This window comes from Micromonospora sp. SD19 (genome assembly GCF_054462275.1).
The window spans coordinates 173015-399382 of record NZ_JBTLMN010000005.1; the positions used below are offsets into that span (position 1 = coordinate 173015).

Genomic DNA, 226368 nt, shown 5'->3' on the forward strand with positions numbered 1-226368 from the left:
GTCGAGGTCGTCGACCGGATGGGCGCGGACTCCTTCACCCCGGACAGCGGCGTGCTGCTGAGCAAGACGAAGAACGCCGACAGCGCCCCGTTCCAGTGGGTGGTGGACGCCAACCCGCAGGACATCGACATGATCGACTTCTACCGGCCCGACGGCACCCCACAGAAGATCACCATGGGTGACTACCGGCAGCTCTCCGACGCGCTGTTCCACGCCGGCGCGGACACCGGCAGCCAGTACGAGTACGTCGACGAGGCCAACCGGCTGCACTTCTACATCATCGATCTCAAGCGGGACTCGGCCGGCTCGCTGTCCTACACCGTGGCGGTGCGTTCTCTGGACGGCACCGGCGGGCCGAGCAGTCACGGAGTGAACCTGGGCAAGGGCGAGGTGACCAGCGGCGGCAAGCCCACCAACCGCGGCGTGACCTGCTCGTTCGAGCTGACCAACACCGGTACCTACTCGGCCGGCGGGCAGCAGCACCCGGAGAACGTCAGCGCTTACCTGAAGTCGGACGTCTACCGCCTGTCCGCGGAGGTGGCCGGCAAGGGTTGGCGGACCTGGCTGCCCAACCAGCTCGCCACCGCACAGTTCGGCAAGGCCACCACGGTCACGGTGTCGGTGGGTGCCACCGCCGCCGCCGCGGAGACCGGCTTCGTGAAGCTCACCGCGACCTCGGAGAGCGACCCGACGAAGACGGTGACCAAGCAGTGTCGGGTCGAGAAGTCCTGACCGACGCCCGAGGTTGACCCCGGTCCTGCCGGGTCCGCGGCGACAGGCCGCCGCGGACCCGGCAGGCGGGCCGAAGGAGGATGACGTGCGGCGAAGCATCATGACTCTGCTGCCCCTGCTGCTGGCCGGCGCGACCGGCTGCGGCGCCGTCGGCGCCACCCAGGAGGCGGTCTCCCCGACGACCGTCCGGGTCCTGGTCCGCGACATCAACATCCGGGCCGCGGGTGTGGACTGCGCCGGCACCGGCCCGTACACGCACTTCCACAACCGGGCGCCGTACCGCGTACTCGACCCGGACGGGGCGGCGGTGGCCAGCGGGCAACTGCCGGCGGGAACCGCGGTGGCCGCCTTCGCCGAGGATCTGGGGGTCGAGCGCATGCCCACCTACTGCGAGTTCGCCGTTGCGGTGCGCGTGCCGCAGCGGGCCTCCTACCGGCTGGAGGTGGACGGCCGGCCGGCGCTCGACCTGACGTCGGACAGCAGCGAGGGCCCGGCGCTGGTGGCGGTGGTCCCGTCATGAGGCGGGCACTCCTGCCGCTGCTGCTGACTGTGGCACTGCTGGGCGGATGCAGCACGCCCACACCGGAGTCCGGGCCCCCTCCGGCGCCCGCCGGAGGGGCGGCGGCGCTGCCGGGACCGGTCCCCGCCGACCTGGCGTTGCGCCCGGCACCCGGCACCGCCCCGGCCGCCCCGGCGTTCACCGGCGCGCTGACCGACGGCACACCGTTCGCCGCCGCCGAACTGTGGGCGCAGCGCCCCGTCGTCTTCACCTTCTTCAACTCCTGGTGCACCACCTGCGCCAGTCGCCAGGCCGCCCTCAGCGAGCTGGCCCGCAGCTATCGGGACCGGGTGGTCTTCGTCGGCGTGGCCGGCGTGGACCAGGCCGACGAGGTCCAGGACTACCTGCGCGCCCACCAGGTGGAGTATCCGGTCGTCCTGGACGACCAGCAGACGATCTGGCGTTCGTACGCGGTGCGGGAGCCGCCGGCCGTCGTGCTGGTCGCCAAGGGTGGCGCACTGCTGCGCGGCTGGCCGGGTGGCCTGGACGCCCCGACCCTCGACCGGCGGCTGCGGGAGCTGGTGCTGGCCGGCCAGCCGTAGCCCCGTCACCCAGACACCCCGGTGCGACGCCGGCCCGGCACCGGTCGGCGTCGCACCGGGGTCTTGCCGTGCCCGCCGCACTGCTGCCCGCCGGGCGACTGACGCACCCCGTCGAAGCACGCCCGACGAACTTCCTACACGTGCAGGTGGTGGCACCGGCCGCCGGCTCGTAGCGTACGCAGCCTCGGACACATCAAGGAGAATGCATGGCTACAGTGGGAACGCGGTGGCGCAGAGGCGTGGCCGTACTGTCCGCGACAGTGCTCGCCGCCCTCGGCGCGGCACCACAGGCGCTGGCGGCGGACGGCCCGCCGTCGATCGTCGTCCAGGACGGCGTCACCCAGCCGGTGTTCGGCTACGCCGACGCCATTCGGGAACGCCTCTTCATCGACTCCACCTTCGACAGCGACAACGACGGTCTGCGCGACATCATCGCGTTCGACCTGATGCGGCCGGCGGCCACCGCACAGGGGCTCAAGGCCCCCGTCGTGATGGACGCCAGCCCCTACTACTCGACTGTCTGCCGGGGCAACGAGTCCGAGTGCAAGGCGGACCTCGACGGCGACGGGCTGCTGGACAAGTGGCCGCTGTTCTACGACAACTACTTCGTGCCGCGCGGCTACGCGGTCATCCTGCTGGACATGGTCGGCACCAACAACTCCACCGGCTGCCCGACCACCAACGCCAACCAGGACAACCTGAGCGCCAAGCAGGCCATCAACTGGCTCAACGGCCGGGCCACCGCCCGTAACGCCGCCGGTGAGATCGTCAAGGCGGACTGGCACAACGGCAAGACGGGGATGATCGGCAAGTCGTACGACGGCTCGCTGGCCATGGCCACGGCGGTGACCGGCGTGAAGGGCCTGACCACCGTCGTGCCGATCAGCGGACCGACCGAGTACTACGACTACGTGCGCAGCAACGGCGTGGTCACCCGCGGCAACAGCTACGTGTCGTCGCTGGCCAACACGGTCACCAATCCCGAGCGTCGGGACTACTGCAAACCGGTACGCGACGCGATAGGCGCCGCCGACGGCGACGAGCACGGGGACTACACGTCCTTCTGGAACGAGCGCAGCTACGTCAAGAAGGTCCCCAACGTCACCGCCAGCGTGCTGCTCTACCACGGCCTCAACGACGACAACGTCCGCCCGGACCACTTCAGCAAGTTCTGGTACGCCCTGGCGGAGAACAACGTGCCGCGCAAGCTGTGGCTGTCGCAGGAGGGCCACGTCGACCCGTTCGACTCGCGCCGCGCGGTGTGGGTGTCGACGTTGCACCGGTGGTTCGACTTCTGGCTGCAGGGCGTCGCCAACGGCATCATGGACGAGCCGCGGGTGGACCTGGAGCGCTCCGCCGACGTGTGGGAGACCCACGCCGACTGGCCGATCCCCGGCAAGGCCGACACCGAGGTGTTCCTGCAGCCCGGCGCCACCGGCGCGGGCGGTCTCGGGCTGGTGCCCACCGCGAAGCCGGCGACCGGGGCGTTCCAGGACAGCCGTACGCAGAGCCAGAACACCATGATCCTCAACCCGGACGTGGTGCAGCCCAACCGGCTGGCGTTCCTCTCCGCGCCGCTGTCCGCGCCGCTGCACATCTCCGGCACGCCCACCGTGCAGCTGCGGGCCTCCGCCGACCAGGCCGACACCAACCTCGGGGCCATCCTGGTCGACTACGGCACCGACGAGCGGGTCGCGCACCGGGCCTCCGGCGAAGGGATCATCACCCTGGACACGTCGGACTGCTGGGGCGAGAGCAGCCCGACCGACGACGGCTGCTACAAGCAGACGGCGAAGCGGGTGGCCACCGCCGACTACGAGCTGGTCACCAAGGGCATCATGGACGCCCAGAACCGGCAGTCGATCCGCGTCGCCGTGCCACTGGTGCCGGGGGAGTCGTACAACTTCAGCTTCCCGCTGCTGCCGGAGGACTACGTCTTCAAGCCCGGCCACCGGATCGGCGTGATCATCGTGGCCAGCTACCCGCAGTACTCCAGCCAGGCGGACACCACCGCCGCGAACCTGAAGGTCGCGCTGAAGAGCAGCAACATCGTCCTGCCCGTGGTCGGTGGCACCGCCGCCGCACACGCCGCCGGTCTCTGACCGGCTGATCGCCGGGCCGCCCAGCGTGGCTCACCACCGGGCGGCCCGGCGATCACCTCTCCGGGCCGCCCACCCCCACCTCGCGGCTCCTACGCTCTGGGCGGCCGGGCGGCTGCGCCGGCCTTGCGTTCCCGCTCGACGACCTCTCGCACGGCAGGTGCGATCTCGGCGCCGAAACGCTCGGTGATGCTCGGGTCGTCCCCACCGATGATGAAGGCGCTGATGCCGTCCCGCAGCGCCAGGTCGACGATCTGGTCGACCCAGGCGGCGGGCGGGCCGTTGAGAAGCCCACGCGGGGCTGACGAGAGCTGGACCTTCATGAAGTTCATCAACCGTCGTACGGCTGCCGGGTCGCGGCCGGCGTCGTGCGCCGCGCCGTCGATTCGCGCGTTGAGTTCCGGTAGGGAGTCGGCGCCCCGGGGCAGGTACTCGATGCTGGGCAGCCAGCCGTCGGCGACCGCACCGGTGAGCGCGAGCATCTTGGGCTTGTACGCCCCGACCCAGATCGGGATGTCGTGGGCGGGACGCGGTCCGCGTCGGGCGCCCTTGACCGAGTAGTACTGCCCGTCGTAGCTCACCTCGCCGGGGGCCGTGGTGTCCCAGATCTTGCGGATGATCTCGATCCCTTCGCGCAGCGCGGTGACGCCCTGGGCGGCGCTGAGCCGGCGTCCGCCCATGGCGGCGATGCCGTCCCAGAACGCACCGGCACCGATGCCGAGTTCGAAGCGGCCGCCGCTGAGGATGTCGAGCGAGGCGGCGGCCCGGGCCAGGACGGCCGGTGGCCGTAGCGGCAGGCTGGTGACGTTGGCGTTGAGGTGGACGCGCTCGGTGCGGGCCGCGGCGAAGGCGAGCAGGGTCGACGTGTCCAGGTACGAGGCCTGGTACGGGTGGTCCTGGAAGCTGACGAGGTCGAGGCCGGCCCGGTCCGCGGTGACCGCCAGGTCGACGACCTGTCGGGCCTGTTGTGCGGCGGGTGTGATGAAAGCGCCGAAGAGCAGGTCGTGTCCGTAGTCGGTCATGCCTGTGCCTCCTTCGTTGTCCGCGGGTCGATGGCGAAGTTGTCCCGGAAGAGGTTGTCCGGGTCGTAGCGGTGTTTGAGTGTGCGAAGGCGCTCCAACACCGGTGCCGGGAAGGCGTCGAGCAGCCGTTCGGGACTGCGGTCGGTCTCGAAGCTGAGGTAGAGGCCGTCGAAGTGCTGACGCAGTGGTTCCCATACGGCGTTGAGGCGCTGATTGTTCTGGCCCATCGCCGTCAGCTGGAATGCCGGCGTCCGATGGCTGAAGGACGCCTCGCCCGGTGCGACGTCGGCGATCGCGCCGCCCATGGCCCGCAGCTCGAAGAAGTAGACGCCCCCGCTGCGAAGCATCGCCGCGGCATCACGGGCGAACTCGGGGGTCAGTGTGGGCAGGAAGGCCGACCGCGAGTTCGGCTCGCCGAATCCCTGGTGGCCGTTCGGCCCGACGTCGGCGGCGTTGCCCATGACTCCCGAGTACGGCGTCATCACCACCTGCTGTCCGGCGAGCGCCCCGAGTTCCAGGAACGGTGTCAGGCGCGCCACGACGGTGTCGGGATCCGGGTTGTCGACCACAGCGAAGAGTTGGATGGTCGACGTGCCCGCACGCGGCTGCCCGGTCACGAGGAACACCGTGGTGTCCCGTGGTGCCGAACTGGCCAGTTCCGCGAAGCGGCGCAGCGACTGCTCGATGTCGGTGGAGAGCAGGACGAGTTGCGCCCAGCCGACCTCGCCCACCTCGTCGACCTCGAATTCGAACGAGGTGGCGATGCCGAAGTTGGCGCCCGCTCCCCGTACGGCCCAGAACAGTTCCGGGTTGTGCTCTCTGCTCGCCCGCACCTGCCGTCCGTCGGCGAGTACGAGGTCGACCGACCGGAGATGATCGATCGTCAGGCCGTGGTTGCGCGAGAGCAGGCCGATTCCGGCCGCGGTGGCGAGCCCGCCGACGCCGACGCCGCCGTAGTCGCCCGAGCCGAGTGCCCACCCGTGCGGGGTCAGGGCTTCGGCGACCTGCTTCCAGGTCGCGCCGGGGCCGATGCGCACGAGCCGGCGGACGGGGTCCACCACACTGATCGTGTTCATGGCGCCCACGTCGATCACCAGGCCGCCCCGGTTTGTCGATCGGCCGCTGATGCCGTGGCCGGCGCTGCGGATGCCGAGGGGCAGGTGCCGGTGTCGCCGGGCGAACTCGATCGCGTCCGACACCTCGGCCGGTGTCGAGGGCCGCAGCACCAACCCGGGAGCGCCGCCGCGCAGATAGGTGGAGGACAGGGAGCGGTACTGCGGATCGCCGGGCTCGACCGCGGTGTCGGCGAGTGACGCTGGTACGCCGTCGTAGTCGATGCCCGGCTTGCGCTGGGCGCGCACCGCGGCCGAGCGTCGGCGTACGCCGCTGCGGTGGTCGCCTTCGGCGGCGAGCGCTGCGAGGCGTTCGACGTCCTCGCGCGAATCCACCGGGACCACGACGGGCAGGTCGGCTTCGGCGAGGCGGGCCAGTTCCGCCGGCTTCGCGTCCCGTGGCGCGACGACCCAGCCGGCGGGGTCGGAGATGATCCGCCCCTGCGCCAGCAGGTCGATGCTGTCCAGCGCCTTGGCGATCACGCTCGGGTACTGCGCTTGCGGGTCGGTCGGATCGGGAGCGGTGGTGGCGCCGGCGGGGGCACCGATGGCGATCCGGCGTGTCGATCCCGCCAGCCAGACCGCCGCGGTCCAGGGGTCCAGGCCGGCTGATGTCCCGGTCGCCGCGTCGGCGACGACCACAAGGTCCAGGCCGCGTTCCTCGGCGAGGCGGGCCAGCTCGACTGTCTCCAGCGGCGCGCGGGCCAACCGTGACGCGTCGAGGACGATGCCGATCTCCATGATCATCTGATGTTCCCCATCCCGACTCGCGCGAGCAGTGCGATCACTCGCGCTCTGAACCCTGTCGCGGCCGGTGTCTGGTGCCGGTCGTCGCTCAGTTGAATGCTCGGTCGGGGAGATAATATTCCAGGCAGACGATCTGCTCGGCAATGCGTACGACGATCACCCGGGCGGCCCGGGAAGGGATGCCGTGACCTGGGGGTGCAGTTCCGCCCCGGCGGAACAGGCGACGCGGTGCACCCCGCCCGGGCGTCAGCGGGTGCCGGCCTCCGGAGCCTCGGAAATCTTCCGGGTCACATGGCAGGCCACCTCGCGCAGGACGTCGATCTGGCTCGCGGTGAGGCCGTCGATGACGTAGTCACGGACGGCCGCGACGTGGCCGGGGGCCGCGGCGACCACAAGATCCCACCCGGCGTCGGTGAGCGAGGCCACGGTGTAGCGGGGGCTTTCCGGGTCGGGGGTGCGGCGGAGCAGGCCTCGTTGTTCGAGGCGTTTGACGACGTTCGACAGTCGGGACAGCGAGCAGCTGAGGTGGCTGGCGAGGTCACTGAGTCGCATGGTTCGCCCCGGCGCCATGGACAGGCCGCTGAGCACGAAGTAGTCGAACAGCGTGAGGTGGTTGTCCCGCAGGAGTTGGGCGTCGAGGGCGCTCGGCAGGTTGAACATGAGTTTGGCCAGCGCAAGCCAGGCGTCGCGCTCGTGGTCGGTCAACCACCGAGGTTCGTCGGGCATGGCGCAAGCGTACGTGTCGGCGTGGTTCACGAGGGTGAGGGACGTCTCCTTCAGGTTCAAGCTTGAACAATCTGCTCTAGGGTGAAGTTCAACCTTGAACCTCAGTTCCCCAGGGAGTGCTCGTGACCTTGTTCCGGCTTGATGCCAGCATCCGAACGCACGGCTCGGCGAGTCGTGAAATCGCGGACATCGTCGAGGAGGAGTGGCTCGCCAGTCATCCCGGCGACACCGTCGAGCGCCGCCACGTCGGGGTGGAAACCCTGCCGGCAACCCTCTGGGCGGCGGCGGTGTCCGCCGGTATGACGCCGGCCGAGGAACACACCGCCGAGCAGCGGGAGGCGGTGGCCCTCGCCGCGACGCTGGTGGACGAGTTGCGGGCCGCCGACGCGTTGCTGTTCGCCGTGCCGCTCTACAACTTCGGCGTCTCCCAGCATTTCAAGACGTACGTCGACGTGGTGCTCGCGGACCCGCGGGCGACCACGGAGCCGTTCCTGGCGGGTAAGCCCACAGTGCTCGCCACGGTGCGTGGTGGCGCGTACGGTGCCGGCACACCTCGGGAGGGCTGGGACCACTCGACGCCGTACCTGCGCCGGATCATCGGTGACTGCTGGGGCGCCGACCTCACCGTTGTCGAACGCGAGTTCACCCTGGTCGGGGTCAACCCCGCACTCGACGCGTTCGTCGACCAGGCCGCCCAGATGCACGCCGGGGCCCTGCAGTCCGCCCGGGAGGCCGGTCGTGCCCTCGGCGCGCTGAGCGTCCCGAGCTGAGCCGTCTCTTCCCGAGAACCGGAACGCGGGTCAAGCGGTCACCCCGAAGCTGCCGGCTTCAGCTGGTTGATGTCGGGGTGACCGAACCGGCGCCGGGCGGCGAGGCTGACGTAGACGAGGGCGACCAGCACCGGCACCTCGATCAACGGCCCGACGACGCCGGCGAGGGCCTGACCGCTGGTGACGCCGAACACGCCGATCGCCACGGCGATGGCGAGTTCGAAGTTGTTGCCGGCGGCGGTGAAGGCGAGCGTGGTGGTGCGTTCGTAGCTCAGGCCGATCGCCCGACCGATGGCGAACGAGCCGAACCACATGATCCCGAAGTACGCGAGCAGCGGCACCGCGATGCGGGCCACGTCCCAGGGCTGGGCGGTGATCGCGTCGCCCTGCAGGGCGAAGAGCAGCACGATGGTGAACAGCAGCCCGTACAGGGCGACCGGCCCGATCCGCGGCAGGAACCTCGCCTCGTACCAGTCGCGGCCCTTGGCGCGTTCGCCGAGTCTGCGGGTGAGGTAGCCGGCGGCCAGGGGGATGCCGAGGAACACCAGGACGCTGCCGGCGATGTCCCAGCCGGAGACGGAGAGCCCGGCCTGCTCCAGGCCGAGCCAACCGGGCAGCACGGTGAGGTAGAACCAGCCGAGCAGGCCGAAGGCGAGGACCTGGAAGACCGAGTTGAGGGCGACCAGGACGGCGGCGGCCTCGCGGTCGCCGCAGGCCAGGTCGTTCCAGATGATGACCATCGCGATGCAGCGGGCCAGGCCGACGATGATCAGGCCGGTGCGGTACGCGGGCTGGTCGGGTAGGAGCAACCAGGCCAGGGCGAACATGACGGCGGGGCCGACGAGCCAGTTGATCACCAGGGAGGAGATCAGCAGGCGTCGGTCGGAGGTCACGGTGTCGAGGCGGTCGTAGCGGACCTTCGCCAGGACCGGGTACATCATGATGAGCAGACCGAGGGCGATGGGTACGGATATTCCGCCGACCTTGACGAGGTCGAGGGCCTCGTCGAGGCCGGGGATCAACCGGCCCAGGAGCAGGCCGGCGACCATGGCGGCGCCGATCCATACCGGCAGCAGCCGGTCCAGCGTCGAGAGTCGGGGTGCGGTGCTCGACGGGGTGGTCGGCGTCGTCATGTGCCTGGTTCCTCTTGGTCTCTGGGTGGGGGTGCGTCCGGGCCGCAGGGCCGTCTGCCGTCGACGCCGGTGGGCGCGTGGTCGGCGAGGGCGGCGATGCCACCAGACCAGTGGGCAGCCGCCCGGCGGCGACGGCCGGCGAGCGGGGGGTGACAGGGTCAGGCGGCGGTGTGCAGTTCGCCGAGGAGCTTCTCCACCCGGGTGCGGATCTCGTCGCGGATGGGGCGTACGGATTCGACGCCCTTGCCGGCCGGGTCGTCGAGTTTCCAGTCCTCGTAGCGCTTGCCGGGAAAGACCGGGCAGGCGTCGCCGCATCCCATGGTGACGATGACGTCCGAAGATTCCGCGGTGGTGTACTCGAGCAGCTTTGGCGTCTGGTCGGTGATGTCGATGCCGACTTCGCGCATGGCCTCGACGGCGGCGGGATTGACGGTTTCTGCGGGGGCGGCGCCGGCGGAGCGGACCTCGACGGTGTCGCCGGCGAGGTGGCGCAACCAACCGGCGGCCATCTGGGAGCGGCCGGCGTTGTGCACGCAGACGAACAGGACGCTGGGCTTGTCGGGCATCAGGAGCCTTCCTTGCAATAGGGGTTGCGGAGCCGGCTGACCGGTGCCGGGACAGGCGGCCTCGTGTTCATGCGCGGTGGCTGGGCGCCGGACTGCGTTCGGCCGTCGCGCAGGAGGCTGGTGTCAGTCATGACGGTCTGGCGACCTCAGGGTGGAGGCCAGGATGGGGGCGACGCGGTCGATGCGGGTGGCGAGGTCGGCGAACGCGGCCTCGAACGCAGCATCGGTGTCGACGCGGACCGGGTCGGGTACCGACCAGTGCAGTCGGGGCCGGACCGGGCCGGTGAGTTCCTCGTGGGCGTTGTCGCAGACGGCGATGAGCAGGTCGTCGTCACGCACGATGTCCGCGACGTGCGCGGTGCCGGTCGCGTCCAGATGCAGACCGTGGCGGTGGGCCACGGCGACGGCGCGCGGGTGAACCCGCTCTGCCGGCCGCGTTCCGGCCGATGTCGCGCAGGTTTGGGCGCGGTCCGACCAGAGGGCGGCGGCCAGTTGCGAGCGGGCGGAGTTGTGGGTGCAGACGAAGACCACCCGACCCACCCCGGCCATCAGCGCTGGCGTCAACGAGGCCAGGGCCTCGGGCCGCAGCTGCAGGTAGGTGCGACGGCGGTCTCCCTCGGATCGGCGGCGGACGACGAGGCCGGCTTCGCTGAGGACCTTGACGTGGTGGGCGACCAGGTTCGTCGGCATGCGAAGGTCATCGGCGATTTCGCCAGGGGAGGCGTCGCCCAGGGTGAGCGCGTCGACGATCGCCAGGCGCGCCGGGTCGCCGAGCGCGGCGTGGGTCCGGGCGCGCACCTGCAGAGAGGCAAGCTCAGTAATCATTGACTCAACCATCGCTGAGCAACTGGTGTGCTGTCAAGCGGCGTCGAGGTCGATGGGCCGGGTGCAGGTCTGACGTCCGGCTCCGCCGGGGGAGTCGCGGTCAGCAGCAGGTCATGAGGTACGACTGCAGCTCGGCGAGCGCCGAGACGGCGCCGTCACGGTCGGCGCGGTAGTACACCGTCTTCCCCTCGCGCCGCGAGGTCACGATCCGCCCCCGACGTAGCAGGGTCAGCTGCTGCGACGCCGTCGCCTGGCTGATGCCGGCGTGCTCGGCGACTTCCCCGACGGACAGCTCGGCGCCCTGGGAGAACAGCATCATGATCCGTTGTCGTGTTGGGCTGCCCAACGCCTTGAGGAACTCCTGCGTGGCCGGTGCCAGCCCGGTTTGTCCGGCGGCGGGCGCGACCGCTGTGGGCTGCGGCTGATCCATGGTCCCACCTTCCAGCATTCCCATCATATTGTCATTCAACGAAATGACAATATGATGATGGAGTGATCACCTCCTCAGAACCAGTCGTCATCGTCGGCGGCGGCCAGTCCGGTCTCGCCGCCGCCCACGCCGGTCTCTCCGCTGGCCTGCGCCCCGTCGTCCTGGGGGCAGGCGTCGAGCCGGTCGGGTCCTGGGTCGGCTACTACGACAGCCTCACCCTGTTCTCCCCGGCCCGGTACAGCAGCCTGCCTGGCATGGCCTTCGACGAGGGAGATCCCGACCGCTATCCGACCCGCGACGACGTCGTCGCCTATCTGCGCCGCTATGCCGCCAGCATCGATGTCGAGATCCGCACCGGCACCCGGGTCGCCGCTGTTCACCCGCGCCCAGGCGGTGGCTACCTCGTCCACACCGACAGTGGCGACGAGATCGGCGCTACGGGCGTCGTCGCCGCCAGCGGTTCCTTCGGCAATCCGTACCTGCCGGTGCTGCCCGGCCACGACACCTACGCCGGCGAGGTGCGGCACGTCGCGCACTATCGGCGGCCCGAGCCGTATACCGGTAAGCGGGTCCTCGTCGTGGGCGCCGGGAACTCCGCCGTCCAGGTCGCCTACGAACTGGCGCCACACGCGCGGGTCACCCTGGCCACCCGGGCACCGATCCAGTTCATGCCGCAGCGCATCCGAGGCCGGGACCTGCATCACTGGCTCCACGTCACCCGCGCGGACCTCCTGCCCCGGTCGGTGCTCACTCGCCTGATCCGCCACGCCGCCGTGCTCGACACCGGCGTGTACCGCGACGCGATCGCCTCCGGCGTGCTCGCCCGCCAGGAGATGTTCACCGCCTTCACCGCCGACGGCGTCATCTGGGCGGACGGTACGCACGAGGCGGTCGACACGGTGCTCTTCGCGACCGGCTACCGCCCGAACCTGGACTACCTCGCCCCGCTCGGAGCCCTGGATGACGGCATGCCCCGCCACGTGTCAGGTGTCTCCACGACCCACCGGGGGCTGGTCTATCTCGGGTTGGAGTTCCAGCGATCGTTCTCGTCGAACACCCTGCGCGGCGTCGGGCGCGACGCGGCGCATGTCGTTGCCGCCTTGGCCGGCGGCGTGTCCGGCCGGTCGCTGCGCCGGCTGCCGCCTATGAGGCGGTTACCGATTCCACGGTGAGCAGCGCCGCGAGTTGGCGCAGGACCGCCGGTCGCGCCCGGTAGTACACCCAGGTGCCGCGCCGTTCGGCGTCGACGAGGCCGGCCTCGCGCAGGGTCCTGAGGTGATGCGAGATGGTCGGACCGGTCAGGTTGAAGGCAGGGGTGAGGTCGCAGACGCACGCCTCGCCGTTGTCGGCGGAGGCGATCATCGACATCAGCTGCAGCCGGACCGGGTCGCCGAGGGCCTTGAACGCCGGCGCGAGCAGCGCGGCGGTCTCGGCCGGCACGCGGTGCTGCGCCAAGGGTTGGCAGCAGAACCCCTCGCTGGTCACGTCGGTGAGAGTGAGAGGCGCAGCTTGCTTCGACATTCCTCTAGGTTGACATCTCTCTAATCAACGTGCAACCGTCTGTTTCGACGGACGTCAAGACAGGAGGGGATCATGTTCAGGCTTACGCGCCGACCGAGGGCATCCACGACCGGTGTCCGATTTTGCGACTCCTGCGCCGAGGTCAGCACTGTCGAGCAGCGTGCCGAGCGCCGCTTCGACGCGGCGCGGGCCGCCTACGCGACCTTCGGTCGATGATCACCGCTCACGGTTGATAGGCTTAATCGTCTATCGCCGATGAACGATGAAACGGGGAGGTGGGGGATGGCCGAGTTGCTCGACCGGACGACGGCGCAGACGTACGCGTCGTGGTTCCGGGCACTGGCCGACCCGACCCGGGTGCAGATCGTCGAGTACCTCGCCCGGCAGGCTCAGGCGACGAGCGTGGGGGAGATCGTCACCGCGATCGGCCGTGCGCAGTCCACCGTCTCGCAGCACCTGAAGATCCTCACCGAGGTGCGGTTCGTCCTCATCGAGCCGGTCGGCACCGCCCGCCACTACCGGATCAACGACGCCTGCGTCGACTGCTTCCCCTCCGCCGCGGACGTGGTCATGGGTCGACCCGCCCCCAGCCCGAACGGAACCTGCTGATGACCGACGTCACGGTGCGCGCCCTGCGGTACGAGGACGCCGAGCGGGTCCTGGCCATCTACCAGGCCGGGCTCGACGCCGGTAACGCCAGCTTCGAGATCACCGCACCGACCTGGTCGGCGTTCGACGCGGCGAAGCTGCCCGACCACCGCTTCGTCGCGGTGGACCCCGATGACAGGGTGCTCGGTTGGATCGCCGCCGCACCCACCTCGGCCCGCGACGTCTACGCCGGGGTGGTCGAGCACTCCGTCTACGTCGATCCCGCCGCGCAGGGCCGCGGCATCGCCCGGCTGCTGCTGGACCGGCTGATCATCTCCACCGAGGCCGCCGGCATCTGGACCATCCAGTCCGGAGTCTTCCCCGAGAACGCGGCCAGCCTCACCCTGCACGAGCGGGCCGGCTTCCGGATCATCGGCGTACGCGAGCGGATCGGTCGTCACCACGGCCGCTGGCGCGACGTCGTCCTGCTCGAGCGGCGCAGCCCGGTCGTCACCTGACCAACCGCAGGCCCTCACCCGTGGGCCCCGTCCACTCCGTTGATTCGATAACTGTCAAAGCAGAGGAGTCTTGCTGATGAGCACCCTGAACGAGCTGCCCGTCATGGTCATCGGCGCCGGCCCGGTAGGTCTGGCCGCCGCCGCGCACCTGCACGAGCGGGGCATCGCGTTCACCGTCCTCGAAGCCGGCGACACCCCGGGCGCCGCTGTCCGCCAGTGGGGGCACGTGCGCGTCTTCTCGCCGTGGCGGTACAACATCGACCCGGCCGCACGCCGCCTCCTCGACGCGGCCGGTTGGGTCGCCCCCGATCTGGAGGCGCTGCCCACCGGAGCGGAGCTGGCCCGCGACTACCTCCAGCCCCTCGCCGAGCTGGCGCAGCTCAAGCCGCACCTGCGCTACGGCGCCCGGGTCGAGGCGATAAGCCGCCGGGGCCTGGACCGGCTGCGCACCGCCGGTCGTGACTCCACCCCGTTCCTGATCCGCCTCAGCGACGGCGAGGAGCTCCTCGCCCGCGCCGTCATCGACGCGTCCGGCACCTGGGGCACCCCGAACGTCCTGGGCGCGTCCGGCCTGCCCGCCCACGGCGAGAGCACCGTCGCCGCGTTTCTGGAGCACGCGCTGCCCGATGTTCTCGGCGCGGCCCGGGACCGTTTCGCCGGCCGGCACACCCTCGTCGTCGGGGCCGGCCACTCCGCCGCGAACACCCTGCTGTCCCTGGCCGAACTGGCCGAGTCCACGGCGGGCACCGCGGTGACCTGGGCGATCCGGACCGCCTCACCGGCGCGTACCTACGGCGGCGGGGACGCCGACGCCCTCCCGGCGCGTGGCGCCCTGGGCTCCCGGCTGCGCGCGCACGTCGACGCCGGCCGGATCCGGTTGCTCACCGGCTTCTCCGTGCACGCCCTCACCCCGACAGATGGCCGGGTCACTGTGCTGGTGCGCCACGCCGACGGCGAAGAGGAGTCCGTCACCGTCGACCGGATCGTCGCCGCCACCGGCTTCCGCCCCGACCACTCGATCGCCGCCGAGCTGCGCCTGGACCTCGACCCGATCATGGGTGCCACCCGCGCCCTCGCGCCGCTGATCGACCCGAACGAGCACTCCTGCGGCACCGTTCCCCCACACGGCGTGAACGAACTCACCCACCCGGAAATCGACTACTACGCCGTCGGCATGAAGTCCTACGGCCGGGCACCCACGTTCCTCATGGCCACCGGGTACGAGCAGGTCCGCTCCGTCGTCGCCGCCCTCGCCGGCGACTGGGACGCCGCCCACGCCGTCCAGCTCGATCTGCCCGAAACCGGCGTGTGCAGCAGCAACCCCGCCGACTCCGCCACCGGCGACAGCTGCTGCGGGCCGGCGTCCGCAGCAGAGCCGGCGACACGCGGACTCGCCACCGGCATCTCCGGCGGGTTGCTGTCCACGCCCCTGAACCTGGTCACCCTCGACGCCGCCCCCGCTCAGGCCGGCGGCTGCTGCAGCTGACCTCCACCACGACGGTGCCCGCCGACCCCAGAGCCGGCGGGCACCCTTCGGCCGAGCCGGGGCGGGCTTCCGGGCCGTCCCCTACGCCGGTACCACCTGCCGATCGCCGGCGGCGTCGTGGATGGCCATCGAGTCCTGCCGGCCGGGTTCCTCTTGCAGAATGGCGCAGTTCAGCCAGGCCTCCGGGATGGCGAAACCGTCCACGAGGGTGCGCATGTGCGGGCGCAGCTCCTTGAGCAGGCCGTTCACCACGGCCGTGATCGCCTTGGAGCGGGCCGGTGTCAGCCGGCCGTGCTCCAGGAACCAACCCTTGTTGGCCTCGATCACGCTGAGCGCGTACAGGTCACCGACCCGGGAGAGCAACGCCCGGACCGCGGGGTCGGCGGTCTCCTCGATGCCGGCGACGAACGCCTCCAGGGTGACCCGGTCGATGTGCGCGGTGGCGACCGCGAGAACGTGGTCCTGGACGTCGTTGAAGATGTCGAAGGAACGGTCCTTCTTGGTGGCCGCGCCGTTGCGGAGCCGGCGGACAGCGCCGTCGAGGAGGTGCCGCTCGCGGTCCTCGAAGGCCTTGAGCTGCCAACCGCGATCGGTGACCGCTACCTCGTCGTCGCGGCCCGGCACCGCGCTGATCAGCCGCTCGATGAGCGAGCGCGCGGCGGTACGCTCGAGCACCATCTCGCGGACCTGGTCGGCGACGAAGGAAGCGCGCCCCCAGCCGTCCAACGAGCCGAACGCGTCCCGGTGGCCGGTGAGCAGCCCCTTGGCCACCAGTTGCAGCAGCACCGTGTTGTCGCCCTCGAACGTGGTGAAGACGTCGGTGTCCGCCTTCAGACCGGGCAGGCGGTTCTCGGCCAGGTAACCGGCTCCGCCACACGCCTCGCGGCACATCTGGATGGTGCGGGTGGCGTGCCAGGTCTGCGCCGCCTTGAGACCGGCGGCCCGGGACTCCAGCTGCCGCTGTCGCTGCTCGTCAACCGGGCCGTCGCCGCCCTGCACCTCGCTGAGAGAGGTGAGCAGCTCGGTCTGGGCGAAGTGCAGCGCGTACGTGGTGGCCAGGGCGGGCAGCAGCTTGCGCTGGTGGGCCAGGTAGTCGTTGATCAGCACCTCCCGGTCCGCGCCGGGCGTGCCGAACTGGCGGCGGATGTCGCCGTAGCGCACCGCGATGGTCAGTGCCGACTTGGTGGCCGCGGACGCGGCGCCACCCACGCTCACCCGACCGCGGACCAGGGTGCCGAGCATGGTGAAGAAGCGTCGGGAGTCGTTCTCGATCGGGCTCGAGTACGAGCCGTCCTCGGCGACCTGACCGTACCGGTCCAGGAGCATGTCGCGGGGCACTGCCACGTGGTCGAAGCTGAGCCGCCCGTTGTCCACGCCGAGTAACCCGCCCTTGGCGCCGGCGTCGCCGATGCTCACGCCGGGCAGCGGATTGCCCTGGGCGTCGCGGATCGGCACCAGCCACGCGTGCACGCCGTGCCGTCGTCCGTCGGTGATCAGTTGGGCGAAGACCACCGCCATCCGCCCGTCCCGTGCGGCGTTGCCGATGTAGTCCTTGCGGGCCGCCTCGTGCGGCGTGTGCAGGTCGAAGGTCTGCGTCTGCGGGTCGTACGTGCAGGTGGTGCGCAGTTGCTGGACGTCGGAGCCGTGGCCGGTCTCGGTCATCGCGAAACAGCCGAAGATCCGGCCCGAGATGATGTCCCGCAGGTAGGCGTCGTGGTGTCGTCTGGTGCCGAGGGCGGCGACGGCACCGCCGAACAGGCCCCACTGCACGCCGGCCTTGACCATCAGCGACAGGTCGACCTGCGCCAGCATCTCGCTGGCCACGATCGACCCGCCGACGTCGGACCTGCCGCCGTACTCGGGGGGAAAGGCCGACGCCATGCCCAGCTCGGCGGGGAGTTCGGTGAGCAGTCGGGTGATCCGCTCCCGTGCCTGGTCACCGGTCTCGCCGTACACCGGGAGGAAGCGCGCGTCGAGGTGATTCCGGTGGGCGTTGCGGACGTCGGCCCACGGTCCGTCGAGCACGTCTCGCAGGCGAGCGAGGTCGATGTGATCGGGCATGATCCCCCCTCAGCTAACGGGCATAAGGTGCAGACTGTGCCTAATCAAGAATACCGACGCCACGGTGAATAGCTGGGGAAGATCGTTGTGAGAGGGGACACCCTGGGGTCGTTGTGTGATTCTTTCCAGGGTGTAGCGGCGCGGGCGGCAATAAGCCGCAGCGATCGTCGCGCGACACGTTGGACGGTCAGCCCGGCACCGCTGGTGCGCAATTCCGGGGCGCAATACCACGATCGTGCATGGCGACGGGATTCGCCGCGAGGGCGGCGATCCGGATGCGCAACGCCGCACCTCGCCACGGGCGGCGTCCGGGTCGGGTCGAACTGATCACCGTCAGGCGCACAGGTCGCGGCGGCGGTAGCCGATCGAGCCGGCGACCACTCCTGCTGCGGCGATGCCGGCCATCACCGCTGCTGCCGGCCAGGCCGGTGCGGTGGCCGGCACCGCGGCCAGGTGCGCGAACGGGGACAGCGCACGGACCCAGGCGGGGGCGTCGACGCTGTCGGCGATGACCTGCCACACGAACCCACCAGCGGCCGGAAGAGCGCCGACCGCCGCCACGGTACGCGGCCGCCAGCCGAGCGCCAGGACGCCGGCTCCCAGACAGAGCACCATGATCGGCGCGACGTTCCAGGCACCGGCGAGCGCGTCAGCGGCCCCGAGCCCGGCATGGACAATGGCCGTGCCGGCCCACATGGCGAGGCCCGACAGCGTGATCAGGAGCAGCGCGGCGCACCCGGCGATGGTCGCCTCGGCGGCCAACAAGCGCAGTCGGGTCACCGGTGCGGCCAGCACCAGTGTGAGACGCCGGGCATTCTCGTCCGCGGCGGTGGCGGCGAGCCGCACCGAGACGAACACCCCGACCGGCACGGCCAGCAGCGTGAACATGGTGGCGGCGTAACCCTCCACAGTGCCGAGTGCGGGGAAGCCGGCCTGGGCCGCCATGGCCGCGAACTGGGGATTGCCGGTGAGGAACTCGGTCATGGACCGGGCGATCAGACCCAGGAGCAGGAAGTACGCGCCGATTCCGGCAGACCACGCGGCCAGCGGTCGCATGGTGCGTCGTACCGCGAAGGCCGGCACCGAACCGAGCAACGCGGTACGCGCCGGCCGACTGTCGGCCGTCGCCAGAATCCCCGCGCCGACGTCACGCCGCGCCGCGAGCCAACCCGCGAGGGCCAGTAGCAGCAGGGCGGCACATGTCAGCACCACCACCGGCAGCCCTCGACCGGTGGCGAACGGGCGGGTCAGCGCCATCAGCCCGAACGGGGACAGCCACCGAAGCCAGGCCACCGCGGGGACACCGTCGCCGACCATCCGCATGAGTAGCCCGACCACCAGCACGGCGGCAGCGGCACCGTTGGCCGCCGACCGGCTGGAGAACAGCTGCGCGCCGACTCCTCCGACCGCGACGAAGAAGAGGCCGACGGCAGCGAGGCCGGTGCCGTGCAGCACCGAACCGGTGCTCTCCGCTCCCGCGGCGATCATCGCCGCCGCTGTCGCCGCTCCGACGAGGACCGGCACGACGGCCAGGACACCGAGGTGATGGCGGACAGCCTCGGCAAGGGTGACCCGGCCGGACAGCAGCAGGCCCCACCGGCCGGCGTCCTCCTCCCCACGGGTGATCCGGGTGGCAGCCAGCATCGCCCACACACCGAGCACCACCGCCAGTACGGTGCCCGTACGCCACACCGTGAACCCGCCGGCCTGGTCGAGCGCGACCGGATCGCCGAAGAGGGTACGGATCGCAGGGTTGCGGGCCAGCGCCGCCACGGCGGCCGGATCCAGCGCGTCCGCGCGGTAGCCGACCACCACCAGCGCGGACATGCCCGCGCAGACGGCGGTCACGACCACGGCACCCCGGCGTACCTGTCGCACCGCGAGCCCTCGCATTGCCGGCTGCGGGCGGGTTGCCGGCGTCGCGGTCGCTGTCATCGGGGGCTCTGCCCGTAGTAGGCGAGGAAGATCTCCTCCAGGCTCTGCTCGCGGACGACGATCGTCGCCACATCAGCGTCGGCCAGGGCGCGCAGCGCCGCGGCGGGGGAGCCGTTGAGAGTGAATCGCACTGCCGCCGGGCCGTCCTCGTGCAGGCCGTCGACGCCGAGGACGCCGGTGAGGTCCGGTGGCGTGCCGGTGAACGTTGCGGCCACCTCGGTGTGGTGCAGTCGGCGTAGCTGGGCGACGGAGGCCACCTCCACCAGTTGGCCGGCGCGCAGGATGCCGACGCGGTCGCAGACGGCCTCGACCTCGGCGAGCTGGTGGGAGCTGAGGAAGACCGTCTGCCCGTTGTCGCGGGCAACCCCGACGGCCTGCCGGAACTGCAGTTCCATGAGCGGATCCAGGCCGCTGGTGGGCTCGTCCAGCACCAGCAGAGGCGCCCGGGTGGCGAACGCCGCGATCAGGGCGACCTTCTGCCGGTTGCCCGTCGAGTAGGTGCCGGCCGGTTTGGACACGTCGAGCGCGAACCGTTGGATGAGTTCGTCGCGGTAGGCGGTGTCCGTACCGGGACCGATGCGGGCGAGCAGGTCCAGCACCTCGGCGCCGGTCATCCGCTGCCACAGCGCCACATCCGCCGGTACGTAGGCGAGCCGGCGATGGGCGGCGGCAACGTCGGCGGCGTCGGTGTCGAAGATCCGCGCTCGACCGGAGGTGGGTCGGGCGAGGCCGAGCAGCAGCCGGATCGTTGTTGACTTTCCGGCGCCGTTGGGGCCGAGGAACCCGAACACCTCGCCCGCCGCGACGTCGAGGGTGAGGTTGTCGAGGGCGAGTAGGCGTCCATACCGCTTGGACAGATTTTCGGTGCGCAAGGCAGAAACGCCCATCGGAGCCTCCAGGAGTCGCAGCACGACATGACCTGCCGACCAGACTTCCCGGCGCACCTGATGGGAGAGTACTCCCGGCGCTCGCGGCTCGGGGACCCGCCGGGCAGCGGTTCGGGCTACTGCTTCCGGTATTCGGCAACGGCCTCAGCGAGATGTCGGCCGGGTGCTGACCTGGATGCCGGGCGAGAAGGCCGGCGACGATGTGGGCATGACAAGCGACATCGCTCTGCTCACCGAGGACCTGACCAAGTTCTATGGCCAGCGTCGCGGCATCGAGGGGCTCAGCCTGGAGATTCGTGCCGGGGAGGTGGTGGGTTTCCTCGGCCCGAACGGTGCAGGGAAGACCACCACCATCCGGCTGCTGTTGGACTTCCTGCGACCCACTCGCGGACACGCGACCGTGCTCGGACTCGACCCGCGCCGGGACAAGGCCGCACTGCACCGTCAGATCGGCTATCTGCCCGGCGAGCTCGTGTTTCCCGGGCGCGACAAGGCGGAGGACCTGCTGCGCTTCTTCGCCGCGGCACGCGGCGGCGTGGCCTGGTCGCAGGTTGCCGAGCTCGCGGAGCGGCTCGACCTGGATCTCTCACGCCCGGTACGCACGATGAGTAAGGGGAACAAGCAGAAGGTGGGTTTGGTGCAGGCGTTCATGCACCGGCCGGCGGTGCTGGTCCTGGATGAGCCGACCAGTGGGCTGGACCCCCTCATGCAGCAGGAGTTCCTGGCCATGGTCCGCGACGCCAGAGTTGCCGGGCAGACCGTCTTCATGTCCTCTCATGTCCTGGCCGAGGTGCAGCAGGTGGCCGATCGGGTCGCCATCGTCCGCGCCGGCCGGCTGGCCGCGGTCGAGCGGGTTGAGTCACTGGGGAAGCGGGCGGTCCGCGCCGTCGAGATTCACTTCGATGATCCGGTGGACCCGGCAGAGTTCAGTGTCCTGCCCGGAGTACGTGACGTGGTGGTGTCCGGGCCGGTGCTGAAATGCACCGTCGACGGCCGCATCGACCCGCTGATCAAGGCGGCGGCGCGTCATGAGGTGATGGACATGTTGTCGGCCGAACCTGACCTGGAAGAGACGTTCCTGTCGTTCTACTACCACGCGGAAGGAGCCGGCGATGCTTCCCGCGCTGGTGCGTAAGACCTGGCGGGACGACCGCCTGGCATTGATCGGTTGGGCCGGTGGCATCGCCGCCTTCACCGCCATCTACACCTCCTTCTACAGCCAGTTCCAGGGTGCCGCGGAGCTGAAGCAGGACGCGTTGCCCCAGGGCATGCTGGACTTCCTCGGCATCGCCGACATGCTGTCGCCCGCCGGCTATCTGCAGGCGACCATCTTCAGCCTGGTCGGCCCACTGCTGGTCCTGATGTGCGCCATCACGCTGGCTGCCCGCACGATCGCTCGGCCGGAGGAGGACGGTGGCATGGAGCTGATGCTGGCCAACCCGGTCTCGCGCGCCGCTTTCGCCTGGCAACGGGTGGTCGCCGCAGGGAGCGCGCTTACCGGAATCGCCGCCATCCCGTGGATCCTGTTGATGATCATTGTTCCCTGGATCGGCATGGACATCGCCCTGTCCAACGTCGCTGCCGCGTCCGCCGGGCTGGTCGCCCTGGTGTGGTGTTTCGCCGGCATCGCCTTCCTCGTTGGCGCCGCCACCGGAAAACGGGCTGCCGTTCTCGCGATCACCGGTGGCCTTGCGGTGGCCACCTACATGGCCAACGCCATCGGCGGCATGGTGGACGGATGGCACTGGGTTCGCTGGCTGTCACCGTTCCACTACTTTATCGGCACCGACCCACTGCACACCGGTTGGCACCCGGCCGAGCTTCTCGCCCTCGTGCTCCTTGGTGCCGCGGCCACGATCGCCGGCGTTATCGTCTTCGACCGCCGCGACATCGGTGTGTAAACCTGAAGCTCGTGGCCGCCGTTCACCGGCGGCCACCGCCATGTGGACAAGGAACAGCCCATGAGCGACGACACCTCGCTGGCGGCCGACTGTCAGGATCTGCTGTCCGTCCCGGCCGGTGCCCGGCGGCGGGCGGCGGCGAGCCTGGGTGCCCGCGCAGCGGGTCAAGGGCTCAAGCTGCGCGAGCTCGTCACCGGTCTGCTGGATGCCACCACCGCCCACTGGAGCGCCAACCCGGTCGCGTCGACCGACACCGCGGCCGCCGTGCATTCCCGCGCCGAGACACTCCTGGACACCGCGCGTGTCCTGCTCAGCGCCGCCCTGGACGGGTACGCCCGGCAGAACCGTGCCGAGCTTGATCGCCACGACAACGAACGTTCCGTGTTCGTCAACGACCTGCTCACCGGTAGGGCCGATCCCGGTGATCTCGCCGAGCGCGCACACCGATATGGCATCCGCCTGTCGGCCACCCACACCGTCCTCATCGCCCGTGCGACCGGCCTGACCACCGGCATCACGCACCGCATCGATGCCGCACTGGCCTCCAGGTTCGGCGAGGGCAACACCCTCACCACCCTCCGCGACGGTGACGTGGTCTGCATCAGCGCCGGCGGCCTACGCGGAATCGCGGCCGAACTCGCCCACCTGCTCCTCACCGAACTCGGCGCGGGCAACTGGCAGATTGCCGTCGGGCGTACCCAACCAGGGGTGCATGGCCTGGCCACCTCCCTCGACGAGGCCCGCCACACCCTCGACCACGCCGCCAAGCTCGGCTTCACCACGCCCGTACTCAATGCCGCCGATCTGCTGGTGTTCCCCGTGCTCCTGCGTGACCGCGACGCCATCACCGACCTGGTGACCACGGTCCTCGGGCCACTGACCACGGCGCGCGGCGGTGCCGAGCCGTACCTGGAGACCCTGTCGGTGCTCTTCGACAACCAGGGCAACCACACCGCGACCGCCCGGCAGATGCACCTGTCCGTTCGTGCGATCACCTATCGCCTCGACCGCATCCGGGATCTGACCGGCTACCACCCCGGGGAGCCGACCCAACGGTTCACGCTGCAAACAGCCGTCCTCGGCGCCCGACTGCTCGGCTGGCCGTGATAGCCCGGGAGCGCCAGATCAGGAAGGCGTGCGAGCAGGACCCCCGTTGACCAGACGACGACCATCAGAGTGTCACCGTCGCTAGGGCACGAGAGCGTCCGATCCGCTGTTACGCAGCGTGCGGTGTGGTTACCCCTGGTAGTGGCTGCGCCGTGGGCCGCTGAGCCGCAGCGTGTTGCAGATGTCGAAGACCCCGGGCACGTCGTAGGCGAGTTCCGCCGCGACCTGCCGGGTGTTCGGGTCACTCACCACGCCGGCGAGGATGACGACCCTGTTCTGCACGGAGACGACGATCTGCTGGCGTCGGGTGGTCCAGTCGATGCTCAGTCGCTGCGCGACAAGCGCCTCGATGCGTCGGTCCTCGTGATCCGGCTCGGGTCGGTTCGAGGCGTCGCCGGACCAGTTCTCGTCAGGTAATGGCCAGGGCAGGTACACGGTCAGCTCCTTGGTCGTGGCGAGGCGGGGGCGGAATCGCGGGCCGGTGGGACTTCCACGTCGGGCACCGGTGCCGCCGCTGCGTCGCCCCCGGTTCACGGGGCGTCGGACGGTTGGGGCTTGGCGGTGGCGACGACGAGCACGACGCCGCTGCCGGCGAGGCCGACCTGGATGACCAGGGTCAGGAGGGTGAGGGTGCCGGTGTCGACGCCAGCGAGCCGGGCGAGGATGGTGCCCGCCAGCGCGGCGACCACCCCGACGGACACCGTCAGCCAGATCGGGGCTTCCCGGCGTCCCGGGATGACGAGCCTGCCGAACAGGCCACTTGCGACGCCGACGAGGAGCGCGGTGACGAGACCGGCGATGCTCATGGGCTTCCTCGGGTGTCCTTGGAGTACGGGGGCGGGTGGCAGTCGGTCTCGACGTACGCCACGGGGAACACCGGCCGATCGATGTCGATCAGGAACGGGCGGCCGTCGCGGCGGAGGTCGTGCGCTCCGACGCCGAACCCGCAGACAACTGGGCGAGGGCGTCGTCGCGGCTGTCGAAGATGGGGAAGGCCCCGTCCAGGCGCATCGTGTGCAGGACGGTGCGGACGAACCGCGACGGCGCGGCCAGGCAGAGCGTGGCCCCACGGTCCCGGGCGTCACGGTGGGCGCGGACCAGGAGGCCCAGGCCGGTGGAGTCGATGAGGTGTACCCGGCTCAGGTCGACCACGATGTTTCCGCCCATGTCAGCGGCGTGCCGCAGGGCGTTGCGCAGCGTGTCACCGGTGTCGAGATCGACGTCACCGGCGGCGGCGACAACTGTCACGTCGTCCACGTGGTCGATGCCGAGGATCCCGCCAGGACCGTGGTCCCCGCACGACGCGTGGCCGCCACCAGCGGGCGGCAGCAGGCTGCAGTGCGGGCAGCGGTGCGGGCCGGTGGCGAACGGGGAACCGCTCCACCCCTGTTCGGATACCAGGGTCCAGACGACCTCCGCGTCGGGGAGCACGCACGCGGTGGCCTTGACGGAGTCGCCGCAGGTGTCGCAGATCAGGGTCATCAGGTGGTCGTCCGGGACAACTGTCATTCTGCTGGTCCTTCCTGGGGCCGTGTCCTCGCGCGCGGTGGGACACGGCGTTCGTGCAGAGCCGGAGCTGGGCCGCTCCCGAGGCTGATGGCGCGACCCGGGGAGCGGTTAAGCCGGAGGTGGCCAGGTGCGACGCTCCGTCAGGTCGCGGCTCGCACCGAGGCGCGGCCATGAGCGACCAACGCCGGCGGTGCGGCGATGGGTTCCTGTTCCGCCGTCGGCGTGCCGGGCGGCGACGAGGGGGCGGTGTCGACAATCGGCAGGATCTGGTCCAGCCGGGCGGTGTGCAGGATGCGCCGGATGCGCGGGTTCGGGTTGCGGACGGTGAGGACCCCGTCGGCCCGGGCGAGCCGCCGGTGCACATCGAGTAGGAGGCCGATGGCGGCGGCGTCGATGTGTCGGCAGCCCGACAGGTCGACCACCACCTGTGCGGGACGCAGGGCCACCAGCCGGTCGAACACTGCCCCGGTCGCCGGCAGGCAGGCCAGGTCGAACTCGGTGACGCACACCTCGACCAGCGGCAGCGTGCACGGCGTGGTTGCCAGCGGTCCGGTCACGGGCACACCCCCCTTTCCTTCGCGGACGCGGTCGCCTAGGACCCTGCCGTGCCGGCTTGGCGGTCACCACGCGGATCTGTGACAGTTCCGTGACAAATCTGCCAACCTGCCGCCGCGGTTGGCAGCCGAGCCGGTCGTCTGGGGATGATGCCCGGTATGACGGCCGTACTGGTGATCGAGGACGACGACCGCATCCGTCTGGCGTTGCTGCTCGCACTCGAGGACGAAGGCTACGACGCTCTCGGCGCGGCCACCGCCGAAGAGGGCCTGCGCGTGCAGCGCCGCGACCCGGCGGACTACGTGCTCGTCGACCTGATGCTGCCCGGTCTCGACGGGTTCGAGTGCATCCGGCAGCTGCGCCGTGACGATGACGTGCCGATCGTGGTGGTCAGCGCCCGCGACGACACCCACGACATCGTCGCGGCCCTCGAAGCCGGCGCCGACGACTACGTCGTCAAGCCGGTGGCGATCAAGGAACTGACCGCCCGGTTGCGCGCCCTGCGGCGCCGTGCCCGTACCGGCGTCGCGGGGCACACGCCGGATCCCGTGCCGGTGCTCGTGGTCGGCGAGCTGGAGATCAGCCCCGACGGGGGAGAGATCCGCCGCGCCGGCCAACCCGTACCGGTCACCCGCACCGAGTTCCGGCTGCTGTGCGAGCTGGCCGAGCACGCCGGCCGGGTGCTGTCCCGCCAGCAACTGCTGGAACGGGTCTGGGGGTACGACAGCGGAGACGAGCGGCTCGTCGACGTCCACGTGGGCCGGCTGCGGCAGAAGATCGAGCCGGACCCGGCGAACCCGCGGCACCTGGTCACCCTGCGGGGCCTGGGCTACAAGCTGCAGCGATGAGACGCCTCGGACTGCGTACCCGGGTCACCGCCGCGTTCGCCGTCGGCGCGCTCCTGCTCTCGGCGTCGATGGCCCTGATCTCCTACGATCTGACCCGCCGGTCCCTGCTCGACGAGCGTGAACGCACCGCCCTGCGCGCTGCCTACTTCGACGCCACGGTCGTTCGTGCCGGGATCGACACGGACACCCCGGACGTGGTGGAGGTGCTCCGGTCGTTGGACACCGGGGGTAGCCGGCGGCCGGTGCTGCATCTCAACGGCGAGTGGTACGCGCGCGCCGCCGATCCGGGCACCACCGCCGCCATCCCCGCCGAGCTGCGGCGGGTCGTCGCCGCCGGGGAACCCGCCGTGCAGCGGGTACGCGTCGACGGGCAGTCCGCCCTGGTGGTCGGGGTGCCGCTGTCCGCGTCCGCGGCGTACTTCGAGGTCAACTCGCTGCGGGAGCTGGAGCAGACGTTCCAGGTCCTGGCCCTCGCGCTGACCACCGTCGCGATCATGGTCGCCGGGTCCGGCGCGGCACTCGGCTGGTACGCCACCCGGCACGGGCTGCGCCCGCTGACCGCTGTCGCCGACGCGGCCGAGAAGATCGCGGCCGGCGACTTCACCGCCCGCCTCGACACGGCCACCGACCCCGACCTGACCCGCCTGTCCTCCTCGTTCAACCAGATGGTCGACCGCCTCGCCCACCGCATCGAACGGGACCGCCGGTTCGCCGCCGACGTCAGCCACGAGCTGCGCTCGCCGTTGCAGACCCTCGCCGCGGCGGCCAGCGTCCTGGCCCGCCGTCGGGAACACCAGGACGAACGGACCGCCATCGCGGCCGGGCTGGTCGCCGACGAGATCGACCGTTTCCAGCGGCTCGTCAACGACCTGATCGACCTGGCCCGCAGCGACCAGCCCGCACACCGGGCGCCCGTGGACGTCGTGGGGCTGGCCCGCGACGCCTGCCGCGCCCTCGACCTGCCCACGACGCTCGTCCAGCTCGCCCCCGACGTGCCGGCGACGTGGCTGGTGGAGCGGCGCCGCGTCGCGCAGGTCCTGGCGAACCTGCTCGACAACGCGGTGACCTACGGGGGTGGTCCCGCCGGCGTCCGGCTGGGTCGCGACGGTGCCGCCGGAGTCATCGAGGTCGATGATGACGGACCGGGCGTGCCCGTCGAGGACCGCGAGGCGATCTTCGACCGGTTCGTTCGGGGGCGAGCGGCGCACACCCGCGGCACCGGCGACGGCACCGGGCTCGGGCTCGCGCTGGTCGCGCAGCACGCCGCGGCACATGGCGGACACGTGACCGTCGGCGACCGGCCCGGCGGCGGCGCCCGCTTCCGCGTCACCCTGCCGGGGAGCCTGCCGTGAAACATCGTCATCTCGTCGTCCTGGCGGTTGCCGCATCGCTGACCGGCTGCAGCATCCCGACCGATGACGCCCCCCGGGTGGTGCAGGCACCGCAGGGGCCATTCCAGAGCTCCGCGTCCGCCGACACGAGCGCGCCGGTCGGCCCGGCCGCCGAGACGCTCTGCTTCGTGCGGGACAACCGGATCATCTCGTTCGTCCGGCGGGTCGACCGGCCACCCACCGTCGAGGAACAACTGCGCCATCTGCTGGCCGGACCCACGGCGGCCGAGCGTGACACGGACCTGACCACCGCGCTGGCGGGAGCGGTCAACGCCGCCGGGGTCACGGTCACCGGCACCGAGGCCCGCGTCGTGGTCGACAAACCTGGTGAGGATGCCGGCCGCAGCGACGAGGTCCTCGCGTTCGGGCAGATCGTCTGCACCCTCACCAGCCGTGACGACGTCACCACCGTCACGTTCTCCCGTGACGGCCGGCCGCTCCGGGTGCCCCGCGCGGACGGTTCACTGTCCGAACAGCCGCTGACCCGCGTCGACTTCGCCCCGTTGATCGCCCCTCGTTGACAGCCGTCCCGCACCACCCCCGGCACGGGCACTGCGCCGGGGGTGGTGCGGGCGGGCCCGGCATGGCGCCGAGCCCGCCCGTCTCAGCTGATCAGGCGAGGGGTGCGAGCCGGAACTGCTGGTTGGTCTGGCCGTGGCAGTCGTAGAGCTGGATCTGGGCTCCGTTGTTGGTGCTCCAGACGTCCAGGCATCGCCCGGACTGGACGTTGCTGATGGTGCCGTTGGAGTTGACGTTCCACTGTTGGTTGGTCTGGCTGTGGCAGCTGTAGATCTGCACCGCCGCGCCGTTGCCGGAGCCGGCGGCGTCGAGGCACATGGTGCCGTACACCTGCAGTTGTTTGCCCGAGGTGTAGGTCCAGGCCTGGTTGGTCTGCTTGTTGCAGTCGTAGAGCTGCACCCGGGTGCCGTTGGTGGTCGCCGCGTTGGGCACGTCGACGCACCGGCCGGACTGGGTGCCGACGATTTCGTTGGCCGAGCCGGGCGGGTTGGTGGGCGGGTCGGTGGGCGGGTCGGTCGGCGGGGTGGTCGGCGTCGACGGCAGCAACGGGCAGGTGCTGCGGGAGGTGACCACACCGCTGGAGTCCAGCAACGGGCAGAGGAACTGGCTGTACCGGGCGTCGTTGTCGATGAACATCTTGAGGAACGGCAACATGGTCCGGATCATCACCGGGTTCGACCGGCCGACCATGAACCCGTGGTCGGCGCCGGCGACCTCCAGGTAGATACTCTCCGTCGTGCTCGGCAGGCTGTTGTACAGGCTGGTGGCGTAGGACGGGGTGACCACGGTGTCGGCCTGCCCGGAGAAGATCATTGTCGGCACCCGGTCGTTGGCCAGGTTCGATGACGGCGAGTACGGCGCGATGCCGACCGCGGCCTTCAACGACGATCGCCGGGTGGCGGCGCTCAGCGCGCCACCGCCGCCCATGGAGTGACCGGCGACCGCCAGCCGGGTGGGGTCGACGCGGTCGCGTACCGGGCTCTGCTGGGTCAGGTAGTCCAGCGCGGCGAGCAACTGGGTGCCCCGGGCGGTGTCGAAGTCGTTACGGCTGTTGGTCTCGATGCCGATCACGACGAAGCCGTGCGAGGCCAGCCACGGCCCCATCCAGGCCAGTTCCGCGGAGAACAACGCCGTGTAACCCGGCGAGATCGCGATGGCCCCGAAGGTGCCCTGGCTGGTGTCGGTCGGGTAGTAGATCCGGCCGCCGTTGAAGCCGTACCCGGTCGGGACGCTGACCGAGGTGTTGGCGAACGGACCGTTCTCGGTGGCGACGCTGGTCCGGGTCGGGTCCGGACCGCGCTGGTACGGGTTGTCGGCGGCCGACGCCGATCCGGTCGCCACGGTGATGGAGAGCAGGCCGACCGCGGCGGCGAGCCCGGCCGCGGCGAGCGTGAAGATCCCTCTCCGGCGCCGGGGGGACACCCGGGTCGGGTCGGCGTCTCCCGGGGACGGGGGACGGTTGGCGTGTTCTGGCACTGTCGTACCTCCTGGTGGTGGATGGATGCGGGGCGGGTGGGCTCGCGCGAGCCCACCCGCCCCCGGCGGTGTCCGATCGTCAGCGCTGGAGGGTCAGCAGACCCGGCCGGTACGGCAGGAGGCCGTAGTCGCCGCCGGAACTGGGGGAACGACCCTGGTAGAGCAGTTGCAGGTTGCACGCGTCGACGGTCATGGTCTGGTCGGCGCTGGTCCGCAGCAGCTCACCGTGGCTGATGTCGTTGGTCCAGGTGGCACCGCTGTTGGCCTTGCCTGCGAACGGGTTGCTCTCGGACGTGGCCTGCGGCGTCCACGTGCCACCCAGGCTGCTGGCGGTGAACGATCGGAAGTAGCGCCCGTTCGCGCCGATCGCTTCGACGATCATGAGGTACTTGTTCAGGCCCTGGAGCTTGTAGACCTGGACGGCCTCGAAGAGGTTGTTCGTCGAGTCGGTCATGATCGTCGTGTAGTTGGAGCCGAAGCTGCCCGGGAAGTTCCCGATCGGCATGCTCGCCCGGTAGATCCGACCGTTGTCGCCGGCGAAGAACAGGTACATGTTCTGGTCGTCGCCGATGAGTGCCTGGTCGATCGGGCCGGTGTTGGAGTTGGAGATGCTGCCGGTGAACAGCGTCTGCGCCGCCGACCATCCGTTCGGGTTGGTCGGGTCACTCGAGGTCCGGTACGAGAAGGCCGTGCCGCCCCACTGGTAGGCCAGCACCCAGATGTTGCGCGGAGCGAAGTAGAACAGCGACGGCGCGACGGTCGCCGAGTTCATCGCGTTCTGGCTGGCCGAGCCCATCTGCGAGTAGTTGCTGAAGAGGCCGAAGTTCATCGAGCCCCAGGTGGTTCCGGTGTCGTGCGTGGTGGCGTAGACGAGCTGCTGACCGTTGTACGGCGCCACGGTGAAGTCCTTCAGCGACACCCAGCCCGACCTCGGCTGAGCGAGCGCACCCGTCGACGACCACCGGTACGACGAGGGCAGGTCGCACGCGCCGCCGGTCGGCGGTGGCGTGGTCGGCGTCGGGGTGGGCGTCTGGGTGCCACCGCCGAGGGCGGCGAGCCGGAACTGCTGGTTGGTCTGGCCGTGGCAGTCGTACAGCTGGATCTGGGCTCCGTTGCTGGTGCTCCAGACGTCCAGGCATCGCCCGGACTGGACATTGCTGATGGTGCCGTTGGAGTTGACGTTCCACTGTTGGTTGGTCTGGCTGTGGCAGCTGTAGATCTGCACCGCCGCGCCGTTGCCGGAGCCGGCGGCGTCGAGGCACATGGTGCCGTACACCTGCAGTTGTTTGCCCGAGGTGTAGGTCCAGGCCTGGTTGGTCTGCTTGTTGCAGTCGTAGAGCTGCACCCGGGTGCCGTTGGTGGTCGCCGCGTTGGGCACGTCGACGCACCGGCCGGACTGGGTGCCGACGATTTCGTTGGCCGAGCCGGGCGGGTTGGTGGGCGGGTCGGTGGGCGGGTCGGTCGGCGGGTTGGTGGGAGTGGCGCTGTTCAGCGCCTCCAGGGTGGCGTTGTAGGCGGCCTTCTTGTTGCCGTTGCACTCGAAGAGCAGCGGAGTGCCACCGGAGCGCCACGAGTCGCAGTCCCGCACGCCCCACACGGTGACCCCGTTGCAGCGGGCCACGGCCAGGCAGTCGTTGACCACGTTGCGGTAGGTGTTGGCCTGCGTCGTGCCGGAGCCTTCGATGTCCAGCTCGGTGACCTGCACGTCCACCCCGAGGGCGGCGAAGCTGGACAGCGTCGTGCGGTAGTTGCTGTTGTACGGCGAGTTGGCGTTGAAGTGCGACTGGAACCCGACGCAATCGATCGGCACGCCCCGGGACTTGAAGTCGCGCACCATGTTGTAGACCGCCTGGGTCTTGGCCCAGGTCCAGTTGTCGGTGTTGTAGTCGTTGTAGCAGAGCTTCGCGTTCGGGTCCGCCGCGTCGGCGGCGCGGAACGCGGCCTCGATCCAGTCGTTGCCGGTGCGCTGCAGGTTCGAGTTACGACGGGCGCCGCTGTTGCCGTCCTCGAACGCCTCGTTCACCACATCCCACGAGTGGATCTTGCCCCGGTAGTAGGTGGCCACCCGGGTGACGTGGTTCAGCATCGCGCTGCGCAGCGCGGAGCCCTCCATGCCCTGCATCCAGCTCGGCTGCTGGGAGTGCCAGGCCAGGGTGTGGCCCCGGACCTTCCAACCCCGGGAGGTCGCATGGTTCACGATCCGGTCCGCGTTGCCGAAGGTGAAGTTGTTCTGCTGCGGCTCGGTCGCGTCGATCTTCATTTCGTTCTCGGGCGTGACGCTGTTGAACTCGCGGTTCAGGATCGTCGTGTAGGCACTGTCACCGAGCTTGTTCGCGGCGACGGCGGCGCCGAAGTAGCGGCCGGACTGGGCTGCGGCGGCGCCGAGGGTCGTCTCGGCGGCCTGGGCCAGATTGGGCAGCAGCGACACGATCAGGGTCAGAATTATCGCGGCGGTTCCGGAAAGAGTGAGCGTTCGCAGTCGGGTATGCCCGGTGAGACGGGTCCGGGAAGGCATGCTGATCCTCCGGTGGTGGGATAGGAAGAGCTCTGGCGCTGTTCGAGTGGGTGGCCCCGCCAGATGGCGGTGGTCACCGTGCTGAGTCCGCCCGAGCGGGCCGGCAGCGGCCTCAGGTGGTGGCCCGGATGCGGGTCGCTCGGGCTACTTGACCAGCGGGTGGAGCGTTGCGATGAGTGGGTCCGGTCGCCCGCCGGGACATGGTCGCGGGCGCTGGTACCGCAGGGTGGTGGATGTGGTCACCTGGCAGGTGGGTGGGCCTGACGGTTGCGTGAGGCGCCTCCTCCGCGGAAGGATCTTGTTAACGTTCACACCTGTCGATGGCTCCCAGGCTGGCAGAAAAATCCCTGGTTTTCAACCGGTAGTTTCGGACCTGTTACGGATCAGGGCGCCACGATTCGCGCGCCTTCCGGCGCACAAGATCGAACAATGCGTGACCGGTGGGTGGGTCAGCCGTGGATCAGCTGCCCGATCGGCTCAGTCCGACAGTGGTCGACGGCGGATGACCAACAGGGCGATGTCGTCGTTCGGGTGTTCCTCCGCCGTGGTGGCCATGATGTGGTCGCACAACGCCTCGGCCGGCCCGGGCCGCACGGCGTCGGCGAGACGCTCGATCCCGGTGTCGATCACCTCGCTGCGGCGCTCGACCAACCCGTCGGTGTAGAAGACCAGCGCCGCGCCCGGCGGTAGGTCCAGAACCGTGGTGCGGCGATTGCTCACCGGCCGGCCCACCCCGAGTGGCCGGTCCACCGACACGCTGACGGGCACGCTGGGCTGGTCGGGAACAGCCAGCAGTGGGGGAAGGTGGCCCGCCGAGGAGACGTGCACCCGCGTGCGGTCGGGAGAGATCAGGGCGTAGACGGCGGTGGTGAGAGTGCCGGCCTCGAAGTGGTGGATCTTGCGGTCGAGTGAGGTCAGTGCCTGGGCGGGGTCGTCGGAATCCAGAGCGTAGGCGCGTAGCGCGCTGCGGATGCGTCCCATCACGACGGCGGACGGCAGCCCGTGACCGGAGACGTCGCCGATGACGGCGCCCAGCCACCCCGATGGCAACGTGAACACGTCGTACCAGTCGCCACCGATGCCCAGGTCGTGGCCCGGAATGTAGCGGGCGGCCAGGTCCAGGCCGGGAACGTCGGGCAGTCGGCCCGGTAGCAGGCTGTGTTGCAGCGCCAGCGCCGCCTGCCGGTCGAGAACCTGTGCGCGGGCCTGACCGGCGAGGCTGGCCCGATCGGCGACGAGCTGCAACAGCTGCACGTCGTCCGGGCCGAACCGCCGCAGCGTCAGGGAGCCGACGTGCAGTACGCCGACGAGGTTGCCGTTGACGAGCATGGGCACGCCCAGCAGGACACGGATGCCCTTGACGAGCAGGATGGGATTGACCACGTCGTCCGGCCCGACGTCATAGATCATGACCGGTCCGCGGGTCGCCGCCACCCGACCGGCGAAGCCGCGTCCGACCCGGATGCGGAAACCGCGGCGTACCTCCTCCTCCAGGCCCTTGGCCGCTGTCGCGACGAGCTCACCGGTGTGGTCGTCAAGCAGCAGGATGGTGGCGGTGTCGACCTTGAGCAGGTCCCGGATCCGTTCGAGCAGCTCGTCGAGCAACTCGGCGATGTTCAGCCCAGAGAGGGCCGCGTCGGTGATCGCCTCGATACGACGCAGCCGCTCGTCATTCGTCACCAGCTCGGCATCGGCCACGCAGGAAGCCTAGACGCCGGCCCGCCGCCGTCGGCACGCCAGCAGCGAGATCGACAGTGTCCGTCGCCCGACGGCGAGTACCCGCCTCTGTCTCCGACCTCACCGACCCGATCTGAGCCCGGCCGTGCGGGCCTGACTAATGTCATGTGTGCCTGTGCGCCATGCATCGAAGGTCATGACTAAGCGCACTGGAGACCGCCCCGTCCTGTCGATGAGACTCGATGCAACGCCGGAACAACAGCCGGCCGAGTTCGAAGGGCGGCGAGACGGTGGACGAACGCTACGACAGCTACTGCGCCGCAGATCGGCTGTTCTACGACTCGCTCGGCAGCGCCGTCGCGCAGCCCGTCTTCCCGGCCGCCGACCGGCCGGTACCGGCCGGCTGGCGCCGTGAGCCGCTCGACGACTGGCTGATCTACGCGCCCGACGGCGGCTCGCTGCCCCAGCAGGGCTGGAAGATTCACGTGTCGGCAGGTCTGGCGAACGCCGAGCGGGTGCTGGACGCGGTCTGGAACTACTGCGTCCCCCGCGGCCTGTCCTTCAAGTTCCTGCGCGGGCCACGCACGCTGCTGCTGCGCAACTCCAAGTACGCCGCCCGGGCGGCCAGCGGCAAGTTCGTCACCGTCTACCCGCGCGACGACGCCGAGCTGGAACTGACCTGCAAGGAACTCGACGAACTGCTCACCGGCGAGCCCGGACCGTACATCCTCAGCGACCTGCGCTACGGTGCCGGCCCCGTCCACGTGCGCTACGGCGGCTTCGCCGCCCGCTACTGCCACTCTCCCGACGGCCAGGTGGTCCCGGCGATCGAGGACGACTCCGGCACGCTGGTGCCCGACCGCCGCGAACCGGTCTTCCACGTACCGTCCTGGATCACCCTGCCCGACTTCCTCGGCCCGCACCTGGCCGCCCGCAACGACACCAGCACCAACCAGGTGCCGTACCGGATCGAACGGGTGATCCACTTCTCGAACGGCGGTGGGCTGTACGTGGGCCGGGACCTGCGTACCGACACCGAGGTGGTCCTGAAGGAAGCTCGACCGCACGCCGGCCTGGACGCCGACGGCACCGACGCCGTCGCCCGGCTGGCCCGCGAGGCGCAGGCCCTGCGGCAACTCGCCGACCTGCCGCAGGTGCCGCAGGTGCACGACGAGTTCGTCCTCGGCGAACACCGGTTCCTCGCGCTCGAGTTCATCGACGGCAAACCGCTGAACAAGGTGCTTGTCGACAGGTACCCACTGATCGACGCCGACGCGACAGACGGCGACCGGGCGGCGTACGTCCGATGGGCCCGCCATGTCTACCAGCAGGTCGAAACCATCGTCGCGGCGATCCACGAGCGCGGCCTGGTCTACGGGGACCTGCACCTGTTCAACATCATGATCCGGCCGGACGACCAGGTTGCCCTCGTCGACTTCGAGGTGGCCGCCCCGATCGCCGGGCACCGCCGACCCGGGCTGCGCAACCAGGGCTTCGCGGCGCCGAGGGACCGCAGCGGCCCGGCGGTCGACAAGTACGCCCTGGCCTGCCTTCGGTTGGCGCTGTTCCTGCCGCTGACCCAGCTGGTCCGGCTCGCCCCCGCGAAGGTGACCCACCTGGCCGACATCATCGCCGCGAACTTCCCGGTGCCGAGGTCCTTCCTCGACCCGCCGGTCGAGGAGATCACCGGCGCCCCACCGGTCACCACCGACCCACGCATCGGCGCGGACGACTGGCCCACCATGCGTCACCAGCTGACGACGGCGATCGTGGCCAGCGCCACCCCCGAACGCGACGACCGGCTCTTCCCCGGCGACATTGAACAGTTCCGCAGTGGCGGCCTCAACCTCGCCCACGGAGCGGCCGGCGTGCTGTACGCGCTCGACAAGAGCGGCGCCGGGCGGTGGCCCGAACACGAGGACTGGCTGGTGCGGCGGGCGACAGCACCCCCGTCCGGCACCCGCTGCGGCTTCTACGACGGGCTGCACGGCGTCGCGTACGCACTCGCCCACCTCGGCCGCCGACAGGACGCACTGGACGTTCTCGACATCTGCCTGCGAGAACCACTGGACGGGCTCGACCACAGCCTGTCCGGCGGACTGTCCGGGATCGCGCTCAACCTGGCCGAGTTTGCCGGGCGTACCGGGGAGGCGTCGTTGCGCGACGCCGCGTGGCGGGCCGCCGAGCGGGTGATCGGCCAGCTGGCCGACGACCCGGGCCCGGACGTCAGCGGCGGACACCACCCGTACGCCGGGTTGCTGCGCGGCCGGACCGGACCGGCGCTGATGCTGCTGCGCCTCTACGAACTCAGCGGCGACGGCGAGCTGTTGGAGCACGCCGCCACGGCCCTGCGTCAGGACCTGCGCCGGTGTGTGCTGCGGCCGGACGGTGCGCTGGAGGTCAATGAGGGCTGGCGCACCATGCCCTACCTGGCGCACGGCAGCGTCGGCATCGGGCTGGTCCTCGACCAGTACCTGCGCCACCGGGCCGACGACCGGTTCGCCGAGGCGAGCGCGGGAATCCGCCGCGCGGCCCGCTCACCGTTCTACGCACAGTCCGGGCTCTTCGCCGGACGGGCCGGCATCATCGCCTACCTCGCCGCCTCGACCGAGAACGCCGACCGCCGCGAACTCGACGCGCAGCTGGACCGGCTGAGCTGGCACGCGCTGCCGTACCGGGAGGGGACCGCGTTCCCTGGCGAGCAGTTGCTGCGGCTCTCCATGGACTTCGGCACCGGTACCGCCGGCGTGCTGTACGCGCTGGCCAGCGCGCGGCACGACCAACCGCCGGCGCTGCCTTTCCTCGCGCCCCTGCCGGGCGCGCAGAGACTCCCTCGCCACAGCGAGGGCGACCTGATCAGCGAACGGATGGAAGGGAGGTGAACGACATGGCGCTTCTGGACCTCCAGGGCCTGGAGATGGCTCCGGCCGACCGCACGGGTGGCGGTAGCCGGGCGAGCCTGCTGCTCTGCGGCGACAGCTCGCTCTCCGTCACGACCTGCAACTGATCCACACACACGGGGCCCTGGGTGGGTAGACGTGCCCACCCAGGGCAACCGCGTACCAACGGGAGGACCGATGCCGACGTTCGCCTCGGGGGACAGGCTGCTGCGGCAGACGGTCCTGGCGGGCGGCGGCTGGACCGCCGGACTCGCGGCGGTCGCGCTGCTCGGCGCGGCCGCCGAACTGTTGCTACCCGCGGCGCTCGGCCGCGCCGTCGACGCCGCCCTCGGCGGCGGTTCCGGCTGGTGGGCGGTGTCCGCCTGCGGCCTGGTCGTCGTCCTCATCGGCGTCGACACCCTGACGGACCTGACCAGCGGGTACGGTGCGGCCCGCGCCACCGCCGGACTGCGCCGGCGTCTGCTGCGTCACCTGTTCGCCCTGGACATCCGCGCCACCCGCCGGCACCCGGTGGGTGATCTCGTCGGCCGTCTGGTCGGCCAGGCCGCCGACGCCGGACAGGCCGGCAACGCCGTGGTCCTGGCCATCGTGGCGGTGCTTCCGCCGCTGGGCAGCGTCGTCGCGCTCGCCATCATGGAACCGGTCCTCGGGATCACCCTGCTCGCCGGCCTCGGCCTGCTCGCCGTCCTCATGCGCGCCTTCGTGGCCGACGCCTCGGCGGCGACCGCCGGGTACCAACGGGTTCTCGGCACCATCGCCGGACGGCTGCTGGAGTCGCTGACCGGCGCCCGGACCATCGCCGCCGCCGGCACCACCCACCGCGAGCAGGACCGGGTGCTGGCGGCCCTGCCGGAGCTGGACCGGCACGGCCGGCGTTCCTGGGAACTGCTGGCCCGGGCGAGCGCCCGCACCGCGGCCGTGGCGCCGCTGCTGAACCTGAGCGTCATCGCGGTCGGCGGGTACGCCCTGACCGCAGGCTGGCTCACGCCGGGTGAACTGGTCGCCGCCGTCCGGTACGCGGCCATGGGCGCCGGCCTCGGTGGCGTGCTCGCCACCCTGAACCACCTGGTCCGCAGCCGCGCCGGAGCACACCGGGTCGCCGAGCTGCTGGCACAGTCCGCCGCGCCCGCAGGAGATCGGCCCCTTCCACCCGGCGCGGGCGCCCTGCGACTGCGCGGGGTGGGCGTGCACGCCGACGACGGTCGGCCCATCCTGGACGGCATCGACCTGGACGTGCCGGCCGGAGCCACAGTGGCCGTCGTCGGCGCGTCCGGTGCCGGCAAGTCGACCCTGGCGGCCGTGGCCGGCCGGCTGCACGACCCCGACCGCGGTGAGGTGCGACTCGACGGTGTGCCGCTGCGCGACCTCGACACGGCGGCGTTGCGCCGTGCCGTCGGCTACGCCTTCGACCGGCCGGTGCTGATCGGCGCGACAGTCCACGACGCGATCGGCCTGGCGCTGCCGGTCGACGCGGCGACGCCGCCGGCCGATCGGAGCCCGGCCACACCGGCGGTGCTGCGGGCGGCCCGCACGGCGGCGGTTGCCGACGTGATCGACCGTCTGCCCGGCGGCTATCGCACCCCGCTGGTGGACACACCCCTCTCCGGGGGCGAGACCCAACGCCTCGGCCTGGCCCGCGCGTTCGCCGCCGAGCGGCTGCTCATCCTGGACGACGCGACGTCCAGCCTCGACACCGCTACCGAACACCGGATCACCACCGCGGTCCTCGGGCGGGGCGGGGAGCGTACCCGACTGGTGGTCACCCACCGCACCGCGGCCGCCGCGGCGGCCGACCTGGTCGCCTGGCTGGACGGCGGTCGGCTGCGCGGCCTGGCGCCGCACCGGCAACTCTGGGCCGACCCGGACTACCGGGCGGTCTTCCAGCCGGCCGGCGGCGGATCGTGAGCCGTTCCGGCGTACGCCGGGTGACCTGGCGGGCGCTGCGGGCCCGACGACGGGCGCTCGCCGGGCTCGGCGGCTGGTCGCTTGTCGAGTCGCTGCCCGCGCTGCTCGCCGGCTATCTGGTCGCCCGCGCCGTCGACGAGGGCTTCCTGGCCGGACGTCCGCTCAACGGCCTGGCCTGGTTGGGGGTCCTCGCGGTGGCCGTGCTGGTGGGCGCGGCGGCCACCGGTCGGACGTACCGGAGCCTCGGCGCCGTGGTCGAGCCGTTCCGTGACGAGGTGGCCGCCCAGGTGGTCCGGGGTGCGCTGGGCGACGCCACCCGGGCGGGTGGCCGCCCGGACAGCGCCGCCGTGACCCGGCTGACCCACCAGATGGAGATCGTCCGCGACACCTTCGCCGGTCTGCTGATGGTGACCCGTGGTTTCCTCTTCTCGGCGGGCGCCGCCCTGCTCGGCCTGCTCGCTCTGGCGCCCGTGGTGGCGGCGCTGGCCGCCGTGCCGCTGGTCGCCGGTCTGGGCGTGTTCCTCGCGGCGCTGCCGGCGATGGTCACCCACCAGCGTGCGTACGTCCGGGCCGGTGAGCAGCTCGGCCAGTCGGCGGCGACCGCGCTGGCCGGTCACCGCGACGTGCTGGCCTGCGGCGCCCAGACCCGCGTGACGGCCGAGGTGGCCCGCTGGGTGTCGGCGCAGGCCGCCACCGAACGCATGCTCGCCCGGATGGCGGCGATCCGCAGCCTCAGCCTCGGCATCGGCGGCTGGCTGCCCCTGCTGGTGCTGATGGTGGCCGCCCCGTGGCTGGTCGAGCGTGGTCTCACCGCCGGCGCGGTGCTGGGTGCGCTGATCTACGTCTCCACCGGGTTGCAACCCGCTCTGCACACACTGGTGCAGGGTCTCGGCGGCGGCGGGCTGCGCTACGTGGTCACACTGGAGAACATCCTGCGCACCTATCCGGTGTCCGACGACCAACGCCCGCCGGCCCCCGCCGACCGGACACCCCACGGCCGGCCGCCCACCGCCCCCGGCGGACGGTCACCAACCGTCGAGGTCCGGGGACTGACCTTCGCCTACGGTCCGCGCGCCCGACCCGTCCTGCGGAACTTCTCGCTGACACTGGCCGACCAGGACCATCTCGCCGTGGTGGGACCCAGCGGCGCCGGCAAGTCCACACTGGCCGCCCTGATGGCCGGTCTGGTGGCTCCGCAGGCGGGCACTGTCCACCTGGCCGGCGCGCCGGTCACCGCTGTCGATCCGGTCGGCCTCGCCCGGATGCGCGTGCTGGTACCCCAGGAGGCGTACGTGTTCACCGGCAGTCTCGCCGACAACCTCCGCTACCTGCGGCCGGACGCCGACGAGCACACGCTGGAGGTCGCCCTCGACGCGCTCGGCGCGCGTCCGCTGGCCGTTCGTCTGGGTGGCCTGAGCGCGCCGGTCACGCCGGCCCTGCTCTCCGCGGGCGAGCGGCAACTCATCGCGGCGGTCCGGGCCTGGCTGGCACCCGCCCCGCTGATGCTCCTCGACGAGGCGACCTGCCACCTGGATCCGGCGCTGGAAGCGACGGTCGAGGCCGCCTTCGCCCGGCGGCCCGGCAGCCTCGTGGTCATCGCACACCGGATCAGTTCCGCGCTGCGGGCTGATCGGGTGCTGGTCCTCGATGGCGACGAGCCCCTGCTGGGCACGCACGAACAGTTGATGGCCCGCTCGGCCACCTACCGGATGCTCGTCGGCTGCTGGGACGACCCGGTGGTGCCGTCCCGGGCGACGTCGGCGCGGCCGGGCTGAACCCCGCCCGTCAGCGCCGACGCGCCGGTCAGATCCACCCCGCATCGCCCGCCATCCGCACGGCCTCCACCCGGGTACGGGCACCCACCTTGCGGGCGATCCGACCGAGATGGTTACGAACGGTGCCGCGGGTGAGCCCGAGCGACGCCGCCACCTCAGCGACCGGCGCTCCCGCGGCCGTCAGCCTCAGCACCTCCGTCTCGCGGCTGGTCAGTGGGCCGTCCGAGCGCAGCGCCGCGACGACGAGATCCGCGTCCAGCACGGGTTCCCGGCGGGCGAGCCGGCGGATGCCGTCGATGACCCGGTGCGGGGCGGCGTCGTTGCGCAGGATGCCGACCGCCCTGGTCGGGCAGAGCATGCCTCGCAGTCGCCGCGCCCGGTGCGGGTGAGCCAGCAACAGCAGGGGGCACCCACCGAGGCGGCCGGGATCGATTCCCTCGACGAAGTCGAGGTCGGCCACCACCACGTCGGGGCGTTGGGTGTGAACGGCAGCGGAGACCGCATCACCGCGATCCACCTCCGCCACGACGCGGATGTCATCCTCGGCGGCGAGGACGAACGACAGCGCGCCCAACACCAGGGCGCCGTCCAGGGCGAGCAGGGTACGGATCACGATGGACCTTCCTGCACTCCGGTAGTGATCACTCAACGTCAACATTCAAACACGGGTCCGGCGGGTCCGCACGGTGACGGGGCGGGTCCGGACTGTCTCCACCGGACCCACCCCGACGGCTACAGCCAGCCGTTACGCCGCGCGCGCGACACCGCCTCCAGCCGGTTGCGGGCCCCGGTCTTGCGCAGGATCACCGACAGGTGATTGCGCACCGTTCCGTGCGCCAGGTAGAGGCGGACGGCGATCTCCTTGAGGGGCAGGCCCTCGGCGGCCATCCGCAGCACGTCCATCTCCCGGGGCGTCAACGGCATCTCGGTGGGACTCAGCGCCGCCACCGCCGCGCTCGGATCGATCGCCCGCTCCCCGGCCGCGAGGGCGCGGATCGCCCGCACCAACTCGGCCAGCGAGCTGTCCTTCCCGACCAGACCCCGTGCGCCGGCCGCCAGCGCCGCCTCCACCAGGGCTGGGCTCCACCGAGGGCTCATCGCCAGCACGGCGGCCTCCGGCGCCTCGACGTCGATGCGGGCGACCACCTCCACCGGGTCGGGCAGCTCCGGCGTCAGCGCCAGCACCACCACCTGTGGCCGGCACCGCCGAACCACTGTCAACAGCTCGCCGACACCCTCGACGTCGGCGACCACCTCCATGTCCTCCTCTCGTGACAGCGCGGCGCAGAGCGCCCCGCGAAGCAGACCCATGTCCTCGGCGACAACAACGTGGATCACCACGTCTTCTCCGATCTCAGGTACGCGTCACGGCGGCCACCGATCCCGGAGCGTCCACGGGTTGATCAGGGCGGTCGTGCGCGACAGACGGGCAGGCAGCGGCCCGCGGCGCCGTCGGTGTGGACGGGCGCGGGCACCGATCGACCGGCCGGCGGGTGGAGCGGGCCGTGGGGCCCGCCGCCGAGGTCGGTCGACCCGACCTCAGCCCGGGCGGGCGATCGCCGCCGGAGTGCGGCTCTCGACCAGGAGCGGCACGAGATCGCCGGGCTGCGCGGCACCGCTGTGCGACTGCCGGTCCACCGGCCGGGCCAGCCCCGGCCCGGGTTTCGATCGGTCGTCGACACCGGCGGCGTCCTGGTCGACGGGCATGACGGGTTGGCCCGAGAATTCGCTCGCGGCGTCCACCGGCTCCCGTGGCGCGGCCCGGTGCCCCGTCGACGAGGCGGTGGGCGGCGCGGGGCCGACGACAGACATTTGCGCTGGCGCGGCCGGTGTCGGCGGCGCCGCGGCGGGCGCGGGGGGCACCGGCGGATCCGCCGGTGGCGTCGGGACTGTCGGTACGGGAGCCGGGTCGGTCACCGCGACCGCACCCGCCCCGAGCGCCGGCGGAACGGGCGGCGGAGGTGTCGCCGCGGGAACGACCACCGTGTCGAGAGCCGGTGGTAGCACGGCGTCGACGACGTGCAGGAGCGCCGTGACGAGGGGGCGGATCGGCACCGCGTGGACGATGTCGACGACGTACGGCAGCGGGGCGGTGATCAGGCCCACCACCGGCGAATCACCTGGCACGTACAGCGTGGGCAGGTCGGGGACGGCGGTGGCCGGCAGGTCGGGGACGGCGGTGGCCGGCGGTCGCGGTGCGCCAGCGACAGAGCGCGGCGGCTCGGCACGATGAGCTGCCCGATGGGCCGCGCGAGCGACCGGGGCCGGCTGGAGCGTGTCGGGCTCTGCCGCGTCGGGTGGGACGGACGCGTCGGCCCGGGGCGGCGGCACGGACGCGGGCGATGCGTCCGGCCCGCGTCGAGGCTGCGTGGTGGGTGTCTGCTCGCGGGGAGCGACGACGTCACCGACGAGCCCGGCCAGCGGGGCGCGCGGCCGGTCGCGGCGGCGCTCGTCGGCACGTGTGGCCCGCTGGCGGTCCTCATCGGGGCGCTGCGCGACCGTCAGCCGCACGACCGGCTCGACCAGACGGCCGAGCTTCCGTTGCGGCTCAGCGCCGGTCCCGCTGTGCGTACCGTCGGCGGCGGCCGGCCCCTGGAACAGGGCGGCCACGACGAAGCCGGCCCCGACGGCGACCGCGATCAGCACCATCCGCCGGGCGATGCTGCGCAGCCGGTCAGCGGCAAGCGGCGCAGATCGGCCCGGCGCAGACGCCGGCGCGGTTCCGTTGACGGGACTTCGCACGCGGGCACGACCCCTTCCTCTGGATTGCTGACCCATCGTAGCGATGCGCTTACCTAGCCGCATCCGGTGACGTGTCCTGCCCGCAGCGACGCAGGCCCGGTTATCGGGCGGTTTCGGGGCAGTCCGGGCCGGCGCCGGTGACAACAATCTGACTGATTGCTCAGGGCGTCGGGTCCCCGCCCGCTCCCGTGTGACGGTCAACCGGCTGTTCGGCGGCAACACGCCAGCGGGCACCGCGCGACGGTCCATCGTGGAACGCGGGCGGGTGTACCGTCGCCGCATGACGGTGCTGCAGGAGTTTGTCGCCGCTCTTTCCAGCGGCCGGATCCAGGTTGTCGACCTCACCGCTCCGCTGTCCGACCAGACTCCGATCCTGGGTCTGCCCGAGCAGTTCGGCCAGACCTGGCCGTTCCAGCTCAGCGAGATCAGCCGGTACGACGACAGGGGCCCGGCCTGGTATTGGAACAACTTCTCCACCGGCGAGCACACCGGCACCCACTTCGACGCCCCGGTGCACTGGGTCAGCGGTCAGCACGGCGCCGACGTGTCGCAGGTCCCGGTGAGTCAGTTGATCGCCCCGGCGGTGGTGATCGACCACTCCTCCGACGCCGCCGACAACCCCGACTTCCTGCTTCAGGTGGCGCACGTCAAGGCGTGGGAGGCGGAACACGGGCCCCTGCCCACCGGTGGCTGGCTGCTCTACCGCACCGGCTGGGACGCGTACGGCGACGATCCGCAGCGGTACGCCAACGACGGGCGTACCCCGGGCATCTCCGTGGAGTGCGCCCGCTGGCTGGCCGAGGAGTCACCGATCCGTGGCGTCGGGGTGGAGACGGTCGGGACCGACGCGGGCGCCGCGCACTCGTTCGACCCGCCGTTCCCGTGCCACTCGTTCCTGCTCGGCCAGGACAAGTACGGTCTGACCCAGCTCCGCAACCTGGGGCAGTTGCCGACCACCGGCGCGGTGGTGATCGCCGGCCCGCTGCCGATCGTCTCCGGCTCCGGCAGCCCGTGCCGGGTCCTCGCGCTGGTCGAACGCTAGGCCGGGCCACCGATGCGGGTAGCCGAGGTGGTCGGGCGGGTCCTGCACGGACACGGAGTACGGCACGTCTTCGGGGTGGTCGGCAGCGGCAACTTCCACGTCACGAACGCCCTCGTGGCGGCCGGTGCCCGGTTCGTGGGGGCCGCCCACGAGGGTGGCGCGGCGAGCATGGCCGATGGGTACGCGCGCACCTGCGGGCGGGCGGCTGTCCTCTCGGTGCACCAGGGTCCGGGCGTCACCAACGCGCTGACCGGCCTCACCGAGGCCGCGAAGAGCCGTACCCCGATGGTCGTCCTGGCCCCGGAGGCCACCGCACCGCTGTCGAACTTCTTCATCGACCTGCCGGCACTCGCCGCCGCGGTCGGGGCCGACTTCCACCGGGTACGCGCGACGCACGCGGCCGAGGACGCGGGCGCGGCGTACCGGGCCGCCGCCCGGGGTGCGACGGTGGTGCTGGGCCTGCCGTTGCAGGTGCAGAACGCGGCGACCGAACCGTGGTCCGGTCCGGTCCCCGTGGTCGCGCCGACCCCGAGCGCCGTCCCGCAGGTCGAGCCGTTGCTGGCCGCGCTCCAGGCCGCCCGCCGACCGGTCTTCATCGCTGGTCGGGGTGCCCGGGCGGCCCGGGCACCGCTGACCCGGCTCGCCGACGCGTGCGGCGCGCTGCTCGCGGTCTCGGCAGCGGCCAAGGGACTGTTCGCCGGGAACCAGTGGAACCTCGACGTGGCCGGCGGCTTCGCCACCCCTCTCGCCGCCGAGCTGATCGGCGCGGCGGACCTGGTCGTCGCGTGGGGCAGCACGCTGAACATGTGGACCACCCGGCACGGCGAACTGATCCCGCCCGGCGCCGTCGTCGTCCAGGTCGACAGTGACCCGGCCGCGTTCGGGGTGAACCGCCCGGTCGACCTGACGGTGGCCGGCGACGTGACGGCGGTCGCCGAAGCGGTCCTCGGTCGACTGGACGCCGACACCACCGGGACTACGGACGCCGGTTGGCGTACGCCGGCGCTTGCCCAGCGGATCCGCGACCACGGCCGGTGGCGGACGGTCCCGTACCGGGACGAGAGTGACGCCGCGACCATCGACCCGAGGACCCTCTCGGCCGCCCTGGACGACCTGCTGCCGCCCGACCGCACGGTGGTGGTCGACTCGGGCAACTTCATGGGCTACCCGTCGATGTGGCTGGACGTACCGGACGTGGCCGGGTTCTGTTTCACCCAGGCGTTCCAGTCGGTCGGGCTCGGTCTGGCCAGTGCGCTCGGCGCGGCTGTCGCCCGGCCGGACCGGCTCACCGTCGCGGCGGTCGGCGACGGTGGCTTCGTCATGTCCGCCACCGAACTGGTCACCGCCGTCCGGCTGGCGCTGCCCCTGCTCGTGGTGATCTACGACGACGCGGCGTACGGCGCCGAGGTGCACCACTTCGGCCCGGACGGGCACCCGTTGGACACTGTCACCTTCCCGGAGACCGACCTGGCCGCGATCGCCCGTGGCTACGGCTGCGACGGGCTGACCGTCCGGACCGTCGACGATCTCCCACCGGTACGCCGGTGGCTCGCCGGTCCCCGTACCCGACCGCTGGTGATCGACGCCAAGGTCTGCGCGGCGGGCGGCTCCTGGTGGTTGCAGGAGGCGTTCCGTGGCCACTGAGCCGGCACCGCCCGCGTACGGTGGCGCGGTGGCCACCTTCTGGACGCTGGGATGCGACGCCGACGATCCGCAGCGGATCGCCGCCTTCTGGGCGTTGGCCCTCGGGTACGTCAAGGAACCCGGTTTCGACGAGCCAGACAACGCGTCCATCGTCGATCCGGACGGTCGGGGCCCCGCCATCGCCTTCCTCAGGGTCCCCGAGCGGAAGTCGGCCAAGAACCGGATGCACATCGACATCCGCGTGGCCGGCCCGGGCTCCGGGGACGAGGCCGAGCGCGCGCGGTTGATCCGGCGGAAAGTGCCCGACCTGGTCGCCGCCGGCGCGACGGTGGTCCGGGAGGAGTGGTACGGCGACGTCCTCGGGCACGTCGTCATGCTCGACCCGGAGGGCAACGAGTTCTGCGTCGCCTGACGCCATGATCGGGGCCCGTCGATCGGGCGGCACCGGCGGGGCCGTTTGCTGACCGATCCCGAGGGTAGGTGGGAATCCATGACGACGCCCGAGCAGAGTCAGCAGGAGCGAGCCCTCGAAACCGGTGCGGTGTACCAGGACGCCGAGGGGCGTCGGACGACGGACCCCGGCGCCGGTGCCACGCACGCCGACGATGAGGCAGACCGCAACGCGGAGCACCTCAGGCGGGGCGAGGTCGGCCCGCGCGTCCCGGAGGAGTAGGGCCGGTGCGTGTGTGGGGACCGGTTGGCGGGCGCCTACGCCACCGACACGTCGCGGGCCTGGGCGCCGCCCCCGGCGCGGAAGGCTGAGCACGCGACTCGGCTTGATACAGCCTCGGCTGTACTATCTGCGGAATGGAGACGTTGACGCACGGGCAGGTACTGGCCCGCTTCGGCCACGCCCTGTCCGATCCGACCCGGGCGCGACTCCTGCTGGCGCTGCGGGAGGGGCCCGGCTATCCGGCCGAGTTGGCCGACCTGCTGGGCACGACCCGGCAGAACCTGTCGAACCACCTGTCGTGCCTGCGTGGCTGCGGGCTGGTGGTCGCGGTGCCGCAGGGCCGCCGGACCCGCTACGAGTTGGCCGACGTTCGCCTGGCACATGCCCTGGCCGACCTGCTCGGCCTCGTCTTGGCGGTCGACCCGGCCGTGTGCCCGGACTCCGCTGAGAAGGGTTGCTGCTGATGACCCTGCCCCTGAGAACCGTGACACCCGCGGGGCCGTCGTCGGACCGCCACCAGGTCCTCGCCCGCCGGGTGCGGCTGCTGGTCGCCGCCACGATCACCTACAACGTCATCGAGGCGGTGGTGGCGATCACCGCCGGCACCATGGCGTCGTCGACCGCGCTGATCGGCTTCGGCCTTGACTCGATCATCGAGGTGTCCTCTGCGGCGGCGGTGGCCTGGCAGTTCGCCGGCCCCGACCCGCAGGCCCGGGAAAAGGTCGCGCTGCGGGTCATCGCGGTGTCGTTCTTCGCACTCGCCATCTACGTGACGGTGGAGTCGGTACGGGCGTTGGCCGGCGGCCCCGACGCCGAACACTCCCGCACCGGCCTCGTGCTCGCGGCGCTGTCGCTGGCGATCATGCCAGTGCTCTCGTACGCCCAGCGCCGCGCCGGCCGGGAACTCGGCTCCCGCTCTGCGGTCGCCGACTCCAAGCAGACCCTGCTGTGCACGTACCTGTCCGCGGTCCTGCTCGTCGGTCTCGGGGTCAACAGCCTGTTCGGCTGGGCCTGGGCCGACCCGATCGCCGCGCTGGTGATCGCCGCCGTCGCCGCCAAGGAAGGCCGGGAGGCGTGGCGCGGCGATGCCTGCTGCGTCGCCCCGCTGACCACCCCTCCGACCGACACCGCGGCCGGTGGGCCCGGCGACAGCGATGCCGGCGCGTGTGGGTGCGGGCCCGGCTGCTCCTGCTGCACGACCGATGCGACATGACCGGGTGGCCCTCGGCCGGGCCGTCCGCCTCGCGGAGACCGCACCGGATCCGCGCTCGGTGGTGGTCGATTTCAGCGTTGTGTTCATGGGCCGCTGCCGAGGCCGCCTCCAGCATCGCGTCGAAGAGCCCCGGCACACACCGGGTGACCGTCAGGTGTGGCGAACCAACCGGTAACGGATTGCCCATGCCACGCCAACCCGAAGCGTCCGGGCAGGCGTGAGCCGCCGCCCCGGCTCCGCCGGCTTGGAAAGCGGCCGACGACGATGACGAGACGGTGGTCCACGACCCTCGGCTGCTGGGGCCCGACACCATGTCCGTGGCCGCCGACGGGCACCGGTACGTCACCGCCAACCAACCGCACCACCAGGCGACGTGCCAACCCGGGCAAGACCTGCGGCGCAAGCCGTACGCACTGTTCCGGATCCGGGCCGACGCGGGCCCGGTCCGGTGGCGCTGACCGGGCCCGCCCGCCCCTAGGAAACAGTCCCTAGGTGCGCGTGCTCCACTGCTGGTTGGCGCCGCCGTGGCAGGCCCAGAGGTGAAGTTGCGTCCCGTTGGCGGTGCCGGAACCGATGGCGTCGAGGCACAGCCCCGACTGGGCTCCGGTGATGGTGCCGTTGGCGTTCACGTTCCACTGCTGGTTGGCTTGGCCGTTGCAGTCCCAGATGATCACCGCGGTGCCGTTGCTGCTGCCCGCTCCGTTGGCGTCCAGGCACTTGTTGCCGTAGACGGTCAGGGTGCGGTTGGCGGTGTGGGTCCACCGTTGGTTGGTCCCAACGTGGCAGTCCCACAGTTGCGGGCGGACGCCGTTGCTGGTGCTGGAGTTGGGGATGTCGATGCACCGGCCGGACTGGCCGCCCGCGATCAGCACGTTCTGCTGGCCGACTGGTGGGGTCGTCGGCGGGGGAGTGGTGGGCGGCACGTCGGAGCCGAACTGGGTGAAGAACCGCCACACCTCCTGCTTGACCCAGCTCCGCGCGCCGCTCTCGCAGCCGGCGCACCCGTCCACCGGACCCTGCTGGTGGCCGCCGTCGAACGCCGCCCAGAGCACCGGGTATCCGGGTTGGCAGGAGTAGGCAGTGGTGATGTGGGTCAGGCTGCCCGCCCTCGGCTCCGGCGGGGTCTGCGCGGCGCAGCCGTTGTTCCGGACGAACCTGTCACGCAGCGACCGTCCGCTGGCGATGTTGTCGTTGATGCCGTGAATCCCCAGGTACGCCACCGGTTGGGTGCCGCCGCTGCATCCGCTGATCGCTCCCGGGGCGGCGATTGCGGCGACCGCCCGGAACACCGTCGGGCGGGAGCACGCCAACGAGTAGCTCATCGCGCCGCCGTAGCTGAAGCCGACCGAGAAACGTTGGGTGGTGTCGACGCAGAGGGCGTTGTCGATCACACGGATCATGTCGTCGGTGAAGGTCACGTCTTCACCGTTGGTGTTGCCCCAGCCGTTGTTGAGGCCCTGCGGGGCGACGAAGATCGTCGTGTTGTTGGCCTGCGAGAGCATGCCGTAGTAGGCCCAGGCGGCCCCGTCGGTGCCGCCCGAGGCGACCTGGTTGGCGGTGCCGCCCAACCAGTGGAACCCGAAGGCCAGCCGGTGGGCATAGGTGTTGTTGTAGTTGTCCGGCAACCGAAGGATGAAGCTGCGGCTCTTTCCGCTGCTCTGGATGGTGTGGGTGCCGCTGGTCAGCCCGGGTGCCTTGCCGCAGCCGGCAGTGGTGGCCGCTGCCGCCGGCGCGACGGTCGTGACGACGTACATGCCGACGGCGATCAGAACCAGGACGGCCAGGACTGCCCCCGGCCAGGGCGTGGTGTGTTTGCGAAGTGGCACGACTGAGTCTCCTTGTGCGTGGGTGAGCATCGGGAACCTCACCGGGCTCAGCTCCGGCTCCATCGTTGGTTGGCCGCGCCGGTGCAGTCCCAGATCTGGATGCGCGTGCCGTTGGCCGTGCCGTTGCCGACAGTGCTCAGGCACCGGCCCGACCCAACTCCGGTGATCGAACCGTCGGCGTTGAGCAGCCACTTCTGGTTGGACTGGCCGTTGCAGTCCCAGATGATCACGGAGCTGCCGTTCGCGGTGCCGGCGCCGTTGACGTCGAGGCACTTGCCGCCGAAGACGCGCAGCTCCTGGGCGGCGGTCGAGGTCCAGCTCTGGTTGCTCTGGCCGTGGCAGTCCCAGATGATCGCCGCCGCGCCGTTGGTCTGCGAGGCGCCGTTGACGTCCAGGCACCGTCCGGAGGACGTGTTGCGCACTGCCGACGTGCCGCTCGGCGGCGGGGTGGTCGGCGGTGGCGTGGTGGGGTCGGTGCTACCGAACTGGGTGAAGAACTTCCACACCTCGCCCTTGGTCCAGGTCCTGGCGCCGCTGTCCCCGCCGCCGTCCACCGGGCCGGGGGTGTGCCCGCCGTCGAAGGCGGCCCAGACCACCGGATAGCCGGCCCGGCAGCCGGAGTAGGTGGTGGTGATGTGGGTCAGGCTGCCCGCCCTCGGCTCGGGTGGGTTCTGTGCGGTGCACCCGTTGTTGCGCACGAACGTGTCGCGCAGCGACCGTCCGGCGGACACGTTGAGCACCGGGTCCCCGATGCCATGGATTCCCATGTACGCGACCGGCTGGGTGCCGCCACCGCATCCGCTGAGCTGCCCGCCGGAGTAGACCGCGACAGCGCGGAAGACGGTGGGCCGGGAACAGGCGAGGGAGTAGCTCATGCCGCCGCCGTAGCTGAAGCCGAGCGCGAAGCGTTGCGTGGTGTCGACACAGAGGTCCGCCTCGATCACCCTGATCATGTCGTCGACGAAGGTGACGTCCTGGCCGCCGGGGTTGGCCCAGCCGTTGCCGTTGCCCTGCGGGGCGACGAAGATGGTGCTGTTGTTGGCCTGCTGCCGCAGCCCGTAGTAGGACCAGGCCGCCCCGTCGGACCCGCCGCCGTCGACGTCGTTGGCGGTGCCGCCGTTCCAGTGGAATCCGAAGATCAATCGGTAGGCGTGGTTGCGGTCGTAGTTGTCCGGGATCCTCAGGATGAAACTGCGGTTCTGGCCGCTGCTCTGGATGGAGCGTTGGCCGCTGGTCAACGTGGGTGCCTTGCCGCACCCGGCGGTCGCCGCTGCCGCGCCGATCTCCGCTGCCGACGCGGTGATGCGCACGCCACCGGCCAACGCCGCCGCGCTCACGGTCACGACGACGGCCGCCGCCGTCGCGAGGAGACCAAGGATGGGTCTACGTCTTGTCATGAAGGGGCTCCCGCCACTCGGCACGAACTGATGGAAAGGGGGTCCGCGGGGCCACCCGCACACCGCCACGACAGACCGGGTCACCCGCGCCGACCGCGTTCGCCCCGGAAGAAACCCAGCGGATGTGATGTGTCCACGGGACCCCGGCCGGCTCATCGACACAGGTTTCCGCCAGTGGTCTCGCCGCCCACGCGGGACCAGTCGGCCGTCGAATCGATTCGCTCAGACGCTAGAACGGACAGTGAAAGATGTCAATGCCGTGTCCGGTGCGTTGCGCCTGCGGTGACAGCGGTCAGGCGCGCGTGAGCTCGGCCGCGCCGAACGAGACCGCGAAACGCTTGCACCAGATGGAGACGCTCCGGAAGTCGCGTGGATCAACCGAGGCTGGTAGCTCGTACACCTGGTTGCCCTTGTTGCCCTTGAGCCTGGCCAGCTCGACCCATTCGCCGTCGTCGAACACCCGCCAGCCGGCAGTGCCCGGCAGGACGGGTTGGTCGGTCAGCCACACCCGCAGGTCGGGACCGTTCGACGTGTTCAGCTCCCGAATGACGAGCTGGTGGCGCCCGTCGGCGCGCCGGTGGATCTCGGCCGTGCCGGTCGTGCGGTGCTCATGGGTGACGAACTCGCCGACGGTCAGGATCTCGTTCGCCGCCGGGGCGGCTGCCGAGGCCGCGGGGGTCGGGGACGACGGGATCGGGGCGGCCGATGCCGGCGTCACCCCGGGCAACGCCTCGTCGACGTAGGTGTCGGTGACCAGCTTCCACGGCTGGAACCAGTAGAGGGCCAGCACCGCCACGACGACAGCTGCGGCGAGACCAGCCCGGACCACCGGCGACCGGAACATCCGTTTTCCCACCCCCGCAGCGTACGGCCGCGCATGTCGTCGAACGCGTCGCGAACCCTTTCGGAACTCTTACGACGGGGTATCCGCCAGAGCCTGGCCGCACGGGCACGCCCCCTGGCCCGCCGGCAACAGTCTCACCGCCTCGCCGAGCAGGACGCGCAGCCGATCGACGTTCCGGGCGAAGACGGTGAACACCTCCTGCTGCGTCACCCCCTGGCCGACCTCGACGCCCGAGTCGAGGTCGGTCACCAGTGACAGCGCGGTGTAGCACAGTGCCAGCTCACGTGCCAGCACCGCCTCGGGATGACCGGTCATGCCGACGACCGACCAGCCCTCCCGGCCGTACCACTGCGATTCGGCGCGGGTGGAGAACCGGGGCCCCTCGATGACGACCATGGTGCCGCCGTCGACCGGCCGCCAACCGGTGGTGCGGGCGGCGTCCACCACCGTGGCCCGCCCGACCGGACAGTAGGGGTCGGCGAAGGGCACGTGCACGACCGGGGGGAGTTGCCCGTCCGCGCCGGCCCGTCCGTCGTAGTAGGTCTGCTCGCGGCCGCTGGTCCGGTCGACCAGTTGGTCCGGTACGACGAGGGTGCCGGGACCCAACTCCGGGCGCAGACCGCCCACTGCGCCCGGCGCGAGCACCTGGCGGACGCCGAGTGCGCGCAGCGCCCACAGGTTGGCCCGGTAGTTGATGCGCTGAGGAGGGAGCGTGTGCCGGCGTCCGTGGCGGGGCAGGAACACCACCGGCCGTCCGGCGAGACTCCCGACGGACAGCAGGTCGCTGGGCGCTCCGTACGGTGTGTCGACGGTGACCTCGGCGACGTCGTCGAGGAACTCGTAGAAACCGGAACCGCCGATCACGCCGACCGGCGCGCCATCGGTCGGGCTGATCTCTGCTGCAGACATGGGGGTGACTCTCCTGGGCGACGGATGGCAGAAACACGTGGGGCGGGTTCAGCGACTGTCGCTTCGTCGATGCGTGACGCGCCGGTCGACAGCGGTGGCGACGACCAGCACGATCGCGATCGCGGCCCAGACGACAGCCAGCCCGACGGCGAGCCCCAGCGGGTAGTCGCGGTCCGGCAGGCCCGGGTTCGGCGGCGCCGACGGCGGTCGCCACAGCAGCGGCACCGCGATCAGCAGCAACGTGGCGCTGGCCAGCAGGCCGGCGGCGATCCAGGCCCGGCGTCGCCGGTCGGTCACCAGGCGGCCCAGCGCCAACCCGACGAGCCCGACCAGCGGTGCCACCAGGACGTCGTGCAGCGCCGGGCCGCCGATCAGCCACGGCAGGGCGGTGCCGAGCTGGGGGAGGAGCAGCCAACCGCCGTACGCCGTGGCCGCGGCGCCGAGCACGAACAGGAGCAGCCGGACGGCCCTCACCGCCACACCTCCAGCCGGGCCACCCACTTGGTCTGCAGGACGCCAGGGCGGCTCGGGGCGATGAGCCGGCAGGGGTAACCGTGGTCGGGGGAGAGTTGTTCGCCGTTGATTCTCAGCGCGAGCAGTGTCAGCGGGTCGCTGGCGTGGACGGCGGGGAGCGTGCTCGCCGCGTACAGGCCCTCGGTTTCCAGTGAGGTGAACCGAACCGGTCGGCCGGTGGGCGCGCCGGCCCACCGGAGCAACTGCACGACGGGCACGCCGGTCCAGTGGGCCGAGGCGCTCCAACCCTCGACGCAGGCGATCGGCAGGTGCGCCGTGCGTTGGGGCAGGGCCGCCAGCTCGGGCAGGGACACTGTGCGTCGTCCACCCGGCCAGACGATCTCCAGTCGCCAGTCCGGTGGAACGACGATGCGCGCGGCCGCCGCCGTCCGGTTGATCGGAACGCCCTGCGGCCCGGCGGCGGAGCGCCACGCCAACGGCGACACCCGACGCAGCCACGGCACGGTGACCCCGGCGGTGGCCAGCACGGCGATGCCGGCGGCCCCCGCCGACGTCCGCAGGAACGCGCGTCGCTCGACCGAGTCGTCAGGCCCGGGTGCCGGGGCACCGCGCCGCAGCGGCGTCTTCAGCGCCGCGCGGGCGACCGGAAGCTTCACCGCGACGTGCAGCAGCACCGCGCCCGCCACCAACCAGGCGACCGCGTAGTGCGCCGTCGGGAAGAAGAACCCCCACGGGTACGACTGGGCGACGTTGAACAGGCCGGTGACCAGTTCGAAGAACGCGGCGCACACCAGCACCAGGACGGAGATCCGTTCGAGGGCGTGGGCGGAGAGCCGGATCGGCTGGCGCACTGGCGGACGGACGAACAGTCGCGGGTAGACGCTCCACAGCTTGGCCAGCAGCAACGGGATCGCCGCGACACCGGAGAGCACGTGCACGCCCTGCGTGATCCGGTAGAGGTTGACCGGTCGGGTCGGCCAGCTGAACCAGCCCGGTGGGTGCTGGATGTAGTGGCTGAGCAGCCCGGTGCCGAAACACAGCCCGAACGCCACCCCGAGCCAGAGGCCGAGCCGGGCGGCGACCAGCGGGGAGTGTGACGACGCGGTGAAGTCCTCCGGCGCGGGGATGCGTGCTCGGCGGATCATGCGCGGGCCAGCTCGGCGAACCAGCGGGGGCCGCACCGGAAACGGTCCGCGACCCGCAGGCCGGCGGCGTCGGCGGTACGCGCCACCGCCTCCGCCCCGACCCGCGCCCACCGAAACGCCGACCCCCGCAGCTCCCGTTCACCGGAGCGCCCGGACAGGACGTACGCCTGTCCCCGCCACAGCCCGGCACCCGGGGGTTCCACCTCCACCATCAGTGTTCCGTCGGCCGCGATCAGGGCGCCGCAGCGGCGCAGCAGTCGGACCGGGTCACCACCGATGCCGATGTTGCCGTCGATGAGCAGGGCGTGTGCCCATCTCCCCTCGCCGGGCAGTGGCGCGAAGACGTCCCGGCGCAGGGCGATCACGCCCCGGCCCTGGGTGAGGCGTACCGCCTCGGCGGAGATGTCCACACCGAGGGCGACGAGACCTCGCTGGGCGAGCGCCCTGGTCAACCGGCCGGGGCCGCAGCCGAGATCGATCGTGGGTCCGGTGCAGCGGGCGGCGACGGACTCGACCGCCGGTTCGGGCGGGCCGTGCCAGCGCCGCACCGGCAACAGGTCACGCCGCCCGTCGGTGTGCACCAGCCAGTGCTCGGGTCGGGCCGCGGGCAGCGGGCCGACCGGGGTACCGCCCGGGTCACTGTCGGCGGGCCACCCGTCGGGCCGGCCCAGCGCCACGTCGAAACCGTCGAGGCTGATCGTCGCGTTCACCGGGGGCGTCCGCTCGTCAGGTGGCCGCCCACCGACCCGACGGCCTCCGCGAACCGGGTGCCGGGCAGGTCGGCCGCGACCGCCAGCGCTGCCGACCACTCGTCGACATCGCGCTGAACGGGCAGGATCGCCGGGTGCAGACCGCGCCCGCGCAGAGCGGTGAGGGTGCGGCGACCGGTGTCCGCCGTCGACATGGGAACCTCGCGCAACGCGCTCGCGTACGACGGGTCGCGCAGCCCGAGTGCCCACCAACCGCCGTCGAGCGCCGGCCCGAACACCGCCTCGTGCGTGGCGAGCCGCTGCAGCGCGGTGCTGAGCAGGGCCGGGCGGATCTGCGGCGTGTCCATGCCGATCTGCAGCACCGGTCGGCCGGGAAACGCCTCGGCGGTGTCGGCGTGGGCGTTCGCGAGGCGGTCGGCGAACGTGCCGCCGCGCTGGTCGAGCAGGTGCCAACCCCGCAACGCGGCGGTCAGTTCCGCGCCGTACTCGGCGTCGGCGAACCGACCGGTGTGGGCCAGCACGGGAATGGTCGACGCGGTGGCGCGCACCGCCGCGAGGGTGTCCAACAGCGACGCCGCCGCGACCCGGGCCGCCTGGGTGGGATCAGCGGGCGGGCAGAGGCGCGTCTTGGCCAGCCCGGCAACCGGTGCCTTCGCGACCACGAGCAGGACGTTCACCGGGCACCGCCGGCGTCCGCGCGCAGCACCCCGGCGAAGTCCCGGGTCGCCCGTAACGTGCCCCGGACCGACCCGGAGACCTTCGATCTGGTGCCGACGGCCCGGGGTGCGTACCCCACGTCCAGTTCGATGATCCGCCAGCCCGCCCCGGCCGCGCGGAGCAGCAGCTCCAAGGGGTAGCCGAACGCGCGGTCGTTGACGCCGAGCCCCAGCAGCGCCGCCCGGCGGGCCACCCGGATCGGGCTGATGTCGGACACCGGCACGCCACGACGCCGCAGCAGCGCGGCGACCAGCGCGTTCCCGGTGCGGGCATGCCACGGCCAGGCGTCCGCCGAGACCGGCCGACGCCGCCCGACGGCGAGATCGGCCCGACCGTCGAGCACCGCCGCGACGAGCCGGGGCAACTCGGCCGGATCGAACGAGCCGTCCGCGTCGAGCACGCAGACCAGCTCCGCCCGCGCCGCCAGCAGACCGGTGTGCACTGCCGCGCCGTACCCGCGTCGCGGTTCGTGGACAACCTGGGCGCCGTGCTCGGCGGCGACGGCCGGCGAACCGTCAGTGGAGCCGTTGTCGACCACGATGGCGCGGTAGCCGGACGGTAGCCCGCCCAGTACGGCAGGGAGCGCGGCCGCCTCGTCCAGACAGGGCAGCACCACGTCGATCGTTGTGTGCATACCGGCGACGCTAGGCCCGCCACGGGCGGTCCGGAGCGCTGTGGCTCCTTACGAATCGCTTACCCGCCAACGACTCCTTACGACTCTCTGACGTCTCGCCGTCCGGCTGTCGGTTGCCTGGTCGCAGGTCGTACCGTCGGCCGTCACCATGACCATGATGACCCGGCCGGGACGACCCCGGTCCGCCGACCTGATCGTCCTCGGTGCCGAGGTGGCACTGCTCGCCGTTGCCGTCTGCGTCGGCGCGTTGCTCAACCACCAGGGCGTACGGCTGCACGCCGACACGGCGCCGCTCTACGCCTCCTGGCAGCCGCACCTGGGGCCCGGCACCCCCGCCGCGCTGCTCGTCGCCGCGCTGGTCGTCTGGCGGGGCACGCGCTGGGCAACCGACCTGCCGTGGCATCGGCTGCTGGTCGTCGGCTACCTCGCCGCGGTGCTCTGGACGCTGTCGCTGGCCCTGGTGGACGGCTGGTCCGCGGGGTTGACCGAGCGGCTCACCGTGCAGGCCGAGTATTTGCACGAGGTGCCCGGGGTGACGGATGTCGGCGTCCTGCTGTCCGGCTTCGCCGACCGGATCCTCGACTTCCAGCCCGACTCGTGGTCCACCCACACCGCCGGTCATCCACCGGGGGCGTTGCTGGTCTTCGTCTGGTTGGAGCGGGTCGGCCTGGGTGGCGGGACGGCGGCCGGGCTCGCCTGCGTGGTGCTCGGCGCCACTGTCGCCGTGACGGTTCCGGTGGCGTTGCGGGCACTCGGTGTCGAGGACGCGGCTCGGGCGGTGTGGCCGTTCCTGGTGCTCTTCCCGGGGGCGGTCTGGGTGGGCGCTTCAGCGGACGGGATCTTCACCGCGGTGGTCGCGGCCGGGCTGGCGCTGCTGGCGGTGGGTGGCCGGCCAGCGGCCGCGCTCGGCGGGTTGCTCCTCGGCTTCGCGCTCTACCTGTCGTACGGGTTCGTCCTGGTGGGGTTGCTCGCGTTGGCGGTGGTGCTGCTCCGGGCGCGGGACCGCCCCGGTGTGCTGCTGGTCGCGGCGACGGCGGTCGCGGTCGTCGTCGCCGTGTTCACCGTCGCCGGCTTCTGGTGGCTGGACGGCTACCACCTGGTGGCACGTCGTTACTACCAGGGTTGGGCGGCGGAACGTCCGTACGGCTACTGGGTCTGGGCGAACCTCGCCGCTCTGCTGCTCTCGGCCGGCCCGGTGCTCGGGCCGGCGGTGCGCCGGGCGGTGGCCGCCGTGACGATCCGACCATCGGGCGCGGCGGCCCTCCGACGGCGGATCACCGGCGCCGGACCCACCGTGTGGCTGCCCGTCGCGGCGGCCGCAGCGGTGCTCGCCGCGGACCTGTCCGGGCTCAGCAAGGCCGAGGTGGAGCGGATCTGGCTACCGTTCGCCGTCTGGTTGCTGGTCGCCACCGCGCACCTGCCCACCCGCCACCGCCGGTGGTGGTTGGCGGCCCAGGCCGCCACCGCCCTCGCCGTCAACCACCTACTGTGGACGGTGTCGTGACCGACGCCGGCTCCCGCATCACCGCGGTGGTGAAGTCGGCGATGCCGGCGGCGAAGCCGACCCGGGCGGTGAAGCCGAGCAGCCGGGTGGCGCGGGCCGGGTCGGCCACGACGTGCCGCACGTCCGCCGCCCGTCCGCCGCCGACGGTGACCGGCGATGGGCCGCCCATCGCCACGGCCAGCTCGTGGGCCAGCTCGCCGACGGTGTGCGGTTCACCCGAGCAGACGTTGACCGGCGTCAGCGGATCCGGTGCCGGTGTGGTCAGGGCCAGCAGGTTGGCGGCGGCCACATCGCTCACGTGCACGAAGTCGCGCCGTTGCCGGCCGTCCTCCAGGACCCGGGGCGGTCGCCCGCCGGCCAGGGCCGACCGGAAGATCGACGCGACCCCCGAGTACGGGGTGTCACGTGGCATTCGCGGACCGTAGACATTGTGGTAGCGCAGGGCCCAGACCGATCCACCGGTCTGCCGGGCCCACGCGCCGGCGAGGTGTTCCTGGGCCAGCTTGGTGGCGGCGTACGTGCTCCGCGGCTCCAACGGCGCGTCCTCGGGCACGAGACCGGGGGAGAGCGACCGGTCGCAGCGCGGGCAGGTCGGCTCGTAGCGGCCCTCGGCCAGGTCGGCGGCGCGACGGCCGGTAGGCCGGACGACCCCGTGGGCGGGGCAGTGGTAGCGACCCTCCCCGTAGACGACCATCGAACTGGCCAGTACCAGTCGGCGTACCCCGGTGGCGTGCATCGCGGCGAGGAGGGTGGCCGTGCCGAGGTCGTTGTGCGCGGCGTACCGGGGGGCGTCGGCCGGGTCGAGGCCGTGGCCGACCATGGCCGCCTGATGGCAGACCGCGTCGACGCCGGCCAGCAGCCGGGTCAGCAGCTCGACGTCCCGCACGTCACCGACCGCCAGGTCGTGCCGCTCGGTCCAGGACGGTGCGCTCGCGCCGTGCGCCTCGGGCAGCAACGCGTCCACGGCCACCACCTCGTGCCCGTCCTCGGTGAGCAGGTCGGCGACGTGGGAACCGATGAACCCGGCCGCACCGGTGACAAGTATCCGCATTCCGGTCACCGTATGACAGCGGGCCGGCCCGCTCGGGTCTGCGCGCCCAGCCGTAAGAACCTCGCAAGGTTTGCCGGTGCGGGCGGGCCCGGGTGCGTGGCTACGCTGGGCCGATGGGCATCCGAGGGGCGACGGCGACCGGTCGGAACGGGGATGGTTCGTGACACAGCGCGTGCTGGTGGTCGACGACGACCAGACCGTGAGCGACGTCATTCGTCGTTACCTCGAGAACGACGGCTTCCAGGTGAGCCTCGCGGCGGACGGCGCGGCAGCGCTGGCGGCGGTGGAGCGTCAGGCACCCGACCTGGTGGTGCTCGACCTGATGCTGCCCCGGATCAACGGCCTGGAGGTGTGCCGGGCGTTGCGGGTACGACCCGACGGCGTACCGATCGTCATGCTGACCGCCCGCGGTGACGAGGCCGATCGCATCCTCGGGCTGCAACTCGGCGCTGACGACTACCTCACCAAGCCCTTCTCTCCCCGGGAACTGGTGTTGCGGGTCCGGTCGGTGCTTCGCCGCGCCGGCGGTCACCCGCCAGCCGAGCGGCCGGAGGCGCTCACCGACGGCGACCTGGTGGTGCACACCACGTCCCGAACCGCCCGCCTCGGGGGCACCGATCTGGCTCTGACGCTGCGGGAATTCGACCTGCTCGTGCACCTCATGCGGCATCCGTCCCGGGTGTTCGGCCGGGCCGAGCTTCTCGAGCAGGTCTGGGGCTGGAACTTCGGGGACCACTCGACAGTGACAGTGCACGTACGCCGCCTGCGGGAGAAGATCGAGACCAACCCGGCCGATCCGCAGCGGATCGTGACCGTCTGGGGCGTCGGCTACCGCTACGAGCCGGCCGATGCGTGACGTACTCCTGATCTTCGCGATCGCCCTCGGCGCGGCGCTCGGTATCGGGCTCGCCGGCGCGGTGCTGCTCCGCGCCCTCCGCCGCAGTTCGATCACCGTGCATCTCAGCGTGCTGCTCACCACCACCGTTGTCGCCGTCGCCGTCGGGGTGATGGCGGTCGCGGAGGCGATGTTCCTCTCCACACACGACAGCGAGGTTGTCCTGATCACCGTCGCGGCGGCGGCGGTGGTCAGTCTCGCCGTCGGCGGGCACTTCGGCCGCCGGCTGGCCCGCGCCGCGGTCTGGCGCGACCAGGCCCGGGAGCGGGAACGGCAACTGGAGAAGGGCCGGCGCGACCTGGTCGCCTGGGTCTCACACGACCTGCGGACCCCGCTGGCCGGGCTACGGGCGATGGCGGAGGCGCTGGAGGATCGGGTGGTTCGCGATCCGGACACTGTCGACGAGTACCACCGACGCATCCGCGTGGAGACCGACCGGATGACCCGGCTCGTCGACGACCTGTTCGAGCTGTCCCGGATCAACGCGGGAGCGCTGCGGTTGTCGTTGACGGCGGTACCGCTCGGCGAGGTGGTCTCGGACGCGTTGGCCAGCACCGTCCCGCTGGCCGAGGCTCGCCGAATCAAGCTGATCGCCAGCGAGTCGGGGTGGCCGACGGTCGCCGCGAGCGAACCGGAACTGGCCCGGGTCGTGGCCAACCTGCTGCTCAACGCGGTCCGCTACACCCCGGCCGACGGCACCGTACGCATCGAAGCAGGTCGAGAGGAGGACCAGGCCTGGCTGTCGGTCGCCGACACCTGTGGCGGAATTCCCCCGGACGACCTGCCCCGGCTGTTCGACATCGCGTTCCGTGGTGAACCGGCCCGCACCCCCGGCCCCGGCGACGGTGGGGCGTCCGGAGGGCTCGGCCTGGCCATCGTTCGTGGCCTGGTGGAGGCACATGGAGGTCGGGTCGAGGTACGCAACACCCCCGACGGCTGCCAGTTCATGGTCCGACTGGCGACCGCCTGAGCAGAAACGGCGGGCTTTCCATCTGTCGGAGCCGCCGTCGCGGTGTCTGCGCGCGGCCCGTCAGACCAGCCAGTGACCATCACGCATCAGGTCACGACCGGCGATCTCGTTCTCCTCCCGCCACGCCTGAATCCGCCGAGGTGTCACCCGCAGGTACGCGTACCGGGTTGCGCCGACCCGCGCGTCCCAGAGTCTCGCGGCGAACGCGTCGGCCAGCTCGACCGGCACGGTGTCGCGGGTGAACGTCTCGACGGTGCCGTCGATGAGAACCACGTCGCGCGTCGTGCCGAGCGACATCCGCACCCGCCCGGAGGCTCGCAGATTACGGGCGGTCGGGCTGGACTCGGCGGTGGCCAGGGTGAGGGCGGTGCCCTCCCAGAGAAACGAGAGCGGCACCAGGTAGGGGTTGCCCTCCCGGTCCGCCGAGGCGACCCACGCGTCCAGATCGTGTTCGAGGCGAGCGAGGGTGTCCCGCTTACGCTGCGCCAGTTCGCGCGGTGCTTCGAATTCCACGTCTGGGTCCTCCATGCGGTCGGCGTGGCGTCACCGGGCGTCGAGCGCCCGACGGCGCGGTATTCCGGAATGAATGCGGGCTCAACCGACCCGCTGGGCCAGCACCTGCCCGGGCCAGGAGCCGAACAGGAAGGTTTCGGTGCGGGCGAACCCCTGGCGCTCGTAGAACGCCACCAGCTCGCCGCCGCCGCCCGCCCAGCAGTCGACCCGCAGCAACCGCACGCCGGCTCGCCGGGTCTCCTGCACGGCGTGTGCCAGCAGGGCCGACCCGAGGTTCCGGCCGGCGAACCGCCGGTCGGAGACCAGGAGGCGGACGTACCGCTCGGGTTCGTCCACGGGCGTGATCGGTATCCGCGGGTCGGGCCCGGAGCCCAGCACCATCGCTGCGGCCGGCGTTCCATCCAACTCCGCGATGAACGGGGCGTTCTCGGTCAGGTACCGATCGACCTGTGCCACCCGTGCCGGCTGCGTGGAGAACGGGTTCGTGCCCCACTGCTCGGTGTTGCCCCGGTCGTTCATCCAGGCCACCGCGGAGTCCAGCATGGCCAGGACGGCAGGCGCGTCGGCGGGGCTGCCACCCCTGATGTGTACGCCGTGGCTGGTGTCGTTCATGGCGGAATGGTAGTCCGTGGCTGGTCGATCACGACCGTGGTCGTCAGCCGGTCGGGCTGCCGCCCTCGGGGCCGCGATCCGGGGAGGCCAGGTTCCGATCGATCGCCGCCAACAGGCGCTCGAGGCCCTTTCGGTCGCTGTCGGTGAGGCCGCGAAGAATGGACGCCTCGTTGGCCAGGTGCTCCTCGATGAGCCGGTCGGTCAATTCCACACCCGCCGGAGTCAGCCCGACCACTCTGCCGCGCGCGTCGGCCGTGGAGACCGAGCGGGACACGAGTCCGCGGGCGATCAGTCGGTCCACCCGTTTGGTTACCGCCCCGGTGGTGACGAGCATCCGTTGGCTCAACTGCCCCGGGGTGAGCGTGTACGGCTCGCCCTCGCGGCGCAGCGCCGCGAGCACGTCGAAGTCGCCGTTGCCGAGGTCCGCGGCGGCGAACGGCGGTCGCAGGGCCGCGTCGAGCGCGGCGGCCAACTGTTGGATGCGACCGATGATCAGCAGCGGAGTGGGGTCGAGGTCTGGTCGTTCGCGACCCCACTGGCCGACGATGTCGGCGATCCGGTCGTCATCCACTGTTGCATCTTACCTTCCGGGGAAGATAAATTGTCTTCCGTGGAAGATAAAGTGACGTCAACGTCCGCTCCGGTAGCCACCACCTACGTGGATCCGTCCTGCCCGTTCGCCTGGATCACCTCACGCTGGCTCATGGAGGTCGCGAAGATGCGGCCGCTCACCCTGCGGTTCGAGGTGATGAGCCTCTCGGTGATCAACGAGCATCGCGACCTGGAGCCGTGGTACCGCGAATTCAACGACCGGGCGTGGGGGCCGGCCAGGGTCTGCGTGGCGGCGGCCGAGCAACACGGCGCCGCTGCCCTCGCGCTGCTGTACCCGGCGCTCGGCCGCCGGATCCACGACGGCGGCGACAAGGACTTCGACACCGTCGTCCCGCAGGCCCTGGCCGAAGCGGGCCTGCCCGCCGACCTCGCCGACGCCGCCCGGCGCAGCGACCTCGACCCGCACCTGCGGGCCAGCACCGCTCGCGCGCAGCAGCTGGTGGGCGAGGACCTCGGCACCCCGACGGTCGTCATCGACGACGTGGCCTTCTTCGGCCCCGTGCTGACCTCGATCCCTCGTGGTGAAGAAGCCGTCCGCGTCTTCGACGGTGCCCGCCTGCTCGCCAGCTGCCGCTCCTTCTCCGAGCTCAAACGCGCCCGAACCGGCGACCTCACCTTCGCGTAGCCGCGCCACCGCGCCCCTCAGCGCTCCGGATACCCCCGGTGCGCCGCCCACTCGGGCGCGAGGATCGACATCACCGTGGCATCGACCCAGTCGTCGCCGTCGCGCAGGACCTGCCGCAGCACACCCTCGGCGACGAAGCCGACCTTCTCGTACACCCGGCGGGCCCGGGGATTGAAGGCGAACACCTCCAGCGAGATGCGGTGCAGGCCGAGCCGCTCGAAACCGTGGCCGACGACCAGGCGCACCGCCTCGGTGCCCAGGCCGCGGTCGCGGCCGGCGGCGGTCAGCAGCGTGCGGAAGTTGCAGTTCCGGTTGCCCGGATCCCAGTTGTTGAGGACCACCTCGCCGACGCAGGCCCCGGTGGCGCGGTCGACGACCGCCAGGTCGAGTCGGTCGGTCTGCGCGTTTCGGCTGCCGTACCAGGAACGCATCCGCTCCTCGTCGGGGGCGTCGTCTGCCGGGCTGCCGGTCAGCCGGGACACCTCGGGGTCGGCCACCGCCGCCCGGAAGGTGTCCAGGTCGTCGTCCACGAAGGGGCGCAGGATCACCCGCTCGCCGGTGAGCGTGGGTTTGATCGAGAAATCGGGGGTCGCCTGGTCACTGAGCATCGACTGATCCTCGGCGTGACACCGACGAGTGGCAATCAGTTTCCGGGTCGGCAGCCGCCGGGGTGAAGGGATCGAAGCTGCCGGCTCGCACCCGTACCCGGTCGGAGGTCGGTGCTGTCGGATGCGACGGTTCGGGTGTCACGCCCGCAGGACCCGCTCTGCGTCGCGGATGACCTGCTCCGAGGCGATCGGGGTCCACGAGGCGAACAGTTCCCGGAAGTAGGCCCCGTGCCGGTCCATCATCGCGGGATCGTGCTCGACGACGTCCAACTCGTTGACGATGCTCAGGTCCACCAGCGACCGAAGTTGACAGTCATCCGGCGTCCGCACCTGGCGCGTGAAGCGGTCGAAGACCTCGCCGGTCCTGGCCAGCTCCCGCCAGCTGCGTCCACGGTCGCAGGCACCGTACAGATAGACAAGCTCCTCGGCATCGGTGCCCACGAGATCCCGCAGTACGGCCCGATCGGCCCGATCAAGCAGGGTGCGGTCGAACCCGTCGGTGCCGTAGACGGCGTGGGTGAGGCCCGCGGCTTGCACGTCACGGCTGCGGCCGAGCACGGCGAGCCGTTCGCTGACTCGACAGAGGTGGGCGTACAGGGTGCCACCGGGATGGGCGATCTGTTCGGCCCCATGCCGGCGCAGCCAGGCCCGCACGCCGTCGTCGGTGCTCATGGGTCCGACTGTAGGGATCGGCCGTGGGATTCGGCGGCCCGAGGCGTGGGCGATTTGTCACAGCGCCGTGGCCACCTCCGGCGACACGGCGGCCGCGCGCGTCGTCGCGGCCAACAATCTGCGGTACGCCGGCAGCGGCTGCCTGAGCCAGCGGTGGCCGGGCGGGGGAGCGACGGCAGTCGATGCCTTGACACTGGTAGTTGCGATCGCTAACACTTGTCCGCAACGCGACCTTAACGAACCGAACACATTGTGTCGTGGCGGCGTGCGCCCCAGTGGTGTCCCGTCCGGGCACGTCACCCCACCGCTGAAGCCTTCAAAAGTCCGAACCTGGACACGGCCTGATGTTGTTAACGCTAACATAGATGATCTTGCGGAGAGGGGTCGTGCCCGTGGTTCCACGACGGATGGCAGGGTCCCTGTCGGGAGCATCGAGCATGCGGCTGCGTGCCCTCCTCGTGCTGTCCACAGTGGCCGCGGCGGCTGTCGTGGTGGTGGCCGACGGACCGGCGCATGCCGCCACCCTGCCGACCGGCACCGTCTCGCTGGAGGCCGTGAACCAAGCCGGACGGTACGTGCGGCACATCGACTATCTCGGTCAGCTCGACCCGGTGAGCTCCAGCAGCGCCAACCAGGTGAAGCTGGACGCCACCTTCACCGTGGTCAACGGTCTGGCGTCGCCGACCTGCTACTCGTTCCAGACCAGGACGGGCATGTTCCTGCGGCACCGCGACTACCGGCTCCGGGTCGACCCGAACACCGGCGACGCGACGTTCCGGGCCGACGCCACCTTCTGCGCGACGGACGGCTCGGTCAGCGGATCGGCGGCGCTCGTCTCGTACAACTATCCGACCCGGCGGATCCGGCACCGCGACTTCGCCCTCTGGCTCGACGCCTACCAGGACACTGCCGCGTTCCGGGCGGACAGCTCCTTCCGCCTCGTCGCGCCGTGGGCGCCCAGAACGACCAGGGGCCCGGTGATCCCGGGCCTCTTCGCCGACCCGCACCTCGCCGTCTTCAACGGCCGCTACTACCTGTACCCGACCACCGACGGCTACGCGAGCTGGGCCGGCACCTACTACAAGGCGTTCTCCTCCACCGACCTGGTCAACTGGACCGACCACGGCGTGATCCTCGACCACGGTCCGGACGTGTCCTGGGCGGACAACTCGGCCTGGGCGCCCGCGGTGGCCACCGCCAACGGCCGCTACTACCTGTACTTCAGTGGCGGCGCGGCCAGCGGCAACACCGCCAAACAACTGGGCGTGGCGGTGGCCGACAGCCCCACCGGGCCGTTCCGTGACGCGCTGGGCCGACCGCTTGTCCGCAGCGACCAGTTCTCGGGCGGGCAGGCGATCGACCCGATGGTGTTCACCGACGACGACGGGCAGTCCTACCTGTACTGGGGCCAGGGCGTCGCGCGGGCGGTGCGGCTGAACCCCGACATGACCTCCTTCGACGCAGCGCAGGCGCGGGTCATCACGCCGTCGGGCTACAACGAGGCGCCGTTCGTGTTCAAGCGCAACGGGCTCTATTACTTCATGTGGTCGGAGAACGACACCCGCAGCGAGGACTACCGGGTCGCGTACGCCACCGGCCCCGCACCGCTGGGGCCCTGGACCAGGCGCGGCGTGGTGCTGCAGAAACGGCTCGAGGCCGGCGTCAAGGGCACCGGCCACCACTCCGTGGTCCGGGCACCCGGCACCGACACCTGGTACATCGCCTACCACCGCTTCGCCGTGCCGGCCGGCAACGGCACCAACCGGGAGACCGCCATCGACCGGATGGAGTTCAACGCCGACGGCACCGTCCGGCCTGTCCTGCCGACCCTCTAGCTGACCCGTACGCCCCTGCGCGAAGGAGAAAGACACATGTCGAGAGTCCTCGCCCGGCTCTGCGCGGTCGCGGTGGCCGCGAGCCTGCTGTTCACCACCTGGTCAGCGGCGACACCGAAGGAGGCGGCAGCGCTCGACCCGACCGTCGGCTACCTGATGGCGCACTTCACCGGTGAGTCCTCGACCGACCAGCAGATCTACCTCGCCCACAGCACCGACGGCCTGCGCTGGACCGACCTCAACAACGGCGGGCTCGTGCTGCGGTCCACCGTCGGCACCCGGGGCGTGCGGGACCCGGCCCTGGTCCGCTCGCCGGCCGGCGACCGCTACTGGATCATCGCCACCGACCTGTGTATCGGCTGTGGTCAGGACTGGTCGACGGCGATCAACAACGGCAGCCGCAACCTCGTCGTGTGGGAGTCCACCGACCTGGTCAACTGGTCGACGCCGTGGCTGCTGAACGTCGCCGGTGCGATTCCGGACGGACGCAACGCCTGGGCCCCGGAGGCGATCTGGAACCCGGCCACCGGCGACTACGTCCTCTACTGGGCGACGAATGTCCCGCTCAACGGCGCGACCAAGCACCGCATCTACTACGCGCGTACGGCCAACTTCCGCAGCGTCACCACACCGCAGGTCTACATCAACCGGCCCGGGAACCAAGAGATCATCGACACCCAGATCGTCGAGGTGCCGGCCGGCGTCGGCGGCTACCGCTACGTCCGGGCCTCCCGCGACGGCCAGATCGCCATCGAAGGCAGCAACTCCATCCTCGGCACCTGGACCGCCCTCGGGAACCTCTCCGGCATCGGGCTGACCGGCGCACAGGTCGAGGGCCCGATGTGGATGAAGGTGAACAGCCGCAACGAGTGGGTGCTCTACCTCGACCAGTACGCCAGCGGACGCGGCTACCTGCCGGTGCTGACCACCGACCCGTCGAGTCCGGGCAGCTACCGACTGCCGGCGTCCGGCTCGTACGCCATGGGCGGCACCAAGAAGCGGCACGGTTCGATTCTGAACCTGACCGCCGCGGAACAGAGCCGGGTGCTCGCCCGCTGGCCCGCCACCGCTGTCAACCGGATCCAGTCGTACAACTTCCAGGATCGGTACGTGCGGCACTACGACTACGACGTCCGCATCGACCCGAACGTCAGCCCGGCGCAGGACGGCCAGTGGCGGCTGGTGCCCGGCCTGGTCGGCTCCGGCACGGTCGCCATCCAGTCGGTCAACTACCCGGGCTACTACCTGCGCCACTACGGGTTCGACTTCCGGTTGGAAGCCAACGACGGCAGTGCCGCCTTCGCCGCCGACGCCACCTTCCGCCAGGTCGCCGGCCTGGCCAACTCCTCGTGGACGTCGTTCCAGTCCTACAGCCACCCGGACCGCTACCTCCGGCACTACGCCTACCTGCTGCGGCTCGACCCGGTCACCGACGCGCAGAGCCGCGCCGACGCCACCTTCCGCGTGACCAGCTGACCCTGGTCCCTGTTCAAGGAGTTTCGACTGTGGCACCACATCGACGGGTGTTGTCCGCCCTGCTGGCCGCGCTGACCGTGCTGGTCGGCGTCGTGGTCGCGTCATCGCCGGCCACCGCGGCCACCAACCAGTTCCGAGGCATGAACTGGGCGGTTCTGGGTGACAACTTCAGCACCGGGCCGCTGGTCGTGCAGGGCCTGAGCTCGTCCGACAGCAACGCGACGGTGCGGGCCAAGGCCAACGCCCTCTACGACGACATGGCGTCCGCCATGGGCGTCAACACCGTCCGGCTGCCCATCAACACCCACACGGTGGGGACGGCGTGGTGGGAGGCGTACCGAGGTGCCATCGACGCCGCCACCGCCCGTGGATTCAAAGTCATCCTCGCCTACTGGGAGGACGGCGCGGCCTCCGGCGGCAGGATCACGAACCTCGCCGCCTGGAACGCGATGTGGTCCACCGTCACGAACACGTACGGCTCGAACACCAACGTCTACTTCGAGCCGATGAACGAACCGCACGGATACAGCTCTGCCGAGTGGCGCACCGTGGCGGCGAACTGGCTCAGCTACCACTATTCGGCGGTGCCCAGCCGGGTGCTGATCGGCGGCACCGGCTTCAGCCAGGACCTGCGCGACATCTGCAACGACAGCCGCTTCACCTCGACCCTGCTGTCCTTCCACCACTACGCCTTCTTCTACGGCGCGATGACCTACGACGCGTTCCGCAGCCACATCCAGACCCGCCTGGGCAACTGCGCCTCCCGTGCGGTCGCGACCGAGTTCGGCGCACCCATGAACGACGGCCGCAACTACGCCGACGCGGGAAGCACCGACAACTTCGTGCGCCACATCCGCGCCATGGCGCAGGTCATGCGGGACAACCAGATGGGTGGCACCTACTGGCCGGCGCTCGGCGGCAAGCCCGGCACCATCGGCTACGACTGGTACTCGATGTTCGCCCTCAGCGGCAGCGGCACCGACCTCAACCTGAGCATCCGCAACACCTCCGGCGCGGACCAGATCCGGTACGCGTGGGGCGACACCATCGGCGGCGGCCCCACCACGCCTCCGCCGGCGACGGGAACGTTCTACCGGATCACCGCGCGGCACAGCGGCAAGGCCATGGACGTCCAGCAACCCAACACCGACAACGGCGCGCGCGTCGGCCAGTACACGTACGGCGGCAACGCGTGGCAGCAGTGGCAGTTCCAGGATGCCGGCAGCGGCTACTGGCGCGTCATCAGCCGGCACAGCGGAAAGTGCCTCGATGTGGTGGGCGCGTCGACCGCCGACGGCGCCGAACTCATCCAGTACACCTGCGGCGGCGGCACCAACCAGCAGTTCCAGCTGGTCACCAACGGCGGTTACTTCCAACTGCGGGCACGACACAGCAACAAGTGCGTGGACGTACCGGCCGCGTCGACAGCGGACGGGGTGGTCCTCAAGCAGTACACGTGCAACACCGGCGCGAACCAGCAATGGTCGCGTACCACCGTCTGACGGTCGTCCGGACAGTGCGGACCGGTCCGCGCCGCGGACCGGTTCCATGTCGGCAATCCGTCGTTGTCCGGGCGTCGGGCGGCTCCGTAGCGTCGCGGCTACGGAACGCTGCCCGGCGGAAGGACCCTGATGACCGAACTCGTCGCTCCGCAGCTCGTCGTGAACAGCAGAATGATCTACTTCGGTTGGCTGCCGGCCGACCCCGACGCGGTGGCCGCCCTGGTGCCTGACGGGCTCACGCCGGCACCGAACCGCCAGGTCTTCATGAACCAGTACGTCGTCGACGAGGCCGGGCAGACCTCCGGCTTCGGCGCGTACTCCCTGACGTACATCGGGCCGGACCTCGCCGGGGTCGACGCTCCCGACGGGGTCACGCCCGGTCGCTGGTGGACGCACTACGTCAACTCCAGCCCCGACGTGCGGGCGTACGCCGCCGCGCGGGGTGTGCCGGCGACCCCGGGCAAGACCACCATCGAGGTACGCGGGCATCGGCTGGTCGCCACCACCGAGGCGGACGGCGTACCCGTGATCAGGACGACGGCTCGCGTCGGGCGTACCGGCGACGCCGTCAACCGGGGCCAGCTGCGCTACCTCACCCGGCTGGACGGCCGGCTGCTCAGCGGCAACTACCCGTTCGTGGCGGAGCCGGTCGACCCGTTCGCCGTCGAGTCGCTGGAGTTCCTCGAACCCGACCACCCGGTGTACGCGCTGCGCCCGGCCGACCCGCTGGAGATCGTCTGGGGCTTCTACTCACCGCGCGCGTCGTTCGCCTATCCGGGCGGCGAGTCGGCGCTCGACTGACCCCGTCGCCTCGCTCGTCCCGCACGGCCCGCCCTGCGTCGTCCGGTACCGCCTGCGCGTTGCCGGACCCCGGCTCGGGCGTGACACCGGCCCGCCCGACCGTTCACTGCCTGGCCTGTTGCCATTCACGATCCGGAGTGGGTCGCGATGCCATGATCCACGCGGCCCACATCAAGATCGGTTGTGGGCCGGGTGGCGATCCGATGACGACGGGGCGCTCTGGCGCCAACAGGGAGGGTCAAGAACATGAGCAAGAGTGCGCTGGTCAAGAGGGTGGGTGTTGCCACGGCCGTGGCCGCCGCCCTCACCGTCACGATGGCGCAGCCGGCCTTCGCGGCAGCCTCGATCTCGCACCACCAGACGCAGGCGCAGGCAGACAACAACCCGGGAAGCGGGACCGCCTGGGTGTGGGTGTACTCCGGCAAGGAGCGCGAGGCGACCGGTGGCACGGTCGAGTACCAGTTGACGAACGGCGGCAGCGGCTCGCTGCAGGTCGGCCGGGGCCAGAGCGCATCGAAGGACCCGGGCAGCAAGATCAGGGCATTCCGTGCCTGCACCAACTACTACGTCGACGGCTATGACTTCACGGCCTGCTCCAGCTGGGCCTACTTCAGCTGACCGCCCCGCTGCCGGGTCGTGAGCACGTGACGTCCCGGCAACGCCGTGGCGGTCCAATCCGGCGGGACCGGCACCTCTGTGCCGGTCCCGTACCCATGTCGCCGGTGGCCCGCGTATGCAGACCGTGCACAGTGGAATTCGAAGGCCGACGGACGGCGGTTTGTCGGCGACCACGGGTACGGTGAGGTGCTCGACGCGCACGGGCATCGGCGGTGCGCCGCCGGGGCGGGAGCGGCCAGCCCGGTGGTGACGGACCGCGGGAGGGAGCGAGAGTGACGCAGCAGAGGGCACTGGTGGTTCGCGGCGGGTGGGAGGGGCACCAACCGGTCAAGGCGACCGAGTTGTTCCTCCCCTTCCTCGAACGCAGCGGCTATGCCGTGCGGGTCGAGGAGTCGACGGAGGTCTACGCCGATGCCGCCGCGATGGCCGAGACCGACCTCGTCGTGCAGTGCATGACGATGTCGCAGATCACCGCGGAGCAGGTGGCGGGTCTCAGCGCGGCGGTCGTCGCCGGCACGGGCTTCACCGGCTGGCACGGCGGCATCGTGGACTCGTTCCGCGCGTCAGCGGAATACCTGCACCTGGTGGGCGGCCAGTTCGCCACCCATCCGGGCCTGGAGCCGTGTGAACGTCACGGCGGCCCGGAGGACAACTTCCTGCCGCACACGGTGCGCGTCACCGACCTCGGCCGGGAACACCCGATCACCGCGGGGATCGAGGACTTCGACCTCGTCACCGAGCAGTACTGGGTGCTGCACGACGACCTCATCGACGTACTGGCCGAGACCACCCACCCGACCCAGGCCTGGCATCCATGGCACCGGCCGGTCACCTCGCCCGCGATCTGGACCCGGCTCTGGGGTGCCGGGCGCGTCGTCGTGACGACCCCGGGGCACAGCCTGGACGTGCTGGAGCACCCGAGCGTTCGTACCGTCATCGAGAGGGGGATGCTGTGGGCGACCCGCACCGCGTCGGCGTCGTAGGTCTCGGGGTCATCTCCCACGTCTACCTGGACACACTCGCGGACCACCCCGAGGTGAGCATCGTCGCGGTGGCCGATCTCGACGCCGCCCGGTCGGCCGCGGTCGCCGCCGCCATCCCCGGCGCCGAGGCGATGAGCGTCGAGCGTCTGCTGGCCCGCCCGGACGTGCAGACGGTGCTCAACCTGACCATCCCCGCAGCGCACGCCGACATCTCGCTGGGCACGATCGAGGCGGGCAAGAACGTGTACGTCGAGAAGCCGCTCGCCGTGACCTTCCCGGACGGGCGCTCGACCATCGAGCGGGCCGCGTCGGCCGGCGTCCGCGTCGGGTGCGCGCCGGACACCGTCCTCGGCACCGGCACGCAGACGGCACGGGCGGCGATCGACGCCGGGCTGATCGGGCGCCCGATGTCCGCGTCGGCCGTCATGGTCACCCCGGGGCACGAACGCTGGCACCCCAACCCCGACTTCTACTACGCCCCGGGTGGCGGCCCGATGCTGGACATGGGGCCGTACTACGTCTCGGCGCTCATCCACCTGCTCGGGCCGGTCCGCGCGGTGACCGGAGCCGCCAGCCGCCTGCGCGCCGAGCGCGTCATCGGCTCGGGCCCGCGCGCCGGCCAGCGGATCCCGGTCGGGGTGGACACCCACCTCACCGGCGTGCTCGAACACGTCAACGGTGCGCTCTCCACGATCACGACGAGCTTCGACGGCGTCCAGACGACGGCCGCACCGATCGAGGTGCACGGGGAGGCGGGCACGCTCGCCGTGCCCGACCCGAACTACTTCGACGGCGAGGTCCGCCTCTTCGCCCTCGGCGACACCGAATGGCGCGCTCTGGAACCACGGGCCGGTTACGCCGACGGGTCCCGGGGCATCGGTCTGATCGACCTGGTCAGGGCCGACGATCAGCGTCCGCCGCGCGCTGGCGGCGACGTCGCGCTGCACGTCCTCGAAACGATGACCAGCCTGCTCCGGTCGGCGGCGGAAGGCCAGCGGATCGAGCTGACCACGATGCCGGAGCGGCCCGCTGCGGTTCCGCTCACTCCGGTCGAGCAGTGGAAGGCGCACCACGCGTACGGACACTGAACGGGAGCCCGGCAGGGGCACGAGCGGCGACGGCCGAAGCCGAGGCGGTCGGCATGCGCCCGGCCGGGTCGGCGCGGGCTCAGCCGGGTCGGCGCGGGCCGGCAGGGTGCGCTGGTGGCCGTGCCCGGTGGTCATCGTGCGTTGCCGAAGTGGTGGGCCAGCGCGGCGCGCAGCGTGTCGACGTTCCCGGCGGACCAGGCGATGAAGCAGTCGGGGCGCACGAGCAACGCGGCGGCGGTCGTGCCCTCCAGTTGCCCGGTGACCACGTCGACGCGGTCCCGCCAGGGCGCGGCGACGTCCGCGTAGGCGCCGGTGGAGTCCAGCAGCAGTGGCCGGGCGGTGCGGGTCAGCTCCGCGAGGCGCATCGGCCCGTGGTCGCCGTGCACGATCACGTCGGGGGCGCAACGACCGGCCAACGGGTCGGCGGGGTCGGCGGGGTAGTGGATGTCCGCGCCGGACATCAGCGCGGCGATGTGCCCGGTCACCTCCGGCTTGCGCAGCAGTTCGGCGAAGAGTTCCCGCAGGCCGGTGATCTCGTCGCCGGGGCCGATGAGCGCCGACTGCGCCTGAGTGGACATCACGACCCGTTCGGCGACGGGGCGACGCTCCGTCTCGTACGTGTCGAGCAGGACCTGCGGCGCCCAGCCGCGCACGGTGGCGGCGAGTTTCCAACCCAGGTTGACCGCGTCCTGCAGGCCGAGGTTGAGGCCGGGGCCGCCGATCGCGGGGTGTACGTGCGCGGCGTCACCGACCAGCAACACCCGGCCGGCGCGGTAGCGGGCGGCGATGCGGGTGTTGCGGCCGGTCAACCGTCGCAGCAGGCCGGGGCCGTCAGGCGCGTCGAGGGGAATGTCGGCGCCGAGCACCCGGGCGACGCTGGCCCGCAGCTCCGCCAGGTCCATCGGGGTCTCGTCGTCCGTCGGTGTGTCGGGCCACTCCGTCGTGCTCAGGATCGCCGGGCGGCCGGGGAACGGGGCCCAGGCGATCAGGCCACGGGCGGTGCGGGTGTGCTGAAACGGTGGGACGACGCCGTAGCCGGGGACGCGCAGACCGCCCGTCTGGGGGTCGACTGATGACGCGGGGACGGTCACCGTGGCGGTGCGGGAGACCGACCGGTCGTTGGTGACCCCGGGAAAGTCGATGCCGGCCAGACGGCGTACCGCGCTGCGGCCGCCGTCGGCGCCGACGAGGAAACGGCAGCTGAGCCGCGTACCGTCGGCGAGGTCGACATCGACCCCGTCGGGGCGTTGGTGGAGGTCGACGACCTCGTGGCCGCGGCGCAGGTCGACGCCGAGTTCGACGGCCCGGGCGGCGAGGGCGGCCTCGAGCTGGGCCTGCGGCACCCCGAGCACGTAGTGCGGGTTCTCCGCGAGCACCGTGAGGTCCAACGGGAACGCGCCGAAGGTGAAGGCGGGTTGGGGGACCGGCGGGGTGCTCTCACCGCTGAGCCGCGCGTAGAGGCCGCGCCGGTCGAGCAGGCGGACGACCTGGCCCACGAGGCCGTTGGCGCGAGCTTCGCCGGTGGGCGCGGCGTGGCGTTCGAGGACGACGGGGCGCACGCCGGCGAGGGCCAGTTCACAGGCGAGCATGAGGCCGTTGGGGCCGGCCCCGACGATGACGACATCGATCATGACGATGATCCCTTCGGGGTGCGCGTCATCACCACGGCAGGCTCGGCACGTGGCCGGCCCGCCGCGGGGTGTGACGCGGCTTGTGGCGTGGGTGAGGTGGGGCCCTGGACGACGGGCGGCTCAGTGCGACGGGGGAGCTCAGTGCGACGGGGGAGCTCAGTGCGACGGGGCAGCTCAGTGCGACGGGGCAGGGAGGCCGGCGGCGACCTGGGTGAAGGCGTCGGTGATGAGGCGTTCGATCGGGGTGGGTGGGTCGGCGCTGTCCAGATAGTGCTGCATGGCAACGGCGACGGCTGCGCTGGCGGCGGCCGCGACGAGCCGCGGATACATGTCGGTGGCGAGGTCGGTGGCGGTTCGCTCGGCGACCGCGGCGGCAAGCTCGGCCTCGGCGAGCGCTGTGGCGCGCAGCCGTTCGCCCTGCAGCGCGGGCTCGGCGAGCATGGTGCGGACACCGGCGACCCACTGCGCGTGGTCGGGGGAGGGCATCGCCTCGACCTCGGGGCCGCGGGTGAACTGCTCCAGCGCGGCCTGGGTGAGCGCAACCCAGAGCGGCTCGTCGGCGGGACGTTCCCGCAGCGCGGCGGCGGTGCGCAGGCTGCGGTCGAGGTGACGCGAGGCGATCGCCTCGGCCTTGCTGGAGAAGTAGTTGTTGAAGGTGCGTGGGGAGACGCCGACCGCCTCGGCGATGTCCTCGACGCGGACGTTGTCGTAGCCGCGCTCCGCGGTGAGGTGGATCGCCGCCCAGCCAAGCGCCGCCCGTGTCTCGGCCTTCTTGCGTTCCCGCAGCCCCGTCATGCCACCACGTTAGCACTAGTTGCGTGTCACGCAAATATGCGTGCCACGCAAAATTCCTGAACCGCAGGCGTTCCGCTCACCCGGGGCCCGCGAGGTGCTCGCGTCGGCCGGCGGGACGGCCGTCCGGCGCCGAGAATGGGGCAGTGGCACCCGCCTTCGTCCTGCACGACCACCGCAAACCGCGACCGCACTTCGACCTGCGGCTCGAGGAGGACGGCGTGCTGCGCTCGTGGGCGGTGCCCCGCGGTCTGCCGGACAACCCCGGCGACAACCGGCTCGCGATCGCCGTGCCCGACCACGACCTCGATCACCTCACCTACGAGGACGTCGACAAGTCGATCGCCGACATCGGCACCTGGGAGGAGCACGATCGCACCGACCGCCGGATGCTGTTCACCCTGCACGGCCGCACCGGCAGCCGGCGATACGCGTTGATCCGCACCGGCGAGGGGTGGCTGCTCCACCTGACGAAGCAGCAGCCTCCGGACGATCTTGAGGCATCGCCGTAGACGTTGGCTTTACCGCAGACACCAATCTATGGTGGGGGCATGCCGTCGGTGACCTTCCGCTCGCCCGCCGCCACCATGGTGGCGGTGAGCGGTGCTGTCCGCGTGCCGACGGTCACACGCCGCAAGGCCGACATGCGGGTGCCGGTTGTCCGCACGCCGCACGCCGCGCTCGCCGACAGGATGTCGAGCCCGGTGCGAACCGGCCGAGGCCCACCCGCGCAGTCGTTGCACACCCAGAACGACCGCTAGGGCGAAGCTATCCAAGCTTCGGCCCTTTTTGTTTTCCCGTCCATTTCCCTTTGAAGGGGCAGACCATGAGTGTCGATCATCCTCGCACCATCGATCAGACCTGGCTCGCCGACATGCGAGCGTCCCTGACGGACGACTTCGCCGCCCAGACGGCCCGGCTGCGGGAACTGACCGAGCTCAACGCCGACACCGGCGACCCGGGCGAGGCCCACAACCAGGCCGCGCTGCTGGCCGCCACCCGTCAGACCATCGAGCAGATCACCGGTGCGCTGAGCCGCATCAGCGACGGCACCTACGGTGCCTGCCAGAGGTGCCACCGGAGCATCCCGACCGAGCGGCTCGAGATTCTCCCGCACGCCCGCTTCTGCGTGCCGTGCCAGGAGAAGCAGAACAGGTGAGGCCCGGTGTGGCTGCCGCGCCGCCGGCACGGCAGCCACACCATCCCGTGCGAGAGAGCCACGACCGTCATCCCGCGCACCGCGCGGCATCTCGGTCCCGGTGCCAAAGCAGCCGCTACGAACGCCACAGAGCCTGACAACGCGCCACTACGACGAGATCGCCCGTGCCCACGGGGCGAGGAGGCGTTCGAGGCCGGCCATCAGGTAGAAGAGCAGCGCGCCCATCAGCGCGAGCAGGGTCAGCGCCGCGAACGCGAGTGGAGTGTCGGCGGACTGGCCGGAACTGGCGATCACCGAGCCGAGGCCGGCCTCGGGGTTGATCACCTCGCCGATGGTCGCGCCGATGATGGCCAGCGAGGTCGCGACCTTCAGTCCGACGAAGACCTGCGGGAGGGCCCACGGGAGTCGTACCTTCACGAAGGTCTGCCACCACGAGGCGGAGAGGGATCGGGCGAGTTCGCCGAGTTCGTTCGGGGTCGAAGTCAGCCCAGCCATGGTCGAGACCAGGATCGGAAAGAAGCAGAGCAGCACAACCATCACGACTTTGGTTTCGTAGCCGAACCCGATCCAGACCAGGAGCAGCGGTGCGAGCGCCACCTTCGGCACCGCGTTGATTCCGGCGATCATGGGGAGGGCCATCCGCTCGACCGTCCGGGAGGCGGCGAGCATGACGGCGAGCAGGAGCCCACCCACGGCCGCGATCCCGAACCCGATGACGGTCTCCAGGAAGGTGACCATCGTCTGCTCTGCAAGGTAGCCAGGGAGCCGGACGAACGCGTCGACCACGTCCGGGGGTGCCGGCAGGAAGAACGGCTCGATGTCGAAGGCCCAGGTGGCCAGCCACCAGAGCGCGATCGCCAGCACCGCACCGAGCGCGGGCAGCCCGACGTGGGGCCAGCGTTGTGACAGCGGGAGGCGGTCAGGCACGATGATCTTCCGTCAGGACTTCTTCACGAACCTCAGGTCGACGATCTCCTCCGGGGTCAAGCCGGGCGGAATCAGGTCGGCGCCCTGTAGGACGGTGATTGTCTGGGCCACCTGCTTCTCATCCATGAAGCCGATCGGGGCGCCTGACGCGGGGCGAACGTGCGGGGACATCGCCTCGATCTCGCCCTTGCCCGCCGCCACGGCATAGGTGGGCTTCACCTTGTTGAGGATCGCCGCGGCCTCGTCCGGGTGCTCGATGCTGTACTGGAGCCCCTTGAGCACCGCGTCGGTGAATCGCTGCACCAGGTCGGGGTCTTTTTCGATGAGCGAGGGAGTGGTGATGATCGCGTTGCCGAAAAGGTCCCGCAGATAGTCGCTGTAGGGCAGCACCACCACCTCCTTCTTGGAGGCGGCCTGTAGCGCGTTGCGGCTGAGCAGGAAGGTACCCAGCGCGTCGACCTTCCGGCTGGCCATGAGTCCATTGAGCGCCGTGGCCTGGACGCCCTCGATCTTCACCGTCTTCGGGTCGAACCCGGCCAGCCGGGCGTAGGCCGGGAAGAGCAGCTCGGTCACCGACCCGGCGCCGGTCGCCATCGTCTTGCCCTGCAGGTCCTTCGGGGTGGTGATGTTGGTGTCCGCGGTGGTCATCACCGAGATCAGCGTCTGTTGGTGCACGGCGGCGATGGCCCGCCAGTCAGTGAACTCGCCCTTACCCGCCTGAATCACGGCACCGGTGAAGTCGAGCGCACCGAACTGGACCTGACCGGACTTGAGGGCCGTCAGGTTCTGCTGATTGCCAGCGCCCTCTTTGATGTCGACTTCAATGCCGGCCTCGGCGAAGTAGCCCTTCTCCTTCGCCACCCAGGCGAACGCGTCCCGACCTACAGCGCCGAAGGCGGTGATGTAGGCGACCCTGTCGGTCTCCTCGCCGGTCGGGTCGCCACTGGCGTCATCGGAACCGCTGCAACCGGTCACGCCAAGGGCCGCGGCGAGCAACGTCACTACCAGGGCGCGAGAGCGCTTGACCATGTGCTGCCTCCAGCTTCAGAGTCTCGGAGAAGGCGCCGGCGCGCCATGCCGACAAAGACCGCACGGGCCGGGGCTGTCCACATTGCTCTTCCCGATGAATGATCGTAGATGATGATCGCTATGACTGTCACCGGACCGGTTCACGGATTCCTTTCCCTGGGCTCTGCGAAGGAGTCATTTCTGCAGTTACAGGGCTGTCAACAATGGACAGTCGGTCCGGGAAAGCCGCGAGAACCTTCGAAGGAGCACGATGTCTGACCACCCTGCCCCGTCCGCCCGGGCCCGCGCCCTGGTCCGCGGTGCCTACGACACGCACGTCCACGTGGCCCCTGACGTCATGGCGCGGCGGATCGACGATGTCGATCTGGCGTACCGGTGTGCCGAGGTCGGGCTCGCCGGTTTCGTCCTCAAGTCCCATTACGTGGCCACGGCCGAGCGGGCGGCCGTCGTCCGCAAAGTGGTCCCCGGCGTCGACACGCTCGGCGCGATCACTCTCAACGGCGCCATGGGCGGCATCAACCCGGTCGCCGTTGAGGTCGCGGCACGGCAGGGCGCGCGCATCGTCTGGATGCCGACGGTGGACTCCGGAAACCAGCGGCGTAACACCGCCGCCGACCTGCCGGGTGCCACGCCGGCGATGTGGGGGGCGTTCCAAGCCGATCTGCACAGCCAGGGCATCGTGCCGGAGCCGGTCGAGGTCGTCGACGACGAAGGGCGCGTTCTCGAGCGGGTACGCCAGGTGCTGCGGGTGATAGCCCGGCACGACATCACACTCGCCACCGGACACCTGAGTGGCGACGAGATCGTCGCCGTCGTCCGGGCCGCCCGCGAAGAGGGCGTACGCCGGATCGTGGTCACCCATCCCGAGTTCACGTCCCAGCGGCTGCCGGCCGAGCAGCAGCGGGAGTTGGCCGAGGCGGGTGCCCTGTTGGAACGCTGCTTCACCACCCCGCACTCGGGCAAGGTCGCCTGGCTGGAGCTGTTCGCCACCATCCGGGCGGTCGGCACGGCGCACTCCGTCCTCTCCAGCGACCTCGGGCAACCCTTCAACCCGCCGGTCGAGGACGGTCTGGCGCTCTTCGCCGACCGCCTGCTCGACGCCGGCTTCACCGATGAGGAGATTCACGTCATGGCTGTGGTCAACTCCCGTCGTCTGGCGATGCCCAAGGCGACGGTGCCAGCATGAGCGCGCGGCGACTGCTTGTGGTGGGTGCCCACTCGGCCGACTTCGTCTGGCGGGCCGCGGGGGCGGTCGCCAAACACACAATGGCGGGTGGTGAGGCTGTCGTGCTGGCACTCTCCTACGGAGAACGGGGCGAGTCCGGCGAGCTCTGGAAAGACCCGAACCAGACGGTGGAGAACGTCAAGCGGCTGCGGCACGCGGAGGCGGAGCGCGCTGCCGCCATGGTCGGCGCCCGCCTGGAGACGTTCGATCTCGGCGACTACCCGTTGCGGATCAGGGACGAGGACATCGACCGCCTGGCCGCGCTGATGCGGGAGTACGCGCCGCACGTGGTGGTCACCCACCCGGACCGCGATCCCTTCAACCCGGATCACCCGGTGGCGCACACCGCAGTGGCGACCGCCCGGCAGCTCACCGCGGGAGCCGGGGTGTCCAGCGGCTTCCGGACCGCCCCGCCCTCGGAGTTCCTGGTCTTCGAACCGCACCAGCCCGAGCTTTGTGGGTTCGTCCCCACCGTCTTCGTCGACATCACCGATGTGATGGCGGCCAAGCAGGAGGCGATGGCGTCGATGGGCGCCCAGGGCTACCTGCGCGACTACTACACGCAGCGGGCCGATCAGCGTGGTAACCACGCCCGCCGGGTGACCGGCGACCCCGGCATTCGGCAGGCCGAGGCGTTCCAGCGATTGATCCCGAACGTGGTGGGGGCTCTGTGAGCGAGTTTCGTGACGTGGCGGTCGTCGGACCGGGTGTGATCGAGACATTGGCTGCCGGCGGGGTGGCGACCGTCTACGAGGCTGCCGGCAGGTCTGGCCTGCTCGACGTCGACCTTGTCCAGATCGTTCCGGGCACTCGGGTCGCCGGTGTGGCCCGGACCGTCCGCTGCGGTCAGGACGACAACCGGGCCGTGCACGAGGCGATGACGCTGGTGCGCCCCGGCGACGTGCTCGTGCTCACCATGCCCGAGCCCGCCCCGGTAGCCCTGATCGGTGAGCTGCTGGCCAGCCAGGCCAAGGTCGCTGGCGCGGCGGGCCTGCTGGTGGACGCGGCGGTACGCGACGTGGATGAGCTCCGGGAACTCGGGCTGCCGATCTGGGCCCGATGGCAACGGGTCCGAGGCGCGACCAAGCGGGCGCGGGGCTCGCTCGACGTCGCGGTCCACCTGGGTGGGACGACCGTCAACCCGGGAGACGTGGTGGTGCTCGACGCCGACGGTGCCGTGGTCGTAGCGCGGGAGAGTGCGGCCGAGGTGGCCGCCGCGACGCGGAGTCGGATCGAGAAGGAGACGCGGCTGCGGGCCCGGCTGGATGCCGGTGAGTTCAGCTACGACCTACACGGAATGCGGGCGCAGGACGAGGCCGCCGGGTGAGCAGGAGCGCCGATCGTCGGGCGCCGAGCAGCGGCAGTTGCAGAAGTCCGGCGAGGGCTGAGCGCTTCGGCTTTCACCCAGTGAAAGCGCCAGTCCCCACCGTGGGCACCACACGCGATGCTGCGACTCCATCGACGTCCGTGCGCATGGAGGTCCGGTCTGATGGCATTCGCGCGTAACCAGTGGTATGTGGCGGCCTACGGCAGTGAGGTGGGGCGCGGCCTGCTCGCCCGCACGGTGCTCGGTGAGCCGTTGGTGCTGTACCGCACCGGTGCCGGGAAGGCGGTGGCGCTCGCCGACCGGTGCGTGCACCGGCGCTTCCCGCTCTCGGAGAGCCGGCTCGACGGCGACACGATCGTCTGCGGCTACCACGGCTTCACCTACGACCCGAGCGGTGCGTGCGTCTTCGTACCCGGTCAACAGCGCATCCCGCGTACCGCGCGGGTGACCTCGTTCCCGGTGGTGGAACAGGACTCCTTCATCTGGGTCTGGATCGGCGACCTGGACCGGGCCGACCCGGCCGCGATTCCCCGCGCACCCTGGCTCGCCGACCCGCGCTACGCGGTGGTGCGGGGCATGGCGCCGCTGAACGCGCGGTACAGCCTGCTGGTGGACAACCTCCTGGACCTGTCCCACGAGACCTACCTGCACGGCGGCTACATCGGCACGCCGGAGGTGGCGAACACCCCGATCACCACCGAGGTGGACGAGGACCGGGCGATCGTCTACGTCAGCCGGCACATGGACGACGCCGAGTGCCCGCCGTTCTACGCGCGCTCGACCGGGATCCAGGGCCGGATCACCCGGTGGCAGGACATCGAATACCACCCGCCCTGCCTCTACCTCCTGCACAGCCGCATCGCGCCGCAGGGTGTCTATCCGCCCGCCGAGGGCGAGGACAGCGAGGCGTTCCACGCCGAGATCGTGTACGCCATCACCCCGTCGACGGAGCACACCACCTATGACTTCTGGGCGGTGGCGCGCGACTTCGCCATCGACGACGAGTCGGTCAGTGAGTACCTGCACCACAGCAACCACACGGTGGTCATGCAGGACGTGACCGCGCTCAACATCCTGGAGCAGGTGCTCGTGACCGAACCGGACCGGTACCAGGAGTTGAGCATCAACATCGACACCGGTGGCCTGGCCGCCCGGCGGCTGCTGGCCCGGATGGTCGGGTCGGGGACGGTGGGAGCGGCGCGGTGACGTCCCGGGCCGGCACGCTCACCGGGGAGCGGGTCTACCGGATCCACTGGGTGCCCGGCACCGACACCCTGCGCGGGATCTGCCACTGTGGTGCCGAGCGCCTCGCCGAGGAACCGGTCGAGTTGTGGGAGTGGCTGCTCGCCCACCCGCAGGGCCACCAGGGCCTGGCCGTGCCGGTGCCCGGCCCGCCGAGGCGGCTGGCGATGCGCGGGTGACAGTGGACGCGCTGACCGGAGTGGAACTGGTGGTCGCCGGACGCGATCAGGTGGCCGCCGACGTGGTGGCGCTGCGCCTGTGTCGTGCCGACGGCGGTGAGCTGCCCGAGTGGACGCCCGGCGCGCACATCGACCTGGAGTTGGGCGGCGGACTGGCCCGTCAGTACTCCCTCTGTGGCGACCCGGCGGACCGGTCCGTGCTGCGGATCGCGGTGCGGCGCGACCCGGACGGACGCGGCGGCTCCCGGCTGGTGCACGAGCGGCTCACCGTCGGCGCGACCGTCCGGGTGAGCGGACCCCGCAACACCTTCCCCCTGGTCCCGGCGCGGCGGTACCTCTTCGTCGCCGGTGGCATCGGCATCACCCCCCTCGCGCCGATGGTCGCCGCCGCCGACGCCGCGGGCGCGGACTGGCGGCTGGTGTACGGGGGACGCACCCGCGCCACCATGGCCTTCGCCACCACCCTGCGGGAGAAGTACGGCGACCGGGTGAGCCTGCACCCGCAGGACGAGACCGGGTTGCTTGACCTGGCCGGGTTGCTGGGCCGGCCCGGCACCGGGCTCGTCTACTGCTGTGGGCCGGAACCACTGATCACCGCGGTGGAGGAGCTGTGCCGCGGTTGGCCTCCCGGCTGCCTGCACGTCGAGCGGTTCACCGCGCGGGGCGACACCGGCGCGCCGGACACCACGATCGAGGTCGAACTCGCGCTCTCCGGGCGGACGGTGACGGTGCCGCCGGGCACGCCGATCCTGCGGGCGGTGGAGGAGGCCGGCGTGCAGGTCCTCTCGTCCTGCCGGGAGGGCACCTGCGGTACCTGCGAGACCCCGGTGCTCGCCGGCGTGCCGGAGCATCGCGACAGCCTGCTCACCGCGCAAGAGCGGGCCGCTGGCGACACCATGATGATCTGCGTGTCCCGGGCCCGTACGCCCCGACTCGTGCTGGAGCTGTGAGCGCCCGGCGTGGGCGGGGATGATGACGGGGTGCGCGCAGAGCCGGGGCGGTCGGTGACGAGCAAGGTGCTGGCGCTGCTCGACGCGTTCAGCCCGGCTACTCCGGCGTTGACCCTGAGCGAGTTGGCGCGGCGCACCGGGATGCCACTGCCCACCGTGTACCGGCGGGCCGCGGAGCTGGTCGCGTGGGGGGCGCTGGAGCGCGGCGACGACGGCCGGTACCGGATCGGTCTGCGGCTGTGGGAGGTGGGTTCGCTCGCTCCGCGGGGCCTGGGGCTGCGGGAGCTGGCCCTGCCGGTGATGGAGGACCTGTACGAGGTGACCCACGAGAACGTCCAGTTGGCCGTGCGGCAGGGCCTCGAACTCGTCTTCATCGAACGGATCGCCGGGCGGCACGCGGTGCCCGTGCTCACCCGGGTGGGGGGTCGCTTCGCGTTGCACGCCACCGGGGTCGGGTTGGTCCTGCTCGCCCACGCGCCCGCCGAGGTGCAGGAGCAGGTGCTGGCCGCGCCGCTGGAGCGGTACACCGAACTGACCATCACCGACCCTCGGCGGCTGCGCGGCTGCCTCGCCGAGGTGCGCCGGGTCGGGTACGCGGTCAGCGACCGTCAGGTCACCATGGACGCCCTGTCGGTGGCCGCGCCGATCCGCGTACCGGAGGGTGTGGTGGCGGCGATCTCACTGGTGGTCGCCCACGACCGGGCCGACCCGGTGGCGCTGGCCCCGCTGGTACAGGCCGCCGGCCGGGTGGTCTCCCGGGCGCTGAACAACGCCACCGGCCCTGCCGTCTGATGTAGACAGACTGCAAATCGTTGACGCCCGGTCAAATTCTGCATTACGTTGCCGGTGCGCGTGTTACTCCCCACCTTCGTGCGCGGATCGGCATCGACGAAAGGGAGCACCTCATGGCACTGGACGGCAAAGTCGCCATCGTCACCGGCGCCGGGCGGGGTCTCGGCCTCGCCTACGCGCAGGAGTTGGCGCGCCGCGGCGCCTCGGTCGTGGTCAACGACGTCGACGCCGAGGCCACCGCCGAGGCCGTGGCGGCGATCGAGGCGTCCGGCGGCCGGGCCGTCGCGGTGGTCGCACCGGTCGGCCCGACCGAGACCGCGAAGGAACTCGTCAGCACGGCCGTCGAGCGCTTCGGTCGGCTGGACATCCTCGTCACCAACGCCGGCGTGCTGCGCGACACGGTGCTGTGGAAGATGAGCGACGACGACTTCGACACCGTCATCAACGTGCACCTGCGTGGCACGTTCACCACTGTGCGTGAGGCGGTGCGGAACATGCGGCAGGCCGGCGAGGGCGGGCGGATCATCTGCGTCGGGTCACCCACCGGGCAGCGCGGCACCTTCGGCCAGACCAACTACGCCGCCGCCAAGGCGGGCATCGTCGGCATGGTCCGTACCTGGGCGCTCGAACTCCAGCGGGCCGGCATCACCGCCAACGCCGTCGTACCGGTCGCGGCGACAACGATGACCGCCACCGTCCCCTACTTCGCCGCGGCGGTGCGGGCCGAGGCGAACGGCGAGCCGATGCCCGCGTTCTTCCGGCACGAGCTGGGGTTCGGCACGGCGGACGACGCGGCCGGGCTCGTCGCGTTCCTCGGCTCCGACGCGGCGGCCTCGGTGACCGGGCAGGTGATCGGGGTCGGCGGCGACCGCCTGCAGATCTGGACCCACCCCGAGGCCGCGCTGACCGCGCACCGCGAGGGCGGCTGGACGTACGACGCGCTCGTGCAGGCCTGGCCGACGACGTTCGCGGGTGCCGCGCAGAGCGTCGGTGAACGCTTCCCGAAACTCCCCGAGGAGTTCGAGCCCCCGACGTCCTGACCGGCCCGAACAGCCCCGCCGACGGAGGGTGGCCCGATGTACCAGTCCGCGATCGACCTCGACGACGTCACGGCGATCGACATGCACGTGCACATCGAGGTCGACGACCACGGGCACACCTCACTGCCCGAGCCGCTCGTGGCGGCGGCGTCGGCGTACTTCAAGACGGACGGCCCACGGCCCGCTGTCGACGCGGTGGCACAGTACTACCGCGAGCGGCGGATGGTGGCCGTCGTCTTCACAGTGGACGCGCGTACGCAACTGAAGCACCAGCCGCTGTCGAGCACCGCCATCGCCCGCGCGGCGGCCGAGCACGCCGACGTGCTCATCCCGTTCGGGTCGGTCGACCCGCGCACCGGGGGAGCGGCAGTCGAGCTCGCCGACCGGCTGATCCGGGAGGAGGGGGTCCGGGGCTTCAAGTTCCACCCCACGGTGCAGGGCTTCGATCCCCGCCACGACGAGTACGCGCCACTGTGGGGCCTGCTGGAGCGGGCGGGGGTCCCGGCGCTCTTCCACACCGGGCAGACCGGCATCGGCGCGGGTACGCCGGGCGGTCACGGTCTGCGGCTCGGCCTGTCGAATCCGATGCTGCTCGACCCGATCGCCGCCGACTTCCCCGACCTGCAGATCATCATGGCGCACCCGTCGGTGCCCTGGCAGGACGAGGCGTTGTCGGTGGCCACGCACAAGCACAACACCTGGATCGACCTGTCCGGCTGGAGCCCGAAGTACTTCCCGGCCGAGTTGGTGCGCTACGCGAACTCGCTTCTGAAACGACGGGTGCTCTTCGGCACCGACTACCCGATGCTCACCCCCGACCGGTGGCTGCGCGACGTGCAGAGCACCGACCTCAAGCCGGACGTGCTCCCGGGCATCCTGAAGGACAACGCGGCCCGACTGCTGGGCCTTGCCGCCCGGTGACGACGAGAGGACATGCGATGACGACGACAATCACCTACGACCGGCTCGGCGACCTCGCCGGCACCGACCTCGGTCACACCGGCTACCGCACCGTCACCCAGGACCAGGTGGACCTCTTCGCCGACGCGACCGACGACCACCAGTGGATCCACGTCGACCCGGAACGCGCGAAGACCGGCCCGTTCGGCGCGCCGATCGCGCACGGCTTCCTCACCCTCTCGCTGGCGGTGCCCTTCTGGACCGAGTTGCTCGAGGTCAAGGGTGTGACCACGAAGGTGAACTACGGCCTCGACAAGGTGCGTTTCCCCGCACCGGTGGTGGTCGGGGCGCGGGTGCGGATGCGGGCCACCGTCGCCGAGGTGGTCGAGGTTCCCGGCGGCTACCAGCTCACTGTCGACCAGACGATCGAGATCGCGGGCGGGAGCAAGCCGGCGGTCGTCGCGCGAGGGCTGTACCGCTTCTACGCCTGAGCCCGGGGGCGACCGTCGAGCCGGGCGAGCACACCACCTCCACCCCCGGGAGAATGATGATGCAGCAGCACGGAATCGGCGCCTGGGTGGCCAAGCGCCGGCTCAAGTCCCCGGACCAGATCGCGATCATCCACGACCGTTCGCCGCTGACCTACGGACAGTTCGCCGACGCCACGGACCGGATCTCGGCGGTGCTGCGGGAGCGGGGCGTCGGCAAGGGCGACCCCGTCGCCTACCTGGGCGAGAACAGCCCCGAACTGCTCGAGGTGATGTTCGCGGCGGCCCAGGTCGGTGCCGTCTTCGTGCCGATCAACACGCGGCTCGCCGTCCCCGAGATCGCCTACGTCCTCGCCGACTGCGGCGCGCGGGTGCTGATCCACGACCCGGATTTCGCGGTGCCGGTGGCCGCCGCCGTGTCGGCCGCCCGGACCCCGTACGTCATCGTCAACGGCGACGGCACCGCGGACCGACCCGGGCTGGCGTACCTGACCCGGGCGGCCGCCGGCCTCACCGACCATGCCGACACCACCCACGAGGATCCGGCGGCGATCGTCTACACCTCGGGCACGACCGGCCGGGCCAAGGGCGCGGTGCTGACCCACGGCAACCTCACCTGGGTGGCGCTCAACTGCGTGGTCGACTACGACGTCGTCTCCACCGACGTCGCGCTCATGATCTCGCCGCTGTTCCACGTCGCCTCGCTCGGGATGGGCGCCCTGCCGGTGATCCTCAAGGGCGCCACGATGGTCATCGAGAAGGGCTTCGAGCCGGGGCGCGCGCTCGCGCAGATCGAGCGGTACGGGGTCACCATGCTCAGCGGCGTACCCACCACCTACCAGCTGATGGCCGACCACCCCGCCTGGGCGTCGACCGACCTGTCGACGTTGACGAAGCTCACCTGCGGAGGTTCGGCGGTGCCGGCCAGGATCCTCAACGCGTACGAGGCGCGGGGTCTGTCGTTCTCGCAGGGTTACGGCATGACCGAGGCCGCGCCGGGGGCCACCGCGCTGCCGCCGGCGATGACCCGCGTCAAGCAGGGCAGTGTCGGCCTGCCGCACTTCTTCACCGACGTGCGGATCACCGACGCGGCCGGCGCGGTGGTGCCCACCGGCGTCGTCGGTGAGATCGAGGTCGCCGGACCCAACGTCTTCCCCGGCTACCACGGGCTCGCGGAGGCGACCGCCGAGGCGTTCACCGCCGACGGGTGGTTCCGCTCCGGCGACCTCGGCCACCTGGACGCCGACGGCTACCTCTACATCACCGGCCGCCTCAAGGACATGATCATTTCGGGGGGCGAGAACATCTACCCGCTCGAACTCGAGCAACTGCTCACCGAGGTCGATGGGGTCACCTCGGCGGCGGTCATCGGCGTACCGGACGAGCGTTGGGGGGAGGTGCCGTGGGCGATAGTGACAGTACGGGAGGGCGCGTCAGTGGACACCGCCACCATCCGGGCTCACCTCGACGGCAGGATCGCGCGCTACAAGCTGCCGAAGAACGTCGTCATCGTGGACGAGCTGCCGCGGACGGCGTCGGGGAAGGTGCGGAAGGCCGATCTGCGGGCCCGATTCGGCGCCTAGCCGCGGGCCGGGCCGCGACGAGGTCGGCGAACTCCGCCGCGGACGCCCCGGCCAGCTTCTCGTGCATCCGGCGGTAGGTCTCCACCGACCTGGTGGCGGGCCACTGCGCGTCCATGAACTCGGCGGGCAGCCTCGGATCGGCGCGCAGCAGCGCAAGCCAGTCCGCCACCAGCATCGTCCGTACGGTGAGGGCGCTCGGCGCCAGCGTCGCCGCGGACGGGTCGTCCCACACGTCGATGAAGGCGAGGTGGGCGCGCCGGATCGCCTCGATGTCCCACGCCGCGCGTACGCTCTCGCCGATCGGGAACCCGGCGAGTTCGCGGGCGTGGAAGGCGACCACGGTGTTGGGTGCGAGGTCCTGGCGCAGCGGCTCCAACGACCCGGCGAGGTCGACCTCGCCGGGCGCGAGCCAGAGCCCGTCGCGGATCGGCGCGAAGCCCTCCCAGGTGAGGGTGGAGCGCAGCCGGTGCCGCAGCATCCGCTGCCCCTCCGGGATCGAGAAGGTGACCAGGGTCCAGCCGCTGCCCTGCGGGTCGAACGGCCGGGGGCCGCGAACGCGGTCCTTCGCCTCGCGCAACACCGCCGCGCCGTGTTCGGTCAGCGAGAACAGCGTCTCCCGGCCGCTGCGGCTACGGGCGAGGATGCCGCTGTGCACGAGCCGGTCGAGGGTCGCGCGGGTGGCCGGCGCGGCCACGTCCGCACCCTCCAGCACGGTGATCAGGACGCTCGCCCGGATCGGCCCGGTGTCACCGTCGACGACGTGCTCGCCGAAGAAGGCGAGCAACAACTGCTTCGGCTGACGACTACCCACAGCCCTTCCCTTCGGCGAACTCGTTGACCTGGCCGTCGGTCACGGCGCGGATCACGGGGCCACCGCCTGCCCGCGCTTGGCCCGCTGGATCTGGTCGTAGACGTGCGTCCGCAGTTGCGTGAAACGGGGCAGGGCGCGGGTCGTGATCTGATCGCGCTCCGGCGGCAGGTCGATCGCGAGGTCCTCCTGGACCCAGGTCGGCGACGTGGACAATACTAGAACCCGCTGACCGAGATACACCGACTCGTCGATGTCGTGGGTGACGAAGACAACTGAGATGCTGCGGCTGGCGTGCAGCTCCCGCACCAGGTCCTCCAGGTCGGCCCGGGTCTGCGCGTCCACCGCGGCGAACGGTTCATCCATGATCAGGACGTCGGGCTGGTAGGCGATCGCCCGCGCGATCGCCACCCGCTGTTGCATCCCCCCGGAGAGCTGCCACGGGTGGCTGCGTGCGGCGTGCGCGAGGCCCACCGCCTCAAGGGCGTCGACGACCAGCCTGCTCCGGGCCGCGCGGGTCAGCTTCTTGTGCCGCAACGGAAGCTCGACGTTGCCGCGCACGGTGAGCCAGGGGTAGAGGCTGCGTCCGTACTCCTGGAACACGACGGCCATCGCCGGGCTGGGCCCGGTCACCGGCGCGCCGTCCATCTCGACCACGCCGCTGGTGGGCCGCAGCAGGCCGGCCAGGCACTTCAGCAGGGTGGTCTTGCCGCACCCGGACGGCCCGACGACGCAGATGAGCTCACCGGCGTCCATCGTGAAACTGATGTCCCCGATCGCCTCGACGTCGCCGGTCGCGGACTCGTAGACCTTCCGCAGGTGCTCCACCCGCAGCAGGGTGCGCCGGTCAGACACGGTTGACCTCCCTGATTCCGTGGTACCAGCGCAGCACGCGCCGTTCGACGAGACCGAAAGCGACGGCGAGGAAGACGCCGACGAGACCGAGCAGGAGGATGCCGCTCCACATCTCGGCGATCAGGTAGTTGCGCTGGAAGTAGGCGATCCGGTAGCCGAGGCCGGACGACGAGGCGAACATCTCGGAGATGACCATCAGGATCAGCGCCACCGAGAGGGCCTGGCGGACCCCGGCCATGATCCGTGGGCTGGCGGCCGGGAGCACCAGGAACCAGAGCCGCTCCCACCAGGAGACCTGGAACGATCTCGCGGTCTCCTTCATGACGCTGTCAGTGCCCCGGACACCCTCGATGGTGTTCAACAGGATCGGCCACACCGCGCCGGAGACGATCACGACCACCTTCATGGTGTCCGTGATCCCGAGCAGGAGCATGGCCACCGGGATCAGCACCGGTGGCGGGATGGCCCGGAGGAACTCCAGCAACGGTTCGAGGAGGTCCCGCAACCACTGGGTCAGGCCGATGACGGTGCCGGCGGCGATGCCGACCACGATCGACGCGGCGATGCCGATGCCGAGGCGGGTGAGGCTCGACAGCACGTCCTCGACGAACGCCGGCCCGACCCAGGTTTGCCGGAAGGCCTCGGCGATCGTCAGCGGGTCGGGGAAGAACGTGCTCGTCGCCCTCGTCGCCACCACACCCCAGAGCACCAGGAGCAGAATCGGCAGCCCCAGCGGGTAGGCGAGGCCCGCCGCGATCCGGGAGCCGACCGTCCGACCACGCCGCGTGGCGGCGATCCGCCCGGTGTACGCGGTCACAACGGCTCCTCCCCTCGTACTGACTGGTGCCACGACAGCACCCGACGCTCGACGAACCGGAAGACGATGTTCACCGTGAGGCCGAGCAGGCCGGTGACCACGACCAGCGCGTACAGGCCGGGGGCGTCGCCGGCGGACCGGGACAGTTCGATCATGCGCCCGAGGCCGGGGTTGCCGATCACCATCTCCGCGGTGATGGCGAGGATGAGCGCGACCGCCGCCGCGAGCCGCAGCCCGGTCATGAGGTACGGCAGGGTGGTCGGCAGGACCAGGTGCGAGAGTTGCTCCCGCCGGGTCAGGCCGAAACTGCGGGCGGTGTCGCGGGCCACCGCGTCGACGTCGGCGACACCGTAGATCACCTGCACGAACACCTGCCAGAACGACGCGTAGATGATGATGACGAGGGCCGCCTGCCGCTGGATGCCGAACATCAGCACGGCGAGCGGGATGAGGGCGACCGACGGGATCGGCCGCAGGAACTCGACCATCGTGTGGGTCGCGCGCCGCAGGAAGGGCACCAGCCCGACGACGGTGCCGAGGACGACGGCGGCGATTGTCGCCACCGTCAGGCCGATCGCCCAGGACGTCATGGTGCTGCCCAGCCGCCGCCAGAACGCGAGGTCGACGAGCTGCTCGAACAGCCGCGCCAGCACGTCCGTCACGTACGGCAGATACAACGGGTTGATCAGGCCCAACGTCGGGATCAGTTGCCAGATGAGGAGGAAGCCGGTCAGGCCGACGACGCCCAGCATCGCCCTGCGCAACGCGCGCAGTCGTCGGGTGGAGGGAACGCGCATGTCACTCCCGTCGTCAGGCGGTGCGGCGAGGCCCTCCCCGCACCGGGGCCGGGGAGGGCGGGATCGCGCCGGCTACTGCTGCTGGATGAGACGGTCGAGGTTGGGTTGCTTGTCGAGCACCTTGTACTTCAGGGCGAGTTCGGCGAGCGTCTGCAGGCTCTGCCGGTCGACGTCCCAACCGAACTCCGGCAGCCGCACCGAGTCGGCCACCGGTGGCGGCAGCTCCAGGTTGTCCTTGATGGCCTGCCGCAGCGCCGCCTCGTTGGCGGGGTCCTTGGCCCACTCCAGCGTCTTCTTCATCGCCGCCGTGAAGTCCTCGACCAGCTTGGCGTCCTTCTCGGTGCGTTCCTTGGTGGTGATGGTGGTGAGCGTGGTCAGGCCGGGCACCACCGCCTGGTAGGGCGCGACGACGAAGGTGTCGCCGCGGCCCTTGAGCTGCGTGACGAAAGGCTCCGGCACCCAGGCGGCGTCGATGTTTCCGGATTCGAGTTGGGCCGGGGCGTCCGGGAACGCGACCTCGACGAACTTGATCGTCGACGGATCGCCGCCGTCCTTCTCGACCGCCGCCATGATCGTCACGTCGCCGGCGGCGCCCAGGCTGTTGACCGAGACCCGTTTGCCGGCGAGGTCGGCCGGCCGCTTGATGCCGGACTTCGCCGAGGCCACCACGGCGTTGATGTCGTCGCCGTCGGCGTACGAGGAGGCGTAGTTGCCGATGATGACGACACCGAGGTCGCGCAGGTCGGCCCGGAACGGGCCGAACGGCTGGCCGATCGCGAAGTCGATGTCGCCGTTCATGAGCGCGGGAATGGCCTGCGCGCCGCCCTGGGCGGGCAGCACCTCGACCTGGAGGCCGCGTTCGGCGAAGAGGCCCGCCTTGATGCCACCCCACAGCGCGGCGGTCTCGGTGATGGGCAGCGCCGCGACCCGGACCGGGCGCAGGTCGCCGGAGTCCTGATCGGACGGTGTGGAGGCGTCGGAGTCGGTACATCCGGTGAGGGCGATCGCGGTAGCGGCGATCAGCCCGAGAGCCATGACCTTCTTCATTGACGAGGCCCTTCCTGGGCGGGGGTGGTGGGTGCGTCGGAAGTCGGCGGATGCCTCGGATCTGCAGGTGAACTACCGCTGCGTGGGGGCGCACGCCGCTGTGGTGGCCATGGTCAGTCACGCCGGCATTGAAAGTCAATAATTTCTGACGCCCGTCATGGATAAGTTGAACAACGCGACGTCACGCCGGCTCCCGTTCACACCTCGGGCAGGCCCACGTAGTTCTCCGACAGGCTCCTGGCGTACGCCTCGGAGGTGGTGACATACCTCAGCGTGGCGATCTGCAGCTTCGACTCGTACGGGTCGTCGCGCTCCAGCCGGTGCAGCATGGAGGTCATCCACCAGGAGAAGTGCTGGGCCCGCCAGACCCGGCGCAACGCCGTGGCCGAGTAGCCGTCCAGCAGATCGGTGCGGCCCTCGTCGTACCACGCGGCGAACGCGTCACCGAGTAGCGCGACGTCGGCGAGAGCCAGGTTCATTCCCTTGGCGCCGGTCGGTGGGACGATGTGGACGGCGTCCCCGGCCAGGAACAGCCGCTCCCACCGCATCGGCTCGACCACGAAACTGCGCATTGGCGTGATGGACTTCTCCAGGATCGGCCCCTCGTTGAGTGACCACCCCGGCACCGTCTCCAACCGGGTCCGCAGCTCCGCCCAGATCCGCTCGTCCGGCCACGCGGCGATGTCCTCGTCCGGTGCGACCTGCAGATACAGCCGGGAGATCTCGGGGGAGCGCATGCTGTAGAGGGCGAAACCACGCTCGTGGTTGGCGTAGATGAGCTCGTCCACGGCTGGCGGCGCGGCGGCGAGGACACCCAACCAGGCGAAGGGGTACGCCCGCTCGTAGGTGGTCAGCACACCCTCGGGCACCGCGCCCCGGCTCACCCCGTGGAACCCGTCGCAGCCGGCCACGAAGTCGCAGCGCAGCTCCTCGTCGCGCCCGTCGCGTCGAAAGTGGACCACCGGCGAGTCCGAGTCGAGACCGTCCAGACGTACCACGTCGGCCTCGAAGAGAATCGAGCCACCGGCCGCGAGCCGGGCGGCGATCAGGTCCTTGACCACCTCCTGCTGCCCGTAGACGGTGATCGCCCGCCCGGTCAGGTCCGCCATCGGCACCCGGTGCGACTCCCCGGCGAAGCGCAGCTCGATGCCCTCGTGACGCAGTCCCTCCCGGCGCAGCCGTTCACCCACACCGCTGCGACAGAGCAGGTCGACCGAGCCCTGTTCGAGCACGCCCGCCCGGAGCCGGTGCTCGACGTGGTCGCGGCTGCGGCTCTCCAGCACCACGGACTCGATGCCGCGCAGGTGCAGCAGGTGCGACAGCATCAGCCCCGCCGGTCCCGCGCCGACGATGCCGACCTGGGTACGCATCTCCGGCATGCTCCTCTCCTCCGGTGTCAGAACGGGTAGCGCGTGATGGTGCCCCGCACGGTGAGCCACTGCGTCTCGGTGAACGCCTCGACGTTCGCCGCCGGCCCACCGAACCGCGAGCCGGTTCCGGACGCGCCCACCCCACCGAACGGCGCCACCGCCTCGTCGCTCACCGTCTGGTCGTTGATGTGCACGATTCCGCTGGGGATCCGGTCGGCGAGCGCCATCGCCTTCATCACGTCGCGGCTCAGGATGCCCAGTGACAGGCCGTACTCGGTCTGCTGGGCCAACTCCACCGCCTCGTCCTGGTCGGTGAACGTGATCACCGGCGCGACCGGGCCGAAGACCTCCTGGGCGTACGCCGGGGTCGCGGGGGTGACGTCGGTGAGCACCGTCGGTCGGTAGAACAGCCCCTCGTACGTGCCCCCGGCCGCCAGCCGGGCGCCCGCGTCGACGCTTGCCGTGACCAGTGCGTGGATCTTGTCGCGCTGGCGCTCGTCGATGATCGGTCCGAGCGCCACCTGCTCCTTCGCCGGGTCGCCGACGGGCAGGTGGTTCGCCTTCTCCGCCAGCCGCTCGACGTACCGTTCGGACAGGCTCTCGTGCACCAGGTGCCGGCCGGTGGTCATGCAGATCTGGCCCTGGTGCAGGAACGACCCCCAGGCTCCGGCGGAGACCGCGAGGTCCAGGTCGGCGTCGTCGAGCACGATCAGCGCCGAGTTGCCACCGAGTTCGAGGTGGGCGCGTTTGAGGTGGCGTGCCGCCGCCTCGCCGACCAGGCGACCGGCCGCAGTCGAGCCGGTGAAGCTGATCACCCGCACGTTCGGGTCGGCCACCAGCGCCTCGCCGACGTCGACCCCGCCGGGCAGGACGTGCAGCAGCCCGTCGGGCAGGCCGGCCTCCTCGAAGACCCGGGCGATCGAGATGCCCCCGCAGACCGCCGTGCGCGGATCGGGCTTGAGCACCACCGCGTTGCCCAGCGCCAGGGCCGGGGCGACGGATCGGGTGGCCAGGATGAGCGGGAAGTTGAACGGCGCGATGACTCCGACGACGCCGACGGGCAACCGGCGAGCCAGGCTGAGTCGCGGTTGGGTGCTCGGAATGATCTCGCCGAGCGGGTGCGAGGCCAGCGCCGCCGCCTCGTAGCACTCCTGTGCCGCGGTGTCGGTCTCCACGCCGGCCTTGGGTGCGATGGACCCGGCCTCCCGCACGATCCAGTCGCCGATCTCGGCGGCGTGCCGCTCGAACAGGTGCCCGGCCCGGCGCAGCACCGCGGCCCGCTCGGCGTATCCGGTGGCGGCCCAGGCGCGCTGGGCGGCGGCGGCGCGGGCGCAGGCGCGCGTCACGTCCTCGGCGTTCGCCACGCCCACCTGGGCGATCTCCTCGCCGGTGGCGGGGGACCGCACGGGCGCCGTGCCGCCGGCCGGTTCCACCCAGCCGTCGCTGTGCAGCGTGCCCTGCCAGGTCATGGCGTCCAGCAGTGTCATGGCGGTCCTCCTCGGAGCGTGGGGCCGGTGGGGTGGTGACGGTGACCCGGTGGGCTCTCCGTTCGCGCGCAGGGGCCCAGACGTGTTCGCTGACCGAACGGGCGTTCTCTGTAAGAACGTTGGCACGTGGTCGCTCCCGCGTCAACGCATCGTCGACGGTGAGCGCCGAGCACTGTGGACGGCGTGGGCCGGGCCCGGTGAACCTGTCGTTGACTGATGCCATCCGCCCGTCGTACGTTCGATATGAGCACGGCAGTCCGCATAGCGAACAGCGGGCAGCACTGTTGTCGCGGGAGGCGGGAGGCCCATGGCGAAGCTCGTCTCGCTGGCCGAGGGCGTGGCGCAGCTGGTCCACGACGGTGACGTGGTGGCCCTCGAAGGGTTCACCCACCTCATTCCGTTCGCCGCCGGTCACGAGATCATCCGTCAGGGGCGGCGGGACCTGACCCTCGTGCGGATGACCCCCGACGTCATCTACGACCAGCTCATCGGCGCCGGCTGCGCCCGTCGCCTGGTCTTCTCCTGGGGCGGCAACCCGGGCGTCGGGTCGCTGCACCGCTTCCGCGACGCCGTGCAGCACGCCTGGCCGCGCCCACTCGAACTGGAGGAGCACAGCCACGCGGGCATGGCGAACCGGTACGTCGCCGGGGCGTCCGGGCTGCCGTTCGCCGTCCTGCGCGGCTACACCGGCACCGACCTGCCCCGGCACACCACCAACATCCGCCCCATCACCTGCCCGTTCACCGGCGAGACGCTCACCGCCGTCCCCGCCCTGCGTCCCGACGTGACGGTGGTGCACGCCCAGCGCGCGGACCGCAACGGCAACGTGCAGATGTGGGGCATCACCGGGGTGCAGAAGGAGGCGGTGCTCGCCGCCCACCGGTCACTGGTCACCGTCGAGGAGATCGTGGACGAGTGGGAACCCGTACCCGGGCAGGTCGTCCTGCCCGGCTGGGCGGTCACCGCGGTGGCCGAGGTGCCCGGCGGCGCACACCCCTCCTACGCCCACGGTTACTCGGTGCGTGACAACGACTTCTACCGGGACTGGGACGCCGTCAGCCGACACCGCGACACCTTCCGCGCCTGGCTGGACGAGCACGTGCACAGGGCCGGCGCGGCGGCATGAGTCAGCGCAGCGAGCGAGGGGAACGCGATGGCGGACTGGACCGCGGACGAGATGATGACCGTCGCCGCGGCGCGGCAACTGCGCGACGGCACCGCCTGCTTCGTCGGGATCGGGTTGCCCAGCACGGCGGCGAATCTCGCCCGGGCGACGCACGCCCCGAATCTGGTCCTCATCTACGAATCCGGGTGCCTCGGCGCGAAGCCGGACCGGCTTCCGCTCTCCATCGGCGACGGGGTCCTCGCCGACACCGCTGACGCGGTGGTGTCGGTGCCGGAGGTGTTCAACTACTGGCTCCAGCCCGGCCGGATCGACGTGGGTTTCCTGGGCGCCGCCCAGCTCGACCGGTACGGCAACATCAACACCACCGTCGTCGGCGGTGACTACGACACCCCGAAGGTCCGGCTGCCCGGAGCCGGTGGCGCCCCGGAGATCGCCGCCTCCTGCGGCGAGGTCGTGGTCATCGTGCGGCAGGACCTGCGGACGTTCACCGAACGGGTCGACTTCGTCACCTCGGTCGGGTACGGGACGGGCCCGGGCGACCGGGAACGGCTCGGCCTGCGCGGCGGCGGTCCCCGCGTGGTGATCACCGACCTCGGCGTGCTCGAACCCGACCCGGTCACCCGCGAACTCACGCTGACCCACCTGCACCCCGGGGTGACGAGGGAGCAGGCACGGGCGGCCACCGGCTGGGACCTCGCCGTCGCCGAAGAACCGGCCGCCACTGCGCCACCGACGGCCCACGAACTCGCGGTGTTGCGGGCGCTGGAAGCGACGAAGTCCGACGGGAGACGACAATGACCACTCAGGACACCCGGGCCGGCGGCGGCCTGGTGCTGCCGCGGTACCGACGCGACGACGTCGACGCCCACCCGCCGCTGCTCAGTCCCGGCTACAGGTCGACGGTGGCGCGGGCGCCGAAACACCCACTGATCCACCTGCCGCAGCGGCTCACCGAGATCACCGGGCCGTTGCTGGGGGAGGGGCGGCTCGGCCCGCTCGACCACGACCTGACCCGCCAGCACGACGGCGAACCGCAGGGACAGCGGATCATCGTGCACGGCCGGGTCCGCGACGGTGACGGTCGACCGGTACCCCGCACGCTCGTCGAGATCTGGCAGGCCAACGCCGCCGGACGGTACCGCGACGCCCGCGACACCTGGCCGGCCCCGCTCGACCCCCACTTCACCGGGGTGGGTCGGGCGCTGACCGACGACCAGGGGCGGTACCGGTTCATCACCGTGCAGCCCGGCGCGTACCCCTGGCGTAACCACGACAACGCCTGGCGGCCGGCGCACATCCACTTCTCCCTCTTCGGCCGCGCGTTCACCCAACGGCTGGTGACGCAGATGTACTTCCCGGGCGACCCGCTCTTCTTCCAGGACCCGATCTTCAACTCGGTCCGCGACCCGAAGGCCCGGGAACGGATGATCGCCCGGTACGACCACGCCACCACGACACCGGAGTGGGCGCTGGCGTACGAGTTCGACATCGTGCTGCGGGGCCGGGAGAGCACCCCCTTCGAGGACGAGGACGACGATGAGTGAGCGGTTGGGTGTCATGCCCGCGCAGACCGTCGGGCCGTACCTGCACATCGGCCTGCGCTGGCCCGACGGCCCGTACGTCGTGCCCGAGGGCACGCCCGGCGCGTTCTGGATCAGGGGCCGGATCGTCGACGGCACCGGGACGCCGGTGGTGGACGCGATGGTGGAGAGCTGGCAGGCCGACCCGGACGGCCGGTTCGACCACCCGGACGACCCTCGGGGGGCCCGGCCGCCAGTGCTCGCCGGCTTCCGCGGATTCGGGCGCAGCGAGACCGACGGGCAGGGGTGGTACCGGTTGTTGACAGTCAAGCCGGGGGCGCTGCCCGATCCGGAGGGCGGCACCGAAGCCCCTCACCTCACCCTGTCCGTCTTCGGGCGTGGGCTGCTGCACCGCCTCGTCACCCGGCTCTACTTCCCCGACGAGCCGGCGGCGAACGCCGTTGACCCCGTGCTGCGCGGCGTCGACGCCGACCGCCGCGACACCCTGCTGGCGACACCCGCAGCGGACGGGTTCCGGTTCGACATCCACCTGCAGGGCGCGCATGAGACCGTCTTCTTCGCCGTCTGACGGGCTGCTCGGCGGCCTCTCCGGCACCTCGGACGTCGACGCGGAACTCAGCGACCCGGCAGTGCTCCAGGCGATGCTCGACGCGGAGGCCGCGCTGGCCCGGGCCGTGGCGGACGCCGGCATCATGCCCGCACCGGCCGCCGACGCGATCGTCGCGCAGTGCCGCGCCGAGCGGTACGACCCGGGGGCCCTCGGCAGGGCGGCCGACGCCACCGGCAACCCGGTCGTTCCGCTGGTGGGTGAGCTGACCGCCGCAGTGCCGGAGCACCACCGGGCCTGGGTGCACTTCGGAGCGACCAGCCAGGATGTGCTGGACACCGCGCTGGCCCTGGTGGCGGTGCGGGCGCTCGGGCCGCTGCTGCGGCACCTCGACACCGCGGTGGACGCCGCCGCCCAGCTGGCCGACGCCCACCGGGACACCGTGATGGTCGCCCGGACCCTCGGCCAGCAGGCGGCACCCACCACGTTCGGGCTCAAGGCCGCCGGCTGGTTGACCGGGCTGGCCGAGGCCCGGGACCGGCTGCGGCAGGCCGGCGTCGCGCAGCCCGCGCAGCTCGGTGGCGCGGTCGGCACCCTGGCCGCGTACGGCCCGGCCGGCGCCGACGTCGCCGAGCGGTTCGCGGCGCACCTGGGCCTCCCGCCGAGCCCGCTGCCCTGGCACACCCGCCGGCAGCCCTGGCTCGACCTGGCCACCGCCCTCGGTGGGCTCCTCGTGGCCGCCGGCAAGGTCGCGCTCGACGTCGGCCTGCTCGCCCAGAACGAGATCGCCGAGGTCGCCGAGGGTGGCGTCGGCCGGGGCGGCTCCTCGGCCATGCCGCACAAGCGCAACCCGGTGGACTCGGTCCTCGTCACCGCCGCGACACGACGCGGTCCCGGTCTCGTCGCCACCGTGTTCGCCGCGGCGGTGCAGGAGCACGAGCGGGCCGCCGGCGCCTGGCACGCCGAGTGGGAACCACTGCTCGACCTGCTGCACGTGACCGGTGGCGCCGCCGCGCGGTGCGCCCGGATGCTCGTCGGGCTGCGGGTCGACGCGCGGCGGATGCGGGCGAACCTCGACGCGACAGGGGGCGTCCTGCTCGCCGAGGCGGTCGCCGCGCGACTGACGCCCGCCGTCGGTCGCCGCGCCGCGCACGACCTGGTGACCCGTGCCGCCGCCGCGCCCTCGTTCCGCGCCGCGCTGCTCGCCGACCCCGAGATCCGCGCTCACCTGTCCGACACCGAGATAGCCGAGGCGCTCGACCCGCACCGCTGGCTCGGCTCGGCCGGGCGGTTCGTCGACAGGGCCCTTGTCGCCGTTCGGGGAGCGGACGGATGACCGCCCGGCTGCATCTCACCGTCGACGGTCCGGCCGTCGCCCCGGTGCTGCTGCTCGGCAGTTCCCTCGGCACCGCCGCCGCGATGTGGGACCCCCAGGTGCCGGCGCTCGCCCAACGGTTCCGGGTCATCCGGTACGACCACCTGGGCCACGGGCGCTCGGCGGTGCCGCCCGGGCCGTACACGCTGGACCTGTTGGGCCGGGAGTTGCTGCGGACGCTGGACGACCTCGACGTGCCGTGGGTCCACTACGCGGGGCTGTCCCTCGGCGGCATGGTGGGCATGTGGCTCGCCACGTACGCGCCCGAGCGGGTGCGCCGGCTGGCGCTGCTCTGCACGTCGGCGTCGCTCGGCCCACCCGAGCAGTGGCGGGACCGGGCGGCGACGGTGCGGGCCGAAGGGTTGCCGACGATCGCCGACGCGGTGGTGGCCCGCTGGTTCACCCCGGCCTTCGCCGCCGCCCGGCCGGAGGTGGTCGCCGCCCACCGCGCCATGCTGACCGCGACGCCCCCGGACGGGTACGCCGCCTGCTGCGAGGCGATAGCCGCGATGGACCTCCGACCCGACCTCGGCCGGGTCGCCGCGCCGACGCTGGTCATCGCCGGCACGGACGACCCGGCCACCCCGGTGCCGCACGCCCGCGAGATCGTCGGACGCATCCCACGGGCTCGGCTGGCCGTGCTCGACGCGGCGGCGCACCTGGCCAACGTCGAGCAACCCGAGCAGGTGTGCCGACTCCTGTCGGAGCACTTCCAGGAGGGACGTGATGAGGAATGAACGACAGCGAGCGGCACGAGGCGGGCATGACGGTACGTCGACAGGTGCTGGGCGACGCGCACGTGGACCGCGCGGTCGCCGGCACCGACGAGTTCACCGCCGACTTCCAGGACTTCATCACCCGCTACGCGTGGGGCGAGGTGTGGAGCCGGCCCGGCCTCGACCGGCGTACCCGTAGTTGCATCACCCTCGCCGTGCTCGCCACCCTGCACCACGACGACGAGTTGGCGATGCACGTCCGGGCCGCGCTGCGTAACGGGCTGAGCCCGCAGGAGGTGGCGGAGGTCCTGCTCCAGGTCGGCGTCTACGCTGGTGTACCGGCGGCGAACCGGGCGTTCACGGTGGCCCGGGAGATCCTGCGGCAGGAGGCCGGGTGAGTGTGAGCGAGGAGGCGACCAGGTCGCCGGAGTTCGTTCAGTCGCTGGAGCGCGGCCTCGCGGTGATCCGCGCGTTCGACGGCGACCATCCGCAGCTCACCCTCAGCGAGGTGGCCAGGAGGACCGGGTTGACCCGGGCCGCCGCGCGCCGGTTCCTGCTCACCCTGGTCGAGCTGGGCTACGTGCACACCGACGGGCGGCTCTTCTCGCTGCGGGCCCGGATCCTCGAACTCGGCTACGCGTACCTGTCCAGCCTCAGCCTGCCCGAGGTCGCGCAGCGGCACATGGAGGCGCTGGTGGCGCGGGTGCACGAGTCCTGCTCGGTGTCGGTGCTCGACGGCGACGAGGTCGTCTACGTCGCCCGCGTGCCCACCAAACGGATCATGACGGTGGGGATCAGCGTCGGCACCCGGTTCCCCGCGTACGCCACCTCCATGGGCCGGGTGCTGCTCGCCGCGCAACCGGCGGACTGGCTCGACGACTACCTCGCCACGGCGCAGCTGCGCCCGCTGACCCGGCGCACCGTCACCGACCCGGCGAAGCTGCGCGCCGTCCTCACGAAGATCGCCGCCCAGGGGTACGCGATCGTCGACCAGGAGTTGGAGGAGGGGCTGCGCTCGGTGGCCGCGCCGATCCACGGCGAGAACGGTTCGGTGATCGCGGCGGTGAACGTCTCCGCGCACGCCACCCGGGGGTCCTTCGAGATGATCCGCCGGGAGCTGCTCCCGCCGCTGCTGGCCGCCGCGAAGCGGATCGAGGAGGACATCCGTGGCGGTCTGAGCCGGTCACCGACGGCCGACGGGCTCAGCTCAGCGTGAGGGCCGGCGCGGTGACCGCCCGGGCCGGGCGCCGCAGATACCATTCGGCCACCGCAAGGTTGATCAGCCAGCCGGCGACCACCAGGCCGGCCCGGAGGTTCCCGTCGGGCTGTTCGCCGACCGCGATGAGGTACGGCGCGTGGGTGAACGCCTGGGTGCCGGCGCCCAACCCGATCGCGTAGCCGCGCACCATCCACCTGCGGTGCCGGTCGATGTCCCGGCGCAGCACGGCGGCGAGACCGAGCAGGATCGCACCGGCCATGACCGAGCCGAAGACGAGCCGCATGCCGGCGAGCACGTCGTTGTCGTGGGCCGGCAGGTCGTACCCGACGGCCATCCACATGCCGCTGAACGCGACAGTCAGCCCGCACGGCACGAGCACCCGACCGGCACGGCGGTGCCAACGGTGGCGGCGCAGCCGGGGTACGAACTGGAACGCGCCCAGGACCGTGTAGACCACCGCGCCGACGATGTGCAGCACCACCGGCAGCGGATCGGCGACGAAGCGGGCGTTCTCCGGGGTGACCTGCGGCCCGGTGCCCAACTCGGTGAGCCGTCCCGCTCCGGCGAGCATCGGTATCAGGCCCAGCAGGATCAACGCGGCCGGCAGCCGCCACTCTCGCATCGTCATGCCACCGATGATGGACGCCGCACCAGGCCCCGCTCATCGGCACATGGGCCGCGATCCGGTCGGCCCATGGTCGGACACCGCCGTCGTACCTATGTCGCTCACCAGTGCCGCCGGCCGCGGTTGGTCTCGTACGCCCACATCGCCACCTCGACCCGGTTACGCACCCCCAGCTTGGTCATCAGGCTGGTCACGTGCGACTTGACGGTGCTCAACGTGATGTGCAGCTCCGCGGCGATCTCCTGGTTGGTGCGTCCCCGCGCGACGGCGACCAGGACCTGCTCCTCCCGGTCGGTGAGCGCGTCGATGGGCTGCTGGCGCGGCGCGGCCGGGTCCGCGTCGGCGAACGCCTTCAACAGCCGGGTGGTGACGCTCGGCGCGATCAGCGCGTCCCCGTTGGCTGCCGCGTGCACGGCCTGGCTGAGCAGCTCGGGACCGGCCTCCTTGAGCAGGAAGCCGCGGGCGCCGGCCCGCAGCGCCGCGTACACGTACTCGTCGAGGTCGAAGGTCGTGATGACGACCACCGCGAGCGGCTGCGCGACCGTTGGGCCGGCGAGCGCCCGGGTGGCCTCGATGCCGTCCATGCCGGGCATGCGAATGTCGAAGAGGCACACGTCGGGGCGCAGCCGCCGGGCGAGCTCGACCGCCTGCCGGCCGTCGCCCGCGCCGCCGACGACTTCGATGCCGGGCTGAGTGTTCAGGATGATGGTGAGGCCGGTGCGAACGATCTCCTGGTCGTCCGCCACGAGCACGCGAACCGTCACGCGCCGACCCCCTGGCGCGGGAGCACCGCCGTGACCGTCCAGCCACGGTCGGGATTGGGCCCGGCCTGGCAGGTGCCGCCGAGCAGGTCGGCGCGTTCCTTCATGCCCGTCAGGCCGAAACCGGGTGCGCCGGTCGGCCCGGCGGCCCCGGCCTCGCCGTCGTCGCTGACCCGCAGCCGCACCGACGTGTCGTCGGCCGCGACGCTGACCTCGATGCGGGTGGCGTGCCGGGCGTGGCGACGGGCGTTGGTGACCGACTCCTGGGCCAGGCGGTAGAGCGCGGAGCCGACACCGGGCGCGAGGTCGTTGAGGTCGCCGCGCAGATCCACCTCGACATTCGGCCCGGTGCGGAACTGGCCGGCGAGCCGCCCGATGTCGGCGACCTGCGGGCGGGGCTCCCGGTCGGCGGGCTGGTCGTGGCGCAGGACGCGGACCATCGCGCGCATCTCGGCGAGCGCACGGGACGCCTCGGCCTCGATGGTGCGCAGCGCCTCGACGGCGGCGTGCGGCTGGCTCGCCGACACGGCGATGCCGGCCTGGGCGCGGATCGCCATCGCCGACACGTGGTGGGCCACCGTGTCGTGCAGGTCGCGGGCGAGTCGTTCCCGTTCCAACAGCTTCACCCGATCGAGCTCGCGCAGCCGGGCGGCGGCCCGGAAGCGGATCGCGACACCCAGCGTGGCGGCGGCGAACATCACCGCGAAGCCGGCGACGAGTTCCCCGCCGTCGATCGAGCCGACCACACCGGCGGCGGTCACCTTCGCCACCACGAAGAACGACCCGATCACGGCATCGCGACCGGAGCCCCACCGCAACAGCGCGTAGACCAGCAGGACCAGGAAGCTCGCCGTGAACAACTGACAGGGATCGCCGGGCAGCACGAACGGGGCGACGGTCGTGCCGCCGAACGCGATCACCACCATCGCGAGCGGCCTGGTCCGTCGCCAGAGGATGGTGGGCAGCAGCGCGAGCGCGACGACGACGCAGCCCACCCGCCACGGCAGATCGGGTCGGAGAGCGCCTTCCACCAGCATCGCCGGCGTCAGGACCGCGATCACCGCCCAGTCGCGCCACAGCCGGGACGGGGCGGGTGAGACACGCGGCTCGGCCAACACCGCGTGCAGGCGAGGGTGCATGGGGTCCATCGTACGAACGGTGGTGCGACTCCAGATCGTCCCAAAGTACGACAGCTGGCTACCGGGTGGCCTGCCTCGCCGGGTGAGGAGGCGTCCCGCACGGAAGCTGAAGTCTGGTCCGGACGGCGGTGCCGGCACCGGTTGCCAGTAGATCTCGGTGGCGTTACGTTGAGACGCCATCGACGTATGTCTACATCGCTAGGTACGGGGGCCCGCATGTCCACGCCTGTCACTCGTCGCACCGTGCTGGCCGGTGGGGCCGGCGCCACCATCGGCCTGGCCCTGCCCGGCCTCGCGGCCGCCCACCCCGACGGCCACCATCGCACCAGCGTGAGCTTCACCCTCGACGCGACAACCCTCGACGGCGGCGAGCAGGTCACCTCGGTCACCCTCGACACCAGCCGGCTCGGGCCGATCGACCCGGCCGGGCTGACCCCCGCCACGTTCACCGTGCACGCCACGGCCACCAGCCCGATCCCGATCGCTCCCGGCGACCTGATCTTCAGCGAGTACGACCTGGACCGGACGGTGACCGCGGCCCGGCTCGACCGGCGCGGCAACATCGTGCTGGAGTTGAGCCACGGCGAGGGTCAACCCGGCGGCGGCACCCTCGGGTACATCCTGAGCAGGGGCCGCAACGTCCAACTGGACCTCGTCTACACCATCACCCAGAACACCCCGATCGTCCGACGCCACGGCTCGCCGGTCACCATCGGCCGCTTCGTGCAGGCGGGGCTGTCGAACCCCGAGGTGGACGCCTTCAGCTACCACGTCTCGGGCTCCGGCCTGAAGTACCGGCTGTACTCTCCCGACCACTCGCCCCGACGCGGTCGGCGGCCACTGATCGTCTGGCTGCACGGCGGCGGTGAGGGTGCCTCGCTGCCCGACGACTACTACGACAACGAGACCACACTGCGTGCCAACCGTGGAGCGCTCGGCTTCGCCACCCCGCAGGCACAGCAGATCTTCTCCGGCGCGTACGTCGTCGCTCCGCAGAGCACCTCCTACTGGATGGAGGACGGCCCCCGCTTCGCCCCGCTGATCCGCGAGATCGTCCAGGACCTGGTACGCCGCAAGCGGGTCGACCCCGATCGGATCTACGTGGTCGGTTGCAGCAACGGCGGCTACATGTCGCTGGAGATGACCTCGACCTATCCGGACCTGTTCGCCGCGTCGGTGCCGATCTGCGGTGTCGTCGAGCCGCTCGACGGGGAGGGCCCCCCGTTGCTCACCGACGCGGAGCTGGCCGGGATCCGCACGCCGACCTGGCTGGTCACCTCACGCGACGACGACACCGTGCCGCCCGAGACCAACACGATCCACGCGCACAACCTCATCCCGGGATCGCTGATCACCCTGTACGACCACGTCGTGTGGAACGGCTACCAGTTCCCCGGGCACTGGTCCTGGATCTACGTGGCCCGCAACGACCCGAGCCTCAACGGCACCCACATCTGGCAGTGGATGGCCCGTCGTCGTCGGTGATCCGTCGTCCGGCCCGGATGGATCACCGCCTGCGGCGCAGTTCGCGCAACACCCCGTGTCGACGCAGCGCCCAGACGAGACGCCGCACGCGGGGGTGCACACCACCAGCACCGCCGCCCGGCGGATCAGGCCGATCCGGTTGTCGCTCACCTGGTTCTCGATCGCCTGCCAGATCAGCTCGCGCACCTTGGCGCTCGCCAACACCGCCCGAACCTCACGCCGTACGGTGGGATCCTCGGCCGCCGACGCGATGGCCGCGGCCTGACCCGGCCGGTCCGCGAGCGGCTCCACCGCCGCCGCGACGAGGGGCCGGCGTACCTCGTCCCGCTCCAGCAGCAACAACACCGCTTCCCGGATCTGCACAGTGTCCAGGGCCGACCGCAGCAGCCGGAGCAGGCTGCGTTCCACCTCGTGGTCGTGGTCCGGAACGGTGAGGGTGGCCAGCAGTCCCGCGACCTCGTCGAGGTCGACGACGTGTCGCACGCCGGTGCGGAACTCCGGCAGCTCCCACGCCACCTGCAGCGCCTTGACGAGATTGCGGTTCATGGGCCACCCGCTACCCGCGAGCGCCGGCCGGCGAAACCCCGCGACCAGTCCGGGGCGGCGCGCCAGCCACGATTTCCGTGACGGGGTGAGCGGCCGCCCGGGGTCGGGCGGCCGCTCGTCATCGGGTCAGCACCAGGTCAACGTCGAGTTGATCCGTGTGACGTTGCTGATCGTGTTGTTCGCCCCACCGCAGGGGTTCTGGGTGATGTTGGTGTTGGTGACCGTCAGGTTCTGGAAGCGGATGCCGGAGGAGATCGGGAACTCCGATCGCGAGGCGATCCGCACCTCGCCACCGCCCGTCACCGTCCCGGACACTCCGGCGATGACGACGTTGTAGCAGTTCTCCACCAGGATCGAGTTGTTCCCGGTGTTCGAGATCGTCACCCGGTCGATGACCGCGCCACCGGACTCGGAGACACAGAAGATGCCCCGACCGCCCCCGGACGCGATCACGGTGCCGACCCGGATGTTGGTCGGGTACGAGCTGCCCACCCGGCCGTTGCGGTTGGCCATCCGGAACGCCGCGTACCCGGTGCCGGTCCCGGCGCCCTGCGCGTCGACAGTGCCCACCGTGGCGTTGATCGTGTCGTTGAGCAGCAGCCCGGAGTCCCGGGTGTTGCGCGCCGTGACCGTGCCGATCGTCAGACCGTCCACGCCGTACGTCTCCACCCCGTGCGTCCCGGTGCCCGACACGTACACGTTGTCGATGCGGATGTTGCGCACCTTGACCGCTCGATCTCCGCCGTGGTTGTCGATGCGTACGCCCAGGCCGGCCGAGAGCCGCATGTCGATCTGCCCGAGGGTCAGGTTGTTCACGTTGCGCATGAAGATCCCGTACAACGGTGAGCCGGTCAGCGTGAGGTTCTGCACCTCGACGTCAGTGGTGCCGCGCGAGTAGACCGGCGCCTGGTCGCCCGAGCCCGACCCGGTCACGTTGATCGTGCCGCACACGGCCAGTGTGGTGTACGACGGCAGCGACAACCGGGAGCCGGCGCTCATCGAACCGGAGCCGCGAACCACCACCCGCTGCTTCGACGTACGACCCGCCGAGAGCGAGTTGACCGCCGCCTGCATCGCCGACAACATGTCCGAACCCGAGTAGACAGTCGACGAGCCGTTGCGGGCCGTCCAGGTGCTCCCGCTCAGCACCGCCTCGGCGTTTGTCGACCCGCTGCCGCAGCCGGTGGTGGGTGGTGTGCTGACACCGCCCACCGCGACCAGCTGCCACTGCTGGTTCGTGCCGTTGAGGTCGGTGTACTGACTGATCCGGCCGCCGTCGGCGGTGGACCGCTCCCAGACCTCCAGCACCTTGGCGGAGTGGCGGTTGACCAGGCGGACGTGGCCGCCGTCGGAGTCGAGGACCTGGAACTGCTGGTTGGTGCCGTTGAGATCGGACCACTGCCGGTACTCGGCGCCGTCGGCGGTGTTCCGCTCCCACAGGTCGACGACCTTCCCGCTGTGCCGGGCCTTGAGGCGGTAGTAGCCGCCGCCGGAGGAGACGAACTGGAACTGTTGCCACGCCCCGTCGTTGCGGGACCACTGCTGGATCACCGCGCCGTCCGCCGTCGAGGTGTCCCGGACGTCGAGGACCTTGCCGCTGTGCCGGTTGACCAGGACGTAGTAGGCGTTGGTGTCGATGGTCGCCGCCGCTGCCGGCGGTGCGCCGACCAGAACCGCGCCGGCCGCGCCGACCAGCGTGGTGATCATGGCGAACACCAGGCCGGTACGCCATCGGCGACGGACCGACCCGCCGCCGGACCGTTTTCTCGTGAGGGGGAAGGGCATCGCTCCTCCTGGCTGGATGGGCTCGGGGTGAGACGGGACGGGTGCCGAGGCCGGCGGGCGCTACTCCAGGTGGAAGGTCGCCGATGCGCGGTCGGCGCTCGAACTGACCGCCTCCACGTAGAGCAGTCCGCCGCGATGGCGCACATGACGGCCCGGGAAGTTCTGCGACTCCAGGGAGATCCCGGCGCCGTCGGCGAGGCCGGCCTGGCGGTGGAAGCTCGCATCGCCAGCGAACAGGGCTGAGCCGTCGCTCTTCTCGACGTACAGGGCGAAGCCCCGGTGACGCAGGTAGTACCCGGGGAAGTTGGTCGACTCCAGCGACACCGATCCGCCGCCGGCGAGGCCGCTGACGATGCGGAACTGGGAGTCGGCCAGGTTGGTCACGTTCGGCTCGATCCGGGCCCGGTAGTCGTAGTGCCGGATGTAGCTGCTGGTCTGGTCGTGTGACCGCAACCGGACCGGGGTGGCACCGTCGGGCACCGGGATGCCGAAGTTCGGGGTGCCGTCGGCGTTCCAGTACACCTTCTGCAGCCGGGTGCGCCGGTTCGGGTCGTTGAGCGGATCACCGGAGATGTCGCGGTAGCTCCGGTCGTGGTAGACGAGGATGTCGCTCTGCCCGTCCTCGGAGACGGTGAACGAGTTGTGGCCGGGGCCGTACTGGCTGGTGGCCGCGTTGCTCGCGAACACCGGGCTGGGGCTCTTGCTCCACGAGGCGGCGTCGAGCAGGTTCGCGGTGACGGAGGCGCTCAGCATCCCGAGGCAGTAGTTGGCGTCCGTGGCGCTGGCCGAGTAGGTCAGGAAGATGCGGCCGTTGCGTTGGATCACCGCCGGTCCCTCGGCGACCCGGTAGCCCCGGGTCTCCCAGTCGTACGTCGGCACGACGAGGCGAGTCACCGTGCCGGTGATCTGCCACGGGTTGGCACCCATCCGGGCGAGGTAGACGTTGGAGTTGTTGGAGATCCCCGGCTCCTGCTGGGCCCAGGTCAGGTAGCGCACCCCGTTGGCGACGAAGGTGGAGGCGTCCAGACTGAAGGTGTCCCAGGGGGTGCTGATCCGGCCGCGTTCGGTCCAGGAACCGGTGAGCGGATTGGCGTTGGCGTTCTCCAGCACGTACATCCGGATCCGCCACACGTCATCGGTCCGCCCGGCGGCGAAGTAGAGGTACCACCGGTTGTTGATGAAGTGGATCTCCGGTGCCCAGATGTGGGCACCCATCTCTCCGCTGGTGTGGCGGCTCCAGATCGTGGTCTCCGCCGCCGTCGCCAGCCCCTGCAGGGTGGTCGCCCGGCGCAGCACGATCCGGTCGTACTGCGGCACCGTCGCGGTCAGGTAGTAGTAGCCGTCGGTGTGCCGGAAGATGTGCGGGTCGGCCCGCTGGTTCGCCAACGGGTTGGTGTAGCTGACGGCCGGTGCGGCCTGAGCCGGCCCGGCCACGGGCAGGCCGGCCGACACGGCCAGCACCACCAACACCGCGGCCAGCGCCGACCGCAGTCGTCGATGGCCGCCGCGGCCGGCGGGCCCGTGGCGGACGGCTCGGCGGGTGGTGGGGTCGGTGGGAGCGAGTGGCAGCGGCATCTGTCCTCCGCGAGCGTGGGAAACGGCCATTGACCGGCGCGGGACGACACCCGCCGTGCGGCGTGCCGATGCGGTCGACGTCACCCGGCGATGTCGGGAAGGGCCGGGGGAGAGGCCCGAAAAGGCGGGAGTGTGACGGTGGCGTTGCGGGCAGGTGGCGGACTCATGTTGGCGTTAACATCGATGCATGTCAAGGTGTGGAAGTCACTGACCTGGCGGCGGCGGCCACCCTCGTACCTGCGGGTAGTGTCCTCGGCGTGCTGCGACGGTGGGTTCTGGCGATCCTGATGGCGGCCTGCGGCGTGTTGGTGGCGGCGAGCCAACTGACCGCCGGGCTGCCCGCCGTCGGCGCGGTCGAGCTGGTGGTCTTCCTGGTGTTGGCACTGCTGCTGTCGCCGTGGGCCTTCCCCCGCTCGGTGAGCGCCGCCGAAGCGCGGCGGGCCAGCGCGGTGGACGGCCGGCCGATCGTGTACTGGCGTCCCGGCTGTCGCTACTGCCTTCAGCTGCGGTTCTCACTCGGCCGGCTCGCCCGGCGGGCCCACTGGGTGGACATCTGGCACGACCCGGCCGCTGCCGCCGCCGTCCGGGCGGTGGCCGGCGGCAACGAGACGGTGCCCACCGTCGTGCTCGGCGAACGGGCTGTGGTCAACCCCGACCGGGCCTGGTTCCGCCAGCAGCTCCGCTCGTCCTGACCCGGCGTCACCCTCATCCCACCGGGTGGCCGGCACGGTACACGGCCAGCGGGCGACGCAGCGCCCTGATGTCGCTCGTCGGGTCGCCGTCGACGATCAACACATCGGCGTCGAACCCCGGGGGCGATGCGGCCCTTGCGTCGCGCCAGCCCACTCTGCTCGGACCTGGCTTCCGTGAGTCGGGGCAGGTGTTCCACAATCGGCGTCACCTCAGGAGCGGTGCGCTGCCACGTTGATGACGTTGCCGTCCGGGGCGCGGACGAAGAACCGGCGCACCCCCCACGGCTCCGTGGTCAGCGGGTGCACGATCTCGTAGCCGAGCCGCTGTGCCTCGGCATAGGCGGCGTCCACATCGTCCACCTGCACGCTGATGACCGAGTCCTCGGGTGCGGACGCGTCACCGGAGACGAGCTGCACGGCCACGTCGGGGTCGGGCGAGGTGTAGCGGGCCACCCAACCCAGGTTGAACGCCTCGGTGCTCAGACCGAGGAAGTCGGTGTAGAAGCCCTTCGCGTCGCTGATGTCAGCCACCGGAAGGTTGGGCAGGATGCGGACGACGCGCATGGGGACCTCCAGCTCGGGTCCGATGATTATCCGCCTGACACCGCACGCGCCACGGTGCATCCTGACGCGATGGCGGCCGATGACATGATCGATTCCGAGAACTGGGCCGGCGGGTTCTACGAGCTGATCCTGGTCCTCGGGCCAGCCGATGATGCCCGACTCGACCGGGCCGCGGCTGCTCTCTGGCGGGCCGGTGACGTCCGTGGGTGCCGCGTCGGGGTTGACCTGGTCGAGGTGACCCCCGGCGCGCAAGCGTTCACGACAGGCGGGCACCTGCGCGGGACGCTCACGCTGCCGTCCGGCGCGCGGGTGGTGTGCGGCAGCTACACGACCAGGTACGACAACGTCGACAACCTGGTGCTCTACCTGCCGCTCGGTGCGCTGGCCCGGGTGGACGGAAGGATCGGCGGGTACCCGTTCGACCAGCGCAGCGGCACCGAGTCGCTGACCTGGCGCGCCCCACTCGACCGTTGGCTGGCCGACATCGCTCTCACCGTCCACGCCGACGTGCCGTTCACGCGCGCCATCATCGGCTTCGAGGCTGACGACGACACCGACACCACCGCCGGTGCGAGCTACACCGCTCGCCTGGTACCCGGGACCAACGGCATGGACTATCACCCGGCGACCAACTGACCGGGCACCGAATCCGGCGCGGTCCCCGTGCGGGTTGGCTGTGTGCTGGGCCGCCCGGGTACGGCCGGGACCCGACTATTCCGCTGGTCGCACCCGGGCGACGCGGCGGCGGTAGTCGGCGGCCACGGCTATGACCAGCGGACCCCACGCCAGAAGTGGGGCGTAGAAACGCAACACCTCCCAGCCGGGGACCGGATGTGCCGGTTCGTCGTCCCCGATTCCCACCCAGCCGCTCTGCACGACGTGGAACCGCTGATTCAGCAGGAAGTACACGCAGACGGCGACGAGCAACCAGCCTCCGGCCAACGCCACGCCCACGACCGGACGCGCCGGGATGCGACGGCCGCCGAAGCGGGGTATCCACGGCGGAACCCGCTGGCCCCACCCGTGCACCAGCCCGAGTGTCGACAGCGCCAACCCCATCGACACCGCGGACAGCAACAGCATGTACCAGTGCGAGACGGCATCGTCGGTGAACACCAGCGACAGTCGCCAGAGCGCGGACGGCAGGACGCAGAGCGGAACGGCGTAGGCGGCCCAGACCGCCCAGGGCGGCGCGGCGGTGCTCGGGTACGCCGGTGCCGGTGCCGGTGCCGGTGCCGGTGCCGGTGCCGGTGCCGGTGGTCCGGTTCGGGTCTGTTCGTCAGCGGCAGTCATGGACCAACGATCGCCGGCTGTGGGTTCGCTCTCCTCCCCGACGCAGGGGAAGTGCTTCCCCTGCTGGGGGCAGGTCGTCGGGGTGGGGACCCGTTCGCCCGGGACCGCCTAGGTCGTTCTCTGCTGGGCGAAGAAGGACTCGGCCGCCTCCAGCCGGGGCACCTCGACGTTCAGCCTGCGCGCCTCCGCCAGGGTGTCGCGGCAGACCGCGCGCAGTTCCTCGGGGTTGGCGTGCGCCTCCATCACCACGCGCATCGGCGGGAAGTGCCCGAACAGCCAGGCGAGCGCCGGCGCTGCCAGCCAGACCGGTGCCGTGAAGGGCAACAGGTCGGCCCGGTGCCGCCGCAGGTCGACGCCACGGGCCTCGACGAGCGGGAGGAGTTCGCGGATGGCGAGGATCGCCTCGCGCATGGTGCTGGTCGTGAGCTTGGACAACGAGCCCAGTTTCAGGCTCTGCGTGTGCAGGCCGGCGTTCTGCACGAAGTGGATCGACAGCCAGCCACGGAAGTCCCGGTTCTCCCGGAGCCTGAACCCCGCCTCGCGAAACACCTGGCGCACGGCCCGCTCGCGTTCGGTCGGTGCCCCGCCGAGGGTGCCGAAGGTGACCACGGGCAGGAGACTTCCACGAAGCACACCGTCGTCGCCGAAACCGCCGCCGGCCCCGGGGAAGCCCCAGGCCACCTGATCGGCGGGAAGGTGCGCTGTCGCGGCCAGCGGCTCGACCCACAGGTTGTTGAAGACGAGCACTGTGGCTCGGCCCACGCGCGGTCCCAGGAAGGCGGCGGCCTCCGCGAAGCTGTAGTGCTGCACGCTCAGCACGATCAGGTCGAAGTCGTGGTCCGGCTCCAGGGACTCGCGATAGCGCACCGGCCACCTCTCGGCGACCCGCTTCCCCCACGGCCGTCGGCGCGCGTCCAGCAGATCAAGATCGATCGCATCGCCGTACGCCGCTGCCCGCCCTGGCCGGACGTAGAACTCGACGTGGTGCCCGGCCTGCTCCAGCGCCCACCCGTACACCGCGCCGATCACGCCGCGACCGAACATCAGAATCTTCACGTGGCACCTCGTACCCTATAATTGGAGGCCATCTCCGCTTTCAAAAATATGGAGACAATCTCCACTTGTCAACCCTGGGGCCCCTGTGACCGATGCCAAGCCACTGCGCGCCGACGCCCGTCGCAACCGCGACGCCCTGATCGCCAAGGCTCGCGAGCTCTTCGCCGACGGCCGCTTCGACCTGCGCTTCGACGACTTCGCCAAACTTGCCGGGGTGGGCACCGGCACGCTCTACCGGCACTTCCCGACCCGTGAAGCGCTGGCCGAGGCGGTCTACCGCGAAGAACTCACCGCCATCTGTGAGCGCGCCCACGAGATGCAGGCCACCCTCCCCGCCGACCAGGCGCTGGAATCCTTCCTGCGCGGCTTCGTGGACCACCTGCACCACCACGAGGGCCTCGCCCGCACCCTCGCGACGCTGATGGCCACCCAGTCCGGCGCGCTGGCGGAGGGCACCCAAGCCCTGGGCCAGGTCGTCGCCGATCTCCTGGCCGCCGCCGCCAAGACCGGAGCCATCCGCGACGACGTGGGCGCCGGCGCCGTCATGATGACCCTGCACGGCATCTGTGCGGCCTACGACCACCCGAGCTTCCGCATCGACGCGGACGGTGTCGTCGCCCTCGTCCTCGACGGCCTGCGCCGCGGAGAACCCTGAGCAACGGGTCCCCGCGCCGACCGGCCATCTCAGTCACCGCCCAGCGCGGCCGCCTTGCCGAGCAGCACCGAGCGCTCGCGCTGATTGGCGCAGAGCCGGGCGGCCAGCGCCAACTCGGCGCGGGCCTCCGACCGCCGGCCGAGGCGGGTCAGCAGCTCACCGCGTACGGTCGGGACGAGGTGCGAGCCGGGGAGCCGGTTCGAGGCGATCAGCTCGTCCACGACGGCCAGGGCTGGTGCCGGACCCGAGGCCATGGCCACCGCGACGGCCCGGTTGAGCTCGACCACCGGCGAGGGCGCGACCCGGCCGAGCGCCTCGTAGAGCAGGACGATCCGTGCCCAGTTGGTCTGCTCGACCGAGGGCGCCGACGCGTGGATGGCCGCGATCGCGGCCTGCAGGCCGTACTGGCCGAGACCGCGCTCCGATGCCGTGGCCAGCGCGGCCAGCCCACGACGAGTCGCCGACAGGTCCCACAGTCGGCGGTCCTGGTCGGCGAGGAGCACCGGCGCGCCCTGCGGGTCGGTCCGGGCCGGGAAGCGGGCCGCTGTCAGCTCGCACAACGCGAGCAGGCCGTGCACCTCCGGCTCGTCCGGCTGGAGCGCGGCCAGGGTGCGGACCAGCCGGATCGCCTCCTCGGCGACGTCGGGGCGCAACAGCCGCTCGCCCGAGGTGGCCGTCGACCCCTCGGTGAAGATCACGTAGAGGACGCTGAGCACGCCGCCCAGCCGCTCCCGGCGCGCGCCGGGCGGCGGCAGCTCGAACGGCACCCCGGCCGCCGCGATCGCCTTCTTGGCTCGGGTGACGCGGGCCTGCACGGTCGGCACGGGCACCAGGAACGCGCGGGCGATCTCCTCGCTGGACAGGCCGCCCACCACCCGCAGGGTCAGCGCCACCCGCGCCTCGCGGGGGAGCACCGGGTGGCAGCTGACGAACATCAGCGCCAGCACGTCGTCGTCGATCCGGTCCGGATCGATCTCCTGGTCGATCACGGGGTCGGCCGCCAACAGGGCATACCGGTCCTGGAGGGCGGCCCGGCGGCGAATCGCGTCGATCGCCCGCCGCCGGGCCGTGGCCATCAACCACCCGGCCGGATTGGCCGGAGATCCACGCGGCCAGGCCACCAGTGCCTCGGCAACCGCCTCCTGGGCGGCATCCTCGGCCAGCCCGAAGTCACCGGTGAACCGGGTCAGCGCGGCGACGATCCGCGCCGACTCGATCCGCCAGACGGCCTCGATGTCGGCCGTACCCATCAGACCTGGCCGTCGCTCTCGCCGCCCAGCGGAACCTCGTCGGCTTCGGCCACCCGACGGACCTCGATCTTGGAGCCGCGGACCGCCGGGACCCGTTTGGCCCACTCGACCGCCTCCTGCTTCGTTGCGACGTCGAGCAGGAAGTAGCCGCCGAACAACTCCCGGGTCTCGCCGTACGGGCCGTCGGTGACCACCGGCGTCTCGCCACCGAAGTCGACAACGACGCCCTGGCGCGGATCGTCGAGACCCTCGGCCGCGACGAGCACGTCCGCCTTCATCATCTCCTCGATGAACCGGCCGGTCGCCGCCATCGCCTCATCAATCGAGGCCATCATGGCCGCGTTCGTCTCGTCCGTGCCCCGCATGATCAACATGTACCTCGACATCGTCTTCTCCTCATCCGACGGGCCGCCTCCCGACCCTCGCACGCACTCGTCGAACGAGCGGCCCGCGAATCGACATCGCCAGGAGATTCTCTCGCCGCGACACCTCCGATTCCCCGAACCACGGGTGGCGGCCCACCGAACCGGACGCCCGCCGGTGGTCACCTGGCCCCACACCGCTTGATTGAATCGGCGCACATCAATAGATTGAGGGTGGGCGCCGCCGAGGCCCGGGAGACCGGGCCGTCGGCGGCTGACAGGTCCGCCCCGAGCCGGGCATCTCGGTCGTCCGCACGACCGGCAGCTGTGGCGCACCGCCGCGCCGCATCCAGGGCACGTTCTCGCGTCGCGTCCGTCCAGGACACGCCGCGGTCGCGGCCTCCGCTCAGCTCGATTCAGAAGGACCTTCCATGACGATTTTCCGTGCCCGCCCCGCCGCGACAGTGGTCGCCGTCGCCGCGCTGGCCGCCGCCGCGACCACAACCGGCGCGGCGGTGCTCACCGGCCCGGCGTCGGCCGCCCAGGGTTGCCGGGTCGACTACACACCCAACCAGTGGCCCGGCGGGTTCACCGCCGCCATCAAGATCTCCCCGGGGGACACGGCCGTCTCCAGTTGGACCGTCACCTGGACGTACGCGGGGGACGAGCGGGTCACCAGCGGCTGGAACGCCACTGTCAGCCAGTCAGGATCGACGGTGACCGCCCGTAACGCGTCGTACAACGGCAGCATCCCGGCCGGCGGCTCCACCGAGTTCGGGCTGCAGGGGACGTACGGCTCCAGTCCCGGCGCACCGACCGGGTTCGCGCTGAATGGCGTCCCGTGCAACGGCGCCACCCCGCCGCCGACGACGCCCCCACCGACGACGCCCCCACCGACGACGCCTCCGCCGACCACCCCGCCGCCGACGACGCCGCCGACGACGCCGCCGCCCACCACCCCGCCGCCGACCACCGAGCCGCCGACCGGGTGTGCCGGCGCGGTGCTCTGCGACGGCTTCGAGAGCCAGACCGGTTCGACGCCGTCCGGTGACTGGGCCGTGGTCAGCCCGGACTGTTCCGGTGCCGGCACCGCCACCATCGACACCACCACCACGCACAGCGGCAGCCGGTCGGTCCGGATCAACGGCGCAGCCGGGTACTGCAACCACGTCTTCATCAGGTCCACCAAGAACCTGGGCAGTGTGGGCACCGTCCGCTACGGGCGGATCTGGGTCCGGCACACCAGCGCCCAGCCCACCGAACACACCACGATGATGGCGATGGTCGACGCCGCCGACGGCAACAAGGACCTGCGGTTGGGTGGCCAGAACGGTGCCCTGCAGTGGAACCGCGCCTCCGACGACGCGACGCTGCCCGAGCAGAGCCCGGCCGGGGTGGCACAGAGCGTGCCGCTGCCCACCAACCGATGGACCTGCCTGGAGTTCATGGTGGACGGCGCGGCCGGTCAGCTGCGTACCTGGTTGGACGGCACCGCCATCGTCGGGTTGACCGCCGACGGCGCGCCGACGCACGACATCGACGGCCAGTGGTACAACCGCACCTGGCGACCGCAGCTCACCGACCTGAAGCTGGGCTGGGAGAGCTACGGCGGCGGAGCCGACACCCTCTGGTACGACGATGTCGCGGTGGGGTCCAGCCGGATCGGCTGCTGACCCGTCGGGGTCGTCGGCAGCGCCCGGCAGCGGTGCGCCGTCACGCCGACGATGCTGTCTAGGGTGTGACCCCGAGGGTGGGTCACACCCTGGACCGCGTCGGCCTCGACCTGGCCGGGCCCCGCAGGAGAGAGCGACAATGGACCGCAACCTGGCCGACGTCCTGGACGCGGCGGCGCACGGGCACTTCCCACCACCGGACGGCGGAACCACAGTGGTGCCGCAACCCAGCCGCCGGGACGCCGGAGTCATCGCCTTCACCGGGCACTCGGTGGTGTTCACCGACGAAGACCCCCAGTGGGTACGCCGTGTGCTGAGCAGCACCGACTGCGACCCGTTGGCGGCCACGATGAACCCGCGTTTCCTGGGTGCGCTGCTCGACCGCACCCGACGGTCCATGGACACCATCGACCTGCTGACCGTCGCGAGCAACCTCGCCGGGCCGCCGCCACTGCGGCTGACCGAGCTTGCCGACGGCGATCATCCCCGCGAGGTCAGGGCCCGTCGCCGCCGTGACGACGTCCGGGTCTGGGCCGCCGAGGGTGGAGTGGTCGTGCTCGGCCGAGGGGTGGCCGGCCGTTGGGAGGCGGCGATCGAGGTCGACGACGAGCGTCGCCACCGGGGCCTGGGGCGGGCGCTGGCGACGGCGGCCCGGCATCTGGTGCCCGACGGCCAGCCGGTCTGGGCCCAGCAGGCCACCGGGAACGCCCGCAGCGTGCGCGCCTTCCAGGCGGCGGGATTTCGACCGGTGGGCGCCGAAGCACTTCTCCTCCAGGCCTAGGCACCACATTGACGGACCCCGCGTCCACTGTGCGCAAAGCGTGATCGGCGGGACGTTTCCACGATCACGTCCGGGGGCATCCCGGCGGATGAAGGCAGCCGCCTCTACCCCCTGATCGAGGAGAACACCATGTCGGTCCAGGCATTTCTCTACGTCGTCGCCGTCATCCTGATCGTGCTCGCGGCCCTGCCGTTGCCCACGAGGGGTGTCTCGCTCGCGCTTCTGGGTGCCGCCTGCGCCCTGCTCGCCTACGCCTGGCCGGTGATCACCGACTGATCCTGCCGTGAGTCATCGTGGGGTCGGTCCTGGCCGGCAGCCCTAGCGCGATCGGGGTGCCGGCCACGACCGTGAGTCTGTTGTCCTCATGGTGCCGGGGTGCGCCGTCGCTGGCGGTACGCGGCCGCCTTGGCGCGGTCTCCACAGCCGCGCATGCCGCACCAGCGCCGCCGCGCGCCGCGCGACCGGTCGACGAACGCTCGGGTGCAGTGCTCGTCGGCGCACCAGCGGAGGGTCTGGCGGTCGCCACTGGCGTGCAACTCCAGGCAGTCGCGCGCCAGGACCGCCAGGACGGCGGCCAGGTCGCCGTCGCGGTGCACCCCGTCGGCCTCAAGGCGCAGCGCGGGTAGCGGCTTCGCGGCGGCCGCATTGACCAGCTCGCGGTCTGCCGGGATCGGCCCGGTGCCGTTGATCAGGGCTTGGACCAGGCGGAACATCGCCTCTCGCAGCGCCTTGGCGTGGCTCAGCCCGGCGTCGTCCACAGCGGGCGGTCGTTCGACGATGCCGGCCTGGACGGCCCAATCCGCTACGTCTCGCGGAGCGGTCAACTGCTCGACATCGGTGTGCCCACGCTCGGCGAGCGTGGGGAGGAAGTCCAGTACCGGCCGATCGGCGATGAACTCGAACCTCACGTCACCATATTGACCGGTGACGTGATGCGATGCAAGAGTGATGCGATGGCATCACCGGTTGAACAGGTGACGAAAGCGGGTTCCGGTAGCCGTCGGGACAACGCTCGACTGGTCCGGTACCTGACCGCGGCGCTGCTGGCGCGTACCGCCGACGAAGGCGCACGTGTGGCGCTGGTGATCCTCGCCCTGAACCGAACCGGCAGCGCGGCCGTCGGCGGAACGTTGGTCGCCACCCTGCTCCTCCCACACGTCGTGGCTGCGCCCCTGGTCGGTGCGCTGGTCGACCGCGCGCGACGGCCGGCGGTCGTGCTCGCCGGCGCGATCGCCGTCTTCGCCGCCGTCCTCGCCGCCCCGGTCGCGATGCTCGGCCATGCGCCGCTGTGGCAGACCTGCCTCGTCCTCGCGATCGCGGGGTGCTGCGGACCCGCGCTGACCGGCGGACTGACCAGCCGACTGGCGGCACTGGCCGGACCCGGACAGGAGGCTCGCGCCTTCGCGCTGGACTCGTTGTCCTACAGCGTCGCCGGCATGCTCGGGCCGGCCACGGTGGGGCTGCTGGCGGCGGCCGATCCCGGCGCCGGCGTTCTCGCGCTCACGGTGGCCGCCGGGCTCGGCGCCCTCGGCGTCACATCCCTGCGCCTGGTCGCCTCCACCACGACGGAGCGGACACGAGCCGCCGGCCTGTTCGACGGTGCCCGCGCGATCGCCCGGATCCCGGACCTGCGAACGATCACCCTCACCACCAGCTTCGGTCAACTGGGCCTCGGTGGTCTGGCTGTCGTGGCCACCACCCTTGCTGCCGCTGCACAGCAACCGGCCCAAGCCGGGCTGCTCCTCAGCGTGACCGCCGGTGGCGCATTGGTGGGATCGCTGCTCTGGGCATGGCGGCCGCTGCCCGCCCGCCACGCGCCCCGGGTGACAGTCTGGGCGATGGCCGCGGTCGGCGTACCGCTCGCGTTGGCCGCCGCTGTGCACTCCCTACCACTGGCCGCAGCGCTGTTCGCGCTGTCGGGTCTCTGCACTGGACCGCTCGGCGCAGCGCTGTTCCTGGCCCGGAATCAGTTGGCCGACGAGACGATCCGCACTCAGGTCTTCACCATCGGCGCCGGGTTGAAGGTGGCGGCCTCGGCGATCGGGGCCGGGCTCCTGGGCCTCGCCGCCCCCCTCTCGGCGAGCGCCCAACTGCTGCTGGTCGCCGCCTTCCCGATCGTCGCGGGGATCGCGGGCGGCCTGCTGGTGCGGCGCCGCCCGCAACTGTGTGCGAGCGGACTCATCGACCCTTGCTGAGTTTCTTTCACAAGCGTAGGAAGAACACCACCACCGTCAGCCCCGCATCGATCCGCCGTCCAGCGTCGAAGGAGATGCCTGTGACCACCCCCAGAGGGCTCCGTCTCGCCGTGTCCGTGCTGGTGACCGCAGGCGCGGTCCTGCTCGGCACGGCGGCCCCCGCGGCACCGCCGACGGCACCCGCACCGGCCGGGCACCCGTCCTGCGACCCGATCGACCCGACCGCCTGCCTGCTGCCGTTCCCGAACGACTACTTCACCGTTCCGGACCGGAGCAGCCCCACCGGCAAACGGGTACGGTTCGCCGCCGCCGCGATGCCCGCCAACGTGCAGGGAACCCCCATCGACCCGACGGAGTGGAACCGGCAGGACGGGTTCAGCCCCGGCTCGCCGATCCTGGTGCGCGTACCCGGTCTCGACGCCACCGCGAGCGGTATCGCCCCGGTCACCGACATCGGCCGTTCGCTGGCACCGGACGCCCCGATCGTGCTGCTCAACGCCCGGACCGGCACACGCACGCCGTACTGGGCAGAGCTGGACGCGCACGCCGTCGGCCAGCCCGACCGGCAGCTGCTGATCATCCGGCCGGCGGTGGCGCTGGCCGAGGGCACCCGCTACGTGGTCGGGCTGCGGGGCCTGCGCGACGGAAACGGGGCCCCGATCCGAGCGCCGAAGGCGTTCACGGCGTACGTGACGGGTGCCGGCGTCACACACCGCGACCCCCGGGCGCCGCAGATGCGCAGGATCCTCACCGATCTGACCCGGAGCGGCGTCAACCGGCACAGCCTCTACCTGGCCTGGGACTTCACGGTGGCCAGCCGGCACGGGCTGACCGGGCGGATGCTGGCGGTCCGCGACGACGCGTTCGCCGACCTCGGCCGGGCCGCCCCGTCGGTCACCGTCACCCAGGTGACCGACTACCGGCCGGAGCAGGACCCGCTGATCGCCCGGCAGGTCAGTGGCACCATCGGGGTGCCGTCCTATCTGACCGGCGACGGCGGCCCCGGCTCCCGGTTGCACTACGGCCCGGCCGGCGGCGCCGGGACAGCTCCCACGCCGAACGCCCTGCCCACGCCGTCCGGCACGACACTGGCGGCGGACTTCGTCTGCAACCTCCCGCGAAGCGCCTCGGCCGCGAAGCCGGCGCACCTCTCGCTGTACGGCCACGGGCTGCTCGGCCGGCCGACCGAGATCAACGCCGGCAATGTCAAGACGATGTCGAACACCCACAACTTCACCTTCTGCGCGACCAGTTGGATCGGCATGGCCGCCGCCGACGTCCCCTATGTGGCCGGTGCCTTCACCGACCTCAGTGCCTTCCCCGCGGTGGCCGACCGGTTGCAGCAGAGCTTCCTGAACTTCCTCTTCCTGGGCCGCGCGATGATCCACCCGAGCGGCTTCGCCGCCCACCCGGCGTTCCGGGACGCCACCGCCCGGCCGCTGATCGATCGCCGGGGCGGCCTGCACTACGACGGCAACAGCCAGGGCGGCATCAACGGCGGCGCGCTCACCGCCATCGCCCAGGACTGGACCCGGTCGGTGCTCGGCGTGCCGGCGATGAACTACTCCACGCTGCTGCAACGCAGTGTGGACTTCGCGCCGTTCCAGAGCGTGCTGGACGGCTACTACCCGGACACTGTCGACCAGCAGTTGATTCTCGCACTGCTGCAGATGCTGTGGGACCGGTCCGAGGCCAACGGGTACGCCCAGCACCTGACCGACCAGCCCCTACCGCGCACCCCCGCCCACCAGGTGCTGATGCACGTGGCCTTCGGCGACCAGCAGGTGTCACCCGCCGCGGCGGAGGTGCAGGCGCGCACCATCGGCGCTCGGCTGCACACCCCCGCGCTCGCTGACGGCTGGTCACTGGACGTGCACCCGTACTGGGGTATCGCGCCGATCCGCCGCTACCCGTACACCGGTTCAGCGATGGTGATCTGGAACAGCGGCGCGGCCCAGGCGCCACCGCCGACCAATCTCGCCCCGGCCGGGCCCGAGTTCGGCGACGATCCGCACGAGTTCCCCCGCGCCCAGGTCGGGGCCCAGAAACAGAAGGCGGTCTTCCTGCTCACCGGCACTGTCATCGACGTCTGCGCGCGGACCCCCTGCCCCTGACCCGGACATCGTGACCCGGTGGGGCGCTGGGCCGGCCAGCACCCCACCGGGGTACGTCGAACTCGTCAGGTCAGCAGCGCACCTCGGTCTCCTTCTGCGCCACGTCCGAGATGCCGCCGAGGGCGCGGGTGCACACCGACAGCGTGTTCGCGCCCAGCGACCAGACCTCCGGGCCGCTGGAGCACTGCAGGTCGCGCAGCGTGCTTCCGGTCACGATGGAGGTGCACACCTGGTACGCGCCGTGGCTGGCCCGGTACTGCTGCCACACGTACGTGTAGGCGTAGTTCTTACCGCAGCCCTTGTACTGCTTGACCGACGCCGCGGTCTGACCGCCGACGGTGACGTACGCCGTCGCGCCGATCTGCACCGAGCCCGCACAGCGCGGGTTGGTTTCGGCGTGCGCGGGTCCGGCGAACGCCAGCGTCGCGGGCACAGCCGGACCGGCGGCCGCGAGGATGCGTACGCCACGTCGGATATGGCTTTTCATCGGGTGACCTCCTCCAATGCACCGGGCGTCGCCCCCCGGTGTCGTCGATGCACCACATTGATGGCGGCCACCGCCCGTTCGGTACCCTCTGACACGCTCTGACAACGCCTGACAACGTCGTCTGACATGGGGGAGTGATGAAGGACCAACGTGCCGCCACGGAGTCGACTCAGGACAAACGGGCCGCCGAGCGGTTCGCCGAACAGCTACGGGCCCTGCGGGCCGAGGCGGGCGACCCGTCGTTCCGGAAGATGGCGGGGCGCTCGGGCCGGATCTCGCACACCACGCTGCACGAGGCAGCCTCCGGAACCAGGTTCCCCTCCTGGGAGACCGTCCGGGAGTTCGTGCGAGCCTGCGAGGCGGACGAGGTCCAGTGGCGGCGTCGATGGGAGGACGCACAGCTCCCCGGCATCGCGGACGCCGAGGTGGCACCGATCGGCACCGCTTCCCCGGCCGGCGTCGACACCCCGCCCGCCACCGCTGAGAAGCAGCCCGACACCAGGGTCGACGCCCCGCAGACCCACCGGCCCGTCGTCTCCGGCGTCCCCGTGACGCCGCCCGGGGATCGGGGCGCGCTGGTCGTCACGGGCTACCCGCAGACCGACGAGGAGGTGGTGGGGGCGCGGCGGCACCGGCTGCCGTGGCTCGCCGCCGCCTCGGTCGTGCTGGTGGTGGCGATGGTTGCCGTCGTGGGTGTCATCGTCCGCGACAAGTCCCGGGACGACCCCGGTGCCGTGGCCGCATCGCCCGCACCGCCGGCGTCGCCCTCCGAGTCAGCGTTCTCGGACTCGCTGATCCCCGGCGACTCCAGCAAGTTCATCTCCGACGTGACCATCCCCGACGGCACCCGGGTGCGGGTGAACTCCCAGTTCGTCAAGGTGTGGGCCCTCAAGAACGTGGGGAAGGTCGCCTGGCACAACCGTTTCCTCGCCCGGACCAACCCGACCGCCGACGCCGACGGTTGCCAGGTGCCGGACCGGGTGGCGATCGGTGACACGCCTCCCGACGAGCAGGTGATGATCAGTGTTCAGGTCACCGCACCGAGCCGCCCCGGGAAGTGCTGGGTCAGTTGGAAGATGGTCGACGAGAACGGGCGGGAGTTCTTCCCCACCCGTCGGCCGGTGTACTTCATGGTCACCGTCATCGCCTGAGCGCCCCCCCGGTCGCCGGTGTCAGCGCACGATAAGCCGGTGTCAGCCCCGGTGCTGCCGAAGCTGACAACACCACATCCGTCGAGGTCGATGACCATCTGACGGATCTGACAGGACGGCGGGGGTACCGAACAGCAGGTCGATTCTCGCAAGGTGATGTCCGTTCCGAACGACTCACCAACCGCGAGGAGAATCGACAGTGCGTCGTCAGTGGTTGTCCGTCGGGCTCGCCGCGCTCTGCGTGGCCGTCGGGGTCCCGGCCCACGCGTGGGCCGCCACATCCGGCACCACCGCGCAGCGAACCGTCACCACGGCCGTGCGGCCAGTCGTGGACATGGAAGCCACCGTCCTGGCCGCCCAGATCGACCCCCGTCGACCCGACAACACCCTCACCCCGGGCGCGAAGAGCTCCGTGCTCGCCGTCGAGCAGGCGTTGCAGGCGCAGGGCCTGCTGAACGCGCAGTGGGTCGACGGCTACTTCGGCACCGTGACCATCTCGGCGTACGCCGCGTACCAACGCACGCTCGGCTACACCGGGCTGGCCGCGAACGGGCTGCCCGGCACGACGTCGCTGACGAAGCTCGGGCAGAACCGCTACACCGTCGTCAACACGATCGGCCCGGGCGCGAAGGTCCCGCGCGACGGGTACGTCGTCAACGCCCGTACCCAGGCGATGCTGGCGCAGGCGCAGCGGCTGCTCGGCTACCCCTTGGTGCTCGACCAGGGCTCGTACAACCCCGGCGGCGACCCCACCTCGGCCGGTACGCACGACGGCGGGGGTGTGGTGGACATCGCGGTCACCGGCATGACCGCGGCCAGGCGCACCGCCGTTGCCCGGGCCCTGCGCCAGGTCGGCTTCGCCGCCTGGGTCCGCAACCCGGATCAGGGCAACTGGCCGTGGCACATCCACGCCACCGCGATCAACGACACGGACCTGTCCAGTCAGGCGCAGCACCAGGTCGGCGACTACTACCTGGGCCTGAACGGTCTGGCCAACCAGGGTCCGGACGACGGCCCTCAGGTCGCGATCAGGACCTGGGAGCAGTACCAGCGCGGGCAGTGACCCGCACCCCTCACCAATTCTGAAAGGACACCATGAACATCCGGAAGAGCCTTGCGGCCGTCGGCGTCGCGCTGGCCGCGACCACCTCGATCCTCAGCGTCGGATCGCCCGCGTCGGCGGCGGCCCGAGACGGGGTCTGCGAGAGCGGCGAGTTCTGCTACTACTACAACAGCGACAACGCGGGGTCGGTCTCGGACTTCACCGGCTCGCTCGACGACTACGGCACCGAGCAGCCCTCGTGCTACGACTTCAAGGGCGCCGGCGCTGGCAAGGGCCTGTGCATCAAGAACGAGGCCGCCTCGGTCTGGAACCGCAGCACCAAGACCGTGCGCGTCTACTACAACAGCGGCTACGCCGGTTCCTACCAGGACTTCGCGGCCGGCGCGAAGGGCAACCTCAACGCCACGCTGAAGAACAACAACGCCTCGCACGAGTTCTCGCCGTCGACGCGCACGAACCTGTCGTACGCGCTGTACCAGGCCAGCGGCGGCTCGGTCACCTGCGCCTTCGACGGTTACACCACCACGCCCGGCCGGCACGAGGGCATCGACATCGCCCGCAGCGTCGGCTCGGACGTGCGTGCCCTGGTCTCCGGAACCGTCACCTACGTGGCGCGGGGCGCCACCGGCAGCGGCGGTCTGTCCACGATCTCCGTCTACAACTCCTCGCTCAACAAGACGGTGATCTACCTGCACACCGCGCCGAGGTCCGGGGTGAGCGTGGGCGACGCCATCAGCAAGGGCCAGATCATCGCCGACGAGTCGTGGCACGGGGTGTCCTCCAGCTCGGGCGCGCACACCCACGTCGAGGTCCGGGCCGGCCGGCAGACCCACGCGGCCGTCAGCGTCGGCGACCCCACCCTGGACAACGCCGACCCGACCGCGTTCTGGAACTCCCAGGGCTACAACGAGAGGTAGGACGCCGTGAATTTTCGCAAGGGCCTCGCCGTCGTCGGCGCCGTCCTCGCCATGTCCACCTCCATCCTGAGTGTCGCCTCGCCGGCAGCGGCGGCGGGACGGGACGGAACCTGCGACAGCGGCGAGTTCTGCTACTACTACAACAGCGACCAGGCCGGCTCGGTCTCCGACTTCACCGACTCGCTCGATGATTACGGCACGACCCAGCCGACCTGCTACGACTTCAAGGGCGCGGGCAGCGGCAAGGGCCTGTGCGTGAAGAACAACGCCGCGTCGGTGTGGAACCGGACCGGCAAGACGGTGCGGGTCTACTTCAACAGCAACTTCGCCGGTTCCTACCAGGACTTCGCAGCCGGCGCTATGGCAAACCTCAACGCCACGCTGAAGAACAACAACGCCTCGCACGAGTTGGTGAGCGGGGCGACGGGCTGTAGCACCGACGGCACCAACACCAAGCTGCCGAGCACGATCCTCGTGTACCGGGTCAGCCTCGGGCGCGTCGATCGGGTCGACTTCAAGACGTACGTCAAGAACGTCCTCCCGAACGAGTGGATCACGAGCTGGCCGGCCGCCTCGCTGGACGCCGGTGCGATGGCCGTCAAGAGCTACGGCTGGTACTGGGCGTTGCACTCGACCCGGAAGACGTCCGGTGGACAGTGCTACGACGTCCGGGACGACACCGGCGACCAGGTCTACCGGCCGTCGACGGCAGTCTCGTCCACGTCCGCCGCTGTGGACCGGACCTGGTCGGCCCGGATGACCCGCAACGGCAACATCCTGCGGGCGCACTACTGCGCGACGACGACCGCGTGCGGTGGCTGGGTGGACGGGGACTGGTTGTCGCAGTACGGCTCGCGTGACCTCGCCAACCAGGGCAAGACCTACCAGGCGATCCTGCGCTACTACTACAGCGACATCGCCCTGTCCTGAGATCACGTACCAACCGCGCCGCCCGCCGCGGTTCGCGGCGGGCGGCGTGCGCGTGCCGGTTAGGCCGGCGGCTCGACGGCCTCGACGAGAATTTCCAGCACGTGCCGGTACGGCTGTCCGGTGGCCCGGCTCATGCCCAGCTCGCAGGTGCGGTTGCTGGAGGCGTACGCGTCGTGGTCGCGCTGGTTGATCTCGGTGGCCTGCGCCGCCGTGGCACCGGCAGTGACCTCGGGGTGCAGCAGCCCCCGGTCACCGGCGAAGGCGCAGCACCCCCAGCTGTCCGGCACGGTGACGGTGTCGGCGACCGCCCGGGCCACGGCGCGCAGGTCGTCGATGCCGTCCAGGTGCACAGTGGAGCAGGTGGGGTGCAGGGCCAGCGAGCGCAGTCGCCGGGGCTGCGGCAGCGCCGGCAGGAGGTGCTCGGCGGTGAAGCTCACGCTGTCGACGACGCGCAGGCCGGCGTAGCGGGCCCGGTCTTCCTCGGCCAGCGCGGCGGTCAGCTGTGTGAGCCCGTGCGTGCAGGACGACGCGTCGCAGACGACGGGCAGCCGGCCCTCGTCGCTGGCCGCCCAGAGCGCGGCCAGGGTCCGTTCGGCCATCTCCCGGTGCCCGGCGGGGTAGCCCTTGGACTGCCACGGGGTTCCGCAGCACAGGCCCGCCGTTCCGGTCGGTACGACCAGCGGGACTCCGGCCAGTTCGCAGAGGCGCAGGAACGCCGCAGCCGCTCCGCCGGAGCGGCCGTCCTCGGGAGCGAAGAGGCTGCCGACGCAGGCCGCGAAGAACACCGCCCGGGCGTCCGGCTGGCTGCGGGGCGCGGGGCGGGGCGCACCGGCGCGCGGCATGTCGTCGCTCCACAGCGGCATGAGTTCGGTCCCGCCGAGCCCTCGGATCACCCCGGTGGCGGCGCGGGTCAGCGGCGCCGGTACGGCGTGCGCGGCGGTCAGTCCCACCCGGACGCCCGTCACGGCGGCCTGCCAGTGCCGTGCGGCGGTGCGGGCGGTGCGCTGGGCGCGTGGGCTGTGCCGCTCGGCGCGCAGCCGCTTCATCGCCGCCCCGGTGTCGATGCCGACCGGGCAGGCGGTGACGCAGAGGCTGTCGGCGGCGCAGCTGTCGACAGCTGCGTACGCGTAGTCGGCGGTGAGTTCCCGGCGGCGTTCCTCGTCGCCGGCGGCGGTGGCGAGGGCGATCTGTCGTTGCAGGACGATGCGCTGCCGGGGGGTGGTGGTGACGTCGGCGGTGGGACAGACCGGCTCGCAGTAGCCACACTCGACGCAGGCGTCCAGCTCGGGGTCGACGGTCGGCACGGCCTTGAGCTGCCGCAGGTGCACTGTCGGGTCGTCGTTGAGCAGGACGCCGGGGTTGAGCAGGTCGGTCGGGTCGCACAACCGCTTCAGCTCGCGCATCACGTCGTACAGCTCGTCGCCGTACTGCCGCCGGACGAAGGGTGCCATGGCCCGGCCGGTTCCGTGCTCGGCCTTGAGGGTGCCCCCTTCGGCCAGCACCAGGTCGACCATGTCATCGGTGAACCGGGCGTAGCGCTCGATCTCGGCAGCGGTGTCGAAGGACTGGGTGAGCATGAAGTGCAGGTTGCCGTCGCGGGCGTGCCCGAAGATCACCGCGTCCGGGTAGCCGTGCCTGTCGAACAGACGGATCAGCCCGTCGCAGGTGCCGGTCAGCCGTGGCATCGGCACCGCGATGTCCTCCAGCAGGGCGGTGGTGCCGGGCGGGCGGGCACCGGCGACGGCGGTGTAGAGGCCCTTGCGCAGGTGCCAGAGCTTGGCCCGTTCGCGCGGGTCGCGGGTCAGCTCGGTGCCCGCGACGGCCGGCAGCCGGTCGAGGACTACCCGGGCGTCGGCCAGCGTCGCGGCCAGCCGCTCCGCGCTCTCCTCGGTGAACTCGACCAGCAGCGCGGCGTGGCCGGTGACCGTCAGCCCGCGCAGGGCCGGGCTCGCACCCGGGTCGCGCTGGCTGACCCGCAGCGCTGCCGCGTCGAGCAGTTCGGCGGTACGGGCACCGGCGGCGAGCAGGGCGGGCAGCGCGTCGGTGGCGGCGGTGAGACCGGGCAGGATCAGCAGGCCGGTGGCGGCGTGGTCGTGGATCTCGACGGTCCGGAAGACGGCCTCGGCCACGAAACCGAGCGTGCCCTCGCTGCCGATCATCAGGTGGGCGAGCATCTCGACCGGGCTGTCGTGGTCGAGCAGCGAGTTCAGCCCGTACCCCATGGTGTTCTTCATGGCGAACAGCCGCTCGACGGTGGCGCGCGACTGCGGCGTCGAGCGCACCCGGTCGCGCAGCCGCAGCAGCCCGGCGTGCAGCTCGGGCTCGTCGGTCCGCAGCCGGTCGTCGGCGTCGCGGGCGCCGGAGTCGACGACGGTGCCGGACGGGAGCACGAAGCGCAGCGATTCCATCGTCCGGTACGCGTTGTCGGTGGTGCCGCAGGTCATCCCGCTGGAGTTGTTGGCCACCATGCCACCGATGGTGCAGGCGGCCTCGCTGGCCGGGTCCGGGCCGAGCCGGCGCCGGTAGCGGGCCAGCCGGGCGTTGGCCTGACGGATCGTCAGGCCGGGTTGCAGCCGGATGCGCCGGCCGTCGTCGAGGACCTCGGCGTGCCGCCAGTCGGTGCGGACGTCGACCAGCACGCCGGCGCCGCCGGCCTGCCCGGCGAGGCTGGTGCCACCGCCGCGCAGGGTCAACGGCACGCCTGCCTCTCGGGCGCCGGCCATCAACGCCCCGACCTCGGCCGCCGAGGCGGCGCGGACCACGGCCTGCGGTTCGAACAGGTACGGCGAGGCGTCGTGTGCCGCCGCCAGCCTCCGGGGCAGCTCGGCGCTGGCCCGGCTGGGGTCATCGAGGCGCTCGCGCAGCAGTTCGGCGACCGCACGGGCGCGGACGCCGGCCGAAGTTGGCGCGGGTACGGCGGTGCTCATGGGCGATCCTCCCGGGCGAGGGGGCGGTCAGTCGGCGACGATCTGTAGCCGGTTGGGAGCGGTGCTGACCGGCGCGGGCAGCCGTAGCGGCTGCCGGCCGGGCGTGATGCTGCCGAGCACGGACGGGTGCCGCGCGCCGGTGCCCGAGCGCAGGGTGCCCGGCAGCCCGTGCACGGTCAGGTAGCCCAGCAGCGCGAAGGCCAACGCCTCCTTGGCGTCCGAGGCGATGCCCAGGTCGTCGCTCGACGACAGGTCGACGTCTTGCAGCTCGTCGGCGATCATGCGCATCAGCGTCGGATTGCGCGCCCCGCCGCCGGAGACGACGAGCCGGGTGACGCCGTGATCGCGGCAGGCGTCGGCCACCGTGACCGCCGTCAGTCGGGTGAGCGTGGCCAGCACGTCCTGCGGGTCCGGGGTGGGCGCGTCGGCGAGGGCGGCCAGCAGGTAGGGCGTGTGGAACAGCTCCTTGCCGGTGCTCTTCGGGCTGGGCAGCCGGTAGTACGGCTCGTCGAGCAGTCGCCGCAGCAGGGCCGGGTTCACCTGCCCGGCGGCCGCCCCGCGTCCGTCCCGGTCGTAGTGCTCGGTGCCTCCGCTGAAGTGGCGGGCGGCGGCGTCGAGGAGCGCGTTGGCCGGGCCGGTGTCGAAGGCGAGCGGGTCGGCGTCCGGCGCGACGACGGTGATGTTGGCGATGCCGCCCAGGTTCAGGGCGGCCGGGACGCCGGGCAGGCCGCCCAGCAGCAGCGCGTCGAAGAGGGCGACCAGGGGGGCACCCTGGCCGCCGGCGGCGACGTCGCGGCTGCGCAGGTCGGCCACCACCGCAAGACCGGTGGCCTCCGCGATCCAGGCCGGCTGACCCAGCTGGAGGGTGCCACGCACCGTGCCGTCCTCGACCCAGTGGTGCATGGTCTGCCCGTGCGAGACGAGCAGGTCGGCGTGGCCATCGCAGAGTTCCGCGAGGGCCCGCACGCCAGCCTCGGCGAACGCCTGGCCGATGCCGGTGTCCAACACGCAGATCGCCTCGGTGGTGGTCGGGGCGGGCGGCAGGGCGGCGGCGATCCGGGTGCGCAGCTGCTCGGGGTACGGGTGACTGAGCCGACCCAGCGTTCGCATCCGCAGCGTGTCACCGCTGAGGTCGAGGTCGGCGGCGGCGGCTTCGATGCCGTCGTAGGAGGTTCCGGACATCAGGCCGATCACGCGCATCACGTCCTCCTTCATGCCCGGCCGGCGGGCGCTGCCGTCTCGTCGACCTCGTCGGTGCGTCCATGGTCGTACGGCGTCTCCGGGGCCGGGTGGAACCGGCTCGACACCGCGCCGACGACCAGGGTGATCAGGACGCCGATCGGGACCAGCCACTGCGCGGCGATGGCGGTGGCGGTGGTGGTCCCGGCCGTCGTCACATCGATCTTGACGTAGCGGACGATGTAGGTCATCACCGCCACGGTGACCAGGAAGGCGATCACCGCGTCGACCTGGTTGGCCCGCTTGACCAGGCGGCCGAGCAGGAAGGCCCCGAGCAGTGCGCCGTAGGTGTAGCCGGCGATGGTCAGACCGGTCAGGTAGACGTTTCCGGTGCTGGAGCTGAACGCGCAGGCGAAGACCGCCATCAGCACCGCCCAGACCAGGGTCATCACCCGGGCGAGCCGGAGCATCACGTCGTCCGACGGGACCGTGCGGAAGAAGCTGTGGATGAAGTCGGCGACGGTGGAGTTCGACATCGAGTTCAGCGCCGACGACAGCGAACCCATCGCGGCGCCGAGGATGCCGGCCACCAGCAGACCCGAGATGCCCACCGGCAGAGCGTGCAGGATGAAGCTCGGGTAGAGGTTGTCGCTACTGGCCAGGCCGAGCTCCTTGAAGCTCTGACCCTTGTTGTACGACCACAGCAGCGCCCCGACCAGGGAGAACGCCGCGAACTGGATCACCACGAAGATGCCCGAGGAGATCATCGCCTGCTGCCCCTCGCGCAGCGTCCGGGTGGACAGGATGCGCTGGACGATCAGCTGGTCCGACCCGTGGCTGGCCATCGCGAAGATCGCGCCACCGATGATCGCGGTCGGCAGGGCGAACGGGCTGGTGAGCACGTGCGCGAGGTCGAAGTTGGTGTCGAAGAGCTGGAACTTGCCGGCGTCGAATGCCTGCGAGTAGCCGTCGAAGCCGACGGCGTGGCTGAGCACCGCGATGGCCAGGATCGCCCCACCCAGATACAGCCCCATCTGGATGGCGTCGGTCCAGATGACCGCTTTGATGCCACCGAGGTAGGTGTAGACCACCGTGATGAGGGTGAGCACGATGATGATGGCCTGGTAGCTGACGTTCAGCCCGAACTCGTCGAGGAGCAGCTTGATGGGGATGGCCGAGGCGAACAGCCGTACGCCCTCGGCGAGCAGGCGGGTGAAGACGAACGTCACCGACGCCAGACCCTGGAGTTTCAGGCCAAACCGCTCACCGAGGTACTGGTAGGCGCTGACGAACCCACCCCGCTTGTACAGCGGGATGAGCACCGCGGCCACGACGACCCGACCGATGACGTAACCCAGGGCCAGCTCGACGTTGCCGAAGCCCTGACCGCTGTAGGCGCCGCCGGGAACACTGATCACGGTCAGGACGCTGGTCTCGGTGGCGACCACGGAGAACGAGACGGTCCACCAGGGCAGTCGGCCCTCGCCGACGAAGTAGTCCTTGGCGGACTTCTGTTTGCCGGACAGGCGTAGTCCGACGAAGGCGATCACCACGAGGTACAGCACGATCACGACGAGGTCGAGTTGACGCACGGCTCGCTCCCAACCAGCGATTGTCAAGAAGTGACGTTGGACCAGGGTAACGCGAAACTTTTTGCCACCGCCCGGCCGGGCTGGTTACGCTGTGGTTTCAGCCTGCTGATACGGGGACTGTTCGCAGCTGCGCCGCGGCCTGGCCGTGGCGGCGGGTCGCGAGGACGCGCTCGACGACGAGTCGTCCCGGGCCGCCGGGCGACCGGAGATCCGCGCCCCGCCGGCCGGCGACTGCACACCAGCGAGAGGAACGAGCACCCCGTGGACCTCAGCACCCTCGGCACCGAGACCCGCAACGACAAGACCAGCGACCTCGACCGGATGTCTCCCACCGAGTTGCTTCTCGCGATGAACGACGAGGACCAGACGGTCGCCGAGGCCGTCCGCCGGGCCGTGCCGGACATCGCCGCCGCCGTCGACGTCATCGTGGCGTCGCTACGCCAGGGCGGACGGCTGATCTACCTCGGCGCGGGCACCAGCGGCCGGATCGGCATGCTCGACGCCGTCGAGATCCCACCCACCTTCGGCACCACACCCGATCGGGTCGTCGGGCTGCTCGCCGGCGGGGCACGCGCCTTCGGTGTCGCCGTCGAGGGCGCCGAGGACGACCCGACCCGCGCCGTCGCCGACCTCGACGCAGTCGGCCTGACCGCCCGCGACACGGTGGTCGGGCTCGCCGCCAGCGGCCGTACCCCGTACGTGGTCGGCGGGTTGGACCACGCCCGCGCGCGCGGCGCGGCGACCGTCTCGGTGGCCTGCAACACCGACGCGGTGACCAGCCGGCACGCCGACGTCGCCATCGAGGTGCCCACCGGGCCCGAGGTGCTCACCGGCTCCACCCGGCTCAAGGCCGGCACCGCCGAGAAGCTGGTCTGCAACATGCTCTCGACCGCCGCGATGGCCCGGCTGGGCAAGGTCTACGGCAATCTGATGGTGGACATGAACGCCACCAACGAGAAGCTCGTCGACCGGGCCCGTCGGATCGTCGCCGAGGCCGCCGACACCGACCTGGACACCGCCGCGCGGGCGCTCGCGGCGGCGCGCGGGCACGCCAAGACGGCCATCGTGCTGCTGCTGGCGAACTGCACCGCCGAGGAGGCCGCGGCCCGGCTGCGCGACGCCGACGACGACGTCCGGGCGGCCGTCGCCGCCTGACCCGTCGGGAGGCCGGCCTTCGGCGGGGCGAGCTGTCCCGCGGCTGACCCGCTACCAGATCGACGAAGCGCCCCGTTCGTTGCGGACGGGGCGCTTCGTGGTGTCAGTGCTGCTGGGTGTCGGGAGCCGGCTGGTCCCCGTCCGCATCGTCTCCGGTGGCCCTGGCCAGCTCGATCCGGGGGGACCGGTCCGGCGGGAGGTGGGCGAAATCGGCGATGACGACGACATCCACCTCCCCGTCGATCATGCTCTGTTCGACGGTCTCCCACGGTGCCCGCACGGTTCCCGCGAATCGGTACGAGTGTCGGCGAAGGTGGCGGAGACACTTCGCGACGGCGGGCTCCGACGGCTCGATGTCGGCGGGGATCCAGATGACGGCGATTTCCATGAGTCTCTCCTGATCAACGTCGTGGACGTGAGTGGGTGATCAGGAGCTACCGGGGCGGGGGAGGACCCCGCTCCACCGGTAGACCGGTAGCGCGCAGGTCGACGGCGCTGACGGTGAACCCGGCCCGCAGCAGCGGGATGGATGGCGGAGCTTCGGCTGTCGACGGAGGTGGCTCGGCACCGCCGGTGCTGGTGGTGGCCGGCCCGGTGGCGAGCGCCACGACGAACACCGGCGGCCCCGGTGCGGGACGGGCCGGCGGGACGGGCCGCTCACCGGTGACGGTGGCCGTCGTCGGCCGCGCCCGATCCGACGCGCGGCCATCGGACCTGCCGTGGGCACCGCCCGGGGACACCGTCGACGGCGCCGACTGGTCAACGCGTACGGCAGGCGGGACCGGGGCGGCTGGCGTCGGCGTGGTGCGCGGCGACGAGGGGGCACGGGCCGGACGACGTGGCGCGGTGGTGGCCGGCCTGGCCGACACTGTCGGTACCGGCTTGGCCGACACTGTCGGTACCGGCTTGGCCGACACTGTCGGCACCGGCCTGGCCGACAGCGTCGGTACCGGCAGGGGCGGCGGTTCTATCGACGGCAGGGGCAGCGGGTCCGTGGACGGCAGGGGCAGCGGGACGGCAGTGGTCCGCACAGGCAGTGGGACATCCAGCTGCACCTCGACGACGTCGTCCACCGAAACCGAGAGGGCCTGTGGCGAGGTGGCGACCTCCAGCGGCGGGAGACGCGACGGTGACGGGCTGTCGGCGTGGGCGGGGCTGGCGCCCAGGGCCGCCCCGAGCGCCGCCGCCCCGAGCGCCACCGGGGGAAGGCTGTGCCTCAACCGCATCAGCCGGCGGCCGTCGGCAGCGACGTCGCCGGCCCTGCCCGGCCGGACTCGCCAGTGCGGTGCCGCTGGTCGGGCAGGTACCCGTGCCGCAGTGTCGCTTGCCTCATGTGCGGGTTCTTGCCCCGGTGAACCGTTGGCTACACCTTCTGTCGATGTCCTGGCCGAGCACTGTGGACGGAGCGGGGGTGGGCTTCACACCCGGGCCTCGGTGGGGGCCGGCGCGCTGTCGAGTGGCAGGTCGCGCAGGCCGCGGATCGGCGTCGACAGGTAGATGATCGGGGACAGCACGGTGAGCGCCCCGAAGATCAGCAATGTCGTGCGGGCACCGAGCGGCCCGGCCAGGAGGCCGGCGAGCAGGCCACCGACCGGGATGGCGCCCCAGGAGACGAACTTGACAGTGGCGATCACCCGGGACAACAGCTCCGGTGGGCTGGCGAGCATCCGGTACGTGCGGGTGGTCACGCTGAGCACCACTGTGGAGCTGGCGAGGATGAGGTTGCCGGCCGCGAAGGCCAGGAATGCGGCGGTGCCGGTACCCAGCGGGATGATGAGCGCGCCGGCCACGCCGACGAAGGCCGCGATGATCAGGCCGCGGGCGGTGCCGAACCGGTTGGTGAAGCGGGTCGTCAGCGCGGCGCCGATGAGTGTGCCGAGACCGTCGGTGGCGATCAGCAGCCCGACCAGGACCGGCGATGCGTGCAGCTCGCGCACCAGGTAGAACGGGAAGAGGGCCAGCATCGCGCCGCTGACGAAGTTCGTCGCGGTGGCGTCCCACATGGCCGGTCCGATGATCGGGTGTCGCAGCACGAAGTGCCAGCCCTCGCGGATCATCGTGACCATCGGTGGTCGCTCGGCCGGTCGCTGCACCCGGCGAGCCGGCAGGGTGCGCAGCAACACCGCGGAGACCAGATAGCTGACGGCGTCCACGAAGAGCGTCGGCACCGCGCCCAGCACCGCCACCGCGAAGCCGCCCAGGGACGGCCCGCCCAGCGTGGTGGCGGCATGGGTGCCGGAGGTGAGGCTGTTGCGGGCCTGCAACTGCGCGGCCGGCACGATCTCCGGCAGGAACGTCTGGTTCGCCACGTCGAACAGCACGTTGGCGAAGCTCACCACCAGGGCGACAGCGATCAGCTGGGCCACGGTCAGCATGCCGAGCCACCAGGCCAGCGGGACCGACGCGATGGCGAGGGCCCGGACCAGGTCCAGGCCGACCTGCATGCCGCGCAGCGGCACGCGCTGCACGATCACCCCGGCCGGCAGGCTGATCAGCAGGTACGCCAGATAGCCCGCCGCCGTGATCAGACCCATCTCGAAGGCCGACGCGTGGAGCACGTTCAGCGCGGTCAGCGGTAGGGCCAGCGCGCCGACCGCCGAGCCGAGGTGGCTGGTCGTGCCGGCGACCCACCACCGCCAGAAGGTAGTAAGTCCCATAATGGAACTCACTATAGGGACGAGTGCCGGACGGCGTCGACCCCGTTCCGAGGGCTCGTCCGGGAAGGTGCTGTCTATCCCGCGCGGCGGACCATCTCGGTGATCCAGATCGGCGCGAACGGAGACGTGCAGCCGGGGGAGGTCGGGTAGTCCCTGAGCACCCCCAGGCGTTCGCCGATGTCGATCGCCCGAGCGCGGTGCTCGGCGTGCTCGATCCCGATCTGCGCCAGGCAGTGGTTCATCGCCCACTGGAGGCGATCCGGCGCATCCGCCATCTCGGCCTCGATCACATCGAGCAGTCCCGGGAGGTCGAGACTGTCGGGACTCTTCGTCACGCGTTCGGTGGTCAGCGCCCAGCCGGCGCTCGCGACCACGGGATCCGCGTCGGCGAACCAGGCCAGCCGCAGCTCGTCGGCGTGCCGGTTCTTCTTCACCACGTAGTTCACCAGCCAGTCGTGCACCTTCGGGGTGCGCGCCTCGCGCACCATGACGTCCAACTCGTCACGCGTGAACACCCGGGGACGACAGATCAGGATCGCCAGCAGTCTCGCCGCGGACTCACCCGTCGCCCAGAGTTGGCGCGCGAGATCGTGCTGCGTCTTCAGTCGCTTCGCGAGCGCCCGAAGCGCGCCGAGGTGCACACCGTGATCGTCACCGTGTCTGGCGTTCACCTCGAGTGCCCTCGGGTCCGTCAGCTCGGCCAGCTCGGCCATCACCTCGGCCGCCGTCGCAGTGCTCGTCGTCGCCGCCACCGCAGCCTCCTGCCCATCGGGTTGATGCAGCTTACGGCGCTGGCCCGCCGACCGACGCGTTCGGCAGGACCGGTGCAGGCCACCGGGACCGGACGTTTCACATTCGCGTGACGGGTATCCAGGCGTACCAGTGCGACCGGCGGTGAACAGCTTCACGGAGTGAGGGGGCACCAGTCATGCCTGATCCACAGCCCACCATCGTGCTCGTGCACGGGGCGTTCGCCGAGTCGGCGAGTTGGAACGGAGTGCTCGAGCGCATGGGCGCCGCGTACGACTCGGTGGCCGTCGCGAATCCGCTGCGCAGCGTCGCGGGCGACGCCGCGTACGTGCGGGATGTCGTACGCGGGATCGGTGGACCGATCATCCTCGTCGGCCACTCGTACGGCGGCATGGTGATCACGCAGGCCGCGGCCGGCGACACCTCGGTGCGGGCCCTCGTGTACGTCAACGCCTTCGCCCCGGACACCGGGGAGTCGGCACTGTCGCTGTCGGGCAAGTTCCCCGGCAGCACCCTGGCCGACACGCTGGTGCAGTACCCGGTGTCGACCGGTGGCAACGAGGTGGCGATCGCCCAGGACCGGTACCACGCGCAGTTCTGCGCGGACGCGTCGGGCGACATGGCCGCGCTGATGGCCCGGACCCAGCGGCCGATCACCGAGCAGGCCCTGGGAGACCAGCTCACCGGCGACCCTGCCTGGCGGTCGCTGCCCAGCTGGTTCGTGTTCGGGGACCTGGACAAGAACATCCCGGTCGAGGCGCACCGCTTCATGGCCGAGCGGGCCAACCCTCGGGGGCAGCGCGAGGTCGTCGGCGGGTCGCACGCGATGGCGGTGGCCGACCCGAGTGAGGTCGCCGAGTCGATCATCGAGGCGGTTCGGGGGGTGAGCTGACGGTCCGGACGCTCAGCTGACGGGGGGGCCGACGCCGGAAGGCCGCCGGCCCACCCCGCCTGCTTGTCTAGCGGACCCGCAGCCGCTGGTGGACGGCCGCGGTGGGGGCGTGCACCGGGTCACCGGAGTAGGCGACGTGCACCGGGTACACCCCCGCGGACAGTCCGTCGGTCGGCAGGTCGACGACGGCCGCACCACCGCGCAGCGCCACCACGTGGGTCGCGCCGCCGAAGGTGACCGCGACCTCGCCGGTCACCGTCGGAGCCTTCGGGTGCGGCGACTGTGCCCGTACGTCGACGCGCAGTGTGAACGTGTCACCGCGAACGACCGAGGCAGGCGCGGCCTTCGCCTTCACCGTGACCCGTGCCGTGCCCGCCGGCACCACTGTGACCTGGGCCGAAGCGGACTTGGTCGGATCGATCACCGACGTCGCCACCACCGTGAGCGACGACGCGGTTTCCCCGGCGGCGACCGAGAGCAGGCCCGCCGTGGAGATGGTGGTGTCCGGGGAGGTCGCCCCCCGCACCGACCACGTCACCGCCGGGCTCACGCCCTCGTTGGTCGTCACCCGGGCGCGGAACTGCCTGGTCCAGTTCCACCCTGTCGTCAGGTTCACCGACGCGGGCGTCACCGACACCGAGTCCACCCCGGACCACAGATGGTCCCGGGCGAAGATCGTGAACAGTTGGCCCGCCGTCATCCCGTCGTGCGCGCCGGGAACCTGGGCCGTCGCGGCGGCGTACCCCCGGGCCCGGAAGTTGTCAGCGATGGCGTTCTGGGCGTTGAGGTTGCCCTCGAAGACGCCGTTGCCGAGGAAGACGGAGAGGTCGTCGTCTCCGACCGCGTTGGCGATGGTGTCGTAGTCCCCGGTGGTGAGCGACGGGTTGCCGGAGAAGTGTCCGTAGAACCCGAAGGTGGTCGGGTAGTTCCTGATCACGACGCCGCCCGTCATCCCGCCGTACGAGAACCCGGCGTAGGCGCGCCCGGAGCGTTCGGTCGAGACGTGGTAGCGGCCCTCGATGAGGGGCAGGATCGTCTGGACCAGGTTGTTGGCCGCGTTGGTCTGGTTGTAGGAGGCGAAGCCGAGGCTGGTGCCCGTGAAGTGGTTGCCCATGGTGACGACCACTGTGGGCTCGATCTCACCCTTGGCGATCATGTTGTCCAGGATGTTCGGGACGTTCGCGGGGACCATGAAGTCGGTCTCGTCGCCGAAGATGCCGTGCGCGAGGTACGCGACCTTGTACGGTTGCGCGCGGTTGGCGTCATAGCCGGCCGGCAGGTACACGCCGAGGTAGTGGCCGCTGTCGCCCAGGATCGTGGTGTACGGGATGTAGGTGACCGTGCCCCGCTTCGCGCGGTCGGCCACCGGCAACTCGTAGCCCGCGCGTTTCTTGAGCACCGGGTCGTTCTGCTTCTCGGCGTACGGCACGGACACGGCGTCGAGAACGTCGTTGTTCCTGACCCGGAACGAGGACTCGCCCGGGGGCCGCGGGTTCGTCGAGGCGGGATCCCAGATGCGCTTGTTCTCCCAGCCCTGGGTCGGGTCCCAGACCCGGTACCAGTAGCTGAGGCCTCCGGCGTGCAGCGGGACCGAGACCGACCAGTTCCCCTTCGGGTCTCTGGTCATGTCGCGGAGGAACTCGGTGCCGCCGGAGTGGTAGCGCCCCGGTTGCCACTGTTCCGGCTGGTAGCGCGTGGTGCCGGTGTTGACGTCGAGCAGGGTCAGGTCGCCGGCGAGGCGGACCTGGGTGGCGTGCGGGTTGCGGTAGACGAACGTGACGGTGTAGCCGGTGGGTGAGGTGCGGTCCGCCTTGACGGTCGCGCCCGGCGCGGGGGTGGGCCTGCCGGCGGCGGCAGCTGGCGCGGGGGCGACGGCCCCCGCTCCGAGTGCCGTGAACGCGAGAATCGAGATCGCAAGCCGGAGCCTGCGTCTTCCGGTCGTTTCCCTCATGCGCGAAGACTCCTCTGTGGTCGCACGTCGCGGTCTGGTCCGGGCACTGGCAGTCGAGGGGTTTCGATGGACGCTAAATCGAATTAGCATCGGGAAGTCTGGCGGGGTATGCCGTTCGGTGTCAAGGTTTGCGGCGCCGACGCCGGGCTCGCGCCCCGCTCACCCGAGCGTGCCCGCACCCCCGGCAGCCTGCGGGTTCGCCCGGCTGGCCGCCGCCGGGGTGGCAAGGTGAATTCCATGGACCGTACGCACGTCGAGGACTGGCTCGCCGCCTACGAGCGACTCTGGCGTACGCCGGGCACGGATGGCCTGGTCGGGCTCTTCACCGAGGACGCGAGCTACCAGCAGGGCCCGTACTGGACGCCGGTCGTCGGGCTGCCGGCCATCGCCCGGATGTGGGAGAAGCAGCGCAAGGGTCCCGACGAGGTGTTCCAGATGACCGCGGAGATCGTCGCGGTCGAGGGTGACACCGCCGTGTCGCGCCAGGAGGTCCGCTACGGCGACCCGGTCGAGCAGGAGTACCGCGACCTGTGGGTCATCCGGTTCGCCGGCGACGGCCGGTGCCGGTCGTTCGAGGAGTGGCCGTTCTGGCCGGGGCAGCAGCCGGCCAGCTCTCCGGACGGGTCGTGACGTGGGAACGCGGCGCCCGTCGGGTGGTGTGCTCCGTCACGGCGGCGGGCATGGGCAGGACGTTGGGGTGCCGCGAGGCGACTGCTACAGTCGAGATTGTTGCGGCCGCAAATTTATCGACAGCAACTACTTTGGGAAGGGATGCCTCCGATGACCAAGCTTTCCGTCATCTACTACTCGTCCACCGGGACCCTGCACGCCATGGCCAAGCGCCTCGCCGAGGCTGGCGAGAAGGCCGGCGCCGAGGTGCGACTGCGTCAGGTTCCGGAACTCGCCCCGGGCGAGGCCATCGCCTCCAACGCCGCCTGGAGCCAGCACTTCGACGCCACGAAGAACGAGCCGAAGGCGACCGCCGACGACGTCGTCTGGGCGGACGCGGTGCTGTTCGGCACCCCCACCCGGTACGGCAACGTCGCCAGCCAGCTCAAGCAGTTCATCGACACCCTCGGTCCGCAGTGGGCGCAGGGGCTGCTCGCCGACAAGGTGTACGCCGGGTTCACCGCGTCCATGACCGCGCACGGCGGCCAGGAGTCGACCCTGCTGGCGCTCTACAACACCATCCACCACTTCGGCGGCCTGATCGTGCCCCCGGGTTACACCGACCCGCTGAAGTTCGCCGACGGCAACCCGTACGGCGTCTCGCACGTCACCGGCGGCAACAACGACGCCCCGCTGGGCGACGCCCAGTTCGCCGCCCTGGACCACATGGCCTCGCGGGTGGTCAAGATCGCCGGGAAGCTCAACGCCTGAGGGTGCTGCCGCCGAACCGGACGCCGGTTCGACGCGGGTGCGCAGTTGCGCGAGGGCCGGGCTCCCTGGAGGGGAGGCCGGCCCTCGGCGGCCTCACACCACCACCGCGGCCATGGCGGCGTGCGGTCGGTGCTGGTCGTCGCCGGCTCGGGGTAGGCGTTCGACCTCCCGGAAGCCGGCCTGGGTGAGTCGCTCGGAGAGCGCGTCGAGCGGCCACCGATAGGCGGTCACGACCTTGTGGTCGAAGGCGCCGACCTCGTCGGCGGAGAAGGTGCCCAGCACCAACCGCCCGGCCGGGACCAGCGCCCGGCGAAACTCGGTGAGTACGCCGTCGAGTTCCTGCGGCGGAAGATGGATCAACGAGTACCAGGCCAGGATGCCGTCGACGGACCCATCGGCGACGTCGAGGTGGGCCAGCGACCCGAGCCGGAACTCGACGTCCGGGTGGGCGGCCCGCGCGTGCGCGATGAACTCGGGGACCAGGTCGATCCCCGCCGCGTCGACACCGAGTGCCCGGAGGTAACCGGTGAGGTGGCCTGGCCCGCAGCCCAGATCGAGCACCGGGCCCTGTCGATCCCCCAGGTGTCGCTCGATGAGGGCGAGGTCGTCGGGGTGTACCTGCTCCTTGGTGCCGAACATCTCGATGTACAGCTCTGCGACGGACGTGTAAGCCTGCCGTACCGGGTCCGTTTCCATCGCGGCACTATACGGGTCACCACACCTTGCGGGTCGCGCCTACCGTGATGGCCATGACACGTCGAGCCACGCTGGCCGGCATCTCTGTGGGCCTGCTTCTGCTGGGTTGCTCGGTTGGCACGCGGGCGGAGCGCGACCCGGAACCTCGAACCGCTCCGGAGTCGACCGCCAGCGCCAGCGCCGACGCCGCCGCCACCGCCGAGGCGGTCGGTCTGCTGCGGGCGGGCACGGCGTTCGTCAATCAGACGAGCTTTCGCAGCGACGTCGACATCGCCAGCCAGATCACCTCGCTGTCGCACACCGACAACGTCAACAAGCGTGTGAACGCCACGATCACGGCGCCGGGCGGGACGATCGAGATCCGGATGATCGACGACGACGTCTACCTGAAGGCCGGTCAGCTCCTGCGGGGCGTGGGCGACCAGTGGATGGTCCTCGACCCGGCCCGAGTGCCGGCGGGCTTCGCCCTGAGCTTCGCGCCGGGCAGGAACGACTCCGGCGGCTCGGGCCGCCTCATCGACGCGATCGTCACCGCACGTGCCGACGGCAGTCAGATCACCGGGACGATCGACGCGACCCGGATCGGCGTCGGTAACGGGATCAGCTTCCGGCTCGATCCCGGTGGTGTCTTTCCGGACAGCGCACGGCGACACGCGTTCCGGGCGATGCTGGACACCGAGGGTCGGCTGGTCAGCTTCCTGATGCCGGAGGCCAGTGGTCTGCCGAGCGCGTCCCTGCGCTACAGCGACTTCGGGTCGACCGTCAGCGTCGTCCGGCCGGCCGGGGCGGTCGTCGCCCCCGATGCCCTCTATCCCCAGCTCGGCATGGGTGGCGGCGGGTAACCGGGCCAGCCGTTTGCCCTCTGCGGCTAATGCGGTTAGCCTTAAGCTAATCGCATTAGCTCGTTGTGGAGGCGTCATGACCGAATACCTGGACATTGCCGGCAACACCATCGCCTACGGCCTCACCGGGCAGGGGCCACTGGTCGTTCTGGCGCACGGCATGGGCGACAGCCGGCACTCGTACCGGTTCGTCGCTCCGGCCCTGGCCGCCGCCGGATACCGGGTCGCCGCCGTCGACATCCGCGGCTGCGGTGACTCCAGCCTCGGCTGGGACGGCTACAGCCGCACCGACATCGCTGACGATCTCGTCGCCGTGGTACGCCACCTCGGCGGCCCGGCGGTGCTCATCGGCCAGTCGATCAGCGGCGGTGCCGCGACCATCGCGGCGGCGACCGCGCCCGACGTGATCTCCGGCGTCATCGAGCTGGCGCCGTTCACCCGCGCGCAGTCCATCGACCTCGCCGGGCTGGTGCGGGTCAAGCGCTACCGGGCCGGCTACCTGCACCTGGCGCAGGTGCTGCTGCGGGGCAGCGTGGCGAGCTGGCGCAACTACCTCAACCTGGCGATCCCGACCAAGCCCGCCGACTGGGACAGCGAGCTGGCGCGCATCGAGGCCAAGATGAGTGAGCCCGGCCGGATGAAGGCCCTCCAGGCCATGGCCAAGACCAGCGCCGCCGACGCTGGTCGGCAGCTGCCCAACGTCACCTGCCCGGTCCTGGTGATCCAGGGCAGCGTCGACCCCGACTGGGCCGACCCGCGGGCCGAGGGCGAACGCATCATCGCCGACCTGCCGCAGGGGCTCGGCGAGCTGGCCGTCATCGAGGGCGCGGGACACTACCCGCACACGCAGACGCCCGACGAGGTCGTCGCCCTGGCCCTGCCCTTCCTCGCCCGGACGCTGACCAATGCCTAAGGCTCGGCTCACCCCGGCGTCGGTCACCGAAGCCGCCGCCGCGCTTGTCGACGAGGTCGGCTTCGACAACCTCAGCATGGGCCTGCTCGCCGAACGGCTCGGGATCAAGACCCCCTCGCTCTACAAGCACGTCAGCAGCCAGGCCGACCTGGCACACCGGATCGCGATCCTGGCCATGACCGAGGCCGGCGATGTCATCCGTGACGCCATCCAGGGTCGGTCCGGTAGCGACGCGCTCGCCGCGGGGGCGCAGGCGATGCGCACGTACGTGCGGGAACACCCCGGCCGGTACGCGGCGGCCAACGCGGTCCGCCCGACCGGCCCCGACGACCCGTTCATTCCGGCCAGCGAGCGGGTGCTCGCCTCCTGGGCGGCCATGCTCAGCGGGTACGGGCTGGACCCGGGCCAGGAGATCCACGCCATGCGGACGCTGCGCAGCGTCCTGCACGGGTTCGCGACCCTGGAGGCGGCCGGCGGGTTCCAGATCGACACGTCGGTCGACGAGAGCTTCACCTGGCTGATCAACTTTATCGATCAGGGCCTGCGTGCCGGCGCCAGCACCGGCGCCCGCTGACACCGGGTCGACCCCTCAGGCGTACGCGAGCAGGAAGTCGACGGTGCCCGTACCACCGGGTTGCCCGGCCGGAACCGGCAGGCCGGGCTCACTGTTCAGCACGTAGAACCCGCCGCTTCCGGTCAGTCGGGGCGTCACGGCCAGCATCTGCGCCGCCATGGTCGTCCCGGTCGGCCGCACCACGCTGTCCAGGAGGAGCCGGAAGAGGTTCCCGTTCAGGTTCGCGACGTGCAGCACCCGGTACGAGCGGGGGGCGGGCAGGCCGGTGCTGGTCAGGCCCCAGACCGGCACGATCTGGTTGCGCCACCGCGTCGGATCGTTGCTGATCGCACTGTCGTGGTTGTTCAGTTGCGTCTGGATTCCCGAGTGGATGCCGGCCAGGTGGATGTGCAACTGGTCCTGCATCAGGATCGTCGGGTCGGCGGAGTTGACGCCCAGCCCGATGTGCGGGTAGACGACGTGACCGGGCTGCCCCGGCTGGGCGTTGTTCCACGCCTCCAGCCAGTAGTTCGGGGCACTGGCGGTGGTGATGAACGGACACTCGATGCCGCTGATCCGGCAGCTGGGGACGAGCAGGTAGTCGTGGTTCGACCCCGACCCTCCATTGAGGACCACGTACGTGGGAGTCGTGCGCAGGCACTGGGGAAACGGTGGGCCGGTCTTCGTACCCTCGCAGCCTGGACCCGGTCCCGTGGTTGCCGTGCTGGGGGCGAACGTGAACGTTGTCGAGATTAGGGCGAAAGCGGGCAATTGGCGCGCCGGCCGGTGAACGGGCCGCCTGATCGTGTCGTCGTCGTGCGACGATTTCCGGCGTGACAGAGACCGCTGTGACACTGACCGAGATCCGCGCTCGGATCGACGAACTCGACGGTGACCTGGTCGGCCTGCTCGCCCGGCGCGAGGCACTGGTCCGGCAGGCCGCCCCGCTCAAGAGCGACGGTCAGGCGGTCCGCGCACCGGAGCGCGTGGCGCAGGTGGTGGCCCGGGTCCGCGCGCTGGCGGGCGAGGCCGGCGCCGACCCGGATCTGATCGAACGGATCTACCGGGGCATGATCCAGGCCTTCATCGACATGGAGACCGACGAGCACCACCGGATCACCGGCGGGTCGGCGCCGCCGACGCGGTGATCGTCCGGCCGGGCGCGCTCAGGTCGCGCCGTGGCCGGCACCTTCCGGGCTCGCCGTCGCTGGCGGTGCGTAGCCGAGCTCGTACGAGATCTTGTTGGCGGTCTCCAGCAACAGCGGAAGGTTGCTCTTCAGCTGATCGAGGCTCGCGATGACCTCGATCGCCGTGATCGAGGCGGCGGCGATGACCTGGCCCCGTGAATCCCTGATCGGCGCGGCCACGCACATCACGTAGGCGTCGTGCTCGCCGTTGTCCATGGCCCAGCCGCACTGCTGGATGCGGGCGAGTTCGGCTTCCAGGGCGTCGTGGTCGGTGAAGGTGGTGTCGGTGAATTTCTCGAAGACGACGTGGGAGAGCAGGCGGTCGCGCTCCTGCCGGGGCAGGTACGCCAGGATCGTCTTGCCGACGGCGCTGGCGTAGATCGACACCGCGCGTCCCACCCGTGACGGCAGCTTGACGGCGTCGAACGCCGGGCTGTCCACCTTGTCGATATAGATGATCTCGTCGCCGGTCAGCTGCGCCAGGTGTACGGTGTGGCCGGTCTCGCGTTGCAGCGCACGAAGGTGCGCGGCCGCGGGCTGGCGGAGGTCCATCGAGCCGAGCGCGAGCTCGGACAACTCGATCAGGCCGCTGCCGAGCACGTAGGTGCCCGCGCCGGTCCGACGGACGAAGCGCGCGGACTCCAGTGTTTGCAGGATGCGCAGGGCTGTGGACTTGTGGACGCCGAGCACGTCCGCAGCCTCGGTAAGGGACAGCGGGTGCTCCGCGGATCGCCGGATGAGGTCGATCGCGCGACGAATCGATTGCGCCAAGGCTGTTTCTCCCCTCGCGCGACGGATAGCGCCGTCGCTGTCATTGCATATTGTGCAATATAGATGACGCGATGCGCAATCGCCACTTGACACCGTTGCACATGGCGCTACGATCGTTGCAATTTCACCCCCTTGACGCCAACTCGTAACAGTGGAGTAACGATGGGTAATCAGCGCTCTCGCTTCGGCATCGTCAGGGCGACATGTGCCCTGGGCTTGGTTGCCGCTCTCTTGACCGGTTGCGGCTCGGACGGCGACTCCGGTGACGGCGTCACCAAACTGACCTTCGCCGCCTCGACCTTCGGCGACCCCGGCCGTGGGCCCCTGTTGACGAAGTGGCTCGAAGAGTTCAACCAGAGCCAGACCAAGGTCCAGGTCTCCGCCGCCGCGGTGCCGTACCCGACCTTCGGCCAGACCGTGCTCACCCAGATGGGCAGCGGCAAGGGCCCCGACCTGGTCCGCTTCGACATGCCCGAGTTCGAGGCGGCCTCGGACGCCGGCCTCGTCGCGCCGCTGGACAAGGTGATCGACGCCAGCAAGTACGACCTGCTCAAGCAGCCGGACCAGTTCATGGTCCACGACGGTGTCCGGCACGGCGTCATCTTCGAAGCGTCGAACTACGCGATGTTCTACAACGCGGACCTGATCCCGACGCCGCCGACCACCTTCGAGCAGTTCACCTCGACGGCGAAGTCGCTGACCAAGGGCGACGTCTTCGGTCTGGCGTTCCGCCAGACCGAGGCCGAGGAGGCCGGTGTCTGGCAGGACATCTTCAACTACGTCTACGGCTTCGGCGGCGCCTGGTCCGACGGGAAGAACCTGACCATCAACTCGCCCGAGAACCTCAAGGGCCTGCAGGCGTTCAAGGACCTCTACGACGCGAACGTGATCCCGCGCGGAGCCGACGCGGCGACGTTCCGGCGGATGTTCGCCGAGGGCAAGGTCGGGATGGAGCTCAACAACGGCGGCTACGTGACCGCCACCCGCGGCCAGAACGCCAAGCTGAACTTCAGCGTCGCCCCCATCCCGTTCCCGGTCCGCAAGCAGGGCGCGATCCTCGCCCCGGTCGTCATCAACGAGGCGAGCGAGCACCAGGAGGAGGCGGGCACCTTCATCAAGTGGGCGCTGGAGCCGCAGAACCAGGTCAAGCTGCAGGAGATCCTCGGTGCGAGCAGCGTCGCCACCACCACGCAGCGCAGCGCGGAGACGCTCAAGGAGACCCCGTTCCTCACCGTCTTCGACGGGCTCACCGAGACCAGCCTGCCGCAGATCGTGTTGGGGTTCGAGGCCAAGACGCCGGACATCCGCAAGGTGGTCGTGCAGAACGTCGTCGCTGCCCTGCAGGGCAAGACCGACCTGAAGTCGGCACTGGACCGCGCCCAGCAGCAGGCGACCGAACTGGTCCGCTGACCGCTCGACACGGCGACGCTGCCGGCGCGACGATCCGTGCGCCGGCAGCGTCCTTCCCCAGAAGGATCGAACCCGATGACTGTGGTCGAGCAGACCGGAGCACCGAAGACAACATCCCCAGGCCGGGCCCGGCGTCGGCCCAGCCCCCTGGGTAGCAAGTGGACGCCGTACCTCTTCCTGGCCCCCGCCGCGCTGTTCATCCTCGTCTTCCAGGCGGTACCCCTGCTCCAGGAGGTGTACCTCAGCTTCACCAGGACGAGGCTGCTCAACCCCACCCGCAGCGAGTGGGTCGGGCTCGACAACTACAACCGGATCTTCGGCGACCCCGAGTTCCACCGCACCCTGCTGATCACCATCGTCTACGTGATCACCTGCGTCGTCGTCGCGATCGGCGCCGGGCTGGTCGTCGCGCTGCTGCTCAACAAGAAGTTCCGGGGTCGTGGCGTGGCGCGGGCGCTGGTGACGGTGCCCTGGGCCGCCCCCGGTATCGCCGTCGCGCTCATCGCCACCTGGATGCTCAACGCGCAGTACGGCATCGTGAACCGCTTCCTCGACGCCGTGGGGCTCGGGGTGCCCGGCGGCGCCATCCTGGACAGCCCGCGCTACGCGCTCCCGGCGGTGCTCGCCACGACCATCTGGCAGCTGTTCCCGTTCACCTCCGTGGTGCTGCTCTCCGCGCTGCAGTCCGTTCCGCAGGACCTCAACGAGGCCGCGACCGTCGACGGCGCGGGACGGTGGGCCACCTTCCGCGCCGTCACCTGGCAGGTCATCAAGCCGACAGTCGGTCTGCTGGCCCTGCTGATGACGATCTGGTCGCTGCGGCGGTTCGAGCTGATCTGGCTGATGACCAAGGGCGGGCCGGTCGGGGCTACCGAGACGCTCGTCATCGACCTCTACTCGCAGGCGTTCGACTCCAAGGAACTCGGATCGGCGGCGGCCATCGGCATGGTCGGCGTCGTCATCTCGCTCATCGTCATCATCGGCAGCCGCCTGGTCGCCCGTGCCGTGGAGAAGGGGGAGGTCCGATGAGGCGCTTCCGTTTCGGTGTCACCGCACGGATCGTCGCCGTGCTCGTCGTGCTGGGTGTCGCGGTGTTCCCGCTGTACTGGATGTTCGTCACGGCGCTGTCCAGCAACAGCGACCTCTTCGCCGACCAGCCCCGGCTCACGCCGGACCTCGGCCAGTTCGGGGTCTTCGTGGACGCGCTGGCCGAGGGCAAGGCCGCGGGTTGGCTGCTCAACAGCCTGATCATCGCCGTCGGCACCATGGTCGTCTCCGTCGGCCTGGGCATCCCGCTCGGCTACGCGCTGTCCCGGTTCTCGTTCTGGGGCAAGGCCGTGCTGACCGTCGTGCTGCTGTTCACGCAGATGCTTCCCGAGGCGCTCATGGTCGTCCCGCTGTTCGCGCTGTTCCGCCGCTTCGAACTGCTCGACTCGCTGGCCGGCCTCGTCCTCGTCAACTCCGCCTTCGTGCTGCCGATCGTCGCCTTGATCCTCAAGGGCGCCATCGACGGCATCCCGAAGGAGTTGGAGGAAGCCGCCCGCGCCGACGGCGCCCGGCCGTTCACCACCCTCACCCGCATCAACGTGCCGCTCATCGCCCCGTCGATCGCGGCCACCGCGGTCATCGCCTTCTTCCACGCCTGGAACGAGTACGTGTTCGCGGTGACCTTCATCTTCAACCCCGACCTGCAACCCGCCTCCGTCGGCATCGCGAACTTCATCGGCGAGCTGGGAACACCGATCCAGACGGTGATGGCTGTCGCCTTCCTGTTCACACTGCCCGCCGTCGCCTTCTACCTGTTGGTCCAGAAGTACGTGGTGTCCGGCATGACCGCCGGTGCGGTGAAGGGTTGAGCCGAAAGATGAAGATCATCTCTGTCGACACGCTGGTCGTCGACTTCTACCGCACGAACCTCGTCATCGTGCGCGTGCACACCGACGAGGGGATCACCGGGCTCGGTGAGGCCACCCTGGAGGGCAAGGAACGCGCCGTCCAGGGTGCGATCGCCGAGCTGGCCGAGGCGGTGGTGGGCCTGGATCCCACCAGCATCTCGAAGATCCTCTACGAGACCGCGCGGGACTGGTACTGGCGCGGCGGCCCGGTCATCATGACCGCGTTGAGCTCGCTGGAGATGGCCCTGTGGGACATCTCGGCGCGTGAGCTGGGCGTCCCGGTCTCCCGGCTGCTCGGCGGTGCGACCCGGGACCGGGTCCGTGCGTACGCGAACGGTTGGTTCTCCGGCGCCGTCACACCGGAGGACTACGCGGCCGCCGCGCGCCGCACGGTGGAGTCCGGCTTCCGGGGCCTCAAGTGGGACCCGTTCGAGAACTACGACCTCACCATCACCACCGCACAGTTGGACCGGGTGCTGGCCCAGATCGACGCCGTCCGTCAGGCGGTGGGCCGCGATGTCGAACTGTTCGTCGAGGGGCACGGCCGCTTCGACGTCCGCCACGCCATCAAGGTCGCCAACGAGATCGCCCAGTTCGACCCGGTGTGGTTCGAGGAGCCGTGCCCACCGGACAATCTTGACGCGCTCGTCGACATCCGTCGCGCGTCGCCGGTGCCGATCGCGGCGGGGGAGCGGTGGTACGGCCGGCAGGGTTTCGCCCCGGCGCTGGCCCGCCAGGCCGTCGACTTCGTCCAGCCCGACGTGACGCACGCCGGTGGGATCGCCGAGCTGGCCTTCATCTCCACGCTCGCCGCGACCAGCTACGTGGGGTTCGCGCCGCACAACCCGAGCGGCCCCCTCAGCACCGCCGCGACGCTGCAACTCGGGGCGACGCTGCCCAACTTCCGGTACCTGGAGATCATGGCGACCGACGTGCCGTGGCGTCCGGAGATCACCAACGAGCGGCTGGTGCTGACCGAGGACGGCGACATCCTCATCCCGAACGGGGTCGGCCTGGGCATCGAGGTGGATCTCGCCGCGATCGAGCAGCACCCGTTCACACCCCATCCGCTGCGGATGTTCCAGGACGCCGTCTACGACATCCGTCCCCGCGACGAGCGGTCCTTCTTCAACCTGGAGAGCGACTCATGACGGTGCCACGGCCGCGAGGGCAGGCCGCGGGTGCGGACTGGGTGGGCACCGCCGCCGAGGCGTTGCCGGACGACCCCGACAGCGTCCTCATCGGCCGGATCTGGGATCCGACCGGCGACGGCCCCTCACCGGTGACCGTCCGCGACGGCGAGGTCATCGACCTCAGCCACCGGTTCCCGACCGTGCGCGACATCTGCGAGCTGCCCGACCCGGCCGCGACGATCGCCGGGATCGACGGGCCGAGGGTGGGTGACTTCGGGGAGATGCTGGCCAACACGGCGGCCGCGACCCGGGACCGCGACCACCCCTGGCTGCTCGCCCCGGTCGACCTCCAGGCGCTCAAGGCCGCCGGCGTGACCTTCCCCATCTCCATGATCGAACGGGTGATTGAGGAACGGGCGCGGGGAGACCTCGCGCTGGCGGCGGACATCCGTCAGCGCATGCTCGACGACGTCGGCGTCGACCTGCACAACCTGGCGGCCGGCTCACCGGAGGCGGACCGGCTCAAGAGCCTGCTGGTGGCCGAGGGCATGTGGAGCCAGTACCTGGAGGTGGGGATCGGCCCGGACGCCGAGATCTTCACCAAGGGACAGATCCTCTCCGCCGTCGGCACCGCCGTCCCGGTCGGCGTGCTCGCCGCGTCGACCTGGAACAACCCGGAGCCCGAGGTCACGCTCATCGTCGCGTCCAGCGGCCGGGTCGTCGGCGCCACCCTCGGCAACGACGTGAACCTGCGCGACATCGAGGGCCGCTCGGCGCTCCTGCTCCCGCTGGCGAAGGACAACAACGCCTCCTGCGCCCTTGGGCCGCTGATCCGGCTCTTCGACGACCGGTTCGGTATGGATCGGGTCCGCGAACTCGAAGTGCGTCTGGAGGTTCGCGGTGTGGACGGCTTCCACCTGGAGGCGGTCTCGGAGATGACCCGGATGTCGCGTGATCCGCAGGAGCTGGTCCGGCAGCTGATCGGGCCGCACCACCACTATCCCGACGGCGCCGCCCTGATGCTCGGCACCATGTTCGCGCCCATCCAGGACCGGGACCGCCCCGGCGAGGGCTTCACCCACAAGGTCGACGACGTGGTACGGATCAGCTGCCCGGCGCTCGGCACCCTGGTCAACCGGGTGCGGCACGCGGAGGAGTGCGAGCCCTGGCACTTCGGAGTCCGCGATCTGATGGGCAATCTGGTGAGGAGAGGACTGCTGTGAACGTGGTCAGCACTGTCGATCCGCGCGACGGTCAGCGTCGCGCGACGGATCTCAGCGAGACCGACGACTCTCGGCTGGAGGTGATCGCCGGTCAGGCGTCCGGGGCGGCGCAGTGGTTGGCCGCCCGCGGGCGGGTCGGCCGCGCGGAGCTGCTGGACGCGATCGCCGCGTCGCTGGAGTCCCGGCGGGCGGACCTGGTCGCCGCCGCCGAGGCGGAGACCGGCCTGAGCCACGCGCGACTCGACGGGGAACTCACCCGGGCGGCGGTCCAGTTCCGGATGTTCGGCGAGGTGCTGCGCGACGGAGCGTACGTCGAGGCGGCCATCGACCACGCCGCCGACACACCACTCGGGCGCGGCCCGGACCTGCGGCGGATGCTCGTGCCGCTCGGGCCGGTCGCCGTCTTCGGGGCCAGCAACTTCCCGTTCGCCTTCTCGGTCGCCGGCGGTGACACTGCCGCCGCGCTCGCCGCCGGGTGCCCGACGATCCTGAAGGCCCACCCGTCGCACCCGCTGACCTCGCAGGCCTCCGCCGCCGCGATCGAGTCGGCCGTCCGCGACCTCGGCGGGCCCGAGGGCGTCATCTCGATCGTGTACGGGGAGCAGGCCGGCCGCTCGCTGGTGCGCCACCCGGCGATCCGCGCGGCAGCCCTGACCGGCTCGGTCAACGCCGCCCGCGCCATCCAGGCGGCCATCGACGAACGACCCGACCCCATCCCGCTGTACGCCGAACTGAGCAGCGTGAACCCGATCGTGGTGCTGCCCGACGCGGCCGGCGCCCGGGCGGACCAGATCGCCGAGGGGCTGTTCGGGTCCTTCACGAACTCGGGCGGTCAGCTGTGCACCAAGCCCGGCCTGGCGTTCGTCCCGTCGGATCCGGGTGGTGACCGTCTGGTCGACGCGCTGCGGTCGAGGGTCGACTCGTCGGGCGGCGCGGTCCTGCTCAACGAGCGCATCCGGGACGCGTACGAGAGTCGGGCCATGGAGTTCGAGCGGGCCGGCGCGCGGGTGGCGGCGCGGCCGCAGGTCGACCGGGGCGCGGGCTTCACCGTGGCGCCGACCCTCCTGGAGGTCGGCCTCCCCGGCCTGACCGCCGAGATCGCCGACGAGTGCTTCGGACCGCTTCTGGTCGTGGTCCGCTACGAGGACGACGCCGACCTCGACGCCGCGCTGAACGCTGTTCCGCCGTCGCTGACCGGCTCGCTGCACAGTGGACCGGGCGACGACCCCGACGTGGTACGCCGCCTGGCCGACGTGTTCGCCGCCCGCGCCGGTCGCGTCGTCTTCGACGGCTACCCCACCGGTGTCCGGGTGTCGTGGGCCCAGCACCACGGTGGGCCCTGGCCATCGACGAACGCCGTGCACACGTCGGTCGGCGCCACGTCGATCCGACGGTTCCTGCGCCCGCTGGCGTGGCAGGACGCCCCGGCCTGGGTCCTGCCCGAGGAGTTGCGCGACGAGTACACCGCCATTTCCCGGCGAATCGATGGGAGGTTGGTGCCAGCGGCCGGGTAACCGCCTCCGCCGGTCGTTGCGGGTGCGTTTTCGCGCCACCTGTGGCTGGCGCGCGAATTCCTTGCCGAAATTGACCAGACAGGGAATTCGCGCGCCGGTCGTTCTGGCGCCGCCGAAGTGTGCCCAAATTGTTGGTGGCGCAATTTCTTTGGTCCGGGTTCACGGACCCTTCTTGACCATCAATGCAATTCATGGTTTTGTTTTCGACAGGGAACGATGTTAGCGCTCGCATCGCTGCATCGCTCGTTACTGGTATCCCTTCGCCTCACCATCGAATGGTCGGTCGGCCGCTCGGTTGCGGTCTGACCACACGCCGAAGAGGGAGCAGGACATGCCCGTTGCACCTCCCCGTCCCCTGACGCCGGCACCGACGCGCCGGCTGATGCTCGCGCTGCTCGCCGCCATCACCGTCACGGCCGGCACGGTCGCCGCACCGGCGGCCTCGGCCGCACCGCCGACGCCGCCCGCGCGGCTGGGCCCGACCGTCACCCGCACCGACCAGGCCCCCACCGGCTACACAGTCACCTTCCGGTACCAGGCGCCAGCTGATGTCCAGCAGGTCCACATCTACGGCGACTGGTTCTACTCCCGACCGGAGAACATCGGCTGCCAGGACTGCGGCGACGCGCGCCCGCCCGCCGAGTGGCAGCCGGGCGACGTCGCGGCCACCCCGTGGCACACCCAGGCCATGCGGAAGGGTCCCGACGGGGTGTGGACCTTCACCACGCCACTGCCGGCGGGCACCTTCCGCTACGCGTTCACCCACGACTGCGCCAACGATCTCGCCACCGGCTGTGCCCTGCACGACGACCCCGCCAACCGCTGGCAGATCCAGCCGCAGTACCCGGGAGCGCCCGGCGCGGTACGCAGCACGATCTACGTCCCGGCCAGCCGGAAGTTCCCCACGTACGACACCGGTTACCAGGCGCCGGTGGCCAAGGTCGGCCGGCTGGAGTCCCGGCGGTACCCCTCGCCACTGTCGACCAACCCGGCGGGAGTGCACGACATCGTCGTCTACCTGCCGCACGGCTACGACCCGAACCGGGCCACGCCGTACCCGACGCTCTACCTGAGCCACGGCAGCGGTGACCACTCGACCGCCTGGACGATGCAGGGCGTGGCCCACCTGATCCTGGAGAACGCGGTCAAGGACCGGGCGGCGCAGCCGATGGTGATCGTATCCACCGACTTCAACGGCCTCCCCGGTGGCAACGAGGGCTACGTCAACGAGCTGCGCGACAACATCTTCCCGTTCGTCGAGCAGAACTACCACGTCTCGACCCGGGCGCAGGACCGCGCCTTCGCCGGCTTCTCCGCCGGTGGCAGCCGGGCGTACACCATCATGTACAACCACACCGACCTGTTCGGCTACCACGCGGCGTGGAGTGCGGGCGGTCCAGCAGCCACCCCGGCGCAGGTCGACAGCATGAAGGCGGTGACCGGTGGCATCATGATCGGCACCGGGCTCCAGGACCGGCTGGGCAACATCGCCGAGAACTCCCAGCGCAACGCCGCCGCGCTGCGGGCGGCCGGCGTCGAGTTGGACGAGTACAACGTGCCGGGCGTGCACACCTGGCACGTCTGGCGCCCGCTGCTGGACCACTACCTGCGTACCCTGGCCTTCCGGGCCACCACCACCGGTCTCGACGTCACCACGTCGTCGGCGGGCGGGTCGCGGCTGACGAAGGTCACCGCCACCGCGACCGTCGACGCGGTCAGCACCAGCGCGTCGGCACCGGCCGGCCGGGTCGACTTCTTCGCTGGTGACACGCGCCTCGGGTCGGCCCCGGTGCGCCACGGCGTCGCCCGGTTGACGACGACCATCCGGGGTGAGCTGAACGCGCCGGTGGTCGCCCGCTACCAGGGCGACAAGCTCTTCAACGATTCGCACAGCGATCCGGTCGACGCCCGGTAGTTCCCGGCTCGACCCCGTACTCCCTGTGGTGGGGAAGCCCCGGCCGCGCACCCCTGGTGAAGCCAGGATGTGCGCGGCCGGGGTGGTTCGTCAGCCGATCACGCGGTGGTGTCGGTGGCGCGCAGCCGCAGCATGGTCCAGGACGCCTGCGGAAGAGTCAGCCCGACGCTGGCGTCGGCGCCGCGTGCGGTGCCGTTGGGGCGCGGCGCGGCGTGGTCCGGACCGTCGGCGGTGTTCTTGGCGTGCAGGTCGGTGCCGCCGACGGTGACGCACTCGATGATGTCGGTGACCTGGGCGCCGGCGACGTCGATGGTCACCTCGGCCGGGGTGTCGAGGGCCCGGTTGACGAGGAAGACGCTCATCTCCCCGGTGCTGTCGTCCCAGGTGGAGACCGCGTCGACCGCGTCGACCTCGCCGTAGCGGCCGGTGGTCGTCGTGCTGCCGTCGCGCAGCACGTCCAGCACGGCGCCCTGGGCGTGCCGGGCGGTGCGGGCGAAGGGGTGGAAGATGGTCTGCCGCCAGGCCGAGCCGCCCGGCTCGGTCATGATCGGTGCGATGACGTTGACAAGTTGGGCCTGGCAGGCCGCTGTCACCCGGTCACTGTGCCGGAGCAGGCTGATCAGCAGGCCGCCGACGACGACCGCGTCGGCCACGCTGTAGTGATCCTCCAGCAGCGGTGGCGCGACCGGCCAGTCCTCGCCGCTCGGGGGCGTGGACGGGGCGGCGGACTGGTACCACACGTTCCACTCGTCGAACGCGATCATGATCTTCTTGGTCGACCGGCGGATCGCGCCCACCGAGTCGGCGATGGCGGTGACGGCGTCGATGTACCTGTCCATCTCCTCGGCCGAGGCGAGGAAGCTGGCCAGGTCGTCGTCGACCGGCTGGTAGTAGGCGTGCAGCGAGATCAGGTCGACGTCGTCGTACGCCTCGGTCAGCACGTCGCGCTCCCAGCTGCCGAAGGTCGGCATGCCGAGGTGTGAGGAGCCGCAGGCGACGAGTTCGAGATCGGGGTCGAAGCGGCGCATGGCCTTCGCGGTCTGCGCCGCGAGACGCCCGTACTCGGTCGCGCTTCGCTGGCCCACCTGCCACGGGCCGTCCATCTCGTTGCCCAGGCACCACAGCTTGATCCCGTACGGGTCGGTCGCGCCGTTGGCGCGGCGCTGGTCGGCGAGGTGACTCCCGCCGCGGTGATTGGCGTACTCGAGCAGGTCGACGGCCTCGGCGGTGCCCCGGGTGCCGAGGTTGACCGCCATGATCGGGTCCAGGTCGGCCTTGCTGACCCAGCGCATGAACTCGTCCAGCCCGAACGCGTTGGTCTCCAGGCTGTGCCAGGCGAGGTCGAGCCTCGTCGGTCGTTTGTCGACCGGGCCCACGCCGTCCTCCCAGCGGTAGGAGGAGACAAAGTTGCCGCCCGGATAGCGCACCGTGGTGACGCCCAACTCGTGCACCAGTTCGAGGACGTCGCCCCGGAAGCCGTCGGCGTCGGCCCTCGGGTGGCCCGGCTCGTAGATTCCGGTGTAGACGCAGCGACCCAGGTGCTCGACGAACGAGCCGAAGAGCCGGCGTGGTACGGGCGCGACGCGTCGGCGGGGGTCGAGGGTCAGGCGGGCCGTGTTCACGACGTGCTCCGGCGCGCTGTCGGGGTGGGTGTTCAGGGCTGGCTCCCTTCGTGCGCGGTACGACGCGGAGATCTCTACCCGAGCGCCGAGACCGAGGGGTGGTGGAGGCGGTGTGAGCTCTGGACAACGTGATCGCGCTCGATTACGTTGTCGATCGATGTAAACGTTACCGATTACGTTTACGTAAGGGAACACGGCGCCTGGATCAAAGTGTGGACGGCCCACCCGACGGAGGGCTGCGCCGCGCAGCTGGCCGGGCGTCCGGCTCCCGCGCCTCGCCGCCACCCGGCCCGCCGCCCGCAGCGCGCGGCCCGGCACCGGTGGCGTGGTGACCGACGAGGCCGGAAGACCAGCTTGTCGCGGTGATTGGGGTGACCGGGTGACCAGTGTTGAGCCGGCGATCGAGGCGACCTACGCCGACGCGAACGCGCCCGTCGACGAACGGGTGGCGGATCTGTTGGCCCGGATGACCCGCGAGGAGAAACTCGCGCAACTGGGCAGCACGTGGGCGTTCACCCTGTTGGAGAGCGGGCGGTTCGCACCGCAGCGGGCCCGGTCGGTGCTGGCGCACGGCCTGGGGCACGTGACCCGCGTCGCGGGCGCGACCAGCCTGAAGGCGGCGGAGGTGGCCCGGGCCGCCAACGCCATCCAGCGGTTCCTGGTGACCGAGACCCGGCTGGGAATCCCGGCGATCGTGCACGAGGAGGTCTGCTCGGGGGTGATGGCCCGCGAGGCGACCATCTTTCCGCAGGCGATCGGCGTCGCGAGCACCTGGGAGCCCGAGCTCAACCGGCAGATGGCCGACGCCGTCCGCGCCCAGATGCGCGCCATGGGCAGCCACCAGGGCCTCTCGCCGGTGCTGGACGTGGCGCGCGACCCACGGTGGGGCCGGACGGAAGAGACCTACGGCGAGGACCCGTACCTGGTGTCCCGGATGGGGGTGGCGTTCGTCCGGGGCCTGCAGGGCGCCGACCTGACCGACGGTGTGCTCGCCACCGCCAAGCACTTCGTCGGGTACGGGGCGTCCGAGGGTGGGTTGAACTGGGCGCCGGCGCACCTGCCGCCGCGGCTGCTGCGCGAGGTGTACCTGTACCCGTTCGAGGCGGCGGTCCGCGAGGGCGGCCTCCAGTCGGTGATGGCCGGCTACCACGAGCTCGACGGCGTCCCCTGCCACGCCAACCAGGAACTCCTCGCCGACGTGCTCCGTGGCCAGTGGGGCTTCACGGGCAGCGTGGTCTCCGACTACTTCGCCGTCAACGACCTGCACACGTACCACCACTTCGCCCCAGACAAGCAGCAGGCCGCGGCGGTGGGTCTCGGCGCGGGCGTGGACGTCGAACTGCCGGCGACGGACGCGTACGCGGACGCCCTCAGTCGCGCCCTGGACGCCGGCGAGGTCAGCGAGGCCCACCTCGACGAGGCGGTCTCGCGGGTCCTTCGGCACAAGGTCGAACTCGGGCTCTTCGAGAACCCGTACGTCGACGAGGACGCGGCCACGACGACGGTGAACGCCGAACGGCACCGGGACGTGGCGCTGGAGATCGCCCGCCGCAGCCTCGTCCTGCTCAAGAACGACGGCGTCCTGCCGCTGCTCGCCGAGGCCGGAACCGTCGCGCTCATCGGCCCGAACGCGGACAACGCCCGGCACCTGCTCGGTGACTACTCGTTCGTGGCCCACATCGAGGCGTTGATCGCCGCGCGCAAGCGGCGCGGGCTGCTCGGCGAGATGATGACGATCCCGGACGACCTGGAGATCGACGAGAGCATCGGCGGGGTGCCGACGGTGCGCGACGAACTCGCGGCGCGGCTCGGCGAGCGGCTGCGCTTCGCCCCGGGCTGCGACGTGCTCGATCCGTCGACGGAGGGGTTCGCCGAGGCGGTCGCGGTGGCCGCGGCAGCCGACGTCGCGGTGCTGGTCCTGGGGGACCGCTCGGGGGTGACGCTCGGGACCACCACGGGGGAGTCGCGCGACCGCTCCAGTCTGGACCTGCCGGGCGTGCAGGAAGAGCTGGTCCGAGCCGTCGTCGCCACCGGTACGCCAGTCGTGGCGGTGCTCGTCGCGGGTCGACCCGTCGGCACTGACGTCCTGCACGAGGAGTGCGCCGCGGTGCTGATGGCCTGGCTGCCGGGGGAGACCGGGGCGCGGGCGATCGCCGAGGTGCTCCTCGGCGAGGTGAACCCGAGCGGGAAGCTGCCCATCTCGTACCCCCGTAGTGTGGGCCAGATCCCCGTCTTCTACGGCCACAAGGTCTCCGGCGGACGGTCGCACTGGCACGGCGACTACGTGGATTCGCCGGTCGCCCCGCGCTACGTCTTCGGCCACGGCCTCGGGTACACCTCGTTCGCGATCGACGACGCCGTGGTGGAGAGCGCGCAGGTCCGCGCCGGGGACAGCGTCGAGGTCGAGGTCACGGTCACCAACACCGGGCAGCGGGCTGGGGAGCAGGTCGTGCAGCTCTACGTCCGGGACCCGCAAGCGACGATCACCCGGCCGGTGCTGGAGCTGAAGGCCTTCGCCCGTGTCGCGCTGCCTGCCGGTGGGCGGGTGGCGGTGCGGTTCGCGCTGCCCACCGGCCAGCTCGGTTTCTACGACCGGAGCATGGCCTACGCGGTGGAGGCCGGGCAGATCGAGGTGTACGTCGGTTTCTCGGCTGCCGACCACACTCACGCCGGCACCTTTGTCATCACCACGGACCCGGGCCAGCCGACGCCGAAGGTCTTTACCGGGACGGCAGAAGTTCGGCAGCTGTGATCGCTCACCCGGTCCCGGGAATGGTTCTTGACGCAGCGTGCCGTCCCGTTGTCAACGAGTAGAAGCAGCGCGGAAAACGGGGCTTAGTGGCCTCTTCTGCACTGTCGACTATGGGCGAAGAGGTCTTGTGTTCGTAATCGTTCTCCGTTACGTTGGCAACATCCTGGAAACGTAACCGATAACGATTGCAGTCCAGAGAGAGCGGGCATGATTGAAGCCAATACGCCGGTAACAATGAGTGATGTCGCCCGAGTCGCCGGCGTTTCCACCGCCACCGTCTCGCGCGTCGTCAACGGGCATTACGGCGTCAGCGCTCGCACCGTCGCTCAGGTCCGCTCCGCCATCGACCAACTCGGCTACGAGTCGAGTCTGGTGGCCACCAGCCTTCGGCGCAGCCGCACCAACGTTCTGGGTCTCGTCGCGCACAGCTTCCAGTCGTACACGGCAGAGGTGCTCAAGGGCGTCATGAAGGCGCTGAGCCGCTCCGGCTTCGATCTGATCATCTACGCCAACAGCGACCTCTACGGCTCCTATTCGGAGGGCTGGGAGCAGCGGCACCTCACCCGGCTGTCCGGCACCCTCACCGACGGGTGCATCGTCGTCACGCCCTGGGGTGAGGTCCGCAGCCGCACGCCGGTCGTGGCCATCGACCCGGTGCGGGGCTCGACGGCGCCGTCGGTGATGGCCGACAACCTCGCGGGCGCCACCACAGCTGTCGAGCACCTGCTCGGGCTGGGCCACCGGCGCATCGGGTTCATCGCCGGGCGCGACAGTCTGGCCTCGGCCTGGTCGCGGGAGGAGGGATACCGGGCCGCGCTGACCGCCGCCGGCGTGCCGGTCGATCCGTCGCTGATCGGTCGAGGGGATTTCAACCCGGAGTCGGCGACCCCCCTGGCGCGGGTTCTGCTGCAACGACCGGACCCGCCATCGGCGATCTTCGCGGCGAGCGACGGGATGGCCCTCAAGGTCCTCGAGGTCGCCCGCGAGTTGGGGTTCTCCGTTCCGGGGGACCTGTCCGTCGTCGGGTTCGACAACATTCCCGAGTCGGCGTTGACGGAGCCGGGTCTGACCACTGTGGACCAGTCGATGTACCAGCTCGGGTACGAAGCCGCCCGGATGCTGAAGTCACTGGTGACCGGCGAGTGGGACGAGCCACGCCAGATCGTGCTCCCGACCAACCTCGTCGTGCGCAGCTCGACCGCACCACCGACGAGCGCGGCACGACCATGACATCCGCCCATGGGCGCGCACACCTGATCGCTCCCGACAGAGCGATCAGGTCGGCTGTGCCCGTGGCAGCAGCCTGAAGGAGGTGCACGCAGCACACACGGCCAGATCCACCGTTGAGTTGAGCCGGTCAGTCGGGTCGCATCCGCTGCCGGCACATGAAAGGAGTGGAGCGTGACTACCGAACAGTATCATGGGCGCTTACGCCGTCCGGGCGTGCGTCGACGGCTCTCGGCGGCGTTCACCGCCGGAGTCATCGCCACCGCGGCGGTTCTCCTCGCGCCGCAGCCAGCAGCGGCGGACACGCCGTGGCTGGACGTCTCCGAGGACCGCTACGCCTCGTTCACCGTCCCGGCGGCGTACGTCCAGGAGAAGCTGGGCACCGTCTCGCAGGTCGTCGTCGAGGGAAACTTCGGGCCGTCCGCCAGCTGGGCGGAGTTCGGTCTGACCCGCCGGGGTGACGTCTGGTCGGGCGTTCTCGGCGCGCTGGAGCCCGGGCTGTACAACTACCAGCTCACCGCCGACGACACGTTGACCATCAAGGACCCGACGAACAGCGCCGGTGTCGCGTCCGACCCGCTGCTGAGCACCTTCCTCGTCGCTGGTGACTCGGCGCGGTGGCTCGTCGACGCGCCAGCTGGCACCGGCGGAAAGATCGAGACGCTGACCTACCGCACCGGGAACGCGCAGCGCTCCGCGGTGGTCTGGACACCACCGGGTTACGCGGCCAAGGGTCCGAAGGGTTACCCGGCGCTCTTCCTGCAGTCGGGTGACGGTGTCGCCGCCACCGACTGGCTCGATCTCGGTCGGTCCAAGCAGATCCTCGACAACCTCTCGGCCTCGGGCGCGATGAGCCCGATGGTCGTGGTGATGAACAACGCCGACGTTTCGAACCACAAGGAGTTGAAGGACCTCCGCAAGGCGGTCACCGACACCTACCGGGTCCTTCGCGACCCGGCGCACCAGGCGATCGCGGGTGTGTCCGACGGTGGCACGCAGGCGTTGCGGGCCGCCCTCACCAAGCCGGGCCAGTTCGGTCACGTCGGCTGGTTCTCGGGCAGATCGGCGCCGGAGATCGACCGGAAGGACGCCAGGGCGATCAACCGCGGCACCAGGTTGCTGCGCCTGTACACGGGCAACGTCACCGACCCCGCGTACAACGCCACCTACCGCCTGACGAAGGCGCTGGACCGCGCCGACGTCCGGTTCGAGTTCGACGGGGTCAACCCGGACGGCGGCGCGAACTGGACCACCTGGCAGGAGAACCTCGTCGACTTCCTGCCGCGACTGTTCCGCGACGTGCGCGACCACGGGCCGAGCCCCGGTCACCAGCCGCTCAAGCGGGAGTTCACGCCACCTCCGGCCGGCACCACCCCGACGCCCTTCGTCACCGAGGACGGGTTCGTCACCTTCGAGACGACCACCGAGTTCACCGCCGCCCAGCACGTCACGGTCTGGGCGAACGTCGCGCCGGGCGGCAGCTGGCTGCGACTGCCGCTGCACCGCGACGGTGACCGGTGGCGGGCGACAGTCGGCCCACTGAAGCCCTGGTTCTACTACTACCGGCTGATCGTGGACCGGGTCGCGGTCAAGGACACCTCCAACCCGACGAAGGTGACCACCGAACCGACGTGGAGCACCTTCTTCATCCCCGGGCCCGGCGCTCGACTGCTGTCGGACGTGCCCGCCGGTCAGGGCGGAACTGTCGAGAGCATGACCTACTCCAGCACCGTGGCCGGTCAGGACCGCACCGCGCTGGTGTGGACCCCACCCGGGTACGACCCCGGCCGGGAGCAGCCGTACCCCGTCCTCTACCTGCAGCACGGTGGCGGCCAGAACTACACCGACTGGGTCGAGATGGGCCGGGCCAAGCAGATCCTCGACCACCAGTTCCTCGACGGTGATCTCACGCCCATGGTGGTCGTGATGGGCAACGGCAACTCCTCGAACTTCAACAGGGAGCTGCGGGAGAACATCGTTCCGACGGCCCGTGCCCGCTACCACATCTCCAGCGACCCGGCCCAGCAGGCCCTCGCCGGCCTGTCGATGGGCGGCGGGCAGGCGTTCGGGGTGCTGAAGGCCTACCCGGGCGAGTTCGCCTACGTGGCGGCCTTCTCGGCCGGGTTCGGCAGCAGCACCGGTGTCGACGCGGCGGCGATCAACAACGGCACCAAGATGCTGCGCCTGTACGTCGGTGACCAGACCGACTTCGTCTACCCGAGCTTCATGGCCTCGCTGACCACGATGGACAACCTCGGTATCCGCTACGAGTTCGACGGGGTCACCCCCGGGCCGCACGGCTGGGACGTGTGGCAGAAGAACCTCATCGACCTGGCGCCGCGTCTGTTCAAGCGCTAGGAGCCGTTCCAGGCGACGCCACCGGGAGCAGGTTTCCTGCCCCGGTGGCGCCCGCCACGGCACGGCCGCCCCCCGCACCGCCACCCGAAGGGAACCACCTCAATGAAGAGAAGACGGATACTCGCCACGGTTGCCATGCTCGCGGTCGGGACCGGCCTCGCGGCCTGCTCCTCCGACGAGGGCGGCAGCGACGCGAGCAATTGCACCAACACCATCACCAAGAAGGACCTGCCGGTCGTGACGATGTGGGGTTGGTACCCCAACACCCAACTCGTCGTCGACAACTTCAACAAGCTGAACAACGAGGTGCAGGTCTGCTGGACCAACGTCGGGCAGGGCGGGGACGAGTACGACAAGTTCCAGACGGCCATCTCGGCGGGCACCGGGGCGCCCGACGTGATCATGGTCGAGGCGGACCGCATCCCGACCTTCCAGATCCAGGGCGCGCTCGTCGACATCAAGAAGTACGGCTACGACGCGGTCAAGGCCAACTACAGCGAGGGTGCCTGGAAGGACGTGTCGGTCGGTGACGCGGTCTACGGCGTCCCGGTCGACGGCGGCCCGATGGGCATGATCTACCGCAAGGACATCTTCGACAAGTACAAGATCACGCCGCCGAAGACCTGGGCCGAGTACGAGCAGGCCGCGCAGAAGGTCAAGGACGCCGGTGGTCCGCTCTTCGGGGACTTCGGCGCCAACGTGCCGGCGGTCCTGATGGCGCTCCAGATCCAGAAGGGCGCCACGCCCTTCACCTTCGATCCGGCGCAGCCGAAGGCGATCGGTGTGAAGCTCAACGACCAGGCGTCCAAGGACGTGCTGGACTACTGGGGTGGCCTGGCCAAGAAGGGCCTGGTCGGCACGCAGAACCAGTTCATCCCGGAGTACATCACCGGCGTGATCAACGGCAACTACGCGACGTACATCTCGGCGGCGTGGGCACCCGGCTATCTCACCGGCGCGGGCGTCGGCAAGGGCCAGGACACCGGCAAGTTCGCGGTGGCGCCGCTGCCGCAGTGGGACCCGGCCAACCCGGTGCAGGTGAACTGGGGCGGGTCGGCGTTCTCGGTGACCAAGCAGGCGAAGAAGCCGGAGCTGGCCGCGAAGGTCGCCTACGGGCTCTACGCCGACAAGGAGTCGCTCACCGACGGCTGGACCAACCAGATCATCTTCCCGCTGAACCTCACGGCGCTCAAGGATCCCGCCTTCGTCGACCTGAAGGTGGCGTTCTTCGGCGGCCAGCAGGCGAACAAGGAGGTCTACGTCCCGGCCGCCGACGCCTACCAGGGCGTCCAGTACGCCCCCTTCGGCCAGTACTACCTCGACGCGATGGAAAAGCAGGTCAGCGAGGTCATCAAGGGGTCCATCACCGGATCGCAGGCAGCCGACCGGCTCCAGGAGGACGTGGCGAAGTACGCCAAGGAACAAGGCTTCACCGTTCAGTGACCAGCTGGGTGGGCCGCGCCGGCACCGCTCGGCCGGCCCACCCTCCCCCCTCAGCGTCCACGTCCCGGAGACCGCAATGACATCCCTGACCGAGAAGCGCGCAGCGCGTACACAGCCTGAGACGCGCACGATCCGTGGCAAGGTACACCTTCGCGAGCACCTGATGGGATGGCTCTTCGTCGGGCCGTTCGGGGTCGTGTTCCTGGCGTTCCTCATCGCGCCGCTGGCGTACGCGCTGTATCTCAGCCTCTTTCAGAAGAAGCTGATCGGCGGCACCAGCTTCGTCCTCTTCGACAACTACGTGAAGGCGTTCACCGATCCGAGCTTCCTGTCCGGGGCGTGGTTCGTCATCCGCTTCTCGCTCGTCTCGATCCCGGTGCAGATCATCATCGCGCTCGCGATGGCGCTCATCCTGGACTCGGTGACCACTCTGTTCGCCCGCTTCTCCCGCCTCATGATCTTTCTTCCGTACGCCATCCCGACGGTCATCGGCGCGGTGATGTGGGGCTTCCTCTACAGCCGGGGCTTCGGCCCGCTCACCGACATCTTCGGGCTCTTCGGCGCCACCGCTCCCGACTTCCTCGGCAGCGACCTGATCTTCTACGGGCTGCTCAACGTCGTCACCTGGCAGTGGGCCGGCTACTACATGATCATCCTGTACGCGGCCCTGCAGGGCGTCGATCCGACGCTCTACGAGGCGGCCCGGATGGACGGCGCCGGGCGGTGGCAGATCGCGACACGGATCAAGATCCCGCTGATCGCGCCGGCGCTGATCCTGATCCTGGTCTTCTCGCTCATCGGCACCCTGCAGTTCTTCAACGAACCGCAGATCCTGCGTTACCTCGCCGCGGGCACGATCGGCTCGGACTTCACCCCGAACATGTACGCGTACCAGCAGGCGTTCTCGCTCGCCAACTTCAACTACGGGTCCGCGATCTCCTTCGCCCTCGGCGGGATCGTGTTCATCTGCGTGTACGCCTTCCTGTTCTTCACCCGCAAGCGGAGGAGCTTCCTCTGATGACCGACCACAGCAGCCTCCGCGCCGGCGCCCGCCGACCGCAGCGCTACCTCCCGATGCAGATCCTGCTCGGCTTCCTGGTGATCTACTTCCTCGTACCGTTCTGGTGGGTCATCGTCAACAGCTCCAAGGACGCGCCCGGCCTGTTCGGCGGCGGCAACACCCTCTGGTTCACCGACCAGATCGACTACCTCGGCAACCTCAGGCAGCTCTTCACCTACGACGGCGGCATCTACCTGCGGTGGATCCTCAACTCCACCCTGTACGCCATCGCCGGCGGAGTCGGCGCCACGGTCCTCGCGGTCATGGCCGGCTACGGGTTCGCCAAGTACCGGTTCGCGGCCCGACGCTTCAGCTTCGCCGTCGTGCTCGGCGCGCTGATGGTGCCCGCCACCGCCCTGGTCATCCCGACCTTCATCATGTTCTCCCGGCTCGGCCTGACGAACACGGTCTGGGCGGTGATCCTCCCGTCGCTGCTCAACCCGTTCGGTGTCTACCTGATGCACGTGTACGCGCGCGACGCGGTGCCCGACGAGCTCCTGGACGCGGCGCGGGTCGACGGTGCGGGGGAGCTGCGGACGTTCTTCCAGATCGCCCTTCCACTGATGCGTCCCGCGGTGGTCACCGTGCTGCTGCTGTCGGCGGTGGCGTCCTGGAACAACTACTTCCTGCCCCTGGCCATGCTCTCCGACAACCGGCTCTTCCCGGTCACCGTGGGCCTCGGCCTCTGGCAGGGAATCGCGTCGGCGAACAACGCGGGAACCACCTCGCTGTGGAGCCTCATCATCCTGGGCTCCCTGGTGTCGGTGATCCCACTGATCATCGCGTTCTTCAGCCTCCAACGACACTGGCGCGGCGGCCTGTCCGTCGGAGGCCTCCGGTAGGCCACGCCACCAGCCAACGCACCACACGCGCATGGATCGCCGCACTGGACGCGGCCGGACGGATGACAGAGAGGTGTGCTGATGTCGACGACGAATCGACCGCTGCGCAGCGGGGAGTGGTTCGGTGCGGAGGGCCGCAACGGGTTCATCCACCGGTCCTGGATGCGCAATCAGGGTTTCGCGGACGACGTGTTCGACGGTCGCCCGGTGATCGGCATCGCCACCACCTGGTCGGAGCTGACGCCCTGCAACGCCCACCTGCGCGACCTGGCCGAATCGGTGAAGCGGGGGGTGTGGGAGAGCGGCGGCCTGCCGCTGGAGTTTCCGGCGATGAGCCTGGGCGAGCCGCTCATGCGACCCACGACCATGCTCTACCGCAACCTGCTGGCGATGGAGTTGGAGGAGTCGGTCCGCGCCAACCCGCTCGACGGGGTGGTCCTGCTCTCCGGCTGTGACAAGACCACCCCCGGTTTGCTGATGGGAGCGGCGAGCGTCGACCTGCCGACCCTGATGCTGACCGGCGGCCCGATGCTCAACGGCAAGTTCCGGGGTCAGGACATCGGCTCGGGCACCGTCGTGTGGCGCTTCACCGAGGAGATGCGGGCCGGCCGGATGACCGCTGCCGACTGCTCCGAGGCGGAGGTCGGCATGTCCCGCAGCCGGGGGCACTGTATGACCATGGGTACCGCCTCCACGATGGCCTGCGTGACAGAGGCGCTGGGCGTGCAACTGCCGGGGGCGGCCGCCGTGCCGGCGGTCGACTCGCGGCGGTACGCGCTCGCGCACGCTGCCGGACGCCGGATCGTCGCCATGGTCGAACAGGACCAACGGCTGTCCTCCGTGCTCACCAGGCAGGCATTCGAGAACGCGGTACGGGTCAACGCCGCGATCGGCGGCTCCACCAACGCGGTCGTCCACCTGCTCGCGATCGCCGGACGCCTCGGCGTCCCGCTGTCGTTGGCGGACTTCGACACACTCACCGCCGACGTGCCGATGCTCGTCAACCTGATGCCGTCGGGGGCGTACCTGATGGAGGACTTCGCCTACGCGGGCGGCCTGCCGGTGGTGATGAAGGAGTTGGCCCCGCTGCTGCACATGGATCACGTCACCGTCAGCGGCAGGAGCGTGGCGGAGAACGTCGACGGCGCCCAGTGCTGGAACCGGGACGTCATCGGCACCCTGGAGGAGCCGTTCCAGCCCGCCGGCTCGGGCACCGTGGTGCTGCGCGGGTCGCTCGCGCCGTCCGGTGCGGTGTTGAAGGTCTCCGCCGCCTCCGCGAACCTCCTCACGCACACCGGCCCGGCGCTGGTCTTCGACCGGATCGAGGAGTACGTCGCCGCCGCCGACGACCCGGACCTCGACGTCACCCCCGACACGGTGATCGTCGTCCGCAACGCCGGCCCACGGGGTTACCCCGGCTTCCCGGAGGTGGGCAACGTGCCCATGCCACGACGACTGCTCGCCGACGGCATCACGGACATGGTGCGGATCTCCGACGCCCGGATGAGCGGCACCGGCTACGGCACCTGCATCCTGCACGTGGCACCGGAGGCGTCAGTGGGTGGCCCGCTCGCGCTGGTCCGTACCGGTGACCTGATCTCCGTCGATGTCCCGACGCGCCGGCTGGATCTCCTGGTCGACGACGGGGAACTGGCCCAGCGCCGCGCCGCCTGGCAGCCTCCGCAGCCGGTGGCCGACCGGGGTTGGGTACGGCTGTACAGCGAGCACGTCCTGCAGGCCGACAGCGGCGCCGACCTCGACTTTCTCGTCGGTGGCAGCGGCAGCGCGGTGCCCCGTCACTCACACTGACGACCACGGACGGACGAGGTCCACGAGGAACTGATCCCATGGAAGAACGGACGGCCCGCCAGTGCGAGTTCACGCAAAGGCCGCTGTGACAGGGGCCGACCGGCCACCGGTCATGGCCGACGTCGCTCGCCTGGCGGGCGTGTCACACCAGACGGTTTCCCGGGTCATCAACGGGGCACCCAGCATCAGGCGCGAGACGCGGGAACGGGTCCTGGAGGCCATCCGTCGGCTCGACTACCGCCCCAACACGGCCGCCCGTGCGTTGGTGCGCGGGCGGTCCGGGATGATCGGCATCATCGGCACGGCCCGGACGCTGTTCGGCCCGACGAGCATCCACCGCAGCGTCGAGGACGCCGCCCGCGCGGCCGGCTACTTCGCCACCTCGGTGAGCCTTTCCGAGGTGACGGTACGGGCGCTCAGCGACGCCACCGAACACCTCATGCGCGTCGGCGTGGAGGGCGTCGTGATGATCGCCGGCAACGACGAGGCTCTCGAGGTGGTGCGGATGACGCGCTCGAGTGTCCCCTTCGTCGTGGTGGAGGGCGACCTGTCCCGGGCCAGCGTGACGGTCGGTGTCGACCAGGTGCTCGGTGCCCGGATGGCCACCGAGCACCTCCTCGACCTCGGGCACCGGGAGATCGTGCACGTGAGTGGCCCGCTCAACTGGGCCGAGGCCCGCGCCCGCCTCACGGGTTGGCGTCAGGCGATGAGCGCGGCGGGCCTGCGCCCGCCGGAGCCGGTCGAGGGCGACTGGCGGGCGCACAGCGGCTACGTCGCCGGGCTGCGGATCGGTGCGATGCGCGCGACCACCGCGGTGTTCGCCGCCAACGACCAGATGGCCATCGGCGTGCTGCGTGCGTTGCACGAGCGCGGCCGGCGGGTGCCGCACGACATCTCCGTCGTCGGATTCGACGACGTCCCCGAGGCGCCCTACCTCATCCCGCCGTTGACGACGGTCCAGCAGGATTTCGACGCTGTCGGTCGTCGGGCTATCACCGCTGTCACCCAGGCCATCGACGACACGGTGCCGCAGCGCCTACCGCTGGTCGTCCCCAAGCTCGTGGTGCGGCAGAGCACGGCGCCGCCGGCCGGGGCCGGCGGCTGACCTGGGTGGGCTACGCGATCGGGCGGGAGCCCCGGCGGATGACCGGGGCCCCCGGCGACGACGATGGTCCAGGTGCTCAGAGGGTGAACACCACAGTGGAGATGCTGCGCGCGCCGACGTTGATGGTGGCCTGACCGCCGTTGACGGTGGTCGGTTGGCTGGCCGCGTTGGCGTTCTGCGAGGTGAGGTAGTGCTCGGCCCGGGTGACGTTCTGCGGTGCCTGGATCACGGCGTTGTTGACCGCGCTGTTCGAGCGGTTCAGGATCACCAGGGTGATCTTCCCGTCGCCCTGGTAGGCGGTCACCTCCAGTGGCGAGGCCTTCGTGCTCTTGGTCAGGGCGACCCGCTGGTAGCCGGGACGCACGTACTTGGCGTACTGGGAGAAGGCGTACCCGCGCTTGAGGGGGGCGCCCGCGACGGTGCCGTACGCCGACTCGCCGTCACCGATGAAGGAGTAGTAGCGCTTGCCGTACCACCAGATGTAGGCGTTCCAGTTGGCCTCCATCGACTTGTGCACGGTGCGCATGATGTCGTCGAGCGTCTCGTTCCAGACCGCCGTGTTGGCGGGGTTGCCCCAGATGTTGGAGCCGCTCCCGTCGGCGGCGTGCAGGTTCCACTCGGTCATCCACACCGGCTTGTTGTGCTGCTCCGCCAGGGAGTACGGCCGCAGTCGGCCCGACTCCTCGGTGCCGTACAGGTGCCCGCCGATGTAGCCGATGTTGTTGCGGGCTGTCGCGTCGTTGAGGGTCGGGTCGGTGAAGGTGTAGTTCATGTTCACCGCTTCGGCGACCATCAGCTTGGTGTTCTGCACCCTCGCGCCCTGGTCGCGGACGAAGGTGCGCAGCTCGGTGCCGCTCCAGTCCATCGAGTCGTAGTCCGGGTGCCAGTCGGGCTCGTTCTGCACCGACGTGACGTCGACGGTCACGCCCTGGCCGCGCATGTACTGCACGTAGCTGTTCAGGTGGTTGGCGTAGTCGTCGTAGTAGTCGGTCTTCAGCTTGCCGCCGTTGACCCGACTGTTGTTCGTCTTCCACGCCGCCGGGGCGGTCCACGGCGAGGCGAGGATCTTCACGTTGGACCCGTACGACTTCGCCGTCTTCAACGAGTTCACGTGCGTGGCCCACTCGCTGGACACCGGTGACAGGCCGGTGCGCACGATGGACAACCCCAACTGGTTGGCGCCCATCCCGACCAGTGTCTGGGTGTCGGTTGTCGACCAGGCGCTGCCCCAGATGGACTGCGCGGCCCCGAAGCCGTCGACGGTCTGGTACCGGGTCGCGCTGTTCACCGTGATGTCGGCCGGCCCGTTCGGGGGTGGAGTGGTGGGCGGCGGGTCCGTCGGCGGGGGCGTGGTCGGCGTCGTGGCGCCGGTGCAGGCCACCCCGTTCACCGCGAAGGTGCTCGGATCGGGGTTGCTGCCGGTCCATGAGCCGTTGAAACCGAACGAGACCGTCCCGTTGGTCGGCAGGGCACCGTTGTAGTCGACATTCTTCGCGGTGACGGCGGCGCCGCTCTGGGTCACCGTCGCGTTCCACGCCTGCGTGACCGTCTGTCCGGCGTCGTAGCGCCAGGTCAGTGTCCAACTCGTCAGCGCGTCACCGAGATTGGTGATGGTCACGTTCGCGCCGAATCCGCCCTGCCACTGCGACGACACGCTGTAGTTCACCGAACAGCCGGCGGCCGCGGCACCCGCCGGCACCGCCACGGCGACCGCTGCCGACGCCAGCAGGACGGCGCCGGTCGACACCAGGGCGGTGTGTGTCACTCGTCTTCTCATGAGTCTCCTCCGGAAATGGTGGTGGTTTCCACGCCTCGGGAGGGCTCGTCTGCGGTGAGAATCAGCGACGGTCGGACGGCGGGGGGTTGGGAGCGCTCCCAGGTGCTGATCTCAGAAAGCTAATTCGTATAACGATTCCTGTCAATGCATCTGAGCCGGGGCCTGCGGGTGCCGTCACCGGCCGCAGGTCCTGCACTGCCCACGTGTGCGCAGGTGGTAGTCGGTGGACGCGACGACCAGACCCAACCCCATGACGAGGTACGCCGAGATCGCCACCCACAGGAACGCGTCCGAGAACTCGCTGGGCGAGCCCGAGATCACCTGCGCCATCCCCATCCCGAAATAGGCCACGATGCCCGCGCCGAGCCCGAAGCCGGGCACCAGCAGCAGCGGTCGAGGAATCACGCGGCCCGCCACCAGCGGTACCCAACCGGGCCAGACCTCACCCCAGTGGTGCACCAGCGCCAGCGGCAGCAGCACTCCCGCCAGCACCAGCCCGATCTCCAGCCCGAGCAGTGAGGCGTCCTGGTCGACGCTGTCGAATCCCACCAAGAACTGGGCCGCGAACCGGGTCACGAGACCACCCACCGCGGCGTACGCGGCCCAGCGCGCCCACCGCGCGGACGTCGAGCGCCGCGCACCCGGCCGGACGGTCCGGTAGCAGTCCGGGCAGTCGCCCCGGGTGCGCTGCTGGTAGCGCGCGGTGGACAGAGCGAGCAGGACCGCTCCGGTGACACAGCCGAGCCGGCTGGCGAACGCCGTCGGATCGAAGTACGGGCCGACGGTGAACAGCAGGAAGCCCACCAGCTCCGGCAGGAGGATCGCGGCCGCCGCGACGAGCGACCCGGCGACCGTCCAGGCGAGCCCCGCGAGCGCGGGCCGCCAGGTCGGCACCCACTCCAGGGCAACCGCCAGCCCGCCCGCCGCCGCGCACAACAGCACCGACCACCAGCCGGTGAAACCGAGCAGGTCCAGCCCCAGCCGTCCGAACTCCGGAGCCTCGCCGACCGTCCAGGCCAGACGTACGCCCCCGTATGCCACGGCCCAGCCGAGCACTGCGTACGTCAGACCGTGGACGCCCCGACCGCTGATTGGTGTCGATGCCGCCATGCACCTGATCCTTGCGGCGTCCGGTGGCGGGCGAACCCCGCTGGCAGGGGACAGCCCTCCCTCCCGGGAGGGACGGTGCTCAGCTGGACGGTGCGCGCCGTCCGCTCAGCGTGAGCGGGTCGCGCCGCAGGGTCTGCTGTGGATCGACCGGTGTGGTGCGGATGCCCGACCTTCTATACCGTGGCACGGTCACGGGCGGTCACTTCCTCCACGTGGGCCGTCCCGGGGACATCGTCGCGTACGCATACATATGGGGGTTTCGTCGTGACCATGGAATCGTCGACGAGCGGCCGGCCCGAAGCCGGTGCGGCTGGCAGTCCGCAGAAGATCGACACGTCGGTGCCGCATTCGGCGCGGATCTGGAACTACTGGCTCGGTGGCAAGGACAATTTCGCTGTCGACCGCGAGGCCGGGGACCAGTACCGGCAGGTCTTCCCCGGCGTCGTCGACGTGGCCCGGGCCTCCCGCCAGTTCCTGGTCCGCTCGATCATGTTCCTCGCCGCCGATGCGGGCATCCGCCAGTTCCTTGACGTCGGCACCGGCCTGCCGACCGCCAACAACACCCACGAGGTGGCCCAACGGATCGCACCGGACGCGCGGATCGTCTACGTCGACAGCGACCCGCTGGTGCTGGTGCACGCCCGTGCTCTCCTGGTGGGCACCGCCGAGGGCCGGACCGCCTACATCGACGGCGACCTGCACGACCCGGCCGCGGTGATCGCCGAGGCCGGCAAGACGCTCGACTTCGCACAGCCGATCGGCCTCATCCTCAGTGGGGTGATGGGCCACGTGCCCGACTACGAGACGGCCCGGTCGATCACCCGGCAGCTGGTGGCGGCGCTGCCGAGCGGCAGCTACCTCTCACTCAACGACGGCACGAGGCTGATCAGCGCCGAGATGCAGCAGGCGCAGGACGACTACAACGACAGCGGGGCGACTCCGTACACGCTGCGCTCGCCGGACCAGATCGCCGGCTTCTTCGACGGGCTGGAGCTGGTCGAGCCCGGCGTCGTGCCGTGCCCGCAGTGGCGACCCGACGACGCGGTCGACACGCCTGTCGACATCGACGCCTTCGGCGGGGTGGGCCGCAAGCGCTGACGCTGTCTAGACGGCGCCGGACAGGTACTCGCGACGACGCCGCGGTTCGAACTTCTCGATCGCGTACCGCAGCATGACCCGTGGCATCACCTGGTAGCGGCGGGCGAGGAACTCCTCCTCCGCCGCTCTGTCCCGGTTGCCCACCTCGCGCAGCATCCAGCCCACCGCCTTGCGGACGAGGTCGTGCGGGTCGTGCAGGAGCCGGTCCCCGAGTCGGAAGGTCCACTCGAAGTCACCGACCTTGATGAAGGCGAACGTCGCCATGATGGCGATGCGGCGGTCCCACACCAGGCTCGACCCGGCCAACCGGTCCAGAACGCTCCGGTCCCTGTCGATCAACCAGGGCCCGACGATGTACGGCGCTGACGAGTCCACCAGATCCCAGTTGTTGATGTGGCGGGTGTTGGCCAGAACGGTGTCGAAGATCTGGCCGCGTTCCCGCTCGTCGCCAGTGCTGAACTTGCGGACCAGGATGAAGAGCGCGGTCAGCCGCTCCTCGTGCACGTCACCGCTGAGCAGCCGTGTCGTCTCGGCCAGCGCGAGGTCGCGCCAGTAGCGCGCGGCGACCTTGCGCTGCTCCGGCACGGAGACCCCGATGGCCCGGTCACCCTCGCCGTACCCACCGGCGGCCATCTGCAGGAACCGGCTCGACGCCTCGGCTCGACGTGGGTCGGCGAGGCTGGCGAGTGCCCGGCGTACGTCGACGCTGGTGACCATGACCGTCAACGCTACCGGGGGTCACCCCGCGCGGCGTAGGCGTCGGAGCATTCCGTTGAGGTCCTGGACGAACAGGTCGTGGCGGAAGAAGTGCCCACCGGCACCTCGCGCCACTACGGCGTCCGGTTTGGGTCGTAGCACCAACTGATGAGGCCGTTCTCGTTCCCCGTGTCGATGGCACGGCCGACATTCGGGGCCAGAGTGAATGCAGCGTCGTCGCGCGGTCGGCGGGGGTCCTGGCACCAAGGTCGAAAGAGGTCATCCGTGAGTGGGGAAGAGCAGCAGAACGGCAAGTGGGCGCCCTGGTGGATCTATGTCCTCGTCATCCTTGGCAGCAACTACGTCAAGCAGTACCTCGTTCAGGACCTGCCCGTGGCGGTCAACGCCGTGATCACCCTCGTGCTCGTCGGCACGCTCTTCCTGATCATCACCGTGGTGTATCGCAGCATGAGACGCGTCGACCGGTAGCGACGTGGAAGCGGGCGCGGTGGGGGTTCTTGTCCTGGAGGTGACCACCGATCAGCCGGCGCTGGCTGATCGACGCGGACGGGGGAACGTCGAACATGTGCGGTCTCCCTGGGGTCAGAGGGTGGTCTCGTTGGGCAGGCCGAAGAAGTCGTGCCATCTGGTGGCGCCGAGAAAGCTGGTGCCGGTGGACAGGCCGACGTGGACGTCGTTGAAGCTGCCCTTGGTGAAGGCGACGATGTCGTCCTTGCCGTCGCCGTTGTAGTCACCCAGGTAGGGGAACTCCCCGGGCAGGCAGAAGAGGTCGTTCCACTTGACCGTGGTGCCGACGAACGAGGTGCCGGTGGAGACGGCGGCGTAGACGTCGGCATCGGCGTTGCAGGTGAACGTGACGATGTCGTCGCGACCGTCGCCGTTGATGTCCCCGACGCGGGGTTGTTCCGTCCCGACGGCGAACAAATCGTGCCAGGTCTGTGCCGCCCCGAACGAGGCTCCCGTGGACAGGGCGACGATGACGTCCGATGCCGATACCGGGCCCTGGGTGAAGGTGATGATGTCGTCGCGGCCGTCGCCGTTGACGTCACCGAGGGCCGGGTACTCACCGGCGATCGAGAAGTACTCGTGCCACTTGAGCGCTGTCCCGACGAACGACGAACCGGTGGACAGTGCGACGTACACGTCCCCGGCGGCGTCATGGGTGAAGGCGACGATGTCGTCGCGTCCGTCGCCGTTGACGTCCCCTACCGCGGCGACCTCGGAGTTCGGCGCGAACCAGTCATGCCACTTCGTGGCGCCGGCGAACGACGACCCGGTCGACAGCGCCACGTACACGTCGGCGAGCGAGCCGTGGGTGAACGCCACGATGTCGTCGCGGCCGTCGCCGTTGAAATCGCCCGACAGCAGCGTCTCGTCGTTGAGCCCGAAGAAGTCGTTCCACTTCACCGACGTCCCGGCGAACGAGGAGCCGGTGGACACCGACACGTACACGTCGTTGAGCGAGCCACGGGTGAACGCGACGATGTCGTCACGGCCGTCGCCGGTGAAGTCCGTCGGTGACCCCGCCAGGTACCGGCCGCCCGAGCCGCCGGCGTTGACCAGGGAGATGTAGTAGTTCCAGTTCCAGTTCGGACCGGTGTCGGTGTGATCGTTGCCGGGCATCTCGTTGTGGCCCCTGATCGCCGCGCGGGTCTTCGGCAGCCCGTACCTGTCACAGAGGTAGCGGGTCAGCGCGGCGGACGACCGGTACATGGCGTCGGTGAACCAGGCCGGGTTGTCCACGAACCCCTCGTGCTCGATGCCCACCGCGTACGGATTGGCCGAGCGTGCGTGGTACGCGGTGTCGCCCTCGCGCACCATCTGGGTGATCTCGCCGTTGCTCGATTTCACCACGTAGTGCGCGCTCACCCCCGCCGACGGGTTCTGGAACCAGCTCACCGTGCCGGCGTAGGACCCCTGCGTCACGTGCACCACCACAGTGGTGATTCGTGCCGACCGACCGACCTGGTAGTTGCCGGCGTAGGCGGGCACCCAGCGGGCGGGCGCGTACTCCGGGAGCGCCGCCGCGACGTTCGCCCCGGCGGTGCCCGCGGGGGCGACGCCCGCGTATCGGCCGAGGTCGGGTCGCAGTGGGTGCGCCGCGACAGGTACCGGGCCGGCGGCGATACCGGTACGCAGCAGGTCGTAGACATGGTCGGCGTAGAGCCGGGCGGTCGACGCGTCGACGGCGGCGCTGTACCGCGCCACCACCGGGTACCAGGCGGAGATCCGGTCGCGTGCGGCGCTGGTCATCCCCTCGGCGTCGGCCAGGTCGCGGAGCACCGCCGCACCGCCGCGGACGTTGGCGGAGGTGACCGAGCGCAGGCGGTCGACCGGTTCGCCAGTCAGCGTGGCCGCCCGCTCCAGGCTGTGCTGGGTGGGGTTGCTGACCAGGTGCATGACCCCGTACCCGTTGGCCTGGCTGGGCAGACCGCCGTGCGCGTCCAGGCGGGACTCCCCGTAGGCGACAGCGACCAGTAGGTCCCGGGGCACGTCGAACTCGGCGGCGGCCCGGGCGAAGTCAGCGGTGAGCGAGCCAGGGGCCGCGGGTCCGGCCGCGTCGGCCGGCGCGGCCGCGACCTGACCGGCCAGTGCCGCCGTCAGGAGGAGGGCGCACGTGCGCCTGGTCAGTCGCATGAGGTCTCCACTCCGTTGATCACAGCGTCGTCTCGCCGTTGAGGCCGAAGAAGTCGTGCCATTTGGTGGCGCCGAGGAAGCCGGTGCCGGTGGAGAGCGCGACGTGGACGTCGTTGGTGCCGCCCTTGGTGAAGACGACGAGGTCGTCGCGGCCATCCCCGTTGGCGTCAGCCAGGTACGGGAACTCGCCGGCCAGGCAGAAAAAGTCGTGCCACTTCACTGTGGTCCCGGAGAAGCCGGTGCCGGTGGAGGTCGCGGCGTACACGTCGGCGTTGGGATCGCAGGTGAAGGTGACGATGTCGTCCCTGCCGTCGCCGTTGATGTCGCCGACGCGGGGTTGTTCGGCGCCGACGGCGAACAGGTCGTGCCACTTCTGCGCCACGCCGAAGGAGCTGCCGTTCGACAGCGCGACGATGACATCGCTGGCGGTGGCCGGGCCCTGGGTGAAGGTGATGATGTCGTCCCTGCCGTCGCCGTTGACGTCACCGAGCGCGGGGAACTCGCCGAACGGGCTGAAGAACTCGTGCCACTTGAGGCCGGCGCCGAAGCCGGTCCCGGTGGAGAGCGCGACGTACACGTCGCCGGCGGGGTTGTGGGTGAACGCCACGATGTCGTCGCGTCCGTCGCCGTTGACGTCGCCGACCGCGCCGATCTCCGCGCCGGGCGCGAACCAGTCGTGCCACTTCAGTCCGGCGCCGAACGACGTGCCGGTGGAGAGCGCGACGTAGACGTCGCCGGTGTTGCTGTGGGCGAAGGTGATGATGTCGTCCCTGCCGTCGCCGTTGACGTCGCCGGTGGTGGCGGTCTCGCCACCGAGGGAGAAGAAGTCGTTCCACTTCGCCGAGGTGCCGGTGTAGGAACTGCCGGTGGACGTGCCCACGTAGACGTCGGCGAGAGCGTTCTGGGTGAAGGCGACGATGTCGTCCCGGCCGTCGCCGGTGACGTCGGTGGCGGATCCGCCGGCGACGGCGTGGGTGCGGGCCGCCTCGTTGAGCTGGGCGCGGGCGGTGGTGGCCGCCTGGTCGTACCGGTCGGGGAAACCGGAGCGTTGGACGCACTGGGCGACCTGGCCGGCACTGTAACCGGGGTTGTCCCGGTCGCAGACGATGGCCCGGGTGACGTACTGGGTGCTGGCGTAGACCGGGTCCATGATCTGCTCCGGCGTGCCCCACCCGTAGTCCCAGCGTTGCTGGAACACCCCGAGCGACGACTTGTCGCCACACGGCAGGTTGTTCATGTGCGACTCGACCCAGCCCGCCTCGAACGCGGACAGCATCACCTTGTCGTTGGCGTTGTGGGCCCGGGCGACCCGATAGACGACCACTGTCACCGCCGGGTCGCGGTTGGCGGGGATGGAGGGGCAGGCCAGGGTGCCGACCGGGTCCGCGTGCGCCAGCGTGGCCGGGACCGTCGTGCCAGCGACGCCGAGGGCCGTCAGCAGGGCCAGGAGAGTACGTCTCACGCTGCTCCTCGTCGGGTCGGGGATGGTCAGCTGGTGGCGTCACCAGACCGCCACTGACCGGGAACCGAATGCTGAGAGTTTCTTCAGGGCGATGATGACTGTCAATCTTCTATGAAGAATTCCTTCAATGCATCGTTCAGGGCGGGCAGGTATTGACAGTGGCGATTGTCGGCGGGTTTACTCGCCCGCAACCACTGTCCATCCACACGGCACGGCCGTAACGAGTGCGACAGGAAGGGGCAGCCATGGGGGTACGTCGTCGCTCGGTGCTCGGCCACGCCGCCGCGATCGGGGCCGCCAGCGCGGTCGGTTCCGTCGGCGCGATCCTGGCCACCGCCGCTCCGGCCCAGGCGGCGGTCTGGAAGAAGCGGCTGACCGGCGCGGACCTGGACACCAACAGCCGCTGGCGGGTGGCCGGCACCGATCTGGGCATCCCGTACGTGTTGGAGAACGGGTCGATCGGCTACCTCTTCGGCGACACCTTCGACACGCCGTGGCCCGAGGGCCCGCCCCTGCCGAACGACTGGCGTTCGCCGGTCATGTTGCGCTCCGCCGTCCACCCCGGCGCGCCGGGCGGAATCGTCTTCGACAGCGCCGCACGCGTCGCCGGCAACGGACGGGCACCGGAGCTGATGCACAACGGCCACCACGGCATCGGCATCGACGGTCTTCCCGAGGTGACCGTCATCCCCAACGACGGCATCAGCTTTCCGGAGACCGGTCGGCAGCTCATCTCCTACCTGAGCATCGAGAACTGGAACTCCGCCGGCCCGGCCGGGCCGCACTGGAAGTCGCGCTACGCGGGGCTGGCCTACTCCGACAACGGCAACGACTTCATCCGTACGCCGCTGAAATGGTGGAACAGCCCGGACAACAAGGACCCGTACCAGATGTGGACCATGCAACGCGACGGCGAGTACGTCTACGTCTTCTCGGTCCGGTCCGGGCGGCAGGACGGCCCGATGATGCTGCGACGCGTCCGGTGGGACCGGCTGTTCTACCCCGAGTCGTACGAGGGCTGGGGCTGGAACGGCACCAACTGGGGCTGGGGGAGACCCTGCACACCCATCCTCACCGGCCGCTTCGGCGAACCGTCGGTGCGCCGGCTGGCTGACGGGACCTGGGTGATGTCGTACCTGAACTGCCAGAACGGGTGCCTGGTCACCCGCACCGCCGCCGGACCCGACCGGGCCTGGTCGACGGAGAAGATTCAGGTGACGAGCTGGCAGGAGCCCGCGCTCTACGGTGGGTTCATCCATCCCTGGTCGAGCCGGAACGCCAACGACCTGCATCTGATGGTCTCGAAATGGACCCGCACCCCGGACGGCCGCAGCACCGCCTACCACGTCAGCCAGTTCACCGGCACTGTGTGACGGGCCGTTTACCGACCGCCGTCGAGGCTCAGGGATGGGCTGCTCCGGCCCCCTGAGCTGACCGGCGCAGCCGTGGGCCGCCCGGGACTGACCGGGGTGTGAGCGGGTGATTCAACGGGTAGCACCAAGATTGCTGAGGACCGCCCGGAGCGGAGCTGCGTTGGGCATCTGACGAGGTGCCGGCCATGCCGGAACCCCCGTTCCGACGGATGCCGACCGAGGAGGGCACTGCGATGACGCAGCCGACGATGGACCCCGCCGACGCGTTGGCCGAACTGGGCCGGGTCAGACTCGACGAGGTCAGCCTCGATGACGTGCTGCTTCGGATCGCCGAGCTCGCCAAAGGGAGCATTCCCGGGACGAGGGAGGTGACGGTCACCCTGGTACGGGGTCGGGTCGGTTGGACCGGGGCGTTCACCGGCGAGTTGGCCCGTCAGTTGGACGAGTGGCAGTACGAGCAGCACCGGGGCCCGTGCCTGGACGCCTCCGCCAGCGGTGACACCATCTCGGTGCCGGACATGGCCGCCGAGGAGCGCTGGCCGGCCTGGGCGGAGAGGGCTCGCGCCGCCGGCGTGCAGAGCTCCCTCTCGATCGGGCTTCCGATCCAGGGGTCGGTCGTCGGTGCGCTCAACGTCTACAGCGATTCGGTGGACGCGTTCGACCCATCCTCGATCGTCAGCGCGGAGGGCTTCGCCGCGTACGCGGCGGTGGCGCTGGCCAACGCCCACCTGTACGAGAACGCCGCCACGTTGGCGGCGCAGATGCAGGAGGCGATGCGGAATCGGGCGGTGATCGAGCAGGCCAAAGGGATCATCATGGGGGGACGGCGGTGCTCGGCGGAGGAGGCGTTCGCGCTGCTGTCCAAGATCTCCCAGGACACCAACCGGAAGGTGCGCGAGGTCGCGGAGGCGCTGGTCGCCCAGACGGTGGGTAACACCCGCGGGTGAGTATCGGCGGTTGCCGGCGGGCAGGGCCGCCCACACGGGGTGGGCGGCCCTGTCATCCCGGTCAGCTCTCCGAAGGCTTGCGCACCGCGTCGCGTACCCGGTCGATGACCGCCAGCACCGGGCCGGCGGCCAGGTTGCCCTTCGCGGACTGGGCGCTGGGATGTGGCCGGGTCGGCGCGGACGCCTCCGCCGCCCGAACGGCCGTGGCGAGGCTGCGGAGCCGGTCGACCGGTACGTGCTGGCGAAGCTGGGGGAACTCGTAGCGCTCCTCGTGCCGGGCGTGCACCAGCACCGCCTCGCGCAGCAGGACGATGCCGGTGTCGAACCCGTCCGCGTCCACGCCACCCTCGATCAGGGCTTGCAGGGTCTCCTTCGCCTGCCGTTCCTCGTCGAGCCGGTCGTCGACCATCGCGTCACCACCCCCACCGGGCAGTGTCCGGGCGAGCGGGTGGACGACCTCCTCCTCGGCGGTCTCATGCGCGGCGAGGAGCTTGACCAGATCGTCGAAGGCGTCCCGCCGGGTGTCGCCGGTGCCGCCGATGACCAGCAGGAAGAGCTGTTCGATCTGGGCGTGCTGGGCGAGCAGCAGGTCGACCACGTCCTCCTCGGGCCCTGGCGTGGCCGGGGTGCCGGCGCTAGGCATGGCTTCCTCCCTTGGCGCGCAGGGCCTCGACCGGGTGTGAACCCTCGGTCTCGATGCGGTACTCGTCGCCGAAGCGTTCCCGGTGCAGGTCGATGACCTGCTCGCTCGGCGGCTGCTGGCCGTCGTGCAGTTGCTGCTGCATCCACTCGAAACGCTCGTGGGCCTCGCGGACGTAGCCTTCGCCGAGCTTCGTCAGGTCCATCTGGGTGGCCAGCAGGTGACGCAGGTAGTCCTTGTTGGGCTCGAAGGTCAGCGGTTCGGGGAGGCCGGCGCTGCCGACGATCTCCTCGGGCTCCCGCCCGTCGTGGCGACGCAGCAGGTCGGCGGCCTGCTGCAGGTGGGCCAGCTCCATCTGCAGGTGCAGCTCCCAGATCGCCTTGATCCGTGGGTCACTCTCCTGCTGCAGGAAGGAGTAGTACAGCCAGCACTCGTTGTACTCGTGGGTGAGCAGCCGCTCCCACCAGTTCTCGCCCGGGTCCAACAGCGACTCGTAGTGGGTGACGTGCTCCTGCTCGATCAGGCTGATCTCCTGGTAGAGCTGGCGCGCGATCGGCTCCATGTACTGCGGGCCGACGTTCATGTAGTAGAACATCACCTGCTGCTCGGCCGAGAGGATCGTCAGCGCGTGCAGCTTCGAGCGCGGGTCGACCGAGTTGCGGTCGTAGGGGGTGCGGATCTCGTCGAACGGGTGCCGGTGCTCCAACACCGTCGGCCGGCCCGGCATGACCTCGGTGAGCCCGTCGACGATCTTCTCCGCCTTACGACGCTCGACCATCTCGTAGAGATTGGCGTAGCGGTACAGATGGTCGAAGTCCTCCAGCACACCGAACTCGTACGCCTGCTTCAGGTAGGGATCGGGCTCGTGGCGGGCCACCCAGGCGGTGAGGTCGACGGCGACCTGCTCGTAGCCGAGCGTCGTCTCCAGCACGCTGGCGACACCGGGCAGCAGCCAGTTCACCACCCGCTGCTGCTGGCTCTCCACGTACCGGACATAGGCAAGTTGCCGACGGACCTCCTGGTCCGGACAGTTGCGGGCGAACTGGTGCTGGAAGTTGATCGCCTCCACCTCGATGCCGTTCATGGTGATGATCCGGCACCGGGTGTACGGGTCGACCGCCTCCGGATCGATCGGCTCGACGTTCAGCTCACGCCAGTTGCGGAGTTGGCTCTCGAGTGGAATTCCCTTGTGGTCCAGTGGATTGAACATGCGTCTCCTTGATCGGGGGAACTGTCGCCGCGCGTCTAGGGCTGGTCGGCGACGGACGGGCTGAGGGGCAGATGCGGCGGTGCGGCACGGCGGGGCGGCGGCGCGACGACGCCACTGATGCGAGCACCGGTCGGGGTCGACGTGTCATCACGTTCGAGATGCCGCAGCAATCGGGTCACGCCGAGGACACGGAGAACGAACGGCGAGGGATCGCGCAGCGTCAGCCGTCCCCCGGCCTGGGCGGCCAGTTGACCGGACCGGAGCAGCGCGCTGATGCCGTGGGCCCCGAGGAAGCGAACTGCCGACAGGTTCAGGGCGATCCGTGGTGTGGGGGCGCGGCACAGCTGCTCCACCAACTCGATGAGGAGGTGGGCGTTGCTCATGTCCATCTCGCCGACGACGCTGATCACACTGACCGGGCCGTCGTGGCTCATCGTCAGCGACAGGATCGGCTCGACCAGGACGGTGCCCTGATCATTCAGGACGTCAGGTGACACCGGTCGGGAAAGGGGGGTTTGGTCGATCACATGCCTTCTCCGCCCTCGACGAGGGTGGCCGACCTGCCGTGCGCGTGCACGAACAGGACTGACCACTGGAGGGCGCATGTCTTGACCCAACCGCCACCGTACCCGCCCCGAACGGTGGTAAACCAACTGGCCTCCGGCCGAGACGTCCGCCGACGACTCGCGGGTGTGGACGTCGGCCCGGCGGGTAGGGCTGACTCATGCTGAAGCGAGCGGTGTGGCAGGGACTGGTGGCGGGCCTGGCCGGAGCGCTGGTGATGACGGCCGCGGAGAAGCTCGAACAGCGGGTGACCGGCCGCCCCGACTCCTACGTGCCGGCCCAGGTGCTGGCCAGGCTCACCGGCCTGCCGGAAGGGCGCCAGCCCCGCTGGCAGAACCTGACCATGCACTACGGACAGGGCGTACTGGTCGGGGTGCTGCGCAGCGTCATGGCGCAGGCGGGGCTGCGCGGCGTCTGGGCCTCAACGATGTTCACCGCGCTGCGCCTGAGCAACGACCAGATCCTGGAGAACGCCACCGGCGTCGGGGCGCCGCCGCTGACCTGGCCCCGGCCCGAACTCGCCATCGACATCGTGCACAAGTCCATCTACGCGTTCGCCACCGGTGTGGTGGCCGACGCGCTCGCCGCTCGCGACGGGGCAGGCCCCGGGCAACGACACGCGGCGCTGCGCCCCGGTCGCCACGCGGACGTCGGTCCGCTGGATCGGGTGGCGGCACGTCGGGCCTAGCCGCGCCACGCAGGAGCCGCGCGCAGCCAGGAAGCTGCGAGTCGGGCCGTGGGGTGCTTAGCTGCACGGATGATCCCACCCGTTCCTCTCGGCACGTGGCCCACGCCGGTGGAGGCCGCGCCCCGGCTCGCCGCCCGGCTGGGGCTGGCCGAGCTCTGGTTCAAACGTGACGATCTCACCGGCCTCGGTGGCGGCGGCAACAAGATCCGTAAGCTCCAGTACACCTGCGCGCAGGCGATCGCCGTCGGCGCCGGCACGGTGATCACCTCGGGTGCGCCGCAGAGCAACCACGCCCGGCTCACCGCGGCCGCGGCCGCGCGGCTCGGCCTCTCCTGCGTGCTGGTGCTCGCCGGCCCGCCCCCGCCGACCCCACGAGGAAATCTGCTGCTCGACGCGCTCGCCGGGGCGCAGATCGTCTGGGCCGGGGACCGGCCGCTCGCCGAGGTGGTGGCGGTCGAGGCGGAGCGACGCTCGGCGTACGTCATCCCGTTCGGCGGCACCTCCACGGAGTCGGTCCAGGCATACGTGGACTGTGCTCGGGAGCTGCGTACCCAACTGCCGGCCATCGACGGGGCCGAGGTCGTGGTGGCGCTCGGCTCCGGCGGGTCGATGGCCGGCCTGGTGCGGGAGTTGGGCGCGCAGCGGGTGATCGGCGTTGACGTCGGTGCCGTGCCGGACCCCCGGGCGACAGTCGCCGGGCTGCTCGTCGGCGAGGTCGAGCCAAACGCGCTGCGGATCGACGGCTCGCAGGTGGGTGCCGGGTACCGCACGTTGACCGACGCCGTGCGGGCGGCGCTGGAGATCACCGCCGGTACGGAGGGGATCTTCCTGGACCCGACGTACACCGGTCGGGCGATGGCGGCGCTGCTGGCCGGCAGCTTCCCGCGCGGCGACCGGCTCGTCTTCGTGCACACCGGCGGGCTACCCGGACTCTTCGGCCACCCCGAGCTGTAGGGGTCATTCGGGCCAGGCGGAGTCCTCGATGACCCGGACGAAGTCGATGTGGCGGTAGCCCGGCACCCGGTGCTCCAGCACGTCGCCGTTGACGGTCCCGAAGGTGGTGTCCGGCCGGTGCCGGAAACCAGCGGCGAAGGCGTCGACGATGGCCCGCTTGAAGTTCGGCCGCGGGTGTGCGGCGGTGACCGCCGCGATGTCGGCCGGGGTCAACTCGTGGTAGCCGATTCCGAGCACGTCGGTCTCGACGCCCGCGGTGACCAGGGCGACCTCGGGCTCCAGCCGGTACGGAACCTCGGGCGTGGTGTGCAGGGCGATCCCCTCCCAGACGAGCCGGGCCTCGTGTTCGCCGATGCCGTTCGACAGCAGGAAGCGGCGTGCCTCGTCGGCGCCGTCGAGTTCGAAGCGCTGATCGTCGCGGCGGTAGCGTTCGGTCAGTCCCAGGTCGTGGAACATCGCTCCCACGTAGAGCAGTTCGGGGTCGGCCGTCAGGCCGAGCCGCCGACCCTGCAGCGTGCCGAAGAGGAAGACCCGCCGCGAGTGATGGAACAGCAGGTCGTCGGTGGCCTCGCGGACGAGTTCGGTGGCGTCGGTGGCGAGCCGCGAGTCGGGGATCCGGACGCCGGCGATCGTTGTGTGGCTCATCACTGTCCTGTCGGTCGGGAGCCCGGCCGGGCTCCGGTGCGTCAAGCGTCACCCGCTGGACCGGTCAGCCGCCCTGTCCTGTCTGCCATGCTTCCCTCAGATCAGGACATCACCGGAGGGGGTCGGCGGGTGGGCAGCGCGACGGCAGGGGTGCACCGGGTCACCGCCCTGGTCTTCGACGGAATGACGATGCTGGACCTCGCCGGACCGTTCGAGGTCTTCGCCGAGGCCGCCAAGTTCGGCGCGCGCTACGAGCTGGAGGTGCGCTCCGGTGACGGCGCCGCCGTCCGTGCCTCGACGGGCCTACTCGTTCAGGTCGACGGCGCGGTCGACGCGGCGACCGACGTCGGAACCGCCCTCGTGGTCGGCGGCGACGCGTTGGCGGTGCGCCCGATCAGTGCCGACCTCACCGCCGCCGCCGCCACGCTGTCCCGCACCGCCGGGCGCACCGCCGCGGTCTGCACCGGCGCGTTCGTCCTGGCCGCCGCCGGCCTGCTGGACGGTCGGCGGGCGACGACGCACTGGCAGCACGCCCGGTTGCTGTCCGCCGCCTTCCCGCAGGTCCACGTCGAGAGCGACGCGATCTTCGTACGGGACGGGACGATCTTCACCTCCGCCGGCGTGTCCGCCGGCATCGACCTCGCGCTCGCCCTGGTGGAGCGTGACCATGGTGCGGAGATCGCCCGGTCGGTGGCCCAGTCGCTCGTCGTCTTCCTGCAACGGCCGGGCGGCCAGTCGCAGTTCTCGCCGTCGCTCGCCCTGCCCCGACCCCGCACTCCGGTGCTGCGGCAGGTGATCGACGCGGTGGCAGCCGACCCGGCCGACGACCATTCGGTGCCGGCCCTCGCCGCCCGGGCGCACGTGAGCCCCCGTCACCTCTCCCGGATGTTCCGGCAGGAGCTGGGCAGCACCCCCAGCAAGTACGTGGAGGGCGTGCGGGTCGACGCGGCCATCCGGTTGCTGCACGCGGGGAAGTCGGTCACCGCCTGCGCCCGACAGGTCGGCATCGGCAGCCCGGAGACGTTGCGCCGGATGTTCCTCGCCCGGGTGGGGGTGTCGCCCCGCGCCTACCAGCAGCGCTTCCGAACGACCGAGCGGGACTCGACGACGGTGCCGGACGACGGGGGCCGGCCGGAGCACTGACCCGCGCACCACCGTCCGGTGCGCCCGAGCCCGGTGCCCTCCGGTGCGATCGCGCCGGAGGGCACCCGTGTCGAGCTGCCGACGGGTCAGAGGCTCGCGAACTGCTCGCGGTGATCGCTGACGAACTCGGCGAAGGTCCGTGGCTGCCGCCCGACGATCCGCTCGACATGGTCGTTGGTGAAGTCACCCCACCCCGAACCGTAGGCGACCCGGTACTCGGCGAGGACCTCGGCCGACCAGTGGTCGAGGCCGGCCTGGAGCAGGCCGTCGCGCGTCTGTTCCGGGCTCTGCGGCACGTAGCGCACCGGCTGGCCGAGCGTACGGGCCATCTCGTCCGCCGCCTGGTCCAGCGTGATGCTCTCCGGGCCGGTGGGCGTGTAGATCATGCCCTGGTGCTGCTCGGGTGCGGCGAGGATCGCCGCTCCCGCGGCGGCGATGTCCCGGGCGTCGATCAGGCCGACCCGGGCGTCACCGAAGAGCCCGAAGAGGTGCTCACCGGCCTTGGCGGCGAGCAGGTTCTGCATGAAGTGGCTCGGCCGCAGGATCGTCCACCCGATGCCCGACTCCTGCAGCTCCGCGTCGGAGAGCGCGTGCAGTCGGCCGTTGCGGGTCGGCGCGTCGTGCGCGGCGCCGATCGCGGAGAGCCGGACGATGTGCCGCACGCCGGCCTGCCGGGCCGCCCACACCGCGTTCATGCTCTGGCTCGGCGCGAGCGGACCCATCGGCATCAGCAGCCACAGCGTCGTCACGCCCTCGAACGCCGAGGTCAGCGTGGTGGGGCGGTCCAGGTCGCCGACGACGTAGTCGACTCCGTCGAGACCTGGCGTACGTGCCGCGTCCCGTACGAGCGCGCGGACCGGCTGCTTGCCGGCCAACTCCCGCAGCACCTCCCGCGACACGGTGCCGTTTGCCCCGGTTATCAGAATGGTCATGGTCATCCTCTCGGTCAGGCGGACCGAGGTCGGATCATCGGTCGCCGCCAGCGACGATATAGTCCAAAACTTGTACAGTCCAATGATTGGACCAAAGTATGAAGCGCAGCACACTGAAGGAGCAGGACCCTGACCTCGGGATCCTGGCCGTGCAGCTCTCCGCCCGCGTCCAGCGGGAGATCTTCCGACGTTCGGCCGAGCAGGGCTTCGACGACGTCCGGCCCCGCCACGGCGCGGTGCTGGCCTACCTCGACGCCGAGGGCACCCGCCCCGGCGAGCTGGCCCGGCTGGCCGGGCGCAACAAGCAGACGATGGGCGCGATCCTCGACGAGTTGGAGCGACTGGGCTACGTCCGGCGTACGCCCGACCCGGCCGACCGCCGCGCGAAGCTGATCGTGCCGACGGACCGGGGCCTCAGCTTCATGGCGGCCTCCGACGCCGTCGTGCACGTGATCGAGCAGAACCTCGCCGAAACGCTCGGCCCCGACCGGTACCGCGACTTCCGGGACGCACTGGGCCGTGGCGTGGCCAGCCTCCCCTCCGGTGGTCAGGACCCCGAGGGCTGAACCGGCGGCACGCGACGTCGTACCCCGGCGCTTTTCGGGGCGGGCGCACCCGGCGGCGGACCGCGCCGAACCGGTCGAACTGGCATACGACGGTGCCGGCCGGGTACGCCGCCGTGGCCGCGCGGCCGGCGCGACGCCCAGGCCGGACCGTCTTCGTGCAGCCGAGGAGCACCGACATGTCGATCTCAGGGCGGGCCCGACTCTCGCCGACGGCCTCCCTGGTGCTGCTCGCGTCGATCCTGGTGTCGTTCCTGGCCGCGTCGGCGGCCCCGACGCCGCTCTACGGCGTGTACCAGGAACGCTGGCACTTCTCGCCGGTCACGACCACAGTGGTGTTCGCCGTCTACGCGCTCGCCGTGCTGGCGTCCCTGCTCGTCTTCGGCAAGCTCTCCGACCACCTCGGCCGGCGGCCGGTGCTGGCCGTCGCGATCGCGGTGCAGATCCTCGCGCTCGTCGTCTTCGTCTTCGCCAACGGCGTCGCCGCCCTGCTGATCGCCCGCCTCGTGCAGGGGCTGGCCGCCGGTGCCGCCACCGGGGCCGTGGGCGCCGCCATGCTCGACATCGACCGGGCCCGGGGAACCCTCGCGAACTCGCTCGCCCCGGGCATCGGAACCGGAAGCGGGGCGCTGCTCTCCGCGCTGCTCATCCAGTTCCTGCCCGCGCCGACGCGACTGGTCTACCTCGTCCTGCTCGTGATCCTGCTGATCCAGGCCGTCGGGGTCGCGCTGATGCCGGAGACTGTCACGCCGCTGGCCGGGGCCCGGCGCAGCCTCCGGCCGGACATCACGCTGCCCCACGCGGTACGCCAGCCGGTCCTGGCCGTCGTCCCGGTGCTCTTCGCGGTCTGGGCGCTCGCCGGGTTCTTCGGCGCGCTCGGCCCGGCGCTCGTCCGCAGTCTGATGAACACGTCGATCGTGATCGGCGGTCTGGTCCTCTTCGTCTTCGCCGTCTTCGGGTCGATCGCCGTCCTGGTCCAGCGCAACGCCGCCGCCCGGACGGTGATCCTGACCGGGATCAGCACGCTCATCCTCGGCATGGTCGTCACGTTGGCAGCGATCATGGCGGAGTCCGTCCCGGGCTTCTTCGTCGGTCTCGCGCTCGGGGGAGTCGGCTTCGGCAGCGGCTTCCAGGGCAGCCTCAAGACCGTCATGCCGCTGGTGGAGGCGCACCAACGCGCCAGCGTGCTGTCCGTGCTCTACGTCATCTGCTACGTCGGCTTCGGTCTCCCCACGGTCATCGCCGGCTTCCTCGTGGTCTACGCCGGCGGCCTGCCGCGGACCGCCGACGAGTACTCCGTCGCCGTCATCCTCCTCGCCCTGGTCGCCCTGGTGGGGGTACGCAGGGCCACCCGGATGGCGCCGGGCTGATGCCGGAAAGCCCGCATTGGGCGGGAACGCGGACAGTAGCGTGTTGATCAGGAAGGGGACAGCGATGAGCCCGAAGGTTGCCCAGGCCGACGCGAGCACGGCGGCGCGGATCGAGAGCCTCGACATCAAGCTTGAGGTGCTCGTCATTCCGGTCTCGGACGTGGACCGGGCAAAGGCGTTCTACCAACGGCTGGGGTGGCGGCTCGACCAGACCCCGCCCGGCATCGTGCAGTTGACGCCGCACGGCTCCGCGTGCTCCGTGCAGTTCGGCCCCGGGCTCACCCCGGCGGCACCCGGCTCGGCAGTGGCGTATTTGGTCGTTTCCGACGTCGAGGCGGCCCGCGCCGACCTCGTCGCCGCCGGCATCGAGGTCGGCGACGTCTTCCACGTCACCCCGGACGGCCCGGTCGACGGGCCGGACCCGCAGCGACGCAGCTACTTCTCGCGCGCCACACTGCGCGACCCGGACGGCAACACCTGGCTGATTCAGGAGATCACGACCAGGCTTCCCGGGCGCATCGAGGGCGGGCTGACGTCGTTCGGCTCGGTGAGCGACCTGGCGGACGCGATGCGGCGCGCGGCCGCCGCACACGACGAGCACGAGAAACGTACCGGGGAGCGGGACGACAACTGGCCCGACTGGTACGCGGCGTACATGGTCAGCGAACAGTCGGGGGCCACACCGCCCGAGTGAGCCCTGACCGACGACGGATTCGGGGCCGAGGCCGGCGCACAGCTGCCCACCACGGCCCCGGGCGGGCTCAGGACGCCGCTCGCCACACCCAGTTGCGGCGTTCGTAGAGGGGCACCAGCCCGGCCCGGCGCAGGTTGTTCAGCGACGGGTTCTGCTGACCGGGAGCGGGCTTGCCGGTCTCGGCGAACAGCCACCGGCATCCCGCCTCGACGGCGGCCCGGGCGCGGGCGGTGATCAGCGCCGACTGCGCCCCGAGGCCGCGGTGACCGGAGGCCGTCGCGGCGGCGTTGAGCGCCGCGGCCTCGCCGTGCAGGAACAGGTTGGCGCCCGCCACCAGCTCACCGCCGTCCCACGCCGCACAGGGTCGCCACGCCGGCCGGCCGACCGTCGCGGCCACCATGTCGGTGAGCCCACCGGTCGGCATGCCGAACCCGGTGAGCAGCACATCGGCCCAGCGCCGCGCCTCGGTGGTGGGCACCGGGCCGACCCGTAGGCGGGTCCGTCCGGCGGTGACGTCCTCGGGCCGGGCGGCGAGCTTGATCCAGGTGCTGCCCGGCGTGAGCCCGCGCGCGGCGGCCACCTCCTCGAAGCCGGCGGGCACTACCGACGGAATGAGCTGGATGACGGCCTGACCGATGCCGTGCTCCCGGTAGAAGTCGAGGACGTCATCCAGGACCTGCACGGTGAACGGCTCGGTGGTGCCGAAGCCCAGGGCCTTACTCCAGTACCCGCCGGACGGATCGTTGCGCATGCCGAGGGCGACACCGCCGCCGATGCGGGTGGTGGCGATCCCGAGATCGGTGTACGTGGGTGCGGGTGCCTGTGACTCGTACGAGTGCATGAATTCGCACTCCACGGCCTCGGCGAGTGGGGTCAGGTCGGCTGGCGCTGTCACCAGCCGATTATCGTCTGGTCCTCTCCCAGGCCCGCACCAGCTGCATCCGGTTGTTGATGCCCAGCTTGTGATATATGGACCGGAGCTGGGTGTCCACGGTGTGGAAGGAGACGAAGAGGCTCCTGGCCGCCTCCTTCTTCGTGGCGCCGGCGGCGAGCATCTCGGCGACCCGCTCCTCGGCGGGGGTGAGCGCGTCGAGGCCCCCACCGGGCGGCTCGTCGATCGACGGCCGGTGCCGCGGGGTGCCGCTGAGGTCGGCGCAGCGCCGGTCGGCAATCGCCTGGTCGCCGGGGGCGCCGATCCGGGCGTAGAGGGCAGCAGCCTCGTGCGCGGCGTCGCGCGCCTCCCCGGGGCGCAGCCGAGGGTTGTTCGCCAGGTCGAGCAGCGCGTCGGCCAGCGCCGGCCGGGCGGCGGTGGTGCGCAGTTGGTCGACCGCCGCCCGGAGCGCGTCCGGGTCGCCGTCGCGCAACCCCCGGCTCTGGTCGGCCAGCGCGCGCCACAGCGGCACCGGCGTACGGGTGGACACCAGCTCGACCAGTTCGGTGACCCGGCGGGCGGCTCGGGTGTCGCCGGTGGCCACCGCCGCGCGTACCAGCCGGGGACCGAAGTGCGGCACCGGCAGCAGCGGCCGGACCGAGCGGTGCAGGTCGGCGACGACCCTGGTGAGCAGGCCCGCCGGCGTGCTCACGGCCGGGTCGCGGGCTGCCACGCAGAACGCCGGGCTCCACATCGTCCGGTCGGGCCAGCGGTCCTCGGCGAGGCAGGTGCGCAGGATGGCGCGGGCGTCGTCGTGCTCGCCACGGCGGTAGCGGACCTCACCGATCACCGCAACCAGCAGGGCGCGCACCTCTCTGCTGAGGTCCGCCGAGCCGGAGCTGAGCGTCGTGACGGCCAGCGCGGCCGCCTCGGGCAACTCGCCCACCGCCACCATGCGCAGGCAGTCCAGCGCGGTCAGCCCGGTGAGCGGCCCGTCGCCGTCATCCGGCGCCTGGCGGGCGGCGGCCCGGGCGTCCGGGTGCCGGCCCAGGCCGAGCTCGACGAGGATCCGTTCGGCCCGGATGGACGGGGCGTCGGCGCGGGCCGACCAGGAGTTCGGATCCAGGGCCGCCAGCACGGCCTGGGCGCCCGGCAGGTCACCGTGCGCGAGCGAGCGGGCGGCCCGGCCGAGGGCGAGATGGCGAGCGGACGACTGGTCACCCGACGCGGCGTGCGCGGTGCCCGCGTCGCGCAGCAGGGCGTCGGTGTCCGGATGACCCGTGCGGGCCGCGACCGTGGCGACCAGGGCGAGCACTGTGGCGCGGCTGCGGGCGTCCAGCCGGAGGTTCAGTGCCTCCCGCAGGCCGGTGAGGGCGATGGTCGGCTGTTCCAGTGCGACGGTCCGCGCCACCCGACCGAGCACCAGGGTGCGGTGCGGCTCGCCGCCGCGACTCGTCGCGACCTCGGCCGCCAGGATGTGGAGCGCCTCCGTCCCACGCCCGGCGAGCCGGAGCTGGTCCGCGGCCTCGAAGAGCCGGTGCCGTCGTTGCTCGGTGGTGATGTCGTCGGCCGAGAGCGTTCCGGAGCTGAAGGATGATTCGGACAATGGCGTTCTCCCCGGTTGTTACCCGGCGCGTCGAAATGCCGTCCTGCGACCGAGCCTAGCCACGCCGGCACGTACGGGAGACCGGATCGCCGAACCGGCGGGATTGCGTCGAATGGCCCGTGCCGTCCGGGAACCGGTGTGCGGTAATGGCGCGATCACGTGATGCGACGGTCGGTGTTCCGGGCCGATCATCAAACCATGGCCCCACTCACCGACCCTCCCGGTCTGCCTCGGCTCCGGGTCGTGCTGCTGATGTTCGTCGTCTATGCCGGCACCGGGGTGGGTGGTCACGCTCCGGCGTGGACCCGTCTGGTGCTGACGGCGATCGCGGTGGCGATCCCGGTCGCGATCGCGATCCAGCACGGCCGGCCCGGAGTGCGTGCCCTGCTGGGGATCTCGTCGCGGCTGCGGCTGCGTGGCGGATCCGTTTCCGCGCCCGAGCCGGTCCGACCCGAGTGAGGAGACAGCGATCATGGCTGACAGTGATCCCGAACCGAGGCGCGGCGACCAGGGCGCACCGCCCTTCGCGGGCCGCAACGTCGCGCTTGAGCGGCAGAACCCGGACCTTGTGGTTCCGCCCACCACCGACAGCCGGTTGGTGCCCAACCTCAAGTTCTCGTTCTCGCAGGCGCACACCCGGGTGGAGAAGGGCGGCTGGACCCGGGAGGTCACCAGCCGCGACCTCCCGATCGCCACCCAGTTGGCCGGCGTCCAGTTCGGTCTCGAACCGGGCGCGTACCGGGAGATCCACTGGCACCAGCAGTCGGAGTGGGCGTACATGCTCAGCGGAAGCTGCCGGATCAGCGCCGTCGACCACGAGGGACGCAACTTCATCGAGGACGTGAAGGCGGGCGACCTGTGGTTCTTTCCGCAGGGTGTGCCGCACAACATCCAGGCGTTGCAGGACGGCGCGCAGTTCCTGCTGGTCTTCGACGACGGCGCGTTCTCGGAGAACAACACGTTCCTGCTCAGCGACTTCTTCGCGCACACCCCTCGGCACGTGCTGGCCAAGAACTTCGGCTGGACGCCGGAACAGATGGAGAACCTGCCCGAGCGGGAGAAGTACATCTTCCAGGGCGACGTCCCACCACCACTGCAACAGGACCGGGTGGTCAGCCCGACCGGCGACATCCCCCGAAGCTTCAAGCACCGGATGCTCGCCCAGACCCCGCAGCGTTTCCGCGGCGGAACCGTCCGGATCACCGACTCGACCAACTTCGCCGCCTCCGTGACCACCGCCGCGGCACTGGTGGAGGTCGAGCCGGGTGGGATGCGCGAACTGCACTGGCATCCCACCACCGACGAGTGGCAGTACTACATCTCCGGCACCGCACGGATGGGCGTGTTCGCCGCGCAGGCCGCCGCCCGGACGTTCGACTTCCAGGCCGGCGACGTGGGGTACGTGCCCTTCGCCTACGGCCACTACATCGAGAACACCGGTGACGAGCCGCTGGTGTTCCTGGAGATGTTCCGCCATCCCCGGTTCGAGGACATCTCGGTGATGCAGTGGATGGCCAACACGCCCCACGAGATCATCGCCGACACGATCAACGTGTCGACGTCGATCGTGGACAGTCTGCCGCACACCAAACAGGTGGTGATCTGAGCGTCTTCGCGTCCGGCCGTCCGTCGCGTCACGGACGGCCGGACCGGTGGATCAGCGCCTCGCGGGTGCCGGGGAGACAGGAGTCGCGGCAGGTCGTCGGCGTCGGGACACCGCCCCCACCACCACGTCGATGACGAGGAAGGCGAGCACTGTGATCCCGAACAGCGGGAGCGCCCAGCCGATCGCCACGGTCACCGGTACGCCGATCAGCAACGCCCAGAGCGGCAGACCGCGTACACCGCCGCGCGCCGGCGGGGTGCCGGCGAGGGCGCGTCGGTCGGCGCGGGTGGGTCGACGCTGCCACCACATGCGGTAACCCCAGAAGATGACGCAGAGCAGCCCGAGGGCGAGCGCGGCGAGCAGGATCTGGTTGACCAGGCCGAAGAGGATCCCCATGTGGGCCTGGATGCCGAGGCCGCTCAGTTTGGCCAGCAGGGGCCAGTCGGCGAAGTCGCTGCGGGCGGTCACCGCGCCGGTGGCCGGGTCGACGGCGATGCGGTCCTTGTTGACCGGCCAGGTGTTGTCGACCTGGGTGACAGTCCAGGCGGAACCCGGCTCCGGCGCGAGGGTGATCTCGACGGGACCGGAGAGGCCCGCGTCGCGAGCGACGCCCAGGACCCGGTCGAACGCCGCCGACTCGACGACCCCGCCAGCCCCGGCGGCACCGTGCTCGTGGCCCCCGCCGGTCTCGGCAGGGGCGGTGGGGCCGGCCGTGAGGCTGGTGGAGATCTCCGGGGTGCGGGCGTTCACCGCGTCGAGGCCGTCGGCGAAGTTCGCACCGGCGTAGCGGGACCACGTCAGACCGGTGACCGAGAGGAAGAGGAGACCGACGGTGAGCCAGATGCCGGTGGTGGCGTGCCACCCTCGGGTACGACGAACACCCTTACCCGTGGACAGGTCCGGCACGAGCAGATGCCGGGCTGCGGCTCGGGCGGCGCCGCGTCGACGCCACCAGAGGACGACCCCGCCGAGCGCCATCACCCACAGCCAGCTCGCGGCCAGCTCGGAGTAGTGCTCGCCGACCGTGCCCAGGTGCAGGTGGCGGTGCAGGTCGTCCAGCCAGGTGACGGCCGGCGTGGACCCGAACCAGGTGGTGAGCTGGCCCTGGGACTCGGCGGTGTACGGGTCGATGTAGACGGTGTGCTGCTTCTCGCCAAGCTCGGGCAGAGAGAACACCACCTTCGTGGTCCGGTCGCCGTCGCCGGGTTGCACGGTGGTGATGCTGCCGTCGGGGTGCGCGTTGCGGGCCGCCCCGATCTGTTCGGCCAGTGGCAGCTGACGCTCACCCACCTCGGCGACGGTGAGCTGGTCGCCGTAGAGGATCGTGTCGAGTTGCGGTGCTGTGGTGTAGGCCAGACCGGTCAGTGCGGAGACCACCAGGAACGGGGCGACGAGGATGCCGGCGTAGAAGTGCAGCCGCAGCAGCAGCGCGCCGATCGGCGACGTGCGCCGGGCGGCTCGGGCCGGTTTCTCGCCGGTGATGGCGGGTTCCGGCTGCGGCGTGCCGGACAGTTCGGTGAGAGACATGGTGATCCGATCGGAAGAGTCGGGAGTCACCCGGTAGGTGTTTCCCGTGCTGGTCTGGTCGCCCGGTGAAGTGTCGCGTCGGCTCCTGACCGGTAGTCGGGGGAGAGACGCCGCTGGTTCCGGAGACGTGCAAGGTCGGGCCGGTCGGTCCGGGCCGTGCGGTGCGCGTCGCTGCGGTCCGCGCCACTGTGGAGCGGATCACCGTCTGATCAGCGCCGCACCGTCCGTCGCCACCGCAGCCCAACGGCCGTCACCAGGACGACGAGGGCCAGCGCGGCCCCCGCCACGAGCACACCGGCGCTCGGGCCGTCGTCGGACTCCGTGCCGGCGGCGGCCGGGGCGGTCGCTGACGCGCTGAGGTTGGCAACCGGCGCGGCGCTGGAGGTGGGATCTGCCACCGTGAACGGGTACGACCCCTGAACCGGGTGCCCGTCGACGGAGACGACCCGGTAGGCGACCGTGTAGGTCCCGTTCGGCAGGGTGTCGGTCACCCGGACCGTGCTCGTCGCCCCGGTGACCACCGGTTCGCCGGTGGGAAGCTTCCGCTTGGCGGCGTCGGTGAGCACGATCGTGGTGAAGGTGGGGTCGAGCCGCTGCATGAATTCCAGCGTGACCTCGGTCGGTGCGCTCGGCACTGTCGCGTCCCGGGCGGGTGTGGCCGCCCGGAGGGAGTTGTGCGCCCAGGCCGGGCCGGCCGGGATGAGCACCGCCACGACGACGGCGAGCACCGCCGCGCCGATCCGGACGGCGGTGGGGCGCGACGGCGACCCGGTCATCCGAGCACCTGCTCGCCGATCCAACCGCCCGGTGGGCATCCGGGTGGGATGGCGAAGACGGCGGACCCGATCGGCGTGGTCCACTCGTTGAGCAGGTCCCGGTCGGCCAGCCGGCGCTGGATGGGCAGGAACTGCCGGGTGATGTCAGCCTGGTACGACGTGAAGATCAGGCCGCTGTCCGCGTGACCCTCGGCCGTCGGCACACCGTCGTAGTTGTACGGCCGGCGCAGGATCTTCAAGCGGTCGTCGGTGACGTGGGCGCGGGTCAGGTGCGAGAAGTCGGGGATGACGGTGAGCCCGTCCGGATCGGTGGCGGCGAAGTCGGGTTCGTCATGCTCGGCGGTGCCGGTGAGCGGGGCACCGGTGTCGAGCCGCCGCCCGACGGCGAGTTCGCGGTCGGCCCGGCCGAGCAGGTCCCAGGTTTCCATGTTCATGCTGATCCGCCGCACCACCACGGTGGTGCTGTCGCGCAGCCACACCGGGCCGTCCGGCACCCAGAGCGCGGTGTCCATGGGCGCGCCGGGTCGCGGGTTGGCGGTGCCGTCGAGTTGACCGAACAGGTTGCGTTGGGTGTGGCCGCCCGGCTCGACACCGGGGCTGCGCCGGAAGCCCTGCTGGACCCACCGCACCGTGGCGAACGGTCGGCTGTCCTTGATCAGGACCCGCTGGGCGTGGGCGACGGAGACCGCGTCGTCAGCGCAGATCTGGAGCAGCAGGTCACCGCCGGACCAGGCCGGCTGGAGCCGGTCGATGCGGAACGACGGCAGGTCGGTGACCGATGCCGGCCGGCGGTCGTCGACGCCGGCCGCCCGGTAGAGGCCGGGCCCGAAGCCGAAGGTCACTGTCAGCCGGGCGGGCAGCAGCCCCAGTTCGGCCTCGGTGTCGGCCAGCGCGGGCCGGCCCTGGGTGAGTCGGGCGGTGTCGTCGGTGAGCAATCGCAACATCCGGCCCAGCGCGGCCCGGTCGACGCCGGCCCGCAGCGTGAGCGCCACGAACGACGCGTGCGCCTGCGGTTCGGTGGCCACCCCGGCCTGCCGGGCGCCGTGGAACGGCTCGACCAGGCTGCCGACGTTCGCCGCCGGCGTGGTGTCGAGGGCGGCCTGCGGTTGCCCGGTGCCGGTTCGAGTCGTGGCGACGGCGGCACCGCCGGCCAGGGCCCCTCCGGCGGCCAGGGCTCCGCCGGTGAGCAGACCACGCCTGCTCACCGGCCGCACACGTGGCGTCCGCGTCACGATGCCGGGCTCATGCTCATCGTCGGCGTGGCGCTCGTGCCGGGCAGAGGCTGGCCGTGCCCCGGGGCGTAGCTCTCCTGCGCGCCGGTGAACGGCTTGGCCACGGCGCGGAACTGCTGGGTCCTGCCGTCGGCGAACGTCAAGGTGAAGGTCAACTCGTCGCCGGCCCGAACGGGCCTGCTGAGGTTCATCAGCATGAGGTGGTCGCCGCCGGGCTCCAACGCGTGGGTGCTCCCGGCCTTGATCACGATGCCACCCCGCTTCTGCCGCATGACCATAGTGCCGTCCTTCATGGCCATCTCGTGCAGTTCCATCGAGGACAGGGCGGTGGTCGCACCGGTCACCGTGACGTCGCTGTCGCCGTCGTTGACCAGGGTGCCGAAGGCCGCCGTCATGCCCTTGTCGGCGGCCTTCACCCACGGGTCACGAATGCCGAGCACACCAGCGTCCGGGTTGGCCGACGCCGACGCGGACGGGCCCGGCTGCGCAGTCGACGGAGAGTCGGACGAGCCGCATCCGGCGGTGCCCACCGTCAGGATCGTGGCGGCGAGGATCGCGGCCGAGCGGCGGCGTGGACCGAGCGGGCTGGTGCTGCGCATGTGTTCTTCCTCCGATGGTTGCTGCTGGCTGGTAGGTCGGCAGCAGCACGGAGAAAGTTCCAGGCTCAGGGCACGTCGATCGTGAACTCCCCGGTGTGCACCGTGCCGGCGACCTGGAAGTCGAAGAAGGCCCGGTACCGGCCGGCACTTGGCACGGTCAACCAGAACTTGACGGTCCCGTCGACCAGCTCCTGCTCGGGGTGGACGTGCACGTAGCCGAGGTCGCCCTCCCGCACGACGACCAGGTGCCCGTACGCGCCCAGGTACCGCTCCAACTGGGCGGGTGTAGCGGCGCTGGTGACCTGGAAGTGGATCGGCGCCGTCACCCCCACCGTCGGGGTACCGGTCATCGACACCGCGTACGGACCGGCAGCCGCCTGCGTCTGCGCCGGTGGCAGCACGGCCGGGGTGTGCGCGCCCGGCACTGTGTGGTCGACGCCCAGCACGAGCGGCAGCGGCGTGCCGTTGGCACTGGTGACGGAGAAATCGGCGTAGACGCGGTAGCCGCCGGGTCGGGCCAGCGTCAGCGGGACGCTCCAGGTGCCGTCGGGTGCCATCGTCGGGTGCAGGTGCTGGTAGCCGGTCAGGTCCCGGCCCACCACGATCAGGTGCAACGGCTTGTCGTGCACGACCGCGAAGCGGGTCGCCGGCTGCCGGTCGGTGCCGACGATGCGGAAGCGGTAGTCGGCGCGTACCCCGGCGGGTTGGGTTCGTTCCAGCGGTTGCAGCGTGAAGCCGGCGGCGCTGACGGTCGTCCCGGTGGCAAGCGTCTCGCCTGTTCCGCTGTCGCCCCGGTGCGTGTGCGGCCCGGTGCCCGCCGGGTGTTGGTGTCCGTCGGTCGCGGACACCTCCGTGCCGGAGGCGGGCGGACCGCCCGCCGGCCGCCGGGCGGTGTTGGCGGCCAGGCCCTCGTTGCCGCTGATGCGCGCCAAGCCGAACCCGCCGAGCAGGGCCAGCACCAGGGCACCGACGAACAGTGCCAGCCCGGTGTTGCTCAGCCGGGACCGGGGCGTCGCGCTGGCGAGGTCCGGGTCCGGCGACGCTCCGGGGTCGGCGGGCGGTCGAGTGTCCGAGGTCTGCGTACCGTTGCCGGTCGTCGCGGCGGCCCGGTCTGCGTCGGTTCTGCCACCGACCGCCCTGCCGCCGCCAGTCTTGGCAGCGGCGGTCCTGCTACCGGCGCCCTTGGTGCCGGGGGTCCTGGTTCCGGGACGGGTGCCGGCGCCGCGTCGACCGGATGTCGCCGGCGCGGTACGGCCCCGGCCGGCAGGTCTGCCAGTGGAGGCCGTCCGCCGACGCCAGACGACGAACCCGGCCGCCGCGACCGCCACCGCGACCACCGCCAGGCCGACCCACGCGACCGCTCCGGGGCCGCTCTCGTCAGTCGACTCGATCGGAGCAGCCGCTGCCGCGGACGGCGGAATCGGGGTCTCGGCCGCGACCGTCGGCACTGCCGAGACCTGCCCGGATGACCCGTGTTGCTCGGCGGTAGCCAACAGCGCCGGATCCGGCTGGGTCGACGGCGGACTCCACCCCTTGGGCGCCGCCGTCACCGGCCCGGCGTAGCGGAAGGTCAAGGTCCCGCGTACGGGGTCGCCGTCCGAGGCGACCGACAGGTAGCTCACCGAGTACTCGCCCTTGGCCGGCAGGTGTGTGACCGCCACCGTCGCCGGGAAGCCGGTCGTGTACTCGCGTGGCTCGAACTGGCCGTTCACCAGGAAGTACTCGCGTACCGGTTTGTCCAGTGGCTTCGGCTCCCCGTACGACCAGCCATTGTCGACCCGGATGCCACCCGGCGCGGTGACCGTGAAGAACGCGTTGGCCGCGGCCTTCTCGGTGAAGAACAGCTGCACCGACGTCAACGGCTCGCGCACCGTGGCGCCACCCGCCGGCGTGGACATCGCGAGGGTCCCGTGAGCTGCGGCGGGCTGAGCGGACGCGAGGAGGGCGACAGCCGAGACGAGGAGGAACGCGAGGAGGCCCGAGACCACCCGCCCAGCGATCTGAGGGTGACGACGCATCTGAATATCCTGACTGCGCGGAGACTTTTTACAAGAGGTGGCGATCTTTTTCCTCAGACGGCAAAAGCGGGGCGGGTGGAACGGTGGTACCGGGATGGTCGGCCGGCGTCGGGCGAAAGTTTCCGGCGGGTGCCAGCGGCGGTCACCGAAGAAGCCGCCCGGTCGGCAATCCGGTCGGTTAGCGTCCACCTGACGTCTCGATCACGGAGAGTGTGGGGGCTATGCGGGCTGCGGTGCTGCGGGAGTTCGACGTTCCGCTGACGGTCGAGGAGATCGGCGATCCCGCCCCCGGGCCCGGTCAGGTGCTGGTGCGGGTCGTCGCCAGCGGGGTCAACCCGCTCGACACGAAGATCCAGGCGGGGAAGGCCGCACACGCGCGTGTCCAGCTACCCGCGGTGCTCGGCATGGACCTCGCCGGTGTGGTCGCGGCGGTCGACGCGGAGGTGACCGGCTTCGCCCCGGGAGACGAGGTGTACGGGCTGTGCGGGGGAGTCGGTGACCTGCCGGGCTCGCTGGCCGAGTACACCGCCGTGGACGCCCGGTTGCTGGCTCACAAGCCGAACAACCTCTCGATGCGGGAGGCCGCCGCGTTGCCGTTGGCGGCAGTCACCTCCTGGGAAGGTCTGGTCGACCGGGCCGGGGTCCACGCCGGGCAGAAGGTGCTGGTGCACGGCGGCGCCGGCGGGGTCGGGTACGTGGGCGTGCAACTCGCCCGGGCACGAGGCGCCGAGGTGTACGCCACGGGCCGGCCGGCGAACCTGCCGGTGATCGAGAGCCTGGGCGCCGTGCCGATCGACTACACCACGAGCACCGTCGACGAGTACGTCGAGAGACACACCGGCGGTGAGGGGTTCGACATCATCGTGGACAACGTCGGTGGCACGACCCTCGACGCCTCGTTCGCGGCGGTCCGCACCTACCACGGGCACGTCGTCAGCGCGTTGGGCTGGGGCGCGCACTCGCTCGCCCCGCTGTCGTTCCGTGGCGCCACCTACTCCGGCGTGTTCACCCTGCTGCCGATGCTCACCGGGCGGGGCCGTGAACACCACGGTGCCATCCTGCGCGAGATCGCGGCGCTGGCCGAAGCCGGTGCGCTGCGTCCCCGACTGGACGCGCGCCGGTTCACGCTCGACACGGTGATGGACGCCCACCGCCTGGTTGCCGACGGCACCGCCAACGGCAAGGTCATCGTGGACGTCGCCGACTGAGCGGGAACCCGTCGGCCGGGAGGTCAGGTCCGTGCGGGTGCCGTGCCGGCCAGGTCGACGATCCGGTCGCTCCAGCGCTCCAGCAGGGTCTGGTCGTGGCTGATGACCAGAACCCCGGCCTGCTGGGTCAGCTGGTAGTCGCGGATGACGGCGGCGACGTGCGCCTGCGTGGAGGCGTCGAGCATCGCGGTGGCCTCGTCGCAGAGCAGGTAGTCGGGACGGTGCACGAGGGCCCGGGCCAGGCAGGCGCGTTGCAGTTGCCCGTCGGAGACCGCGTGCGGACGTCGGCTGCGCAGATCCGCGGTGAGGCCGACCAGGTCGGCGAGTTCGGTGACCCGTTCCCGGACCGCCGCCTCGGGTGTCCGGGTGGCGCGCAGCGGTTCGGCGATCAGGTCGGTGAGGCTCAGCCGGGGATCGGCGGCGGCGCGCGGGCTCTGGAAGAGGGCGGCGACGCGGGTCCGTAGGGCCACCGGCACGGCGTACCGAACGGCGTTGACTGCGGTGCCGTCGATGCTGACCCGGCCCTGATCGGGCTGGTGCAGCAGGGCCAGGACCCGTACCAGTGTCGACTTTCCGCAACCGGACGGCCCGCGCAGTCCGACCGTCTCGCCCCGGTCGATCCGCACCGTGACGCGGTCGAGGACGACCTGGCGGCCGTACCCGACGGTCACCTCGTCGGCGAGCAGGTGTGGCGTGTTGGTCACGGGGTGGCTCCGGTGCGGATCGGGTGGTGGCAGGCCACGGTGCCGCCACCGGCGACCGGTGTCGGCTCTGGTCGGTCAGCGCAGGTGTCGGTGCGGTGCGGGCAGCGGGGCGCGAACGCGCAACCGGGGGGCAGCGCGGTGAGCATCGGCGGGTCGCCGGGCACCGGCCGGAAGGCCCGGTCCGGCAGGGCGTCGAGCAGCGCCGAGGCGTACGGGTGGGTCGGCGCGGTGAAGAGTTCGTCGGTGTCGCGGTGCTCCACGACGCGGCTGGCGTACATCACGGCGACGGTGTCGGCGACCCGGCGCGCGGCGGCCAGGTCGTGCGTGATGAGCACGACGGCGGCGCCGTTGTCGCAGCGGCGGCGCAGCAGGTCGAGGGTGTGGTCGACCAGCGGCCGGTCCAGCCCGGTGGTGGGCTCGTCGGTGATGAGCAGCGCCGGGTCGGGTGCCAGCGCGAGCGCGGTGACCAGCCGCTGTGCCATCCCGCCGGACAGCTCGTGGGGGTAGCGGTCCAGGTCCGCCGGGTCGAGCCCGACGTCGACAGCGAGCTGGTCGGCGTCGGCGCGGTCGCGGCCGTGCGCCCGCAGCGTCTCGGCGAGCAACCGCCGCCCGGTGCGGACCGGGTTCAGGGCGGTGGCCGGGCTCTGTGGAACCAGGCCCACCAGGCGCCCGCGTACCCGCCGGGCCAGCTGGCGCTGGCCGCAGGTGACCAGGTCGACCGGGTCGGCGTCGGGGTGGTGCAGTACGGCGTGGCCGGTGGTCGTGGCATTGCCCGGCAGCAGGCCGAGCAGGGCGTGGGCCAGGACGGACTTGCCGCAGCCGGACTCGCCGACGACGGCCAGCAGTTCGCCGGCCCGGACGGTGAGGTGGAGATCGGTGACGGCGCGCACCCGCGCGTCGCGCAGCCGGAACTCGACGCCGAGGCCATCCACGGCCAGCAGCGGCCGACTCGTGGCGGCGTGGGCCGACGCCGGGGCGGGAACGGATTCGGTGGTGGTCACAGGTGCAGCTCCGCTCGGACCCGGGGATCGAAGCGGTCACGCCAACGGGCGGCGAGGACCGCGATGGCGAGAGTGACGACGACGATGACCGCACCCGGTGCCAGGCTGGCCCACCAGGCGCCGGTCAACAGTGACCCCTGGCCGTCGTTGATCATGTTGCCCAGCGAGGCGAGGTGGGGCGGCAGACCGAGACCGAGGAACGACAGGGCGGTCTCGTGCCACACCGCGTGCGGGATCATCAGCGTGGTGGCCAACGCCAGCCGGGGGAGCACGTGCGGCAGCAGGTGCCGGGTGAGGACCCGGAACCGGCCGGCTCCGCCACTGATCGCGGCGTCGATGAACGGTCGGTCCCGCAGGCTGAGCACCTCGGATCGGACGATGCGGGCGGTGGACAGCCAGTGGGTGAGCCCGACGGAGGCGATCACGGCACCCAGGCTCGGGCGCAGCATGGCGACGATGAAGATGCCCAGCAGGAGGTGCGGCATCGCGGCGATGGTGTCCACGATCCGCATCAGGATCCGGTCGACCCGGCCGCCGAGCGTGCCGGCGATCCCGCCGATCACGCCGCCCAGGACGGTGGCGACGAGCGCGGCGACAGCCCCGACGAGCAGCGAGACCCGCAGCCCGTAGACGGCGCGGTGCGCCACGTCGCGGCCCAGGTCGTCGGTGCCGGCGAGGTGGGTCCACGACGGTGCCAACCGGGTCTGGTCCAGCGCGACGGCGCTCTGGTCGAGGGGCCAGACGAGCGGTGCGAGCAGCGAGCCGGCGACGGTCGTCAGCAGGACCAGACCGGCGATGACGACACCGGTCTGGCCGGGGCGCAGCCGCAGCCGGGACCGGGCCACGTGGAGCAGTGGCGGTCGGGTAGCAAGGTCAGCCATCGAGTCGTACCCTCGGGTCGGCGGCGGCGTAGGCCAGGTCGGTCGCGAGGTTCGCGGCCAGCACCACCGCGGTGGTGGCCAGCGTGATCGCCGCCAGCAGCGGGAAGTCGCTGCCCAGCGCGGCGGCGACGGTGACCGCGCCGAGGCCCGGCAGGGAGAAGACCGTCTCGACCAGCACCGCCCCGCCGACCAGTTCGGGCAGGTGGGTGCCGACCAGGGTGAGGAACGGCAGCAGCGCGGTTCGCAGCGCGTGCCCGAACAGCACCGTCCGGCCGGGCAACCCGCGCGCCCGCGCCGCGAGCACGTGGTCGTCGCGCATGCTCTCCGCGACCGCGTCCCGGACGAACAGCACGAACCACGGTGCCTGGGACACGGCCAACACCCCGACCGGCAGGATCAGGTGGTGCGCCACGTCGCCCCAGGACGTGCCGGTCGCTGTGACATCGGTGAGCCCGCCGGCCGGCAACCAGCCCAGGGCCAGCGCGAACACGGCGATCGCGGCCAGGCCCAGCCAGAAGACCGGCATCGACTGCACCGCGTACGCACTGACGCGCAGCGCGCGGTCGAACAGCCCACCCCGGCGGTACGCGGCCAACGAGCCCAGCAGCAGGCTCCCGACCAGGGCCAGGGCCAGGGCCACGCCGATCAGCAGCAGCGTCCAGCCGGCCCGGGCGGCGAGCACCGAGGCGACCGGCTCGTGCCGGCTGGTCGACCAGCCCAGGTCGCCCCGCACGAGGTTGCCGATCCAGCGCAGGTACTGCACCGGCACCGGGTCGTCGACGCCCCAGTTCGCGCGCAGCTGGGCCAGGTTCTCCTCGCTGGCGGTGAAGGCCGCCGCGCCCGCGTACTGCTTCGCGGGGTCGACCGGCGAGGCGGCGCCGAGGGCGAACATCCCGACGCTGGTCGCGGCGAGCACCGGCACGGCGACGAGCAGCCGACGCCGGAGCACCGCCCTCGCCCCGGCCAGTCGACCGGAGCGGGTCACGACCGGGTCCAGGTGTCGATGTTCCACCAGAGGCTGTTCGCCACCCCGTGCTCGTGCGCCTCGACGCGGGGAGCGACACCGCGCACCGAGGACTTCAGCACGTAGGTGTGCCGCAGGTAGGTGAGGAACAGCCACGGTACGTCGGCGGCCAACTGCTTCTGGAACCGCGCGTACGCGGCCCTGCGAAGATTCGGGTCGATCTGGTCGCGGCCCTGCTGGAGGGCCCGGTCGGTCACCTCGGAGCGGTACGAGCCCGGGTTGAAGTAGCCCTGCCCGGCGAACTGGGAGCTGAACAGCTTGTACGAGACGAAATCCGGGTCGTACGGCGTCCCGTAGCCCATCAGCAGCGCGTCGGATCTCATCCGTGGGTCGATGGCGTCCCAGGTGAGCCCGGCCGGGGTGACCCCGATGCCGATCTTCTTCGCGTCGGCGGTGACGGCGAGCGCCAGGTCCTTGCGCAGCGTGTCGCTGGCCGGGTACATCAGCGTGAACCGGGCCGGCCGGCCGTCCTTGACGCGGATCCCGCCGGGGCCGGGGGTCCAGCCGGCCGCGTCGAGCAGCGCGCCTGCCGCCGTCGGGTCGGCGGTCGGCTTGCCGATGATCGAGGCGTCGGTGAACTCGGAGGTCGGCGGGATCGGGCCGAACGCCGGTTCGCCGGCGCCACCGAGGATTCCGGAGACCATCGCGGCCCGGTCGACGGCCAGGTTGAGCGCCCGGCGGACCGCCGGGTCGGCGAGGACCGGGTTGCCCGTCGGCAGCATCACGCCCCGGTAGTCGGCGGTCGGCACCCGCTGCACCCGGTACGCCGCGTCAGCGTCGAAGCCGGAGGCGAGCTTCGGTGGCAGCTCGGCGGCGTCGAACTCGCCGGCGCGCATCCGCTGGGCGCGGACGTTGTCGTCGGCGACGAACGCCACCACCACCCGGTTGTTCTTCGGTCGGCCCGCGAAGTAGCTCTCGTTCGCGGTGAGCACCAGGCGGTCGCCCGGCGTCCACGACTCAACCTTGTACGGCCCGGTCCCGACCGGTTTGCGATTGAACCCGGCGGTGTTGATGTCCTGCCCGCTGAGCAGCCTGGCCGGCACGATGCCGAGAGTGAGCCGTTGCAGGAACGGCGCGTACGGGTAGCGCAGCCGGAACACGACGGTGGCCGCGTCGGGCGCGGTCACCGACTCCACCATGTCCAGGTCGGAGCGGAGCGTGGAGTCCACCCTCGGGTCCAGCACCGCCTGGTACGTGAAGACGACGTCCGGGGCGGTCAGCGTGGTGCCGTCGTGGAATTGCACGCCGTCGCGGAGCTTCGCGGTCACGGTGCGCCCGTCGGGCGACAGCTCCGGCAACGCCGTGGCCAGAGCGGCGACGAGGCGGTTGTCAGCGTCCCGGCTGACGAGGCCGTCGAAGATCAGCGAGGCGCCGTCGACGCCGTAGTTGAGCACCGGGTTCAACGCGTCCGGTTCGTCGGAGGTGGCCACGACCAGCGTGGTCCCGCCCGCTGAGCCGTCGGGCGTGGCCGGGGCCGAACAGCCGGCGAGGACGAGCATTCCCGCCGCCGCGGTCGACGCCGCGAGGCGTCGGACGGTCGGACGCATCCGGGTCACGGAGGGCTCCTGTGGTGTGGGGAGTCGTTGGTCGGGTGGGCGCAACGCCGCAACCGTTGATCATCACGGTGGCACAGTTGCCAGTCTTTGGCAATTACCAAGCTTGTGCGTCATGCTGTTGATCAACGGGGCCGCCGGCGTACGGGCTCGCGTTCACCGCCGGTGGTGACTGTCGCCGCCGACCGGCTAGGGTTCCGGGGTGTTCCGCGTCGTCGTGTTGATCGCTGCCGTGGTGCTCGCCGCGGATCAACTCACCAAGTACTGGGCCGAGTCCGCGCTGTCCGGCGGGCAGACCATCACCGTTCTCGGTGACCTGCTGCAGCTGCGACTCGTCTACAACCCGGGTGCCGCCTTCTCGATCGGCTCCGCGTACACCTGGATCTTCGCGGTGTTCGCGGCGGCGGCGGTGGTCGCGGTGACGGTCGTGGCGCTGCGGGTCACCTCGCGGGCCTGGGCGGTGGCGCTGGGCCTGGTGCTCGGCGGCGCGACGACACACCTGCTGGACCGCCTCTTGCGCGAGCCGGGGTTCGCTCGCGGGCACGTCGTGGACTTCATCGACTACGCCGGGTTCTTCGTCGGCAACGTCGCCGACATCGCCTTGGTGGTCGGCGTGGGCATCGTCATGCTGCTCAACGTGCGCGGCATTCCGCTGCGGGCGCCGGCGAGCGAGGCCCGCGAGCAGGTGTCGTCAGGCTCCTGAGCCGACCAGGACGACCTCCAGCCGGCGCGGGCCGTGCACTCCCTCGACCCGGTTCAGCTCGATGTCGCTGGTGGCGGACGGGCCGGAGATCCAGGTCTGCGGCGCGCGCGGGTTCAGCCGGGTGAGCGCCTCGGGCAGCAGACCGACCACCTGGTCGGCGCGAACGACGCAGATGTGCCGGTCGGGCACCAGGGTGAGCGCCCGCCGCCCCTGCGTCGGGCCGGCGTCGAGGATGATGGTGCCCGTGTCGGCGATCGCGACCGCGCAGCCGGTCAGCACCGCGTCCAGGTCGTCGAGTACGGCCGGTGACAGCGCGGGCGCGTCGCGGTGCACCTGCCCGGCGTAACCGGTCAGCCAGTCGGCCGGCAGGTCGGCGGGGACGGCGAGCCGGTCGACCTCGCTGAGCAGCCGGGGTAGGGCGTCGATGCCATGGTGGACCACCGCCCGGTAGTCCTCCAGGCGGTCGACCAGGGTGGCGATCAGGTCGGGGCGGTCGTCGACCCGGCGGTAGCGGCGGGGCACCTGCACCGGCGGCGGGCTGTCGGCCAGGGCCGTCCGCAGCCGCGCCAGGATCTCGTCACGTGCGCTCACTGCTTCCCCCACCATTCCCGGAAGGTCTGCGGCCCGGGCAGCGGCAGGTCGCGCGACCGGGTCCACGCCGACCCGGGCCAGGGCAGTCGGCGCAGCGTACGCGCGCCGGTGCGGCGCATCCGGTACGCCCCGAGCGGCCCCGCACCCGCCCGGGCCAGGCGCAGGGCGGCGGCCCAGCGCCGAGGGCTGCGCATCACCCAGGACAGGACACCCATGGCGGCCCGTTCGGCCGGCGGATGCGGCGCCTGCTGGCGGAGGTGGACCAGGATCTCCGGAATGTTGATCTTCACCGGGCAGACGTCGTAGCAGGCGCCGCAGAGGGTCGACGCGTACGGCAGCGAGGCGTTGTCGGCCACCCCGGTCAGCTGCGGCGACAGGATCGCCCCGATCGGCCCCGGATACACCGAGCCGTACGCGTGCCCGCCGGCCCGCTCGTACACCGGGCAGACGTTGAGGCAGGCGGAGCAACGGATGCAGGACAGCGCCGGCCGCCCCACCGGGTCGGCGAGCACGGCGGAGCGGCCATTGTCGACAAGAACGACGTGCACGTCCTGCGGACCGTCGCCGGGGGTGACACCGGTCCACATCGAGGTGTACGGGTTCATCCGCTCGCCGGTCGAGGACCGGGGCAGCAGTTGCAGGAAGACCTCCAGGTCGGTGAAGGTCGGCAGCAGCTTCTCGACGCCGACGACGCTGATCAACGTCTCGGGGAGGGTGAGGCACATCCGCCCGTTGCCCTCGGACTCCACCACCACGAGGGTGCCGGTGTCCGCCACGGCGAAGTTGGCGCCGGAGACGGCGACCCGGGCCGAGAGGAACCGTCGTCGCAGGTGGGCGCGGGCCGCCTCGGCCAGCGCGGCCGGTTCGTCGCTCAGGTCGGCCGGCACGTCGGGCATGCGACGCTGGAAGATCTCCCGGATCTGCGCCCGGTTGTAGTGGATCGCCGGCACCAGGATGTGTGAGGGGGTGTCCTCGCCGAGCTGCACGATCAACTCGGCGAGGTCGGTCTCGTACGCGGCGATCCCGGCGGCCTCCAGCGCCTCGTTGAGCTCGATCTCCTGGGTCGCCATCGACTTGACCTTCACGACCTCGTCGGCCCCGGCGGCCCGGGTCAACGCGACCACGATCCGGCACGCCTCGGCCGCGTCGCGGGCCCAGTGCACTGTGGCGCCGGCGGCGGTGACGGATGCCTCGAACTGCTCCAGCAGCTCCGGCAACCGACGTTGGACGTCCGCCTTGATCGCGGAGCCGGCGTCGCGCAGCGCCTCCCAGTCGGGTACCTCGTCGACGACCCGGGCGCGCTTGGCGCGGATGGTGCGGGTGGCCCGGTGCAGGTTGGCCCGCAGCTGCGGGTCGGCGACTGCCGGTTTGGCGGCGGTGGGAAAGGGCAGCGGCGTGCGGATCCGTCCGCTCCCGGTGGCGGGTGCGACCGGCTGGCTCATGAGCTGGCCCCGGCGAGAATCTCGGCGTAGTGCATGGCCCGTACGCCCGAGCGGTGGCGGTCGAGGCCGCCGCCGATGTGCGCCAGGCAGGAGTTGTCGGCGGCGGCCAGCACCCGTGCGCCGGTGTCACGGACCCGGGCGCACTTGTCGGTGAGCATCGCTGTGGAGACGTCCGGGTTCTTCAGGGCGAAGGTGCCGCCGAAACCGCAGCACTCCTCGGCGTCGCCCAGCTCGACCAGCGTGATCCCGCGCACCTGGCGCAGCAGGGTCAACGGCCGGTCGCCCAGGCGCAGCATCCGCAGGCCGTGACAGGTGGGGTGGTAGGTGACCGTCTCCGGGAACTCGGCGCCGACGTCGGTGACGCCGAGAACGTCGACGAGCAACTCGGACAGCTCGTAGGTGCGGGCGGCCACCGAGGTGGCGGGCGGGTGCAGGCGCGGATACTGGTCGCGGATCATCGCGGTGCACGACCCGGAGGGCGCGACGATGGCGTCGTAGGAGTCGAAGACATCGACGTAGTTGCGCACCATCGGCATCGCCTCGGCCCGGTAACCCGTGTTGGCGTGCATCTGCCCGCAACAGGTCTGGTCGGTGGGGAAGTCGACGGTGTGGCCGAGCCGCCGCAGGATGCGGGTGACAGCGATGCCGGTGGCCGGGAACGCGAGGTCGTTGACGCAGGTGATGAAGAGGGCGATCCGCACGGCGGCTCCTCGGGTGGGTGGGGGCGGGTCACGCCGGGTCGCGCGGTGACCCGGGGGCGGGAAGCCGGTCGAAGGCGGGCAGGTGGCGTTCCCGGGCGGCGCTGAGGTGGGCGCGCATCGCCTCGGTGGCGGCCGCCGCGTCGCCGGCGACGATGGCGGCGGCGATGCGCTGGTGCTCGGTGTTGGTGTCCGGCGCGCCGGTGACCGGAAAGTAGAGCCGGTGCAGGTGCAGGTGTGAGTGCAGCCGGGTGATGGTGTCGCGCAGCAGTGGGCTGCCGGAGACCTCGGCGATCAGGTCGTGGAACTTCGCGTCCAGCGCGGTGAAGGCGGCGTGCCGGCGATATCCGTCGCCGGCCTCCACGTCGATGCTCGCGGCCGCCTCGACGCTGATCCGTTCGCGGGCTTCGGCGGAGGCGTGCGTGGCGGCCCGCCCGGCGGTGGCGCCCTCCAGCAGTTGGCGGACGTCGAACAGGTCGTCGAACTCGGCGCGGCTCAGCAGCGGGGTGGTGGTGTAGCCGGAGAGGGGGCGTTTCCGGACCAGGCCGTCGGCCTCCAACCGGGCGAGTGCCTCCCGCACCGGGGTGGGGGAGACGTCCAGCTCCCGGGCCAGCGCGTCGATGTTGACCCGCTCACCGGGGGGCAGGATGTGGTCCATGACCAGCGTCTTGATCGACTCGTAGACGTCTTCGGCGAGGGTGAGTCGACGGGCGGGACGGAGTCGACCCTCGCGAGGTTCCTGCTGGGCCATCTCGTCTCCTCAACAACCCCTTGACTGTTCCGGTGTGAGCGAGTACACACTAGCAAAGCAACATCCTATAGGAAATAGGTTTCCCTGCCACCGTCTCGCACCACCACCCCCGAGGAGACGAACATGTCGCGCAGAATGCTGTCCCGAATCGGCTCGGGCCTCACCGTCGTGGCCCTCGCCACGACCACTGTGGCCTGCACGAAGAAGAGCGACACCACCGCCGAGGCCGGTGGTCGGGAACCGGCGCAGGTCAAGGTCGCGCTCGTGCCCGGCGGCTCACACCCGTACTTCCAGCCGTGGAAGGACGCCGGGGCCAAGGCCAAGACCGAGCTGGCGCTCGGCGACGTCACCTTCAACGAGACCGCGGGTTGGGACCAGACCAAGCAGAACGACGTGCTCAAGTCCCTCGCCGCGCAGGGCTACAACGCCTTCGGGGTCTTCGGCGTCTCACCCGACAACATCAACTCCACCTTCGAGGACCTCAAGCGGCAGGGCTTCCCCGTCGGCTCGCTGGCCTCCTGCCCAGCCGGCGCCAACAAGGCCGACTTCTGCCTCTCCACCGACGTGGAGGTCGCCGCGTACAAGGGCGCCAAGGCCGCCATCGACGCGATGGGCGGTCAGGGCAACCTGGTCCACCTGACCGGAAACAAGGTCGACTCCAACACCCAACGCCGGATCGCGGGCGTGGAGAAGGCGGTCGCCGAGACCGGCGGCAAGGTGACCCTGATCCAGAGCGTCACCGACATCGACAAGGACCTGCAGAGCGCGCAGAAGGCCGTGGCCGACCTCCTCGCCGCGAAGGGCCGGCAGATCCAGGGGATCGTGAACACCGCCTACAACCCGGCGGTCGCCTCGGCCGAGGGTGTCCGCCAGTCGAAGCTGCCCATCAAGGTCATCGCCATCGACGACGACCCGACGGTCCTCGACGGGCTGCGCGGCGGCTCGGTGGCCGCCACCGTCCTGCAGAACCCCGTCGGTCAGGCCCAGGTCGGCTCGTACGCCCTGATGAAGCTCAGCGGCGGCTGCACCATGGCCGAACCCGGGGTGACCATCGACTCGGGCTCGTTCGTGGTGACGAAGGACAACCTGGACGGCTACGAGGCCGACCGCACCGCCACCACCGAGGCACTGCGGAAGAAGTTCGACGGCGACCTGCTCAAGTGCAGCTGATGTCGAGCATCACCACGGCCGAGGCGTACCTCGTCGACATTCCCGTGGAGACCGTCCGCACCGACGCGGTACAGGCGTTCCTCAAGCAGGAGACGATCTTCGTCGAGGTGCGCACGGCCGACGACGGGCACGGCACGGGGTACGCGTACACGATCGGGACCGGCGGCACCGCGGTGCTCGCGCTGCTGCGCGACTACCTGCTGCCGCACCTGGTCGGCCGCGACGCCGCGCGGGTCGAGGCGATCTGGCGTGACCTGCACGCCGCCACCCGCGCCACCGCCGTCGGGGCCATCACCTCGCTGGCGCTCGCCGCGATCGACACCGCGCTGTGGGATCTGCGCGCCCGCGCCGCCGGTCTGCCGCTGTGGGTGCTCGCCGGTGGCGCCAAGGACCGCGTCCCGCTGTACGACACGGAGGGCGGCTGGCTGCACCTCACCGAGGACGAGCTGGTCGCCGGCGCGAAGGCGTCCCAGGCGGCTGGCTGGCCCGGCGTCAAGCTGAAGGTCGGCAAGCCGAACCCGGCCGAGGACGCCGCCCGGATCGGCGCGGTCCGGGCTGCCCTCGGCGACCACGTCGACGTGATGGTCGACGCCAACCAGTCGCTGACCGCCGCCGAGGCGATCCGCCGGGCCCGGCTGCTCGAACCGCACCAGCTCGCCTGGTTCGAGGAGCCGCTGCCGGCCGACGACATCGCGGGACACGAACTGCTGGCCCGCGCGACCAGCATCCCGGTCGCGGTGGGGGAGTCGATGTACTCGATCGGCCAGTTCGCCGAGTACCTGCGTCGGCAGGCCGCCGGCGTCGTCCAGGTCGACGTGGCGCGCATCGGCGGCATCACCCCGTGGCTCAAGGTGGCGCACCTGGCCGAGGCCTGCAACGTGGTGGTCTGCCCGCACTTCCTGATGGAACTGCACGTGAGCCTCTGCGCGGCCGTGCCGAACAGCCGCTACGTCGAGCACATCCCACAACTGCGCGCGATCACCCGGACCGAGATCGCGATCGTCGACGGCCACGCGCTCGCCCCCGACGAGCCGGGCCTCGGCATCGACTGGGACCGCGACGCGATCGAGGACAGGAGGGTGGCGTGAAGACGGAAACAGCGCCGGAGGCGTCGGCGGCACCCCCGGCCGCGGAGCCCCGGCCGCCGACCAGGGCCCTGCCGGTCTGGGCGAACCCCCGGCTCGGCCTGCTCATCGTCATCGCCGTGCTGGTCGCGCTCTTCTCGTCGCTCACCCCCGCGTTCCTCGACCCCCGCCTCACCCTGGCACCGCTGCAGGCCGACATCAGCGTGTACGCCGTGGTCGGTCTCGCCCAACTCGCCGTGCTGTCGCTCGGGCACATGAACATGGCCGTGGGCCGGATGGCCGCGCTCTCCACCTTCGCGATGGGCCTGGCCTACGACCGGCTCGGCGTACCGCTGCTGGTCGGGCTGCTCGTGGGACTCGCCGTCGGGGCGGGCATCGGCGCGCTCGCCGGCCTGCTCATCGCCAAGACGGGAGTGAACTCGTTCGTGGTGACCCTCGCTCTCGACTTCGGGCTGCTGGGTCTGGTCACCATCCTCTACACCTGGGCGACCGGCGGGGTGTCGTTCGCGGTGCAGCCGAGTGGGCTCTCCGCGCTGCGCTTCGACACCTTCGCCGACTACTGCATGGGCGAGGTCTGCGGGCCCCGGATCCCGCTGGTCGTGCCGATCGCGGTGGCCGCGGCGCTCGGTGTCGGTCTGCTGTTCCGACGTGCCCGGCTAGGCCGGGAGATCCTGATGACCGGCTCCAACTCGATCGCCGCCGAGCTGTCCGGCATCCCCACGCATCGGCGGGTGGTCGCCGCGCACGCGCTGAGCGGGCTGCTCGCCGCGCTGGCCGGGTTCCTGCTCGCCGCCAACAACGGCGCGTTCTCCGCCACCATCGGGGAATCGTTCCTGCTGCCGTCGTTCCTGGCCCCGGTGCTCGGTGGGACGCTGCTCGCCGGTGGCGCGGTCAGCGTCCTCGGCACCGCGCTCGGGGCGACCCTCACCCAGGTCATCTACAAGGGACTCAACCTGCTCCAGTTCTCCCTGGAGGAACTGAAGCTCTACATCGGACTGGTGCTGCTCGCGGCGCTGTCGCTGGACCGGTTGCGGGCCGTGCTCGCCGAGCGAAGGGCGGTGTCACCATCATGAGGAGCCTGATCCGGACCAACGAGTTCACCCTCGCGGTGATCGCGGCGCTCGGGTTCGCGGCGCTCGCGGTCGCCACCGACTTCAACCTGCTCACCGCCGGCACCCTGGACGCCTTCCTGCGTTTCCTCGCCCTGCCGATCGTCATCGGCCTGGCCCAGATGGTGGTGCTCGCCGTCGGTCAGATGAACCTCTCGGTGGGCGTGCTCACCGGGTTCTGCGCGATGGCCTCGGGTTGGCTCATGATCGACGCCGGGCTGCCCGCCCCGGTCGCGGTGCTCGCCGCGCTGGCCCTCGGCGCCGTCGTCGGACTGGTCAACGGCCTGCTGGTGATCTTCACCCGGATCAACGGGTTCATCGTCACCCTGGCCACCATGACGATCCTCGAAGGACTGCGGTACGGGGTGAACGGCACCGGCACCTACCAGGGCTACTCGCCCGGCCTGCGGGAGTTCGGGCAGGCGTCGCTGGCCGGCGTGCCAGTGGTCTTCCTGCTGGCGGTGGCGAGCGCCGTCGCTGTCGCCCTCTTCTTCCGGCGCACGGTGCCCGGCCGGCACCTGCTCGCCTCCGGCGGCAACCCGTTCGCCGCCCGACTGTCGGGCATCTCGAACGACCGGGCGCTGGTGCTGGCCCACACCCTGTCGGGGCTGCTGGCCGGCTTCGCCGCGGTGATCGTGGTGGCCGCCTTCGGCTCGGTGAACGCCTCGATCGGCGACGACCTGCTGCTGCCCAGCTTCGCCGCACCGATCATCGGCGGTGTGGCCCTGGCCGGCGGCATGATCAGCGTGACCGGCACGGTGCTCGCTGCCTTTCTGGTACGGCTCGTCGACGTGAGCCAGTCGCAGTTCGACATCAACCGGCGGTGGGTGGACCTCATCATCGGCGCGGTGGTCCTCGGCGCGGTGCTGCTCGGGCAGTTCCGCGACAAGCTCTCCGGAGGTACCCGATGAGCGTCGTGCTGGCCGCGGAGAAACTGGTCAAGACGTTCCCCGGGGTGCGCGCCCTGGACGAGGCGACGCTGACCCTGGCCGCCGGCAGCGTGCACGCGCTGCTCGGCGAGAACGGCGCCGGCAAGAGCACCCTGATCAAGATCCTGACCGGGGTGTACCGGCCGGACGGTGGGCAGCTGCGGCTGCCCGGACCGGACGGGCAACCGCGTACGGTGCAGCTCGGCAACCCGCAGGACGCCCAGCGGGCCGGCATCGGCGTGGTGCACCAGGAGCGGAACCTGATCCCGGCGTTCAGCGTCGCCGAGAACATCTGCCTGCAACATCTGCCCCGCCGCGCCGGCCTGGTCGACCGGGCGGCGTTACGGACCGAGGCTCGCCGTTGCCTCGAACTGCTCGACCTCGACCTGGACCCCGACCTGCCGGTGTCGCGGCTGTCGGTGGCCCAACTCCAGCTGGTGGAGATCGCCAAGGCGTTGTCGGCCGACTCGACAGTGCTGCTGCTCGACGAACCGACCGCGTCACTGACCAACGACGAGGCCGACCGGCTCTACGGCATCGTGCGTCGACTGTCCGAGCGGGGTCACGCCACAGTGCTGGTCAGCCACAAACTGGAGGAGGTCTTCGCGATCGCCGACACGGTGACGGTGCTGCGCGACGGGCGCAGCGTCGCCGAGGCGGAACCCCTCGCCGAGCACAGCCGCGAGGAGATCGTCGACCTGATGGTCGGCCGGGCGTACCGGCAGGTGCACCTCGCCGCCCGGACCGTCGCGGCGGACGTCGACCCGGCGCTGGCGCTCGACCACGTCGCCACCGCCGCCGGCCACCACGACGTCAGCCTCACCGTTCGCCCCGGCGAGATCGTCGGCCTGTACGGGCTCGTCGGCGCGGGCCGCAGCGAACTGGCCAAGGCGTTGCTCGGCCTCGACCGGATCACCGCCGGTGAGGTGCGGGTGCACGGGCGGCCGGCCCGGATCCGGGACGTGGGCGACGCCCTGCACCGGTACCGGATCGGCTACGTCACCGAGAACCGCAAGGAGGAGGGCCTCTTCCTCGACCAGACCGTGGCCCGCAACACAGCGGTGACCGTGTGGCGCCGGCTGGCCCGGCTGGGACTCGTCCGCGACCGCTCCGAGCGGACGCTCGTCGACGAGTACGCCGACCGGCTGGGCATCCGACTCGCCTCGCCCGACCAGCACGCCGGTCAGCTCTCCGGCGGCAACCAGCAGAAGGTCAGCCTGGCCAAGTGGCTGGCGGCCGACTGCGACGTGCTCATCATCGACGAGCCCACCGTCGGCATCGACGTGCGCACCAAGGGGGCCTTCCACGAATTGATCGCCGGCCTGGCCGCGCGCGGAATGGCCATCCTGCTGATCTCGTCGGACCTGCCGGAGATGGTCACCCTCGCCGACCGGATCGCGGTGATGCGCGAGTTCGCCATCGTTGGTGAACTGGACAACGACCACGACTACGAGCGGATGAGTCAGTCGGTGATCCGGTTCATCCACGACGGGCAGGGGGTTGTCGCGTGAAGGCCGTCGAACGAGTGACAGTGGGGCGTACCGACGTGGTGGTGACCCGGCTCGGGCTCGGGCTCGCCCCGATCGGCGGGATGTTCGACGCCGTCGGTGACGAGGTCGCGCACGCCACCGTCGCGGCGGCCTGGGATCTCGGGCTGCGCTACTTCGACACCGCCCCGCTCTACGGTTGCGGCCTCTCCGAGCGACGCGCCGGGGCGGTCCTCGCCGGCAAGCCGCGCGACACGTTCACCGTCTCCACCAAGGTGGGCCGGCTGCTCGTCCCCGACGGTGGTGACCGGCAGGAGTTCTGGGCCGAGCCGACCGACCTCGTGCCCCGGTTCGACTTCTCCGCCGCCGGAGTACGCCGCTCCCACGCGGAGAGCCTGGCCCGAATGGGGCTGGACCGGATCGACATCGCGCACATCCACGACCCGGACGACCACCTCGCCGAGGCGGTCGCCGGGGCGTACCCGGCGTTGGCGCAGCTGCGGGCGGCCGGCGAGATCGGCGCGGTCAGCGCCGGCATGAACCAGGCCCCGGCGCTGGTCGAGCTGGCCCACGCCGGCGACTTCGACTGCTTCATGCTCGCTGGCCGGTACACGCTGCTCGACCAGTCCGGCCTCGACGAGCTGCTGCCGCTGTGCCAGGCGAAGGGGATCGCGATCATCGCCGCCGGGGTCTACAACTCGGGCCTGCTGGCCGACCCGAGCCCGGGCGCCCCCTACGACTACGCCCCGGCCAGCCGCAGGCTGCTCGACCGGGCCACCGCGATCCGGTCGGTGTGCGAGCGGCACGGCGTACCGCTGCGGGCCGCGGCGATCCAGTTTCCGCTCGGGCACCCGGCGGTCACCAGCGTGGTGGTCGGCGCCCGGGACCCGGAGCAGATCGCCGACAACGTGGCGATGTTCGAGTGGGACGTGCCCGATGCGCTGTGGGCCGATCTCAAGGCCGAGGGTCTGCTGCCGAGCCAGGTGCCGACGCCGTGATCATCGACGCGAGCAGCCGTCCGGCTTGTGTCGCGACTCGTACCTATGCACTGGAGGTTGGTTCGTGAAGTTCATGCGCGTCGGGCCCGTGGGGCGGGAACGCCCCGTGCTGTTCGCCGACGGACGGCACTTCGACCTCTCGTCGCTCACCGCCGACATCGACGGCGAGTTCCTCGCCGGCGACGGCGTGCGGAGGGTCCGCGAGGCCACCGACCTGCCCGAGATCGACGTCACCGGTCAGCGGGTCGGCGCACCGGTCGCCCGGCCCGGGGTGGTGCTCTGCGTGGGGCAGAACTACGCCGCGCACGCCGCCGAATCGGGCGCCGCGCCACCGACCGACCCGATCATCTTCTACAAGGCGCCCAACACCGTCGTCGGCCCGCACGACGAGGTCCTGATCCCGCGTGGCTCGACGAAGACGGACTGGGAGGTGGAGTTGGCGGTGGTGATCGGCCGACCGGCCCGCTACCTCGCCTCGCCCGCCGACGCCCTCGGGCACATCGCCGGGTACGTCCTCTCCAACGACGTCTCCGAGCGGGACTTCCAACTCGCCGTCTCCGGTGGTCAGTGGTCGAAGGGCAAGTCCTGCGAGACGTTCCAACCGCTCGGCCCGTGGCTGGTCACCGCCGACGAGGTCGGCGACCCGCAGGCGCTGCGGCTGCGCTCCTGGGTCAACGGCGAGCCCCGACAGGACTCCAGCACCAAAGACATGATCTTCGACGTGGCGTACCTGGTCTGGCACCTGTCCCAGTACACAGTGCTGGAGCCGGGCGACGTCATCAACACCGGCACCCCGCAGGGAGTGGCGCTCTCCGGCCGCTTCCCGTACCTGACCGCCGGCGACGTGATGGAGGTCGAGATCGACGGCCTCGGTCGGCAGCGCAACACGCTCCGGGACGCCTGATGGCGGTGATCACCTCCGTCGACACGTACGACGTCCGGTTCCCCACCTCGCGGGACCTCGACGGTTCCGACGCGATGAACCCCGACCCCGACTACTCGGCCGCGTACCTGGTGCTGAGCACCGACGACGGCCCGGACGGGCACGGCTTCACCTTCACCATCGGGCGGGGCAACGACGTCTGCCGGGCGGCGATCGACGCGCTGGTGCCGTACGTGGTCGGCCTGGACCCGGACACCGTGGACCTCGGTGCGTTCGCCCGCTCGCTCACCCAGGACTCGCAGCTGCGCTGGCTCGGCCCGGAGAAGGGCGTGATGCACCTCGCCGCCGCAGCGGTGATCAACGCGATGTGGGACCTGGTCGCCAAGCGGGCGGGAAAGCCGGTCTGGCGCTACCTGGCCGACCTCAGCCCCGAGCAGATCGTCGACCTGGTCGACTGGCGCTACCTCACCGACGCCCTCACCCCCGACGAGGCACTGGAGATCCTGCGCGCCGCCGAGCCGGGTCGGGCCGACCGGATCGCCCGGCTGACCGAGCGGGGCTACCCCGCGTACACCACGTCGCCCGGCTGGCTCGGCTACTCCGACGACACGGTGGTCGGGCTGGCCAGGCAGGCCGTGGCCGACGGGTTCACCCAGATCAAGCTGAAGGTGGGCGCGGACGCCGCCGACGACGTACGACGCCTGAAGATCGCCCGCGAGGCGGTCGGCCCGCGGATCCGGATCGCGCTCGACGCCAACCAGCGCTGGGACGTCGCCGAGGCGGTCGACCGGATGCGCGAGTTGGCGCCGTACGACCCGTGGTGGATCGAGGAACCGACCAGCCCCGACGATGTGCTCGCCCACGCGGCGATCCGGTCCGCCCTCGCCACCAGCGCACCCGACGGCGGGCCGATCCGGGTCGCCACCGGCGAGCACGTGGCGAACCGGGTGGTGTTCAAACAGCTGCTCCAGGCCGGTGCCGTCGACGTCGTCCAGATCGACGCCTGCCGGGTGGGCGGCGTGAACGAGAACGTCGCCATCCTGCTGCTCGCCATGAAGTACGGGGTGCCGGTCTGCCCGCACGCCGGGGGAGTGGGCCTGTGCGAGCTGGTGCAGCACCTGTCGATGTTCGACTTCGTGGCGGTGTCCGGCTCGATGCGTGACCGGGTCGTCGAGTACGTCGACCACCTGCACGAGCACTTCCTCGACCCGGTGGTGATCAAGGACGGGCACTACGTGGCGCCCAGCGCGCCGGGGTTCTCCGCCGCGATGCGTCCGGAGAGCCTCGCCACGTACGCGTACCCCGACGGGCCGGCCTGGATCTGACCCGGGACGCGCTTCACCGCGCGGCCGACCTGACGGCGGTGCGTCAACTACTCGGAAGGAGAGAGCAGCATGCGGTGTGACGGTCTGGTGGCAGTGGTGACCGGAGGCGGATCGGGGATCGGGCTCGCGTGTGTGCGGGCGTTCGCCGCCGCCGGCGCCCGGGTGGGTGTCCTGGACCTGGAGCTGTCGGGTCTGCCGGAGGATCCCGGCGTCCTCGGCGTCCGGGCGGACGTGGCCGACCGCGCCTCGCTGAGCACGGCCGTCGCAGCGGTCGCCGAGGCGTTCGGCGGCATCGACATCCTGGTCAACAACGCCGGGATCTCGGCCGTGGGCACGGTGGAGGAGAACGACGACGAGCAGTGGAGCCGGGTACTCGACGTCAATGTCTCCGGTGTGGCCCGCACCAGCGCCGTCGCCCTGCCGTACCTGCGCCGGTCGTCGTCCGCGGCGATCGTCAACATCTCCTCGATCGCGGCGACCACGGGTCTGCCCAAACGCGCCCTGTACTCGGCGTCGAAGGGTGCCGTGCACGCCCTCACCCTCGCCATGGCCGCCGACCTGGTGACGGATGGCGTCCGGGTCAACTGCGTCGCCCCCGGCACCGTCGACACGCCCTGGGTGGCCCGCCTGCTCGCCAGCGCCGCCGACCCGACGGCGGAGAAGCGGCACCTGGCCTCGCGGCAGCCGACCGGCCGCCTGGTGACCGCCGACGAGGTGGCCGCCGCCGTCGTCTACCTCGCGTCGCCCGCGACCGGGTCGGTGACCGGTTCGTCGCTGCCTGTCGACGGAGGCATGTCCGGCCTGCGCCTACCTGCCCCGGCGCGGCCCGCGGCCGATCCTGCCGAATCGGGCGCGTGACATGATTGCGCGATGGGGAAACAGCAGGACGTCGGCGAGCCCGACCGTCACAGCGGGTCCGGCACCACCGCCCACCGTCCGATCGGCGGGAGCGCTGACGCTCGACTCGCGCTCGCCCAGGACCCCACAACGCCACAAATGACCCTTATCGACCTGGCGTCCGACCCGTCGGTACTGGTCCGCAAGGCGGTCGCCGCTCGGGCCGACGCACCCGCGCAAGCCCTGCGACCGCTCACCCGCGACCATGATCGTCAGGTCCGGGAGGCGGTGGCGAGGAACCCCTCCACCTCGATCGCCAACCTCATGCGCCTGGTCAAGGACGCCGACCGGTGGGTCCGCTGGGCGGTCGCCGGCAACCCGGCGTGCGACGAGTCGATCCGCCAGGTCATGGCGCAGACCTCGGACAAGGAGCTTCGCGGCCTGCTCGCGGAGAGTCGGGAGCTGGAGCCGGAGCTGGCCGCCAAGCTGATCGACGACGTGTCACCCGAGGTACGGGAACGACTCGCCACGCACACCCACGACCCCGACGTGATCACCGCCCTGTTGGCCGACCGCACCGCACGCGTACGCAAGGGGGTCGCCCGCAATCCACGGACCACCGCCGAGCAGCGCAGCGCGCTCGCCGCGGACCCGGTGGCCGACGTCCGTGCCGCGCTGGTGCGGGCCGTCGAGCTGAGCGAGGCGGATCTGGCGCGGCTGGTCGACGACCGCGCGGTGCAGGTCCGACTGGCGATGGCCACGTCCGACGTCGTCCCGCCGCACATCCGGCAGGCGCTCACTCGCGACGCCGACGAGATGGTGGCCAGCGCGGCGCGCGACCACCGCCCCGGAGCCGGCAACGCCTCCGCCGTGCGGGCACCCCGCATCGCGCACCGGCCCTCCGCCGGTGCGGGCCGATCGGGCGGCGGCACCGCCCGGTAGCACCGCGCCGCATCCCCCAGGCCGTGCGGGCGGGTGCTGATCGGAGCCATCGGGGACCCGGGTGCTCCGCCGAGCGGCGGATGCGCCCGCGAGCGTGATGACTCACAGGCATCATGATGCCTGTGAGTCATCAGGCTGGTCGGGGCGTCTGCCCCACGACGACCGTGCGGGTTGGTGCGACCAGCTGCCGTCGGTCGCTGTCGGATCAGTACGGCCGCCGGATACCCCGATTCGACAGCACCCGCGCCTGCTCCTCGCTCATCTGGACATGATCCCAGCACCACCCCGCCATCGCCCGCCGCCGACGAGCGCCCATCCCGAGTGATGAGTTGTCGCGTCCGCGCCCGTCATACCTCCGACAGGACATGACGAGGCGGAAGGATGACGTGATGAGTGCGGACACACGGCTGCAGGAGATGGTTGTGAGCGGTCTCGGCGAGGTCGACGAGCCGGCGTTCTCGGGGCTGGCGCAGCGGCACCGGCGGGAGTTGCACGTGCACTGCTACCGGATGCTCGGCTCGTTCGAGGACGCCGAGGACGCGGTGCAGGAGACGTTCCTGCGGGCCTGGCGGCGGCGGGAGACGTTCGAGGGGCGGTCGACGTTCCGGGCATGGCTGTACCGGATCGCCACCAACGCCTGCCTGGACCTGCTCGCCAAGCGCCGCCCGGAGCCGGCGACCGGCGGTGAGGTGCTGTGGTTGCAGCCCTACCCGGACCGGTTGCTCGACGAGCTGCCCGCGGGCGACGGGGACGAGCCGGAGAGCGTCGCCGTCGCACGGGAGACGATCGAGCTGGCGTACCTGGTCGCGGTCCAGCACCTGGCGCCGCGTCCACGGGCCGTGCTGATCCTGCGCGACGTGCTCGGCTGGCCGGCGAAGGACGTCGCGGAGCTGCTCGGGGATTCGGTCAACTCGGTGAACAGCGCACTGCAGCGGGCCCGTGCCGGCATGCGGGAGCACCTGCCCGCCGAGCGGCAGGACTGGGTCGGCGGCGACGAGGACGCCGGGACGCGCGAGCTGGTGCGCCGCTTCACCGACGCCAGCGTGGCCACCGACGTCGACGCGCTCGCCACCATGCTGCGCGACGACGTCCGCTCCTCGATGCCGCCCACGCCGGGCCTGTCCGTCGGCCGCGACGCGGTGCTGGGCAACTGGGTCGAGGACGGCTTCGACGCCATGTCGGGCCTGCGCGCGGTGCCCACCTCGGTGAACCGGCAACCCGCTGTCGCCTTCTACCACTGGCGCGAGCAGGAGGGCGCGTACCTGCCGCTGACGATCGACGTCCTGCGCGTCACCGGCGGCGCGATCACCGAGGTCTTCATCTTCCACGCCGACCAGTTCCTGCGGCTCGGTCTGCCGCCGCGACTGCCGGCCGACGGCAGGGAGTAGTCCCGATGCGGACGCTGACCCTGCCCGGGGGCGCCCGCGCGGCGGTGGTCGGGGCGCAGTGGTCCGACGCGTTCGCCGTCGTCACCAGCGGACGGATCCAGCTGGAGCTGCGCGACGGCGAACCAGGGCCGGTCCTCGGACGCGACGCCGGGTTCTGGCTGCGCGGCACCGGCGTCCGCGCTCTGCGCAACCCCGGCCGCCGCACGGCGACGGTGCGCGTCTGTACGCCACGGGACGTCCCACGCCAGTCAACCAGTCCGGTACGCCAGCTCACCGTCGATGGAGACGCCATGACCAGCACTGAGGACACCCAGATCGCCGCCGGGCCGACACCGGGCCAGCCCCGCCGGGGTCACCGGCTGCGGAGGCTTGCCGGCACCGGCCTGGTCGCCACGCTCGCGGCGATGGTGGCCACCACCCTCGCCGCCGCGCTGGCCCGGGCCGTCGGCGTCGATTTCGCGATCCCCGACGGCGGCGGCGAGACGATCCCGTTGTCCGGGTTCGCCGTGGTGACGGGCTTCTTCTCGGTGGTGGGCGTCGTCATCGCCGGCGCTCTCCTGTGGTGGAGTGCGCGCCCCGCCCACCGGTTCGTGTGGACGGCGGTGGCGCTGACCGCGCTCTCGCTGATCCCACCGTTCGTCTCGGGGGCGAACGCGGCCACCATCGCCGCTCTGCTGGGGCTGCACCTCGTCGCCGCGACGGTGATGATCCCGGTCCTGACGCGCAGCCTCCGTACCGACTGACGCACGCGCTGGTCGCTACCCGGTGCCGTGCTCGGGCCCGCCGGTCTGCTCCCACAGCGACTTCATCTCGTCGAAGGCCTGCTCCATCAGCTGCACCATCGCCTGCCGGGCGCGCTCACCGTCGCGACGCTGGATCGCCTGGGCGACATCGGCGTGCATCTGGAGGGCCTGCTCGTGCGGGTGGTGCGGCATGAGGTGGTGCTTGTGCCGGCCGGTGAGCACCTCCGCGACCAGCTCCTGGAGCCGGACGAACATCTCGTTGCCGGAGGCGAGCAGGACCCGCCGGTGAAACTCGATGTCGAGGTGCAGGAAGCGTTCCTCGTCGCCGGCCTCGCCGGCCGCCCACATCTTCGCCGCCAACCCGACCAGGTCGCTGGCCTCGTCACGGCCGATCCGGCTGGCGGCCAGGAAGGCCGCGTGCGGCTCGACCGCGGTGCGCAGTTCGGTGATCGACCGGAGCTGGGCCATCCGACCCGCCGAGGCGAGACGCCAGCGGATCACCTGCGGGTCGAAGACGTTCCACGCGCTCGCCGGCCGGATCAGCACGCCCACCCGTCGACGCGCCTCGATGAAGCCGATCGAGGCCAGCACCCGCAGCACCTCGCGGACGACCGAGCGGGACACGGCGTACCGCTCGACCAGCTCGTCGATGTTGAGGACCGACCCGGGGGGCAGCTCACCGCCGCAGATGGCGGTGCCGAGGTGGTCGAGGACGCGCGCGTGCAGCCCGGACTCGGCGGGGAGGGGCGAAGCGGCTGCAACCTCTGGTGAGGACGGTTCCACTCAAAGATCATATCATTTACATCTACCTCTTGAGGTAATCAGCTTTTTCGGCCTAGCATCCCGATGTTAAGCGGATGTAACGCCGAGGTAGCGGCTCTCTCGGGGGCGGCCACGACAGAAAGAGAGACAGCGTGCGACGTCGACTGGTAATCGGCACATCTCTGGCCGTGGTCGCCGCCATGAGCCTGACCGCCTGCGGTGGCGACGGCGGCGGCGAAGACTCCAAGACCGTTCGCGTGACACTCGTCAACCACGTGTGGACGGAGAACATCAGAAAGGCCCTGCCGGAGTTCGAGAAGCAGTCCGGCCTCACCGTCGACGTCACCCAGCTCGGTGAGGACCAGCTCTCCGACCAGTACAACGTCAAGCTGAACGCCGGCTCCGACGACATCGACGTGATGATGTACCGGCCCCTGCAGGAGGGGAAGCTGTTCGCCAAGAACAAGTACCTCGCCGACCTGAGCGAGAGGGCCAAGTCCGACAGCGCCTTCGAGATCGGCGACTTCCAGGCTGGCCCGATGCAGGCGACGACCTATAAGGACAAGGTGGTCGGGCTGCCGATCATCACCGAGCAGGAGGTCCTCTACTACCGCAAGGACCTGCTGACGAAGTCCGGCTTCACCGCGCCACCGAAGACGCTCGACGAGCTCAAGGCGCAGGCCGCGAAGATCGAGGCGGACAACCCGGGCGTCGCCGGCTTCGTCGCGCGTACCGGCAAGGCCGCCGCCGTCACCCAGTTCTCCAGCTTCCTCTTCAGCTTCGGCGGCGACTTCGTGGACTCCAGCGGGAAGGCGACTGTCAACACCGAGCAGGCCAAGCAGGCGTACGCCTACTACGGCGGGCTGCTGCGCGACCACGGCCCGGAGAACATCAGCACCGACATGAGCTGGTCCGAGGCGATGGCGATCTTCACGCAGGGCAAGGCCGCCTTCTACACCGAGGCCAACTCGCTCTACAAGAACGCCACCGACCCGACCAAGTCCAAGGTCGTCGACACGGTCGGCTTCGCGGCCTTCCCGGCCGGCCCGGCCGGCTCGAAGCCGTACAACATCCCGTCCTGGGCGCTCGGGGTGAACGACAGCTCGGAGAACAAGGACAACGCCTGGAAGTTCATCCAGTGGGCGGCCGGCAAGGAGCAGGCGCTGGCGCAGCAGACGGCCGGCGTACCCGGTGCCCGCACCTCGGTCTGGGCGAACCCGGCGGGTACCGCCTCCTACCCGAAGGACCTGGCCGAGGCGAACACGGTAAGCACCGCCAACGGTGTCGGCCACGACCGTCCGCTGGTCGTCAAGGTGGCCGAGGCGCGGGAGATCGTCGGCCAGCCGATCGTGGACGCGATCACCGGCAAGGACGCCGCCGCCTCGGCGGAGACGGCCAACGCGGCGTTCCAGAAGTTCCTCGACGACGAGGCGAAGTAGCCCGACCGCCGGGCGGCGGAGCCGACCGGCTCCGCCGCCCCGCCGGGACCTGACCCCCGAACCCGGAGACCCCTCATGTCAGCCGTCATCACCCCCCGCACCGACACGCCCGAGGCCCCTGCGGCGGTCCAGGAAGACTCCGCCTGGTCACGGTGGACGAACGAGCACCGCAAGTGGCTCTTCGCGGCACCCGCCATGCTCTTCGTCGCCGTGCTGATCATCTTTCCGGTGGCGTGGACCGGGTACCTGAGCCTGACCGACGCCGAGGGCTCGGTGCGCGCCGAGTCGGAGTTCATCGGAATCCAGAACTACCTCGACGTGCTCACCGACACCGACCGGTTCTGGCCGGCGGTCTGGCGTACCGTCCTGTTCACCGGCGTCGTGCTGTTCTTCGAGGTCATCCTCGGCATGGCGATCGCCCTGCTGCTGTGGCGACCCTTCCGCGGTGAGAAGTGGGTCCGCG

The 226368-nt window shown here is 71.0% G+C and carries 222 protein-coding genes (2 of these 222 only partly in view); 124 read left to right on the forward strand and 98 right to left on the reverse strand.

The window, feature by feature from the left end; translation table 11 throughout:
* From ACX27O_RS18605 to ACX27O_RS18620, 4 genes are all read left to right on the forward strand, one after another.
* Window positions 1-732: the 3' end of a M6 family metalloprotease domain-containing protein gene (locus ACX27O_RS18605; RefSeq protein WP_036411164.1), read on the forward strand. The gene continues 1314 nt to the left of window position 1, outside the view; only the last 732 of its 2046 coding nucleotides appear in the window; its start codon lies beyond the left edge, outside the window; its stop codon occupies window positions 730-732.
* Between the two features lie 85 nt (window positions 733-817).
* Window positions 818-1252 (forward strand): hypothetical protein, encoded by a 435-nt coding sequence (locus ACX27O_RS18610; RefSeq protein WP_156057442.1) that lies wholly within the window; start codon window positions 818-820, stop codon window positions 1250-1252.
* On the forward strand, window positions 1249-1833 hold the full coding sequence (locus tag ACX27O_RS18615; RefSeq protein ID WP_358127256.1) for a TlpA family protein disulfide reductase: 585 nt from the start codon (window positions 1249-1251) through the stop codon (window positions 1831-1833). Before ACX27O_RS18610 ends, ACX27O_RS18615 begins: the two co-directional genes overlap by 4 nt.
* 206 nt (window positions 1834-2039) lie before the next feature.
* Window positions 2040-3935, forward strand: coding sequence for a CocE/NonD family hydrolase (locus ACX27O_RS18620; protein WP_051708312.1), 1896 nt, complete (start codon window positions 2040-2042; stop codon window positions 3933-3935).
* Between the two features lie 89 nt (window positions 3936-4024).
* Here ACX27O_RS18620 and ACX27O_RS18625 read toward each other — a convergent pair whose 3' ends face one another.
* The 3 genes from ACX27O_RS18625 to ACX27O_RS18635 form a co-directional block, all read right to left on the reverse strand.
* Window positions 4025-4954, reverse strand: a complete 930-nt coding sequence (locus ACX27O_RS18625; RefSeq protein WP_210864553.1) for an LLM class flavin-dependent oxidoreductase — start codon at window positions 4952-4954, stop codon at window positions 4025-4027.
* Window positions 4951-6813 (reverse strand): LLM class flavin-dependent oxidoreductase, encoded by a 1863-nt coding sequence (locus tag ACX27O_RS18630; protein WP_247675406.1) that lies wholly within the window; start codon window positions 6811-6813, stop codon window positions 4951-4953. Before ACX27O_RS18630 ends, ACX27O_RS18625 begins: the two co-directional genes overlap by 4 nt.
* A gap of 246 nt (window positions 6814-7059) precedes the next feature.
* Entirely contained in the window at window positions 7060-7539 is a 480-nt protein-coding gene (locus ACX27O_RS18635; RefSeq protein ID WP_357647416.1) for a MarR family winged helix-turn-helix transcriptional regulator, read from the reverse strand.
* Window positions 7540-7661: 122 nt separating this feature from the next.
* Between ACX27O_RS18635 and ACX27O_RS18640 the strand changes: the two genes are divergently transcribed.
* Entirely contained in the window at window positions 7662-8309 is a 648-nt protein-coding gene (locus ACX27O_RS18640; protein ID WP_387218392.1) for an FMN-dependent NADH-azoreductase, read from the forward strand.
* Between the two features lie 38 nt (window positions 8310-8347).
* Here ACX27O_RS18640 and arsB read toward each other — a convergent pair whose 3' ends face one another.
* The 4 genes from arsB to ACX27O_RS18660 form a co-directional block, all read right to left on the reverse strand.
* A complete protein-coding gene (gene arsB, locus ACX27O_RS18645; protein ID WP_210858839.1) occupies window positions 8348-9442 on the reverse strand; it encodes an ACR3 family arsenite efflux transporter in 1095 nt (364 codons plus the stop codon).
* Between the two features lie 158 nt (window positions 9443-9600).
* Window positions 9601-10008 (reverse strand): arsenate reductase ArsC, encoded by a 408-nt coding sequence (locus ACX27O_RS18650; protein WP_210858838.1) that lies wholly within the window; start codon window positions 10006-10008, stop codon window positions 9601-9603.
* A gap of 123 nt (window positions 10009-10131) precedes the next feature.
* Window positions 10132-10833, reverse strand: a complete 702-nt coding sequence (locus tag ACX27O_RS18655; protein WP_210858836.1) for an arsenate reductase/protein-tyrosine-phosphatase family protein — start codon at window positions 10831-10833, stop codon at window positions 10132-10134.
* A gap of 100 nt (window positions 10834-10933) precedes the next feature.
* Window positions 10934-11263, reverse strand: coding sequence for an ArsR/SmtB family transcription factor (locus ACX27O_RS18660; RefSeq protein WP_210864551.1), 330 nt, complete (start codon window positions 11261-11263; stop codon window positions 10934-10936).
* A 62-nt stretch (window positions 11264-11325) separates the two neighbouring features.
* Here ACX27O_RS18660 and ACX27O_RS18665 point away from each other — a divergent pair, with 62 nt between their 5' ends.
* Entirely contained in the window at window positions 11326-12435 is a 1110-nt protein-coding gene (locus ACX27O_RS18665; protein WP_387218399.1) for a flavin-containing monooxygenase, read from the forward strand.
* Here ACX27O_RS18665 and ACX27O_RS18670 read toward each other — a convergent pair.
* The gene (locus ACX27O_RS18670) at window positions 12407-12784 is read right to left on the reverse strand and encodes an ArsR/SmtB family transcription factor (protein WP_210858122.1); all 378 of its coding nucleotides are present in this window, start codon (window positions 12782-12784) and stop codon (window positions 12407-12409) included. The genes ACX27O_RS18665 and ACX27O_RS18670 overlap by 29 nt on opposite strands.
* A gap of 282 nt (window positions 12785-13066) precedes the next feature.
* Between ACX27O_RS18670 and ACX27O_RS18675 the strand changes: the two genes are divergently transcribed.
* From ACX27O_RS18675 to ACX27O_RS18685, 3 genes are all read left to right on the forward strand, one after another.
* Complete coding sequence (locus ACX27O_RS18675; RefSeq protein ID WP_210858120.1) at window positions 13067-13393, forward strand: ArsR/SmtB family transcription factor; 327 nt, start codon at window positions 13067-13069, stop codon at window positions 13391-13393.
* A complete protein-coding gene (locus ACX27O_RS18680; protein ID WP_210858119.1) occupies window positions 13393-13890 on the forward strand; it encodes a GNAT family N-acetyltransferase in 498 nt (165 codons plus the stop codon). Before ACX27O_RS18675 ends, ACX27O_RS18680 begins: the two co-directional genes overlap by 1 nt.
* Before the next feature lie 76 nt (window positions 13891-13966).
* Entirely contained in the window at window positions 13967-15376 is a 1410-nt protein-coding gene (locus tag ACX27O_RS18685; RefSeq protein WP_358127273.1) for an FAD-dependent oxidoreductase, read from the forward strand.
* Window positions 15377-15457: 81 nt separating this feature from the next.
* On the opposite strand, the gene ACX27O_RS18690 is transcribed toward ACX27O_RS18685, so the two are convergent.
* The 3 genes from ACX27O_RS18690 to ACX27O_RS18700 form a co-directional block, all read right to left on the reverse strand.
* Window positions 15458-17437, reverse strand: a complete 1980-nt coding sequence (locus ACX27O_RS18690) for an acyl-CoA dehydrogenase family protein (RefSeq protein WP_458939815.1) — start codon at window positions 17435-17437, stop codon at window positions 15458-15460.
* Window positions 17438-17770: 333 nt separating this feature from the next.
* Window positions 17771-19372, reverse strand: a complete 1602-nt coding sequence (locus ACX27O_RS18695; RefSeq protein WP_358127279.1) for a hypothetical protein — start codon at window positions 19370-19372, stop codon at window positions 17771-17773.
* Window positions 19369-20259, reverse strand: coding sequence for an ABC transporter ATP-binding protein (locus tag ACX27O_RS18700; protein WP_030330841.1), 891 nt, complete (start codon window positions 20257-20259; stop codon window positions 19369-19371). The genes ACX27O_RS18695 and ACX27O_RS18700 overlap by 4 nt, the downstream gene beginning before the upstream one ends.
* Before the next feature lie 208 nt (window positions 20260-20467).
* Between ACX27O_RS18700 and ACX27O_RS18705 the strand changes: the two genes are divergently transcribed.
* The 3 genes from ACX27O_RS18705 to ACX27O_RS18715 are packed head-to-tail and all read left to right on the forward strand — an operon-like array spanning window position 20468 to window position 23267.
* A complete protein-coding gene (locus ACX27O_RS18705; protein ID WP_030330839.1) occupies window positions 20468-21394 on the forward strand; it encodes an ABC transporter ATP-binding protein in 927 nt (308 codons plus the stop codon).
* A complete protein-coding gene (locus ACX27O_RS18710) occupies window positions 21372-22160 on the forward strand; it encodes an ABC transporter permease subunit (protein WP_400446761.1) in 789 nt (262 codons plus the stop codon). The genes ACX27O_RS18705 and ACX27O_RS18710 overlap by 23 nt, the downstream gene beginning before the upstream one ends.
* Window positions 22161-22220: 60 nt before the next feature.
* On the forward strand, window positions 22221-23267 hold the full coding sequence (locus tag ACX27O_RS18715) for a PucR family transcriptional regulator (protein ID WP_051708311.1): 1047 nt from the start codon (window positions 22221-22223) through the stop codon (window positions 23265-23267).
* Between the two features lie 129 nt (window positions 23268-23396).
* Here ACX27O_RS18715 and ACX27O_RS18720 read toward each other — a convergent pair whose 3' ends face one another.
* From ACX27O_RS18720 to ACX27O_RS18735, 4 genes are all read right to left on the reverse strand, one after another.
* On the reverse strand, window positions 23397-23702 hold the full coding sequence (locus tag ACX27O_RS18720) for a BON domain-containing protein (RefSeq protein WP_030330834.1): 306 nt from the start codon (window positions 23700-23702) through the stop codon (window positions 23397-23399).
* Window positions 23703-23797: 95 nt separating this feature from the next.
* Window positions 23798-24073, reverse strand: a complete 276-nt coding sequence (locus ACX27O_RS18725) for a GlsB/YeaQ/YmgE family stress response membrane protein (RefSeq protein ID WP_210858114.1) — start codon at window positions 24071-24073, stop codon at window positions 23798-23800.
* 88 nt (window positions 24074-24161) lie between these two features.
* Window positions 24162-24776: an STAS domain-containing protein gene (locus ACX27O_RS18730; protein WP_081883781.1), complete on the reverse strand. Its 615-nt coding sequence runs from the start codon at window positions 24774-24776 to the stop codon at window positions 24162-24164.
* Between the two features lie 140 nt (window positions 24777-24916).
* Complete coding sequence (locus ACX27O_RS18735; protein WP_210858113.1) at window positions 24917-25333, reverse strand: STAS domain-containing protein; 417 nt, start codon at window positions 25331-25333, stop codon at window positions 24917-24919.
* Between the two features lie 156 nt (window positions 25334-25489).
* Here ACX27O_RS18735 and ACX27O_RS18740 point away from each other — a divergent pair, with 156 nt between their 5' ends.
* The 3 genes from ACX27O_RS18740 to ACX27O_RS18750 are packed head-to-tail and all read left to right on the forward strand — an operon-like array spanning window position 25490 to window position 28091.
* Window positions 25490-26179 (forward strand): response regulator transcription factor, encoded by a 690-nt coding sequence (locus tag ACX27O_RS18740; RefSeq protein WP_030330826.1) that lies wholly within the window; start codon window positions 25490-25492, stop codon window positions 26177-26179.
* Window positions 26176-27531: a sensor histidine kinase gene (locus ACX27O_RS18745; RefSeq protein ID WP_210864545.1), complete on the forward strand. Its 1356-nt coding sequence runs from the start codon at window positions 26176-26178 to the stop codon at window positions 27529-27531. The genes ACX27O_RS18740 and ACX27O_RS18745 overlap by 4 nt, the downstream gene beginning before the upstream one ends.
* Entirely contained in the window at window positions 27528-28091 is a 564-nt protein-coding gene (locus ACX27O_RS18750) for a GerMN domain-containing protein (RefSeq protein ID WP_210863662.1), read from the forward strand. The genes ACX27O_RS18745 and ACX27O_RS18750 overlap by 4 nt, the downstream gene beginning before the upstream one ends.
* A gap of 91 nt (window positions 28092-28182) precedes the next feature.
* On the opposite strand, the gene ACX27O_RS18755 is transcribed toward ACX27O_RS18750, so the two are convergent.
* The 3 genes from ACX27O_RS18755 to ACX27O_RS18765 form a co-directional block, all read right to left on the reverse strand.
* Entirely contained in the window at window positions 28183-29565 is a 1383-nt protein-coding gene (locus ACX27O_RS18755) for a poly(ethylene terephthalate) hydrolase family protein (protein ID WP_458939816.1), read from the reverse strand.
* Window positions 29566-29644: 79 nt separating this feature from the next.
* Window positions 29645-32080 (reverse strand): non-reducing end alpha-L-arabinofuranosidase family hydrolase, encoded by a 2436-nt coding sequence (locus ACX27O_RS18760; RefSeq protein ID WP_210864543.1) that lies wholly within the window; start codon window positions 32078-32080, stop codon window positions 29645-29647.
* Window positions 32081-32557: 477 nt separating this feature from the next.
* Complete coding sequence (locus tag ACX27O_RS18765; RefSeq protein WP_030330818.1) at window positions 32558-33778, reverse strand: PP2C family protein-serine/threonine phosphatase; 1221 nt, start codon at window positions 33776-33778, stop codon at window positions 32558-32560.
* A 221-nt stretch (window positions 33779-33999) separates the two neighbouring features.
* Between ACX27O_RS18765 and lanKC the strand changes: the two genes are divergently transcribed.
* The 4 genes from lanKC (at window position 34000) to ACX27O_RS18785 (ending at window position 40337) form a co-directional block, all read left to right on the forward strand.
* Window positions 34000-36639, forward strand: coding sequence for a class III lanthionine synthetase LanKC (gene lanKC / locus ACX27O_RS18770; RefSeq protein WP_247680077.1), 2640 nt, complete (start codon window positions 34000-34002; stop codon window positions 36637-36639).
* 5 nt (window positions 36640-36644) lie between these two features.
* Entirely contained in the window at window positions 36645-36764 is a 120-nt protein-coding gene (locus ACX27O_RS18775; RefSeq protein WP_013734295.1) for a SapB/AmfS family lanthipeptide, read from the forward strand.
* Between the two features lie 70 nt (window positions 36765-36834).
* Entirely contained in the window at window positions 36835-38562 is a 1728-nt protein-coding gene (locus tag ACX27O_RS18780) for an ABC transporter ATP-binding protein (protein ID WP_030330813.1), read from the forward strand.
* The gene (locus ACX27O_RS18785; protein WP_458939817.1) at window positions 38559-40337 is read left to right on the forward strand and encodes an ATP-binding cassette domain-containing protein; all 1779 of its coding nucleotides are present in this window, start codon (window positions 38559-38561) and stop codon (window positions 40335-40337) included. The genes ACX27O_RS18780 and ACX27O_RS18785 overlap by 4 nt, the downstream gene beginning before the upstream one ends.
* A 28-nt stretch (window positions 40338-40365) precedes the next feature.
* Here ACX27O_RS18785 and ACX27O_RS18790 read toward each other — a convergent pair whose 3' ends face one another.
* From ACX27O_RS18790 to ACX27O_RS18800, 3 genes are all read right to left on the reverse strand, one after another.
* Window positions 40366-40950, reverse strand: a complete 585-nt coding sequence (locus ACX27O_RS18790) for a response regulator transcription factor (protein ID WP_358127309.1) — start codon at window positions 40948-40950, stop codon at window positions 40366-40368.
* A gap of 119 nt (window positions 40951-41069) precedes the next feature.
* Window positions 41070-41675, reverse strand: a complete 606-nt coding sequence (locus ACX27O_RS18795) for a response regulator transcription factor (RefSeq protein WP_030330808.1) — start codon at window positions 41673-41675, stop codon at window positions 41070-41072.
* Window positions 41676-41876: 201 nt separating this feature from the next.
* Window positions 41877-42986, reverse strand: coding sequence for a hypothetical protein (locus ACX27O_RS18800; protein ID WP_358127311.1), 1110 nt, complete (start codon window positions 42984-42986; stop codon window positions 41877-41879).
* A 373-nt stretch (window positions 42987-43359) separates the two neighbouring features.
* Between ACX27O_RS18800 and ACX27O_RS18805 the strand changes: the two genes are divergently transcribed.
* The 7 genes from ACX27O_RS18805 to ACX27O_RS18835 all read left to right on the forward strand — a co-directional run bounded on the left by ACX27O_RS18805 (window position 43360) and on the right by ACX27O_RS18835 (window position 48109).
* Complete coding sequence (locus tag ACX27O_RS18805; RefSeq protein ID WP_358127313.1) at window positions 43360-44121, forward strand: cyclase family protein; 762 nt, start codon at window positions 43360-43362, stop codon at window positions 44119-44121.
* Between the two features lie 12 nt (window positions 44122-44133).
* A complete protein-coding gene (locus ACX27O_RS18810) occupies window positions 44134-45765 on the forward strand; it encodes a thiamine pyrophosphate-binding protein (protein ID WP_458939818.1) in 1632 nt (543 codons plus the stop codon).
* Window positions 45755-46177, forward strand: a complete 423-nt coding sequence (locus tag ACX27O_RS18815) for a VOC family protein (protein WP_309140875.1) — start codon at window positions 45755-45757, stop codon at window positions 46175-46177. The genes ACX27O_RS18810 and ACX27O_RS18815 overlap by 11 nt, the downstream gene beginning before the upstream one ends.
* Window positions 46178-46255: 78 nt before the next feature.
* A complete protein-coding gene (locus ACX27O_RS18820) occupies window positions 46256-46438 on the forward strand; it encodes a ribonuclease (protein WP_210862610.1) in 183 nt (60 codons plus the stop codon).
* Between the two features lie 134 nt (window positions 46439-46572).
* Complete coding sequence (locus ACX27O_RS18825) at window positions 46573-46902, forward strand: ArsR/SmtB family transcription factor (RefSeq protein WP_030330797.1); 330 nt, start codon at window positions 46573-46575, stop codon at window positions 46900-46902.
* Window positions 46902-47651, forward strand: coding sequence for a cation transporter (locus ACX27O_RS18830; protein ID WP_030330795.1), 750 nt, complete (start codon window positions 46902-46904; stop codon window positions 47649-47651). Before ACX27O_RS18825 ends, ACX27O_RS18830 begins: the two co-directional genes overlap by 1 nt.
* Window positions 47652-47926: 275 nt before the next feature.
* Window positions 47927-48109, forward strand: coding sequence for a hypothetical protein (locus ACX27O_RS18835; protein WP_030330793.1), 183 nt, complete (start codon window positions 47927-47929; stop codon window positions 48107-48109).
* Between the two features lie 30 nt (window positions 48110-48139).
* Here ACX27O_RS18835 and ACX27O_RS18840 read toward each other — a convergent pair whose 3' ends face one another.
* From ACX27O_RS18840 to ACX27O_RS18880, 9 genes are all read right to left on the reverse strand, one after another.
* Complete coding sequence (locus tag ACX27O_RS18840) at window positions 48140-49477, reverse strand: ricin-type beta-trefoil lectin domain protein (protein ID WP_458939819.1); 1338 nt, start codon at window positions 49475-49477, stop codon at window positions 48140-48142.
* Between the two features lie 47 nt (window positions 49478-49524).
* A complete protein-coding gene (locus ACX27O_RS18845; protein WP_458939820.1) occupies window positions 49525-50874 on the reverse strand; it encodes a ricin-type beta-trefoil lectin domain protein in 1350 nt (449 codons plus the stop codon).
* A 292-nt stretch (window positions 50875-51166) separates the two neighbouring features.
* The gene (locus ACX27O_RS18850) at window positions 51167-51730 is read right to left on the reverse strand and encodes a DM13 domain-containing protein (RefSeq protein ID WP_245233593.1); all 564 of its coding nucleotides are present in this window, start codon (window positions 51728-51730) and stop codon (window positions 51167-51169) included.
* A 57-nt stretch (window positions 51731-51787) separates the two neighbouring features.
* Window positions 51788-52612: an S-methyl-5'-thioadenosine phosphorylase gene (locus ACX27O_RS18855; protein ID WP_210863545.1), complete on the reverse strand. Its 825-nt coding sequence runs from the start codon at window positions 52610-52612 to the stop codon at window positions 51788-51790.
* Between the two features lie 63 nt (window positions 52613-52675).
* Window positions 52676-53101: a hypothetical protein gene (locus tag ACX27O_RS18860; RefSeq protein ID WP_210864535.1), complete on the reverse strand. Its 426-nt coding sequence runs from the start codon at window positions 53099-53101 to the stop codon at window positions 52676-52678.
* Window positions 53098-54246 (reverse strand): molybdopterin-dependent oxidoreductase, encoded by a 1149-nt coding sequence (locus ACX27O_RS18865; protein ID WP_357639186.1) that lies wholly within the window; start codon window positions 54244-54246, stop codon window positions 53098-53100. The genes ACX27O_RS18860 and ACX27O_RS18865 overlap by 4 nt, the downstream gene beginning before the upstream one ends.
* On the reverse strand, window positions 54243-54956 hold the full coding sequence (locus tag ACX27O_RS18870) for a class I SAM-dependent methyltransferase (protein ID WP_387218454.1): 714 nt from the start codon (window positions 54954-54956) through the stop codon (window positions 54243-54245). The genes ACX27O_RS18865 and ACX27O_RS18870 overlap by 4 nt, the downstream gene beginning before the upstream one ends.
* Window positions 54953-55633 (reverse strand): TIGR04282 family arsenosugar biosynthesis glycosyltransferase, encoded by a 681-nt coding sequence (locus ACX27O_RS18875; protein WP_210861947.1) that lies wholly within the window; start codon window positions 55631-55633, stop codon window positions 54953-54955. Before ACX27O_RS18875 ends, ACX27O_RS18870 begins: the two co-directional genes overlap by 4 nt.
* Window positions 55630-56307, reverse strand: a complete 678-nt coding sequence (locus ACX27O_RS18880; RefSeq protein ID WP_030330775.1) for a glycosyltransferase family 2 protein — start codon at window positions 56305-56307, stop codon at window positions 55630-55632. The genes ACX27O_RS18875 and ACX27O_RS18880 overlap by 4 nt, the downstream gene beginning before the upstream one ends.
* Window positions 56308-56455: 148 nt before the next feature.
* Here ACX27O_RS18880 and ACX27O_RS18885 point away from each other — a divergent pair, with 148 nt between their 5' ends.
* On the forward strand, window positions 56456-57811 hold the full coding sequence (locus tag ACX27O_RS18885) for a hypothetical protein (protein WP_030330773.1): 1356 nt from the start codon (window positions 56456-56458) through the stop codon (window positions 57809-57811).
* On the opposite strand, the gene ACX27O_RS18890 is transcribed toward ACX27O_RS18885, so the two are convergent.
* Window positions 57783-58862: an NAD-dependent epimerase/dehydratase family protein gene (locus tag ACX27O_RS18890; protein WP_458939821.1), complete on the reverse strand. Its 1080-nt coding sequence runs from the start codon at window positions 58860-58862 to the stop codon at window positions 57783-57785. The genes ACX27O_RS18885 and ACX27O_RS18890 overlap by 29 nt on opposite strands.
* A 160-nt stretch (window positions 58863-59022) precedes the next feature.
* Here ACX27O_RS18890 and ACX27O_RS18895 point away from each other — a divergent pair, with 160 nt between their 5' ends.
* A complete protein-coding gene (locus ACX27O_RS18895) occupies window positions 59023-59718 on the forward strand; it encodes a response regulator transcription factor (protein WP_030330770.1) in 696 nt (231 codons plus the stop codon).
* Window positions 59711-60727 carry a sensor histidine kinase gene (locus ACX27O_RS18900; RefSeq protein ID WP_210863000.1) on the forward strand — a complete coding sequence of 339 codons (1017 nt, stop codon included), beginning with the start codon at window positions 59711-59713 and terminating at the stop codon, window positions 60725-60727. Before ACX27O_RS18895 ends, ACX27O_RS18900 begins: the two co-directional genes overlap by 8 nt.
* A gap of 60 nt (window positions 60728-60787) precedes the next feature.
* On the opposite strand, the gene ACX27O_RS18905 is transcribed toward ACX27O_RS18900, so the two are convergent.
* The 3 genes from ACX27O_RS18905 to ACX27O_RS18915 form a co-directional block, all read right to left on the reverse strand.
* A complete protein-coding gene (locus ACX27O_RS18905) occupies window positions 60788-61240 on the reverse strand; it encodes a pyridoxamine 5'-phosphate oxidase family protein (RefSeq protein ID WP_307857732.1) in 453 nt (150 codons plus the stop codon).
* An 81-nt stretch (window positions 61241-61321) separates the two neighbouring features.
* Complete coding sequence (locus ACX27O_RS18910) at window positions 61322-61852, reverse strand: GNAT family N-acetyltransferase (protein ID WP_458939822.1); 531 nt, start codon at window positions 61850-61852, stop codon at window positions 61322-61324.
* Window positions 61853-61895: 43 nt separating this feature from the next.
* Complete coding sequence (locus tag ACX27O_RS18915) at window positions 61896-62423, reverse strand: MarR family winged helix-turn-helix transcriptional regulator (protein ID WP_036411159.1); 528 nt, start codon at window positions 62421-62423, stop codon at window positions 61896-61898.
* Window positions 62424-62474: 51 nt separating this feature from the next.
* On the opposite strand from ACX27O_RS18915, the gene ACX27O_RS18920 reads away from it, so the two are divergent.
* Window positions 62475-63089 (forward strand): mycothiol-dependent nitroreductase Rv2466c family protein, encoded by a 615-nt coding sequence (locus ACX27O_RS18920; protein WP_210864528.1) that lies wholly within the window; start codon window positions 62475-62477, stop codon window positions 63087-63089.
* A gap of 17 nt (window positions 63090-63106) precedes the next feature.
* On the opposite strand, the gene ACX27O_RS18925 is transcribed toward ACX27O_RS18920, so the two are convergent.
* Both ACX27O_RS18925 and ACX27O_RS18930 read right to left on the reverse strand, forming a co-directional pair.
* Window positions 63107-63697, reverse strand: coding sequence for a GNAT family N-acetyltransferase (locus ACX27O_RS18925; protein ID WP_358127343.1), 591 nt, complete (start codon window positions 63695-63697; stop codon window positions 63107-63109).
* 138 nt (window positions 63698-63835) lie between these two features.
* A complete protein-coding gene (locus tag ACX27O_RS18930) occupies window positions 63836-64369 on the reverse strand; it encodes a DUF6817 domain-containing protein (protein WP_458939823.1) in 534 nt (177 codons plus the stop codon).
* A gap of 437 nt (window positions 64370-64806) precedes the next feature.
* Between ACX27O_RS18930 and ACX27O_RS18935 the strand changes: the two genes are divergently transcribed.
* From ACX27O_RS18935 to ACX27O_RS18965, 7 genes are all read left to right on the forward strand, one after another.
* Entirely contained in the window at window positions 64807-66204 is a 1398-nt protein-coding gene (locus ACX27O_RS18935) for a family 43 glycosylhydrolase (RefSeq protein WP_210864524.1), read from the forward strand.
* Window positions 66205-66240: 36 nt separating this feature from the next.
* The gene (locus ACX27O_RS18940) at window positions 66241-67680 is read left to right on the forward strand and encodes a glycoside hydrolase family 43 protein (protein WP_030330754.1); all 1440 of its coding nucleotides are present in this window, start codon (window positions 66241-66243) and stop codon (window positions 67678-67680) included.
* Window positions 67681-67709: 29 nt separating this feature from the next.
* Entirely contained in the window at window positions 67710-69182 is a 1473-nt protein-coding gene (locus ACX27O_RS18945) for an RICIN domain-containing protein (protein WP_307857731.1), read from the forward strand.
* A gap of 129 nt (window positions 69183-69311) precedes the next feature.
* A complete protein-coding gene (locus tag ACX27O_RS18950) occupies window positions 69312-69983 on the forward strand; it encodes an acetoacetate decarboxylase family protein (protein ID WP_210864523.1) in 672 nt (223 codons plus the stop codon).
* A 246-nt stretch (window positions 69984-70229) separates the two neighbouring features.
* Complete coding sequence (locus tag ACX27O_RS18955; RefSeq protein WP_030330749.1) at window positions 70230-70601, forward strand: hypothetical protein; 372 nt, start codon at window positions 70230-70232, stop codon at window positions 70599-70601.
* 272 nt (window positions 70602-70873) lie between these two features.
* Window positions 70874-71584, forward strand: coding sequence for a ThuA domain-containing protein (locus ACX27O_RS18960; protein ID WP_210857452.1), 711 nt, complete (start codon window positions 70874-70876; stop codon window positions 71582-71584).
* The gene (locus tag ACX27O_RS18965; protein ID WP_210864522.1) at window positions 71554-72672 is read left to right on the forward strand and encodes a Gfo/Idh/MocA family protein; all 1119 of its coding nucleotides are present in this window, start codon (window positions 71554-71556) and stop codon (window positions 72670-72672) included. Before ACX27O_RS18960 ends, ACX27O_RS18965 begins: the two co-directional genes overlap by 31 nt.
* Before the next feature lie 131 nt (window positions 72673-72803).
* Here ACX27O_RS18965 and ACX27O_RS18970 read toward each other — a convergent pair whose 3' ends face one another.
* Window positions 72804-74303: an FAD-dependent oxidoreductase gene (locus tag ACX27O_RS18970; protein ID WP_210864521.1), complete on the reverse strand. Its 1500-nt coding sequence runs from the start codon at window positions 74301-74303 to the stop codon at window positions 72804-72806.
* Window positions 74304-74477: 174 nt separating this feature from the next.
* On the reverse strand, window positions 74478-75098 hold the full coding sequence (locus tag ACX27O_RS18975; protein WP_210864520.1) for a TetR/AcrR family transcriptional regulator: 621 nt from the start codon (window positions 75096-75098) through the stop codon (window positions 74478-74480).
* Between the two features lie 143 nt (window positions 75099-75241).
* Here ACX27O_RS18975 and ACX27O_RS18980 point away from each other — a divergent pair, with 143 nt between their 5' ends.
* The 3 genes from ACX27O_RS18980 to ACX27O_RS18990 all read left to right on the forward strand — a co-directional run bounded on the left by ACX27O_RS18980 (window position 75242) and on the right by ACX27O_RS18990 (window position 76254).
* Entirely contained in the window at window positions 75242-75607 is a 366-nt protein-coding gene (locus ACX27O_RS18980; protein ID WP_030330741.1) for a DNA polymerase ligase N-terminal domain-containing protein, read from the forward strand.
* Between the two features lie 39 nt (window positions 75608-75646).
* The gene (locus ACX27O_RS18985; protein WP_210864519.1) at window positions 75647-75856 is read left to right on the forward strand and encodes a hypothetical protein; all 210 of its coding nucleotides are present in this window, start codon (window positions 75647-75649) and stop codon (window positions 75854-75856) included.
* A 65-nt stretch (window positions 75857-75921) separates the two neighbouring features.
* Window positions 75922-76254, forward strand: coding sequence for a TraR/DksA family transcriptional regulator (locus ACX27O_RS18990; protein ID WP_030330739.1), 333 nt, complete (start codon window positions 75922-75924; stop codon window positions 76252-76254).
* Between the two features lie 147 nt (window positions 76255-76401).
* Here ACX27O_RS18990 and ACX27O_RS18995 read toward each other — a convergent pair whose 3' ends face one another.
* Together ACX27O_RS18995 and ACX27O_RS19000 are read right to left on the reverse strand one after the other, a co-directional pair.
* Window positions 76402-77181 carry an ABC transporter permease gene (locus ACX27O_RS18995; protein ID WP_051708303.1) on the reverse strand — a complete coding sequence of 260 codons (780 nt, stop codon included), beginning with the start codon at window positions 77179-77181 and terminating at the stop codon, window positions 76402-76404.
* Window positions 77182-77193: 12 nt separating this feature from the next.
* On the reverse strand, window positions 77194-78210 hold the full coding sequence (locus ACX27O_RS19000; protein WP_030330735.1) for an ABC transporter substrate-binding protein: 1017 nt from the start codon (window positions 78208-78210) through the stop codon (window positions 77194-77196).
* A 250-nt stretch (window positions 78211-78460) separates the two neighbouring features.
* Here ACX27O_RS19000 and ACX27O_RS19005 point away from each other — a divergent pair, with 250 nt between their 5' ends.
* The 11 genes from ACX27O_RS19005 to ACX27O_RS19055 all read left to right on the forward strand — a co-directional run bounded on the left by ACX27O_RS19005 (window position 78461) and on the right by ACX27O_RS19055 (window position 87936).
* On the forward strand, window positions 78461-79396 hold the full coding sequence (locus ACX27O_RS19005) for a DUF6282 family protein (protein ID WP_210857447.1): 936 nt from the start codon (window positions 78461-78463) through the stop codon (window positions 79394-79396).
* Window positions 79393-80109: a PIG-L deacetylase family protein gene (locus tag ACX27O_RS19010; RefSeq protein ID WP_210857446.1), complete on the forward strand. Its 717-nt coding sequence runs from the start codon at window positions 79393-79395 to the stop codon at window positions 80107-80109. Before ACX27O_RS19005 ends, ACX27O_RS19010 begins: the two co-directional genes overlap by 4 nt.
* Window positions 80106-80762, forward strand: coding sequence for a 4-carboxy-4-hydroxy-2-oxoadipate aldolase/oxaloacetate decarboxylase (locus tag ACX27O_RS19015; RefSeq protein WP_210857445.1), 657 nt, complete (start codon window positions 80106-80108; stop codon window positions 80760-80762). The genes ACX27O_RS19010 and ACX27O_RS19015 overlap by 4 nt, the downstream gene beginning before the upstream one ends.
* Window positions 80763-80924: 162 nt before the next feature.
* Window positions 80925-81968 carry an aromatic ring-hydroxylating dioxygenase subunit alpha gene (locus ACX27O_RS19020; RefSeq protein ID WP_210857444.1) on the forward strand — a complete coding sequence of 348 codons (1044 nt, stop codon included), beginning with the start codon at window positions 80925-80927 and terminating at the stop codon, window positions 81966-81968.
* Window positions 81965-82183, forward strand: coding sequence for a hypothetical protein (locus ACX27O_RS19025; RefSeq protein WP_210857443.1), 219 nt, complete (start codon window positions 81965-81967; stop codon window positions 82181-82183). Before ACX27O_RS19020 ends, ACX27O_RS19025 begins: the two co-directional genes overlap by 4 nt.
* Window positions 82180-83133 carry a PDR/VanB family oxidoreductase gene (locus ACX27O_RS19030; protein ID WP_307857729.1) on the forward strand — a complete coding sequence of 318 codons (954 nt, stop codon included), beginning with the start codon at window positions 82180-82182 and terminating at the stop codon, window positions 83131-83133. Before ACX27O_RS19025 ends, ACX27O_RS19030 begins: the two co-directional genes overlap by 4 nt.
* Before the next feature lie 30 nt (window positions 83134-83163).
* Window positions 83164-83925, forward strand: a complete 762-nt coding sequence (locus tag ACX27O_RS19035) for an IclR family transcriptional regulator (RefSeq protein WP_458939824.1) — start codon at window positions 83164-83166, stop codon at window positions 83923-83925.
* 113 nt (window positions 83926-84038) lie between these two features.
* Window positions 84039-84965: an SDR family oxidoreductase gene (locus tag ACX27O_RS19040; RefSeq protein WP_458939825.1), complete on the forward strand. Its 927-nt coding sequence runs from the start codon at window positions 84039-84041 to the stop codon at window positions 84963-84965.
* Between the two features lie 36 nt (window positions 84966-85001).
* Window positions 85002-85886 (forward strand): amidohydrolase family protein, encoded by an 885-nt coding sequence (locus ACX27O_RS19045; RefSeq protein WP_030330717.1) that lies wholly within the window; start codon window positions 85002-85004, stop codon window positions 85884-85886.
* 17 nt (window positions 85887-85903) lie between these two features.
* The gene (locus ACX27O_RS19050; protein WP_210864516.1) at window positions 85904-86356 is read left to right on the forward strand and encodes a MaoC family dehydratase; all 453 of its coding nucleotides are present in this window, start codon (window positions 85904-85906) and stop codon (window positions 86354-86356) included.
* A gap of 59 nt (window positions 86357-86415) precedes the next feature.
* A complete protein-coding gene (locus ACX27O_RS19055) occupies window positions 86416-87936 on the forward strand; it encodes an acyl-CoA synthetase (protein WP_358127366.1) in 1521 nt (506 codons plus the stop codon).
* Here the strand turns inward: ACX27O_RS19055 and ACX27O_RS19060 are convergent.
* From ACX27O_RS19060 to ACX27O_RS19090, 7 genes are all read right to left on the reverse strand, one after another.
* On the reverse strand, window positions 87860-88747 hold the full coding sequence (locus ACX27O_RS19060; protein ID WP_036411154.1) for a PaaX family transcriptional regulator: 888 nt from the start codon (window positions 88745-88747) through the stop codon (window positions 87860-87862). The two genes, ACX27O_RS19055 and ACX27O_RS19060, sit on opposite strands and share 77 nt — an antisense overlap.
* A gap of 51 nt (window positions 88748-88798) precedes the next feature.
* On the reverse strand, window positions 88799-89599 hold the full coding sequence (locus ACX27O_RS19065) for an ABC transporter ATP-binding protein (protein WP_030330711.1): 801 nt from the start codon (window positions 89597-89599) through the stop codon (window positions 88799-88801).
* On the reverse strand, window positions 89592-90416 hold the full coding sequence (locus tag ACX27O_RS19070; protein WP_458939826.1) for an ABC transporter permease: 825 nt from the start codon (window positions 90414-90416) through the stop codon (window positions 89592-89594). Before ACX27O_RS19070 ends, ACX27O_RS19065 begins: the two co-directional genes overlap by 8 nt.
* A complete protein-coding gene (locus tag ACX27O_RS19075; protein ID WP_051708302.1) occupies window positions 90413-91213 on the reverse strand; it encodes an ABC transporter permease in 801 nt (266 codons plus the stop codon). Before ACX27O_RS19075 ends, ACX27O_RS19070 begins: the two co-directional genes overlap by 4 nt.
* A 72-nt stretch (window positions 91214-91285) precedes the next feature.
* Window positions 91286-92260: an ABC transporter substrate-binding protein gene (locus ACX27O_RS19080; protein WP_030330705.1), complete on the reverse strand. Its 975-nt coding sequence runs from the start codon at window positions 92258-92260 to the stop codon at window positions 91286-91288.
* A 197-nt stretch (window positions 92261-92457) separates the two neighbouring features.
* Window positions 92458-93639, reverse strand: a complete 1182-nt coding sequence (gene pobA, locus ACX27O_RS19085) for a 4-hydroxybenzoate 3-monooxygenase (protein ID WP_245233590.1) — start codon at window positions 93637-93639, stop codon at window positions 92458-92460.
* Between the two features lie 17 nt (window positions 93640-93656).
* Window positions 93657-95117, reverse strand: coding sequence for a benzaldehyde dehydrogenase (locus ACX27O_RS19090; protein ID WP_458939827.1), 1461 nt, complete (start codon window positions 95115-95117; stop codon window positions 93657-93659).
* Between the two features lie 307 nt (window positions 95118-95424).
* Between ACX27O_RS19090 and ACX27O_RS19095 the strand changes: the two genes are divergently transcribed.
* The 8 genes from ACX27O_RS19095 to ACX27O_RS19130 are packed head-to-tail and all read left to right on the forward strand — an operon-like array spanning window position 95425 to window position 101638.
* Window positions 95425-96243, forward strand: a complete 819-nt coding sequence (locus ACX27O_RS19095; RefSeq protein ID WP_030330700.1) for a CoA transferase subunit A — start codon at window positions 95425-95427, stop codon at window positions 96241-96243.
* A 27-nt stretch (window positions 96244-96270) separates the two neighbouring features.
* The gene (locus tag ACX27O_RS19100) at window positions 96271-97041 is read left to right on the forward strand and encodes a CoA-transferase (RefSeq protein WP_360054416.1); all 771 of its coding nucleotides are present in this window, start codon (window positions 96271-96273) and stop codon (window positions 97039-97041) included.
* Complete coding sequence (pcaH, locus tag ACX27O_RS19105) at window positions 97038-97787, forward strand: protocatechuate 3,4-dioxygenase subunit beta (protein ID WP_210857437.1); 750 nt, start codon at window positions 97038-97040, stop codon at window positions 97785-97787. The genes ACX27O_RS19100 and pcaH overlap by 4 nt, the downstream gene beginning before the upstream one ends.
* A complete protein-coding gene (gene pcaG / locus ACX27O_RS19110; RefSeq protein ID WP_030330694.1) occupies window positions 97780-98352 on the forward strand; it encodes a protocatechuate 3,4-dioxygenase subunit alpha in 573 nt (190 codons plus the stop codon). Before pcaH ends, pcaG begins: the two co-directional genes overlap by 8 nt.
* Window positions 98327-99667 carry a 3-carboxy-cis,cis-muconate cycloisomerase gene (gene pcaB, locus ACX27O_RS19115; RefSeq protein ID WP_358127385.1) on the forward strand — a complete coding sequence of 447 codons (1341 nt, stop codon included), beginning with the start codon at window positions 98327-98329 and terminating at the stop codon, window positions 99665-99667. Before pcaG ends, pcaB begins: the two co-directional genes overlap by 26 nt.
* A complete protein-coding gene (gene pcaD, locus ACX27O_RS19120; protein ID WP_458939828.1) occupies window positions 99664-100443 on the forward strand; it encodes a 3-oxoadipate enol-lactonase in 780 nt (259 codons plus the stop codon). Before pcaB ends, pcaD begins: the two co-directional genes overlap by 4 nt.
* Entirely contained in the window at window positions 100440-100820 is a 381-nt protein-coding gene (gene pcaC, locus ACX27O_RS19125) for a 4-carboxymuconolactone decarboxylase (RefSeq protein WP_458939829.1), read from the forward strand. The genes pcaD and pcaC overlap by 4 nt, the downstream gene beginning before the upstream one ends.
* Window positions 100817-101638, forward strand: coding sequence for an IclR family transcriptional regulator (locus ACX27O_RS19130; RefSeq protein ID WP_458939830.1), 822 nt, complete (start codon window positions 100817-100819; stop codon window positions 101636-101638). The genes pcaC and ACX27O_RS19130 overlap by 4 nt, the downstream gene beginning before the upstream one ends.
* Here the strand turns inward: ACX27O_RS19130 and ACX27O_RS19135 are convergent.
* The 3 genes from ACX27O_RS19135 to ACX27O_RS19145 form a co-directional block, all read right to left on the reverse strand.
* Window positions 101625-102269, reverse strand: coding sequence for a DUF2306 domain-containing protein (locus tag ACX27O_RS19135; protein WP_210857561.1), 645 nt, complete (start codon window positions 102267-102269; stop codon window positions 101625-101627). The two genes, ACX27O_RS19130 and ACX27O_RS19135, sit on opposite strands and share 14 nt — an antisense overlap.
* Before the next feature lie 98 nt (window positions 102270-102367).
* Window positions 102368-103030: a response regulator gene (locus tag ACX27O_RS19140; protein ID WP_030330683.1), complete on the reverse strand. Its 663-nt coding sequence runs from the start codon at window positions 103028-103030 to the stop codon at window positions 102368-102370.
* A complete protein-coding gene (locus ACX27O_RS19145) occupies window positions 103027-104166 on the reverse strand; it encodes a sensor histidine kinase (protein WP_458939831.1) in 1140 nt (379 codons plus the stop codon). The genes ACX27O_RS19140 and ACX27O_RS19145 overlap by 4 nt, the downstream gene beginning before the upstream one ends.
* A 216-nt stretch (window positions 104167-104382) precedes the next feature.
* Here ACX27O_RS19145 and ACX27O_RS19150 point away from each other — a divergent pair, with 216 nt between their 5' ends.
* Both ACX27O_RS19150 and ACX27O_RS19155 read left to right on the forward strand, forming a co-directional pair.
* Entirely contained in the window at window positions 104383-105651 is a 1269-nt protein-coding gene (locus ACX27O_RS19150; RefSeq protein WP_458939832.1) for a prolyl oligopeptidase family serine peptidase, read from the forward strand.
* A gap of 55 nt (window positions 105652-105706) precedes the next feature.
* Entirely contained in the window at window positions 105707-105916 is a 210-nt protein-coding gene (locus ACX27O_RS19155; RefSeq protein ID WP_458939833.1) for a hypothetical protein, read from the forward strand.
* Between the two features lie 407 nt (window positions 105917-106323).
* Here the strand turns inward: ACX27O_RS19155 and ACX27O_RS19160 are convergent, their stop codons facing one another.
* The gene (locus ACX27O_RS19160) at window positions 106324-107982 is read right to left on the reverse strand and encodes an RICIN domain-containing protein (protein ID WP_458939834.1); all 1659 of its coding nucleotides are present in this window, start codon (window positions 107980-107982) and stop codon (window positions 106324-106326) included.
* A gap of 60 nt (window positions 107983-108042) precedes the next feature.
* Window positions 108043-109557, reverse strand: coding sequence for a family 43 glycosylhydrolase (locus ACX27O_RS19165; protein ID WP_458939835.1), 1515 nt, complete (start codon window positions 109555-109557; stop codon window positions 108043-108045).
* Window positions 109558-109754: 197 nt separating this feature from the next.
* On the opposite strand from ACX27O_RS19165, the gene ACX27O_RS19170 reads away from it, so the two are divergent.
* Window positions 109755-110249: a glutaredoxin domain-containing protein gene (locus ACX27O_RS19170; RefSeq protein WP_307857726.1), complete on the forward strand. Its 495-nt coding sequence runs from the start codon at window positions 109755-109757 to the stop codon at window positions 110247-110249.
* A 210-nt stretch (window positions 110250-110459) separates the two neighbouring features.
* On the opposite strand, the gene ACX27O_RS19175 is transcribed toward ACX27O_RS19170, so the two are convergent.
* Entirely contained in the window at window positions 110460-110813 is a 354-nt protein-coding gene (locus ACX27O_RS19175; RefSeq protein WP_279515907.1) for a VOC family protein, read from the reverse strand.
* Window positions 110814-110882: 69 nt separating this feature from the next.
* Between ACX27O_RS19175 and ACX27O_RS19180 the strand changes: the two genes are divergently transcribed.
* Window positions 110883-111449, forward strand: coding sequence for a hypothetical protein (locus ACX27O_RS19180; protein WP_458939836.1), 567 nt, complete (start codon window positions 110883-110885; stop codon window positions 111447-111449).
* A 75-nt stretch (window positions 111450-111524) separates the two neighbouring features.
* Here ACX27O_RS19180 and ACX27O_RS19185 read toward each other — a convergent pair whose 3' ends face one another.
* Together ACX27O_RS19185 and ACX27O_RS19190 are read right to left on the reverse strand one after the other, a co-directional pair.
* Entirely contained in the window at window positions 111525-112106 is a 582-nt protein-coding gene (locus ACX27O_RS19185) for a hypothetical protein (RefSeq protein WP_458939837.1), read from the reverse strand.
* Window positions 112107-112214: 108 nt separating this feature from the next.
* Complete coding sequence (locus tag ACX27O_RS19190; RefSeq protein WP_358127406.1) at window positions 112215-113162, reverse strand: ketopantoate reductase family protein; 948 nt, start codon at window positions 113160-113162, stop codon at window positions 112215-112217.
* Window positions 113163-113247: 85 nt separating this feature from the next.
* On the opposite strand from ACX27O_RS19190, the gene ACX27O_RS19195 reads away from it, so the two are divergent.
* A complete protein-coding gene (locus ACX27O_RS19195) occupies window positions 113248-113817 on the forward strand; it encodes a TetR/AcrR family transcriptional regulator (RefSeq protein WP_458939838.1) in 570 nt (189 codons plus the stop codon).
* Window positions 113818-113846: 29 nt separating this feature from the next.
* On the opposite strand, the gene ACX27O_RS19200 is transcribed toward ACX27O_RS19195, so the two are convergent.
* Together ACX27O_RS19200 and ACX27O_RS19205 are read right to left on the reverse strand one after the other, a co-directional pair.
* A complete protein-coding gene (locus ACX27O_RS19200) occupies window positions 113847-115067 on the reverse strand; it encodes an RNA polymerase sigma factor (protein ID WP_458939839.1) in 1221 nt (406 codons plus the stop codon).
* Window positions 115067-115453: a YciI family protein gene (locus tag ACX27O_RS19205; protein WP_030330665.1), complete on the reverse strand. Its 387-nt coding sequence runs from the start codon at window positions 115451-115453 to the stop codon at window positions 115067-115069. The genes ACX27O_RS19200 and ACX27O_RS19205 overlap by 1 nt, the downstream gene beginning before the upstream one ends.
* Window positions 115454-115860: 407 nt before the next feature.
* Between ACX27O_RS19205 and ACX27O_RS19210 the strand changes: the two genes are divergently transcribed.
* The 3 genes from ACX27O_RS19210 to ACX27O_RS19220 all read left to right on the forward strand — a co-directional run bounded on the left by ACX27O_RS19210 (window position 115861) and on the right by ACX27O_RS19220 (window position 118159).
* Entirely contained in the window at window positions 115861-117102 is a 1242-nt protein-coding gene (locus tag ACX27O_RS19210) for a cellulose-binding domain-containing protein (RefSeq protein ID WP_458939840.1), read from the forward strand.
* A 139-nt stretch (window positions 117103-117241) separates the two neighbouring features.
* Window positions 117242-117883 (forward strand): GNAT family protein, encoded by a 642-nt coding sequence (locus tag ACX27O_RS19215; RefSeq protein WP_458939841.1) that lies wholly within the window; start codon window positions 117242-117244, stop codon window positions 117881-117883.
* Window positions 117884-118012: 129 nt separating this feature from the next.
* Window positions 118013-118159, forward strand: a complete 147-nt coding sequence (locus ACX27O_RS19220) for a hypothetical protein (protein WP_167337290.1) — start codon at window positions 118013-118015, stop codon at window positions 118157-118159.
* An 86-nt stretch (window positions 118160-118245) separates the two neighbouring features.
* On the opposite strand, the gene ACX27O_RS19225 is transcribed toward ACX27O_RS19220, so the two are convergent.
* Entirely contained in the window at window positions 118246-118791 is a 546-nt protein-coding gene (locus ACX27O_RS19225; RefSeq protein WP_358127425.1) for a CGNR zinc finger domain-containing protein, read from the reverse strand.
* Window positions 118792-118836: 45 nt separating this feature from the next.
* On the opposite strand from ACX27O_RS19225, the gene ACX27O_RS19230 reads away from it, so the two are divergent.
* Window positions 118837-120078, forward strand: a complete 1242-nt coding sequence (locus tag ACX27O_RS19230) for an MFS transporter (protein ID WP_458939842.1) — start codon at window positions 118837-118839, stop codon at window positions 120076-120078.
* Window positions 120079-120152: 74 nt separating this feature from the next.
* The gene (locus ACX27O_RS19235) at window positions 120153-122192 is read left to right on the forward strand and encodes a hypothetical protein (protein ID WP_247674955.1); all 2040 of its coding nucleotides are present in this window, start codon (window positions 120153-120155) and stop codon (window positions 122190-122192) included.
* Between the two features lie 70 nt (window positions 122193-122262).
* On the opposite strand, the gene ACX27O_RS19240 is transcribed toward ACX27O_RS19235, so the two are convergent.
* Window positions 122263-122679 (reverse strand): hypothetical protein, encoded by a 417-nt coding sequence (locus ACX27O_RS19240; protein WP_210857573.1) that lies wholly within the window; start codon window positions 122677-122679, stop codon window positions 122263-122265.
* 137 nt (window positions 122680-122816) lie between these two features.
* Between ACX27O_RS19240 and ACX27O_RS19245 the strand changes: the two genes are divergently transcribed.
* From ACX27O_RS19245 to ACX27O_RS19260, 4 genes are all read left to right on the forward strand, one after another.
* Window positions 122817-123830: an NBR1-Ig-like domain-containing protein gene (locus ACX27O_RS19245; RefSeq protein WP_458939843.1), complete on the forward strand. Its 1014-nt coding sequence runs from the start codon at window positions 122817-122819 to the stop codon at window positions 123828-123830.
* Window positions 123831-124029: 199 nt separating this feature from the next.
* A complete protein-coding gene (locus ACX27O_RS19250) occupies window positions 124030-124893 on the forward strand; it encodes a peptidoglycan-binding domain-containing protein (RefSeq protein WP_210864498.1) in 864 nt (287 codons plus the stop codon).
* 32 nt (window positions 124894-124925) lie between these two features.
* Window positions 124926-125810 carry a peptidase inhibitor family I36 protein gene (locus ACX27O_RS19255; RefSeq protein WP_030330650.1) on the forward strand — a complete coding sequence of 295 codons (885 nt, stop codon included), beginning with the start codon at window positions 124926-124928 and terminating at the stop codon, window positions 125808-125810.
* A 6-nt stretch (window positions 125811-125816) separates the two neighbouring features.
* A complete protein-coding gene (locus ACX27O_RS19260) occupies window positions 125817-126740 on the forward strand; it encodes a peptidase inhibitor family I36 protein (RefSeq protein ID WP_156057432.1) in 924 nt (307 codons plus the stop codon).
* A 59-nt stretch (window positions 126741-126799) separates the two neighbouring features.
* Here the strand turns inward: ACX27O_RS19260 and ACX27O_RS19265 are convergent, their stop codons facing one another.
* From ACX27O_RS19265 to ACX27O_RS19275, 3 genes are read right to left on the reverse strand one after another with little or no spacing between them, the layout of a single operon-like run.
* Window positions 126800-129667 (reverse strand): FAD-binding and (Fe-S)-binding domain-containing protein, encoded by a 2868-nt coding sequence (locus ACX27O_RS19265; protein WP_458939844.1) that lies wholly within the window; start codon window positions 129665-129667, stop codon window positions 126800-126802.
* Window positions 129668-129694: 27 nt separating this feature from the next.
* On the reverse strand, window positions 129695-130867 hold the full coding sequence (locus tag ACX27O_RS19270; protein ID WP_358127441.1) for an anhydro-N-acetylmuramic acid kinase: 1173 nt from the start codon (window positions 130865-130867) through the stop codon (window positions 129695-129697).
* 11 nt (window positions 130868-130878) lie between these two features.
* Window positions 130879-132438 carry a sodium:solute symporter gene (locus tag ACX27O_RS19275; RefSeq protein ID WP_030330642.1) on the reverse strand — a complete coding sequence of 520 codons (1560 nt, stop codon included), beginning with the start codon at window positions 132436-132438 and terminating at the stop codon, window positions 130879-130881.
* A gap of 261 nt (window positions 132439-132699) precedes the next feature.
* Between ACX27O_RS19275 and murQ the strand changes: the two genes are divergently transcribed.
* Window positions 132700-133593, forward strand: a complete 894-nt coding sequence (murQ, locus tag ACX27O_RS19280; RefSeq protein ID WP_030330640.1) for an N-acetylmuramic acid 6-phosphate etherase — start codon at window positions 132700-132702, stop codon at window positions 133591-133593.
* 103 nt (window positions 133594-133696) lie between these two features.
* On the opposite strand, the gene ACX27O_RS19285 is transcribed toward murQ, so the two are convergent.
* The 4 genes from ACX27O_RS19285 to ACX27O_RS19300 all read right to left on the reverse strand — a co-directional run bounded on the left by ACX27O_RS19285 (window position 133697) and on the right by ACX27O_RS19300 (window position 136963).
* A complete protein-coding gene (locus ACX27O_RS19285) occupies window positions 133697-133981 on the reverse strand; it encodes a hypothetical protein (protein WP_458939846.1) in 285 nt (94 codons plus the stop codon).
* 46 nt (window positions 133982-134027) lie between these two features.
* Window positions 134028-134792, reverse strand: coding sequence for a hypothetical protein (locus ACX27O_RS19290; protein WP_458939847.1), 765 nt, complete (start codon window positions 134790-134792; stop codon window positions 134028-134030).
* A 219-nt stretch (window positions 134793-135011) separates the two neighbouring features.
* Window positions 135012-136250, reverse strand: a complete 1239-nt coding sequence (locus tag ACX27O_RS19295) for an MFS transporter (protein WP_387218544.1) — start codon at window positions 136248-136250, stop codon at window positions 135012-135014.
* 74 nt (window positions 136251-136324) lie between these two features.
* Entirely contained in the window at window positions 136325-136963 is a 639-nt protein-coding gene (locus tag ACX27O_RS19300; RefSeq protein ID WP_387218547.1) for a DNA alkylation repair protein, read from the reverse strand.
* A gap of 215 nt (window positions 136964-137178) precedes the next feature.
* Between ACX27O_RS19300 and ACX27O_RS19305 the strand changes: the two genes are divergently transcribed.
* Window positions 137179-137892: an alpha/beta fold hydrolase gene (locus ACX27O_RS19305; RefSeq protein WP_210857769.1), complete on the forward strand. Its 714-nt coding sequence runs from the start codon at window positions 137179-137181 to the stop codon at window positions 137890-137892.
* 67 nt (window positions 137893-137959) lie between these two features.
* Here ACX27O_RS19305 and ACX27O_RS19310 read toward each other — a convergent pair whose 3' ends face one another.
* Entirely contained in the window at window positions 137960-139843 is a 1884-nt protein-coding gene (locus ACX27O_RS19310; RefSeq protein ID WP_210857768.1) for an alpha/beta hydrolase-fold protein, read from the reverse strand.
* A gap of 237 nt (window positions 139844-140080) precedes the next feature.
* On the opposite strand from ACX27O_RS19310, the gene ACX27O_RS19315 reads away from it, so the two are divergent.
* Together ACX27O_RS19315 and wrbA are read left to right on the forward strand one after the other, a co-directional pair.
* Complete coding sequence (locus ACX27O_RS19315) at window positions 140081-140473, forward strand: nuclear transport factor 2 family protein (RefSeq protein ID WP_210857767.1); 393 nt, start codon at window positions 140081-140083, stop codon at window positions 140471-140473.
* A gap of 141 nt (window positions 140474-140614) precedes the next feature.
* The gene (wrbA, locus tag ACX27O_RS19320) at window positions 140615-141223 is read left to right on the forward strand and encodes an NAD(P)H:quinone oxidoreductase (RefSeq protein ID WP_360054437.1); all 609 of its coding nucleotides are present in this window, start codon (window positions 140615-140617) and stop codon (window positions 141221-141223) included.
* Between the two features lie 93 nt (window positions 141224-141316).
* Here the strand turns inward: wrbA and ACX27O_RS19325 are convergent, their stop codons facing one another.
* On the reverse strand, window positions 141317-141919 hold the full coding sequence (locus tag ACX27O_RS19325) for a class I SAM-dependent DNA methyltransferase (protein WP_210857765.1): 603 nt from the start codon (window positions 141917-141919) through the stop codon (window positions 141317-141319).
* 53 nt (window positions 141920-141972) lie between these two features.
* Between ACX27O_RS19325 and ACX27O_RS19330 the strand changes: the two genes are divergently transcribed.
* The 3 genes from ACX27O_RS19330 (at window position 141973) to ACX27O_RS19340 (ending at window position 144248) form a co-directional block, all read left to right on the forward strand.
* Window positions 141973-142761: a hypothetical protein gene (locus tag ACX27O_RS19330; RefSeq protein WP_458939848.1), complete on the forward strand. Its 789-nt coding sequence runs from the start codon at window positions 141973-141975 to the stop codon at window positions 142759-142761.
* Between the two features lie 76 nt (window positions 142762-142837).
* Window positions 142838-143674: an alpha/beta fold hydrolase gene (locus ACX27O_RS19335; protein ID WP_458939849.1), complete on the forward strand. Its 837-nt coding sequence runs from the start codon at window positions 142838-142840 to the stop codon at window positions 143672-143674.
* Window positions 143667-144248, forward strand: a complete 582-nt coding sequence (locus ACX27O_RS19340; protein ID WP_210864490.1) for a TetR/AcrR family transcriptional regulator — start codon at window positions 143667-143669, stop codon at window positions 144246-144248. The genes ACX27O_RS19335 and ACX27O_RS19340 overlap by 8 nt, the downstream gene beginning before the upstream one ends.
* A gap of 15 nt (window positions 144249-144263) precedes the next feature.
* Here ACX27O_RS19340 and ACX27O_RS19345 read toward each other — a convergent pair whose 3' ends face one another.
* A complete protein-coding gene (locus ACX27O_RS19345; protein ID WP_458939850.1) occupies window positions 144264-145154 on the reverse strand; it encodes a CDP-diacylglycerol diphosphatase in 891 nt (296 codons plus the stop codon).
* On the opposite strand from ACX27O_RS19345, the gene ACX27O_RS19350 reads away from it, so the two are divergent.
* Window positions 145061-145375, forward strand: a complete 315-nt coding sequence (locus ACX27O_RS19350) for a chorismate mutase (protein ID WP_030330617.1) — start codon at window positions 145061-145063, stop codon at window positions 145373-145375. The two genes, ACX27O_RS19345 and ACX27O_RS19350, sit on opposite strands and share 94 nt — an antisense overlap.
* 18 nt (window positions 145376-145393) lie before the next feature.
* Here ACX27O_RS19350 and ACX27O_RS19355 read toward each other — a convergent pair whose 3' ends face one another.
* Window positions 145394-146278: an IclR family transcriptional regulator gene (locus tag ACX27O_RS19355; protein ID WP_167337289.1), complete on the reverse strand. Its 885-nt coding sequence runs from the start codon at window positions 146276-146278 to the stop codon at window positions 145394-145396.
* A gap of 123 nt (window positions 146279-146401) precedes the next feature.
* On the opposite strand from ACX27O_RS19355, the gene ACX27O_RS19360 reads away from it, so the two are divergent.
* From ACX27O_RS19360 to ACX27O_RS19390, 7 genes are all read left to right on the forward strand, one after another.
* Entirely contained in the window at window positions 146402-147595 is a 1194-nt protein-coding gene (locus ACX27O_RS19360) for an ABC transporter substrate-binding protein (RefSeq protein WP_167337288.1), read from the forward strand.
* A 75-nt stretch (window positions 147596-147670) separates the two neighbouring features.
* Complete coding sequence (locus ACX27O_RS19365) at window positions 147671-148624, forward strand: carbohydrate ABC transporter permease (RefSeq protein ID WP_458939851.1); 954 nt, start codon at window positions 147671-147673, stop codon at window positions 148622-148624.
* Window positions 148621-149451 carry a carbohydrate ABC transporter permease gene (locus tag ACX27O_RS19370; protein ID WP_210861717.1) on the forward strand — a complete coding sequence of 277 codons (831 nt, stop codon included), beginning with the start codon at window positions 148621-148623 and terminating at the stop codon, window positions 149449-149451. The genes ACX27O_RS19365 and ACX27O_RS19370 overlap by 4 nt, the downstream gene beginning before the upstream one ends.
* 8 nt (window positions 149452-149459) lie before the next feature.
* Window positions 149460-150641 (forward strand): mandelate racemase/muconate lactonizing enzyme family protein, encoded by a 1182-nt coding sequence (locus tag ACX27O_RS19375; RefSeq protein ID WP_210861719.1) that lies wholly within the window; start codon window positions 149460-149462, stop codon window positions 150639-150641.
* Window positions 150638-151846, forward strand: coding sequence for a fumarylacetoacetate hydrolase family protein (locus ACX27O_RS19380; RefSeq protein ID WP_210864489.1), 1209 nt, complete (start codon window positions 150638-150640; stop codon window positions 151844-151846). The genes ACX27O_RS19375 and ACX27O_RS19380 overlap by 4 nt, the downstream gene beginning before the upstream one ends.
* Window positions 151843-153360, forward strand: a complete 1518-nt coding sequence (locus ACX27O_RS19385; RefSeq protein ID WP_458939852.1) for an aldehyde dehydrogenase (NADP(+)) — start codon at window positions 151843-151845, stop codon at window positions 153358-153360. The genes ACX27O_RS19380 and ACX27O_RS19385 overlap by 4 nt, the downstream gene beginning before the upstream one ends.
* A gap of 331 nt (window positions 153361-153691) precedes the next feature.
* Complete coding sequence (locus ACX27O_RS19390) at window positions 153692-155275, forward strand: alpha/beta hydrolase-fold protein (RefSeq protein WP_458939853.1); 1584 nt, start codon at window positions 153692-153694, stop codon at window positions 155273-155275.
* A 98-nt stretch (window positions 155276-155373) separates the two neighbouring features.
* Here the strand turns inward: ACX27O_RS19390 and arfA are convergent, their stop codons facing one another.
* Window positions 155374-156897: an arabinosylfuranosidase ArfA gene (gene arfA, locus ACX27O_RS19395; RefSeq protein ID WP_458939854.1), complete on the reverse strand. Its 1524-nt coding sequence runs from the start codon at window positions 156895-156897 to the stop codon at window positions 155374-155376.
* 379 nt (window positions 156898-157276) lie between these two features.
* On the opposite strand from arfA, the gene ACX27O_RS19400 reads away from it, so the two are divergent.
* From ACX27O_RS19400 to ACX27O_RS19435, 8 genes are all read left to right on the forward strand, one after another.
* On the forward strand, window positions 157277-159649 hold the full coding sequence (locus ACX27O_RS19400) for a glycoside hydrolase family 3 N-terminal domain-containing protein (protein ID WP_210864485.1): 2373 nt from the start codon (window positions 157277-157279) through the stop codon (window positions 159647-159649).
* Window positions 159650-159883: 234 nt separating this feature from the next.
* Window positions 159884-160879 carry a LacI family DNA-binding transcriptional regulator gene (locus tag ACX27O_RS19405; RefSeq protein WP_245233586.1) on the forward strand — a complete coding sequence of 332 codons (996 nt, stop codon included), beginning with the start codon at window positions 159884-159886 and terminating at the stop codon, window positions 160877-160879.
* 213 nt (window positions 160880-161092) lie between these two features.
* Window positions 161093-163234 (forward strand): alpha/beta hydrolase, encoded by a 2142-nt coding sequence (locus ACX27O_RS19410; RefSeq protein WP_458939855.1) that lies wholly within the window; start codon window positions 161093-161095, stop codon window positions 163232-163234.
* A 102-nt stretch (window positions 163235-163336) separates the two neighbouring features.
* Complete coding sequence (locus tag ACX27O_RS19415; protein WP_458939856.1) at window positions 163337-164677, forward strand: ABC transporter substrate-binding protein; 1341 nt, start codon at window positions 163337-163339, stop codon at window positions 164675-164677.
* Between the two features lie 163 nt (window positions 164678-164840).
* The gene (locus tag ACX27O_RS19420; protein ID WP_245233584.1) at window positions 164841-165695 is read left to right on the forward strand and encodes a carbohydrate ABC transporter permease; all 855 of its coding nucleotides are present in this window, start codon (window positions 164841-164843) and stop codon (window positions 165693-165695) included.
* The gene (locus tag ACX27O_RS19425) at window positions 165695-166579 is read left to right on the forward strand and encodes a carbohydrate ABC transporter permease (RefSeq protein ID WP_030330592.1); all 885 of its coding nucleotides are present in this window, start codon (window positions 165695-165697) and stop codon (window positions 166577-166579) included. The genes ACX27O_RS19420 and ACX27O_RS19425 overlap by 1 nt, the downstream gene beginning before the upstream one ends.
* Before the next feature lie 81 nt (window positions 166580-166660).
* On the forward strand, window positions 166661-168388 hold the full coding sequence (locus ACX27O_RS19430; protein WP_030330589.1) for an IlvD/Edd family dehydratase: 1728 nt from the start codon (window positions 166661-166663) through the stop codon (window positions 168386-168388).
* A gap of 112 nt (window positions 168389-168500) precedes the next feature.
* A complete protein-coding gene (locus ACX27O_RS19435) occupies window positions 168501-169493 on the forward strand; it encodes a LacI family DNA-binding transcriptional regulator (RefSeq protein ID WP_030330588.1) in 993 nt (330 codons plus the stop codon).
* A gap of 76 nt (window positions 169494-169569) precedes the next feature.
* Here ACX27O_RS19435 and ACX27O_RS19440 read toward each other — a convergent pair whose 3' ends face one another.
* The gene (locus ACX27O_RS19440; RefSeq protein ID WP_458939857.1) at window positions 169570-171270 is read right to left on the reverse strand and encodes a cellulose binding domain-containing protein; all 1701 of its coding nucleotides are present in this window, start codon (window positions 171268-171270) and stop codon (window positions 169570-169572) included.
* Window positions 171271-171444: 174 nt separating this feature from the next.
* Window positions 171445-172380 carry a hypothetical protein gene (locus ACX27O_RS19445; RefSeq protein ID WP_458939858.1) on the reverse strand — a complete coding sequence of 312 codons (936 nt, stop codon included), beginning with the start codon at window positions 172378-172380 and terminating at the stop codon, window positions 171445-171447.
* Between the two features lie 270 nt (window positions 172381-172650).
* Here ACX27O_RS19445 and ACX27O_RS19450 point away from each other — a divergent pair, with 270 nt between their 5' ends.
* The gene (locus ACX27O_RS19450; RefSeq protein WP_458939907.1) at window positions 172651-173478 is read left to right on the forward strand and encodes an SAM-dependent methyltransferase; all 828 of its coding nucleotides are present in this window, start codon (window positions 172651-172653) and stop codon (window positions 173476-173478) included.
* 6 nt (window positions 173479-173484) lie between these two features.
* Here the strand turns inward: ACX27O_RS19450 and ACX27O_RS19455 are convergent, their stop codons facing one another.
* A complete protein-coding gene (locus ACX27O_RS19455) occupies window positions 173485-174195 on the reverse strand; it encodes a DNA alkylation repair protein (protein ID WP_030330581.1) in 711 nt (236 codons plus the stop codon).
* Between the two features lie 264 nt (window positions 174196-174459).
* Here ACX27O_RS19455 and ACX27O_RS19460 point away from each other — a divergent pair, with 264 nt between their 5' ends.
* Entirely contained in the window at window positions 174460-174663 is a 204-nt protein-coding gene (locus tag ACX27O_RS19460; RefSeq protein WP_030330579.1) for a hypothetical protein, read from the forward strand.
* A 114-nt stretch (window positions 174664-174777) separates the two neighbouring features.
* Here ACX27O_RS19460 and ACX27O_RS19465 read toward each other — a convergent pair whose 3' ends face one another.
* Both ACX27O_RS19465 and ACX27O_RS19470 read right to left on the reverse strand, forming a co-directional pair.
* A complete protein-coding gene (locus ACX27O_RS19465; RefSeq protein WP_458939859.1) occupies window positions 174778-176832 on the reverse strand; it encodes an N-acetylmuramoyl-L-alanine amidase in 2055 nt (684 codons plus the stop codon).
* 19 nt (window positions 176833-176851) lie between these two features.
* Window positions 176852-178294: an FG-GAP repeat domain-containing protein gene (locus tag ACX27O_RS19470; protein WP_458939860.1), complete on the reverse strand. Its 1443-nt coding sequence runs from the start codon at window positions 178292-178294 to the stop codon at window positions 176852-176854.
* A gap of 245 nt (window positions 178295-178539) precedes the next feature.
* On the opposite strand from ACX27O_RS19470, the gene ACX27O_RS19475 reads away from it, so the two are divergent.
* The gene (locus tag ACX27O_RS19475) at window positions 178540-179667 is read left to right on the forward strand and encodes a DUF4185 domain-containing protein (protein WP_030330575.1); all 1128 of its coding nucleotides are present in this window, start codon (window positions 178540-178542) and stop codon (window positions 179665-179667) included.
* Window positions 179668-179900: 233 nt separating this feature from the next.
* Window positions 179901-180614 (forward strand): GAF and ANTAR domain-containing protein, encoded by a 714-nt coding sequence (locus ACX27O_RS19480; RefSeq protein WP_358127594.1) that lies wholly within the window; start codon window positions 179901-179903, stop codon window positions 180612-180614.
* Between the two features lie 61 nt (window positions 180615-180675).
* Here the strand turns inward: ACX27O_RS19480 and ACX27O_RS19485 are convergent, their stop codons facing one another.
* The 3 genes from ACX27O_RS19485 to ACX27O_RS19495 are packed head-to-tail and all read right to left on the reverse strand — an operon-like array spanning window position 180676 to window position 182961.
* Window positions 180676-181257, reverse strand: coding sequence for a hemerythrin domain-containing protein (locus ACX27O_RS19485; RefSeq protein WP_458939861.1), 582 nt, complete (start codon window positions 181255-181257; stop codon window positions 180676-180678).
* Window positions 181250-182464 carry a hypothetical protein gene (locus tag ACX27O_RS19490; protein ID WP_358127498.1) on the reverse strand — a complete coding sequence of 405 codons (1215 nt, stop codon included), beginning with the start codon at window positions 182462-182464 and terminating at the stop codon, window positions 181250-181252. The genes ACX27O_RS19485 and ACX27O_RS19490 overlap by 8 nt, the downstream gene beginning before the upstream one ends.
* Before the next feature lie 35 nt (window positions 182465-182499).
* Window positions 182500-182961 carry an STAS domain-containing protein gene (locus ACX27O_RS19495; protein ID WP_458939862.1) on the reverse strand — a complete coding sequence of 154 codons (462 nt, stop codon included), beginning with the start codon at window positions 182959-182961 and terminating at the stop codon, window positions 182500-182502.
* Window positions 182962-183188: 227 nt separating this feature from the next.
* Between ACX27O_RS19495 and ACX27O_RS19500 the strand changes: the two genes are divergently transcribed.
* Complete coding sequence (locus ACX27O_RS19500; RefSeq protein WP_030330569.1) at window positions 183189-183716, forward strand: hypothetical protein; 528 nt, start codon at window positions 183189-183191, stop codon at window positions 183714-183716.
* A 69-nt stretch (window positions 183717-183785) separates the two neighbouring features.
* Window positions 183786-184670, forward strand: coding sequence for a pyridoxal-phosphate dependent enzyme (locus tag ACX27O_RS19505; protein WP_210864476.1), 885 nt, complete (start codon window positions 183786-183788; stop codon window positions 184668-184670).
* Between the two features lie 3 nt (window positions 184671-184673).
* On the opposite strand, the gene ACX27O_RS19510 is transcribed toward ACX27O_RS19505, so the two are convergent.
* A complete protein-coding gene (locus ACX27O_RS19510; RefSeq protein ID WP_030330566.1) occupies window positions 184674-185315 on the reverse strand; it encodes an HD domain-containing protein in 642 nt (213 codons plus the stop codon).
* 87 nt (window positions 185316-185402) lie between these two features.
* Here ACX27O_RS19510 and ACX27O_RS19515 point away from each other — a divergent pair, with 87 nt between their 5' ends.
* Entirely contained in the window at window positions 185403-186458 is a 1056-nt protein-coding gene (locus ACX27O_RS19515; RefSeq protein WP_458939863.1) for a GlxA family transcriptional regulator, read from the forward strand.
* Between the two features lie 86 nt (window positions 186459-186544).
* Here the strand turns inward: ACX27O_RS19515 and ACX27O_RS19520 are convergent, their stop codons facing one another.
* On the reverse strand, window positions 186545-187390 hold the full coding sequence (locus tag ACX27O_RS19520; protein ID WP_209444524.1) for an NAD(P)H-binding protein: 846 nt from the start codon (window positions 187388-187390) through the stop codon (window positions 186545-186547).
* A gap of 86 nt (window positions 187391-187476) precedes the next feature.
* Here ACX27O_RS19520 and ACX27O_RS19525 point away from each other — a divergent pair, with 86 nt between their 5' ends.
* From ACX27O_RS19525 to ACX27O_RS19535, 3 genes are all read left to right on the forward strand, one after another.
* On the forward strand, window positions 187477-187956 hold the full coding sequence (locus ACX27O_RS19525; protein WP_245233583.1) for a MarR family winged helix-turn-helix transcriptional regulator: 480 nt from the start codon (window positions 187477-187479) through the stop codon (window positions 187954-187956).
* A 176-nt stretch (window positions 187957-188132) separates the two neighbouring features.
* Complete coding sequence (locus tag ACX27O_RS19530) at window positions 188133-189323, forward strand: MFS transporter (protein ID WP_030330559.1); 1191 nt, start codon at window positions 188133-188135, stop codon at window positions 189321-189323.
* 64 nt (window positions 189324-189387) lie between these two features.
* Window positions 189388-190017, forward strand: coding sequence for a VOC family protein (locus ACX27O_RS19535; RefSeq protein WP_210860950.1), 630 nt, complete (start codon window positions 189388-189390; stop codon window positions 190015-190017).
* Between the two features lie 67 nt (window positions 190018-190084).
* On the opposite strand, the gene ACX27O_RS19540 is transcribed toward ACX27O_RS19535, so the two are convergent.
* Window positions 190085-190912: a GNAT family N-acetyltransferase gene (locus ACX27O_RS19540; protein WP_210860949.1), complete on the reverse strand. Its 828-nt coding sequence runs from the start codon at window positions 190910-190912 to the stop codon at window positions 190085-190087.
* 7 nt (window positions 190913-190919) lie between these two features.
* Window positions 190920-192494: a helix-turn-helix transcriptional regulator gene (locus ACX27O_RS19545; protein ID WP_358127517.1), complete on the reverse strand. Its 1575-nt coding sequence runs from the start codon at window positions 192492-192494 to the stop codon at window positions 190920-190922.
* Window positions 192495-192692: 198 nt separating this feature from the next.
* On the opposite strand from ACX27O_RS19545, the gene ACX27O_RS19550 reads away from it, so the two are divergent.
* Both ACX27O_RS19550 and ACX27O_RS19555 read left to right on the forward strand, forming a co-directional pair.
* Entirely contained in the window at window positions 192693-192953 is a 261-nt protein-coding gene (locus ACX27O_RS19550) for a hypothetical protein (RefSeq protein WP_358127520.1), read from the forward strand.
* A 13-nt stretch (window positions 192954-192966) separates the two neighbouring features.
* The gene (locus tag ACX27O_RS19555) at window positions 192967-194100 is read left to right on the forward strand and encodes an oxalate decarboxylase family bicupin (protein ID WP_358127523.1); all 1134 of its coding nucleotides are present in this window, start codon (window positions 192967-192969) and stop codon (window positions 194098-194100) included.
* 51 nt (window positions 194101-194151) lie between these two features.
* Here the strand turns inward: ACX27O_RS19555 and ACX27O_RS19560 are convergent, their stop codons facing one another.
* The 5 genes from ACX27O_RS19560 to ACX27O_RS19580 all read right to left on the reverse strand — a co-directional run bounded on the left by ACX27O_RS19560 (window position 194152) and on the right by ACX27O_RS19580 (window position 200252).
* Window positions 194152-195627, reverse strand: a complete 1476-nt coding sequence (locus tag ACX27O_RS19560) for a PepSY-associated TM helix domain-containing protein (protein ID WP_458939864.1) — start codon at window positions 195625-195627, stop codon at window positions 194152-194154.
* Between the two features lie 209 nt (window positions 195628-195836).
* Complete coding sequence (locus tag ACX27O_RS19565; protein WP_458939865.1) at window positions 195837-196403, reverse strand: copper resistance CopC family protein; 567 nt, start codon at window positions 196401-196403, stop codon at window positions 195837-195839.
* A complete protein-coding gene (locus tag ACX27O_RS19570; RefSeq protein ID WP_458939866.1) occupies window positions 196400-197608 on the reverse strand; it encodes a Dyp-type peroxidase in 1209 nt (402 codons plus the stop codon). The genes ACX27O_RS19565 and ACX27O_RS19570 overlap by 4 nt, the downstream gene beginning before the upstream one ends.
* Window positions 197609-197631: 23 nt before the next feature.
* The gene (locus ACX27O_RS19575) at window positions 197632-198234 is read right to left on the reverse strand and encodes a copper chaperone PCu(A)C (protein WP_458939867.1); all 603 of its coding nucleotides are present in this window, start codon (window positions 198232-198234) and stop codon (window positions 197632-197634) included.
* A gap of 65 nt (window positions 198235-198299) precedes the next feature.
* Entirely contained in the window at window positions 198300-200252 is a 1953-nt protein-coding gene (locus ACX27O_RS19580; protein WP_458939868.1) for a copper resistance CopC family protein, read from the reverse strand.
* Between the two features lie 221 nt (window positions 200253-200473).
* Here ACX27O_RS19580 and ACX27O_RS19585 point away from each other — a divergent pair, with 221 nt between their 5' ends.
* The gene (locus tag ACX27O_RS19585; protein ID WP_458939869.1) at window positions 200474-201460 is read left to right on the forward strand and encodes a zinc-dependent alcohol dehydrogenase family protein; all 987 of its coding nucleotides are present in this window, start codon (window positions 200474-200476) and stop codon (window positions 201458-201460) included.
* Between the two features lie 23 nt (window positions 201461-201483).
* Here the strand turns inward: ACX27O_RS19585 and ACX27O_RS19590 are convergent, their stop codons facing one another.
* From ACX27O_RS19590 to ACX27O_RS19610, 5 genes are read right to left on the reverse strand one after another with little or no spacing between them, the layout of a single operon-like run.
* On the reverse strand, window positions 201484-202164 hold the full coding sequence (locus ACX27O_RS19590; protein ID WP_458939870.1) for an ABC transporter ATP-binding protein: 681 nt from the start codon (window positions 202162-202164) through the stop codon (window positions 201484-201486).
* Window positions 202161-203165 carry an ABC transporter ATP-binding protein gene (locus ACX27O_RS19595; RefSeq protein ID WP_458939871.1) on the reverse strand — a complete coding sequence of 335 codons (1005 nt, stop codon included), beginning with the start codon at window positions 203163-203165 and terminating at the stop codon, window positions 202161-202163. Before ACX27O_RS19595 ends, ACX27O_RS19590 begins: the two co-directional genes overlap by 4 nt.
* Window positions 203162-204046: an ABC transporter permease gene (locus ACX27O_RS19600; protein ID WP_357639005.1), complete on the reverse strand. Its 885-nt coding sequence runs from the start codon at window positions 204044-204046 to the stop codon at window positions 203162-203164. Before ACX27O_RS19600 ends, ACX27O_RS19595 begins: the two co-directional genes overlap by 4 nt.
* Window positions 204039-205058, reverse strand: coding sequence for an ABC transporter permease (locus ACX27O_RS19605; protein WP_458939872.1), 1020 nt, complete (start codon window positions 205056-205058; stop codon window positions 204039-204041). The genes ACX27O_RS19600 and ACX27O_RS19605 overlap by 8 nt, the downstream gene beginning before the upstream one ends.
* A complete protein-coding gene (locus tag ACX27O_RS19610; RefSeq protein WP_358127596.1) occupies window positions 205028-206617 on the reverse strand; it encodes an ABC transporter substrate-binding protein in 1590 nt (529 codons plus the stop codon). The genes ACX27O_RS19605 and ACX27O_RS19610 overlap by 31 nt, the downstream gene beginning before the upstream one ends.
* A gap of 208 nt (window positions 206618-206825) precedes the next feature.
* Here ACX27O_RS19610 and ACX27O_RS19615 point away from each other — a divergent pair, with 208 nt between their 5' ends.
* Window positions 206826-207326, forward strand: a complete 501-nt coding sequence (locus tag ACX27O_RS19615; RefSeq protein ID WP_030330531.1) for a signal peptidase II — start codon at window positions 206826-206828, stop codon at window positions 207324-207326.
* Here ACX27O_RS19615 and ACX27O_RS19620 read toward each other — a convergent pair.
* From ACX27O_RS19620 to ACX27O_RS19635, 4 genes are read right to left on the reverse strand one after another with little or no spacing between them, the layout of a single operon-like run.
* A complete protein-coding gene (locus tag ACX27O_RS19620; protein ID WP_245233581.1) occupies window positions 207315-207917 on the reverse strand; it encodes a LutC/YkgG family protein in 603 nt (200 codons plus the stop codon). The two genes, ACX27O_RS19615 and ACX27O_RS19620, sit on opposite strands and share 12 nt — an antisense overlap.
* A complete protein-coding gene (locus ACX27O_RS19625) occupies window positions 207914-209359 on the reverse strand; it encodes a LutB/LldF family L-lactate oxidation iron-sulfur protein (protein WP_030330529.1) in 1446 nt (481 codons plus the stop codon). The genes ACX27O_RS19620 and ACX27O_RS19625 overlap by 4 nt, the downstream gene beginning before the upstream one ends.
* A complete protein-coding gene (locus ACX27O_RS19630; RefSeq protein ID WP_210864460.1) occupies window positions 209356-210060 on the reverse strand; it encodes a (Fe-S)-binding protein in 705 nt (234 codons plus the stop codon). The genes ACX27O_RS19625 and ACX27O_RS19630 overlap by 4 nt, the downstream gene beginning before the upstream one ends.
* 28 nt (window positions 210061-210088) lie before the next feature.
* Window positions 210089-210808 carry a GntR family transcriptional regulator gene (locus tag ACX27O_RS19635; protein WP_210864459.1) on the reverse strand — a complete coding sequence of 240 codons (720 nt, stop codon included), beginning with the start codon at window positions 210806-210808 and terminating at the stop codon, window positions 210089-210091.
* A 123-nt stretch (window positions 210809-210931) separates the two neighbouring features.
* On the opposite strand from ACX27O_RS19635, the gene ACX27O_RS19640 reads away from it, so the two are divergent.
* From ACX27O_RS19640 to ACX27O_RS19695, 12 genes are all read left to right on the forward strand, one after another.
* Window positions 210932-211978: a sugar ABC transporter substrate-binding protein gene (locus ACX27O_RS19640; protein WP_210864458.1), complete on the forward strand. Its 1047-nt coding sequence runs from the start codon at window positions 210932-210934 to the stop codon at window positions 211976-211978.
* The gene (locus ACX27O_RS19645) at window positions 211978-213066 is read left to right on the forward strand and encodes a mandelate racemase/muconate lactonizing enzyme family protein (RefSeq protein WP_030330523.1); all 1089 of its coding nucleotides are present in this window, start codon (window positions 211978-211980) and stop codon (window positions 213064-213066) included. Before ACX27O_RS19640 ends, ACX27O_RS19645 begins: the two co-directional genes overlap by 1 nt.
* Window positions 213063-214136 carry an ABC transporter permease gene (locus ACX27O_RS19650; RefSeq protein ID WP_358127552.1) on the forward strand — a complete coding sequence of 358 codons (1074 nt, stop codon included), beginning with the start codon at window positions 213063-213065 and terminating at the stop codon, window positions 214134-214136. Before ACX27O_RS19645 ends, ACX27O_RS19650 begins: the two co-directional genes overlap by 4 nt.
* Window positions 214133-215083 (forward strand): ABC transporter permease, encoded by a 951-nt coding sequence (locus ACX27O_RS19655; RefSeq protein ID WP_036411135.1) that lies wholly within the window; start codon window positions 214133-214135, stop codon window positions 215081-215083. Before ACX27O_RS19650 ends, ACX27O_RS19655 begins: the two co-directional genes overlap by 4 nt.
* Window positions 215080-216612 carry a sugar ABC transporter ATP-binding protein gene (locus ACX27O_RS19660; protein WP_458939873.1) on the forward strand — a complete coding sequence of 511 codons (1533 nt, stop codon included), beginning with the start codon at window positions 215080-215082 and terminating at the stop codon, window positions 216610-216612. Before ACX27O_RS19655 ends, ACX27O_RS19660 begins: the two co-directional genes overlap by 4 nt.
* Complete coding sequence (locus ACX27O_RS19665) at window positions 216609-217586, forward strand: aldo/keto reductase (protein ID WP_458939874.1); 978 nt, start codon at window positions 216609-216611, stop codon at window positions 217584-217586. The genes ACX27O_RS19660 and ACX27O_RS19665 overlap by 4 nt, the downstream gene beginning before the upstream one ends.
* 64 nt (window positions 217587-217650) lie before the next feature.
* Complete coding sequence (locus ACX27O_RS19670) at window positions 217651-218490, forward strand: fumarylacetoacetate hydrolase family protein (protein ID WP_030330514.1); 840 nt, start codon at window positions 217651-217653, stop codon at window positions 218488-218490.
* Window positions 218490-219794 carry an enolase C-terminal domain-like protein gene (locus ACX27O_RS19675; RefSeq protein WP_458939875.1) on the forward strand — a complete coding sequence of 435 codons (1305 nt, stop codon included), beginning with the start codon at window positions 218490-218492 and terminating at the stop codon, window positions 219792-219794. Before ACX27O_RS19670 ends, ACX27O_RS19675 begins: the two co-directional genes overlap by 1 nt.
* A 69-nt stretch (window positions 219795-219863) precedes the next feature.
* The gene (locus tag ACX27O_RS19680) at window positions 219864-220652 is read left to right on the forward strand and encodes an SDR family NAD(P)-dependent oxidoreductase (RefSeq protein ID WP_458939876.1); all 789 of its coding nucleotides are present in this window, start codon (window positions 219864-219866) and stop codon (window positions 220650-220652) included.
* A 138-nt stretch (window positions 220653-220790) separates the two neighbouring features.
* The gene (locus ACX27O_RS19685) at window positions 220791-221573 is read left to right on the forward strand and encodes a hypothetical protein (protein ID WP_210860583.1); all 783 of its coding nucleotides are present in this window, start codon (window positions 220791-220793) and stop codon (window positions 221571-221573) included.
* Between the two features lie 389 nt (window positions 221574-221962).
* Window positions 221963-222961, forward strand: a complete 999-nt coding sequence (locus ACX27O_RS19690) for an RNA polymerase subunit sigma-70 (RefSeq protein WP_458939877.1) — start codon at window positions 221963-221965, stop codon at window positions 222959-222961.
* Between the two features lie 5 nt (window positions 222962-222966).
* A complete protein-coding gene (locus ACX27O_RS19695; protein ID WP_030330506.1) occupies window positions 222967-223704 on the forward strand; it encodes a DUF6069 family protein in 738 nt (245 codons plus the stop codon).
* A 15-nt stretch (window positions 223705-223719) separates the two neighbouring features.
* Here the strand turns inward: ACX27O_RS19695 and ACX27O_RS19700 are convergent, their stop codons facing one another.
* Window positions 223720-224487: a FadR/GntR family transcriptional regulator gene (locus tag ACX27O_RS19700; protein ID WP_030330504.1), complete on the reverse strand. Its 768-nt coding sequence runs from the start codon at window positions 224485-224487 to the stop codon at window positions 223720-223722.
* Window positions 224488-224618: 131 nt separating this feature from the next.
* On the opposite strand from ACX27O_RS19700, the gene ACX27O_RS19705 reads away from it, so the two are divergent.
* Window positions 224619-225905 carry an ABC transporter substrate-binding protein gene (locus ACX27O_RS19705; RefSeq protein ID WP_458939878.1) on the forward strand — a complete coding sequence of 429 codons (1287 nt, stop codon included), beginning with the start codon at window positions 224619-224621 and terminating at the stop codon, window positions 225903-225905.
* 75 nt (window positions 225906-225980) lie between these two features.
* A protein-coding gene (locus tag ACX27O_RS19710) for a carbohydrate ABC transporter permease (protein WP_209444522.1) crosses the window boundary here: on the forward strand, window positions 225981-226368 show its 5' portion. It continues 563 nt past the right edge of the window; the window shows 388 of its 951 coding nt (coding positions 1-388); it begins with the start codon at window positions 225981-225983; its stop codon lies off the right edge, out of view.

Coding starts and splice junctions, on each gene's coding strand:
- ACX27O_RS18615 (WP_358127256.1), top strand. CDS start 1,249: ATGAGGCGGGCACTCCTGCCGCTGCTGCTGACTGTGGCACTGCTGGGC.
- ACX27O_RS18620 (WP_051708312.1), top strand. CDS start 2,040: ATGGCTACAGTGGGAACGCGGTGGCGCAGAGGCGTGGCCGTACTGTCC.
- ACX27O_RS18625 (WP_210864553.1), bottom strand. CDS start 4,954: ATGACCGACTACGGACACGACCTGCTCTTCGGCGCTTTCATCACACCC.
- ACX27O_RS18630 (WP_247675406.1), bottom strand. CDS start 6,813: ATGATCATGGAGATCGGCATCGTCCTCGACGCGTCACGGTTGGCCCGC.
- ACX27O_RS18635 (WP_357647416.1), bottom strand. CDS start 7,539: ATGCCCGACGAACCTCGGTGGTTGACCGACCACGAGCGCGACGCCTGG.
- arsB (WP_210858839.1), bottom strand. CDS start 9,442: ATGACGACGCCGACCACCCCGTCGAGCACCGCACCCCGACTCTCGACG.
- ACX27O_RS18650 (WP_210858838.1), bottom strand. CDS start 10,008: ATGCCCGACAAGCCCAGCGTCCTGTTCGTCTGCGTGCACAACGCCGGC.
- ACX27O_RS18655 (WP_210858836.1), bottom strand. CDS start 10,833: ATGATTACTGAGCTTGCCTCTCTGCAGGTGCGCGCCCGGACCCACGCC.
- ACX27O_RS18660 (WP_210864551.1), bottom strand. CDS start 11,263: ATGGATCAGCCGCAGCCCACAGCGGTCGCGCCCGCCGCCGGACAAACC.
- ACX27O_RS18670 (WP_210858122.1), bottom strand. CDS start 12,784: ATGTCGAAGCAAGCTGCGCCTCTCACTCTCACCGACGTGACCAGCGAG.
- ACX27O_RS18675 (WP_210858120.1), top strand. CDS start 13,067: ATGGCCGAGTTGCTCGACCGGACGACGGCGCAGACGTACGCGTCGTGG.
- ACX27O_RS18680 (WP_210858119.1), top strand. CDS start 13,393: ATGACCGACGTCACGGTGCGCGCCCTGCGGTACGAGGACGCCGAGCGG.
- ACX27O_RS18685 (WP_358127273.1), top strand. CDS start 13,967: ATGAGCACCCTGAACGAGCTGCCCGTCATGGTCATCGGCGCCGGCCCG.
- ACX27O_RS18690 (WP_458939815.1), bottom strand. CDS start 17,437: ATGCCCGATCACATCGACCTCGCTCGCCTGCGAGACGTGCTCGACGGA.
- ACX27O_RS18695 (WP_358127279.1), bottom strand. CDS start 19,372: ATGACAGCGACCGCGACGCCGGCAACCCGCCCGCAGCCGGCAATGCGA.
- ACX27O_RS18700 (WP_030330841.1), bottom strand. CDS start 20,259: ATGGGCGTTTCTGCCTTGCGCACCGAAAATCTGTCCAAGCGGTATGGA.
- ACX27O_RS18705 (WP_030330839.1), top strand. CDS start 20,468: ATGACAAGCGACATCGCTCTGCTCACCGAGGACCTGACCAAGTTCTAT.
- ACX27O_RS18710 (WP_400446761.1), top strand. CDS start 21,372: ATGCTTCCCGCGCTGGTGCGTAAGACCTGGCGGGACGACCGCCTGGCA.
- ACX27O_RS18715 (WP_051708311.1), top strand. CDS start 22,221: ATGAGCGACGACACCTCGCTGGCGGCCGACTGTCAGGATCTGCTGTCC.
- ACX27O_RS18725 (WP_210858114.1), bottom strand. CDS start 24,073: ATGAGCATCGCCGGTCTCGTCACCGCGCTCCTCGTCGGCGTCGCAAGT.
- ACX27O_RS18730 (WP_081883781.1), bottom strand. CDS start 24,776: ATGACAGTTGTCCCGGACGACCACCTGATGACCCTGATCTGCGACACC.
- ACX27O_RS18740 (WP_030330826.1), top strand. CDS start 25,490: ATGACGGCCGTACTGGTGATCGAGGACGACGACCGCATCCGTCTGGCG.
- ACX27O_RS18745 (WP_210864545.1), top strand. CDS start 26,176: ATGAGACGCCTCGGACTGCGTACCCGGGTCACCGCCGCGTTCGCCGTC.
- ACX27O_RS18760 (WP_210864543.1), bottom strand. CDS start 32,080: ATGCCTTCCCGGACCCGTCTCACCGGGCATACCCGACTGCGAACGCTC.
- lanKC (WP_247680077.1), top strand. CDS start 34,000: ATGCAACGCCGGAACAACAGCCGGCCGAGTTCGAAGGGCGGCGAGACG.
- ACX27O_RS18775 (WP_013734295.1), top strand. CDS start 36,645: ATGGCGCTTCTGGACCTCCAGGGCCTGGAGATGGCTCCGGCCGACCGC.
- ACX27O_RS18780 (WP_030330813.1), top strand. CDS start 36,835: ATGCCGACGTTCGCCTCGGGGGACAGGCTGCTGCGGCAGACGGTCCTG.
- ACX27O_RS18800 (WP_358127311.1), bottom strand. CDS start 42,986: ATGGTGCTGATCGCGGTCGCCGTCGGGGCCGGCTTCGTCGTGGCCGCC.
- ACX27O_RS18805 (WP_358127313.1), top strand. CDS start 43,360: ATGACGGTGCTGCAGGAGTTTGTCGCCGCTCTTTCCAGCGGCCGGATC.
- ACX27O_RS18810 (WP_458939818.1), top strand. CDS start 44,134: ATGCGGGTAGCCGAGGTGGTCGGGCGGGTCCTGCACGGACACGGAGTA.
- ACX27O_RS18820 (WP_210862610.1), top strand. CDS start 46,256: ATGACGACGCCCGAGCAGAGTCAGCAGGAGCGAGCCCTCGAAACCGGT.
- ACX27O_RS18825 (WP_030330797.1), top strand. CDS start 46,573: ATGGAGACGTTGACGCACGGGCAGGTACTGGCCCGCTTCGGCCACGCC.
- ACX27O_RS18830 (WP_030330795.1), top strand. CDS start 46,902: ATGACCCTGCCCCTGAGAACCGTGACACCCGCGGGGCCGTCGTCGGAC.
- ACX27O_RS18845 (WP_458939820.1), bottom strand. CDS start 50,874: ATGACAAGACGTAGACCCATCCTTGGTCTCCTCGCGACGGCGGCGGCC.
- ACX27O_RS18865 (WP_357639186.1), bottom strand. CDS start 54,246: ATGATCCGCCGAGCACGCATCCCCGCGCCGGAGGACTTCACCGCGTCG.
- ACX27O_RS18880 (WP_030330775.1), bottom strand. CDS start 56,307: ATGCACACAACGATCGACGTGGTGCTGCCCTGTCTGGACGAGGCGGCC.
- ACX27O_RS18885 (WP_030330773.1), top strand. CDS start 56,456: ATGACCATGATGACCCGGCCGGGACGACCCCGGTCCGCCGACCTGATC.
- ACX27O_RS18890 (WP_458939821.1), bottom strand. CDS start 58,862: ATGCGGATACTTGTCACCGGTGCGGCCGGGTTCATCGGTTCCCACGTC.
- ACX27O_RS18900 (WP_210863000.1), top strand. CDS start 59,711: ATGCGTGACGTACTCCTGATCTTCGCGATCGCCCTCGGCGCGGCGCTC.
- ACX27O_RS18910 (WP_458939822.1), bottom strand. CDS start 61,852: ATGAACGACACCAGCCACGGCGTACACATCAGGGGTGGCAGCCCCGCC.
- ACX27O_RS18925 (WP_358127343.1), bottom strand. CDS start 63,697: ATGCTCAGTGACCAGGCGACCCCCGATTTCTCGATCAAACCCACGCTC.
- ACX27O_RS18930 (WP_458939823.1), bottom strand. CDS start 64,369: ATGAGCACCGACGACGGCGTGCGGGCCTGGCTGCGCCGGCATGGGGCC.
- ACX27O_RS18935 (WP_210864524.1), top strand. CDS start 64,807: ATGCGGCTGCGTGCCCTCCTCGTGCTGTCCACAGTGGCCGCGGCGGCT.
- ACX27O_RS18940 (WP_030330754.1), top strand. CDS start 66,241: ATGTCGAGAGTCCTCGCCCGGCTCTGCGCGGTCGCGGTGGCCGCGAGC.
- ACX27O_RS18950 (WP_210864523.1), top strand. CDS start 69,312: ATGACCGAACTCGTCGCTCCGCAGCTCGTCGTGAACAGCAGAATGATC.
- ACX27O_RS18955 (WP_030330749.1), top strand. CDS start 70,230: ATGAGCAAGAGTGCGCTGGTCAAGAGGGTGGGTGTTGCCACGGCCGTG.
- ACX27O_RS18970 (WP_210864521.1), bottom strand. CDS start 74,303: ATGATCGATGTCGTCATCGTCGGGGCCGGCCCCAACGGCCTCATGCTC.
- ACX27O_RS18975 (WP_210864520.1), bottom strand. CDS start 75,098: ATGACGGGGCTGCGGGAACGCAAGAAGGCCGAGACACGGGCGGCGCTT.
- ACX27O_RS18985 (WP_210864519.1), top strand. CDS start 75,647: ATGCCGTCGGTGACCTTCCGCTCGCCCGCCGCCACCATGGTGGCGGTG.
- ACX27O_RS18990 (WP_030330739.1), top strand. CDS start 75,922: ATGAGTGTCGATCATCCTCGCACCATCGATCAGACCTGGCTCGCCGAC.
- ACX27O_RS19000 (WP_030330735.1), bottom strand. CDS start 78,210: ATGGTCAAGCGCTCTCGCGCCCTGGTAGTGACGTTGCTCGCCGCGGCC.
- ACX27O_RS19005 (WP_210857447.1), top strand. CDS start 78,461: ATGTCTGACCACCCTGCCCCGTCCGCCCGGGCCCGCGCCCTGGTCCGC.
- ACX27O_RS19010 (WP_210857446.1), top strand. CDS start 79,393: ATGAGCGCGCGGCGACTGCTTGTGGTGGGTGCCCACTCGGCCGACTTC.
- ACX27O_RS19020 (WP_210857444.1), top strand. CDS start 80,925: ATGGCATTCGCGCGTAACCAGTGGTATGTGGCGGCCTACGGCAGTGAG.
- ACX27O_RS19040 (WP_458939825.1), top strand. CDS start 84,039: ATGGCACTGGACGGCAAAGTCGCCATCGTCACCGGCGCCGGGCGGGGT.
- ACX27O_RS19045 (WP_030330717.1), top strand. CDS start 85,002: ATGTACCAGTCCGCGATCGACCTCGACGACGTCACGGCGATCGACATG.
- ACX27O_RS19050 (WP_210864516.1), top strand. CDS start 85,904: ATGACGACGACAATCACCTACGACCGGCTCGGCGACCTCGCCGGCACC.
- ACX27O_RS19055 (WP_358127366.1), top strand. CDS start 86,416: ATGCAGCAGCACGGAATCGGCGCCTGGGTGGCCAAGCGCCGGCTCAAG.
- ACX27O_RS19075 (WP_051708302.1), bottom strand. CDS start 91,213: ATGCGCGTTCCCTCCACCCGACGACTGCGCGCGTTGCGCAGGGCGATG.
- ACX27O_RS19080 (WP_030330705.1), bottom strand. CDS start 92,260: ATGAAGAAGGTCATGGCTCTCGGGCTGATCGCCGCTACCGCGATCGCC.
- pobA (WP_245233590.1), bottom strand. CDS start 93,639: ATGCCGGAGATGCGTACCCAGGTCGGCATCGTCGGCGCGGGACCGGCG.
- ACX27O_RS19090 (WP_458939827.1), bottom strand. CDS start 95,117: ATGACACTGCTGGACGCCATGACCTGGCAGGGCACGCTGCACAGCGAC.
- ACX27O_RS19095 (WP_030330700.1), top strand. CDS start 95,425: ATGGCGAAGCTCGTCTCGCTGGCCGAGGGCGTGGCGCAGCTGGTCCAC.
- ACX27O_RS19100 (WP_360054416.1), top strand. CDS start 96,271: ATGGCGGACTGGACCGCGGACGAGATGATGACCGTCGCCGCGGCGCGG.
- pcaH (WP_210857437.1), top strand. CDS start 97,038: ATGACCACTCAGGACACCCGGGCCGGCGGCGGCCTGGTGCTGCCGCGG.
- pcaG (WP_030330694.1), top strand. CDS start 97,780: ATGAGTGAGCGGTTGGGTGTCATGCCCGCGCAGACCGTCGGGCCGTAC.
- pcaB (WP_358127385.1), top strand. CDS start 98,327: ATGAGACCGTCTTCTTCGCCGTCTGACGGGCTGCTCGGCGGCCTCTCC.
- pcaD (WP_458939828.1), top strand. CDS start 99,664: ATGACCGCCCGGCTGCATCTCACCGTCGACGGTCCGGCCGTCGCCCCG.
- pcaC (WP_458939829.1), top strand. CDS start 100,440: ATGAACGACAGCGAGCGGCACGAGGCGGGCATGACGGTACGTCGACAG.
- ACX27O_RS19135 (WP_210857561.1), bottom strand. CDS start 102,269: ATGACGATGCGAGAGTGGCGGCTGCCGGCCGCGTTGATCCTGCTGGGC.
- ACX27O_RS19145 (WP_458939831.1), bottom strand. CDS start 104,166: ATGCACCCTCGCCTGCACGCGGTGTTGGCCGAGCCGCGTGTCTCACCC.
- ACX27O_RS19150 (WP_458939832.1), top strand. CDS start 104,383: ATGTCCACGCCTGTCACTCGTCGCACCGTGCTGGCCGGTGGGGCCGGC.
- ACX27O_RS19160 (WP_458939834.1), bottom strand. CDS start 107,982: ATGCCCTTCCCCCTCACGAGAAAACGGTCCGGCGGCGGGTCGGTCCGT.
- ACX27O_RS19165 (WP_458939835.1), bottom strand. CDS start 109,557: ATGCCGCTGCCACTCGCTCCCACCGACCCCACCACCCGCCGAGCCGTC.
- ACX27O_RS19175 (WP_279515907.1), bottom strand. CDS start 110,813: ATGCGCGTCGTCCGCATCCTGCCCAACCTTCCGGTGGCTGACATCAGC.
- ACX27O_RS19180 (WP_458939836.1), top strand. CDS start 110,883: ATGGCGGCCGATGACATGATCGATTCCGAGAACTGGGCCGGCGGGTTC.
- ACX27O_RS19185 (WP_458939837.1), bottom strand. CDS start 112,106: ATGACTGCCGCTGACGAACAGACCCGAACCGGACCACCGGCACCGGCA.
- ACX27O_RS19200 (WP_458939839.1), bottom strand. CDS start 115,067: ATGGGTACGGCCGACATCGAGGCCGTCTGGCGGATCGAGTCGGCGCGG.
- ACX27O_RS19205 (WP_030330665.1), bottom strand. CDS start 115,453: ATGTCGAGGTACATGTTGATCATGCGGGGCACGGACGAGACGAACGCG.
- ACX27O_RS19210 (WP_458939840.1), top strand. CDS start 115,861: ATGACGATTTTCCGTGCCCGCCCCGCCGCGACAGTGGTCGCCGTCGCC.
- ACX27O_RS19215 (WP_458939841.1), top strand. CDS start 117,242: ATGGACCGCAACCTGGCCGACGTCCTGGACGCGGCGGCGCACGGGCAC.
- ACX27O_RS19220 (WP_167337290.1), top strand. CDS start 118,013: ATGTCGGTCCAGGCATTTCTCTACGTCGTCGCCGTCATCCTGATCGTG.
- ACX27O_RS19230 (WP_458939842.1), top strand. CDS start 118,837: ATGGCATCACCGGTTGAACAGGTGACGAAAGCGGGTTCCGGTAGCCGT.
- ACX27O_RS19235 (WP_247674955.1), top strand. CDS start 120,153: ATGCCTGTGACCACCCCCAGAGGGCTCCGTCTCGCCGTGTCCGTGCTG.
- ACX27O_RS19240 (WP_210857573.1), bottom strand. CDS start 122,679: ATGAAAAGCCATATCCGACGTGGCGTACGCATCCTCGCGGCCGCCGGT.
- ACX27O_RS19245 (WP_458939843.1), top strand. CDS start 122,817: ATGAAGGACCAACGTGCCGCCACGGAGTCGACTCAGGACAAACGGGCC.
- ACX27O_RS19255 (WP_030330650.1), top strand. CDS start 124,926: ATGAACATCCGGAAGAGCCTTGCGGCCGTCGGCGTCGCGCTGGCCGCG.
- ACX27O_RS19265 (WP_458939844.1), bottom strand. CDS start 129,667: ATGAGCACCGCCGTACCCGCGCCAACTTCGGCCGGCGTCCGCGCCCGT.
- ACX27O_RS19270 (WP_358127441.1), bottom strand. CDS start 130,867: ATGCGCGTGATCGGCCTGATGTCCGGAACCTCCTACGACGGCATCGAA.
- ACX27O_RS19285 (WP_458939846.1), bottom strand. CDS start 133,981: ATGGAAATCGCCGTCATCTGGATCCCCGCCGACATCGAGCCGTCGGAG.
- ACX27O_RS19295 (WP_387218544.1), bottom strand. CDS start 136,250: ATGGGACTTACTACCTTCTGGCGGTGGTGGGTCGCCGGCACGACCAGC.
- ACX27O_RS19300 (WP_387218547.1), bottom strand. CDS start 136,963: ATGGCCGAGCTGGCCGAGCTGACGGACCCGAGGGCACTCGAGGTGAAC.
- ACX27O_RS19305 (WP_210857769.1), top strand. CDS start 137,179: ATGCCTGATCCACAGCCCACCATCGTGCTCGTGCACGGGGCGTTCGCC.
- ACX27O_RS19310 (WP_210857768.1), bottom strand. CDS start 139,843: ATGAGGGAAACGACCGGAAGACGCAGGCTCCGGCTTGCGATCTCGATT.
- ACX27O_RS19315 (WP_210857767.1), top strand. CDS start 140,081: ATGGACCGTACGCACGTCGAGGACTGGCTCGCCGCCTACGAGCGACTC.
- wrbA (WP_360054437.1), top strand. CDS start 140,615: ATGCCTCCGATGACCAAGCTTTCCGTCATCTACTACTCGTCCACCGGG.
- ACX27O_RS19325 (WP_210857765.1), bottom strand. CDS start 141,919: ATGGAAACGGACCCGGTACGGCAGGCTTACACGTCCGTCGCAGAGCTG.
- ACX27O_RS19330 (WP_458939848.1), top strand. CDS start 141,973: ATGACACGTCGAGCCACGCTGGCCGGCATCTCTGTGGGCCTGCTTCTG.
- ACX27O_RS19335 (WP_458939849.1), top strand. CDS start 142,838: ATGACCGAATACCTGGACATTGCCGGCAACACCATCGCCTACGGCCTC.
- ACX27O_RS19340 (WP_210864490.1), top strand. CDS start 143,667: ATGCCTAAGGCTCGGCTCACCCCGGCGTCGGTCACCGAAGCCGCCGCC.
- ACX27O_RS19365 (WP_458939851.1), top strand. CDS start 147,671: ATGACTGTGGTCGAGCAGACCGGAGCACCGAAGACAACATCCCCAGGC.
- ACX27O_RS19370 (WP_210861717.1), top strand. CDS start 148,621: ATGAGGCGCTTCCGTTTCGGTGTCACCGCACGGATCGTCGCCGTGCTC.
- ACX27O_RS19375 (WP_210861719.1), top strand. CDS start 149,460: ATGAAGATCATCTCTGTCGACACGCTGGTCGTCGACTTCTACCGCACG.
- ACX27O_RS19380 (WP_210864489.1), top strand. CDS start 150,638: ATGACGGTGCCACGGCCGCGAGGGCAGGCCGCGGGTGCGGACTGGGTG.
- ACX27O_RS19390 (WP_458939853.1), top strand. CDS start 153,692: ATGCCCGTTGCACCTCCCCGTCCCCTGACGCCGGCACCGACGCGCCGG.
- ACX27O_RS19405 (WP_245233586.1), top strand. CDS start 159,884: ATGAGTGATGTCGCCCGAGTCGCCGGCGTTTCCACCGCCACCGTCTCG.
- ACX27O_RS19415 (WP_458939856.1), top strand. CDS start 163,337: ATGAAGAGAAGACGGATACTCGCCACGGTTGCCATGCTCGCGGTCGGG.
- ACX27O_RS19420 (WP_245233584.1), top strand. CDS start 164,841: ATGGGATGGCTCTTCGTCGGGCCGTTCGGGGTCGTGTTCCTGGCGTTC.
- ACX27O_RS19425 (WP_030330592.1), top strand. CDS start 165,695: ATGACCGACCACAGCAGCCTCCGCGCCGGCGCCCGCCGACCGCAGCGC.
- ACX27O_RS19430 (WP_030330589.1), top strand. CDS start 166,661: ATGTCGACGACGAATCGACCGCTGCGCAGCGGGGAGTGGTTCGGTGCG.
- ACX27O_RS19435 (WP_030330588.1), top strand. CDS start 168,501: ATGGCCGACGTCGCTCGCCTGGCGGGCGTGTCACACCAGACGGTTTCC.
- ACX27O_RS19440 (WP_458939857.1), bottom strand. CDS start 171,270: ATGAGAAGACGAGTGACACACACCGCCCTGGTGTCGACCGGCGCCGTC.
- ACX27O_RS19445 (WP_458939858.1), bottom strand. CDS start 172,380: ATGGCGGCATCGACACCAATCAGCGGTCGGGGCGTCCACGGTCTGACG.
- ACX27O_RS19450 (WP_458939907.1), top strand. CDS start 172,651: ATGGAATCGTCGACGAGCGGCCGGCCCGAAGCCGGTGCGGCTGGCAGT.
- ACX27O_RS19455 (WP_030330581.1), bottom strand. CDS start 174,195: ATGGTCACCAGCGTCGACGTACGCCGGGCACTCGCCAGCCTCGCCGAC.
- ACX27O_RS19465 (WP_458939859.1), bottom strand. CDS start 176,832: ATGCGACTGACCAGGCGCACGTGCGCCCTCCTCCTGACGGCGGCACTG.
- ACX27O_RS19475 (WP_030330575.1), top strand. CDS start 178,540: ATGGGGGTACGTCGTCGCTCGGTGCTCGGCCACGCCGCCGCGATCGGG.
- ACX27O_RS19480 (WP_358127594.1), top strand. CDS start 179,901: ATGACGCAGCCGACGATGGACCCCGCCGACGCGTTGGCCGAACTGGGC.
- ACX27O_RS19485 (WP_458939861.1), bottom strand. CDS start 181,257: ATGCCTAGCGCCGGCACCCCGGCCACGCCAGGGCCCGAGGAGGACGTG.
- ACX27O_RS19490 (WP_358127498.1), bottom strand. CDS start 182,464: ATGTTCAATCCACTGGACCACAAGGGAATTCCACTCGAGAGCCAACTC.
- ACX27O_RS19500 (WP_030330569.1), top strand. CDS start 183,189: ATGCTGAAGCGAGCGGTGTGGCAGGGACTGGTGGCGGGCCTGGCCGGA.
- ACX27O_RS19505 (WP_210864476.1), top strand. CDS start 183,786: ATGATCCCACCCGTTCCTCTCGGCACGTGGCCCACGCCGGTGGAGGCC.
- ACX27O_RS19510 (WP_030330566.1), bottom strand. CDS start 185,315: ATGAGCCACACAACGATCGCCGGCGTCCGGATCCCCGACTCGCGGCTC.
- ACX27O_RS19515 (WP_458939863.1), top strand. CDS start 185,403: ATGCTTCCCTCAGATCAGGACATCACCGGAGGGGGTCGGCGGGTGGGC.
- ACX27O_RS19520 (WP_209444524.1), bottom strand. CDS start 187,390: ATGACCATTCTGATAACCGGGGCAAACGGCACCGTGTCGCGGGAGGTG.
- ACX27O_RS19530 (WP_030330559.1), top strand. CDS start 188,133: ATGTCGATCTCAGGGCGGGCCCGACTCTCGCCGACGGCCTCCCTGGTG.
- ACX27O_RS19535 (WP_210860950.1), top strand. CDS start 189,388: ATGAGCCCGAAGGTTGCCCAGGCCGACGCGAGCACGGCGGCGCGGATC.
- ACX27O_RS19550 (WP_358127520.1), top strand. CDS start 192,693: ATGGCCCCACTCACCGACCCTCCCGGTCTGCCTCGGCTCCGGGTCGTG.
- ACX27O_RS19555 (WP_358127523.1), top strand. CDS start 192,967: ATGGCTGACAGTGATCCCGAACCGAGGCGCGGCGACCAGGGCGCACCG.
- ACX27O_RS19560 (WP_458939864.1), bottom strand. CDS start 195,627: ATGTCTCTCACCGAACTGTCCGGCACGCCGCAGCCGGAACCCGCCATC.
- ACX27O_RS19565 (WP_458939865.1), bottom strand. CDS start 196,403: ATGACCGGGTCGCCGTCGCGCCCCACCGCCGTCCGGATCGGCGCGGCG.
- ACX27O_RS19575 (WP_458939867.1), bottom strand. CDS start 198,234: ATGCGCAGCACCAGCCCGCTCGGTCCACGCCGCCGCTCGGCCGCGATC.
- ACX27O_RS19580 (WP_458939868.1), bottom strand. CDS start 200,252: ATGCGTCGTCACCCTCAGATCGCTGGGCGGGTGGTCTCGGGCCTCCTC.
- ACX27O_RS19585 (WP_458939869.1), top strand. CDS start 200,474: ATGCGGGCTGCGGTGCTGCGGGAGTTCGACGTTCCGCTGACGGTCGAG.
- ACX27O_RS19600 (WP_357639005.1), bottom strand. CDS start 204,046: ATGGCTGACCTTGCTACCCGACCGCCACTGCTCCACGTGGCCCGGTCC.
- ACX27O_RS19610 (WP_358127596.1), bottom strand. CDS start 206,617: ATGCGTCCGACCGTCCGACGCCTCGCGGCGTCGACCGCGGCGGCGGGA.
- ACX27O_RS19625 (WP_030330529.1), bottom strand. CDS start 209,359: ATGAGCCAGCCGGTCGCACCCGCCACCGGGAGCGGACGGATCCGCACG.
- ACX27O_RS19635 (WP_210864459.1), bottom strand. CDS start 210,808: ATGGCCCAGCAGGAACCTCGCGAGGGTCGACTCCGTCCCGCCCGTCGA.
- ACX27O_RS19640 (WP_210864458.1), top strand. CDS start 210,932: ATGTCGCGCAGAATGCTGTCCCGAATCGGCTCGGGCCTCACCGTCGTG.
- ACX27O_RS19645 (WP_030330523.1), top strand. CDS start 211,978: ATGTCGAGCATCACCACGGCCGAGGCGTACCTCGTCGACATTCCCGTG.
- ACX27O_RS19655 (WP_036411135.1), top strand. CDS start 214,133: ATGAGGAGCCTGATCCGGACCAACGAGTTCACCCTCGCGGTGATCGCG.
- ACX27O_RS19660 (WP_458939873.1), top strand. CDS start 215,080: ATGAGCGTCGTGCTGGCCGCGGAGAAACTGGTCAAGACGTTCCCCGGG.
- ACX27O_RS19675 (WP_458939875.1), top strand. CDS start 218,490: ATGGCGGTGATCACCTCCGTCGACACGTACGACGTCCGGTTCCCCACC.
- ACX27O_RS19680 (WP_458939876.1), top strand. CDS start 219,864: ATGCGGTGTGACGGTCTGGTGGCAGTGGTGACCGGAGGCGGATCGGGG.
- ACX27O_RS19685 (WP_210860583.1), top strand. CDS start 220,791: ATGACCCTTATCGACCTGGCGTCCGACCCGTCGGTACTGGTCCGCAAG.
- ACX27O_RS19690 (WP_458939877.1), top strand. CDS start 221,963: ATGAGTGCGGACACACGGCTGCAGGAGATGGTTGTGAGCGGTCTCGGC.
- ACX27O_RS19695 (WP_030330506.1), top strand. CDS start 222,967: ATGCGGACGCTGACCCTGCCCGGGGGCGCCCGCGCGGCGGTGGTCGGG.